The sequence below is a fragment of the Mycolicibacterium diernhoferi genome (assembly GCF_019456655.1).
In the GTDB taxonomy this organism is placed as follows: Bacteria; Actinomycetota; Actinomycetes; order Mycobacteriales; family Mycobacteriaceae; genus Mycobacterium; species Mycobacterium diernhoferi.
Genome location: NZ_CP080332.1, coordinates 1,078,263 through 1,308,948 on the forward strand (window position 1 = coordinate 1,078,263; position 230,686 = coordinate 1,308,948).

Annotated in this window: 222 protein-coding genes and 3 tRNA genes (1 of these 225 running past the window's edge); 152 read left to right on the forward strand and 73 right to left on the reverse strand. The window is 66.5% G+C overall.

Annotation, left to right across the window (positions count from 1 at the left end; genetic code table 11):
- Positions 1–158: 158 nt before the first annotated feature.
- The 5 genes from K0O62_RS05145 to K0O62_RS05165 all read right to left on the reverse strand — a co-directional run bounded on the left by K0O62_RS05145 (position 159) and on the right by K0O62_RS05165 (position 6,503).
- The gene (locus K0O62_RS05145) at positions 159–926 is read right to left on the reverse strand and encodes an SDR family NAD(P)-dependent oxidoreductase (protein ID WP_073856999.1); all 768 of its coding nucleotides are present in this window, start codon (positions 924–926) and stop codon (positions 159–161) included.
- Between the two features lie 166 nt (positions 927–1,092).
- Positions 1,093–3,078, reverse strand: a complete 1,986-nt coding sequence (locus K0O62_RS05150; protein ID WP_073856998.1) for an acyltransferase family protein — start codon at positions 3,076–3,078, stop codon at positions 1,093–1,095.
- A 120-nt stretch (positions 3,079–3,198) separates the two neighbouring features.
- Positions 3,199–3,519: a hypothetical protein gene (locus tag K0O62_RS05155; protein ID WP_234800142.1), complete on the reverse strand. Its 321-nt coding sequence runs from the start codon at positions 3,517–3,519 to the stop codon at positions 3,199–3,201.
- A 79-nt stretch (positions 3,520–3,598) separates the two neighbouring features.
- On the reverse strand, positions 3,599–4,072 hold the full coding sequence (locus tag K0O62_RS05160; RefSeq protein ID WP_073857177.1) for a TspO/MBR family protein: 474 nt from the start codon (positions 4,070–4,072) through the stop codon (positions 3,599–3,601).
- A gap of 67 nt (positions 4,073–4,139) precedes the next feature.
- Positions 4,140–6,503 carry a lysylphosphatidylglycerol synthase transmembrane domain-containing protein gene (locus tag K0O62_RS05165; RefSeq protein ID WP_073856997.1) on the reverse strand — a complete coding sequence of 788 codons (2,364 nt, stop codon included), beginning with the start codon at positions 6,501–6,503 and terminating at the stop codon, positions 4,140–4,142.
- A 170-nt stretch (positions 6,504–6,673) separates the two neighbouring features.
- Between K0O62_RS05165 and K0O62_RS05170 the strand changes: the two genes are divergently transcribed.
- Positions 6,674–7,996, forward strand: coding sequence for a DUF4407 domain-containing protein (locus K0O62_RS05170; RefSeq protein WP_165636993.1), 1,323 nt, complete (start codon positions 6,674–6,676; stop codon positions 7,994–7,996).
- An 85-nt stretch (positions 7,997–8,081) separates the two neighbouring features.
- On the forward strand, positions 8,082–9,842 hold the full coding sequence (gene stpK7 / locus K0O62_RS05175; protein ID WP_073856995.1) for a serine/threonine protein kinase StpK7: 1,761 nt from the start codon (positions 8,082–8,084) through the stop codon (positions 9,840–9,842).
- Between the two features lie 20 nt (positions 9,843–9,862).
- Here stpK7 and K0O62_RS28860 read toward each other — a convergent pair whose 3' ends face one another.
- A complete protein-coding gene (locus K0O62_RS28860; protein ID WP_264002368.1) occupies positions 9,863–9,997 on the reverse strand; it encodes a hypothetical protein in 135 nt (44 codons plus the stop codon).
- A gap of 152 nt (positions 9,998–10,149) precedes the next feature.
- Here K0O62_RS28860 and K0O62_RS05180 point away from each other — a divergent pair, with 152 nt between their 5' ends.
- Positions 10,150–10,341 carry a hypothetical protein gene (locus K0O62_RS05180; RefSeq protein WP_131817407.1) on the forward strand — a complete coding sequence of 64 codons (192 nt, stop codon included), beginning with the start codon at positions 10,150–10,152 and terminating at the stop codon, positions 10,339–10,341.
- Between the two features lie 5 nt (positions 10,342–10,346).
- On the opposite strand, the gene K0O62_RS05185 is transcribed toward K0O62_RS05180, so the two are convergent.
- Positions 10,347–11,234, reverse strand: a complete 888-nt coding sequence (locus K0O62_RS05185) for an NYN domain-containing protein (RefSeq protein ID WP_073856993.1) — start codon at positions 11,232–11,234, stop codon at positions 10,347–10,349.
- Positions 11,235–11,355: 121 nt separating this feature from the next.
- Here K0O62_RS05185 and K0O62_RS05190 point away from each other — a divergent pair, with 121 nt between their 5' ends.
- Positions 11,356–12,465 (forward strand): fatty acid desaturase family protein, encoded by a 1,110-nt coding sequence (locus K0O62_RS05190; RefSeq protein ID WP_073856992.1) that lies wholly within the window; start codon positions 11,356–11,358, stop codon positions 12,463–12,465.
- On the opposite strand, the gene K0O62_RS05195 is transcribed toward K0O62_RS05190, so the two are convergent.
- The gene (locus K0O62_RS05195) at positions 12,455–12,583 is read right to left on the reverse strand and encodes a CsbD family protein (protein WP_097934053.1); all 129 of its coding nucleotides are present in this window, start codon (positions 12,581–12,583) and stop codon (positions 12,455–12,457) included. The genes K0O62_RS05190 and K0O62_RS05195 overlap by 11 nt on opposite strands.
- A gap of 149 nt (positions 12,584–12,732) precedes the next feature.
- Here K0O62_RS05195 and K0O62_RS05200 point away from each other — a divergent pair, with 149 nt between their 5' ends.
- From K0O62_RS05200 to K0O62_RS05220, 5 genes are all read left to right on the forward strand, one after another.
- Positions 12,733–13,482, forward strand: a complete 750-nt coding sequence (locus K0O62_RS05200; protein WP_073857176.1) for a GAF and ANTAR domain-containing protein — start codon at positions 12,733–12,735, stop codon at positions 13,480–13,482.
- A gap of 192 nt (positions 13,483–13,674) precedes the next feature.
- On the forward strand, positions 13,675–14,820 hold the full coding sequence (locus tag K0O62_RS05205; RefSeq protein WP_073856991.1) for a glycosyltransferase: 1,146 nt from the start codon (positions 13,675–13,677) through the stop codon (positions 14,818–14,820).
- Positions 14,808–15,824: a glycosyltransferase gene (locus K0O62_RS05210; protein ID WP_073856990.1), complete on the forward strand. Its 1,017-nt coding sequence runs from the start codon at positions 14,808–14,810 to the stop codon at positions 15,822–15,824. Before K0O62_RS05205 ends, K0O62_RS05210 begins: the two co-directional genes overlap by 13 nt.
- Positions 15,821–17,299 carry a glycoside hydrolase family 130 protein gene (locus K0O62_RS05215; protein WP_073856989.1) on the forward strand — a complete coding sequence of 493 codons (1,479 nt, stop codon included), beginning with the start codon at positions 15,821–15,823 and terminating at the stop codon, positions 17,297–17,299. Before K0O62_RS05210 ends, K0O62_RS05215 begins: the two co-directional genes overlap by 4 nt.
- Positions 17,300–17,509: 210 nt before the next feature.
- The gene (locus K0O62_RS05220) at positions 17,510–17,659 is read left to right on the forward strand and encodes a hypothetical protein (protein ID WP_097934051.1); all 150 of its coding nucleotides are present in this window, start codon (positions 17,510–17,512) and stop codon (positions 17,657–17,659) included.
- Positions 17,660–17,670: 11 nt separating this feature from the next.
- On the opposite strand, the gene recD is transcribed toward K0O62_RS05220, so the two are convergent.
- The 12 genes from recD to K0O62_RS05280 all read right to left on the reverse strand — a co-directional run bounded on the left by recD (position 17,671) and on the right by K0O62_RS05280 (position 33,233).
- Positions 17,671–19,293 (reverse strand): exodeoxyribonuclease V subunit alpha, encoded by a 1,623-nt coding sequence (gene recD, locus K0O62_RS05225; protein WP_073856988.1) that lies wholly within the window; start codon positions 19,291–19,293, stop codon positions 17,671–17,673.
- A complete protein-coding gene (gene recB / locus K0O62_RS05230) occupies positions 19,290–22,541 on the reverse strand; it encodes an exodeoxyribonuclease V subunit beta (protein WP_073857175.1) in 3,252 nt (1,083 codons plus the stop codon). Before recB ends, recD begins: the two co-directional genes overlap by 4 nt.
- A 73-nt stretch (positions 22,542–22,614) precedes the next feature.
- Complete coding sequence (gene recC, locus K0O62_RS05235; protein WP_073856987.1) at positions 22,615–25,779, reverse strand: exodeoxyribonuclease V subunit gamma; 3,165 nt, start codon at positions 25,777–25,779, stop codon at positions 22,615–22,617.
- Between the two features lie 130 nt (positions 25,780–25,909).
- A complete protein-coding gene (locus K0O62_RS05240; RefSeq protein ID WP_073857174.1) occupies positions 25,910–26,623 on the reverse strand; it encodes a crotonase/enoyl-CoA hydratase family protein in 714 nt (237 codons plus the stop codon).
- An 11-nt stretch (positions 26,624–26,634) separates the two neighbouring features.
- Complete coding sequence (locus tag K0O62_RS05245; RefSeq protein WP_073856986.1) at positions 26,635–27,480, reverse strand: DUF8453 domain-containing protein; 846 nt, start codon at positions 27,478–27,480, stop codon at positions 26,635–26,637.
- 77 nt (positions 27,481–27,557) lie between these two features.
- The gene (locus K0O62_RS05250) at positions 27,558–28,424 is read right to left on the reverse strand and encodes a phospholipase effector Tle1 domain-containing protein (RefSeq protein ID WP_073856985.1); all 867 of its coding nucleotides are present in this window, start codon (positions 28,422–28,424) and stop codon (positions 27,558–27,560) included.
- 195 nt (positions 28,425–28,619) lie between these two features.
- Positions 28,620–29,720 (reverse strand): DUF4352 domain-containing protein, encoded by a 1,101-nt coding sequence (locus tag K0O62_RS05255; RefSeq protein WP_073856984.1) that lies wholly within the window; start codon positions 29,718–29,720, stop codon positions 28,620–28,622.
- 88 nt (positions 29,721–29,808) lie between these two features.
- Positions 29,809–30,528, reverse strand: coding sequence for an MBL fold metallo-hydrolase (locus tag K0O62_RS05260; protein WP_073856983.1), 720 nt, complete (start codon positions 30,526–30,528; stop codon positions 29,809–29,811).
- A 42-nt stretch (positions 30,529–30,570) separates the two neighbouring features.
- The gene (locus tag K0O62_RS05265) at positions 30,571–30,870 is read right to left on the reverse strand and encodes a hypothetical protein (protein WP_073856982.1); all 300 of its coding nucleotides are present in this window, start codon (positions 30,868–30,870) and stop codon (positions 30,571–30,573) included.
- A 2-nt stretch (positions 30,871–30,872) separates the two neighbouring features.
- Positions 30,873–31,526 carry a DJ-1/PfpI family protein gene (locus K0O62_RS05270; RefSeq protein WP_073856981.1) on the reverse strand — a complete coding sequence of 218 codons (654 nt, stop codon included), beginning with the start codon at positions 31,524–31,526 and terminating at the stop codon, positions 30,873–30,875.
- A gap of 75 nt (positions 31,527–31,601) precedes the next feature.
- Positions 31,602–32,564, reverse strand: coding sequence for a GlxA family transcriptional regulator (locus K0O62_RS05275; protein ID WP_073856980.1), 963 nt, complete (start codon positions 32,562–32,564; stop codon positions 31,602–31,604).
- A 9-nt stretch (positions 32,565–32,573) separates the two neighbouring features.
- The gene (locus K0O62_RS05280) at positions 32,574–33,233 is read right to left on the reverse strand and encodes an HD domain-containing protein (protein ID WP_073857173.1); all 660 of its coding nucleotides are present in this window, start codon (positions 33,231–33,233) and stop codon (positions 32,574–32,576) included.
- Positions 33,234–33,405: 172 nt separating this feature from the next.
- Here K0O62_RS05280 and K0O62_RS05285 point away from each other — a divergent pair, with 172 nt between their 5' ends.
- The 14 genes from K0O62_RS05285 (at position 33,406) to rplA (ending at position 40,303) form a co-directional block, all read left to right on the forward strand.
- Positions 33,406–33,852, forward strand: a complete 447-nt coding sequence (locus K0O62_RS05285) for an RrF2 family transcriptional regulator (protein ID WP_073856979.1) — start codon at positions 33,406–33,408, stop codon at positions 33,850–33,852.
- Positions 33,849–35,012: a globin domain-containing protein gene (locus K0O62_RS05290; RefSeq protein ID WP_073856978.1), complete on the forward strand. Its 1,164-nt coding sequence runs from the start codon at positions 33,849–33,851 to the stop codon at positions 35,010–35,012. The genes K0O62_RS05285 and K0O62_RS05290 overlap by 4 nt, the downstream gene beginning before the upstream one ends.
- A 135-nt stretch (positions 35,013–35,147) precedes the next feature.
- Positions 35,148–35,513 carry a hypothetical protein gene (locus K0O62_RS05295; protein ID WP_205870681.1) on the forward strand — a complete coding sequence of 122 codons (366 nt, stop codon included), beginning with the start codon at positions 35,148–35,150 and terminating at the stop codon, positions 35,511–35,513.
- A 211-nt stretch (positions 35,514–35,724) separates the two neighbouring features.
- Positions 35,725–35,797 (forward strand) — tRNA-Thr (locus tag K0O62_RS05300).
- A gap of 37 nt (positions 35,798–35,834) precedes the next feature.
- A tRNA-Met gene (locus K0O62_RS05305) sits at positions 35,835–35,908 on the forward strand.
- A 27-nt stretch (positions 35,909–35,935) separates the two neighbouring features.
- On the forward strand, positions 35,936–36,103 hold the full coding sequence (gene rpmG / locus K0O62_RS05310) for a 50S ribosomal protein L33 (RefSeq protein WP_023985310.1): 168 nt from the start codon (positions 35,936–35,938) through the stop codon (positions 36,101–36,103).
- 9 nt (positions 36,104–36,112) lie between these two features.
- Positions 36,113–36,589 carry a (3R)-hydroxyacyl-ACP dehydratase subunit HadA gene (gene hadA / locus K0O62_RS05315; RefSeq protein ID WP_073856977.1) on the forward strand — a complete coding sequence of 159 codons (477 nt, stop codon included), beginning with the start codon at positions 36,113–36,115 and terminating at the stop codon, positions 36,587–36,589.
- On the forward strand, positions 36,576–37,004 hold the full coding sequence (gene hadB / locus K0O62_RS05320; protein WP_073856976.1) for a (3R)-hydroxyacyl-ACP dehydratase subunit HadB: 429 nt from the start codon (positions 36,576–36,578) through the stop codon (positions 37,002–37,004). Before hadA ends, hadB begins: the two co-directional genes overlap by 14 nt.
- A gap of 1 nt (position 37,005) precedes the next feature.
- Positions 37,006–37,515 carry a (3R)-hydroxyacyl-ACP dehydratase subunit HadC gene (gene hadC, locus K0O62_RS05325; protein ID WP_073856975.1) on the forward strand — a complete coding sequence of 170 codons (510 nt, stop codon included), beginning with the start codon at positions 37,006–37,008 and terminating at the stop codon, positions 37,513–37,515.
- Between the two features lie 119 nt (positions 37,516–37,634).
- Positions 37,635–37,707, forward strand: a tRNA-Trp gene (locus tag K0O62_RS05330).
- Positions 37,708–37,775: 68 nt separating this feature from the next.
- Entirely contained in the window at positions 37,776–38,222 is a 447-nt protein-coding gene (secE, locus tag K0O62_RS05335) for a preprotein translocase subunit SecE (RefSeq protein ID WP_073856974.1), read from the forward strand.
- A gap of 28 nt (positions 38,223–38,250) precedes the next feature.
- Positions 38,251–39,036 (forward strand): transcription termination/antitermination protein NusG, encoded by a 786-nt coding sequence (gene nusG / locus K0O62_RS05340; RefSeq protein ID WP_073856973.1) that lies wholly within the window; start codon positions 38,251–38,253, stop codon positions 39,034–39,036.
- 52 nt (positions 39,037–39,088) lie between these two features.
- The gene (rplK, locus tag K0O62_RS05345; protein WP_073856972.1) at positions 39,089–39,517 is read left to right on the forward strand and encodes a 50S ribosomal protein L11; all 429 of its coding nucleotides are present in this window, start codon (positions 39,089–39,091) and stop codon (positions 39,515–39,517) included.
- Positions 39,518–39,586: 69 nt separating this feature from the next.
- Positions 39,587–40,303, forward strand: coding sequence for a 50S ribosomal protein L1 (gene rplA / locus K0O62_RS05350; protein WP_073856971.1), 717 nt, complete (start codon positions 39,587–39,589; stop codon positions 40,301–40,303).
- Positions 40,304–40,397: 94 nt separating this feature from the next.
- Here the strand turns inward: rplA and K0O62_RS05355 are convergent, their stop codons facing one another.
- Both K0O62_RS05355 and K0O62_RS05360 read right to left on the reverse strand, forming a co-directional pair.
- Entirely contained in the window at positions 40,398–41,357 is a 960-nt protein-coding gene (locus tag K0O62_RS05355) for an endonuclease/exonuclease/phosphatase family protein (RefSeq protein ID WP_234800141.1), read from the reverse strand.
- A gap of 65 nt (positions 41,358–41,422) precedes the next feature.
- Complete coding sequence (locus tag K0O62_RS05360; protein ID WP_073857171.1) at positions 41,423–41,941, reverse strand: arsenate reductase/protein-tyrosine-phosphatase family protein; 519 nt, start codon at positions 41,939–41,941, stop codon at positions 41,423–41,425.
- Positions 41,942–42,280: 339 nt separating this feature from the next.
- On the opposite strand from K0O62_RS05360, the gene K0O62_RS05365 reads away from it, so the two are divergent.
- The 3 genes from K0O62_RS05365 to K0O62_RS05375 all read left to right on the forward strand — a co-directional run bounded on the left by K0O62_RS05365 (position 42,281) and on the right by K0O62_RS05375 (position 45,706).
- Entirely contained in the window at positions 42,281–42,499 is a 219-nt protein-coding gene (locus K0O62_RS05365; RefSeq protein ID WP_131830415.1) for a hypothetical protein, read from the forward strand.
- 342 nt (positions 42,500–42,841) lie between these two features.
- Positions 42,842–44,383 carry a sugar transferase gene (locus K0O62_RS05370; protein ID WP_234800139.1) on the forward strand — a complete coding sequence of 514 codons (1,542 nt, stop codon included), beginning with the start codon at positions 42,842–42,844 and terminating at the stop codon, positions 44,381–44,383.
- A gap of 153 nt (positions 44,384–44,536) precedes the next feature.
- Positions 44,537–45,706 (forward strand): glycosyltransferase, encoded by a 1,170-nt coding sequence (locus tag K0O62_RS05375; protein ID WP_073857170.1) that lies wholly within the window; start codon positions 44,537–44,539, stop codon positions 45,704–45,706.
- Between the two features lie 88 nt (positions 45,707–45,794).
- Here the strand turns inward: K0O62_RS05375 and K0O62_RS05380 are convergent, their stop codons facing one another.
- Positions 45,795–47,288, reverse strand: coding sequence for a lipopolysaccharide biosynthesis protein (locus K0O62_RS05380; protein ID WP_073856969.1), 1,494 nt, complete (start codon positions 47,286–47,288; stop codon positions 45,795–45,797).
- Positions 47,289–47,763: 475 nt separating this feature from the next.
- Here K0O62_RS05380 and K0O62_RS05385 point away from each other — a divergent pair, with 475 nt between their 5' ends.
- The 3 genes from K0O62_RS05385 (at position 47,764) to K0O62_RS05395 (ending at position 50,486) form a co-directional block, all read left to right on the forward strand.
- Complete coding sequence (locus K0O62_RS05385; protein ID WP_073856968.1) at positions 47,764–48,189, forward strand: FAD synthase family protein; 426 nt, start codon at positions 47,764–47,766, stop codon at positions 48,187–48,189.
- Between the two features lie 43 nt (positions 48,190–48,232).
- On the forward strand, positions 48,233–49,429 hold the full coding sequence (locus K0O62_RS05390) for a CDP-glycerol glycerophosphotransferase family protein (RefSeq protein WP_165636991.1): 1,197 nt from the start codon (positions 48,233–48,235) through the stop codon (positions 49,427–49,429).
- A gap of 724 nt (positions 49,430–50,153) precedes the next feature.
- Positions 50,154–50,486 carry a hypothetical protein gene (locus K0O62_RS05395; RefSeq protein ID WP_131817406.1) on the forward strand — a complete coding sequence of 111 codons (333 nt, stop codon included), beginning with the start codon at positions 50,154–50,156 and terminating at the stop codon, positions 50,484–50,486.
- A 1,075-nt stretch (positions 50,487–51,561) separates the two neighbouring features.
- Here K0O62_RS05395 and K0O62_RS05400 read toward each other — a convergent pair.
- Positions 51,562–52,815: an IS30 family transposase gene (locus tag K0O62_RS05400; RefSeq protein ID WP_420093262.1), complete on the reverse strand. Its 1,254-nt coding sequence runs from the start codon at positions 52,813–52,815 to the stop codon at positions 51,562–51,564.
- Between the two features lie 89 nt (positions 52,816–52,904).
- Entirely contained in the window at positions 52,905–54,425 is a 1,521-nt protein-coding gene (locus tag K0O62_RS05405) for a right-handed parallel beta-helix repeat-containing protein (protein ID WP_131817405.1), read from the reverse strand.
- A 520-nt stretch (positions 54,426–54,945) separates the two neighbouring features.
- Between K0O62_RS05405 and K0O62_RS05410 the strand changes: the two genes are divergently transcribed.
- A complete protein-coding gene (locus K0O62_RS05410) occupies positions 54,946–56,349 on the forward strand; it encodes an ArnT family glycosyltransferase (protein ID WP_073856963.1) in 1,404 nt (467 codons plus the stop codon).
- A 73-nt stretch (positions 56,350–56,422) separates the two neighbouring features.
- Here K0O62_RS05410 and K0O62_RS05415 read toward each other — a convergent pair whose 3' ends face one another.
- The 12 genes from K0O62_RS05415 to K0O62_RS05470 all read right to left on the reverse strand — a co-directional run bounded on the left by K0O62_RS05415 (position 56,423) and on the right by K0O62_RS05470 (position 70,341).
- On the reverse strand, positions 56,423–57,172 hold the full coding sequence (locus K0O62_RS05415; protein ID WP_165636990.1) for a class I SAM-dependent methyltransferase: 750 nt from the start codon (positions 57,170–57,172) through the stop codon (positions 56,423–56,425).
- Positions 57,169–58,461, reverse strand: a complete 1,293-nt coding sequence (locus K0O62_RS05420; protein WP_131817404.1) for an O-antigen ligase family protein — start codon at positions 58,459–58,461, stop codon at positions 57,169–57,171. The genes K0O62_RS05415 and K0O62_RS05420 overlap by 4 nt, the downstream gene beginning before the upstream one ends.
- 4 nt (positions 58,462–58,465) lie before the next feature.
- On the reverse strand, positions 58,466–59,890 hold the full coding sequence (locus K0O62_RS05425; protein ID WP_073857168.1) for a tyrosine-protein kinase domain-containing protein: 1,425 nt from the start codon (positions 59,888–59,890) through the stop codon (positions 58,466–58,468).
- Positions 59,891–59,969: 79 nt separating this feature from the next.
- The gene (locus tag K0O62_RS05430) at positions 59,970–61,676 is read right to left on the reverse strand and encodes a DUF4012 domain-containing protein (protein ID WP_097934059.1); all 1,707 of its coding nucleotides are present in this window, start codon (positions 61,674–61,676) and stop codon (positions 59,970–59,972) included.
- Positions 61,677–61,900: 224 nt separating this feature from the next.
- Positions 61,901–62,377 (reverse strand): hypothetical protein, encoded by a 477-nt coding sequence (locus K0O62_RS05435; protein ID WP_131817403.1) that lies wholly within the window; start codon positions 62,375–62,377, stop codon positions 61,901–61,903.
- A gap of 716 nt (positions 62,378–63,093) precedes the next feature.
- Complete coding sequence (locus K0O62_RS05440; protein WP_073856959.1) at positions 63,094–63,534, reverse strand: hypothetical protein; 441 nt, start codon at positions 63,532–63,534, stop codon at positions 63,094–63,096.
- Between the two features lie 507 nt (positions 63,535–64,041).
- Positions 64,042–64,956, reverse strand: a complete 915-nt coding sequence (locus K0O62_RS05445) for an endonuclease/exonuclease/phosphatase family protein (RefSeq protein WP_073856958.1) — start codon at positions 64,954–64,956, stop codon at positions 64,042–64,044.
- A 49-nt stretch (positions 64,957–65,005) separates the two neighbouring features.
- Positions 65,006–65,890, reverse strand: coding sequence for a cyclopropane mycolic acid synthase family methyltransferase (locus K0O62_RS05450; RefSeq protein WP_073856957.1), 885 nt, complete (start codon positions 65,888–65,890; stop codon positions 65,006–65,008).
- 175 nt (positions 65,891–66,065) lie between these two features.
- Positions 66,066–66,938: a cyclopropane mycolic acid synthase family methyltransferase gene (locus tag K0O62_RS05455; RefSeq protein ID WP_073856956.1), complete on the reverse strand. Its 873-nt coding sequence runs from the start codon at positions 66,936–66,938 to the stop codon at positions 66,066–66,068.
- A gap of 91 nt (positions 66,939–67,029) precedes the next feature.
- On the reverse strand, positions 67,030–67,926 hold the full coding sequence (locus K0O62_RS05460; RefSeq protein ID WP_073856955.1) for an alpha/beta fold hydrolase: 897 nt from the start codon (positions 67,924–67,926) through the stop codon (positions 67,030–67,032).
- Positions 67,923–69,290 carry an ABC1 kinase family protein gene (locus K0O62_RS05465; RefSeq protein ID WP_073856954.1) on the reverse strand — a complete coding sequence of 456 codons (1,368 nt, stop codon included), beginning with the start codon at positions 69,288–69,290 and terminating at the stop codon, positions 67,923–67,925. The genes K0O62_RS05460 and K0O62_RS05465 overlap by 4 nt, the downstream gene beginning before the upstream one ends.
- Positions 69,291–69,348: 58 nt before the next feature.
- On the reverse strand, positions 69,349–70,341 hold the full coding sequence (locus K0O62_RS05470; protein ID WP_073856953.1) for an oxygenase MpaB family protein: 993 nt from the start codon (positions 70,339–70,341) through the stop codon (positions 69,349–69,351).
- A 94-nt stretch (positions 70,342–70,435) separates the two neighbouring features.
- Here K0O62_RS05470 and K0O62_RS05475 point away from each other — a divergent pair, with 94 nt between their 5' ends.
- Positions 70,436–71,029, forward strand: coding sequence for a TetR/AcrR family transcriptional regulator (locus tag K0O62_RS05475; protein ID WP_073856952.1), 594 nt, complete (start codon positions 70,436–70,438; stop codon positions 71,027–71,029).
- A 127-nt stretch (positions 71,030–71,156) separates the two neighbouring features.
- The gene (locus K0O62_RS05480; RefSeq protein ID WP_073856951.1) at positions 71,157–72,005 is read left to right on the forward strand and encodes a type IV toxin-antitoxin system AbiEi family antitoxin; all 849 of its coding nucleotides are present in this window, start codon (positions 71,157–71,159) and stop codon (positions 72,003–72,005) included.
- An 85-nt stretch (positions 72,006–72,090) separates the two neighbouring features.
- Here the strand turns inward: K0O62_RS05480 and K0O62_RS05485 are convergent, their stop codons facing one another.
- Both K0O62_RS05485 and K0O62_RS05490 read right to left on the reverse strand, forming a co-directional pair.
- Complete coding sequence (locus K0O62_RS05485; protein WP_073856950.1) at positions 72,091–72,693, reverse strand: DinB family protein; 603 nt, start codon at positions 72,691–72,693, stop codon at positions 72,091–72,093.
- Between the two features lies 1 nt (position 72,694).
- Positions 72,695–73,210, reverse strand: coding sequence for a DinB family protein (locus tag K0O62_RS05490; RefSeq protein WP_073856949.1), 516 nt, complete (start codon positions 73,208–73,210; stop codon positions 72,695–72,697).
- 61 nt (positions 73,211–73,271) lie between these two features.
- On the opposite strand from K0O62_RS05490, the gene K0O62_RS05495 reads away from it, so the two are divergent.
- The gene (locus K0O62_RS05495) at positions 73,272–74,222 is read left to right on the forward strand and encodes a helix-turn-helix transcriptional regulator (RefSeq protein WP_073856948.1); all 951 of its coding nucleotides are present in this window, start codon (positions 73,272–73,274) and stop codon (positions 74,220–74,222) included.
- 41 nt (positions 74,223–74,263) lie between these two features.
- On the opposite strand, the gene K0O62_RS05500 is transcribed toward K0O62_RS05495, so the two are convergent.
- Positions 74,264–75,532: an IS30 family transposase gene (locus K0O62_RS05500; protein ID WP_207551014.1), complete on the reverse strand. Its 1,269-nt coding sequence runs from the start codon at positions 75,530–75,532 to the stop codon at positions 74,264–74,266.
- A 138-nt stretch (positions 75,533–75,670) separates the two neighbouring features.
- Here K0O62_RS05500 and K0O62_RS05505 point away from each other — a divergent pair, with 138 nt between their 5' ends.
- The 6 genes from K0O62_RS05505 to K0O62_RS05530 all read left to right on the forward strand — a co-directional run bounded on the left by K0O62_RS05505 (position 75,671) and on the right by K0O62_RS05530 (position 83,726).
- Complete coding sequence (locus K0O62_RS05505) at positions 75,671–79,783, forward strand: glycoside hydrolase family 38 N-terminal domain-containing protein (protein WP_073859748.1); 4,113 nt, start codon at positions 75,671–75,673, stop codon at positions 79,781–79,783.
- A complete protein-coding gene (locus tag K0O62_RS05510; RefSeq protein WP_073859750.1) occupies positions 79,780–80,343 on the forward strand; it encodes a DUF7158 domain-containing protein in 564 nt (187 codons plus the stop codon). The genes K0O62_RS05505 and K0O62_RS05510 overlap by 4 nt, the downstream gene beginning before the upstream one ends.
- Positions 80,344–80,345: 2 nt before the next feature.
- Positions 80,346–81,236: an ROK family protein gene (locus K0O62_RS05515; protein WP_073859747.1), complete on the forward strand. Its 891-nt coding sequence runs from the start codon at positions 80,346–80,348 to the stop codon at positions 81,234–81,236.
- Between the two features lie 294 nt (positions 81,237–81,530).
- On the forward strand, positions 81,531–82,061 hold the full coding sequence (rplJ, locus tag K0O62_RS05520) for a 50S ribosomal protein L10 (RefSeq protein ID WP_073859746.1): 531 nt from the start codon (positions 81,531–81,533) through the stop codon (positions 82,059–82,061).
- Positions 82,062–82,094: 33 nt separating this feature from the next.
- Complete coding sequence (gene rplL / locus K0O62_RS05525) at positions 82,095–82,481, forward strand: 50S ribosomal protein L7/L12 (RefSeq protein WP_073859745.1); 387 nt, start codon at positions 82,095–82,097, stop codon at positions 82,479–82,481.
- 171 nt (positions 82,482–82,652) lie between these two features.
- Positions 82,653–83,726 (forward strand): ABC transporter ATP-binding protein, encoded by a 1,074-nt coding sequence (locus K0O62_RS05530; protein ID WP_073859743.1) that lies wholly within the window; start codon positions 82,653–82,655, stop codon positions 83,724–83,726.
- Between the two features lie 53 nt (positions 83,727–83,779).
- On the opposite strand, the gene K0O62_RS05535 is transcribed toward K0O62_RS05530, so the two are convergent.
- Positions 83,780–83,950 (reverse strand): hypothetical protein, encoded by a 171-nt coding sequence (locus K0O62_RS05535; RefSeq protein ID WP_165637069.1) that lies wholly within the window; start codon positions 83,948–83,950, stop codon positions 83,780–83,782.
- A gap of 301 nt (positions 83,951–84,251) precedes the next feature.
- Between K0O62_RS05535 and rpoB the strand changes: the two genes are divergently transcribed.
- From rpoB to K0O62_RS05575, 8 genes are all read left to right on the forward strand, one after another.
- Entirely contained in the window at positions 84,252–87,746 is a 3,495-nt protein-coding gene (rpoB, locus tag K0O62_RS05540; RefSeq protein ID WP_205870631.1) for a DNA-directed RNA polymerase subunit beta, read from the forward strand.
- A gap of 67 nt (positions 87,747–87,813) precedes the next feature.
- Positions 87,814–91,767, forward strand: a complete 3,954-nt coding sequence (locus tag K0O62_RS05545) for a DNA-directed RNA polymerase subunit beta' (protein ID WP_073859741.1) — start codon at positions 87,814–87,816, stop codon at positions 91,765–91,767.
- 435 nt (positions 91,768–92,202) lie between these two features.
- A complete protein-coding gene (locus tag K0O62_RS05550; RefSeq protein WP_073859739.1) occupies positions 92,203–92,973 on the forward strand; it encodes an SDR family NAD(P)-dependent oxidoreductase in 771 nt (256 codons plus the stop codon).
- A 172-nt stretch (positions 92,974–93,145) separates the two neighbouring features.
- Positions 93,146–94,339, forward strand: a complete 1,194-nt coding sequence (locus K0O62_RS05555) for a thiolase family protein (protein ID WP_073859738.1) — start codon at positions 93,146–93,148, stop codon at positions 94,337–94,339.
- Positions 94,340–94,377: 38 nt separating this feature from the next.
- Complete coding sequence (locus K0O62_RS05560; RefSeq protein WP_073859736.1) at positions 94,378–95,649, forward strand: bifunctional 3,4-dihydroxy-2-butanone-4-phosphate synthase/GTP cyclohydrolase II; 1,272 nt, start codon at positions 94,378–94,380, stop codon at positions 95,647–95,649.
- Between the two features lie 60 nt (positions 95,650–95,709).
- A complete protein-coding gene (locus K0O62_RS05565; protein WP_234800314.1) occupies positions 95,710–96,213 on the forward strand; it encodes a pyridoxamine 5'-phosphate oxidase family protein in 504 nt (167 codons plus the stop codon).
- Complete coding sequence (locus tag K0O62_RS05570) at positions 96,210–96,977, forward strand: enoyl-CoA hydratase family protein (RefSeq protein WP_073859733.1); 768 nt, start codon at positions 96,210–96,212, stop codon at positions 96,975–96,977. Before K0O62_RS05565 ends, K0O62_RS05570 begins: the two co-directional genes overlap by 4 nt.
- Positions 96,978–96,990: 13 nt before the next feature.
- On the forward strand, positions 96,991–97,548 hold the full coding sequence (locus tag K0O62_RS05575) for a carboxymuconolactone decarboxylase family protein (protein ID WP_073859732.1): 558 nt from the start codon (positions 96,991–96,993) through the stop codon (positions 97,546–97,548).
- A 49-nt stretch (positions 97,549–97,597) separates the two neighbouring features.
- On the opposite strand, the gene K0O62_RS05580 is transcribed toward K0O62_RS05575, so the two are convergent.
- Positions 97,598–98,059: a MaoC family dehydratase gene (locus K0O62_RS05580; RefSeq protein ID WP_073859731.1), complete on the reverse strand. Its 462-nt coding sequence runs from the start codon at positions 98,057–98,059 to the stop codon at positions 97,598–97,600.
- A gap of 268 nt (positions 98,060–98,327) precedes the next feature.
- Between K0O62_RS05580 and K0O62_RS05585 the strand changes: the two genes are divergently transcribed.
- Together K0O62_RS05585 and fgd are read left to right on the forward strand one after the other, a co-directional pair.
- A complete protein-coding gene (locus tag K0O62_RS05585) occupies positions 98,328–99,440 on the forward strand; it encodes an LLM class flavin-dependent oxidoreductase (protein ID WP_079244247.1) in 1,113 nt (370 codons plus the stop codon).
- Positions 99,441–99,450: 10 nt separating this feature from the next.
- Entirely contained in the window at positions 99,451–100,461 is a 1,011-nt protein-coding gene (gene fgd, locus K0O62_RS05590) for a glucose-6-phosphate dehydrogenase (coenzyme-F420) (protein WP_220045492.1), read from the forward strand.
- A gap of 63 nt (positions 100,462–100,524) precedes the next feature.
- On the opposite strand, the gene gnd is transcribed toward fgd, so the two are convergent.
- Complete coding sequence (gene gnd, locus K0O62_RS05595) at positions 100,525–101,409, reverse strand: phosphogluconate dehydrogenase (NAD(+)-dependent, decarboxylating) (protein WP_073859797.1); 885 nt, start codon at positions 101,407–101,409, stop codon at positions 100,525–100,527.
- A gap of 296 nt (positions 101,410–101,705) precedes the next feature.
- On the opposite strand from gnd, the gene pgi reads away from it, so the two are divergent.
- Positions 101,706–103,370, forward strand: a complete 1,665-nt coding sequence (gene pgi, locus K0O62_RS05600; protein ID WP_220045493.1) for a glucose-6-phosphate isomerase — start codon at positions 101,706–101,708, stop codon at positions 103,368–103,370.
- 47 nt (positions 103,371–103,417) lie between these two features.
- Here the strand turns inward: pgi and K0O62_RS05605 are convergent, their stop codons facing one another.
- Positions 103,418–104,686 carry an IS30 family transposase gene (locus K0O62_RS05605; protein WP_207551014.1) on the reverse strand — a complete coding sequence of 423 codons (1,269 nt, stop codon included), beginning with the start codon at positions 104,684–104,686 and terminating at the stop codon, positions 103,418–103,420.
- A 475-nt stretch (positions 104,687–105,161) separates the two neighbouring features.
- Between K0O62_RS05605 and mspA the strand changes: the two genes are divergently transcribed.
- The 4 genes from mspA to K0O62_RS05625 all read left to right on the forward strand — a co-directional run bounded on the left by mspA (position 105,162) and on the right by K0O62_RS05625 (position 109,035).
- Entirely contained in the window at positions 105,162–105,803 is a 642-nt protein-coding gene (mspA, locus tag K0O62_RS05610) for a porin MspA (protein WP_073859799.1), read from the forward strand.
- A gap of 120 nt (positions 105,804–105,923) precedes the next feature.
- Positions 105,924–107,039, forward strand: a complete 1,116-nt coding sequence (locus K0O62_RS05615; RefSeq protein WP_220045494.1) for an LLM class flavin-dependent oxidoreductase — start codon at positions 105,924–105,926, stop codon at positions 107,037–107,039.
- 308 nt (positions 107,040–107,347) lie between these two features.
- Positions 107,348–107,563 (forward strand): hypothetical protein, encoded by a 216-nt coding sequence (locus K0O62_RS05620; RefSeq protein ID WP_073856231.1) that lies wholly within the window; start codon positions 107,348–107,350, stop codon positions 107,561–107,563.
- Positions 107,560–109,035 (forward strand): cytosine permease, encoded by a 1,476-nt coding sequence (locus K0O62_RS05625; protein ID WP_073856232.1) that lies wholly within the window; start codon positions 107,560–107,562, stop codon positions 109,033–109,035. The genes K0O62_RS05620 and K0O62_RS05625 overlap by 4 nt, the downstream gene beginning before the upstream one ends.
- 80 nt (positions 109,036–109,115) lie before the next feature.
- On the opposite strand, the gene K0O62_RS05630 is transcribed toward K0O62_RS05625, so the two are convergent.
- Complete coding sequence (locus K0O62_RS05630; protein ID WP_073856233.1) at positions 109,116–109,991, reverse strand: crotonase/enoyl-CoA hydratase family protein; 876 nt, start codon at positions 109,989–109,991, stop codon at positions 109,116–109,118.
- Between the two features lie 205 nt (positions 109,992–110,196).
- On the opposite strand from K0O62_RS05630, the gene K0O62_RS05635 reads away from it, so the two are divergent.
- The 4 genes from K0O62_RS05635 (at position 110,197) to K0O62_RS05650 (ending at position 115,492) form a co-directional block, all read left to right on the forward strand.
- Positions 110,197–111,645, forward strand: coding sequence for an aldehyde dehydrogenase family protein (locus K0O62_RS05635; RefSeq protein WP_234800074.1), 1,449 nt, complete (start codon positions 110,197–110,199; stop codon positions 111,643–111,645).
- Between the two features lie 223 nt (positions 111,646–111,868).
- Positions 111,869–113,743, forward strand: coding sequence for a helix-turn-helix domain-containing protein (locus tag K0O62_RS05640; protein ID WP_079244399.1), 1,875 nt, complete (start codon positions 111,869–111,871; stop codon positions 113,741–113,743).
- Positions 113,744–113,969: 226 nt separating this feature from the next.
- Entirely contained in the window at positions 113,970–115,022 is a 1,053-nt protein-coding gene (locus K0O62_RS05645; protein WP_073856235.1) for an LLM class flavin-dependent oxidoreductase, read from the forward strand.
- A 140-nt stretch (positions 115,023–115,162) separates the two neighbouring features.
- Entirely contained in the window at positions 115,163–115,492 is a 330-nt protein-coding gene (locus K0O62_RS05650) for a cupin domain-containing protein (protein ID WP_205870662.1), read from the forward strand.
- Positions 115,493–115,574: 82 nt separating this feature from the next.
- Here K0O62_RS05650 and K0O62_RS05655 read toward each other — a convergent pair whose 3' ends face one another.
- Positions 115,575–115,892 carry a YciI family protein gene (locus K0O62_RS05655; protein WP_073856236.1) on the reverse strand — a complete coding sequence of 106 codons (318 nt, stop codon included), beginning with the start codon at positions 115,890–115,892 and terminating at the stop codon, positions 115,575–115,577.
- Positions 115,893–116,102: 210 nt separating this feature from the next.
- Here K0O62_RS05655 and K0O62_RS05660 point away from each other — a divergent pair, with 210 nt between their 5' ends.
- Positions 116,103–116,534 (forward strand): pyridoxamine 5'-phosphate oxidase family protein, encoded by a 432-nt coding sequence (locus K0O62_RS05660; RefSeq protein WP_097933877.1) that lies wholly within the window; start codon positions 116,103–116,105, stop codon positions 116,532–116,534.
- A gap of 74 nt (positions 116,535–116,608) precedes the next feature.
- Positions 116,609–118,234: a class I adenylate-forming enzyme family protein gene (locus K0O62_RS05665; protein ID WP_234800075.1), complete on the forward strand. Its 1,626-nt coding sequence runs from the start codon at positions 116,609–116,611 to the stop codon at positions 118,232–118,234.
- A 29-nt stretch (positions 118,235–118,263) separates the two neighbouring features.
- Here K0O62_RS05665 and K0O62_RS05670 read toward each other — a convergent pair whose 3' ends face one another.
- Positions 118,264–119,250, reverse strand: coding sequence for an acrylyl-CoA reductase family protein (locus K0O62_RS05670; RefSeq protein WP_073856238.1), 987 nt, complete (start codon positions 119,248–119,250; stop codon positions 118,264–118,266).
- Between the two features lie 165 nt (positions 119,251–119,415).
- Between K0O62_RS05670 and K0O62_RS05675 the strand changes: the two genes are divergently transcribed.
- The 23 genes from K0O62_RS05675 (at position 119,416) to K0O62_RS05785 (ending at position 141,755) form a co-directional block, all read left to right on the forward strand.
- On the forward strand, positions 119,416–120,285 hold the full coding sequence (locus tag K0O62_RS05675; protein WP_073856239.1) for an LLM class F420-dependent oxidoreductase: 870 nt from the start codon (positions 119,416–119,418) through the stop codon (positions 120,283–120,285).
- Positions 120,286–120,448: 163 nt separating this feature from the next.
- Positions 120,449–120,784: a cupin domain-containing protein gene (locus tag K0O62_RS05680; RefSeq protein WP_131817394.1), complete on the forward strand. Its 336-nt coding sequence runs from the start codon at positions 120,449–120,451 to the stop codon at positions 120,782–120,784.
- Between the two features lie 116 nt (positions 120,785–120,900).
- A complete protein-coding gene (locus tag K0O62_RS05685) occupies positions 120,901–121,773 on the forward strand; it encodes an alpha/beta hydrolase (protein WP_073856241.1) in 873 nt (290 codons plus the stop codon).
- Between the two features lie 27 nt (positions 121,774–121,800).
- A complete protein-coding gene (locus K0O62_RS05690; protein ID WP_073856242.1) occupies positions 121,801–122,370 on the forward strand; it encodes an NYN domain-containing protein in 570 nt (189 codons plus the stop codon).
- A gap of 30 nt (positions 122,371–122,400) precedes the next feature.
- A complete protein-coding gene (locus tag K0O62_RS05695; protein WP_073856243.1) occupies positions 122,401–123,450 on the forward strand; it encodes an LLM class flavin-dependent oxidoreductase in 1,050 nt (349 codons plus the stop codon).
- Between the two features lie 131 nt (positions 123,451–123,581).
- Entirely contained in the window at positions 123,582–124,562 is a 981-nt protein-coding gene (locus K0O62_RS05700; RefSeq protein WP_073856244.1) for an NAD(P)H-dependent flavin oxidoreductase, read from the forward strand.
- Positions 124,563–124,819: 257 nt separating this feature from the next.
- A complete protein-coding gene (locus tag K0O62_RS05705) occupies positions 124,820–126,457 on the forward strand; it encodes a class I adenylate-forming enzyme family protein (protein WP_205870710.1) in 1,638 nt (545 codons plus the stop codon).
- Positions 126,458–126,545: 88 nt separating this feature from the next.
- On the forward strand, positions 126,546–126,992 hold the full coding sequence (locus K0O62_RS05710; RefSeq protein ID WP_073856246.1) for a hypothetical protein: 447 nt from the start codon (positions 126,546–126,548) through the stop codon (positions 126,990–126,992).
- Positions 126,989–127,687: an SDR family oxidoreductase gene (locus K0O62_RS05715; protein ID WP_073856247.1), complete on the forward strand. Its 699-nt coding sequence runs from the start codon at positions 126,989–126,991 to the stop codon at positions 127,685–127,687. The genes K0O62_RS05710 and K0O62_RS05715 overlap by 4 nt, the downstream gene beginning before the upstream one ends.
- Positions 127,688–127,832: 145 nt before the next feature.
- The gene (locus K0O62_RS05720; protein ID WP_131817395.1) at positions 127,833–128,333 is read left to right on the forward strand and encodes a hypothetical protein; all 501 of its coding nucleotides are present in this window, start codon (positions 127,833–127,835) and stop codon (positions 128,331–128,333) included.
- A gap of 422 nt (positions 128,334–128,755) precedes the next feature.
- Positions 128,756–129,925 (forward strand): acyl-CoA dehydrogenase family protein, encoded by a 1,170-nt coding sequence (locus tag K0O62_RS05725; RefSeq protein ID WP_073856249.1) that lies wholly within the window; start codon positions 128,756–128,758, stop codon positions 129,923–129,925.
- A gap of 28 nt (positions 129,926–129,953) precedes the next feature.
- Positions 129,954–130,691 (forward strand): SDR family NAD(P)-dependent oxidoreductase, encoded by a 738-nt coding sequence (locus K0O62_RS05730; protein WP_073856250.1) that lies wholly within the window; start codon positions 129,954–129,956, stop codon positions 130,689–130,691.
- Positions 130,692–130,707: 16 nt separating this feature from the next.
- Positions 130,708–131,688, forward strand: a complete 981-nt coding sequence (locus K0O62_RS05735; protein ID WP_073856251.1) for an LLM class flavin-dependent oxidoreductase — start codon at positions 130,708–130,710, stop codon at positions 131,686–131,688.
- Between the two features lie 171 nt (positions 131,689–131,859).
- Positions 131,860–132,540: a hypothetical protein gene (locus K0O62_RS05740; protein ID WP_131817396.1), complete on the forward strand. Its 681-nt coding sequence runs from the start codon at positions 131,860–131,862 to the stop codon at positions 132,538–132,540.
- A gap of 45 nt (positions 132,541–132,585) precedes the next feature.
- Positions 132,586–132,987 (forward strand): RidA family protein, encoded by a 402-nt coding sequence (locus K0O62_RS05745; RefSeq protein WP_073856253.1) that lies wholly within the window; start codon positions 132,586–132,588, stop codon positions 132,985–132,987.
- Between the two features lie 521 nt (positions 132,988–133,508).
- Positions 133,509–134,969: a purine-cytosine permease family protein gene (locus K0O62_RS05750; protein WP_073856254.1), complete on the forward strand. Its 1,461-nt coding sequence runs from the start codon at positions 133,509–133,511 to the stop codon at positions 134,967–134,969.
- Between the two features lie 259 nt (positions 134,970–135,228).
- Complete coding sequence (locus K0O62_RS05755) at positions 135,229–136,359, forward strand: acyl-CoA dehydrogenase family protein (protein WP_073856255.1); 1,131 nt, start codon at positions 135,229–135,231, stop codon at positions 136,357–136,359.
- A gap of 8 nt (positions 136,360–136,367) precedes the next feature.
- Positions 136,368–137,399 (forward strand): acyl-CoA dehydrogenase family protein, encoded by a 1,032-nt coding sequence (locus tag K0O62_RS05760; protein WP_079244422.1) that lies wholly within the window; start codon positions 136,368–136,370, stop codon positions 137,397–137,399.
- 37 nt (positions 137,400–137,436) lie between these two features.
- Positions 137,437–138,222, forward strand: a complete 786-nt coding sequence (locus K0O62_RS05765) for an enoyl-CoA hydratase-related protein (RefSeq protein ID WP_073856257.1) — start codon at positions 137,437–137,439, stop codon at positions 138,220–138,222.
- Positions 138,223–139,380, forward strand: coding sequence for a CaiB/BaiF CoA transferase family protein (locus K0O62_RS05770; RefSeq protein ID WP_073856258.1), 1,158 nt, complete (start codon positions 138,223–138,225; stop codon positions 139,378–139,380).
- A 79-nt stretch (positions 139,381–139,459) separates the two neighbouring features.
- Positions 139,460–139,963, forward strand: a complete 504-nt coding sequence (locus K0O62_RS05775) for a flavin reductase family protein (protein ID WP_073856259.1) — start codon at positions 139,460–139,462, stop codon at positions 139,961–139,963.
- 157 nt (positions 139,964–140,120) lie between these two features.
- Entirely contained in the window at positions 140,121–140,744 is a 624-nt protein-coding gene (locus K0O62_RS05780) for a TetR/AcrR family transcriptional regulator (RefSeq protein ID WP_073856260.1), read from the forward strand.
- A 39-nt stretch (positions 140,745–140,783) separates the two neighbouring features.
- Positions 140,784–141,755: a calcium/sodium antiporter gene (locus tag K0O62_RS05785; RefSeq protein ID WP_073856261.1), complete on the forward strand. Its 972-nt coding sequence runs from the start codon at positions 140,784–140,786 to the stop codon at positions 141,753–141,755.
- A gap of 44 nt (positions 141,756–141,799) precedes the next feature.
- Here K0O62_RS05785 and K0O62_RS05790 read toward each other — a convergent pair whose 3' ends face one another.
- Positions 141,800–141,943, reverse strand: coding sequence for a hypothetical protein (locus K0O62_RS05790; RefSeq protein ID WP_165636977.1), 144 nt, complete (start codon positions 141,941–141,943; stop codon positions 141,800–141,802).
- A gap of 81 nt (positions 141,944–142,024) precedes the next feature.
- Between K0O62_RS05790 and K0O62_RS05795 the strand changes: the two genes are divergently transcribed.
- Together K0O62_RS05795 and K0O62_RS05800 are read left to right on the forward strand one after the other, a co-directional pair.
- Entirely contained in the window at positions 142,025–142,774 is a 750-nt protein-coding gene (locus tag K0O62_RS05795; RefSeq protein ID WP_073856262.1) for a deoxyribonuclease IV, read from the forward strand.
- 59 nt (positions 142,775–142,833) lie between these two features.
- Entirely contained in the window at positions 142,834–143,919 is a 1,086-nt protein-coding gene (locus K0O62_RS05800; protein WP_073856263.1) for a phosphatase PAP2 family protein, read from the forward strand.
- Positions 143,920–143,990: 71 nt separating this feature from the next.
- Here the strand turns inward: K0O62_RS05800 and K0O62_RS05805 are convergent, their stop codons facing one another.
- Positions 143,991–144,326, reverse strand: a complete 336-nt coding sequence (locus K0O62_RS05805) for a cupin domain-containing protein (protein WP_234800076.1) — start codon at positions 144,324–144,326, stop codon at positions 143,991–143,993.
- 62 nt (positions 144,327–144,388) lie between these two features.
- Between K0O62_RS05805 and K0O62_RS05810 the strand changes: the two genes are divergently transcribed.
- The 4 genes from K0O62_RS05810 to K0O62_RS05825 are packed head-to-tail and all read left to right on the forward strand — an operon-like array spanning position 144,389 to position 148,428.
- Positions 144,389–146,041 carry an acyl-CoA dehydrogenase family protein gene (locus K0O62_RS05810; RefSeq protein ID WP_073856265.1) on the forward strand — a complete coding sequence of 551 codons (1,653 nt, stop codon included), beginning with the start codon at positions 144,389–144,391 and terminating at the stop codon, positions 146,039–146,041.
- Positions 146,038–146,946 carry a crotonase/enoyl-CoA hydratase family protein gene (locus tag K0O62_RS05815; RefSeq protein ID WP_073856266.1) on the forward strand — a complete coding sequence of 303 codons (909 nt, stop codon included), beginning with the start codon at positions 146,038–146,040 and terminating at the stop codon, positions 146,944–146,946. The genes K0O62_RS05810 and K0O62_RS05815 overlap by 4 nt, the downstream gene beginning before the upstream one ends.
- Positions 146,947–146,950: 4 nt before the next feature.
- The gene (locus K0O62_RS05820) at positions 146,951–147,664 is read left to right on the forward strand and encodes a PaaX family transcriptional regulator C-terminal domain-containing protein (RefSeq protein ID WP_073856533.1); all 714 of its coding nucleotides are present in this window, start codon (positions 146,951–146,953) and stop codon (positions 147,662–147,664) included.
- The gene (locus K0O62_RS05825; protein ID WP_073856267.1) at positions 147,661–148,428 is read left to right on the forward strand and encodes a crotonase/enoyl-CoA hydratase family protein; all 768 of its coding nucleotides are present in this window, start codon (positions 147,661–147,663) and stop codon (positions 148,426–148,428) included. The genes K0O62_RS05820 and K0O62_RS05825 overlap by 4 nt, the downstream gene beginning before the upstream one ends.
- Before the next feature lie 12 nt (positions 148,429–148,440).
- Here the strand turns inward: K0O62_RS05825 and K0O62_RS05830 are convergent, their stop codons facing one another.
- The 3 genes from K0O62_RS05830 to K0O62_RS05840 are packed head-to-tail and all read right to left on the reverse strand — an operon-like array spanning position 148,441 to position 149,926.
- Positions 148,441–148,839 carry a DUF3060 domain-containing protein gene (locus tag K0O62_RS05830; RefSeq protein WP_073856268.1) on the reverse strand — a complete coding sequence of 133 codons (399 nt, stop codon included), beginning with the start codon at positions 148,837–148,839 and terminating at the stop codon, positions 148,441–148,443.
- 34 nt (positions 148,840–148,873) lie between these two features.
- Positions 148,874–149,533 carry a M15 family metallopeptidase gene (locus K0O62_RS05835; RefSeq protein WP_079244334.1) on the reverse strand — a complete coding sequence of 220 codons (660 nt, stop codon included), beginning with the start codon at positions 149,531–149,533 and terminating at the stop codon, positions 148,874–148,876.
- Positions 149,534–149,536: 3 nt separating this feature from the next.
- Positions 149,537–149,926, reverse strand: coding sequence for a DUF3060 domain-containing protein (locus tag K0O62_RS05840; protein ID WP_073856270.1), 390 nt, complete (start codon positions 149,924–149,926; stop codon positions 149,537–149,539).
- A 99-nt stretch (positions 149,927–150,025) separates the two neighbouring features.
- Here K0O62_RS05840 and K0O62_RS05845 point away from each other — a divergent pair, with 99 nt between their 5' ends.
- The 7 genes from K0O62_RS05845 to tuf all read left to right on the forward strand — a co-directional run bounded on the left by K0O62_RS05845 (position 150,026) and on the right by tuf (position 156,385).
- Complete coding sequence (locus K0O62_RS05845) at positions 150,026–150,598, forward strand: DUF3558 domain-containing protein (RefSeq protein ID WP_073856271.1); 573 nt, start codon at positions 150,026–150,028, stop codon at positions 150,596–150,598.
- A 1-nt stretch (position 150,599) separates the two neighbouring features.
- Positions 150,600–151,130 (forward strand): DUF3558 domain-containing protein, encoded by a 531-nt coding sequence (locus tag K0O62_RS05850; protein ID WP_073856272.1) that lies wholly within the window; start codon positions 150,600–150,602, stop codon positions 151,128–151,130.
- A gap of 52 nt (positions 151,131–151,182) precedes the next feature.
- The gene (locus K0O62_RS05855) at positions 151,183–151,749 is read left to right on the forward strand and encodes a TetR/AcrR family transcriptional regulator (RefSeq protein WP_073856273.1); all 567 of its coding nucleotides are present in this window, start codon (positions 151,183–151,185) and stop codon (positions 151,747–151,749) included.
- 338 nt (positions 151,750–152,087) lie between these two features.
- Positions 152,088–152,462, forward strand: a complete 375-nt coding sequence (rpsL, locus tag K0O62_RS05860) for a 30S ribosomal protein S12 (RefSeq protein ID WP_057166991.1) — start codon at positions 152,088–152,090, stop codon at positions 152,460–152,462.
- Positions 152,462–152,932 carry a 30S ribosomal protein S7 gene (gene rpsG, locus K0O62_RS05865; protein WP_057166992.1) on the forward strand — a complete coding sequence of 157 codons (471 nt, stop codon included), beginning with the start codon at positions 152,462–152,464 and terminating at the stop codon, positions 152,930–152,932. The genes rpsL and rpsG overlap by 1 nt, the downstream gene beginning before the upstream one ends.
- 64 nt (positions 152,933–152,996) lie before the next feature.
- Complete coding sequence (gene fusA / locus K0O62_RS05870; RefSeq protein ID WP_073856274.1) at positions 152,997–155,099, forward strand: elongation factor G; 2,103 nt, start codon at positions 152,997–152,999, stop codon at positions 155,097–155,099.
- A gap of 95 nt (positions 155,100–155,194) precedes the next feature.
- On the forward strand, positions 155,195–156,385 hold the full coding sequence (gene tuf, locus K0O62_RS05875) for an elongation factor Tu (RefSeq protein ID WP_073856275.1): 1,191 nt from the start codon (positions 155,195–155,197) through the stop codon (positions 156,383–156,385).
- Positions 156,386–156,437: 52 nt separating this feature from the next.
- Here tuf and K0O62_RS05880 read toward each other — a convergent pair whose 3' ends face one another.
- The 4 genes from K0O62_RS05880 to K0O62_RS05895 all read right to left on the reverse strand — a co-directional run bounded on the left by K0O62_RS05880 (position 156,438) and on the right by K0O62_RS05895 (position 162,481).
- Complete coding sequence (locus tag K0O62_RS05880; protein ID WP_073856276.1) at positions 156,438–158,687, reverse strand: sensor histidine kinase; 2,250 nt, start codon at positions 158,685–158,687, stop codon at positions 156,438–156,440.
- Positions 158,688–158,705: 18 nt separating this feature from the next.
- Positions 158,706–159,374: a response regulator transcription factor gene (locus K0O62_RS05885; RefSeq protein WP_073856277.1), complete on the reverse strand. Its 669-nt coding sequence runs from the start codon at positions 159,372–159,374 to the stop codon at positions 158,706–158,708.
- A 23-nt stretch (positions 159,375–159,397) separates the two neighbouring features.
- On the reverse strand, positions 159,398–160,090 hold the full coding sequence (locus K0O62_RS05890) for a response regulator transcription factor (RefSeq protein WP_073856278.1): 693 nt from the start codon (positions 160,088–160,090) through the stop codon (positions 159,398–159,400).
- Positions 160,091–160,225: 135 nt separating this feature from the next.
- Positions 160,226–162,481 (reverse strand): sensor histidine kinase, encoded by a 2,256-nt coding sequence (locus K0O62_RS05895; protein ID WP_079244593.1) that lies wholly within the window; start codon positions 162,479–162,481, stop codon positions 160,226–160,228.
- Between the two features lie 157 nt (positions 162,482–162,638).
- Here K0O62_RS05895 and K0O62_RS05900 point away from each other — a divergent pair, with 157 nt between their 5' ends.
- The 5 genes from K0O62_RS05900 (at position 162,639) to K0O62_RS05920 (ending at position 168,666) form a co-directional block, all read left to right on the forward strand.
- Complete coding sequence (locus tag K0O62_RS05900; protein ID WP_234800077.1) at positions 162,639–163,460, forward strand: SHOCT domain-containing protein; 822 nt, start codon at positions 162,639–162,641, stop codon at positions 163,458–163,460.
- Between the two features lie 85 nt (positions 163,461–163,545).
- A complete protein-coding gene (nhaC, locus tag K0O62_RS05905; protein ID WP_205870714.1) occupies positions 163,546–165,033 on the forward strand; it encodes a Na+/H+ antiporter NhaC in 1,488 nt (495 codons plus the stop codon).
- Positions 165,030–166,478 carry a basic amino acid/polyamine antiporter gene (locus K0O62_RS05910; RefSeq protein ID WP_073856281.1) on the forward strand — a complete coding sequence of 483 codons (1,449 nt, stop codon included), beginning with the start codon at positions 165,030–165,032 and terminating at the stop codon, positions 166,476–166,478. The genes nhaC and K0O62_RS05910 overlap by 4 nt, the downstream gene beginning before the upstream one ends.
- An 11-nt stretch (positions 166,479–166,489) precedes the next feature.
- The gene (locus K0O62_RS05915) at positions 166,490–167,740 is read left to right on the forward strand and encodes an arginine deiminase (RefSeq protein WP_073856282.1); all 1,251 of its coding nucleotides are present in this window, start codon (positions 166,490–166,492) and stop codon (positions 167,738–167,740) included.
- Between the two features lie 71 nt (positions 167,741–167,811).
- A complete protein-coding gene (locus tag K0O62_RS05920) occupies positions 167,812–168,666 on the forward strand; it encodes a mycofactocin-coupled SDR family oxidoreductase (protein ID WP_073856283.1) in 855 nt (284 codons plus the stop codon).
- Here K0O62_RS05920 and rocD read toward each other — a convergent pair.
- The gene (rocD, locus tag K0O62_RS05925; protein WP_073856284.1) at positions 168,653–169,867 is read right to left on the reverse strand and encodes an ornithine--oxo-acid transaminase; all 1,215 of its coding nucleotides are present in this window, start codon (positions 169,865–169,867) and stop codon (positions 168,653–168,655) included. The two genes, K0O62_RS05920 and rocD, sit on opposite strands and share 14 nt — an antisense overlap.
- Positions 169,868–169,869: 2 nt before the next feature.
- Positions 169,870–170,730 (reverse strand): dimethylargininase, encoded by an 861-nt coding sequence (gene ddaH / locus K0O62_RS05930; RefSeq protein ID WP_073856285.1) that lies wholly within the window; start codon positions 170,728–170,730, stop codon positions 169,870–169,872.
- A 119-nt stretch (positions 170,731–170,849) separates the two neighbouring features.
- Here ddaH and K0O62_RS05935 point away from each other — a divergent pair, with 119 nt between their 5' ends.
- Positions 170,850–171,290, forward strand: coding sequence for an Rv2324 family transcriptional regulator (locus K0O62_RS05935; protein WP_073856535.1), 441 nt, complete (start codon positions 170,850–170,852; stop codon positions 171,288–171,290).
- Positions 171,291–171,340: 50 nt separating this feature from the next.
- Complete coding sequence (locus K0O62_RS05940; RefSeq protein WP_073856286.1) at positions 171,341–172,522, forward strand: NAD(P)/FAD-dependent oxidoreductase; 1,182 nt, start codon at positions 171,341–171,343, stop codon at positions 172,520–172,522.
- Between the two features lie 66 nt (positions 172,523–172,588).
- Here the strand turns inward: K0O62_RS05940 and K0O62_RS05945 are convergent, their stop codons facing one another.
- The 3 genes from K0O62_RS05945 to mftR form a co-directional block, all read right to left on the reverse strand.
- On the reverse strand, positions 172,589–173,866 hold the full coding sequence (locus K0O62_RS05945; RefSeq protein ID WP_073856287.1) for a VOC family protein: 1,278 nt from the start codon (positions 173,864–173,866) through the stop codon (positions 172,589–172,591).
- Positions 173,863–174,387, reverse strand: a complete 525-nt coding sequence (locus tag K0O62_RS05950) for an RNA polymerase sigma factor (RefSeq protein ID WP_073856288.1) — start codon at positions 174,385–174,387, stop codon at positions 173,863–173,865. The genes K0O62_RS05945 and K0O62_RS05950 overlap by 4 nt, the downstream gene beginning before the upstream one ends.
- Before the next feature lie 96 nt (positions 174,388–174,483).
- The gene (gene mftR, locus K0O62_RS05955; RefSeq protein ID WP_073856289.1) at positions 174,484–175,074 is read right to left on the reverse strand and encodes a mycofactocin system transcriptional regulator MftR; all 591 of its coding nucleotides are present in this window, start codon (positions 175,072–175,074) and stop codon (positions 174,484–174,486) included.
- A 100-nt stretch (positions 175,075–175,174) separates the two neighbouring features.
- Between mftR and mftA the strand changes: the two genes are divergently transcribed.
- From mftA to mftG, 7 genes are all read left to right on the forward strand, one after another.
- Positions 175,175–175,270 (forward strand): mycofactocin precursor MftA, encoded by a 96-nt coding sequence (mftA, locus tag K0O62_RS05960; protein ID WP_073856536.1) that lies wholly within the window; start codon positions 175,175–175,177, stop codon positions 175,268–175,270.
- On the forward strand, positions 175,255–175,572 hold the full coding sequence (gene mftB / locus K0O62_RS05965; RefSeq protein ID WP_197690405.1) for a mycofactocin biosynthesis chaperone MftB: 318 nt from the start codon (positions 175,255–175,257) through the stop codon (positions 175,570–175,572). Before mftA ends, mftB begins: the two co-directional genes overlap by 16 nt.
- Positions 175,569–176,789, forward strand: a complete 1,221-nt coding sequence (mftC, locus tag K0O62_RS05970; protein ID WP_073856291.1) for a mycofactocin radical SAM maturase — start codon at positions 175,569–175,571, stop codon at positions 176,787–176,789. The genes mftB and mftC overlap by 4 nt, the downstream gene beginning before the upstream one ends.
- A 3-nt stretch (positions 176,790–176,792) precedes the next feature.
- Entirely contained in the window at positions 176,793–177,977 is a 1,185-nt protein-coding gene (gene mftD, locus K0O62_RS05975; protein ID WP_073856292.1) for a pre-mycofactocin synthase MftD, read from the forward strand.
- Between the two features lie 112 nt (positions 177,978–178,089).
- Complete coding sequence (gene mftE / locus K0O62_RS05980) at positions 178,090–178,833, forward strand: mycofactocin biosynthesis peptidyl-dipeptidase MftE (RefSeq protein ID WP_073856293.1); 744 nt, start codon at positions 178,090–178,092, stop codon at positions 178,831–178,833.
- Positions 178,830–180,239 carry a mycofactocin biosynthesis glycosyltransferase MftF gene (gene mftF, locus K0O62_RS05985; RefSeq protein ID WP_073856294.1) on the forward strand — a complete coding sequence of 470 codons (1,410 nt, stop codon included), beginning with the start codon at positions 178,830–178,832 and terminating at the stop codon, positions 180,237–180,239. The genes mftE and mftF overlap by 4 nt, the downstream gene beginning before the upstream one ends.
- A gap of 9 nt (positions 180,240–180,248) precedes the next feature.
- Positions 180,249–181,640: a mycofactocin dehydrogenase MftG gene (gene mftG / locus K0O62_RS05990; RefSeq protein WP_073856295.1), complete on the forward strand. Its 1,392-nt coding sequence runs from the start codon at positions 180,249–180,251 to the stop codon at positions 181,638–181,640.
- A gap of 26 nt (positions 181,641–181,666) precedes the next feature.
- Here mftG and K0O62_RS05995 read toward each other — a convergent pair whose 3' ends face one another.
- The 3 genes from K0O62_RS05995 to K0O62_RS06005 form a co-directional block, all read right to left on the reverse strand.
- On the reverse strand, positions 181,667–182,932 hold the full coding sequence (locus tag K0O62_RS05995; RefSeq protein ID WP_073856296.1) for a cytochrome P450: 1,266 nt from the start codon (positions 182,930–182,932) through the stop codon (positions 181,667–181,669).
- A gap of 115 nt (positions 182,933–183,047) precedes the next feature.
- Positions 183,048–184,301: a cytochrome P450 gene (locus tag K0O62_RS06000; protein ID WP_073856297.1), complete on the reverse strand. Its 1,254-nt coding sequence runs from the start codon at positions 184,299–184,301 to the stop codon at positions 183,048–183,050.
- 101 nt (positions 184,302–184,402) lie between these two features.
- The gene (locus K0O62_RS06005; RefSeq protein WP_073856298.1) at positions 184,403–185,656 is read right to left on the reverse strand and encodes a cytochrome P450; all 1,254 of its coding nucleotides are present in this window, start codon (positions 185,654–185,656) and stop codon (positions 184,403–184,405) included.
- 181 nt (positions 185,657–185,837) lie between these two features.
- Here K0O62_RS06005 and K0O62_RS06010 point away from each other — a divergent pair, with 181 nt between their 5' ends.
- Positions 185,838–187,388: a carboxylesterase/lipase family protein gene (locus K0O62_RS06010; RefSeq protein ID WP_073856537.1), complete on the forward strand. Its 1,551-nt coding sequence runs from the start codon at positions 185,838–185,840 to the stop codon at positions 187,386–187,388.
- 9 nt (positions 187,389–187,397) lie between these two features.
- Here K0O62_RS06010 and K0O62_RS06015 read toward each other — a convergent pair whose 3' ends face one another.
- Complete coding sequence (locus tag K0O62_RS06015; protein ID WP_073856299.1) at positions 187,398–187,868, reverse strand: hotdog fold domain-containing protein; 471 nt, start codon at positions 187,866–187,868, stop codon at positions 187,398–187,400.
- Between the two features lie 477 nt (positions 187,869–188,345).
- Between K0O62_RS06015 and rpsJ the strand changes: the two genes are divergently transcribed.
- From rpsJ to rplO, 28 genes are all read left to right on the forward strand, one after another.
- Positions 188,346–188,651 (forward strand): 30S ribosomal protein S10, encoded by a 306-nt coding sequence (gene rpsJ, locus K0O62_RS06020; protein ID WP_003883485.1) that lies wholly within the window; start codon positions 188,346–188,348, stop codon positions 188,649–188,651.
- A gap of 14 nt (positions 188,652–188,665) precedes the next feature.
- On the forward strand, positions 188,666–189,319 hold the full coding sequence (gene rplC, locus K0O62_RS06025) for a 50S ribosomal protein L3 (RefSeq protein WP_073856300.1): 654 nt from the start codon (positions 188,666–188,668) through the stop codon (positions 189,317–189,319).
- Complete coding sequence (gene rplD, locus K0O62_RS06030; RefSeq protein WP_073856301.1) at positions 189,319–189,966, forward strand: 50S ribosomal protein L4; 648 nt, start codon at positions 189,319–189,321, stop codon at positions 189,964–189,966. Before rplC ends, rplD begins: the two co-directional genes overlap by 1 nt.
- Positions 189,966–190,268, forward strand: coding sequence for a 50S ribosomal protein L23 (gene rplW / locus K0O62_RS06035; RefSeq protein ID WP_073856302.1), 303 nt, complete (start codon positions 189,966–189,968; stop codon positions 190,266–190,268). Before rplD ends, rplW begins: the two co-directional genes overlap by 1 nt.
- Positions 190,269–190,298: 30 nt before the next feature.
- Positions 190,299–191,135 carry a 50S ribosomal protein L2 gene (rplB, locus tag K0O62_RS06040; RefSeq protein ID WP_073856303.1) on the forward strand — a complete coding sequence of 279 codons (837 nt, stop codon included), beginning with the start codon at positions 190,299–190,301 and terminating at the stop codon, positions 191,133–191,135.
- Positions 191,136–191,146: 11 nt separating this feature from the next.
- Positions 191,147–191,428, forward strand: a complete 282-nt coding sequence (gene rpsS / locus K0O62_RS06045) for a 30S ribosomal protein S19 (RefSeq protein WP_010908582.1) — start codon at positions 191,147–191,149, stop codon at positions 191,426–191,428.
- On the forward strand, positions 191,428–191,901 hold the full coding sequence (rplV, locus tag K0O62_RS06050; protein ID WP_073856304.1) for a 50S ribosomal protein L22: 474 nt from the start codon (positions 191,428–191,430) through the stop codon (positions 191,899–191,901). The genes rpsS and rplV overlap by 1 nt, the downstream gene beginning before the upstream one ends.
- Positions 191,901–192,722, forward strand: coding sequence for a 30S ribosomal protein S3 (gene rpsC, locus K0O62_RS06055; RefSeq protein WP_073856305.1), 822 nt, complete (start codon positions 191,901–191,903; stop codon positions 192,720–192,722). Before rplV ends, rpsC begins: the two co-directional genes overlap by 1 nt.
- Before the next feature lie 2 nt (positions 192,723–192,724).
- On the forward strand, positions 192,725–193,141 hold the full coding sequence (gene rplP / locus K0O62_RS06060; RefSeq protein ID WP_019514051.1) for a 50S ribosomal protein L16: 417 nt from the start codon (positions 192,725–192,727) through the stop codon (positions 193,139–193,141).
- Positions 193,141–193,374 (forward strand): 50S ribosomal protein L29, encoded by a 234-nt coding sequence (gene rpmC / locus K0O62_RS06065; protein WP_073856306.1) that lies wholly within the window; start codon positions 193,141–193,143, stop codon positions 193,372–193,374. Before rplP ends, rpmC begins: the two co-directional genes overlap by 1 nt.
- 2 nt (positions 193,375–193,376) lie before the next feature.
- Entirely contained in the window at positions 193,377–193,673 is a 297-nt protein-coding gene (gene rpsQ / locus K0O62_RS06070) for a 30S ribosomal protein S17 (protein WP_073856307.1), read from the forward strand.
- Positions 193,674–194,025: 352 nt separating this feature from the next.
- The gene (locus K0O62_RS06075; protein WP_073856308.1) at positions 194,026–195,534 is read left to right on the forward strand and encodes a phosphatidylglycerol lysyltransferase domain-containing protein; all 1,509 of its coding nucleotides are present in this window, start codon (positions 194,026–194,028) and stop codon (positions 195,532–195,534) included.
- A gap of 25 nt (positions 195,535–195,559) precedes the next feature.
- Positions 195,560–197,533 carry a cellulose biosynthesis cyclic di-GMP-binding regulatory protein BcsB gene (locus K0O62_RS06080; protein WP_234800078.1) on the forward strand — a complete coding sequence of 658 codons (1,974 nt, stop codon included), beginning with the start codon at positions 195,560–195,562 and terminating at the stop codon, positions 197,531–197,533.
- Positions 197,530–199,032 (forward strand): glycosyltransferase, encoded by a 1,503-nt coding sequence (locus tag K0O62_RS06085; protein ID WP_073856310.1) that lies wholly within the window; start codon positions 197,530–197,532, stop codon positions 199,030–199,032. Before K0O62_RS06080 ends, K0O62_RS06085 begins: the two co-directional genes overlap by 4 nt.
- Positions 199,029–200,711, forward strand: a complete 1,683-nt coding sequence (locus K0O62_RS06090) for a glycosyltransferase family protein (protein WP_073856311.1) — start codon at positions 199,029–199,031, stop codon at positions 200,709–200,711. Before K0O62_RS06085 ends, K0O62_RS06090 begins: the two co-directional genes overlap by 4 nt.
- Before the next feature lie 115 nt (positions 200,712–200,826).
- Positions 200,827–203,193, forward strand: coding sequence for an arylsulfatase (locus K0O62_RS06095; RefSeq protein WP_073856312.1), 2,367 nt, complete (start codon positions 200,827–200,829; stop codon positions 203,191–203,193).
- Complete coding sequence (locus tag K0O62_RS06100) at positions 203,193–203,879, forward strand: hypothetical protein (RefSeq protein WP_073856313.1); 687 nt, start codon at positions 203,193–203,195, stop codon at positions 203,877–203,879. Before K0O62_RS06095 ends, K0O62_RS06100 begins: the two co-directional genes overlap by 1 nt.
- On the forward strand, positions 203,876–204,733 hold the full coding sequence (locus tag K0O62_RS06105; protein WP_073856314.1) for a formylglycine-generating enzyme family protein: 858 nt from the start codon (positions 203,876–203,878) through the stop codon (positions 204,731–204,733). Before K0O62_RS06100 ends, K0O62_RS06105 begins: the two co-directional genes overlap by 4 nt.
- A 190-nt stretch (positions 204,734–204,923) precedes the next feature.
- Positions 204,924–205,292: a 50S ribosomal protein L14 gene (gene rplN, locus K0O62_RS06110; protein WP_057167042.1), complete on the forward strand. Its 369-nt coding sequence runs from the start codon at positions 204,924–204,926 to the stop codon at positions 205,290–205,292.
- Positions 205,293–205,610: a 50S ribosomal protein L24 gene (gene rplX / locus K0O62_RS06115; protein WP_073856315.1), complete on the forward strand. Its 318-nt coding sequence runs from the start codon at positions 205,293–205,295 to the stop codon at positions 205,608–205,610. It begins immediately after the preceding gene.
- A gap of 2 nt (positions 205,611–205,612) precedes the next feature.
- Entirely contained in the window at positions 205,613–206,185 is a 573-nt protein-coding gene (gene rplE / locus K0O62_RS06120; protein ID WP_073856316.1) for a 50S ribosomal protein L5, read from the forward strand.
- A gap of 3 nt (positions 206,186–206,188) precedes the next feature.
- Positions 206,189–206,374, forward strand: a complete 186-nt coding sequence (locus K0O62_RS06125; RefSeq protein WP_023955966.1) for a type Z 30S ribosomal protein S14 — start codon at positions 206,189–206,191, stop codon at positions 206,372–206,374.
- A 69-nt stretch (positions 206,375–206,443) separates the two neighbouring features.
- On the forward strand, positions 206,444–206,842 hold the full coding sequence (rpsH, locus tag K0O62_RS06130; RefSeq protein ID WP_073856317.1) for a 30S ribosomal protein S8: 399 nt from the start codon (positions 206,444–206,446) through the stop codon (positions 206,840–206,842).
- A gap of 12 nt (positions 206,843–206,854) precedes the next feature.
- Complete coding sequence (gene rplF, locus K0O62_RS06135; protein ID WP_073856318.1) at positions 206,855–207,394, forward strand: 50S ribosomal protein L6; 540 nt, start codon at positions 206,855–206,857, stop codon at positions 207,392–207,394.
- Positions 207,395–207,396: 2 nt separating this feature from the next.
- Complete coding sequence (gene rplR / locus K0O62_RS06140) at positions 207,397–207,810, forward strand: 50S ribosomal protein L18 (RefSeq protein ID WP_073856319.1); 414 nt, start codon at positions 207,397–207,399, stop codon at positions 207,808–207,810.
- A gap of 25 nt (positions 207,811–207,835) precedes the next feature.
- Positions 207,836–208,504, forward strand: coding sequence for a 30S ribosomal protein S5 (rpsE, locus tag K0O62_RS06145; protein WP_073856538.1), 669 nt, complete (start codon positions 207,836–207,838; stop codon positions 208,502–208,504).
- A 2-nt stretch (positions 208,505–208,506) separates the two neighbouring features.
- Positions 208,507–208,686: a 50S ribosomal protein L30 gene (rpmD, locus tag K0O62_RS06150; RefSeq protein WP_019510993.1), complete on the forward strand. Its 180-nt coding sequence runs from the start codon at positions 208,507–208,509 to the stop codon at positions 208,684–208,686.
- Between the two features lie 5 nt (positions 208,687–208,691).
- Positions 208,692–209,135, forward strand: coding sequence for a 50S ribosomal protein L15 (gene rplO / locus K0O62_RS06155; protein WP_057167050.1), 444 nt, complete (start codon positions 208,692–208,694; stop codon positions 209,133–209,135).
- 67 nt (positions 209,136–209,202) lie between these two features.
- On the opposite strand, the gene K0O62_RS06160 is transcribed toward rplO, so the two are convergent.
- Positions 209,203–210,711, reverse strand: a complete 1,509-nt coding sequence (locus K0O62_RS06160; protein WP_073856320.1) for a SulP family inorganic anion transporter — start codon at positions 210,709–210,711, stop codon at positions 209,203–209,205.
- 255 nt (positions 210,712–210,966) lie between these two features.
- Here K0O62_RS06160 and sppA point away from each other — a divergent pair, with 255 nt between their 5' ends.
- Positions 210,967–212,736: a signal peptide peptidase SppA gene (gene sppA / locus K0O62_RS06165; RefSeq protein ID WP_073856321.1), complete on the forward strand. Its 1,770-nt coding sequence runs from the start codon at positions 210,967–210,969 to the stop codon at positions 212,734–212,736.
- A 63-nt stretch (positions 212,737–212,799) separates the two neighbouring features.
- A complete protein-coding gene (locus K0O62_RS06170) occupies positions 212,800–214,167 on the forward strand; it encodes an MFS transporter (RefSeq protein ID WP_073856322.1) in 1,368 nt (455 codons plus the stop codon).
- Here the strand turns inward: K0O62_RS06170 and K0O62_RS06175 are convergent.
- From K0O62_RS06175 to K0O62_RS06185, 3 genes are read right to left on the reverse strand one after another with little or no spacing between them, the layout of a single operon-like run.
- Positions 214,164–215,081: an SAM-dependent methyltransferase gene (locus K0O62_RS06175; RefSeq protein WP_073856323.1), complete on the reverse strand. Its 918-nt coding sequence runs from the start codon at positions 215,079–215,081 to the stop codon at positions 214,164–214,166. The two genes, K0O62_RS06170 and K0O62_RS06175, sit on opposite strands and share 4 nt — an antisense overlap.
- A gap of 9 nt (positions 215,082–215,090) precedes the next feature.
- Positions 215,091–216,020, reverse strand: a complete 930-nt coding sequence (locus tag K0O62_RS06180; RefSeq protein ID WP_073856324.1) for a class I SAM-dependent methyltransferase — start codon at positions 216,018–216,020, stop codon at positions 215,091–215,093.
- Positions 216,017–216,931, reverse strand: a complete 915-nt coding sequence (locus K0O62_RS06185) for a class I SAM-dependent methyltransferase (RefSeq protein WP_073856325.1) — start codon at positions 216,929–216,931, stop codon at positions 216,017–216,019. Before K0O62_RS06185 ends, K0O62_RS06180 begins: the two co-directional genes overlap by 4 nt.
- 265 nt (positions 216,932–217,196) lie before the next feature.
- Between K0O62_RS06185 and secY the strand changes: the two genes are divergently transcribed.
- The 10 genes from secY to K0O62_RS06235 all read left to right on the forward strand — a co-directional run bounded on the left by secY (position 217,197) and on the right by K0O62_RS06235 (position 226,287).
- A complete protein-coding gene (secY, locus tag K0O62_RS06190) occupies positions 217,197–218,525 on the forward strand; it encodes a preprotein translocase subunit SecY (RefSeq protein WP_073856326.1) in 1,329 nt (442 codons plus the stop codon).
- A 16-nt stretch (positions 218,526–218,541) separates the two neighbouring features.
- On the forward strand, positions 218,542–219,087 hold the full coding sequence (locus K0O62_RS06195) for an adenylate kinase (RefSeq protein ID WP_073856327.1): 546 nt from the start codon (positions 218,542–218,544) through the stop codon (positions 219,085–219,087).
- Between the two features lie 20 nt (positions 219,088–219,107).
- A complete protein-coding gene (gene map, locus K0O62_RS06200; protein ID WP_073856328.1) occupies positions 219,108–219,902 on the forward strand; it encodes a type I methionyl aminopeptidase in 795 nt (264 codons plus the stop codon).
- A 186-nt stretch (positions 219,903–220,088) separates the two neighbouring features.
- Positions 220,089–220,610, forward strand: a complete 522-nt coding sequence (locus tag K0O62_RS06205) for a sigma-70 family RNA polymerase sigma factor (RefSeq protein ID WP_073856329.1) — start codon at positions 220,089–220,091, stop codon at positions 220,608–220,610.
- Positions 220,607–221,332: an anti-sigma factor family protein gene (locus tag K0O62_RS06210; RefSeq protein WP_073856330.1), complete on the forward strand. Its 726-nt coding sequence runs from the start codon at positions 220,607–220,609 to the stop codon at positions 221,330–221,332. Before K0O62_RS06205 ends, K0O62_RS06210 begins: the two co-directional genes overlap by 4 nt.
- A gap of 71 nt (positions 221,333–221,403) precedes the next feature.
- Positions 221,404–223,083, forward strand: a complete 1,680-nt coding sequence (locus K0O62_RS06215) for a thiamine pyrophosphate-binding protein (RefSeq protein ID WP_073856331.1) — start codon at positions 221,404–221,406, stop codon at positions 223,081–223,083.
- Positions 223,064–223,723, forward strand: a complete 660-nt coding sequence (locus K0O62_RS06220; protein ID WP_073856332.1) for an SRPBCC family protein — start codon at positions 223,064–223,066, stop codon at positions 223,721–223,723. The genes K0O62_RS06215 and K0O62_RS06220 overlap by 20 nt, the downstream gene beginning before the upstream one ends.
- Entirely contained in the window at positions 223,720–224,739 is a 1,020-nt protein-coding gene (locus K0O62_RS06225; RefSeq protein ID WP_073856333.1) for a 3-oxoacyl-ACP synthase III family protein, read from the forward strand. The genes K0O62_RS06220 and K0O62_RS06225 overlap by 4 nt, the downstream gene beginning before the upstream one ends.
- On the forward strand, positions 224,736–225,776 hold the full coding sequence (locus K0O62_RS06230; RefSeq protein WP_073856334.1) for a pyridoxal phosphate-dependent aminotransferase: 1,041 nt from the start codon (positions 224,736–224,738) through the stop codon (positions 225,774–225,776). The genes K0O62_RS06225 and K0O62_RS06230 overlap by 4 nt, the downstream gene beginning before the upstream one ends.
- Before the next feature lie 7 nt (positions 225,777–225,783).
- Positions 225,784–226,287 (forward strand): MarR family winged helix-turn-helix transcriptional regulator, encoded by a 504-nt coding sequence (locus K0O62_RS06235; protein WP_073856335.1) that lies wholly within the window; start codon positions 225,784–225,786, stop codon positions 226,285–226,287.
- A gap of 4 nt (positions 226,288–226,291) precedes the next feature.
- Here K0O62_RS06235 and K0O62_RS06240 read toward each other — a convergent pair whose 3' ends face one another.
- On the reverse strand, positions 226,292–227,593 hold the full coding sequence (locus tag K0O62_RS06240) for a GAF domain-containing sensor histidine kinase (protein WP_079244294.1): 1,302 nt from the start codon (positions 227,591–227,593) through the stop codon (positions 226,292–226,294).
- The gene (locus K0O62_RS06245) at positions 227,590–228,252 is read right to left on the reverse strand and encodes a response regulator (RefSeq protein WP_073856336.1); all 663 of its coding nucleotides are present in this window, start codon (positions 228,250–228,252) and stop codon (positions 227,590–227,592) included. The genes K0O62_RS06240 and K0O62_RS06245 overlap by 4 nt, the downstream gene beginning before the upstream one ends.
- A 118-nt stretch (positions 228,253–228,370) precedes the next feature.
- Here K0O62_RS06245 and K0O62_RS06250 point away from each other — a divergent pair, with 118 nt between their 5' ends.
- Complete coding sequence (locus tag K0O62_RS06250) at positions 228,371–229,168, forward strand: HAD family hydrolase (RefSeq protein WP_234800080.1); 798 nt, start codon at positions 228,371–228,373, stop codon at positions 229,166–229,168.
- A gap of 60 nt (positions 229,169–229,228) precedes the next feature.
- On the opposite strand, the gene mmsB is transcribed toward K0O62_RS06250, so the two are convergent.
- Complete coding sequence (gene mmsB, locus K0O62_RS06255) at positions 229,229–230,104, reverse strand: 3-hydroxyisobutyrate dehydrogenase (RefSeq protein WP_073856337.1); 876 nt, start codon at positions 230,102–230,104, stop codon at positions 229,229–229,231.
- Positions 230,105–230,133: 29 nt separating this feature from the next.
- On the reverse strand, positions 230,134–230,686 hold the 3' portion of the coding sequence (locus tag K0O62_RS06260; protein ID WP_073856338.1) for an acyl-CoA dehydrogenase family protein. It continues 608 nt past the right edge of the window; the window shows 553 of its 1,161 coding nt (coding positions 609–1,161); the start codon falls outside the window, past its right edge — the gene reads right to left on this strand; it ends in the stop codon at positions 230,134–230,136.

The following is a 230,686-nucleotide window of genomic DNA, read 5'->3' on the forward strand; positions in this document are numbered from 1 at the left end:
AAATAACTATACGACGTATTTGCGCATGAGATCAACAGTGTCGGCACGCCATTGGCCGATACTGTCGATAACAATCCGTGGGGGCAAACGATTACGCCGAGGATCGTGGCCAGTAGGTGGCTGCGATCCTCGGCGTAGTGATGGGTGGTGTGAGCTGCCTAGCCCGAGGCCCGTTCGAAGTGGCCGTGCACATTGGGGTAGCGCATCATGTGCGCGCCGCCGTTGAGGTCGAGCACCTCGCCGGTGATCCATTGCGCCCGAGCCAGATACAGGATGGCTTCGGCGATCTCGTCGGGGGTGCCCGGCCGGTCCAGTGGGATGTTCTCCACGTACTCGCTCTGCACGCCGTCGACGCCGAGCGCCCCGGAGGTCAGCGGTGTGTGCACCAGCCCGGGGGCCACCGCGTTGACCCGCACCCGCGGAGCCAACTCCAGCGCGGCGACCTGGGTCAGCATCGACAGACCGGCCTTGGCCGAGCAGTAGGCGCTCATCCCGATGGCGGGCTGGCGGGCGTTCAGCGAGCTCAGCGTGATGATCGCGCCGCCGTCGGCGATGTGGCGCGCGGCGTGCTGGATCACCAGGAAGGCGCCGGTCAGGCAGACGTCGACGACCCGGCGGAACTTGGCCACCGGCAGTTCGGTCACCAGGCCCAGGGCGGTGATGCCGGGGCAGTTCACCGCGATCTCGAACCGGCCGTCGCGCTGGGTCACCGTATCGAAGAACGTTGTGACGCTGTCCTCGTCGGCGATGTCGACCGCCGCGGCGACATGGCCGTCGCCGCTGAGTTGTTCGACCACCGCCGCGGCGGCATCGGCGTTGCGGTCACCGATGACGACCGCGTACCCGTGATCGGCGAGAGTGTGGGCGGTGGCGGCGCCGATCCCCGACGCGCCGCCGACCACGATGGCATACGACTTTTCACTCACGATGACTCCCTGTGTCGGGCAACGTATTCAGCGTCCTGCCCCATCTGTGGACAGGGGTACGCGGCGCTCGCTCGCCATGGCGGCGAACGGGTTTGTTAATTCCAGTTCTATCACATGGGGGTGCAGCGAGATACTCCGGACGCCGACGCGTCGACGCGAGAGGGGGTCACCACCAACCGGTGGCGTCCGCCAACTGCCTGCCGAGTTCGTCGACCATGGTGCGCACATAGGTTCCGGACAGGTGGTGGGTGTCGTGGTAGATCAGCACGTTGCCCTCGACGGCCCGGCAGATGGTCGGCCGGCAGACCGCATCGGACAGGTCGAGCAGGCGCATCATCGGGAAGGCGGCCGCGTAGGCCAGCGTCGGATTGCGGTCCCGCAGGGCCTCTTCGCGCGCCAGCCCGCAGGTGTCCGGGTCGTCCCCGGCTGCCAGGCAGTCCACCGGAGAGAAGAACCGGCCCTCGCGCAGCATCCACGGAGTGTCCCTCATGCCCAGGATCTGGAGGCCGTTGTCGGACAGCTCCTCCCACACCCCCAGGTAGTAGTCCGGGACGTAGTCACCGGGACCGTCGAGCACCGGGCGCGTCGTGGTCAGGAACACGTAGTCGGGGCGGTCGGCGATGATCTGTGCGAGCGCATTGTCCGACCAGGTGCGGCACGACGGGTACGGGGTGAACGGCCCGGCGATGATCGGCACCTCCGCGGTGGTCAGCGGGCAGCCCATCTTCAGGTAGGTGACGACCCGGAAACCGTGCTGGCGGCCCAGCACGTGCAGTGCGGTCACCCAATGCTCGGAATGCGATCCGCCGGCCAGGGCGATGGTGCGGGTCGCGTACGGATCCCCGTACACGCAGGTGACCACCTCTTCGCCGCTGAAGTTGGCCAGGCATTTGTCGAGCGTCGTCGGCGGGACGTCGTCGGGTGCCTCCAACCCGGTGGGCCGCACCGGCAACCGGGGGGTCTTGCGGCCCTCGGTCAGTGCCAGGGCGCCCGGGTAGTCACGCAGCGTCAGCGCCGTCAGCTCCGAGCCGCTGTCGCGGACGCGTTCGACGTGACCGCGCCAGCCCAGCGAGCCGACCGCCAGCGCCACGATCAGACAGGCGGTGACGGTGCCGGTCAGGATCGGATGCCAGGCAGGCCACCACCGGGTGTCCACACAGCGCCAGGTCACCCAGGCGGCTGCGGCGGCCACGAGCAGGATCGCGGTGGCCTCACTGACACCGACGGTGTCGTTGTTGGTGTGCGCCATCCAGAAGATCAGCAGCGGCCAGTGCCACAGGTAGAGGGCGAACGCCCAGCCCGCCCACCCGGCGCAGGCCGGCGCCCCGTCGCCCGCCGCCGACCCGGCGAGGATGATCAACACCGTCGCGAGTACCGGGACCAGCGCCCACGGGCCGGGGTAGTCGATGACGCCGTCGGCCAGGATGCCGGCCGCGACGACCGCGATCAGCCCCGCCGCCGCCGCCACCCGGCTCAGCCACCCCGGCCACCGCACGCGGCCGACCGCGAACGCCGCGAGGACACCGGCGAGCACCTCCCAGGCCCGGGTGAAACTGCTGTAGTAACCCAGGGTCTGGTTGTCGGAGTGCTGCAGGAACGCCCACACCATCGAACCGGCGGCCGCCGCGGCGACGACCACCACCAGTGCGGCGCGGCGGCGGATCAGCCAGGCGAGCAGCAGGAAGGCCAGCAGTACCTGGGCGGCGACCGACAGCGCCCACAGATGCTGCAGCGGGGTGACGGTCTCCTCGGCCTGTGCATAGTCCGCGGCGGTCGTCGCCAACAGCCAGTTCTGATAGAAGCCCAGGCCGGCCAGGGTCTGTTCGGCGAACGCCTCCCACCGGGTCTGCGGCTGGACCGCCAGCGTCAACCCGGCGGATGCGCTGAGCAGCAGCACCAGCGCCGGGATCACGCGCCGCGCCCACCACCAGATCTCGGTGCCCACCGAACCGTCGGTGCGCCGCAGCACCCGGGCGCCGACGTAGTAGCCGGCCAGCACCAGCAGCACATCGACCCCGGCGGAGACCCGGCCCAGCCAGAAGTGCCCGACGATGACCAGGACGACGGCGACGGCCGCGAGCACGTCCAGATCGCGGCGGGTCCGCCGGGCGACCGGCGCGACGGGTACGGGGGTGAGCTGTGTTATCTGCAAGGTGGAGAGTCCTGGCTCGTTGCCGGCCCGATCTCAGGCACGCGCGTACGCCGCAGAGAGCATAACGGGACGTCAGCCAGGAGGAGCAGTCAAGCTGCTCAGCGCGGTACTACCGGGCTGCTAGCACTGCCCCGGTCGGTTGACGGCAACCGCCGTCCAGGACTTGGCGTTGATCTTGCGGCCCGGCGACGGCGACTGCTTGCAGACCTGCCAGACCGACAGCGAGCGCACCGACCCGGCGTACGGGCCGGCGTTGCTGATGTACTCCAGCCAGGGACCGCTCTCGCCGACCGTCGAGGAGTACAACTCCTGCGCCTTGGCCAGGTTCATGCCCTGCAGGTCGGGCATCACCCACACCGACGGCGCGGCATTGGCGGCCGGCGCCAGCGCCACCGACATCAGAAATGTTGCGGCTCCGGCCGCTGCGATCGTCTTCAACACGCGAACTCCCTGGGTTGTGTCGAGCAACGATAGACGACCGGTGCACCCGGAATTGACGAATGACACGTTTTTCGGCCGCTCAGCGCCGATTGAGCGCCCAGATACTGGTGGACAGCACGGTGGCGAAGGTGCACCACAGTGGGTACAACCCGAGCGGGGCGGCCTTGGCGCCACGCACCGCAACCGCCCGGCGGGTCAGGTCGGCACTGCTGGCGGCGAGCAGTCCGGCGGTGACGGCCGAGGCGCCGAGCTTGCGCCGGTTGAAGAACAGCCACGACCAGCCGCCGTTGAGCACCAGGTTGACCGCGAGAGCGCGAATGTAGCCGCGCCGCAACTCCGGTGGGGCCTCGTCGAGGGTGGCCGCGGAGACCACGGCGATATCGGCGTACAGCGAGGTCCATGCGATCGGGAACGCCTGGCGCGGAGGCTGGAACGGCGGCTTGCGCAGCTTGGCGTACCAGGCCGACTCGACGGCGGGCTTGGTGGCGATCCCGCCGACCAATCCCGTCACGGCGACGGCGAGTGCGGTCGGGGCCAGCGTCTTGATCTGCAAGGGACACTCCAGGATGTGCGGGTCGGGGGTCCCCACCAAGTATCCGGATTGCGCAGTCGGCAAACCCTCAGATCATGTCGTTGCGGGTCAGCCACCGCATCACCGGCCAGCCGACGAAGACCGGCAGCCAGCAGGTCAGTACCCGGTAGAGCAGCACCGCGGGCACCGCGATCGCCGCGGGCACACCGAACGCGGCCAGACCGCCGATGAGCGCGGCCTCGACCGCCCCGACACCGCCGGGGGTGGGCGCGGCCGAGGCGAGGGTGCCGCCGATCATGGTCACCACCGTCACGGTCACGAACGAGGTGTCCCCGCCGAACGCCTCGATGCTGGCCCACAGCGCCAGCGCCGAGCCCAGAGTCGTTCCGGCCGCCCCCAAGACGATCAGCCCGAGCCGCTTGGGTGCCCGGGACAGCTCCCACAGGTCGGTCTTGACCTCCTGCAGCTTCGGCCGCACCGCCGAGGACAACCAGTGCCGCAGCTTCGGCACCGCCAGGAAGACACCCACCAGACCGAGCGCGACACCGGCCACCAGATACAGCACGGTCGCACTCGGCACGAAGTGCTGCAGGTTCGCCGAGGTGCCCGCGATGGCGGTGAACAGGATGAGCAACAGCACGTGGACCATCACCTGCACGCTCTGCTGCAGCGTGACGGCGGCGGTGGCGCGCATGGTGGAAAGCCCGCCCTTCTGCAGCACCCGGGTGCTCAATGCCAGACCGCCGACGCCGGCGGGCGTCGTGGTCGCGGCGAAGGTGTTGGCGATCTGCATGATCGCCAGGTGACGGAAGCGCACCAGCCCGTCCGCGCACGCCCAGAGCGCACCGGCCGCGCCGAGGTAGCGCAGGCCCGACACGGCCAGACCGAGCAGCGCCCACCACCAGTTGGCGTTGCTCAATTCGTCGAAGAAGGCGGGCACGGTGCTGATGAACGGATAGGCGACGTAGACCAGCGCCACCCACAGCACCAGCTGGATGACCTGTACCCGGGTGAACCGGGTGATGGTCTCGGTGCGGATCTGGTCGGCCCCGGTCTGATGCTGCACCTGTTCCCGGGCCGCGGCGATGACGGCCTTGGCGTCGGGCACCGAGTCGCGGATGCGGGCCGGCACAGCCGTTTTGGTCAGTCGCCGGGAGGCGGTCAGCACGGTCTCGGTGCCGAACGCGTCGATCGCGGCGGCCACCGCCGAGGCCGGGTCGTACATCGCAGAGGTGGTCACCAGCAGCTGGGCGATATCGGATTGCAGCTGGGCGTCGGTGGCCCCGTACTCGGCGTTGGTGAAGCCGCCGAACTGCACCCGGCCGTCATGCACGGTGATCTCGCCGCAACACAGGTCGCCGTGCGAGATCTGATTCTGGTGCAGCGTGCGCAGGGCCTGCCAGACGTCGGCCACCGGGGCGGCCTCGGCGCTCAGCGGCACCCCACGGGCGGGCTTGCGGGCGAACAACGTCCAGCCACGGTCCAACGCGTTCACCGTCACCGAGGAGATGTTGGACAATCCGAGGTCGTCGATCGCGATGGCCATCAGCGCGCGGTGCTCGACGACGCGGCGCATCGAGGCGTGCAGCGGCGCGGTCTCGTCGGCGCGCAACCGGAACTTGCGCCACAGCTGGCTCAGCGCGCCCCCGCTGCGCTGGTTGGGTCCGTACAGCTCGACGACGGCGGTGTTGTCCGGCCCGGTCGCCGCCATCACCAGCGGGCCGGGCCCGGGCGGGCGGATCACCGCGAGCGCGGAGACCACGAATCCGCGCCGGCTCAGCGCCCGGACGGCGCCGTCGAGTGGGACCTCCAGCGCCGGGGTGCCGACCACCCACACCACCAGGGCGCCGACGAACCAGCCGACCGCCAGCCCCAGCAGCGAGCGGGCCGGAACCACCGCGCTGACGAACAGATGGATCGGTACGAACGCCAGCAGCAGCGTCCACCAGTAGCGGCGCAGCCGCCGCGACAGCCAGGGCCCGGACACCGTGAGCACCGCGGCGAGCAGGGCGATCCAGCGTGGGTCGTCCAGGAACTGGGACAGCTGGGTGTCCAGGCGGTCACCGAGATCGAAGTGCCATTGCGGCGCGGCGATACCCCGGCCGCTGATCGACAGCGCCAGCACGGCCAGGACGCCGGCCGCGGCGTAGGCGGCCAGCAGCGTCCAGTGCCTGCCGATGATCAGCTGGACCAGGATGACGAACGGCAGCGCCAGGATGGCCACGCCATAGGCGAGATAGACCAGGTTGGACTGGGTGGGGGTGAGCACGCCGATGATCTCGGAGACCGAACGCTCCAGCGCCACCCAGTCGTTGCGGGTGATCAGCGAGCTGGTGATGACAACGGCAAGCGCCACCGCCGACAGCACCACCCGCAGGATCTCGTTGGTCCGACGGGTCAGCGGTTGCAACAGGCTGCCGGTGACGCTGATGTCCCGACCGTCGACTCGCACGGGGACCAAAGTAACCGGGCGGCGACGTTGCGCGTGCGAAGCGAAGCGTTACGAGCTGTGAGAGTATGCGGGTATTCGCAGCCGGCGTGTGGGATTCCGCGTGGCGCACAGCACAGATCAGACACTTTGGAGCCTCAATGCGTGGCGATCGAATAGTTGAACTGCTGGTAGTGGCGATAGCGGCGGTGGTGAGCGGGCTGGCCCTGTCGGCGTCGACAACGTGGCCGGTGCCGGCGGTGATCGCCGGTGGACTGGCCGTCGGCGTGTTGTTCGGCGCTGTGGCGCGGGGCATCGCTCGCACAACGGCACCGCTGGTGCCCCGCCTGGCGGTCGGGGTTGCTCTCGGGGCGGTGCTCGGTGAACTCGCCGCCGTGGTCATCTTCAGCGCGGCGATCGACGCCCGCCTGGCCGGACAGTCCTCCCCGGCCACCGAGGCCGCGGCGACCGCGCTGGCGCAGGCCCGCCAGGACCGGGCCGGCTTGGATGCGGCGGTCGCGCGGGCCGATCAGCACCGCGACAACGCGCTCGTGGTGGCGCGCTGCGAGGTGAATCCGTCGGCGCAGTGCCCGAAGGGCCGCATCACCGGGGTGCCCGGCACCGGGCCCGAGGCGCGCACCGCCAACGATTTCCTGGGGGACGCGCAACGCGAACTCGACACCGCGATCGCCGACCGGGACAGCCGGATCGCCGGCCTGGACGCCGAGGTGCGCGCCGGTGAGCAGGCGCTGGCGCAGGCCCGGGACGCCGCGCTGACCGGGGGACTGGGCGCCCGGTGGCAGGCGATGAACGGCTACACCCTCGAGCATCCGGGCCCGCTGGTGTTGCGGGTGTTGGTCTTCGGCTTGTTCGTCCTGCTGGCGCTGCTGCCGCTGCTGCTGAAGCGCTGGCAGGGCGCGACGACGCAGGAGGCCGAGTCGGCGGCCGACACCGCGATCGCGGTGAAGCGGGCCGAGGTGCGCGCACAGGTCGAACAGCTGTGGGCCGAGCAGGAATTGAACAGTGCCCGGATGGCCGTCGCGGCGCAGAACGAGATCGACGCCGAACGGCAGCGTCGTCGCGTGGCGGAGGTGCTCGGGCAGCCCGAGCCGGTGGTGGCCGAGCCGGTGGAGAGGCCCGCCGGAAAAGAACTGGAACCGCGCCGCGGTAACCCGGTGCCGATCATCCCGGACATCACCAAGGCCGCGGTGCGGTTCATGCGGCCGTTCGTGCCGCCGGTTGTCAGCGGTGCGATCGGCGGTGTCACCCGCATGGCGACCAAGCCACTGCGGCAGGTGTTCGAGGAGACCGAGGAGTTCCACTTCACGATGCGGCGCACGCATCGGGTGACGGTGCAGACCGAGGGCGGGGATCAGCCGCAGTTGACGACGGAACGCGAATGGGTGGACGTCTCTGCGCCGCGGATCGAGTCGCATCGGGGCGTCGTGATCGACGGATCCGCCGACGCCCGGGGGATCGGCGAGGCGGACGGCCCCCGTCAGCTGCCGCCGGCCTAACTGTCTGTCCATGACATTTTTGCCGATTGTGATGTAACTTCGATCGACGTATCGACGCCCGGAGGCCGCACCGAGAGGAAAACCGGTGGACGCGACACCCTTCGGGCACTATCGGCTCCAGGAGTTGATCGGCCGTGGCGGGATGGGCGAGGTTTACCGGGCCTACGACACCAAGACCGATCGCGTCGTCGCGCTCAAGGTGCTGCCGTCCCAGCTCGCCCAGGATGCCGTGTTCCAGCAGCGGTTCCGGCGCGAATCGCAAGCCGCGGCCGGGGTCAACGACCCGCATGTGGTGCCGATCCACGGCTACGGCGAGATCGACGGACGGCTCTATCTGGACATGCGGCTCATCGAGGGCCGCACGCTCGGGGCGATGCTGTCGGAGACCGGTAAGCCGCTGGACCCGGCCTTCGCGGTGCAGATCGTCGAGCAGGTGGCCTCCGCCTTGGACGCCGCTCACGAACTCGGCCTGATCCACCGCGACGTGAAGCCGTCGAACATCTTGCTGACGAAACAGAACTTCGCCTACCTGATCGACTTCGGGTTGGCCCGCACCGCAGGCGAATCGGGCATGACGACGGCCGGCAGCACCTTGGGCACGCTGGCCTACATGGCCCCGGAACGCTTCGACGGTGGGTTCGCCGACGCACGTGCCGACACCTACGCGCTGACCTGTGTGCTCTACGAATGCCTCACCGGGGCACGGCCCTATCCGGCCGACAGTCTGGAGCAGCAGATCGCCGGGCACATGGTGTCGCCGGCGCCGAAGCCGTCGGAATCCAATGCGCGCCTTGCCCCTTTCGACGAGGTCATCGAGAAGGGCATGGCCAAGAAGCCGGCCAAGCGGTACCAGACCGGTGCCGAGTTGGCGGCCGCCGCGCGGCGTGCGTTGACGGCGCCGGTGCGGGTCACCGGCTCGGGCCGGCATACCGCGGCGCGCCCGGCCGGCCGGCGCACCGGCCGTCTGCCGCAACGGGCCCTGCTGGCGGCGGGGGTGCTGGCGGTGGTCGGCGCCGGTGCGGTGGCGGCGTGGATGTGGTGGGATTCGCGGTCGGCGCAGGACTGGCCCGACGGTGCGGTGCCGGCCATCGCGGCCGGCGTGCCCGCCGACATCCGCGAAGCCGGCAAGCTGGTGATCGGGGTCAATGTTCCGTACGCGCCCAACGAGTTCACCAACTCCGATGGGGAGATCGTCGGCTTCGACGTCGACCTGATGGATGCCGTCACCCGCACCATGGGCCTGTCCCCGGAGTACCGGGAGACGGAGTTCGACGACATCCTGCCGGCGGTGCGGGACGGTTCACTCGATGTCGGCATGTCGTCGGTCACCGACACCCTGGACCGGCAGAAGGTGGTCGACTTCGTCACCTACTTCGAGGCGGGCACGCTGTGGGCGCAGCGCAAGGACTCCTCGGTCGACCCGTCCGCCGCATGCGGTCTGCGGGTTGGTGTGGCGAACAGCGTGATTCAGGAGACCGTGGAGATCCCGGCCAAGAGCGACGAGTGCGTGGCGGCCGGGCTGGCGCCGATCGAGAAGGTGGTCTTCGCCCGCCAGGACGATGTGACCGCCGCGCTGATCGCCGGGGACATCGATGCCATGTCCGCGGATTCACCGGTCACCGGGTTCGCGATCAAGCTCTCGGGTGGGGCGCTGGTACCGGCGGGTTCGGTGTTCGACTCGGCTCCCTACGGGTGGCCGGTCGCCAAGGGCTCGGAGTTGGCCGGGTCGCTGCTGCGCGCTCTGGAGCATCTGGTCGAGACCGGGGAGTACAAGACCATCGCGACCATGTGGGGGGTCGAGCGCGGGATCATCGCCGACCCGAAGATCAACGGGGCCCAACGTTAGTCAACGTTGTCCCGGATCGGTCAGCGCTTCTTGAGATTGAGTGCGTCATCGGCCGCTGAACGGCCTGCCGAGTCCGCGCGCTTGGCTGCCCGCTTCTCTTTCAAGGACTTGCCGGATTTCCTGGTCATGCTCTGACGTGGAGACTTGTCGGCCATGATGGCCCCTTCGATGAGGGGGCCTGTAGCGGTCCCTGTCCCTCGACGATACACGTTGACACCACCCTGGGCGCGGCGTTGACTGGAGATACGGCCGAGTGAATTTAATTGCGAGTTCGCGAATTTCACGCCCGGCCGGCAGAGAGATGATCATGACGACACACATCACCGGTGCCCGAGTCATCGGCAACCACGCCGACATGGGCCCGCAGAAGCCGAAGATCGATCGGGTCACGCTGCTCGACATCGTGCGTGCCGGAAAACGCCGCCGCGCGGCCCAGTGGGATGAGGATTGCGCCGAGTCGCGGTGGAGTTCCGAGGGCGGCGCAGGGCTTGGAATCTGATTTTCTCAATCGGTGCGTAGCCGTACCATCCGGGTCGTCGAACTTTCGTCCAGTTCGACGATATCGGCGCGGGAGCGCAGGAAATCACTGAAAGATTTGAAACCCAAAGACTTTTCGCTGAACGATGGGTCCATTCGCTTCATCTGGGCCTTCACCGCCGAATTGTGCAGCCAGTCCACGTCGTCCTTTTCCAGGCCGATTCGCAGGGCGCGTGTCAGCAGCGCGGTGGCGGCGGGTTGTGGGTCCGGTTCGGCCTCGGTTTCTGGTTCTGGTTCTGGTTCGCTGGGCTCGACCTTCTTGGAGCGTCTAGCCGGCTTCTTCGGCTCGGCAACGGGTTCAGGTTCGAATACCGGCACCCCCGGCAGGGCGTCGTAGACGACGAAATCATCGCACGCGGCGGCCAGCGCGCGGCTCGATGACCCCGCCACTCCTATGCCCACCACATAACGGCCGAGCCGTTTGCAGCGCTGGGCCAACGGGATGTAGTCCGAATCGCCGGCCACGATCACCACGTGGGTCAGATCGGGTAGCCGGAACATGTCCTCGACCGTGTCGACAGCCAGCCGGATATCGGCGCCGTTCTTACCGTAGGCGGCCGCGGGGAACAGTTGGACCAGGTCGACGGCTCGGCCCACCAGCTGCCGGCGGTAGCCGGCATTCACCTCCGCCGACCAGTCCGCGTAGGCCCGGGTGAGCACGAGTGTCCCGAACGAGGATGCGAAGTCCAGTACCGCGCCGACATCAACGGTCGCGCGGTCCAAGCGCGCGGCCTCCAGACCCTTGGCTTTGTCGCGTTGAAAAGAATTGCGCCCGTTTACCTGGTCATATCGCGAGATGACGATGTTATCGAAGTCGAGATAGACCGCGACCCGAGCGGCGGCGATGTCTGTCATGACCCCAGTCTTGCTCATCGGGGTGGCCCTGTGGCGCGGACGGTCGTTCGAGCCTAGGCTTGGGAGCGACGAACTCAGGTGGCCCGGACCCTGCCGCCGGTTGAGACGGATCGGGAACCAGGTGGCAATCAGTGACATCGCGTCGTACGCGAACCTGTCCGCAGCCGACGTGGAGTCGTTCGGGGCCGAACTGGATCTGGTACGCAGGGACGTTGCGGAGTCCCTCGGGGCGCGGGACGCGGCCTACATCCGGCGGGTGATCATCTTCCAGCGCACGTTGGACGTGGTGGCCCGGTTGCTGATCGCCGGGAGCCGTTCCAGGGGCGGATGGCTGGCCGGCACGTTCTCCCTGGCATACGCGAAATCCATCGAGAACATGGAGATCGGTCACAATGTCAGTCACGGCCAGTGGGACTGGATGAACGATCCGGAAATCCACTCCAACACCTGGGAATGGGACATGGTGGGCCCGTCGGCGCACTGGCGGTACTCGCACAACTACCGCCATCACGTGTTCAGCAATGTGCTCGGCGTGGACGATGATCTCGGGTTCGGGGTACTGCGGGTGACCCGCGATCAGCCGTGGAAGCGTGACCACCTGCTGCAGCCGCTGCGGAACTTGCTGCTGGCCGCCGTCTTCGAGTGGGGGATCGCCCGGCACGGATTTCATTCCGAACAGCAACGAGTCACTACCGAGGGTGAGAAGCGTGCGGTGGCTCGGGAAATGTACGCCAAGGTTCGCCGGCAGATCGTCAAGGATTACCTCCTGCTGCCGGCGTTGAGCCTGCGTAGGTGGCGCAGGACCCTGGCCGCCAACGCCACCGCCAATCTGCTGCGCAACCTGTGGGCCTACGTGGTGATCTTCTGCGGGCATTTCCCCGACGGCGTGCAGCAGTTCACCCCCGAATCCCTGCGTGCCGAGACCAGGGCGCATTGGTATCTGCGGCAGATGTTGGGTGCTGCCAACTTCAAAGCCGGTCCGGTACTGGCGTTTTCGTCCGGACACCTCTGTTATCAGATCGAGCACCACTTGTTCCCGGACCTGCCGAGCAATCGCTATGCACAGATCAGCGCACGGGTGCGTGAGCTGTGTGGCAAGTACGACATCCCTTACACCATCGGGTCGCTGCCCTGTCAGTATCTGCAGACGGTGCGGACCAACTTCCGCCTCGCGTTGCCCGATGGCGGGTGGGCCGCCCTTGCCGGGCGACCGATCCGGGTCACACCTTGAAGGTGTCGGTGCTCTTGTCGTCGACCTGCCGCACGTTGTTCTCTGCCTGCTCGATATGGCCCTCGTTGCGCAGCCGACGATTGTCCGTGGCCCACCCGACGTATCTCTTGGTGGCCACTGTTGCGCCCTTGAGTCTGTTGCCGCATCGCCTCTGTGCGATTGCCGGCCGTGAATCCCTTTGCGGGCGTTTGATTTGACGCTACACCTGATCGGGGCGCGGGCGTGTCGACTAAGATCAGGTCCGGTCTGGGGAAGGCGGAGTTCCCGGTGAAGGACGACACGACCGCGGCGGCAGCCGATCTGCAGGCCGGCCTGAGCCGGCTCGCCGGCCTGGTCGCCGACAGTCTCGGTTTGCCGCAGGTGTTGGCAGAGGTGGCTGGGTCGGCCGTCCGCGCAATACCGGGCGCCGACGGTGCCGGGGTGACGCTGCTGTGCGGTGAACCGCACGACCGGACGGTGGTGGCACGGGCGGCCAGCGTGCCGTTCGTCACCGAGGTCGACGCTATCCAGTACCAGACACTGAGCGAGGGGCCCGGCCTAACCGCCGTGGAGCTGCGGCGCGCCGTCTGGTCGGGGTCGCTGGGCGGTGACCGGTCGTGGCCGCGGTTCGGCCCGCGGGTGGGCCGGATGGGGGTGCACAGCGCCCTGGCGTTGCCGCTGACCGTAGCGGACCAGGTGGTCGGCGCGATCACCGTGTATGCGTACGGCAAGGACAGTTTCGGTGGGCACGCCGCCGAGTTCGGAGAACTTTTCGCAAAGCCTGCTGCGGTCGCAGTGCACAACGCCCGAATCCTCGCCGACGCGCTGACGCTGACCGATCAGTTGCGGGCGGCGCTGTCAACGCGGCCGGTGATCGATCAGGCGATCGGGATCATCCGGTCGCGCACGGGTCGCAGTGCCGCCGAGGCGTTCGCGCAGTTGCGTGCGGTGAGTCAGGCCGAACAACGCAAACTGGCCGAAGTTGCCGAACGGGTTGTCGACGAGGCCGTCCGCAGGGCCCGCCTCCGCCCACGCTGACCAGGTGAATGCGGGTCAGGAGGTGTAACGTGGAGGAAGTTGGGACCCCAGCCGGTCCGGGATGAGTCAGCTGTCCGCCGTTGAACTCGCCGAGCGATCGCTCGCGCCGGACATTCAGGTGTCATCCGTCTGTTTGGATCACCGTTGACCATTGCCCCCATCGCTTCCAGTTTTCACGTTTCGCGTACCCCGGTGTGGGAGCGCTCGCGCCCACGCGTTCCTTCCATCGGCCTGCTCAGCACCTATCCGCCCACGCCGTGCGGCCTGGCAAATTTCAGCGCGGCACTTGTCGATGGCCTGTCTGCCAACGGCTCCCAGGTCAACGTGGTGCGGGTGGCCGACGGGTCACCCAGCCTCAGCGATCGCGTCGTCGGCGAGTTGACCAACGGATCTCCCGCGTCCGTCACTCGATGTGCAGACCTGCTCAGCGGTAGTGACGTCGCGATCATTCAGCACGAGTTCGGGATCTACGGTGGTACAGACGGCGATGAAGTCATCGATATACTTGGCGCCCTTCGAATTCCGTCGATCGTCGTGCTGCACACGGTGCCCAGAGACCCGACCCCGCATCAGCGTTGGGTGCTGGCGTCCGTGATGGCGCTGGCCGATCGCGTGGTCGTGATGTCCGTGGCGGCCAGAGCGCTGCTGGGTGCCGGATTCGATGTCGAGCACAAGGTCTCCATGATCCCGCACGGTTCGTCCGCCCCCACCCGAGCGCCCAACAAGCGTGACGGGCGGCCGACATTGTTGACGTGGGGCTTGCTCGGCCCGGGCAAGGGTGTCGAGCGGGTCATCGACTCGATGAAATCTCTGCAGGACCTCCCGGGTAACCCGCGGTACCTGATCGCCGGGCGCACGCATCCGAAGGTGCTGGCCGCCGACGGTGAGGCCTACCGGGATGCGCGCACGGAGCAGGCGAAGCGGGTAGGGGTCGCGGGGTCGGTGTCTTTCGACCCGACCTACCGCAGCACGGCATCGCTGTCGGCTCTCGCGCAGACCTCTGCGTTGGTGGTGCTGCCGTACGACTCCACCGAACAGGTGACGTCCGGGGTGCTGGTGGACGCGATCGCCAGCGGCCGTCCGGTTGTCGCGACGGCCTTCCCGCATGCGGTGGAACTGCTCGGTACCGGTGCCGGTTTGGTCGTCGACCACGATGATCCGGATGCCATGACCTCAGCACTGCGATCCGTCCTGTCCGATCCCCGGCTGGCCGGGGGCATGGCGGCGGAGGCGCGTCGGCTGGCGCCCACCATGGCCTGGCCGGTGATAGCCAGTTCCTATCAGGCTGTGGCGCAACGACTCATCGCGAAGCAAGCGGCCCGCTCGTGGCGCCGATAACGGTGCGGTTCGACCACCTGCTGCGCATCTCCGATCAGCACGGCACGTTCGAACACGCACTCGGCGCAGAACCCCGGCGCGAACACGGGTACTGCACCGACGATATGGCCAGGGTGCTCGTTGTGACCAGTCGTCAGCCCGAGCCCGACGCAACCGTGCGCGCGCTCGAGCGGGTGGCGGTGCGGTTTCTCGATGAGGCGCAGGCGTATTCCGGCGGGTGCCGCAACCGGATGGACGTCAACGGGCGGTGGACCGACTCGTACGCTCTGGAGGACTGCTGGGGCAGGTGTCTGTGGGGCCTGGGCACGGCCGCCGCGCACAGTGACACCGGGCTGATCCGCAGGCTGTCGGTGGTGCAGTTCGAGCGGGCCGCACATGCGCGTTCGCGCTGGCCGCGCGCGATGGCATTCGCCGCGGTGGGAGCCGCGGAGTTGCTCAGCGTCGATCCGGCGAACAAGGCAGCCCGATCCTTGCTCAAGGACTATGTCACCGTTCTGCCCGAACCGACCGGTGACGACGACTGGCCGTGGCCCGAGAAACGGCTCACCTATGCCAATGCGATCCTCGCCGAGGCGATGATCGCTGCCGGCGGTGCGCTCGATGACGCGGCGTTGTGTCAGCGCGGGCTGGACCTGCTCGGCTGGCTCATCGAACGGGATACCGGCGACGGTCATCTGTCACCCACTCCGGCCGGCGGCTGGTCCGCCGGCGAGCCGAGGCCCGCCTTCGACCAGCAGCCGATCGAGGTGTCCTCGCTGGCCGACGCCTGCGCGCGCGCCGCAACCATGGATGCGGCTGCGATCTGGCCGGATACCGTACGGGCGGCCGTCGCCTGGTTCCAGGGTGACAACGACGCCGGCATGCTGATGTGGGATCCGGACAGCGGTGCGGGTTTCGACGGACTGCAGCGCGATGGGGTGAACATGAACAGGGGCGCGGAGTCGACGCTCGCGATGCTGTCCACCTTCCAGCAGGCGCAGCGCTTCGCCGGTGTCCCGCAATGACCCTGACCTGGGACACGCTGGTCACCCGGAGCCCGCAACGACTCGAGGCGGACCGTTCCCGGGTCCTCACCCAGCTGTTCGTCCCCGGCCAGGAAGGTTTCGAGGACCGGGAGTCACGGTCGGGGGCGGTGCTGAGACGGATCTTCGCACTCGACGAGAGCGAGGTTCAGGCGGCGCTCGATGATGTCATCGCACGTTTCGCCGGGCGCCACAGAAATCTCGAAGTCACGTTCGGCCGGCACGCGCGTGAGCTCGCCGACCGGCTCGATCCCGATCTCGAACTGTCCCAAGCGCGAATATTGTTGCTGGGCGCAACCTTCACCAACGAGGTCGCCAGCGAGGGTGCGGCGCTGTGCAATCCGAGCATGGTGGCCCATCCTGATCAGGGTGGTGTCGCGGCGGGCTGCCTGCGCTTCGTGATGAGCGTCCGTGGGATCGGCGAGGGGCACCGATCGTCCATCGGGTTCCGCACCGGAACCGTCGACGGGGCCGGTCGGGTACACGTCGAGGATGCGGTGCCGTTCGCCACGGCGGGTACGGTCACGCCGACGCTGCTCGACGCGGCGGCGTTCCGCAGCGAGCTCGTCGGCCGCAATGATGCCGAGGAAGCAGCCGGGTTCGTGTTCGGTGCACTCGGGGAATCGTTCACCCGGTTTGATCTGGACGAGCAGTTGGACCGACTGCACGATCACCGCGCCACCCGGGGCCATGCCCTGGCCACCATCGAACAGATCCGGACGCTTGCAGATCGTAGCTATGCGCTCGAATTCCCTTCGGCCACAGCGCTTTCTGAGCGTGTGCTGTGGCCGGTCACCGCGGCCGAAGCGGTCGGGATGGAGGACGCGCGGTTCGTGCGCTTCGTTGAGGACGACGGAACGGTCATCTACCACGCCACCTACACCGCCTACAGCGGTTCACGGATCAGTCAGCAGTTGTTGACCACCACCGATTTCCGATCGTTCACGTCGGTGCCGATGGTCGGTCGGGCTGCCGCGAACAAGGGGCTGGCGCTGTTCCCGCGCCGTATCGGTGGGCGATACGCCGGGATGTCCAGGTCGGACCGCGAGTCCAACATGGTGGCCTACACCGATGATCTGTCGGTGTGGGACACGACAGCGCCCTGTCAGCATTCGATGCAGGCTTGGGAGGCCCTGCAGCTGGGCAACTGCGGCCCGCCGATCGAAACCGAGGAGGGATGGCTGGTGCTCACTCACGGTGTGGGGCCGATGCGCACCTACCGGATCGGGGCGATCCTGCTCGACCTGGACGATCCGACCCGCATGATCGGCCGGCTGGCCGAGCCGCTACTGAGTCCCGCCGCCGGCGAGCAGGACGGCTATGTGCCCAACGTCGTGTACTCGTGTGGGGGATTGGTGCACGCCGACACGCTGGTGCTGCCGTACGGCATCGGCGACGCCGCGATCGGCATCGCCACCGTGCCGCTGTCGATGTTGCTGTCCGCGCTGCGTCGGTGACCCCGCGGATTTAGGTTAGCTCCTCTAACTGAGCCAGCTGGCGGGTAGTGCTGCGTCGATCTAACAAAATATTCGTTCCGCACCGCGAAACCGGCCGGTGCACTGGGCAAATGCGCGTAAGCAACCGACGCGAAACCGATGCCCGATTGAATGTGATTCATCGCACGTCGTGCGCTACATTGTGACGGCAGTCATACGAAAGGGTTGGACATGAGCGGTGTACTCCTCGCCATTGTGATGGTCTTGCTGGGCGCCGGTTCCATCGCCGCCGTCGTCGCCGCCGCCGTGCTCGGATACGGCACGATCGCGCTGGCGATCGGCATCATCTCCAGCGCAGCCTTCGCCGCGAAGACGGTCTGACCCGCCCGTTCTCAGGGCCGCTGCCGCAGTCGCGGCCCCAGCCCCGTTGCGCGTACCGCCTGCCGGTCGATCGCCGCGCGCACCTCGGCCTCTGAACCCACCACGCGCACCCGGCTCTTCGCCCGGGTGACAGCGGTGTAGAACAGCTCCCTGGTCAGCAACCGGGAGTCCTCCGGGGGCAGCAGCACTGTCACCTCGTCGGCCTGGCTGCCCTGGGACTTGTGGATCGTCATCGCGTGCATGGTCTCCACCTCGACGAGGCGGCCCGGCGTGAACGACAGCCCACCGATCGCGACCCGCAGCCCGTCCGGCGCGGCCACCGTCACCCCGGTGTCCCCGTTGTACAGCTTGAGGCCATAGTCGTTGGCGGTCACCAGGATCGGGCGGCCGGCGTACCACGTCGACCACAGCGGCTCACCGGTCGCCTCGGTCAGCCAGCGCTCCACCTGACGATTCCAGTGCGCCACCCCGAACGGCCCACGCCGGTGCGCGCACAGCAGCCGGTGCTCGTCCAGCGTCGCCGCCGCGGTGGCGGCATCGCCGAGGACGCATGCCTCCCGCAGCCGAAGTGCCTGCGGCAGCAACACATCCCGCAACGAGTGTGCCGACGGCAGCCACTCGATGTGCTCGTCACCGGCCCGCAACACCTCCAGCGCCGCGTCCGCATCCCCGGCGCGCACCGCGGCGGCCAGCTCGCCGATGGCCGCACCGAACCGGTGCGAGGTCGTCAACGACGCCACCCGCGAGGCGCCCAGTCCGTCCACCAGATCCGCCAGCACCGCGCCGGCCTCCACCGAGGCCAGCTGATCCGGGTCGCCCACCAGCAGCAGCCGGGTCTGCGGGCGCACAGCCTCCAGCAGCCGGGCCATCATGGTCAGCGACACCATCGAGGTCTCGTCGACGACGATGACATCGTGCGGCAACCGATTACCGCGATGGTGCCGGAACCGCGACGAGGTGTCCGGGCGTGCCCCGAGCAGCCGGTGCAGCGTGGTGGCCCGCAAGCCGGCCAGCCGGGCGCGGTCCTGCGGGTCGAGTTCGTCGACCTGCAACTGCACCGCCTCCTGCAACCGCGCCGCCGCCTTCCCAGTCGGTGCGGCCAGCGCGATCCGCGGCGACGGACGGCCCGCGAGCGCGGCCTGCTCGGCCAGCAACGCCAGCAGCCGCGCCACGGTCGTCGTCTTGCCGGTTCCCGGCCCGCCGGTGAGCACGGTAAGTCCCTGGGACAACGCCACTTTGGCCGCGGTGCGCTGTTCGGCGTACTGGTCGGGGAACAGTCGCAACACGTCGGGCGCCTCCCCGGGTGGGACGGTGCCCACCAGCGCCAGCACATCGGCGCACACCTGCTGTTCCTCCAGCCAGTAGCGGTCCAGATACAGCAGGTCACCGAAGAGGCGCAGCACCGGCGGCGTGGCGGCCAGCGGGCTCGCCGCCACCGCCGCCAGCCACGCATCGGGCTGCAGTCCCACCGACGGCGCCGCCTCGCGCAGATCCACGCACACCGACCCGCCGCGCAGGGCGCGCACCACCAGGCGCACGGCCAGCGCCACCTCCTCGGAGCTCTCCCCGGCCAACGCCGTCAACCGTTGGGCCACCTGGATATCGGCGGGCTCGAAGTCGATGTCGATGGTCATGCATGCCCCAACAGGTCGGCGACGGCGATCACCAGCGCGGCCGGCGGTGCCCAGCTGAACACTCCGGCCGGATGCCCGTCCTGCGTCGGGGTGTGCGCACCGCACATGCCCCGCACGAACAGGTAGAGCACCCCGCCGAGATGCCGGTCCGGGTCGTAACCGGGCAGCCGCCAGGACAGATACCGGTGCAGCACCACGCTGTACAGCAGCGCCTGCAACGGATAGTCCGAGTGCAGCATGGCCTCGGCCATCCGCTCGCGGCCGTAGTCGGCGGCGGTCAGCGGTGCGTCGGCGACCCCCAGCCAGTTCGTCTTGTAATCGACCACAAGGTATTTGGAAACCTGGTTCTCGGTAATGCGCAGCACCGCGTCCACCGACCCGGACAGATACCCGCGCAGGGGCTGGCGGCCCAGCGCCCCGGCCGAGAGCCGCGCCGCGTAGGACGCCATCGGGTCGTCGGCGCTCAGGTGCTCGGCCAGCAGTGCGCCGACATCGGCCAGTCGGGCGAACCCGTGGGCCGCGCTGTCCCCGCCGGCCATCGGGAACTCGAAGTCCAGCTCCCGCAACCGGTCGGCCAATCCGATCCGGCGCAGCGTCACGCCGGGCGCCAGCGGGCCCAGATCGGTGTCGTGCATCGGTACCAGGGCGGCGGCCAACTCGGCGGGTTCGACGGTCACCGGCCAGCGTTCGGCATGGCGGCGCACGTGCTGCTCCAGTTCGGCGGCCAGGTCACCGGCCAGCGGATCGGCGGTCTCCAGCACCGCATGCACCAGGGATCCGAAGGCGGCGCCGGTCGGCAGGTCGGCCATCGGAGACGGCACATCCGCACCGGTTGCCGGTGCCACCAGAGGGATGTCGGCCACCTCGTCATCGAGTTCGGCGACCTCGGGTTCGCTGGACACCGGGGATTCCTCGGCGGCGCGCAGCAGACCCGAGTACGAGGTGCGCCGCCACGAGGTGTCGATGGCGCGGTGGAAGTGGCGCACCGCCAGACCGGTGGGCGCGGGCCCGGGCACCGGCGGGATGATCGGCTCGACCGCCGATTCCTCCAGCACCGGGCCGCCGGCCTGCTCCCAGGCCCGCAACCGGGCCAGCGCGTCGGCGTCGGAGATCTTGGCGGGACTGCACACCGCGGGCACCTCGGCCTCACCGGGCGCGCGGCCGCGCAGCAGCCGGGACAGCCCCCCGTTGGGTTCATCCCAGGACGGCGCCCACCATGCCACCACCTGCGAGCAGGCCCGGGTCAGCGCCACGTAGGTGAGCCGGGAGTCGTTGGCTGCGGCCTCGGCCTTCCCGGTGCGCAGCACGATCGGGTCGGGTTCGCCGACGTGCAGGCAGCGTGCCCCGTTGTCGTGGTAGAGCACCGGATTCGGGTCCGGCGAATACCGGTTGAAGGCGAACGGCAGGTACACGATCGGGTACTGCAGTCCCTTGGACACCCACACCGTCATGATCTGCACGGCGGCGGCGTCGCTGTCCAGGCGACGGTTGCGTTCGGCGGACCCGGTGTCCTCACCCGCCTGGGTGCGCAACCAGTCCCGCAGCGCCGGCAGCCCGAAGCCCTCCCGGTGCGCGGCGTCCTGCAGCAGCTGCGTGACGTGGGCCAGGTCGGTCATCAACCGTTCCCCGCCCTGCCAGGACAGCACCTGCTTGCCCATCCCCGCCAGCTGAGCGGCCTCGAACACCGCGGCCACCCCACGCTCGCGGGCGTGCCCGGCCCAGCTGCGCAGTTCCTCCGCCACCCTGTCTGTCAGTGAGTCTCCGCCGGCGGCAAGGGATTCCGCGGTCTCCCGGAAGAACATGGTCGCCGCTGCCGCGCGTACCAGGCCGGGGCGGTGCGGTTGCTCGAACGCCTCCAGCAGGCACAGCCAGTCCTGGGCGGCGGCCGAGGCGAACACATTGGAGTCCCCGGTGTACACCGCGGGGATCCCGGCCGAGGCGAGCGCGGCGTCGCAGGCCCGGGCGTCCTTGTGGGTCTCCACGATGACGGCGATGTCGCGGGCCTGCAGCGGGCGCCCGGCGAAGGTCGCGCCGCTGCTCAGCAGCGCGCCGATGTCGGCGGCCAGGTCGCGGCCGATGTGTTCGCGCAACCGGTCGATGCCGATGGTGCGGGTGCTCTTGGTCCCGCGGGTCACCACCCGCAGCCGGAACGGATCGTTGCGCGGAGCCCCGGCCAGCCGGTGTCCCTGATGGTGCGCTTTGACGTCGTGCACGACGATGCCCGGCCCGCCCAGTTGGGCGCCGCCCAGCACCACCTGTAACCGGTCCACCAGGGCGGCGTCGCTGCGCCAGTTGATGCCCAGGGTCTGCTTGTCCCCGGCGGTTTCGGCGGCGCGCAGGTAGGTGTCGATGTCGCCGCCGCGGAACGCGTAGATGGCCTGCTTCGGGTCGCCGATCAGGATCAGCGTCGACGCTCCGGCGAACGCCCGCTCGATCACCTGCCACTGCACCGGGTCGGTGTCCTGGAACTCGTCGACCATGACCACCGGCCAGCGCTGCGGCATCCGCACCCGCGCCGCCGAATCGGGGTCGGCCAGCGCGTCGGCCAACCGGGTCAGCAGATCGTCGTAGCCCAGCACGCCGCGGCGGCGCTTGCGGATCTCCAACTCCTCGAGCACGCTTCGCGCGAAGCTCAGGCACTCCGCGGTCAGCGAGTCCGGGTCGGCCTCGGTCGGGCGCAGTTCGGTGGCCGGGTTGCGCACCACCTGGGTGGCCAGCTTCTGGGCGTCCCGGTAGCTCAGGAGGGGATTGTCGGTCTCGTTGCCGAACCGCGCCAGGTACAGATCGTCGACGATCTCGGACACCAATTCGTCGAGGCTTTCCACCAGCGTGACACCGCTGTCGCTGTCCCCGGCCACGCCGAGCGATTTCAGCACGATGTGGCAGAACTGGTGGGTGGTCGCGATGGTGGCGGCGTCGAATCCGGCCAGCGCATCGCGCAGCCGTAGCCGGCGGGCGTCGTGATCCTGCGCGATCAGGTGACGTAGCAGATCGTTGTCGGCGGCGGACGGATCCTCGAAAGCGGCCAGCGCGCTGACGATCTGGCCGCGCACCCGCTCGCGCAGTTCCTGGCTGGCGGCCCGGCCGAACGTGATGAGCAGCATCTCGTCGAGCCTGGCCCGGCCCTCGGCGACCATCCGGGTCACCAGACCGGCCAACGCGAACGTCTTACCGGTGCCGGCGCTGGCCTCCAGCACGGTGGTCGAGGCCGGGGCGGGCAGCGGCCCGGTCAGGTCGAAGGTGCACACCTGCGGACTCACGCGGTTGCCTCGCAAGCTCGGCTCCCACGTGTCGATCTACGGTTCACTCCGCAAGCGTCGCTCACGGCGCCACCCCCTCGGCGTGCAGCAGCGGTACCCACAACCGCTGCGCGTACTCGTCGAGGCCGACCAGTTCGCTCAGGTCCGGGTCGCGGCCCCACACCCGGGTGATGGCCGGGTCGTCGCGTTCGTTGCGCCACCGGTAGGTCGCCGCCTGCGCCGGGTCGTCACCGACGTAGCGGGCGCCGGCCCACGCGTAGGAGGTCTTGATCGGCAGCGGCAACGGGCGGCGCCGACCCTCGTCGTACATGTCGACCAGGTCCCGCAGCACGCCGACCGAGTCGTTCGGGCCATCCAGGCTCTGGGTGCGCGGCGCGGTGCCGCGCGGCGGCCTGCCGATGCATACCGCCGAGAACCGCTGGCCCCGCTGAGCGGTCAACGCCAACAACGGAATCCAGGAGGCCAGCAGATGCTGGCCGCCGAGCTTGGAATAGGTGACGCTGACCAGCCGGTCGGTGAACACGGAGTTCACCGTCCCGGTCAGCCGGCGACCTTCGCCGAGATCGATGTCCACGTCGAACGCCTGCCCGTCGGCGCGGCGGTGGCGCAACGCCTCGGCGGCCAGCAGCGCCACCTGATCGCGCAGCGCCACGGCCCGGCGCCAGCCGAGCTTGCCCGGCGGCAGTGTGCCGCGCCGCCATTCGGCCTGCTGGGCGTCCTGCGGGGTCATGCCGCGCATGATGTCGCCGAGCATCCGGTCACCGACCGTCCACTCGGCCAGCGCGTCGATCTCCACCGGCATCACATCCGACACCCCGTCCACCTCCCAGGGCAGGGTGTAGTCCAGCGCGCGGAAGAAACCCTTCACCGGGTTCTTGAAGAAGGCGATCAGGTCCGCCAGCGACACATCGGTGGGCGGCGGGGCCGGCAGTGGACCGGACACGAACACCGGTTGCGGGGCGCGCCGGCCGGCCATCGAGCGGGCCGTGTCCAGCACGGTGGGGTCGAAGGTGAACGGTGCGTCCGGGATCAGCGCGCCGGGCTGCACGTTCTGAACATCGAAGGGCTGCAACGGGTGCCGGGTCACCAGCTCCTCGACGCCGGCCGCGGAGACGGCCAGGGTGTCGAGCAGTTCGGCGATCGGCACCGCCGGGGGGCGCGGTTGTCCGGTGTACTCGTTGGCCCCGGTGTAGGTGATGACCAACGTCTGGGTGGCCGCGCCGATGGCGTCGAGCAGCAGCTGACGGTCCTCGGAGCGGATATCGCGCTCGCCGGTCACCGGGTCGCGGGCCAGTACGTCGTCCCCGTCGACCGCACCGAGCCGGGGGAAGACTCCGTCGTCGAGCCCGACCAGGCACACCACCCGGTGCGGTACCGAACGCATCGGGACCATGGTGCACACCGTCAGGGTGCCGGTGCGGAAGTTGGCGCGGGTCGGCCGGCCGGCCAGATGCCGGCCCAGTAGCGCGCGGATATCGCTCAGCCGCAACAGCACCGAGGGATCGGATCGGTCGGCGATGTCGGCGAACTCGCGCTGCACCTGGGCCGCGGGCCACTCCTCCTCGTCGAGGGCCAGCGCCTCGATACCTGCGGTGAGCGCCTGCAGCCAGTCCGACAGCGGCCGGGTGCCGCTCAGCGCGTGGATGGTGTCGGTGAGCTTCTGCACGAAGTCGGCGAACCGCCCGGCCAGCTCGACCCGGTTGCTGCTGACGTCGTCGAGCGGCAGCGTGGTGCCCAGCCAGGCCCGCGAATCCTCGGACATGGCGACCCCGGCCAGCACCCGGTCGACACCGAATCGCCAGGTGTTGTGCAGGAATTCGACGCCATAGGGTGCGCGGTGCGGCTGGTCCAGTCCCCACCGGATATTGGCCTCACGCACCCAGGCGGTGATGGCGTCCAGGTCGTCATCGGTGAAGCTGAACCGCGCCCGCACCGGTGCGGCGGCGGCCAGGTTGAGCACCTCGCTGGCGCCGGCCCGTCCACCCGCGAGGGCCAGCAGCTGCGCGGCGACGGCGAGCAGCGGATTCGTCTGGACCAGGGCGCGGTCGGCCAGCCGGACCCGCAGCCGGTGCGCCGGGTGCGCATTGCGGACCACCTCGCCCAGGCCGAAACCGGCGGTGATCAGTGGTGCGTAGGTCTCGATGTCCGGGCACATCACCAGGATGTCGCGCGGCTCCAGGGTCGGGTCGTCGGCGAGCAGGCCGAGCAGGACCTCGCGCAGCACGTCGATCTGGCGGGCCGGGCCGTGACAGGCGTGCACCTGCACCGAGCGGTCGGCCGGGTGATGGGTGCGGCCCTCGGGGCGGATGGCGTCGGCGGCGATGTCGGACTGCAGCCAGCCGAGCAGGGTATCGGGATGGGTTGCGGTGGGCAAGAATTCGTCGGTATCGGGCGCAGGCAGGCCGCGTTGCAGTTCGCGCAGGTCGCGGCCCAGGGTGGCCAGTAGGGGGTGCCCGACAACGCGGTGGCTGGTGTCCTCCCGGCGCGGGACCGGTTGATTGATGTCCTGAAGGGCCTGCCAGAGCGGTTGGCTGGGGTGCGGCAGCCACAGGTGCAGGTCGTGGTGGGTGGCCAGCGCGCCGAGGAGTTCGATCTCGGTGGACGGCAACCGGGTGTGCCCGAACAGTGACAGCCGTTCGGGCAGGTCGCTGGGGGAGTCCCGAAGCCGGGCAAGGGTTTCGGCATGCCGAACGTGCGGGGCCGGTGCGTCGATGCGCTGCACCAGCTTGTCCCACAGCGGGCGCTGCCAGGCCAGGTCGGACGGCAGGTCGGCCCAGTCGAGGAGCAGCCGTGGGCGTTGGCGTGCGTAGGAGGAGAACAACCCGGCCAGTCGGCGCGCGACGGCGTAGCGGCGGCCCTGGCGCAGTTCGCGTTCCTCGCCGGCGGCGAAATGGCCGAGGTGGTTGGCCAGGGTGGCGCACCAGGGCTCGTCGAGGCTGTCGTCGATGACCGCCAGCAGCGGCCACACCATGGCGTCGGCGGCCCAGGGGTCTGAGTCCGCGGTATCGGTCAGTTCGGCGATCAGCGAGCGTGGGTTGCGGAACTGGACGTTCGCGCACACGCCGAGGCGGTTGGACAGCCGCTGGCTGAGCCAGCGCTCCACCCCCTTGGCCGGCACCAGCACCAGTTCGGTGGCGAACGGGTCGGCCGACGGCTGCGCGAGCAGTGCGCCCAGACCGTCGGCGAGCTGATCCGTCCGCTCCGCGCGGTGCAGGTGCAAGGCCATCGGCGCTAGCGTAGTGCGCGGGTCCGACAGGGGTGTGCGGTCACCGGCAACTCACTTGCGTGGCTCCGGAGAGTGGGCATGGGCACGGATCACCCCACCCCGGACACAGCCGGGGCGGGGTGGACGAGCGTTACGCCTGGGACATCCCGAATTCGGCTGCCAGCCCGTCGATCCCGGCCTGGATCGCCGCGATCGCCGATTCGCGGGCCTTCAGCTTGCTCGCCACATGCGCCTTGAGGTGCAGGGTGCCGGCGTACTCGGCGGCCACCTCCTGCGCGCGGGACAGCACCGCATCGCGTTCCACGATCTCCTCGAGCCAGCCGGCGGCGATCGCCTCATCCCCGGCATACACCGCGGCCACCGACACCGCCCGCGAGTACGCCGGGGGTGTCAGCCGCATCCGCATGATCTCCAGCGCCGCCACCGGCAACGTCATCCCGATCGCCACCTCGTTGGCCTGGCAGCGTGAGCGCTCCGACCCCACCCGGTGATCGCCGCTGAGCAGCAGGAACGATCCCATCGCGATCGCGGGCCCGGTCGCGGCCATCACGACGGGCACCGGGAACGTCAACAGCCGGATGGCCAGTTCGAAACCGCCGGAGAGCATCCCGTGCCCGGCCGCCACATCGCCTGAGGCGAACACGCTCAGCTCGAACCCGGCGCTGAATACCCGCTCGTTGCCGGCCAGCACCAGGGCCTTCACCGTGCCGGCGGCGATGTCGGTCTCGGCCTGATCCAGGGCCGCGGCGATGGAGGCCTGCATCGCGGGGGACAGCGCGTTGACCTTGCCGTCGTCGAGGGTGACGGTCGCAACGGCTTCGTGCACAGCGTAAGTGGCAGTCATACCGCCGGACACTACTGAGCGCGGTGCGAGATTCCGATGGCGGGGCTGGAGTGATGCCGCCCGCTCGGCGCCTCCTGCCCGATCCAGGGGAAGTCCAGCTCGGTGGTCTCGTCGGACTGGCTTGTCCGCCAACGGTCCTGGGTTTCGCGCACGGCCCGGTTCATCCGGTCGATCTCGGCGCGGAACACCTCGGGCCGGGTCTCCTTGGCGGCGTAGTGGAAATAGGTCAGGACGCTGCGCAGCAGTTCCAGCTTCTGCTTCTCCCGCTTGGCCAGATCGTGGGTCGTCATCAACTCCAGCCGCTGGACCGGCTGCAGTGTCGCCCAGTCCAGCACCACCGACGACTCGTAGGTCTGCCGGTCCGCCGAACGCCGCGCACCCGGGCGGTCCGCGTACCGCAGGATGCCCTCGAACCGGGACCCGATCTGCCCGCCGAACTGTTCCCGGCTGATCGCGGAGTCCCAGACAGTTCGCCACTCTTGGCCGGGCGCGAGTTGGCCGAGTTCGCTGGGGAATCGAAGTTCGGCGATGTCGGGCAGGCCGTCGGCGGGCCCGTCCTCGTACCGTCCGACGGTCAGCGGCTCGTCGGAATGGAAGCGGATGTCGTGTGCGGCGGACTTGCCGAAGTTGCGCACCACCAGCTCGATGACGTGCCAGTCCGACGGGTGTGGCTCCATGTACATCACCACATGGGGCCGCAGCTCATCGCGTTTGAGCTGGCGATTTCGCCTGAGCGCGCGGGCGGTGAACAGCAACGCGGCCAATCCGAGCGCCAACCCTGCCCACGCCGCGGCCGTCAGCCATCCCGTCGACCCGAGGCCGCTCAGATCGGCCCACCGATCCTTGAACCATTCCACCGCGTCCCCGCCTGTTCGTCCGATTGTGCTTCGGACACTAGCGGTTCGCTGAGAATCTGGTAACCGCGGATCCAGATTTAGCTGGCTGTGGCCAGGGTGTGTGGTTGCAGCGGGGCGACCGGTCCGGCGGTCAGCAGTCGCTCACCGCGGTCCAGCCAGTCCCCGTCGGCCCACTGGACGCGGGCGGGCAGCCGGCGCCAGTACCCCGGATGGGTCCGTACGTGCATCTGGACGCTGGCGTGCACGACGGCGTTGTCGGGCAGCCGGCGTAAACCCAGATTCAGTGCCGAACTCTCGGCCTCCACGTGCGCCGACGGTGCCCGGTGCACCCGCAGCCCGGCCCGTTCGGCGCCGTCGAGCATCCAGTCCAGGGTGAGCGGGCTGGAGACGATGTCGCGGTGCGATCCGCGGAACCACACCTCGTCGACACCCTCGACATGCTGTGGGGGCCGGGCGGCGTCGATCGCCAATGCGTGCCGGCCCGCGACCACGTTGACCGGTCCCGCCGTGCCGCGGACGCGGACGGTGTCCCACAAGCCGAGGAACCGGACCGTCAGGGTGATGTCGTCGCGCTCGGCCAAGCCGGCGGCGACCTCGGTGACGTGGCGCCATTCCTGCGCGGTGCGCGCGGTACGGGGCAGGGCGTAGGTGGCCAGCATGTAGCTGCGCAGTTCGCCGTCGAGCACGCCGATGGTGCCGAGCAGTCGGGTCAGCGCCTGCGCGCACGCCGCGCCGCTGCCTGCCCCGAAGACGAAGACGTCATCGCCGGGCTGCCAGTGGTCGACGAGATGGGTGTAGGCCGACGCCACGGCGGCCCGGGCGTCCTCGGGACGGCGGTTGGTGTACTGCCGCCAGCCAACTTGGCCGGCCTGGTCGATCAGCCGGAAGAGGGTGGTGGCATTGCTTTCACCGGAGTGGTCGAAACACAGCACGATGTTCTTCACGGCGACCCCCGGTGGTGCGATTCAAACGAACCTAGCGAACAATTCTGCCAACCTGCCCGGTGCTTACCAAGGCGTGATCTCGCTGATTCCCCACATGACTTCAACGAAATTTAGCGTCAGAATGCTAGCCCGCTGCGGAATCAGTTGTCTGTCCGCCAACTGACGTACATGTCAGTTCTTCCCGGGCAAAATGTGTCAGGAAAGCGGGATGACGCCGCCCTCGCTGGCGAGGTCGCCGTGCACCTCGATGGACTCCGGTGCGGTGCCGGGCGGTACGTCGAAGGCGAAGGCAACGTCGACGGGCTGGCCCGGGTAGAGCACGGCCGAGATGCCGCCGAGGTAGAAGGTGCTCTCGGTCTCGGGGGTGTAGGTCTGTCCGCCGGCGGTGAGTATTTGCTGGTCGGCGAGGAACGTCGCGGGAAGTTCGCCGTTGTTGAGCAGGGTCAGGCGCACCACGACGAACTCACCGGTGGCCGACTTGGTGAGCAGCTCGTTCTCCACCGCAGACACCGTCGGGGTGACCTCGAAGCCATTGCTGGTGATGGTGACCTCACCGTCGACGACCTGCGCTCCGCCCCCGGTCGGGGTCTCTGCGGCGGCCGAGGACTGGTCGGCGGAATTCGTTGCGGGACCCGCCGTCCCAGTGACCTCGGAGGTCTCGTCTGCCCCGGTGGCCTCAGACGTGTCGGAGTCCGCGCCCCTGGACGTGAGCGCCCAGATGAGCACGCCGACCAGCACGACGACCAGGGCGCCGATGCCGATCAGGTAGACCTTGGCCGGGCGGCCGCCGGATTCGCCGGGCGCCGGCTCGGTCAGTGGGACGGTCGCGGTGGGCTGACCCGGCAGGGGCTCCTCGGGGGCCGGCGGCACGAACTGGGCGACATCGCTCTCCGGTGCGAGGCCCTCCGGGGCGACCGGTTCCTCGACCGCAGCGGTCGGTTCCGGCGCCGGCGCGGTCTCGGATACGTCGACCGGTTCGGTGGGCTCGGCGGGCGCGGGCGCGGGCTCGGGGGACTCGACCGACTCGGTGGGCTGGAAATCCTCGGCGGCCGGCTCGGGCTCGACAGGCTCGGGCTCCTCGGTGGGCGGCTCGGCCTTACCGGCCTCCTCCCAGGAGGGCATCTCCATGTCCTCCTCCGGCCACGGGGGCAATTCCGCAGGCCAGGCGGATGTTTCTGCGGTGGATTCCGGGGCGTCGGGGCGCTGGGCGGTCCACTCCGCGCCGTCCCAATAGCGTTGACCACCGGATCCGTCGGGATCCGGGTACCAGCCGGCCGTGGTCGGCGGTGTCGTCATGCGGGGTTTCCTCCCTATGCGCGCCACCGGGGCGCTCTGACCTCGAAGAATAGTCCAGGCGCATGCACGCCGCGAGAGTATGGCCCGGTCAGCCGCCCATCAGCATGCGCCACTGATCAAGATTGCTGGCCCGGTAGACGTAGTTGGACCGCTTCACATCCGAGAGCGGCGCACTGGGCTCCGCCGAATACCAGTGACCTGGGAACACCGTCGGATCGCCGGACAGCTTCGACAGCGCCTGCAGGCTGTGGAACATCTCGTCGACGTTGCCACCCGGGAAATCGGTGCGCCCGCAGCCCTCCAGGAACAACGTGTCCCCGGCGACCAGTCGGCCGTCGAGCAGGAAGCACTGGCTGCCCGGGGTGTGCCCGGGGGTGTGCAGCAACTCGATCTCGATGTCGCCGACGTTGACCTTGTCGCCGTGCTGGTGCGAGCTCAGTTCGCTCATCGCGATCCCGGTGACTCGCGAAACCCATTCGGCCTCATGGGCGTTGACGTGCACCGGCACGCTGACCCGCTCCAGCAGCTCGGCCACCCCGGCCAGCGTGAAGCCCATCATGGTGCCGCCGACGTGGTCGGGGTGGTGGTGGCTGACCAGCACACCGGACAGTCGCATGCCGTCGGCTTCCAGCGTGTCGACGAGCTCGCCGGCCGCGTACGCCGGGTCGACGAGCATCGCGTCACCGGTCTCGCGGTCGCCGATCAGATAGGCGAAGTTGCGCATCTGCTGGGCGATCGGATCGCCGGCCGCGAAGTCACGGCCGGACAGCAACTGACGGAAATACAGGCGATCTTCTCCGGAAGACATGGCGACACTCTATGGGGCGCGCTCGTGCGTCCATAACCGCAGTTACCGGCGGCGCACCCCGGAGACCGCCGAGCGGGGCAGCCGGCCGGCGCGGGAATGCCCGGCAAACCGGTCCCCGTCGAGGTGCACGTCGAACTCCAGATGCAGCCGCATCGGCCTGGTGATGGACTGCCGCCAGGTCACGTGCGCGCCATCGGCGACGATGTCGGACAGCGCCACGGTTTCGTGCCTGCCCGCGGCGGATCCGCTGAGCAGCCCGTCGTGCTCGGTGAAGGTGTAGCGGACCTCCATCGATCCGATCGGTGTCTTGATCCGGACGTCCCAGTCCCCGGTGATACCCATGCTCACCAGGCCTGCGGGGCACGGCCGGTGTTCGTCCACACCGTGCCGCGCCGTTCGAAGGCGAACATCTGCTCGACGGCCAGCGCGATCCGCGGCCCGTAGCCGCGGTGCAGCAGATACAGGGCCAGATCCAGCCCCGAGGTCACCCCGCCCGCGCTGATCAGATCGCCGTCGTCGACAACCCGGGCGGGCACCGGGACGGCGCCGGTCGCCTCCAGCACGTCGACCCCGAGGTGATGGGTGGTGGCATGCCGGCCCTCGATCAACCCGGCCATCGCCAACGCCAGCGACCCGCCGCACACCGTGGCGACCGTGACGGCCGGGTTGTCCAGTGCGGTGCGGATCAACGGCACGGCATCGGTGTCGCCGAAGCGGGCCAACAGCACCGGGATGGTCGCCACCGCGTCGGGGTCCCCCTCCATCGGGCCGACGGCCCCGGGCACGATCACGAAGCCGGGCCGGGACGGATCGAGGGTGGCGGTGGCGTGCAGGGTCAGTCCGCGGGAGCCGCTGACCACGGCGCGGGGCCCCTCGGCGGAGACGAGTTCGACGGTGAGTTCACCGCCGAGGTAATCGCTTCCGGCGACCAGGACTTCGTAGGGGGCGATGACGTCGAGCGGGTCGAACCCGTCGAACAACACGATCTGTGCGTACATGGCTTTCATCGTGGTGGGCCGAGAGTGTTTCGGGCAGTGGCTGACGAGTCACGCTGCGCCACGATCTGGCCACGCTCAGCCCGCCTGCTTCTCCCGAAATGTGTTGCGGTAGCTCTGCGGAGCGACCCCGCTGAGCCGGCGGAACTGCTCTCGGAAGTTGGCCGGTGAACTGAATCCCACGGTGCGGCCGATCCTTTCGACGCCGTGGGCGGAGTGTTCGAGAAGTTCCTGGGCGTGCCGGACACGCACCCCGTTGACCCACTGCATCGGGGTCTGGCCGACCTCGGCCTGGAAGCGTCGGCTCAGGGTCCGCACGCTCATCGCGGCGTGGTTGGCGATATCGGTCAGGGTGAGGTCGCGGTGGGCGTTGCGCTCGATCCAGGCCAGTACCGCGTCCAGTTCGGTTGCGGCGCCGATGGTGTTGGCCGGCAGGGTGTTCCGGACGATGAACTGGGCCTGTCCGCCGCTGCGGTGCAGGGGTGCCACCGCGAGGCGGGCGGAGGTCGCCGCGGCGGCGGCCCCGTGGTCCTGCGCCACCATGTGCAGGCACAGATCCAGCCCGGCCGACGCGCCGGCCGAGCTGAGGATCTGGCCTTCGTCGATGTAGAGCACGTCGGGGTCGAGGTCGACATCGGGATAGGTGACGCGGAACAGATCGGCGGCCATCCAGTGCGTGGTGGCGCGCAGCCCGTCGAGCAGGCCGGCCGCGGCCAGCACGAAGGCACCGGTGCAGATCGACGCGATGCGGGCACCCGCGATGTGCGCTGCGCGCAGCGCGTCGAGCACCTCGGGGGACACCTCGGCGACGGCGTCGTTGCGGCCGGGCACGATGACGGTGTCGGCGCCGGCCAGCGCATCCAGGCCGTGATCGGTGCCGATGCGCAGCGGCCCGGCCGGCACCAGCGGTTCGGTGCCGCACACCAGCAGCCGGTAGCCCGGCGTGCCGTCGGGCAGGGTCGCCCGGCCGAACACCTCGACCGGGACACTCAGGTCGAACGCGATCACGTCGTCCAACGCCAGGATCGCCACCGTGCGCATGGGCGGACCCTAACAGCGGTGCTCGGCGGTGGTCGGCCGATCGCCCCACGGTGCCGCGCGCACCATCTCCGGGAAGGTCACCGACGGGCCGTTGATGACCTGGTGCACGTGCGCCGGGAACGAGAACGGCGGGGCCTTGTCCGGGTCGGCCAGCGTGCCGCGGGCGATCTCCTCGGCGATGGCGAAACCGAGGTCGTGGCGGGGCCAGGCCGCGTGCACCCGGTCGGCGAACCCGGCCGGCAGGGCGTCCGCGCCGAAGCCGTTGATGTCCAGGGAGATGCCGGCGAAGGACACCGCCTGGACCGGGCCGAAGCGGTGTGCCAGCCCGACGCTGGTGTGCAGGGCGATGGCCTGCCACACCGGGGCGCTGCGGTCCTCGGTCATCCCGTGCTCGCTCAGGAACCGGGTTGCGGCGTCGGCGCCGTCGACCTCGAAGCGCTGGTGGCCGCCGCCGTATTCGGTCAGGCCCAGGTCGTGCAGCAGGCAGGCCAGAAACACCAGCTCCTCGTCGTAGGCGATGCGCTGGGCGCCGGCGAGTTCGCGGGCGAACAGATAACTGCGGACGCAGTGGTTGGTGAGGAAGGTGGGGGAGACCGTCACCGCCAATTGCATTGCCGCCGAGCAGATGTCGGTGTCCGGGAGGTTCCAGGCCGTGGTGTCGATGTCCATGTCGTCATGGTGCTCGGCCTGCGGTGACCGCGATAGTGGCCAGATGGCCATCCTCCGCTGAAATCTGGCCACGGCGGCGTCGTCGCTGGTGGAAAAACCGCACGAAATCGCGTGTTTAACCGCACACCGAAAAAAGTCGCATGCCAGATGCAGGATTTGTAGCGTCATCGCCATGCAACTCACCCGGTTCACCGATCTGGGGCTGCGCACCATGATGCTGCTGGCCGCGGGTGATGCGGCCGACCGCCGCATCACCACCCGCACCATCGCCGTCGGCGCGAGCGCATCCGAGCATCACATCGCCAAAGCCGTGGCGCGTCTTGTCGAACTGGGCATGGTCAACGCCCGCCGTGGCCGGGTGGGCGGGCTCTCGCTGACCGAAGACGGTCGCACGGTGTCGGTGGGCTGGCTGGTGCGCCGGCTGGAAGGGGACGCCGAAGTCATCGACTGCGACGGCGGCAGCCCGTGCCCGCTGATCGCCGGGTGCCGGCTGCGCCGGGTGCTCGCCGAGGCCAAGGAGGCCTTCTACCGCGCACTGGACAACCACACCCTCGAAGACCTGGCCGGCAGCGGCTTGCTGCCGGTCGTGACCATCCCGCTGGAAAGGACCACCACATGACCGTCGTCGCTGCCCCCGAGGAACTGCAGCCCGCCCACGCCGAGATCGTCACGGCCACGCTGCCCTTGATCGGGGCCAACATCGATGCGATCACCCGGGCCTTCTACCGGCGGCTCTTCGATGCCCACCCGGCGCTGATCCGCAACCTGTTCAACCGGGGCAACCAGGCCCAGGGTGCCCAGCAGCGTGCCCTGGCCGCGTCGATCGCGACGTTCGCGACCCACCTGGTGAACCCCGACCTGCCGCACCCGGCCGAACTGCTGTCCCGGATCGGGCACAAGCACGCCTCGCTGGGGGTGACCGCCGAGCAGTACCCGATCGTGCACGAGCACCTGTTCGCAGGGATCGTCGAGGTGCTCGGCGCCGACACCGTCACCGCCGAGGTGGCCGAGGCCTGGGACCGGGTCTACTGGATCATGGCGCAGACGCTGATCGACCTGGAACACGCGCTCTACGCCGAGGCCGGGGTGCCCGACGGGGATGTCTACCGTCGCGCGCAGGTGAGCGCCCGGGTCGACGACCCGTCCGGGGCGGTGCTGGTGACGGTCACCGGCGTGGACGCCGATTTCGGTGCGGGACAATACGTTTCGGTGGGCGTGACGCTGCCGGACGGGGCCCGTCAGCTGCGGCAGTACAGCCTGGTCAACAAGGGTGGCACCGGTGAGCTGACGTTCGCGGTCAAGCCCGCCGGCGAGGTGTCGGAGTGGATCCGGGACAACCTGCGGGTCGGCGATCAGCTCGACATCACGCTGCCGTTCGGTGATCTGCCCGCCCCGGCGCCGGGTGTCCCGCTGGTGCTCATCTCGGCCGGTATCGGAATCACCCCGATGATCTCGATCCTGGAGACGCTGGACGCCGACGCCCGGGTGCAGGTGCTGCACGCCGACCGCAGCAGCCAGGCCCACCCGTTGCGGGAGCGTCAGCGCGAACTGCTGGCCGACCTGCCCCACGCGACGCTGGACGTCTGGTACGAGGACGGCGGTGACGGTGCCCACCCCGGGTTCCTGACCCTGGACGGGATCGTGCTGCCGGCCGACGCCGAGGTGTACCTGTGCGGCGCGGACGGCTTCGTGCGGGCGGTGCGGGACCAGCTGCTGGCCCGTGGCGTGACCCGGGTGCACTGCGAGCTGTTCAGCCCCAACGACTGGCTGCTGTCCTAGTTCGCAGCGCGATACTGAACCCACGTAGGTCCGGACAGCTGGACGCCTACGTGGGTTCAGTCGCATGTGCCGGCAGTTATCCACAGGGCGGCTGCGATGTCCGGCTCTGTCGGTCGGGGGTGCCAGCATCCGGCCATGGGGGTTGTGATCGGCAGTGAGGCATTGGCCGCGGGCAGGGTGACCCGGCACGGGTTGCGGACGCGCTACACGCGGCTCTTCCCGGACGTGTACGGCCCGGCGAACCCCTCGGTCTGGGATAAGGCGCGCGCGGCGTGGCTCTGGTCGGGCAGGCGCGGGGTCGTCGCGGGTGTGGCGGCATCAGCGCTGCACCATGCGAAATGGGTCGATGACGACGTCCCGATCGAACTGCTGTGGCGCAACACCCATCCGCCCGCGGGCTTGATCGTCCGCAATGAGGGCTACACCGCTGAGGACGGTGACGCCGACGCGGTGGGGCGGGTCGCGACCGCCTTGTTCAGGCGTGGGTGGCGTGCCGCGTAGACGTGGTTTCAGTCTGGTGGGGGATCGGGCTCGCTGGGCTGAAGTCAGGTAGTGCTGGGGCACGAACCGTCGACCTGGCTTCAGTCTGGGCGGCGCGGAGGCGTGCGGGAGCCCGAAAAAGGCCCCAAAACCGGCCAACTACCAGGCGTTTTGGCTCCACCGACGCCGGGAATGTACCCTCTTTAAGGCCCTACGGCCGAAGGTAGTGCAGGCCCCCTTAGCTCAGTCGGTAGAGCGTTTCCATGGTAAGGAAAAGGTCAACGGTTCGATTCCGTTAGGGGGCTCGGTAGACGCCCGGCGGCTCCCGCCCGCGTCGATCGGGGCGGTGTAGCTCAGCTGGTTAGAGCGCACGACTCATAATCGTGAGGTCGGGGGATCGAGTCCCCCCACCGCTACAGGTAGAACAACGAGAGGCAAGAGACGTGGCGTCGAGTACCGACGTACGGCCGAAGATCACTTTGGCCTGCGAGGTGTGCAAGCACCGTAACTACATCACCAAGAAGAACCGGCGGAACGATCCCGATCGCCTGGAGATCAAGAAGTTCTGCCCGAACTGCGGTCACCACCAGCCCCACAAAGAGTCGCGTTAACTCTTAGTCGTGACTCTGTCGGAGAAGATCGTCGGGAGGCATTTCCGGTATTCCGACGCCTACGAGGTCGGTCGCGAGAAGATCCGCGAACACGCCCTCGCCGTCAAGAACGACGATGCGTTCTACTTCGATGAGGCTGTCGCCGCCGAGCTCGGGCATGACTCGCTGCCGGCGCCGCTGACGTTCATCTGCATCTTCGGTTACACGGCTCAGTTGGCTTTCTTCGAAGACGCGGGAATCAGCATCAAGGACGCTCAGATCGTCCAGGTGGATCAGGCGCTGAAATTCCTACGGCCCATCCGGGCCGGCGACAAATTGTATTGCGACGTCTACGTGGACTCGGTCCGGCAGGCGCACGGCACCGACATCATCGTCACCAAGAACATCATCACCAATGACAGCGGTGACATCGTTCAGGAGGCCTACACGACCCTCGCGGGGCGTTCAGGCGACGGAGAAGAGGGTTTTTCAGATGGCACTGCGTGAATTCAGTTCGGTCAGCGTCGGCGACACCCTTCCCGAGAAGGTGATCCCGCTGACCCGCCAGGACCTGGTGAACTACGCCGGCGTGTCCGGCGATTTGAACCCGATCCACTGGGACGACGAGATCGCCAAGCAGGTCGGTCTGGACACCGCCATCGCGCACGGCATGCTCACCATGGGCCTCGGTGGCGGCTACGTCACCTCCTGGGTGGGTGACCCGGCCGCGGTGACCGAGTACAACGTGCGGTTCACCGCTGTGGTGCCGGTCCCCAACGACGGTGTGGGCGCCGAGATCGTGTTCAACGGCCGGGTGAAGTCCGTCGACCCGGAGGCCAAGTCCGTGACGATCGCCATCTCCGCGACCACCGGCGGGAAGAAGATCTTCGGCCGCGCCATCGCGACCGCGAAGTTGGCCTGATATGGCGTTGAAGGCAGACATCCTCGGGATGGTCTACAAGTACCCCGAGGTCTTCGTGGTGGGCCGCGAACAGGTCAAGCAGTTCGCCCTGGCCGTGAAGTCTCCCGATCCCGCCTCGTTGTCCGAGGAGGCCGCTGCCGAGCTCGGCCACGATTCGCTGGTGGCGGGCCCGACGTTCGTCTCGATCGTCGCGCTGCTGGTGCAGCAGGACTTCTTCCGCAACGTGGATGTCGGCATGGAGACCATGCAGATCATCCAGGTCGATCAGCGGTTCGTGTACCACCGGCCGATCCGGGCCGGCGACCGCCTGCATGCCGAGCTGGAGGTCAAGTCGGTGGAGAGCCGGTTCGGCGCCGACATCGTGGTGACGCGCAACGTGCTGACCGACGATGACGGCGGGCTGATCATGGAGGCGTTCACCACGCTGATGGGTCACGAGGGCGACAACTCGGTGTCGGTGCGTTACGACCGCGAGACCGGCCAGGTCTTGCGGGCGGCAGCAGGGGATTAGCAAGTAGTACTTGGGCCGTTGTACACTCGGCTCTCGGGGTTTTCCCACTACAGCGCGCTGTCCGTCGGTTCGGAAATCGGCCGGTCGGGGAGCGCGTCACTGTGTGAGGCCTCGAACGAAGGGGCGTAGCTCAATTGGCAGAGCAGCGGTCTCCAAAACCGCAGGTTGCAGGTTCAAGTCCTGTCGCCCCTGCTCAACTGAATACTCGACAAGTGTGGACACTGGAAGGTGACCACACGTAACCAGACGAAAGGCATGCGGTGAGCGACGATCAACCGCCTCTGGGGCCTTCGGCAGGCGAGGGGCCGGTGGACGGCGGGACAAGCGGTTCCGCCGGGGCTCCCGCCGGACCGCTGCGTCCCTCGGGGAAGCGGTCGCGACGCACGGCAGCCGAGCCGGCCGGAGGCGCCGTTGCGGTGTCCGAGTCCGACGACGCGGACGACGCCGGGGCCGACGAGAAGCCGGCCAAGCGAACGAAGACGGCCAAGGCCGCCAAGTCGACCGACGGTGCGCGTCTGAACCCGTTCGCCTTTGTCTGGAACTACCTCAAACAGGTCGTCGGGGAACTGCGCAAGGTCATCTGGCCGAACCGCAAACAGATGGTCACGTACACCACGGTTGTCTTGGTGTTCCTGGCCTTTATGGTGGCGATGATCGGTGGTGTCGACCTCGGGCTGGCCAAGCTCGTGTCGCTCATCTTCGGCTGACCCACGTATTGAGAGAGGACTGACAACCGTGACTAGCTTCGACGGCGACGATCAACTCGACGCCGAAACGCCTTCGGGTGAAGCCGTCGACGTAATCGACGAGACGCCTGCGGCTGACGAAGCCGGTGAGACCCCGGTGGAGACAGAGGCCGCTGAGCCTACGGAGGCCGCAGAGGAGGCCGCTCCAGAGGACGAGGATCCGGCCGTCGCCCTGAAGAAGGATCTGCGGACCCGTCCGGGCAACTGGTACGTCATCCATTCGTACGCCGGTTACGAGAACAAGGTGAAGGCCAACCTCGAGACCCGCGTGCAGAACCTCGACGTCGGCGATTACATCTTCCAGGTGGAGGTGCCGACCGAAGAGGTCACCGAGATCAAGAACGGCCAGCGCAAGCAGGTCAACCGCAAGGTGCTGCCGGGTTACATCCTGGTGCGCATGGAGCTCAACGACGAGTCCTGGGGCGCGGTTCGCAACACCCCCGGTGTCACCGGGTTCGTGGGTGCGACGTCCAAGCCGTCCCCGCTGTCGCTGGACGACGTGGTGAAGTTCCTGCTGCCGCCGGCCGCGGCGAAGAAGCCCGGCAAGGCTGCCGCAGCGGCCGCCGCGTCGTCCGAGGCCACCCTGGAGCGTCCGGAGATCCTGGTCGACTTCGAGGTCGGCGAGTCCGTCACCGTCATGGACGGTCCGTTCGCGACGCTGCCCGCGTCCATCAGCGAGGTCAACGCCGAGCAGCAGAAGCTCAAGGTGCTGGTGTCGATCTTCGGTCGTGAGACGCCCGTTGAGCTGACGTTCACGCAGGTCGCGAAGATTTAGTTTTCGGGCCCGGATATCGGCCGGGCCCATCGAGAGAAGGAAAAACCACAGCATGGCCCCGAAGAAGAAGGTCGCCGGGCTGATCAAGCTGCAGATCCAGGCCGGGCAGGCCAACCCCGCCCCGCCGGTCGGTCCTGCACTCGGCCAGCACGGCGTCAACATCATGGAATTCTGCAAGGCGTACAACGCCGCGACCGAGTCGCAGCGCGGGAACGTCATCCCCGTAGAGATCACCGTCTACGAGGACCGCACCTTCACGTTCGCGCTGAAGACCCCGCCCGCCGCCAAGCTGCTGCTCAAGGCCGCAGGCGTGCAGAAGGGTTCCGGCACCCCGCACACCACCAAGGTCGCCAAGGTGACCTGGGACCAGGTGCGCGAGATCGCCGAGACCAAGAAGGAAGATCTCAACGCCAACGACATCGACGCTGCCGCGAAGATCATCGCCGGCACCGCTCGGTCCATGGGCATCACGGTCGAGTAGTACGACAAAGCAATTCCGTGGGAGAGCCCGCTTCGGCTCGCAACCACGACCTCTGAAACTGGAGAACACATGAGCAAGAACAGCAAGGCTTACCGCGAAGCCGCCGCGAAGGTGGATCGCGACAATCTCTACACCCCGCTCCAGGCCGCAAAGCTGGCCAAGGAGACCTCGTCGAAGAACCAGGACGCGACCGTCGAGGTGGCGATCCGTCTGGGTGTCGACCCCCGCAAGGCAGACCAGATGGTGCGCGGCACCGTCAACCTGCCGCACGGCACCGGTAAGACGGCCCGTGTCGCGGTGTTCGCGGTGGGAGAGAAGGCCGAGCAGGCTGCCGCTGCAGGCGCCGATATCGTCGGCAGCGATGACCTGATCGAGAAGATCCAGGGCGGGTTCCTGGACTTCGACGCCGCGATCGCGACCCCCGACCAGATGGCCAAGGTCGGCCGCATTGCGCGCGTGCTGGGCCCGCGCGGTCTGATGCCGAACCCGAAGACCGGCACCGTGACGGCTGACGTCACCAAGGCGGTCAACGACATCAAGGGCGGCAAGATCAACTTCCGCGTCGACAAGCAGGCCAACCTGCACTTCGTGATCGGCAAGGCCTCCTTCGACGCGACCAAGCTCGCCGAGAACTACGGCGCCGCCCTCGAAGAGGTGCTGCGGGCCAAGCCGTCGTCCTCGAAGGGCCGCTACCTGAAGAAGGTCGTCGTCTCCACCACCACCGGCCCGGGCATCCCGGTCGACCCGGCGGTCACCCGCAACTTTGCGGTGGAGGAGCAGGCGTAAGCCGGATCCGACCGTGAGGTCAGAGGAGCAGGCGTAGTCCTGGTCTTTAGAACCAACACCCGAAACCCCGCCCTTGTGGCGGGGTTTCGGCGTTTCAGGGTTCCGTGGGGTCCAGCGGTATGGCGACGGTGGCCAGCAGCGCGCGGTGATCCGAACCCGGGACGTCGACGGAATGGATGGACTGCACCGCCGAATTGCGGGTCAGTACATGGTCGATGGCGATCACGGGCGGGATCCACGGGTGCGGGGAGTAGGTGGGCATGAAGCCGGCCCCGGTCTGGTTGACGGCGTCGCGGTAGCCGGTGGTGAGCAGATCGCGGAACTGCTTCATGTCGGCGGTGGCATTGAAGTCGCCGGCGATGATCACCGCGGCCGGGCCGGCGGTCTCGGCGTATTCGGTGAATTCGGTCTTTGCAGCGGTGATCCGGCGTTGCCAGGCGTCGAAAGTGTTGGCACCGGCCGCAAGCGGAGACGTCAGGTGCACGCTGGCCACCAGCGGGTTGTTCTGGACGCCGGGTACGCGCACCCGTGCGGCGATGAAGTTGTTCCGGTGTGTTGACCGGGGGAGCGCGGTGAGTGGATACCGGCTCCACAGGCCCATGCCTTTGGCGTTGGGCCGGGGTTCCAGGATGGAATACGGGAACACCTTGCGGATTCCTGCCTCGCGCAAGCGTGTGACGGCCTCGGCGGTCAGCTCGGAGACGGTGATGACGTCCGCGCTGCGGGTTGCGAGGTCGACGAAGAACGGCGCGTCCGCGTGACCCTTCTGGAGGTTCGAGGCGAGAACCCGAAGTTCGGTGGTCTCGGGGCCGCCGTCAGACGTGTGGCCCAGATAGAGCCACGGGATCTGGATCGCCAGGGCTGCCGTGAGCAGGATTGCCGCGGCGGCCGCCAGTACCTTTCTGCGGTAGAGAACCGCGATCACCAGCGCGGCGAACGATGCCAGGGGAGCGTAGGGCGCGCTGGCTGCGACGATGAGCGCCACCAGATTTGACAGCGACAGGGTCTGTGCGAGCAGCGCTGCTGCGCCGTACAGCAGCGCAGCAGTCGCCACGAAGGCCGGCAGCCGCGGAGGTCGCAGCCACCGCGATCGCGAGCGGTGGTGCTGGGAACGAGAACTCAGCGAGGACGGCAAAGTTCGACGATCGGGGGCAGTAGTGCGGCGATCTGTTCGCCGACGGTGGCGAACACCTCCCGACTCTGGCCGATGGGATCCGGAATGTCCGGAATCTGATCTTGAGCCAGGTGAGGCCGCAGATTAGCGAGTTCTGCAACAGAGTGTGCGTGAAGGTCCGTGATCAGGCGTGACGCCTCGGTCAGTGTGAAGGCACGGTGGAGCCGCTGCGGTGCCAGCTCCAGAACCGCGTCCCGATGCGCACGAGTCATCGTCAGGATGAGATCGGCCCCAGCCGCGATTTTCGCCGTCAGCTGCCTAGCAGCAAACCCATCGGAATCACCGCCCAGACCGTGCAAAACCTGTTCAGCTTCCGGGTGGACCGGGTGGCCTGTCACCGCCCGCGTGCCGGCGCTCGAGGTGGTGAACTCGGGGATGCCCTGGGCCGCTGCAAAGGCCGCGGCCAGGCGTTCGGCAGTGGGTGACCGGCAGATGTTCCCGGTGCAGACGAATAAGACGTGCAGGATGCGCTCCCTCGTGGTGGGCGGGTCCATATCGGTGGTCGGCTGCAGGTCGACTACGGCAGCCTACGGTCCAGTATCCCGTGTTTCCGAGCTGACGGACGGTACTGGGGCGTCGACCAACCTCGGCGTGATCCTGTGCGGCAAATTTCTGAGTGGACGGATCATCGCTCTACTCGATCCCCGTCCCCGGAATTCAGCAACGGTACCCCGGTGCCAGATCGAGGACGACGTGTCGCCGATGAATTGACGGTCATGGACAAGTTCGCGGTGCTCATCGTCGACTAGATCCCTCCACGTCAAGTGTTTGCTGGAGGATGCCCGGGTTGCCCAGGTGGTCTGATGGTTGGTCCTGTCGGCTTCATCTCTGCCGCGCCGAATGAGGTGAGTGTCTTCGTTGGGACCGTTCCGCGAATTGCTATCCCAGCAAACATCGATGGCTGGGTGTCAGGTACTTCCGTACCGGTTGTCGAAGGCGGAGTGGTGCATGTCGAACGATTGGAGGACGTCACGGTGAAAGGCGCTCTACCAGGATATTTGACCGCCGCAGCGATTCCATGACGACGTTTCTGGGTTAACTCTGGGAAAAATCCAGTTCCTGGCTGTCCAAGAGGTAAACATCCGACTAACATCCAGCTCAATGTATATTCACTCGTGCGGCTGGCCGACTGCCGTGGAAGATCCAGCGTGGTCAGCTGGCGGCGTACGAGCGAAGTGCTTTGGCAAAGTGATGACGCATAGCGACAGGGGACTGATGCGTATGACGACCGACCGAGGGCTCGCGTTGGCCGGCGTATGGGGGGCGATTGGCGATGCGAGCCGGATGCGGTTCGTAAATGGGATAACCAATTTGCCAGCTGACGAGGCCGTAAATAATAGCCTATTCGGCATGGACGCGCAGTCATGACGGTCGTAAACCCCAATCCGGCTTCCGTGCACCGCACCGCACCAGGGGGGAAGGCGGACCTCACCGCCGTCGGCCCCGGGGCGCAGGGGATGCCGGCGCAAGCTCAGCAGGTCGCCGAACTCCTTGTAAAAGGGCCGCTGCCTTACGTCTCCGGTCATGGTGTGCCCGCCGCACAGAGGAGGACTTCACGGAACCATGCGGTGCGCAACCGTCTCGGTCGTGTGCGGGCATGGATGGTGGTGCCGGTCGTTGATTTCGTCATGATGATGGTGCCACTCGCGTGGCGTCCCTGGCAGCCGCTGACGGTCTTGACTATGGCTGTCCTGGGCACACTTCTTCTGTCTGGCGGCACCCGTTACGTAGCCCCGCTACACCTCAGCGTCCTCGACGAGCTGCCGGCGATCGTGACGCGCCTTCTGGCGACGGTGGCTGCGGTCGCGGCTGTCGTTCTGCATCTGCATGCCAAGCCCCAGGTTCTGGTCTTTCTGGAGACCGCGTGTCAGGCCGTGGCGTTGGTGGTTATCGGGCGGGTCGTGACGACACGCCTGTGTGCGTGGGGCCGCCGACGTGGCATTGCCAAGCATCACACCGTGTTGATCGGTGGCGGGCCCACCGCGAAGGAACTCGCCAGAGTTCTCACGGAGCACCGGGAATACGGATTGGTGCCGGTCGGGTTCGTCGACGACAGTACGTCCTGCCCCGCGGCGGACCTCCTACCTCGCCTCGGTCGACTCGCAGACTTGGACATGGCACTCATCACCAGTGGCGCCGACACCATTCTGGTCGCCGATGGCGACTTCGATGAACGGGCACTGATTGACGCGGTGCGCACCAAGGTGGGCATGACGGCGGAACTGCTTGTGGTGCCGCGACTGCACCACTTCCACACGCTGACCGGCACGGCCGATCACATCGGGTCGATTCCGATCATGCGTATCCGGAACCCGAATCTCCATGGGCTTGCCCGGATCGGGAAACGGCTCTTCGATATTGTGTCGGCGGGTGCGGCTCTCATCGTCCTGTCGCCGGTGCTGGCGGTTGCCGCATTGGCTGTCCGGCTGGAGGGCGGACCCGGAGTGATCTTCAGGCAGAACAGAGTTGGCCGCGATGGGCGGGAGTTCGAACTACTGAAGTTCCGTTCGATGAGGCCGGCCAACGAGGCCGAGTCACAGACTCAGTGGAATGTCGCTTCCGACAACCGCGTTGGGCCAGTCGGAAAGTTCCTGCGGCGAACGTCGATCGACGAACTCCCGCAGCTCTGGAATATCTTCCGTGGCGATATGACCGTCGTCGGGCCCCGGCCTGAGCGCCCACATTTCGTTGAACAGTTCTCGTCGCAGTTTGACAGGTACGCACACCGTCACCGCGTACAGGTGGGGCTGACCGGCTTCGCTCAGGTCAGCGGACTCAAGGGTGATACGTCGATCGCCGACCGGTGCCGCTATGACAACTTCTACATCGAGAACTGGTCGCTCTGGCTGGATATCAAAATCATCATCCGGACCTTCCGCGCGGTCGTGCTCTACCGCGAACGGTGATCTCAGCCGATGTTGCCAAACAGGGTGTTCCCTCGGCAGGCCAGAACTCTTGAAGAGTGAGATACGTAGTCACGCTGTGGGACTGGCGGACTACGCGCCGCAAAAGCCGACTAGCTCCGATCGGAAGGGGTAGCGCGTCCGATGCTACTCGAATTGACTGACCTGCTGACTATCTCGTTGCTGCTGGGGGCTGTGGCGTGTGCTTTGGCGGTGATATACCCATACGCGGTGTATCCGGCTCTTCTTCTGCTCCTGAGAAAAAGGCCGATCGAGCGCGGTCGTCCCGACGCTGCCGATGGCAGACAGTTCAGCATGCTGTTCTGCGCCTTCAATGAAGCTGAGTCGATGCCTGCAAAGCTTGCGAACATGCGGGAGCTCAAAGCACGTTATCCGCAGCTGTCGATACATGCTTTCGATGATGGGTCGGACGACGGCACCGCCGACATGATCGAGCGTGACGCGCCATTCATCTCCCTGGTGAGAGGTGGTGGACGGAACGGAAAAGCCCACGGAATGAAGTTGCTTGCGGCTGCGGCGGACACGGAATACCTGGTCTTCACTGATGCGAACGTCCTTCTCGATCTTGACGCGCTAGACGCACTTGCAGCGTGTTACGCAGACCCGGCGGTGGGAGGAGTTTGCGGAGCTCTGAAGTACCTGGGTGCTGAGGGGTCTGCGACAGCATCGGTGGGAGGAAAGTACTGGCAGCTTGATGAGAAGTTGAAGGATCTGGAGTCGGCAACGGGAAGCGTTATGGGAGCGGACGGTTCGATCTTCTCGATCCGAAGGGCGCTCTATCCGCAATTTCCGGACACAGTTCTCGACGACCTCACCGTCTCGATGGAATGTGTGTTCCGGGGCTACCGTCTGGTGAAGTCGAACGATGTGATCGCCTACGAACGGCTGGTTTCCGCTCGATCCGACGAGTTCGCGAGGAAGATCCGGATTGCTGCGAGAGCGTTTGGGACTCACCGTTATCTCCGGGAGAAGCGACGTGAGATGTCGCGCGTCGACCGCTTCAAGTATGCCTCGCACAAGACGATTCGATGGTTCGGTGGCGCTTACTTGATTCTCGGGACAGTTCTGGGGATTGCCGCCGCAGCGATAGTGGCACCGATGTTGGGTCTTGCTCTGCTGTTGGTGCTCGCGCTGCTGCTGTCGTTGGGCTACCACTCGACCAGAGGGCCGCATTCCGCGGTTACCGAACTCGTGCTTGCGTTGATTGCGACCCTCGTCGGCGTGGTGCGTGCATTGCGCGGACAGACGATGGTGACGTGGAATCCGGCGAAATCACGTTCTCCGAGTGGGACATCGGCAAGCTGATTTCAGCGGACGACAACCAGTCTTGCGCGCGATCAGGTGGGCATCCCTCCGTGGGGGCAGACCGCCGGCGCCGGGCTCTGCAACCCGTTTACCGGCGGATTGACTTCAGGCCCGACCGAAATACCTCCGCATAGGCCCGCCGAAGTGGCGGGACGAGCAGTATTACCGCGGCGGTCACCCCGGCCATCACAGATACACCGATTGCAATTTGTCCCCAGGGATTATCGAGTTGGGCCCAATGCGTTATGGAGAATGCGGCAATTCCCCCCATTGCATTCGCGAAAAGGATCTGCACGGAGCTGCGGAACAGAGGACGCACATCCACACTTGAGGTGCGAGCGAGAAAAGCGAGAGCGATTGGCCACGCGATTGCATTACCCAGGGCGTAAGCCCAAGCGACCCCCTCTACACTGATAAGAGCGCCACCGATGATCAGCGCGATCGTAAGCGGTCGCGAAATCAGGGCCTGTTTGAGGTTGGTGCGTGTGAGGCCTAGAGCCAAGTAGCCCCATAGAATCGGATAGCTCAGCATTTGAAATACGCCGGCGATCGAGAGGATTCGGAATAGTTCGGCGGTCGGTAGCCATTCATCGCCGAGAACTATCTCAACCGCGGGCTCTGCGAGTGCGCCAAGGGCTATTAGCAGGAAAAGCATAGCTGCGAGTAGTGCGGACTGCGCTTTAGCAAGGTAAATATTGAACGTGCGAATATCGGCCTGTACTTTAGACAAGACCGGAAGTGCAACTCGCAGCAATGGGCTGGCTATCTGACTAAGCGGCAGGGTGAGTAACTGAAAGGCCCGATTGTAGTAACCAAGAGCAGTGGCACCGAATTGTTGACCGATCAAAATAGAGTCAATATTCTTGCTAGAGTAATTAAGAAGTTGGTAGCCGAAAAGATCCAATCCGAACCGGATGAATTTTCTGGTTTCTTCGCCCCGGTAATACCCACGAGGAAGCCATTTGGAGGTCATGCCGAGCACTGTCATCACAACGGCTGAGTTGATGACGAACTGGAAGACCAAAGCCCAGTATCCCCAGCCGGCCAGTCCTCCGATAATTCCGGCGGCGACGCCCGTTGTCAGCCCAGCAAGTTCGGCGACGACGAGTGACGTGAATGCCAGGGATCTCTGCAGGTTCGCGCGGAACTGCGCAGCGATGCCGTTGAAGAGGAAGGTGACGGCCAGGACCTGCGTGATCGCAACAAGCCGCGGGTCGCCATACAGGGAAGCGATGGACCAGGACGCCAGATAGGCTATCCCCCCGATAACCCCCCCTAATAATGTATTAAGCCAAAATAGATTGCTGCGTTGCTTGACCGAAAGATCCGCTGCTTGGACCGCTGCGGCAGAGAGTCCAAAGTCCCTCAGGATGTCGCCGACGCCAATAATAGCGATGACCATGGCGAGCAGGCCGAAATCTTCGGGCAGGAGTATGCGCGCCATAACAACGACGCCGATTGACTGCACCAAAATTCGAACGAATTGGCCACCCATGGTTATTGCAGCTCCGCGTGCTGCGCGCTTGCCTAAGTTCGGCGAAACCACATCTTCGTGGGAACTGGCCCCTGTGTTCCTTCTCATGAAAGGTCGCAGAGCGGTATTGCGATAATTGCGGACGCTGGTACGGAGTTCGACTCAGTGGCATTATCAGCCTGCGCGGGGTCTATTCTGGCACCGAGTGCTTGACCGTCGGGTTGGAACATCGTCTTACAGTAGCCTTCCCGTGGTTGTGGTTCCTGTAGCTGCACAGGATCGCGCCTGCCCTGAGGTACCTGAACAACGCGTGTGCTCGGTCGCAATACGGCATATGATGATGTTCACTGCGAGTTACAGCCTAATCGCGAATTTTGTGACTGGCGAGCCTCGGCCTGGTACTTCCGCCGAATAACTTGTCTGGAAGGCGCGAACATGGCTGGCTTTGGTGGTGCGAGGTCGCGTTACATGAAGCAAGATCATGCCCCGCGTACTTTGAGCGGTGACAGCTAGCATGTAAAAAGCGCGATCTCGCAACGGCAGCACTTGGGCGCGGGGATAGAGCAGGGAGGAACTAGCGAGAATGATTTTCGGCTACACCACGGGCGTATTTGACATGTTTCATATTGGCCACCTGCGTGTGCTCGAGCGGTCCAAAGCCCTGTGCGATCAGCTGATCGTCGGCATCACCACCGACGAACTCTCGCGCGAGCGAAAGCAGAAGCTGCCAGTCGTCTCGTTCGAGGAACGGAGACAGATCGTCGCGGCCCTTAGGTGCGTCGACATGACGGTGCCACAGACGTCTATGAACAAGCTGCTGGCATGGGAAGCGCTTCGGTTCAACAAGATGTTCGTCGGCGACGACTGGCGAGGAACAGACGTCTGGAACAACCTGGAGGTTCAATTTGAACCGCTCGGAGTCGAAATCGTCTACCTCCCGTACACGCAATCAACGTCGAGCACCAAGCTGCGTGATGCGTTGAACGGGTTGCACGGCTCGGATGCGTGATCATCAGGTGTTGACGGTTCTAGCTCGGCGGATCGTGCGGCGCGTGAAGCCATGGGTCGTTTGGCTGCTGTTGCTGACAACTCCGAAACGTCCGTATGTCGTCGTGCACGGCTATCCCGACTCAGAAGGCAACTCCGTCGAGATGGTTCGAGCGCTCGTGGATAGATATGGTGGAGGTGTATATCTCCTAGCGGATAGCCCTGTGACCGCGCGAAAAGTGTTACGGGACGCTCGGATTGATCAATCCGAGCGGGTCGCGATCCTCCAGTACAAATCGCTCCGAGCTCTTTTCCGATTCGTGACAGCCGAGGTCTCCCTGTTCACGCACGGTGTTTACGGCTGCCCGAGGCGAGTGCCTAGGAAGACCCTAGTGAACTTGTGGCATGGCGGGGGCATCAAGGTGGGAATAATGGCGGACGAGCGGGGTCGGCCATACGTGCACGCGGATTACTTGGTCGCGGCAACACGGTGGAAGGGCGCGATCATGGCGCGGCAGTGCCGCCTGCCAGATGGCGGCCTGCTGCTTACCGGCAATCCCCGGGTGGACCAGTTCGGAGAGGTTGATCCGGGAGCCCTGAAGAGTGTCGGTATAGACCCAGCCCGTCCGTTCGTAGTGTGGATGCCTACTTTCCGGCGAAGTACTCGGCAGCTCGCCACGTCGACAGGCGCGGAAGATCCCGGTGCCGACTTAGTCAACGCATCTGCCCAGGTGGTCGTTGACGGCCTGGCGAACGCAGGCATCCAGGTGGTGGTAAAGCCGCATCCAAGCGACGCTGATCGTCACGAGATCGCTGGCGCAATCACCGTCACGAACGACGCGCTTGTTCAAAACGGCGTCTTCCTGTATCAGCTACTTGGGTGTGCCAATGGTCTGTTGACAGACTACTCAAGCGTATGGATTGACTACCTGACTCTCGATCGGCCGATCGGATTTCTTGTTCCGGATGAAGCAACGTACGCGGATAGTCGCGGGTTTGACCCTCCAGATGCTCTGGAATGGCTACCCGGACCGCGGGTTCGAACGGCTGCTGACATAGCGGCATTTGCTGAGGATGTCTTGTCGAAAGGTGCCCTTACGGAGGCGCGCCGGCGTGAAGTCTCGGAGCACATCGGCTTAGTACGTGAAAGTGGTGTTGCCGAAAGGATTCTGGATGAACTGGCAGCCAAGGGGAGGTTCGGGCCCCGCCTCAGTCCGCTGAGGACTGAGATGGTGACAGTGGAGCGGCCGACCCGGAACTAGTGTTTCAACTGTGGTACGAGTCCCGGCGTGTTCGTCCGAGAGCCACTGTCGCTATCAACTCCAGTCCTGGAATCCGAGCATTCGGCAGGGACGGGCCTGATGGTCGGCCGCCCCAAGTGGGGACCGCACCAATCCTCGTACGCGGTTCGTCCGGATCCCTTTGCACGAGTAGACAAGTTGCACAGCTGGGAGGTATGCCTTGATTCGACCGGGAGCAATTCGACTTCGATTGGTACGAAACAGTGGGTCGATGCCGGAAAGGTTGACTGGCAAGATACTTGTGGTCTTGCAGATCGCTGGATATAGCTTGTGGCTTCGTTGCCTCAACTTCGGGTCCAGATCGCCTCTGACGGGCTCCGAGCGGTGTGATGTCTCGCTGACCTCATACGGACGCCGGACTCGGCATGTTTGGAAGACACTCGAAACTATTGGACGAGGTGAGGTTCGTCCGCGACGGGTGGTGCTATGGCTGGATGAGGAGTCTGTCACCGCGGAACTGCCGCGGACTCTGCAACGCTTGACAAGGCGAGGTCTCGAAGTTAGGGCATGCGCAGACTACGGACCGCACAAGAAATACTTCCCCTACATCATGGAGTGTCCATTAGATGGTCCGCTGGTTACGGCCGATGACGATGTCCTGTATCCCCGCCAGTGGTTGAAGGGTCTCGTTTCGGCACATCGCGAGGACGAAGTAACGGCGTATCGATGCAGGACTATTAGCAGCATGCCCTACAGCAGTTGGGCGCTGTGCACGAGCACGGCTTCATCGTTAGATCTTCTCCCGACAGGCGTCTCCGGTGTGATCTACCCGCCGAAAGTGCTCAACGCGTTGCGTGAGCGAGGTGACGAGTTCATGCGGTATTGCCCTCGCGCAGACGATTTCTGGCTGCACTACGCGGCAGTTGCTTCCGGCGTCGAGACGCGGCAGGTGTCGGAGACCGCCGCCGAGTGGTGGCCATCTCGGCCAAGGCAAAAAGGGCTGTGGCACGAAAATTTCGCAAACGGCGGCAACGATGCAATTTCTGCCGAGGTGGCACGTGCCTGGCTCGTCGAGTGATGGCCGCGCAATCACGCTTTGCCCCGATCCATCTGCCCTTCCGAGTTCGATGACCGTGACGAGTTCAGGCATCGGTTGAATGAGTTGAAGCCGTTCGAAGTCCGGTCGCCGTCCCAGGCAATGCCCACGTCGTTAGTGGTGACCGCGCTCGACACAGGCATCGAGTTCATCCGGGTATCGTGAACTGAACCCATTTGACGAGTGCGAGTGTGGAATCAGGAATCAGGAATCGGCTGCACTGATCTGGCGGACCTCATCGACTTTGTCCTGGCTAGATCCTGAATGCGCTGACCCTCCTGGCGCTGCAGATCCTGTTCATCACTTTCCACAGTCTTACCGAGGGATGTGCGTGCAAGTCTGCCCGCGCGAAGAATGCGTTGAAAACGACGGCTTCTGTGCCCGCCTGTAATGAGTTGGCCTTGAATCTCGACTTCGGCGCAGTGCACATCGTGCAAGAGATCGCCGAAGCCTTCAGCACTTCGCGGTCGTAGCCTTGGACATCGACCCTTGATGAAGTGCGGTGCGCGGAGATCTTCGGCCACACCTCATCGAGGCGGGATAGGGCGACGGGGATTCGCTCAACGGCCTCGACAGAAGAGGCAAGCTCGCTGGGCCACCGTTCAGGGATCGGTTTCGCGAGCAATTCGCAACTCTGTTGTCAGGCCATCCTGGCTCCCGAGTGCCGCGCAGACGACACGCCCGGGGAGCGTGTTCGCCGCTTCTTGGTCCGCCTCAACAAAGACAGGTTCGATTCGACCCAGCTTCTGCAGCAGTTTCCACCGCCGTGGCAATCCGCCACGAGCCCGATATCAAGATAGGTCAATCACTTTGGCGACAAAGTTATGAGTGCTGCCCGTGCCGCGGTGATTGGCGCGAGTCCACCCCGACAAGCCGATATGGGTTCATTGGTATCCCTCCATACGTGTGGGGATGACCCGCCCGCCGCACTCTGTTGCAGCCTGAGCCAGCCGAGTGTGTGCAACGGGGGCTGTATCGACGAAGGGCCTACCGCAGAGGTTGATTCAGTGTCAGCTCCGGTCGAAAAGTGAGCAGGTAGTTCCGGGGTGGGTTCTAGTCAACGTCGCAACACCGACGGACCAGATGAGGCTAGCAGCGCAGCGAATAGGTCCGCAGGGCAACGATCTTGGAGGACCATGCGGGGTCGATCATTGAGTTCGTCCTCAACGGCCCGTAGATGCTCCGGTGGATGGTTGATGAGCGTAACGCCCTTGGGGAAGTAGTCGCGCAACAGTCCGTTGGTGTTTTCGTTGGTGCCGCGTTGCCAGGGAGATCTGGAGTCGCAGAAGTAGACGGGCGCGCCAAGCTTCTCTGCGGTGGCCAGGTGGCGGGCCATCTCGGTGCCCTGGTCCCAGGTAATCGATCGCATCATCGCCGGTGGCAGATCTCGCATGCGGGCCACCAGAGCAGCGTGCAGCGAGTCGGAATCGGCGCGAGGCAGATGCACGAGTCGCAGCATCCGGGTCTGGCGTTCGACCAGGGTGCCGATCGCTGAGAGGTGGTTGTTGCCGACGATGAGATCTCCCTCCCAGTGCCCGGCTTGTGACCGGTCGATCGGCGCGAAGGGCCGATCGTGGATGGTCAGCATCGGCTGCTGAAACCGTGGACGCCGGCGCTGCTGGCGCTGGTGCGCCCGACGATGGTCACGACCGGTGCGCAGCGGTGAACGCCGGTGCGGCGCCAACCGCGTGGGCTGCAAGAAGCGTGAACTCGGTTGATAGACAGCCTGATAGATACTTTCGTGGCACAACCGCATCGATGGTTCATCGGGGAAGCGCTGGCGCAGGTGGCGACTGATCTGCTGCGGGCTCCACCGCTTCCCAAGCAGCTCGGTGACTATGGCACTGAGGCGGTCATTGGTGTCGACCCGGCGCCGATGGTGACGCGCACGTCGAGCGGTGGCTCGCCGATGAGCATCGAAGGGCTGATAGCCGCGGCCGGCTGGGATGTTTCGCCGCAGCTCCCGCGAGATTGTCGACGGCGCTCGACCGAGCCGGTCGGCGATCGCCCGCTGGCTCAGACCCGAGCGGCGCAGATCGGCGATCTCGATACGCTCATCCTGGGACAGGTATCTCGCGCTGATCTCGCGGACCTCCAAGCGATCCAGCGGCGGAACGAACCCGGCCTCGACGCCGTTGCGGTAGGTCTTATAGCCGCGCGTCCAGTTCGTCGCCGCTGACCGGGATACGCCGACTTCGCGGGCCGCGGCGCGCACGCTCCACCCTCGAGCCCGCAACTCCATGAACCGCTGACGCTTGGCCGATTGCGGACGACGCCCCGGCCCTTTCTTCACTCGACGCGACGATGCCAACACAACCTCCAGAACCTAGAGAAGTGTTGCGACAACGCCTAGAAACCACCCCGGAGCAGGCTGCGCAGGATTCAACCGGAGCTGACAATTCAGGCCGGAATCCCAGTAATGAAACTGGTCATGATCCAGTCGGCATCGCCGGTGCACTCGAAGTCGAGTACCGAGCGCGTACCACCTGACGTGTCCAAGACCGCGGAAGCTGGGACCTTGTAGGCACTGGGCCACGTGATCTCGTGACCCCCGGCTTGGTCTTGGACGAAGACGAATCGGTAGCGCAGTCCGGTTGGCGGCTGGCCTCGGGGGGTGGAAGGCGTATCGATCGTAGCGTCTCCGGTCAGAGTCACGTGATGTTCTTGGTGCTCGTAAACATTTACGGGTACCAGTCCGTCGTGGTCGGACGAAGTCGATGACGATCCGCCACGGCAGAGGTCGATCGCGTTATCCAAGAATGAGTTTCCGACCGCCGGCCACGTAACCGCCGCCGGATCAATGTTGGCGATGATCTTGTTTTGCGTTGATCCCGAGACCGAGATGCCGGCGAACGGCGTCGCCTTGAGGGGCGCCTTAGATGATACGGCGACATCGAAAATCGAATGGTGAACATTGTTCAGGGAAATCCCGCTGTTCGACGTGGCACCCGCGGCGTTATCGCTATCGGAGTTGAAGCTGCGCACGGTGACGCTGGAGATAGGGCTGTCCGCCCCGTACAGCGTCAGTCCGGTGCCGGAGTTTTCTTGCGTCGTCACGTTCGTGTAGACGTTGATCGCCCCGTTGCGCTGGTAGACCCCTGCAGCACCGGCAACGATGCGGCCCGAGTACCACGACTTGATGTTCGCAAACTTGTTGTTGAAGCAGTTCACCAAGTAAACGCCGTGATTTCCGGATTGGCCGACATCGACGTTCTGCATAGTGTTGTCCGAGAAGACTTTGCCGTGGAACCCATATCCATCGCAGTGGTACATGTTCACGCTATCGATCAACGATGAGCGCATGCGGTAACCCCAGAAAATGCCCGTCCCCGCGACATCGCGGATGTGCACATCGCGGATCAGATGTCGTCCCGCATTCTTGCCGGCTCCAGCTGAGTTGTCGAAGTGGATACCTGAAGCCAATCCTGTTTGGGCTGAGTTATTTCCATCAATACTGAAGTCTCGCAGCACCACGTTTCTTGCGTCAGGCGCCCGGAGCAGAATGAGGTGCTGCCCATCCGCACGTCCAGCCTTGTGCTTGACTACCGATCGGCCTGGCCCGAGACCACGCATTCCTACTTTGTCGGCCAACTCGATCTGGCTGGCGACGCTGACACCGACCCACTCAATGAGGCCGCCCCCCGCCGCGGCCACCGTGTCTACAGCGTGCGCCCACGCTGCGGTGTCGTCAGTTACGCCGTCGCATACCGCACCTGACCGCCGCAAGTCATACCCGTCGCGGCCGAGGGCGTCCGGCAATTCAGAACGACTCTGCACCGATGTAGATGACTTGCCCGCTGGAGTGGAGCATCCCCCCACCGCTGCTGGGACCACCAACCCAGCTGCAATAGCGCCCAAAGCAGCACGTCTCGACACGAGTGACGGAGCGGTATCACTGCGGGCCGACTTCACCTTCTTCACGTTACTTATCCATTCCTGCGTATGCCATTTCAGCCACTCGGGCGGAGCTGGCTGCTACCGCAATCGCTGCTGGGTGAATCCATCGGCGAGTTCATGATCTGCCGGCTGTGCCCCTAAGTCTTGGTCGACGTGGGCAAGACGACGGGGATGGATCGCGAGATCTCAGCGGGTGGGTCCGCCGGTGTCCCTACGTGTGCAGTGCGGCGGGGTATTGAGGCCATACCCCGGAACGGCATCTCGCTGCGACATTTCGTGTGGGACATCAGTCAGTCACGGAATGCACAAATGTAAACGGAGGCCGTCCATCTATGTGGAACCTAAAATTTGATGCAGACGCAAAAGTAATTCGCTGCAAATTCAAAGAAAACCGTTTGCGGAATCAATAATTGATCTAATCAAACAGGTCATGAGGCCAAAATGGATAAGGCAAGGGGACTGCTCGAAGGCTTTGTAGCAAATGCGTGATGAGCGCAGTCCTAGTAATCTGACCGACTGCGGTGCGTCGTTTAATGGTGGCGTCATGTCATTGCTTCAGGCGTGCCGAATTCCGACAACGCTATTTGCTTTCAAATGCAAGAACTTGGAGCCCAAGATGATGCGCAGTATTCTCAGCCTCGAGCCTCAGGCTTTCAAACTCGACCGGAGGTGGCTTTTTCTGGCGCCCCTAGGGGTCGGACTCCTTTTGCGTGGCGTTGCACTTTTCTTGGAAGCTGATGTGACGGCAGACGCGAACCTGTGGGAGTACGGTCAGCAGGGACTTTGCGCCGCGCAGAACGGCGGAGATCTGTGTAGGTTCTATTCAGACGGATCTGGCTCCTACGCTTCCGCATACATGCCGCCGCTACTCAGCTATCTGTGGCTCATACTTTTTTCGTTGTTCGGTGACGGAGCCATTGCGCGTTCAGTGTTCCTGGCTGTAGGGCTGATCGCATCGCTGGGATCTATCGCCCTAACGTTCTACTTGACCGAAAAGTTGATTAGATCTGAGCCGGTAGCGTTCCTGGCCGCGATGATCGTCGCGTGCTACCCAACGTTCGTGTTCGTGGCGACCACGTACCACCAGACGTGCTGGGCGGTCTTTTTCATCCTGGCCGTGGCAGCCGTTTCTGTGAAGCTGTCAGCGTCCGCGAACACTCTTCTCTATGGTTGCCTCGGAGGCGCTCTGAGTGGCTTATCAGCGCTGAATCGGTCCGAAATGCTGCTAATCGGACCGGTGATGTTGTTAGTCGGTGTGTTCTGGGATCGTGAACGCAAGCGCTGCCTGAAGGTATGCCTGGCCATCTTCACGGTAATGGGCCTGATCATGGCGCCTTGGATGGTTCGAAATTATGCAGAGTTCGGCCGGTTCATACCTACTGCTCAGAGCGATGGCTACAACTTATGGAAAGGCTACAACCAGCACACCAACGGCTCCGGAAACCTCACGGAACTCACTGGTTCCGCAGGATGGACGGCTAGAAAGGAGATTCGCTCGCGGGTTGCCCCCGGAGATGACTATGAGGCCCGTATTCAGGAAGAGTTCATGGAAGAGTTTGTGAACGACATTCAGCACGTGTCGGCCGGTAGGCTGATGCAGCTTCAGGTCACCAAAACCGGATTACTGTGGATCTTCGACTGGACCGATGGGGCAGTCGCCGGGAAGGTAACTTACCTATTTCCCTGGGTCGTAACGAACATCTTCGCCTTTATCGGGCTGGTGGTCCTTTGGCGCAATCGTCGCCTCGTGGCGCCGGCGCCGGCTGCCATATACGCCACCGCAGTCGCGCTCCTCACTGTCGCCTACGTAGCGACTTCGGTGCACGCGAGGTACCGGATGCACATCGAGCCGTTCATTTTCATGGCTGCAGCAACCGGATTGGTCGGGGTCTGGGCCAGAATCCGAGGCCGTGCGTTCGATAGTTACGTCGAGGGTGAAACTTCATGACCACCGGGTTCAATACGTCTGCACCTATGCTCGGTCCCTCAAGGCCCAGAGGTGTCGGTTTGATCTTCTGGTCTCATATCTCTTCGAGGCGTTGCACCTTCACTGCTACCAACCCGTAACCGATCGGGAAAACTCTGCTGGTCTTGTCGGTAAAGCGGCGCCCGACTGGGGTCTTTCGTACGGCCATGACCAGGCGGTGGAGTGCCGGTACCAATATGGACAGTCGAGCGTGGAGAAGTAGTTTGGACCAGAGATCAGCCATGACTTCGAGCCATCCCCCTAGCGGCACCAGCTCCTTGACTTCGAGTCCTGCTTTCTCGATGAGTCGGTCGAGCGCGTACTGCGTGTATCTGAAGTAGTCGTGCGGCGTTTCGTGCAATTGGTAGAGGAACGGGACGTTAAGGATAAGTCGACCGCCAGGTTTGAGAATCCGGGAAATTTCGGAAAGTAGGTTTGACGGTTCCGCGATATGTTCAAGGACATCTGACAACACGACTACGTCGAAGGATTCGTTCTCGAATGCCTGAAGGGGCTTGTTCAGGTCGATCACGATGTCGAGAAGTGGGTTCTCGTGCAGTGAATTAGCCCAATCGGCGAGGACAATTGATGAACAGTGTTCGCGATAGGCTCCGAGCAACGGCGCCTTGCCGCAGCCTAAGTCGACTAAATCTCCTGAAACCCACTTGGGCAGTGTGCGCTGGTAGAAATCTGCGACGAGGCTGGCGACAATGCGTGATGAGGGTGCAAGTTCGTTGGCGTCTTTCGACGCAGTGATTGTTGCACCGTTTATGGAGAACTTCGTCTGCTGCCATGTATCCTTCAATGCCAACTCCTAGCCCGGCTGTTCTCTAATTTATGCAGTTCGTTGGGGGTGGATTCGGAAGATGCTGCAGCGGTATCTAATGAGAGCGCGAGGCCAATCGCGCACCAGGCTGGTACGCCGATGAGTGTGTTGTTTTGAAACATCAAAACTTCAGTGCCATTGTGGACCAGAAACAGCAGGAACAGTGCGGATCCAAATCGTCCGGCACCTGTCGTGGCTGTCGATAGACGCTTCCAAGCGGACAGCAAGAATGCGACTAGTAGACCTATGCCGAGCAAGCCGACCTGCATGTAGACCTGCAGGTAGTAATTGTGCGCTGACAGTTGGGTTGTAAGTACATCTCGCGGCAGGGCGCCGGCCCCTAGTCCAAAAATGGGTGTTTCACTTACTGCATGGAGGATTGACGGCCAGAGCACGTCTCTCCCGGATTCCACACGAGCGCCCGTCCACTCGCGAATTCTTACCGAAGCTTCGGCAATGAACGTCGAACGCTCGATATTCAGGAAGAACCAGATCGTCCCCAGGATGACTGAAGCCGATACTGTAATGCCGCCAATCCAATATGCTCGCTTAGGAAGGCGCGTTGCGCAGTAGAAGGCGACAATAAACAGCACAGAGTCTACGATCAGTGAGCGAACCTCGAAGCTGAGCGCAATTGCCATTCCAGATAAGAAGAACAGTGTGGCAATTAATCCGCCGTTCGACTCCTGTCGCCGCATCAAGACCAAGTATCCGAATGCCACCACATAAAGCAGGGTGGCGCCCGCGGCGTTCATGGTGAAATTGGCTGTACTGATAGCTACTACGTTGGTAAGGACGATTATGATGATCAGCGCCCGAACCGATGCGAATTGCAGGATCGCAGAACCATAGACTGCAAATGTGATAAACGCTGTGCCAGTGCATAGTAAAGCTGTGGTATGCACGTAACCTTGGCTTTGATTCGTTCCCAGCCAGCTGCTTAGCGCATACACGGCAGTGAAGATCATCAACAGTAAAGCCGGCCGTGCAATGTCCTTGATGCGGATGAGTACCAAGGGCAGGAGCAATGCTGTGACGCCGAGCAGCAACGGCCCTCGAATGCTCGGTTCGAGTACGACGATCGTGGGGTAAGCGATAAGGACAAGTGCTAGCGGGGTGACAATCGGGCTGAAATCGCGCTCCGCGGACCGTGCAGATTCGCGAGATCTCGCTCGTTGCTGTCTACCTGCGGTCGAATTGCCAATTGGCGCAAGTGCTGGCGGCGGATCGTGGGTGCTCGAGACATCGTCGATGTTACGGGGGCTCACCTTCTCAATCGCCTTCGTGTGGCGTTGGGTTGGTTTGGCCTGTAGAGGAATGCTTGCCGCGGGCAGCAGGCTGACGTGGGCTGCTCTCTCCGTAGTAGCTGTAGCTGTAGGCGGCACTGCCGCTGGCAGGGACCATTGTGAAGACTGCGCCAAGCAGCGGTGCCCCTACACTTTCGAGGTTCGCGACTGCGTGGCCGATTTGCTCAGACTTCGTGTGTCCAGATCGCACCATCAAGAGCACGCCGTCGGCACCGGCGGCCAGTATTGCCGCGTCGGTGACCGCAAGCAGTGGCGTGGAATCGACAATCACGTAATCGAATTCGGCGCGAAGCTCAGCAAGAAGGCTCTTTGCGGCCTGTGATGCGAGGAGCTCACTGGGGTTAGGGGGGACGGCGCCGGATGTAAGTACGGTCAATCCCGAGAATCGCGACTTCTGTAACGCCTCGTTGAGAGTTGTTGCGCCACTGAGAACCGTGCTGAAGCCGACTGCACCGACTAGGTCCAGATACTTGTGCAGTGTGGGACGCCGGAGGTCTCCATCCACGATGACAACGTTGTTGCCGGCCTCTGCAAGTGCGAGTGCCACGTTGATTGTCGTTGTCGACTTGCCCTCGCTTGGAACTGAGCTCGTGAGAACTAGTACTCGCGGCGGGTTGTCTACCGACAGGAAGTGCAAGTTGGTACGGAGCTTCCGGAATGCCTCCGCGATGGCCGAGTTGTCATTATCGAAGGAGATTGCCGGCTGCTTCCGCCGTTCCTTATCAAGCGGAATGGATCCTACGAGCCCTGTGCCGGTGAGGTCTTCAAGCTGTTCTCGCTTCTTGACCGTGTTGTCCAGCATGTCGCGGGCCACTGCGAGGGCTATTCCAAGTGCGATACCCACCAGCAGGCCCAGGCCCATGTTGCGGGCGGTCCGCGGTACAACTGGCTTCTCAGGAATCGAAGCGCGCTGCTCAACGACCACGCGCGAATCGGGAGTTGTTGCGCCTTCCGGAGTCTCGAGTTCGCGCACCATGTTCACGAACTCATCAGACAGTGCGTTTGCTATATCGCGGGCTTGCACGGGTGATGGATCGAGAACGTCGACATTGATCAGAACTGTGTCGAGCTTCGCTTTTGCCTTGATTGCCGATTGCAGTTCGGCTGGCCGCATATCGAGCCCTAGCTTATCTATCGTTCGCCGCGCCAAAGTCTCCCCTTTGAGGAGCTCGGCGTAGGAGACTACGCGGTCTTGAGAGAACCGATTACCTTGGTACGTCTCGGAGACCGAGCCGCCCGCGGATGTCGACACGAAGAGCCTCGTTGAAGCCTGATAGAGCGGCGTGGTCAGGAAGGTGTAAGTCGCAGCGGCGGCGAGCGCGACCAATATGGTTACCGCCACGGTGATCCATCTGGATCGCAGCAGTTTCACATACTCCTGCAGGTTCAACGCCAACCCCTTCGTTGCATACTGTTCAGGAACTCTGCCCACGGAGCAATACCGCGGTTTCTCATGAGCCGCTCTAGGTTCAATTCGAGCATTCGGGCACTGATATCACGGATTGGACATCATCCACCAATGGCTGGGTCGGGACACGAGCCTTACCCGGTGATGCCGGTTCGGACAGCCGGAAACTCAGTTCGCCGGACTGGCCGGGCGGTATCGCCACCTGTATTTCGAAGGTGGGATGGTTGCGTTCGACCCCCGTGGCGACGGCGACCTTCTCGCCGTTCGACAGCGCGCTCTCAAGTTTTGCGCCGACAGTGCCGAGCAGTCGTACCGACGTCACCATGGTGCCGCTCGGTAGGTCTATGGGAATTTCCGGATTGAGTCCGGCGGCGCTGACTACATAGTCCGGCAGTGGGCCATCCGGCACAGCGTTCTTCAACCGCACTGTGACAGTCGACATCCGGGTCTCACCGGCGCATCGGTCGGCAACGTACTCGATCTCGCGTTCGAGGTAGTAGTCCATCTTGTTGCCGCCGAGGTTGTTGATCACCACCTCTGCATACGGGGCTGCGTCGTCTGGAACGATATGCGCGAGAGGCGTCGTCTCCAGCAGTTCCTGTTCGGCGGGTACCGAACTCCATACGGAGATCCGGCCCTGGCCGACCGCCTTACCGAGAGCGTCGAGTAGCGCCCGCGGCGACCCGACCGAACTCGTCATCTTCTTCACGACCTCGCTGGCTATATCCTGCAGATACTGCTTGCGGGCAACTTGGTCGTCCGGAAACCGGCTGTAAGCGGTCGATTCGGTCAGTTCGACGACGTTGTCTTTGGTGATCTGTTCGCCGTCGGCCAGGGTGACCGGACCCACCGCGCCCAACATGTAGCTGAGCGCGAACGGGTCGAGCGCGATGACGCCGTCGACATTCATGCCCGTCTGTTGGGCCCACATGGACTTCCATATCTGTGCGGCATAGGGGAAGTGTGAGCTCATGTTGCTATTGCGGTAGTCGCCGAACGGATTGGCGTATCCGTAGTTCTGTTCGAACTCAGAACCGAGATCGATCGGAGTGAACGGCTTGTCGAGTTCGGTGTTGGTGCCCAACGTATCAACGGTCCCAGTGCCGTTGTCGAATCGCAGCACGCCGAACCCGCCGAGCAGCCCGCCGGTGCCCCGGGCCTCGGCGTTGGTCTGGAAGGCCATGAAGTAGGTACGGGGTCCATCGGCACCCATCATCGGCGGAGCGAGACGCGCCGCCAAAGCCGTGTTATCCAGCAGTCCGGCGATTTCCGCCGTCTGCTCCTGGAGCTGTGAGCGGGCGTCGGCGAGCACCGAGACGAACCGGGGATCGGAGATCGCCTGGGCGTCGGCATTGAGGCTCGTGGCTGCCTCCGCGAGCGTGCTGAGCTTCGGTTCCTCGGTGCGCAGTAGTTGCACGTCCACGCGGCTGCCGTCGATCAGGCGATCCGGGGACAGCGCCGTGCCGGCTTCGGCAGCGGGTCTCAGCACATCGGTGGCAAGCCCGAGCACGACGTCCGAGATCTGCTGGCCGGACTCGAATGGACTGCCCAGCCAGGGTATGAACGCTGCCACCGTCCAGGGCAGGGAGTGGGTGGCATCGCTGGCCTCCTGCGCATGGAACTGAGCATGGTCCGCGAAGCGCAGTGCGTCCTCGGACTTTCCTTGCTGCAGCGCGGTTTTCGCGTGTTGGGCATTGGTGCGGGCCTGCTCCAGGCCATTCTTCGCGTCAACGCCGCTCTTGGCGAGCCAACCGATGAAGGCGGCCATCACCACGAGGGCCGCAAGACTGCCCAGCAGGATTGAGCGGCGGTGTCGCCTCAAGGCTTCACGGAGACGGTCGAGTCTCTCGTGTCGATCCTCGGCTGACAGGTCACGGTCGTCATCATCGACATGTTCGAATTTCGGCACTCAGCGCGCTTTCCAAATCAGACGGCGCGGATCCGAACAACGGATCCGCGCCGGTGACGTCAGATTCTGTACAAAAGCCAAAACTACTTGCAGCCTCGCCCGACGGAGAGGGTCGTGGTGCCGTACGGGCCGAGCTTGACGGAAGCTCCCAGGAAGCACGCCTCGAAGTTCAGGTTCTTGGTGAACCAGCTGTACGCCGGCTTCAGGAACCCCGGCACCATGCTGAGCGGGGTAAAGACGAGAATGTTGGATCGTGCCGGCGGATTCGGGTTGGCCTTCCCGATCCACCACAGGTCGTTCTGGAAGATGCTCCGGACGATGCCGCCGGGTGTCGCACTGGCCGACGGGCCGGCCGCGGCAGCGACAAATGCGGTCGCGCAGGGTGCACCGCTGACCGTGACGCAGTCACTGTCGCCGAGCTGACCGAGCTGGCCGCCCAGTGCGCTGATCGGCGCCGGGGCGGGCTGCGCCTGCGCAACGGTCGTCGGCGTGAGCGTTGCTGCGGCCGCCATGGCGCAGGACGCTACTCCGATATTGATCTTGCGGGCTAAAGCAGACATTTCGTCCCCCTGTATGGACCTGAAGTTGCGAAAAGCATCGCAGAGGTGGCGGACGCTGTCAACACATAGCCGCAGCTAGCGGCACGTGTTTCGGCGGAAATTGGACGAAACGAATTGTTCATATGGATGCAATCGGCAACCTGGATTTTGCGAATGGAGTATTCGCACTAACAGGACGGGCGTGCCGAAAATTGCTGTGAAACACGCTTCGTTGATAGTTCGCTGGTGTCAGGCTGCGTCGCTTAGGTTGCGAGATCTCTGTTCTGCGGTCACCTTTTGGTTATCTGTGCTGGTAGACAGGCTAAGCATTGGGGCGGCGGTCGTAACCACGGCTGGCGCAGGATGGGGGATCGGCCATGGGCACGAAGCGATATTGACGTTGCTGCCGATATTTCTCGGGGTGGGGAGGCTCTAACCGGAACGTCGCTGGAACACCGCTCGGCGGTGTTGTTCGGGTCGTTCGCGTACCAGGGCGTAGATTCGGCACGTGTCCAGCGAGAGATGTCGGTGCGGTCATGAGCGCGCCGCGCACGAGCACTATCGCTCAGGATCGGAGTGCGCTGTGTGCGCGCCGGGGCAGTGCCCGACCTACAGCGATCCCCGTGGGCCCTGGTGGCGGCGGCTGATCCCCGGTGGCCGGCGCGAAGGGAATCCTGCCAAAGACTGAATCCCGCACCGCTGCAAGCGATACGGGACTCAGGGGTAAAGCTGGCGGGTTAGTTGCAGCCGCGGCCGACGGACAGCTTCGTGGTGCCGTACGGCCCGAGCGTCGCGGTCAGGCCGAACACGCAGACCTCGAGATCCCATTTGGCGGTGAACCAGCCGTACAGCGGCTTGAGGAAACCGGGCACCAGGCTCATCGGGGTGAACTCCAGGATGGTGGAGCGGGGCTTATCGTTGGCCCGGCCGAGCCACCAGAGCTTGTTCTGGATGAGGTTGTCGGGGAAGCCGGGGTTGGAGGCGGCCGCCGCCAGCGCGGCGGCGCTCGGCAGCCCGATCGGCGCGCACGAGGTCGTCGCGGTCGGCACACACTGCGCCGACCCGACCTGGGAGCCCAGCGAGCCGGTGGGCGCGGCCTCGGTGTCCGCATGGGCCACTGAAACCGGCAGCAGAGTTGCTGCGGCGGCAACTGCCCCGGCGGCGATACCGATGTTCATTCTTCGAACCATGGCCGACATTCGTCCCCCTATTGCGTCGAAAGTTGGGAAAAGCATCACAGAACGGCGGGCGCCTGTCAACACATACGCGCAGCTCACAGGCCGATTTGCAGTCGATATAGCCATCACACGCAACATCTTGTGGTTTGCGTCGAATTTCTGATCGCAATGGTGATTCATTCGCTGAGAACCGCGGGCGGGGGCGCGATCAGTGGCTGCCGAGTCGTTCGCTGGGCCGGGTCTGCTCGCTCCGTCGGACTGTCGAAGTCTTTGCTGTATTTACGCGGATGTCTATTAAAGGCTGGTGGCGGTAGGTAGGTGCCGACCGATGGGGTCCGCTCGAGTAGGTCCCTCGCCGCGCGTGACCCCGTGGACCCGGAGGAATGTGAGGAGCGCTCGCGCCAGTTATTGACGTTGCTGTCAACTGCGCCATATCTACGCCCACCTGGAGACCTTGTCGCCGGGGCGAAACCCAAATGGCCCGTTGGCGAAAGCCGGTGGCTGCCCTCAGTGCAGCACCACGGTCGCTGCCAACGCCAGATGATCGGACCCGGCGACGGACACCGTGCGCATCGACGTCGCCACCGCATCCCGGGTCAGAATGTGGTCGACGGCCAGGAACGGCGGGATCGGAAGATGGCACGGATACGTCCGCGTCAGCCCGGCGTGGACCTGCGCCGCCCCGTCGCGGTAGCCGTCGCGCAGCAGCCGGCGGAACTCGCGGACGTCGGGGGTGGCGTTGAGGTCGCTGCCGACGATCACCGGGCCGGCGGCCGGGACGGCACGCAGCGCGGGTCCCAGCCGGCGGATGTCCTCGCGCCACGACGTGAAAGCCGAACGCGGTGGCGGCATATGGGTGGACACCACCGTCATCTCGGTCTCGGGTGCCTGCACCCGTGCATGGATGAAGCCGCGGCTGAAACTCTCGTCGCTGCCGGAATCGGTGATCGGGAATCGGCTCCACAACCCCACCCCGGCGGCCTTGTCGCGGGGCCGCAGCGTCGAGTACGGGAATTCCGTTGCCAGCAAGGGTGATAGCGCCTCCGCCAGTTCTCCGGTGAGCTCCTGTACGGCCAGGATGTCGGCACTTTCGATGGCCAGCCGAGCCACCGCGGCGGGCTCGGCCTTACCGAGATAGAGGTTCGCCGACAGGAACCGCACGGTGGCGCCGGGCCCGGGCAAGCGAGCACCGAGGTACCAGGGCAGGTGCACGGCCACCGCCGCGACCGTCAGCGCCGCGGAAACCGCGACCGGCCCCCAGTGCCCGGACAGCCCGAACACCACCGCCGCCACCGGGGCCGCCGGCATCAGATATGGGGACAGCGCCGCGGTGGCCACCACCCAGCGATTGCCGGCCGCCAGGAACCGTGCGGCCAATGCGGTGGCAGCGAGCAGCAGCAGGAGCCAACCCAGAACCAGCATCAGCGGACAACCCGGCAAAGGGGAAACCCGCTGTCGTGCAACGGAAGAACTACTGCTTGATGTAGGTGACCAGGCTGACGTCGAGTGCCTCGTCGAGGTAGTAGTACTGGCAGCCGGTCAGGTACTTCATGTAGTCGTTGTAGTGCTGCTCGCCGGCGGCCGCGATGGCCTGCTCCTTGTTGTGCTCCAGGCGAGCGGCCCAGATGCCGAGGGTCTTGATGTAGTGGTTGCGCAGGGACAGCGGCTCGGGCACGGTGAAGCCGGCCTTCACACCGTGGTCCACCAGCATCTGCGTGCTCGGGATGCGGCCGCCGGGGAAGATCACCTCGGCCATGAACTTGGCGAACCGGGCCAGCTCGAACGTCAGCTTCTTGCCGCGCGCCCGCAGATCGTCGGGGTGGTAGCCGCAACTGCTCTGGATGGTCATCCGGCCGTCCGTGGGCAGGATGTCGTAGCTGTTCTTGAAGAAGTCGTCGAAGCGCTCGAACCCGAAGTGCTCGATGGCCTCGATGGAGACGATGCGGTCGACGGGGGAGTGGAATTGCTCCCAGCCCTCCAGCCGGACGTCGAAGGTGCGGTCACTGTCGACCCCGCTGAGCAGCTGATCGCAGTACGCCTTCTGGTTCTTGCTCAGCGTCAGCCCGATGACGTTGACGTCGTACTTCTCCCGTGCGCGTTGCAGCGTCAGGCCCCAGCCGCAGCCCACCTCCAGCAGTGTCATGCCCGGCTTGAGATCGAGCCGGTCCAGATGCTGGTCGACGTTGGCGATCTGAGCCTCGGACAGCGTGACGCTGGGCCCGGTGAAGTAGGCGCAGCTGTACTTGCGGGTCGGGTCCTGGAAGACGCCGAAAAAGTCGTCGGACAGGTCGTAGTGTGCCTGGATCTCTTCGAAGTGCGGCCGCAGTTCCGCAGTGCCGGTTGAGTTGTCAGACATGAAAGCGCTTGCCCTCTCGATCGTGCACTGCGGTGCCCACCATGTTTCTGGTGCCCGCTTGACGCGGAACCCTACCCGCAGTAGTGCCATTCCTGCGGGATGCCCGCAGCGTGTCATTGATGTCCGCGCGGGCCGTGTCTTGACCCGGCGCGCAGCGTTTCTTTAAGTTGTCGAACTACTTCGTCATCGTGAACTGATTGACGTCGATGTAGCCCACCCGGAAACCATTCGCGCACCCGGTCAGATAGCGCATGTAGCGCTCGTACACCTCTTCTGACTGGACGGCGACGGCCTCGTCTCTATGAGACTCTAGCGCCTCGGCCCAGTGGTCCAGAGTGCGTGCGTAGTGGAACCGCAGGGACTGGCGTCGCTCGACGGTGAAACCGGCTGGGGTGGCGTGTTCCTCCACTTTCTCGATCGAGGGCAGCCGGCCGCCCGGGAAGATCTCGGTCAGGATGAACTTGACGAATCTGGCAACCTCGAACGTCAGCGGTATACCCTCGTCGATCAGCTGCGGAAACGTCTTACCGCAAATCGTATGCAGCAGCATGACACCGTCATCCGGCAAGGCGGCGTGCGCCATGGCGAAGAACGCGTCATAGCGTTCGAAGCCGAAGTGCTCGAATGCGCCGATCGACACGATCCGGTCCACCGGCTCGTCGAACTCCTCCCACCCCTGGAGCAGGACCCGTTTCTGGCGCGGGCTGTCCGAGCGGGCGAACTCGCCCTCCACGAACGCCTTCTGGTTCTCGCTCAGCGTCAGCCCGATGACGTTGACGTCGTAGCGCTCCAGCGCGCGCATCATCGTCGCGCCCCAGCCGCAGCCGATGTCGAGCAGCGTCATGCCCGGTTGCAGGCCCAGCTTGCCCAGCGACAGGTCGATCTTGGCGAGCTGGGCCTGTTCCAGGGTCATGTCATCGCGCTCGAAGTAGGCGCAGCTGTAGGTCCGGCTCGGATCCAGGAACAGCGCGAAGAACTCGTCGGACAGGTCATAGTGCGCCTGTACGTCGGAGAAATTCGGTTTGAGCTTGGTTTTGCGGTCGGTCATACGCGCCCCCCCGGCGACCTCGTTCACGTCCCGATCGGCGACGACCGGGCTTGCGCGGGATGCTACGCCGCCCCGCCGGGTCCTGCGCGGCTTACGCGGAGAAGTTGGTCTTGAGTTCGCCGACGATGTCGTCCCACAGCGGTTCCGGCAGCTCATGGCCCATCCCGTCGAACAGCACCAGTCTTGCCCCGGGAATGGCCCGCGCGATCGCGCGGCCCCCGGACGGGCGCATCAGCTTGTCCGCCTTGCCGTGGATGACCACCGTCGGGGCGGTGGTCGCCCGGTTGTAGGGGCGCAGGCTGCCGCTGCCCAGGATGGCGGCGAACTGCCGGCCGACCCCGGCCGGGTGGTAGGACCGCTCGTAGCTCTCCAGCGCGTCGGCGCGCACCCTGTCCTCGGGTGCCGGGTATCCGGGGCTGCCGATGATGCGGGAGACCCGGATGCTGTTGGCGATGACGCTCTCCGGGCTGGTGTCGGCGGGCTTCTGCAACAGGGCCAGCAGTTGCCGGGGCCCGGGCGGCGGCAGCAGTGCCCGGTTGTTGGAGGAGAAGATCACCCCCAGTGAGCGGGTTCGGGCGGCGTGCCGGGCGGCGAACACCTGGGCGATCATCCCGCCCATCGAACCACCGACGATGTGTGCGCGGTCCAGCCCGAGATGGTCGAGCAGGGCGGCCGTATCGTCGGCCATGTCCTCCAGCGTGTAGGCCGCCGGACTCTTGACGCCGATGAGCGAGCGTGCCATCCGCGGGGCCAGCGCGGCTCCGCTGTGTGCGCCGGGCAGTTTCGAGGACAGCCCCACGTCCCGGTTGTCGAACCGGATGACGCGCAGCCCCTGGTCGACCAGTTTCTCGCAGAACCCCTTGCGCCACAACAGGAGTTGCGCGCCGAGGCCCATGATCAGCACGACCGGTGGGTCACCCTCGTTGCCGAAATCCTCGTAGACGATGTCCAGGTCACCCGACTTCGCGACGCCGGTACGCACCTTCATTCGATCGGTGCCGGCTCGTCGTCGGACTTGTGCTCGCGGCTGACCTCGACCATGAAGTTGGCGAAGTATCCGGTCAGCTGCGGATCGCTCATCATCTGCCAGCGCGGCGCGAGCAGCTTCATGTAGCGCTCGACGTAGAGGAACTGCTTACCGATGAGCACCAGCTCCCGGGGCAGCTTCACGTCGTAGGCGTCGGCCAGCGCCGAGAGTTGCTTGCCGATCTCGGCGTAACTCAGGTCGCCGAGGGTGGACATGGTCAACGGGGTGGTGAACTTCTCCAGGTCCTCGGCGGCCTGGGCCTCGGGTTTCACGGTGCCGACCGCGCCCATCATCACGACGATCTTGCCGGCGGCGGCGTGGTCCTTCTTGACCAGCAGCGCGTACACGAGTTCGCGCAGCAGCCACCGGGTACGCGGATCGATGCGGCCCATGATGCCGAAGTCGAAGAACACGATCTTGCCGTCGTCGTCGACATAGAGGTTGCCGGCATGCAGGTCGCCGTGGAACAGGCCGTGCCGCAGCCCGCCCTCGAACACGCTGAACAGCAAGGCCTTCACGAGGCCCTCGCCGTCGAAACCCTTTTTGCGGATGGTGGCGACGTCGTCGATGCGGGTGCCCTGGATGCGTTCCATGGTGAGCACCCGCTCACTGGTCAGGTCCCAATAGACCTGCGGTACTCGGATGTCGGCGCCCAGCGGGGAGGAGTGCATGTGCGCGACCCAGGCGTCCATGGACTGCGCCTCGAGTCGGAAGTCCAGCTCCTCGGCCAGGTTGTCGGCGAAGTCGGCGACCACATCCTGAGCGGAAAGGCGTTGCCCCAGTTTGGCGAACTCGACGAGGCGGGCGCCGCGCTTGAGGATCTGCAGATCCGCGGCGACGCGCCGGCGGATGCCGGGCCGCTGGATCTTGACCACCACTTCTTCACCGGAATGCAGTGTCGCGTAGTGCACCTGCGCGATGGAGGCCGACGCGAACGGCGTCTCGTCGAAGGACTTGAACAGGCTCTCCGGCCGGGCCCCGAGTTCTTCGACGAACAGCTTGTGCACTTCGGCCTTGTCCGCGGGTGGCACCCGGTCCAGCAGGCTGCGGAACTCCCGGCTCAGTGGCTCACCGAACGCGCCCGGGCTGGAGGCGATGATCTGCCCGAACTTGACGTAGGTGGGGCCCAGATCGGCGAAGGTCTTGGGGACCTGTTTGGCGATCTTCTGCTGTAGCGAACCCTTGCCCATGATGGTGCCGACGACGCGGGCGCCGGTACGGGTGATCTGCCACCCGGTCGCGCCGATGCGGGCGGCCTCGACCGGCAGCGGCACCCGGTCCAGCCTGGCGGGCTCGCGGTGCTTTGTTCTCGGCGTGGAACTCATGTCTGCAGTGTCTCAAAGCCCGAGGTGCCGCTGAACACAAGTGTGCGCTGCGTCATACTCATGCGAAGCTGTGCTCGACCTCGGTGCGACTCAGCTCCGGGTCGCTACCCAGCACATATGTCGGCTCGGTGTGGTCGCAGGTGGTGCCATCGGCCACCCGGGCCTGGGCCTGGCGGAACTCCATCGTGGTGCCCGCCGCGGTGTGCAGGCCGTTGATGATCGACCAGACCATGGCGCGCCGGGCCGCCCGCTCGACGGGGTTGGGGTCGGTGTGCCCGATCAGCTGCTTGGCCCACTTGGGCATGGTGTCGCGGATGGCCCAGTCCACCGCGCTCTGCGGCATCGGCAGGTTCGATCCGGTGGCCATGGCCGCTCCGTGGGTGAGCGCCAGGCGAGGCAGGTAGGAGCGCAGGCATTCCAGCGTCTCGGCCTTGGTGGTGGGCAGGTCGGTGCCGCCCAGAGCGTGCCCGACCCGCACGAACTCCCCGTAGTAGCGGTCCAGTTTCTTGCCGCGCAACGGATTCGGGTGATAGATCTCGTGCGCGGTGGCCAGCCCCCACACCACGGTGGCGTAATTCCAGCGCAGCCAGTCCGGATCGTCGGCGTCATACACGGCGCCGTCGGGGCGGACGCCCTTGATGGTGTGGTGCATCGAGCGGACCGTGCGCGACACCCGCTCGGCGGTCTCGGTGTTGCCGTAGGCGGTGCCGATGAAGAAGGCGATGGAGTGCCCCAGCCGCACGGCGGCGCCCTTCGGATCGATGACGGGCTCGGCGATACCCGTCTTCGGGTCGCGCTTGACCAGCCGGGAGTGGTGCATGCCCATCCAGTAGATGGACGGGTCGAGGCGCTCGATGTAGGCGGCGCACTGCAGGCCGAAGATCAGGGCCTCGGTGTGCGAGTGCACGTGCCAGACCGCGCTACCGGGCCCGAACCAGCCCGGGTCGCCGGCCGGGCCGGCGAACTCCATGCCTTTGAAGTAGTGCCGGCGTACGTCCTTGTCGAACTTGCGCTGCAGCATCTGCTCGAGCACCTGGTGCGGCATATCCACGCCGGAACCCCTTAATCTGGTTTTCGTCTTTCTGGTCACGTATGTAGCCAGAGTACATTTTGGTTACGACCGTGACCAGATCTATCCTGGGTGGATGTCGAGTTCGACCCGGTGGGCTGGTGTGCCCCTGGATGACCGGCGCGCCGAACGCCGCGGGTTACTGGTCGACGCCGCCTTCGCGTTGTTCGGCGACGGCGGGGAATCCGCGCTGACGGTGCGTTCGGTATGTCGGGAATGCGGCATGAACACCCGGTATTTCTACGAAAGCTTCACCGACACAGACGAACTGCTCGGTGCGGTGTTCGACAAGGTGGCCGTCGAACTCGGCGCCGCGGTGGACGCGGCGATGACGGTTGCCGGGGACTCGCCGACCAGCCGGACCCGGGCCGGGATCGCCGCGGTGCTCGGCTTCAGCTCGGCGGACCCGCGCCGGGGCCGGGTGCTGTTCACCGACGCCCGCGCCAACCCGGTGCTCACCGCCCGGCGCGCCGCGCTGCAGGACGCGCTGCTGGCCGCGGTGCTGGAGGAGGGCTCGCGGCTGCACCCCGGCTCGGACCCGGTGGCCACCCGCGTCGGTGCGGCCATGTTCACCGGTGCGATGGCCGAGCTGGCCCAGCAGTATCTGTCCGGCGCCCTCGGGGATGACCTGGATGCCGTCGTCAGCGACGCGTTGCGGTTTTTCCGGTAGGTCCGCGCCCTCCTTTTTCTGCGGCGAAACTCGCGTACCCGTCGCTGTTTCGCGGATATCAACGACCGGTACGCGTGTTTCGCCAAGAAAATGGAGCCGCGGAGCACGCTGGTGCGTCCAAACAAACATGGCCGTTCCCATCATTGGCGCCGAGGCGGTGGCCGAAGGATTGCTCACCCGGGCGCAGCTGCGTCACCGCTACGCTCCGGTCTTCCGTGGGGTCTACCTGCCGAAGGGGCATTCGCCGACGCTGTTCGAGCGGATCGCCGCCGCCCGCCTGGCCGTGCCGCGTGCGGTGATCGCTGGACCCGCGGCATCCGCAGTGCACGGTGCGAAGTGGGTGGATGACGACATACGTATCGACCTGATCGGACGGTGCCGGCCACAGCCCGGACTCAGGGGCCGGGAGGAGACGTTGTGCGCGGACGAGTCGATGACGGTGCGTGGCATTCCGGTGACGACGCCGGCGCGAACGGCATTCGACCTGGCCCGGCGGCTGCCCCGGGCCGACGCGATCGAGCGCCTCGACGCGCTGATGAATGCCTCGCCGTTCTCGATCGAGGACGCCATGTTGCTGACCAAGGTGCATCCCCGCGCCCGCGGCCTGGTTCGAGCTCGCGAGGCACTGCCATTCGTGGACGGCGGGGCGGAGTCCCCGAAGGAGAGCTGGCTGCGGATGCTGTTCATCGACGCCGGATTGCCGGTGCCGACAACGCAGTTCGTGGTGTACAGGGCGGACGGGGTCTACATCCGGCGCATCGACATGGTGTGGGAGGACTACAAGATCGGCGCCGAGTACGACGGGGAACAGCACCTGACCTCGCGCGAGCAGTACGCGCGCGACGTCTGGACCCGCGGCGAACTGCAGAAGCTGGGCTGGTACGTAATCCACGTCATCAAGGAACACCGCGGCCCGGACGTCGTCGCGGAGGGCCGCGCGGCGCTACTCGCCCGCGGATGGGATGGCCGCCCCTGACGGCCGCTCCGGTCGCGGCGAAACACGCGTACCCGTCGCTTTTCCGCGCGCAGGAGCGACGGGTACGCGAGTTTCGCCACAATATTCAGGCGACCGGCTGCTTGCCCCACGGGGTCAGCCACGGCGTCGGCTCCCAGTCCTCCAATCCGGCCAGCAACTCGTAGAGCGTGGCGCCGTCGATGCTCTCCCGGACGATGTCGCCCTGCCCGGCGTGGCGCGCGAGCTCCTCGATCATGTGGAAGATCACCCAGCGCACCGACCACGCCGAGATGTCCTTCGGGAACCACGGCACCCCTGGTGGAACTGGCACTGCCGCACCGAGATCCGTGGTTTCGATCAGCCGGATCGTCTCCGCGTTCTGCTCATCGAAGGCAGCCAGGACATCGGCCAGCGTCTCGTCCTCGCGCATCACGAACTCGTCGCCGTAGTCGGCGGCCTGGTCCTCCATCGGGCGCTTGTCGCCGTCGGTGAGCTCCGGGGCCGCGGCCACCCGTTCCATCCAGCTGCGCTGGCAGTTCGTGACGTGCTTGATCAGCCCGCCGATGGACAGTGTGCTCACCGAGGGCGCGGCGCGGGCCTGCTCGTCGGTGAGGCCGAAAGCGATCGCGTGGAAGGCGTACTGCTGGGCGGCGATGTATTCCTTGAGTCCGGCGCGCTCGTCGGCGATCGGCGGGGGCATGGCGGGCATCTCAGTTCTCCTTCGTGTGGGTGTACAGGTCTCGCAGCAAAGAGATTTCGGCGCCGTGGTGGATGACCTCTCGGTTGATGTGCAGCACCAGGACGGACATCGGATAGTCGGCATACGGTCCCTCGGCGGGCCCGCACGGGCGGTCCAGGTCTGCGTCTGACAGGCCCCGCACCCCGGCCGTCCAGCGCGCGTATTCGGTGTCGAGCTGGCCCAGCGCGGTCGCGGCGTCGGTGGCGTACGGCCAGCTCTGGTAGTCGGCGGCCGGCCCGCCGAAATGCGAATGGTTGCGCATCGCGAAGACGCCGATGATCACGTGCGCCAGCCGCCAGGCGATGGTGGTGAACGGGGCAGGCTCCGGCTCCGGGTTGGCGAAGTCGACCCCACCGTCGGGGTGCACGGTCCAGCAGTCGGCGACCGGCTGCCAGAAGTATTCGTCGTCGGTGAGGCCGTCGAGCCGAGGTCGCAGTTGGTGTTCCCAGTGGAAACTCAGCTGGTCGGCGAGCAGTTCGCTGTTCATGACCCAAGACTGACATCTATATAGGACAGATTCGGTCCTAAGAGTGCGGCAGGATGTGGATATGAGCACGGCAAGGGTGTTGCAGCTGCTCGGCCTGCTGCAGTCACGCCGGGTGTGGACCTCCGAGGAGCTGGCCGACCGCCTGGAGGTCACCACCCGCAGCGTGCGCCGCGACGTCGACCGGCTGCGCGAACTGGGCTATCCGGTGCACGCCAGCAAGGGGCACGGCGGCGGCTACCAACTCGGCGCCGGCGCGGCCCTGCCCCCGCTGCTGCTGGACCCCGACGAGGCGGTGGCGATGGCCGTCTGCCTGCGGCTGGCCGCCGGCGGCAGTGTCGCCGGGGTGGGGGAGTCCGCGCTGCGGGCGCTGTCCAAACTCGACCAGGTGATGCCGGCGCGGCTGCGCTCCCAGGTCGCCGCGGTGCACGACAGCACCGTCACGCTGACCCCGACCAGCCGCGACGTGCCCGTCGACCCCGAGGTGCTGATGACGCTGGCCCGAGCCTGCCGCGACCACGAGCACGTCAACCTCACCTACACCGACATCCGTGACAACGAGACACAACGCAGGCTGGAGCCCTACCAACTGGTGACCACCGGGCGGCGCTGGTACCTGTTGGCCTTCGACCGCGACCGACAGGACTGGCGCAGCCTGCGCCTGGACCGGATGGCCGACGTCCGCGCGCTGGGCAGCACCTTCACCCCGCGCCCGGCGCCCGATGCCGCCCAGTACGTACAGCGCGCCATCACCAGCTCGCCCTACCGGTACGTGGCCCGGGTGCGCTACCGGGCACCTCGCGACGTTGTGGCGCAGAGCTTCTCGGCGGCGTCGGTGCAGATCGAACCGGATGGCCCCGACGCCTGCATCTTGACCACCGGCGCCGACGACCCGGACAAGATGGCGCTCTACCTGGCCATGCCGGGCTGCGAGTTCGAGGTGCTCGAACCACCCGAGGTTGCGGACGCGGTGCGGACCGCCGCCGAACGGCTCCGCAGGGCGGCGGCACGCTGACCGGCGAAACACGCGTACCGGTTGCTCCCAGGAGGGCGGTTTCAAGTCGTGGTTGCAACAGCGGGTGGTTTAGGCGGGTCTGACAGTAATGCGTCGAGGGCTTCGGCGGGTGTTCTCCAGCCCAGGGTCTGGCGGGGTCGGTTGTTGAGTTTGGCGGCGACGTAGTCGAGGTAGTCGGCGGGAAAGACCGATAGGTCAGTGCCTTTGGGGAAGTATTGGCGCAGGAGGCCGTTGGTGTTCTCGTTGGTGCCTCGTTGCCAGGGTGAGTGCGGATCGCAGAAGTAGATGTCGAGATCGGTGGCTGCAGCGATCTTGGCGTGGTTGGCCATTTCGATGCCCTGGTCCCAGGTCAGCGTGCGGGCCATGATCGCGGGCAGCTGGGCGATTTTGGCCACGATGGCCTCTTGGACTGCCAGGGCGCCGTGGTTATCGGGTAGGTGCAGCAGGATCACGAACCGGGTGCTGCGTTCGACCAGGGTGCCGATCGCGGACTTGTTTTCCGTTCCAGTGATCAGGTCGCCTTCCCAATGGCCGGGGATGGCACGATCCTCGACCTCGGCAGGCCGGTCACTGATGCTGACCATGTCCCGGATACGCGGGCGTCGCTGGTCGGGGCGGTGCTGCGGTTTGCGCAGTGCTCGACCCGTGCGCAAACACGTGTGCAAGTCGCGGCGCAGATTCCCCTTGCCCTGCACGTAGATTGCCTGGTAGATCGTCTCGTGCGACACCCACATCTCCGGATCGTCGGGGAACTCCCACCGTAACCGGTGGGCGATCTGGGCTGGGCTGTGCTGTTCGTGGCCCAACCGGTACTGCACGGCATCGCGCAGCCGCGCATTGGTGGCCAGCTTGCCCGCCTTGGGGCGTCGAGCCCGGTGCTCGGAGCGGACCTGGGCCAGCAACGCGTCGTACTTCAACCTCGTGGTGCGACCGCTCTGGCGGGCCCCGAAGCGTTCCTTGCGCCGGTAGCCGGACTTGCCGCCATTGTGGGCGGCGATGGCACCATTGACGTCGAGTTCGTATTTGATCGTCGAGGCCGGCCGGCCCAAGCTGCGCCCTATCGAGTTCAGCGATTCATAGTTGTGCACGCCGATCTGGATCCGGATCCGATCAGCCAGATCCAGGCGCCGTCGCCGACCGTTCTTCCTAGGGGCAGTGAACTGGGGTTTCACCCCGCCAGCGTCAGCGAACCACGTGACCCCAGTCGTTACCGACACGCCGGCAGCCACAGCGGCCTGACGTTCGGTCAGGCCGGCACCGATATGACCCCAAAACGCTTCACGAACAGACCTGAGCGATCTCCGAGACAACAGCACTCCTCAAGTAGTGCTGTTGCATCCACCCCTTGAAGCCAAGGAGTGAAGGGACAGCGGGTACGCGAGTTTCGCCGGAAACCGTAGGCCGCCGAACGGCTCCGCAGCGCGAGGCCCGAACGTAGGGTTCGAAAGATGCGCGTCACCGCTGCGGAGTCGACGGACCTGTTCGTCGGGCCCCCGGACTCGCCGGTGCAGCTGGTCCGCATCGGTTACACCGGCTGCACCGCGCCGACACCGGTCCGGGTGACCGGCACCGGCCTGCTGGGAGAGGCCGTCGCACAACCGGACGCCGGCAGCGTCGAGGTGCCGATGCAGGTCAGCGACCCGCAACCCGGCCGGCACCGGGAGGCCGCGATCGGTGATACCGCCTTCACCTTCGTCGACGCCGAACCCGGCTGGACGATGTTCATGATCAGCCACTTCCACTACGACCCGGTCTGGTGGAACACCCAGGCCGCCTACACCAGCCTGTGGACCGAGGAACCGCAGGGCCTGTGCCGGCAGACCAACGGATTCGACCTGGTCACCGCGCATCTGGAAATGGCGCGCCGCGACCCCGATTACAAGTTCGTGCTGGCCGAGGTCGACTACCTCAAACCGTTCTGGGACACCCACCCCGAGGAACGCGCCGATCTGCGCCGGATGATCGGTGAGGGCCGCATCGAGATCATGGGCGGCACCTACAACGAGCCCAACACCAACCTGACCAGCCCGGAGACCGCGATCCGGAACTTCGTGTCCGGCATCGGGTTTCAGCGTGACGTGTTGGGTGGTGACCCGGCCACCGCCTGGCAGCTGGACGTGTTCGGGCACGATCCGCAGTTCCCGGGGATGGCCGCCGACGCCGGGCTGACCTCCAGTTCCTGGGCCCGCGGCCCGCACCACCAGTGGGGGCCGATGGCGGGCGGTGGCGATCCCGAACGCATGCAGTTCGCCAGCGAATTCGAGTGGACGGCCCCGTCCGGGCGCGGGCTGCTCACCCATTACATGCCCGCGCACTACGCCGGGGGCTGGTGGATGGACTCCGCGGCGTCGCTGGCCGACGCGGAAGCCGAAACCCACAAGCTGTTCACCAACCTGAAGAAGGTGGCGCTGACCCGCAACGTGCTGCTGCCGGTGGGCACCGACTACACGCCACCGAACAAGTGGGTCACCGAGATTCACCGCGACTGGAACGCGCGCTACACCTGGCCGCGGTTCACCTGTGCGCTGCCCCGGGAGTTCTTCGCCGCCGTGCGGGCCGAGTTGGCCGAGCGCGGCGTCCGGGCCTCTGTGCAGACCCGGGACATGAACCCGATCTACACCGGCAAGGACGTCTCCTACATCGACACCAAACAGGCCAACCGGGCCGCCGAGAATGCGGTGCTGGAGGCCGAACGGTTCGCGGTGTTCGCCGGTGTGCTGGGCGGAGCCACCTATCCGCAGGCGGCGCTGGCCAAGGCCTGGGTGCAACTGGCCTACGGTGCGCATCACGACGCGATCACCGGGTCGGAATCCGACCAGGTGTACCTCGACCTGCTCACCGGCTGGCGCGACGCGTGGGAGATCGGCCGTGGTGCCCGAGACAGCGCGCTGCGGCTGCTCTCCGGTGCCGTCGACGCGCCGGTGGTGGTGTGGAATCCGTTGGTGCACAGCCGAACCGACATGGTCACCGCATACCTGGACGAACCCTTCACCGGTGAGATGTGCGATATGTCCGGCCGGGCGCTGCCCACCCTGATCGACGGTCACACCGTCACCTGGCGGGCCGAGGACATCGGCTCACTCGGCTGGCAGGGCTACCAGTGCGACGCCGACGCCGAGGGCTCCCGCTGGCGTGAGATCGACGGGACCACGATCACCAACCGGACCCACACGCTGACGGTCGACCCGGCCCGCGGCGGCGGTGTCGACTCCCTGATCGCCGACGGACGTGAACTCATCGCCGACCGGCAGATCGGCAACGAACTGGCGGTCTACGACGAATACTCGGCGCACCCGCAGGCCGGGGAAGGTCCGTGGCACCTGCTGCCCAAGGGACCGCTGACCCGCTCGGCGCAGTTCCCCGCGACGGTGCAGGGGTGGCGGTGCGCGCTGGGGGAGCGGCTGGTGATCACCGGTGCGATCCCCGGCGTGCTGCGTTACACCCAGACCCTGACCCTGTGGGACGGTATCGACCGTGTCGAATGCCGCACCGAGATAGACGAATTCACCGGTGCGGACAAACTGCTGCGGCTGTGCTGGCCCTGCCCGGTGCCCGGCGCCATGCCGGTCAGCGAGGTCGGCGACGCGGTCATCGGCCGGGGCTTCGGACTGCTGCACGCCGGCGCGGGCGCGGTGGACGCTGCGCAGCACCCGTGGACCCTGGACAACCCGGCCTACGGCTGGTTCGGACTGTCCGCCACCCTGCGGGTGCGCATCGGCACCGGCGCGCGGGCGATCTCGGTCGCCGAGGTGGTCACCCCCGGTGCGGGATTAGACGAACGCGCCCTGATGGTCGCGCTGGTGCGCGCCGGTGTCACCGCCACCTGCAGTGCCGCCGGGCGCCCCCGCTACGGCGACCTGTCGGTGGACTCCAACCTGCCCGACGCCCGCATCGCGCTCGGTCACCCCGATGAGAATTCCTTCACCGCAGCGGTATTGGAGACATCGCCAGAGCACCGGGTGGAACTGGACCGCCAGATCGGCGCCACCGGGGCGGCCCGGGTATGGGTACCGGCCGCGGCGCCGCTGGCCCGCGAGTGGGTGCCCGGTGCGGACCTCACCGGAGTCCGGGCGCTGCCGGTGCTCGTTGTCGTCGGTGGTGTCGACGCGCTGGTCGACGATATCGCCGACGCCGAGATCACGGTCCAGCAGCACGCCCCGGCCGGTCTGGAACCCTTCGAGCCGGCGACCGTGGCCGTCTTCAACCGCGGGGTACCCGGCTTCGCGGTCGAACCCGACGGCACCCTGCACACCTCGCTGATGCGGTCGTGCACCGGCTGGCCCTCGGGCACCTGGATCGACCCGCCGCGACGCACCGCACCCGACGGCTCCGGCTTCGGGCTGCAGCACTGGACGCACACCTTCGACTACGCGGTGGCCGCCGGTGCGGGGGACTGGCGCGACAGCGAGATCCCACACCGCAGTGCGGCGTTCTCACACCCGCTGTTGGCGGTGCGCAACCGGCGCGCCGGCACCGACGGGCTGCCCGCGCACGGCGCACTGCTCGACGTGGACTCCGACGGCGGCGGCAGTGTCCAACTCGGCGCGCTCAAGGCGGCGGGAAATCCGCTGGCAGCCGGCAGCGTGCGCGTCGTCGACCCCGCCACGGTGGCCCTGCGGATCGTCGAAACACACGGCCGGGACACCCAATTCGTGATCCGCTCCGGGCTGAGTGCGGTGGCCCCGCCGACCCCGGCGGACCTGCTGGAACGCCGCCTCGACCACGGTGCCACGTTCACCCTGCACGGCTACCAGATCGCCACCCTGCTGACCCGCCTGGACGCGGTCAAGGTCCTCAACGCCGACAACGAAGCGTTGGCCCCGGAAGCGGAGGCGGCGCAACCGCTGTACGCCCGGTACTGGCTGCACAACCGCGGCCCCGCCCCGCTGGGCGGGCTGCCGGCGGTGGCCCATCTGCACCCGCATCGACTCCGCGCCGATCCCGGTGCGCCGGTGCGGCTTCGGCTCACCGCGGCCAGCGACTGCACCGACGCCGCGGTGCACGGCCAGGTCCGGGTGATCTGCCCGCCCGACTGGAGCGTCGACACCGACGAACTGTCGTTCGTGCTGCCGCCCGGGGACTACCTGGACACCGAGGTGACCGCCACGATGCCGGCGGCGGCGCCGCCCGGGCTGTACCCGATCCGCGTCGAACTCGCGCTCAACGGCCGCGGCGAGCTCCCGACATCCTGGCGCCAGGTCGTCGAGGACGTCTGCATCGTGCAGGTCGGTGACACCGCGGGTGCGGTGCTGAAACTGACGGCCGAGCCGAGTCCGGTGCAGGTCCGGGCCGGTGAGAGCGCACGGTTCGGCGTCACCGTCGGCACCGACGCCTGCGCCGATCTGGCGGCCGAAGCGCATCTGATCAGCCCGTGGGGAACCTGGGAATGGTTGGGCCCGAACGTAGTCGGGGTCAGACTGCCGGCTGGGGGCAGTGCGCGCATCGAGTTCGAGGCCGCGCCGCCGCCGTGGGCGCCGCCGGGGCAGTGGTGGGCGCTGATCCGGGTGGCCTGTGCGGGCCGGCTGCTGTACTCGCCCGCGGTGCCGGTGGTGATCCCGTGACCGCGGCCCTGGTCGGCGGTCAGGTCGTCACCGTCGCCGAGATCGACGAGCGGGAAAAGGCCTTGCGGGCAGGCAATATGGCCTCGGCGCTACCCCTGCCGGGGACCAGCGAGGGGCGTCAGCTGCGGCGCTGGCTGACCCAGCTGGTGACGGCCGAGCGGGTGGTGGCCGCCGAACCCGATGGCGGGCAGGTGCCGACGCCGGCGGAGGTGCTGCCGGACATGGCCGCCCGGCTGGAGATCGGCAGCATCGCCGCGGCGGTACTGGCCACCCCGGCGGGCCGGGCGGCGTTCGCCCGCGTCACCGCCGAGGTGGACGTCACCGATCTGGAGATCGCCGGCTATCACCGGCGCAACCCGGGACGGTTCGCCGCCCGGCGCACCGAGGCGCTCGACTTCGCCCAGGCCCGCCCGCTGATCGCCGAGCACCTGCGGGCCGCGGCCCGGCGCCGGGCGTTCCGGCTGTGGCTGGATGCACGGTGCGCCGAACTCGTGCAGCTGGCCCCGGGATACGAGCACCCCGGCGATCCCCGTCAATCCGACAACACGCACAGGCACTGATCATGAACGTATTGGCCCTCGATATCGGCGGCACCAAGATCGCCGCGGCCGTCGTGGACGAGGACGGCGCCCTGGTGCACCGCGTCCAGCTGCCCACCCCGAAGCAGTCGGCCGAGGCCGCCTGGCAGGTGACCGCGGACCTGATCGGCCAGGCGCTGGCCGCCGCCCCGGCGAGCGCAGTCGGCATCGCCTCGGCCGGGCCGGTGGCGCTCGACATCGGCGCCATCAGCCCGGTCAATATCGCTGTGTGGCAGGACTTTCCGATCGTGGACCGGGTCGCCGAGCTGACCGGGTTACCGGTGCGCCTGGGTGGGGACGGGGTGTGCATGGCGCTCGGCGAGCACCGCCACGGCGCGGGGCGGGGCGCGCAGTTCCTGCTCGGCATGGTGGTCTCCACCGGAATCGGCGGGGGACTGGTGCTCGACGGCGCCCCCTACGACGGGCGCACCGGCAACGCCGGTCACGTCGGGCACATGGTCGTCGACCCGGCGGGGGAGCTCTGCGTCTGTGGCGGCACCGGCTGCGTGGAGACGGTCGCCTCCGGGCCGCGGATGACCCGGTGGGCGCAACAACAGGGCTGGGTCGGGGCGGACGCCAAGGAGTTGGCGGCCGCGGCGGCCGCCGGTGATGCGATCGCGCTCGCGGCGTTCCGGCGGGGGACGACGGCGCTGGCGGCGGTGATCGCGTCGACCGCGGCGGTGTGTGACCTGGATCTGGTGGTGATCGGCGGCGGGGTGGCCAAGGCCGGGGAGGTGCTGTTCGCCCCGTTGCGGACGGTGCTGGCCCGCTATGCCGGGCTGAGCTTCATCAGGGGCCTGCGGATTGTGCCCGCCGAGCTGGGTTCCGACGCCGGGCTGGTCGGGGCGGCGGCCTTGGCCCTGCACCGAGAGTGAAGTAGATGGCGAACTTCGGGTGATTTCTCGCGATCTACTTCACTCTCGGCGCTAGGAGCGCAGCGATTTGGGCGGCAGGCCAACCGTCGGCTACCCTTGGGCAGTTCCACCGAAGACCGTCGGTCACCGAGAAATCGGTTGAAGGTCCGGGATCATCCGGGCGGCCCACGCAGGAGGACGAGGTAGATGCATTCTTGCGCGCCCCGACCTGTCTGCGTCGGGGCGTTCGTCTTTTCCAGGCCCCTCTCTCGAAAACCTCCGCCCGATGGTCCAAACCATTACGAGGAGGCAAGCATGGCCAAGGCTGACAAGGCCACCGCGGTCGCCGACATCGCCGAGAAGTTCAAGGAGGCGACGGCCACCGTCGTCACCGAGTACCGCGGCCTGACGGTGACCAATCTTGCCGAGCTGCGCAGGTCCCTGGGTGCTGACACGACCTACACCGTCGCCAAGAACACCTTGGCGAAGCGTGCCGCGACCGAAGCCGGCATCGAGGGTCTGGAAGACCTCTTCACCGGCCCGACCGCCATCGCGTTCATCAACGGCGAGCCCGTCGATGCCGCCAAGGCGATCAAGAAGTTCGCCAAGGACAACAAGGCCCTGATCGTCAAGGGCGGCTACATGGACGGAAAGGCTCTTTCCGTCGATGAGGTCAACCGCATCGCCGACCTCGAGTCGCGCGAGGTCCTGCTGTCCAAGCTGGCCGGCGCGCTGAAGGCGAAGCAGTCCCAGGCCGCAGCGCTGTTCGTGGCGCCCGCGTCCCAGATCGCCCGCCTGGCCGCAGCTCTGCAAGACAAGAAGGCCGCCGAAGACTCGGCTGCCTGAGACCACCCCACAAAGACAAGATAAGGAATCACCATGGCAAAGCTGTCCACCGAAGAACTGCTCGACGCGTTCAAGGAAATGACCCTGCTGGAGCTCTCTGAGTTCGTGAAGCAGTTCGAGGAGACCTTCGACGTCACCGCCGCCGCTCCCGTCGCAGTCGCCGCTGCGGGTGCCGCCCCGGCCGCCGCCGAGGCCGCCGAGGAGCAGAGCGAATTCGACGTCATCCTCGAGGGTGCCGGCGAGAAGAAGATCGGCGTCATCAAGGTCGTCCGTGAGATCGTCTCCGGCCTGGGCCTGAAGGAAGCCAAGGACCTCGTCGACAGCGCCCCCAAGCCGCTGCTGGAGAAGGTTTCCAAGGAAGCCGCCGAGGATGCCAAGGGCAAGCTCGAGGCTGCCGGCGCTTCGGTGACCGTCAAGTAGTTTGCTTCACGCACTGTGGGCCGGGTCGATATCGACCCGGCCCACAGTCGTATTCGGGGGCCGCCGACTGTGCGGTTAGTCGTTGCTGAAAAACTGCGTAGGTTACAGTGACTCAAGCCACAGGCGGGGCAGCCGGTGGCGTGGTGGGGCCGTGAGCCGGAAGGAATTTGTATGGGCGTCCAAATCGACGTAACTGGGCTGAGTAAATCGTTCGGATCGTCGAAGATCTGGGAGGACGTCACACTGACGGTTCCCGAGGGTGAAGTCAGCGTGCTGCTGGGCCCGTCCGGTACCGGTAAGTCGGTGTTCCTGAAGTCGCTGATCGGCCTGCTGCGCCCGGAGCGTGGCTCAATCGTCATCGACGGCACCAACATCCTGGAGTGCTCGGCCAAGGAGCTCTACGAGATCCGGACCCTGTTCGGGGTGCTGTTCCAGGACGGCGCGCTGTTCGGCTCGATGAACATCTACGACAACACGGCCTTCCCGCTGCGCGAGCACACCAAGAAGTCCGAGTCCGAGATCCGCAACATCGTGATGGAAAAGCTCGAACTCGTCGGTATGCCCAACGACGGGCACAAGTTCCCCGGTGAGATCTCCGGCGGTATGCGCAAGCGCGCCGGCCTGGCCCGTGCCCTGGTGCTGGACCCGAAGATCATCCTCTGCGACGAGCCGGACTCCGGTCTGGACCCGGTGCGTACCGCCTACCTGTCCCAGCTGCTGATCGACATCAACGCCCAGATCGATGCGACGGTGCTGATCGTGACGCACAACATCAACATCGCCCGGACCGTGCCGGACAACATCGGCATGCTGTTCCGCAAGAAGCTGGTCATGTTCGGTCCCCGCGAGGTGCTGCTCACCTCGGAGGAGCCGGTGGTCAAGCAGTTCCTCAACGGTCGCCGTATCGGCCCGATCGGCATGTCGGAGGAGAAGGACGAAGCCACCGCAGCCGCCGAGCAGGCCATGATGGAGGCCGGCCAGCACGACGGCGGTGTCGAGGAGATCGAGGGCGTGCCCCCGCAGCTGATGGCCACCCCCGGTATGCCCGAGCGCAAGGCCGTCGGGCGCCGTCAGGCACGGGTGCGCGAGATCCTGCACACCCTGCCCCCGGCCGCCCAGGAGGCGATCCGCGACGATCTGGAGGGCACGCACAAGTACCAGGCGCATGAGCCCGGTCACATCGCGCGCTCGCACAGCCACGAGGACGACACCCCGACGACGTCCATCCCGGTCACCCAGGAGTAGACACAGGCCGCAAAAAGACCGCCCGGGCCCTCGGCCCGGGCGGTCTTTTGCTGTCAGCGACCGCGGCCCGATCGCAATGTCACCCGCACAGCTACGCCGCGCATGGACATCCATGGCGGCGCCGGCAGGTCGACTTTGCGCGGCCAAGGTGTTTCCTGCGCCAGTTCAGTGGGTAATTGCGCGGTCGATCCGGTCATCGAACCGGTCATGATCAGAATCTCCACAGCCGACACGGCGTTATCTCTTGACGGACGGAGGCAAACGAGCCAGTCTGTTGGGCAGCGATGTACGGAGGGGTGAGAAGAATCGAGTTGCCGGCCAGCGCTTGGTCCACCCCACCTGCCGTGGTTGAGGAATGTAGCGTCGTGCGCTATTGTTGGACGTTGCGCTGGCTGCATCCTGCCCACCCTTCATCGCACTGACACCGTGGACCTAGCCTGAGCCCTGCTCAGCGATCTAGAACCGTGCCGTGTGTCCGGAAGGCTTCCGGGCTTGAGAACGCCAGGCAAACCGATGCAGATATAGCTGGAAGGGTGCATCTTGGCAGTCTCGAGCCAGAGCAAGTCAGATTCCACTAATAGCTCCGTACCTGGGGCGCCAAACCGAATTTCCTTCGCCAAGCTCCGTGAGCCTCTTGAGGTTCCGGGGCTACTCGACGTTCAGACCGACTCTTTCGAGTGGTTGATCGGCGCGCCGGGTTGGCGTGCGAAGGCAGTCGAGCGCGGCGACGTGAACCCGGTCGGTGGCTTGGAAGAAGTGCTTGCCGAACTCTCCCCGATCGAGGACTTCTCCGGCTCGATGTCGCTGAGCTTCTCCGACCCGCGCTTCGACGAAGTCAAGGCGCCGGTGGATGAGTGCAAAGACAAGGACATGACCTACGCGGCGCCGCTGTTCGTCACCGCGGAGTTCATCAACAACAACACCGGTGAGATCAAGAGCCAGACGGTCTTCATGGGTGACTTCCCGATGATGACCGAAAAGGGCACCTTCGTCATCAACGGCACCGAGCGTGTCGTGGTGTCCCAGCTGGTGCGTTCGCCGGGCGTCTACTTCGACTCGTCCATCGACAAGGCCACCGAGAAGGACCTGCACAGCGTCAAGGTCATCCCGGGCCGCGGTGCGTGGCTGGAGTTCGACGTCGACAAGCGCGACACCGTCGGTGTGCGTATCGACCGCAAGCGCCGTCAGCCGGTCACCGTGCTGCTGAAGGCGCTGGGCTGGACCAGCGAGCAGATCGTGGAGCGCTTCGGCTTCTCCGAGATCATGATGGGCACGCTGGAGAAGGACAACACCGCCGGCACCGATGAGGCGCTCCTGGATATCTACCGGAAGCTGCGCCCGGGCGAGCCGCCGACCAAGGAGTCCGCGCAGACCCTGCTGGAGAACCTGTTCTTCAAGGAGAAGCGCTATGACCTGGCTCGCGTCGGCCGCTACAAGGTCAACAAGAAGCTGGGCCTCAACGCCGGTCAGCCGATCACCAATTCGACGCTGACCGAAGAGGACGTCGTCGCGACCATCGAGTACCTGGTGCGTCTGCACGAGGGCCAGACCACGATGACCGCCCCCGGCGGCGTCGAGGTCCCCGTCGAGGTCGACGACATCGACCACTTCGGTAACCGTCGTCTGCGCACCGTCGGCGAGCTGATCCAGAACCAGATCCGGGTCGGCCTGTCCCGCATGGAACGCGTCGTCCGCGAGCGGATGACCACCCAGGACGTCGAGGCGATCACCCCGCAGACCCTGATCAACATCCGTCCCGTCGTGGCGGCGATCAAGGAGTTCTTCGGAACCTCGCAGCTGTCGCAGTTCATGGACCAGAACAACCCGCTGTCGGGTCTGACCCACAAGCGTCGCCTGTCGGCGCTGGGCCCCGGTGGTCTGTCCCGTGAGCGCGCCGGTCTTGAGGTCCGCGACGTGCACTCCAGCCACTACGGCCGGATGTGCCCGATCGAGACCCCTGAGGGCCCGAACATCGGCCTGATCGGTTCGCTGTCGGTGTACGCGCGGGTCAACCCGTTCGGCTTCATCGAGACGCCGTACCGGAAGGTCACCGACGGTGTTGTCACCGACCAGATCGACTACCTGACCGCCGACGAAGAGGACCGCCACATCGTGGCGCAGGCCAACTCGCCGATCGACCGGGACAACCGGTTCGTCGAAGAGAAGATCCTGGTTCGTCGTAAGGGTGGCGAGGTCGAGTTCGTCGCCGCCGTCGACGTCGACTACATGGACGTCTCGCCGCGCCAGATGGTGTCGGTCGCGACCGCGATGATCCCGTTCCTCGAGCACGACGACGCCAACCGTGCCCTGATGGGTGCCAACATGCAGCGCCAGGCGGTTCCGCTGGTTCGCAGCGAGGCCCCGCTGGTCGGTACCGGTATGGAACTGCGTGCCGCCATCGACGCGGGTGACGTCATCGTCGCCGACAAGACCGGTGTGATCGAAGAGGTTTCGGCCGACTACATCACCGTGATGGCCGACGACGGCAGCCGCCAGACCTACCGGATGCGCAAGTTCGCCCGGTCCAACCACGGCACGTGCGCCAACCAGCGCCCGATCGTGGACACCGGACAGCGCGTCGAGGCCGGTCAGGTCCTCGCCGACGGCCCGTGCACCGAGAACGGTGAGATGGCGCTGGGCAAGAACCTGCTCGTCGCCGTCATGCCGTGGGAGGGTCACAACTACGAGGACGCGATCATCCTCTCGAACCGTCTGGTCGAAGAGGACGTGCTCACCTCGATCCACATCGAAGAGCACGAGATCGATGCCCGCGACACCAAGCTGGGCGCCGAGGAGATCACCCGGGACATCCCGAACGTCTCCGATGAGGTGCTGGCCGATCTCGACGAGCGCGGCATCATCCGCATCGGCGCCGAGGTCCGCGACGGCGACATCCTGGTCGGCAAGGTCACCCCGAAGGGCGAGACCGAGCTGACCCCGGAGGAGCGTCTGCTGCGTGCCATCTTCGGTGAGAAGGCCCGCGAGGTCCGCGACACCTCCCTGAAGGTGCCGCACGGCGAGTCCGGCAAGGTCATCGGCATCCGGGTGTTCTCCCGCGAGGATGACGACGAGCTGCCCGCCGGCGTCAACGAGCTGGTCCGCGTGTACGTGGCCCAGAAGCGCAAGATCTCCGACGGCGACAAGCTCGCCGGACGCCACGGCAACAAGGGCGTCATCGGCAAGATCCTGCCCGTCGAGGACATGCCGTTCATGCCCGACGGCACCCCGGTGGACATCATCCTGAACACCCACGGTGTGCCCCGTCGTATGAACATCGGCCAGATCCTGGAAACCCACCTCGGGTGGGTTGCCAAGGCCGGCTGGAACATCGAGGGTGCACCCGAGTGGGCGGCCAACCTGCCCGAGGGCATGCTGTCCGCCCCCGCGGACAGCATCGTGGCCACCCCGGTGTTCGACGGTGCCCAGGAGAAGGAGCTGGAGGGCCTGCTCGGCTCGACGCTGCCCAACCGCGACGGTGACGTCATGGTCAACGCGCAGGGCAAGGCCGAGCTGTTCGACGGTCGTTCCGGCGAGCCGTTCCCGTACCCCGTGACGGTCGGCTACATGTACATCCTGAAGCTGCACCACCTCGTCGACGACAAGATCCACGCGCGCTCGACCGGCCCGTACTCGATGATCACCCAGCAGCCGCTCGGTGGTAAGGCGCAGTTCGGTGGTCAGCGTTTCGGCGAGATGGAATGTTGGGCCATGCAGGCCTACGGCGCTGCTTACACCCTGCAGGAGCTGCTCACCATCAAGTCCGACGACACGGTGGGTCGCGTCAAGGTGTACGAGGCCATCGTCAAGGGCGAGAACATCCCCGAACCCGGTATCCCGGAGTCGTTCAAGGTGCTTCTCAAGGAGCTGCAGTCGCTCTGCCTGAACGTCGAGGTGCTGTCCTCGGACGGCGCGGCGATCGAAATGCGTGACGGTGACGACGAGGACCTGGAGCGCGCAGCTGCCAACCTCGGAATCAACCTGTCCCGTAACGAATCCGCCTCTGTCGAAGATCTGGCTTGATTCGCGGCTCCGCCGCGGGCGCTAAGAAGCCATTGGCTACAAATCCCGAAAGGGGAAAGGGAGTTACGTGCTAGACGTCAACTTCTTCGATGAACTCCGCATCGGTCTCGCGACCGCGGACGACATCCGCAACTGGTCCTTCGGCGAGGTCAAGAAGCCGGAGACCATCAACTACCGCACGCTCAAGCCCGAGAAGGACGGCCTGTTCTGCGAGAAGATCTTCGGACCTACTCGCGACTGGGAGTGCTACTGCGGCAAGTACAAGCGCGTGCGCTTCAAGGGCATCATCTGTGAGCGCTGCGGCGTCGAGGTGACCCGCGCCAAGGTGCGCCGTGAGCGGATGGGCCACATCGAGCTGGCCGCACCCGTCACCCACATCTGGTACTTCAAGGGCGTCCCGTCGCGCTTGGGCTACCTGCTCGACCTGGCCCCGAAGGATCTGGAAAAGATCATCTACTTCGCGGCCTACGTGATCACCGCGGTCGACACGGACATGCGCCACAACGAGCTGTCCACGCTGGAAGCCGAAATGGTCGTCGAGAAGAAGGCCGTCGAGGCCCAGCGCGACGCCGACCTTGAGGCCCGGGCGCAGAAGCTCGAAGCCGACCTGGCCGAGCTGGAGCGCGACGGCGCCAAGTCCGACGTGCGCCGCAAGGTGCGCGACGGTGGCGAGCGTGAGATGCGTCAGCTGCGTGACCGCGCCCAGCGCGAGCTGGACCGGCTCGACGAGATCTGGACCACCTTCACCAAGCTGGCTCCCAAGCAGCTCATCGTGGACGAGGTGCTCTACCGCGAGCTCGTCGACCGCTACGGCGAGTACTTCGAGGGCTCCATGGGCGCCGAGTCGATCAAGAAGCTCATCGAGACCTTCGACATCGACGCCGAGGCCGAGTCGCTGCGCGACACCATCAAGAACGGCAAGGGCCAGAAGAAGCTGCGTGCGCTCAAGCGGCTCAAGGTCGTTGCGGCGTTCCAGATGAACCGCAACTCGCCGATGGGCATGGTGCTCGACGCCGTTCCGGTGATCCCGCCGGAGCTGCGCCCGATGGTTCAGCTCGACGGTGGCCGCTTCGCGACGTCCGACCTCAACGATCTGTACCGCCGCGTCATCAACCGCAACAACCGACTCAAGCGACTGATCGATCTGGGCGCGCCCGAGATCATCGTCAACAACGAGAAGCGCATGCTTCAGGAGTCGGTGGACGCGCTGTTCGACAACGGCCGTCGTGGCCGGCCGGTCACCGGCCCGGGCAACCGTCCGCTCAAGTCGCTGTCGGATCTGCTCAAGGGCAAGCAGGGTCGCTTCCGTCAGAACCTGCTCGGTAAGCGCGTCGACTACTCGGGCCGTTCGGTCATCGTCGTCGGCCCGCAGCTGAAGCTGCACCAGTGCGGTCTGCCCAAGCTGATGGCACTCGAACTGTTCAAGCCGTTCGTGATGAAGCGTCTGGTCGACCTGAACCACGCGCAGAACATCAAGAGCGCCAAGCGCATGGTGGAACGTCAGCGTCCCCAGGTGTGGGATGTCCTCGAAGAGGTCATCGCCGAGCACCCGGTGCTGCTGAACCGTGCACCTACGCTGCACCGCCTGGGTATCCAGGCCTTCGAGCCGCAGCTGGTGGAGGGCAAGGCTATCCAGCTGCACCCGCTGGTGTGTGAGGCGTTCAACGCCGACTTCGACGGTGACCAGATGGCCGTGCACCTCCCGCTGTCCGCGGAGGCGCAGGCCGAGGCTCGCATCCTGATGCTGTCGTCGAACAACATCCTGTCTCCCGCGTCGGGCCGCCCGCTGGCCATGCCGCGTCTGGACATGGTGACCGGTCTGTACTTCCTGACCACCGAGATCGCCGGTGACACAGGCGAGTACACCCCGGCCGCCACGGATCAGCCGGAGACCGGCGTCTACAGCAGCCCGGCCGAGGCCATCATGGCCATGGACCGTGGTTCGCTGAGCGTGCGCGCCAAGATCAAGGTGCGGCTGACCACCCAGCGTCCGCCGGCCGACATCGAGGCCGAGCGCTTCCCCGAGGGCTGGAACTTCGGCGACGCCTGGATCGCGGACACCACGCTGGGCCGCGTGCTCTTCAACGAGCTGCTGCCCAAGGGCTACCCGTTCGTCAACGCGCAGATGTTCAAGAAGGCGCAGGCCGCGATCATCAACGATCTCGCCGAGCGTTACCCGATGATCGTCGTCGCGCAGACCGTGGACAAGCTCAAGGACGCCGGCTTCCACTGGGCCACCCGTTCGGGTGTCACCGTCTCGATGGCCGACGTGCTCGTGCCGCCGCAGAAGGCGGAGATCCTGGAGCGCTACGAGAGCGAAGCCGACGCGATCGAGAAGCAGTACCAGCGCGGCAAGCTCAACCATGTCGAGCGCAACGGCGAACTGGTGAAGATCTGGCAGCAGGCCACCGAAGAGGTGGGTAAGGCCCTGGAGGCCTACTACCCCGAGGACAACCCGATCATCACGATCGTGAAGTCCGGTGCCACGGGCAACCTGACCCAGACGCGCACCCTCGCAGGCATGAAGGGTCTGGTCACCAACCCGAAGGGTGAGTACATCCCGCGTCCGATCAAGTCCTCGTTCCGCGAGGGCCTGACCGTGCTGGAGTACTTCATCAACACCCACGGTGCCCGTAAGGGTCTGGCCGACACCGCTCTGCGTACCGCCGACTCGGGTTACCTGACCCGTCGTCTGGTGGACGTGAGCCAGGACGTCATCGTGCGCGAGACCGACTGTGAGACCGAGCGCGGTATCAACGTCACCCTCGCGGAGAAGCAGGATGACGGCACCCTGGTGCGCGATCAGCACATCGAGACCTCGGCATACGCCCGCACACTGGCCACCGACGCGGTGGACGAGAGCGGCAATGTCGTCGTCGCGCGTGGACATGACCTGGGTGACCCGGCCATCGACGCGCTGCTGGCCGCCGGCATCACCGAGGTGAAGGTCCGCTCCGTGCTGACCTGCACCACGGGCACCGGCGTCTGCGCCATGTGCTATGGCCGCTCGATGGCCACCGGCAAGCTCGTCGACATCGGCGAGGCCGTCGGTATCGTCGCCGCGCAGTCCATCGGTGAGCCCGGTACGCAGCTGACCATGCGTACCTTCCACCAGGGTGGTGTTACCGGTGGCGCCGACATCGTCGGTGGTCTGCCGCGTGTGCAGGAACTGTTCGAGGCCCGCGTGCCGAAGAACAAGGCCCCGATCGCCGATGTCACCGGCCGGGTGCAGCTGGAGGAGACCGACAAGTTCTACAAGATCACCATCGTTCCCGACGATGGTGGCGAGGAAGTCGTCTACGACAAGCTGACCCGTCGCCAGCGCCTGAAGGTGTTCAAGCACGAGGACGGCACCGAGCGTCTGCTCTCCGACGGCGACCACGTCGAGGTCGGGCAGCAGCTCATGGAAGGTGCCGCCGACCCGCACGAGGTGCTGCGTGTCCAGGGTCCCCGCGAGGTGCAGATCCACCTCGTCCGGGAGGTCCAGGAGGTCTACCGGGCCCAGGGCGTGTCCATCCACGACAAGCACATCGAGGTGATCGTCCGGCAGATGCTGCGCCGCGTGACCATCATCGATTCGGGCGCAACGGAGTTCCTGCCCGGCTCGCTCACCGAGCGCGCCGAGTTCGAGACCGCGAACCGTCGGGTTGTCGCCGAGGGCAACGAGCCCGCGGCCGGCCGTCCGGTGCTGATGGGTATCACCAAGGCATCGCTGGCCACCGATTCGTGGCTGTCGGCGGCGTCGTTCCAGGAGACCACCCGCGTGCTGACCGATGCGGCGATCAACTGCCGCAGCGACAAGCTGCAGGGTCTGAAGGAGAACGTGATCATCGGCAAGCTGATCCCGGCCGGTACCGGTATCAACCGTTACCGACACATCCAGGTGCAGCCGACCGAAGAGGCCCGCGCTGCCGCGTACACGATCCCGTCCTACGAGGATCAGTACTACAGCCCGGACTTCGGCCAGAACACCGGCGCTGCCGTGCCGCTGGACGATTACGGATACTCGGACTACCGCTAGTTCGTCTCGGAAAAGGCCCCCGCTCTCGAGCGGGGGCCTTTTTCGTTCGCGAATTCCAGGCTGGGGCAGGGCGGGCCAACACGCTGTCCGCGTAGTCGGCGGCGGTGACCCCGATGATCATCCAGCCGAATTGGATCAACCGCTCCAGTCGCGGGATGTCGCATTCATAGGTCACATCACGGGACAGGTGGACGTTCGGGTGGACGGGCCTGTGTCGGGTGCGCAGCGCGTGCGACGTCAGCGCGCCCGTCGTCAACGCCTCGCTGCCCACGAACGGTCCGTCCATGCAAGAACTCTCGGGCCGTCGGCTATGGGAGACCTCTGCGGCGATCCGTGAGAAAGTCCGCCGGGAACGCACGTTCGAGAGTTCGGTTAGGCTCGTCGATCCACCGCGGAACAGTCACTCTGATCTACGAATGCTCGGAAAGGCCCACCATGGCGCGCATCCTCATCACCGGGTCGGTCGGCGGTCTCGGCCTCGCAGCGGCGCAGGCCCTCATCGCGGACGGACACGACGTGTTCGGTCACGCGCGCAGTGCACAGCGTGCGGCCGATCTGGAGGCAGCCGGGCACCGGATGGCCGGGGTGGTGGTGGGGGACCTGAGTACCCGGGCAGGGGTGGAATCTGTTGCCGCCCAAGCTAATGAGGCCGGGCGCATGGACGCGGTCATCCACAATGCGGGGATCTATCTGGACCCCGAAAGAATCGCCACTCCGGAGGGGCATTGCAGGGTCTTCGCGACCAATGTCCTTGCCCCCTATCTCCTCACCGCGCTGATGCACCGGCCGGAACGGCTGATCTACATCAGTAGTGACATGGCGGCCCAAGGTGTCGAGTCGCTTGCCGACATCGACTGGACGCAGCGCCGGTGGGATGGCGTGCAGGCCTACTGCGACAGCAAGTTGCAGGTCGCGGCGCTGGCGCTGGGTGTCGCGCGGCGGTGGCCGTCGGTCTACAGCAACGCCGTGGACCCGGGGTGGGTGCCGACGCGCATGGGAGGTCCCGAGGCGTCGGACGACCTGTCCCTCGGGCACGTCACCCAGGCCTGGTTGGCCGGCGGCACCGGCGAGGATGTGCGGATCAGTGGAAAGTTCCTCTACCACCAGGCCGTTGTTCCTACCGCGGCCGCCGTGTCCGACGCCGAGTTTCAGGACGCGCTACTGACTGAACTGGAAACGCTCACCGGTGTGGGGTTGGCGCCCTGAGGGCTCATGGGTCGGGGAGTCTTGACTGAGCGGGAGAGCGCTCTCGTTCGCTCTTGACTATGACGCAGACCGCAGTTAACTTCTTACATACCAACCGGTCCGTTTCCTAGTCCCGGTCGTCCGGCCCGCGACCTGCGGCGCCCCGCCGCCACCTGAAAGGTGTTGCTCACCGATGGAATCCGCCGTGATCATCGAAGCTGTTCGCTCTCCGATGGGGCGCGCCCGGCCCGACGGCGCCCTCGCCGACCTGCACCCGGTGCAGCTTCTCTCGCAGGTGCTCACCGGTCTGGTGGACCGCGCCGGCATCGATCCCGGCCTGGTGGACGACGTCATCGTCGGTTGTGTGAGCCAGTCCTCGGAGCAGTCCGGCACGGTCGGGCGGATGGCCTGGCTGGCCGCCGGGTACCCCGAACATGTCCCTTCGGTGACCGTCGAGCGCAAATGCGGCTCCGGTCAGCAGGCCATCCAGTTCGCCATCCAGGGTGTGATGGCCGGGCAGTACGACCTGGTGATCGCGGCCGGCGTCGAGTCGATGAGCCGGGTGCCGATGGGCTCCAACCGGCAGGGCGCCGACATCTTCGGGCCGGGAGTCAACGAACGCTACGCACCCGGGCTGATCCCGCAGGGCGTCGCCGCCGAACTCATCGCCACCAAGTGGGGTCTGACCCGTGATGACTTGGACGCCTTTGCCGTCCGTTCACACAGGCAGGCCGCGGCGGCCGTGGCGGCCGGGCAGTTCGACCGCGAGATCGTGTCGGTGACGCGCCCCGACGGGGTGGTTGTCGAGCGCGACGAGACCATCCGGCCCGGTACGACCGCGGAGAAGATCGGCACGCTGGCCACCGTGTTCCGCACCGACGAGTATGAGGCGCGCTTCGAGGGGACGCAGTGGGCCACCACGGCGGCCAACTCCTCACAGCTCACCGACGGAGCTTCGGCGGTGCTGATCGCCTCCGACCGGATGGCAGAGAAGCTCGGGCTCCGGCCACGTGCCGCGGTGCGCGGCATGTATGCCTGTGGCGACGACCCGCTGATGATGCTGACCGCGCCCATCCCGGCCACCCGAAAGCTGCTGGAGCGCACCGGATTGAGCGTAGACGACATCGACCACTTCGAGGTCAACGAGGCGTTCGCCTCGGTACCGCTGGCCTGGCTGCGTGAACTCGGCGCCGACCCAGACCGCCTCAATCCGCGGGGCGGGGCGATCGCTCTCGGGCACCCGCTCGGCGCCACCGGCTGCCGGCTGTTCACCAGCATGCTGCATGCCCTCGAGGACACCGGGGGACGGCTCGGGTTGCAGACCGTGTGTGAAGCCGGCGGTATGGCGAACGCCTTGATCCTCGAGCGCATGGACGCCACGAACTAGGCATTCAGCGGTCGCCGGCCGAGACAGGGGAGAACACCATGCAGGACACCGTGCGACTCGACGAGGTCGAGCGGGCGATCAGCGACATCGCGGCGGGAAAACCTGTCGTAGTGGTGGACGATGCGTCGCGCGAGAACGAGGGTGACATCATCTTCGCTGCCCAGTCCGCAACCCCGGAGCTGATGGCGTTCACCGTGCGCCATTCCAGTGGTGTGATCTGCGTGCCGATGCCCGACGAGGTCGCCGACTTGTTGCTGCTACCGCCGATGACGACGGTGAACCAGGACCCCAAGAGCACCGCGTTCACCGTGTCGGTGGACGCCGCTGCCGGTGTGACAACCGGTATTTCGGCCGCCGACCGGGCGGTGACGGCGCGACTGCTGGCTGATCCGCAGACCACGGCGAATCAACTCACCAGGCCGGGGCACATGTTCCCGCTGCGGGCCCGCGAGGGTGGCGTGCTGGTGCGCCGCGGTCACACCGAGGCAGCCGTGGACCTGGTGCGGGCGGCCGGTCTGCATCCGGTCGGCATCCTGGTTGAGATCGTCAACGACGACGGCACCATGAAGCGGGGTCTGCAGTTGCGTGACTTCGCCGACAAGCACGGCCTCGCCATGATCTCGATCGAGCAACTGGTGCAGTACCGCGTGCGCAATGAGCGGTTGATCGAGCGCGGTGCGCAGACCAAGCTGCCGACCTCGGTAGGCGACTTCACCGCAGTGGGTTACCGCTCCCTGGTGGACGGCAACGACCATGTGGCTTTGGTGATGGGCGACATCAGCACCGAAGAGCCGGTGCTGGTGCGGGCGCACTCGGAGTGCCTGACCGGAGATGTCTTCGGTTCGAAGCGCTGCGACTGTGGCCCTCAGCTCGACGAGTCCCTGCGCCGTATCGCCGAATTGGGCCGTGGAGTCGTGATCTATCTACGTGGTCACGAGGGCCGGGGAATCGGATTGCAGGCGAAGCTGTCTGCATATGCGTTGCAGGACAACGGCCGCGATACGGTGGATGCGAATCTGGAACTCGGATTCCCTGCTGATGCGCGGGAGTACAGCGCCGCGGCGGCCATCATCGCTGACCTGGGTGTCCAGTCGGTGTGGTTGTTGACCAACAATCCCGACAAGATCGAGGGACTTGCGGCCGGAGGTGTCGAGATCGCGGGGCGGGTCCCGCTCTGCGTCCCACCGAATGTGCACAACATCGGCTATCTGGCCGAGAAACGGGACCGGATGGGCCATGACCTGCCCGGCCTGGATGTGCGCGAACGAACCTACCGGCCGACCCGGCAGTTGCGGCTGGCCAGGTCCTGAAGGCATTTCGCCGGCCCGCGGGCCTGGTCCTGACGACGTTTCGAGTGATGGAGGAACTCCTTGGCCACGATGACCGAGGTCGAGCGGATGGTGTTTCTGGCCGAGGCTCGGATGGCGTTCATCGCAGTGGAGTGGGGCGACCGCGCTCCGCTGAGCATGCCCGTCTGGTACGAATACGAACCCGGCGGGGATGTGCTGTTGTGGGCGTACGCCGACTCGCTGAAGAGCCGGCTGGTGCGGGCTGCCCGACGGTTCTCCCTGACATCGCAGCAAGTCGATCTGCCGTACCGGTACGTCACGGTGCAGGGCCCGGTCACGACGGTCCAACCGGCCCAACGCGAATGGGTGGAAGCCCTGGCCGTGCGCTATCTCGGCACGGAGCGGGGCAAGGCGCACATCGCGGACGTCTTCGAGCCGGGGTCACTGGCGATCCGGATGCGCCCGGAACGCTGGTTCAGCGGCGCCTTTCTCTATACGGGTGTGGACGAGTCAGTTAGAAGCGGAGCCGACGGTGTCGTCGCCTCACATCTTTGGCAGCAGAGTGAAAGGAACTCTGTGAAATGAACACGCTGGTCCCATATACGGTCGAGGGCGCGGTGGCACGGTTCACCCTGGACTCGCCGGGTAATCGCAATGCGCTGTCGACCACCCTGATCGACGAACTGCACCGCGGTCTGGACGACGTGCTGGGAAATCCCGGACTGCGTGCGGTGGTGCTCGGCCACAGCGGTGGAACCTTCTGCGCAGGAGTCGATCTCGCCCAGGTGTCGAGCGGTCGCTCGGAGGCTGACGGTGATGGTCACATGGACGGCTTCGTGAAGATGCTGCGGCGGATCCTGGAACTTCCGGTTCCGGTCATCGCGGCCATCGATGGTCACGTCCGGGCCGGCGGGCTCGGTCTGACAGCTGCCTGTGATATCGCGGTGGCCGGACCCGCGAGCACCTTCGCGTTGACCGAGGTCCGCATCGGCGTCGGGCCGGCGATCATTTCCATGACGCTGCTCCCGAAGATGAAACCACGCGCAGCGGACCGCTACTTCCTCACCGGTGAGAAGTTCGGCGCCCAAGAGGCCGCGGATATGGGTTTGGTGACCATTGCCAGCGACGACGTCGAGTCGACGGTATCGGAGTTGACCGCGGCCATTGCGTTGGGCTCTCCGCAGGGCCTGCGGGCGTCGAAGGCATTGACCACCGAGCCGATCTTGGAGATATTCGACCGGAAGGCGGACCGCTTGGCCCGTGGCGCGGCTCGGCTGTTCGTCTCCGAGGAGGCACAAGAGGGCATCGCCGCGTTCCGCGAACGACGACAGCCGAACTGGATCCAGTAGAAAGCACACCGATATGCCCCGTATCGAGCCCGTCCGGGAACCCAATGAAGATCAGCGCCAGGCGCTTTCGAAAACCCTGCAGGCCCCGGACGGCACTCCGGTCAACGTCTTCGCCACGCTGGCGCATCAACCGCAGCTGATGCGGCGCGTCAACGCGCTCGGCGGCTACTTCATGGTGCACGGATCAATCCCGCTGCGTGAGCGCGAACTCGTGATCCTGCGCGTGGCCGGGACATGCAACAGTGCCTATGAGGAGGGCCAGCACCGCTGGATCGCCGGCGAGAAGGCGGGCCTGTCCGGGGCCGAGATCGAGGCAGCCTTGGATCCTGGCGCACCGCACAGCTGGTCGGCTGAGGATCTGCGGCTCTTGATGTTTGTCGACGAACTGCTGGCGACGGGCGCGGTGAGCGATGCCACCTGGGCGAGCCTGCAGTCTTGGGGCGACATCGCGCGCACCGAACTTCTGGTCCTGATCGGCTTCTATCAGATGCTGGCGCTCGTCATCAAAGGCATTGGCGTGGAGTTGGACCCGTCGGTGGCCCGATTGTTGGATCCGGCACCCGGGGACTGATCACGCAGTGGGCCGACCTCGCCCGGAGGCGAGGCCGGCCCCGCTCGGGCTATTTACCGGAGAGCACCAGCGAGATGGTGTCGGCGACGCAGGCCGGCTTGGACTCGCCGTCGATCTCGATGGTGTACCGGGTGATCACCTGGGTGCCCGCCGGAACGTCGTTGACCTCGGCGATCACGGCGCGGGCGCGGATGCGCGAACCCACCCGCACCGGGTTGGGGAACCGGACCTTGTTGAGCCCGTAGTTGAGCCGCGCCTGGGGGGTGTCGATGCTGAAGATCTGGCTACCGAGCCAGGACGTCAGGGACAGGGTCAGGAACCCGTGCGCGATGGTTTCGCCGAACGGGCCCTCGTTGCGGGAGCGCTCGACGTCGACGTGGATCCACTGGTCGTCACCGGCGACCTCGGCGAAGGCGTTCACCCGCTGCTGATCGATCTGCACCCAGTCGGTGACGCCGAGGTCTTCTCCGACTGCGGCTGTGATCTCGTCGATCGAATGGAAGGTCTTCATGGCAGGTGGGCGCCTCTCGTCTCTGCTCTGATGCGGGGGAGCCGCCCGGGCCCGGCCGGCGGTCTGCGCTCGGGGCCCAGGGGCTGCGCCCAAAGTACCAATCGGTATGTGGCCTCCGCATCGTCGGCTCACCGGACGTGTCGACGTGTGGTTCCCCAGAGTTGCGCAGACTCTTTACCTTTCGAGCGGTGGCACGTAGCATGCGTCTTACATACCGACCGGTCGGAAGAAAGCCGGTTGTCGAGTTCCGAGTGAGGAGTTGGTTGAGATGCATGTGGGTTTGAACCTGAATATCCAGAATCTGGGGAACGCCAGTCCCGACCGGGAGGTCATGAAGGGCGAACTGCGGTACGCCCAGTTGGCGGAGAAGGTGGGTTTCGACTCGCTGTGGATGCCGGAGCATCACTTCACCGATTACATGTTGACCCCGAATGTGCCGCAGTTGTTGGCCTGGATTGCCGGGCAGACGGAGACGTTGCGGCTGGGCACTGCCGTCAGTGTGTTGCCGTGGCAGGATCCGATCCGTACGGCGGAAAGCTTTGTGGTGCTGGACAACCTGAGTCAGGGTCGGGCGATGCTCGGTCTGGGGCGTGGGTTGGGCCGGGTGGAGTTCGATGCGTTCCGGTTGCAGATGGGTGAGTCGCGGCGTCGGTTCGTGGAGTACTCGGAGGCGATTCTGCATGCCTTGGAGACCGGGGTGATGGAGTACGACGGGGAGTTGTACAAGCAGCCGCGGTGTGAGATTCGTCCGGAGCCGTATGCGTCGGTGCGGGGGCGGACGTTCGCCTCGGCGGTGTCGCCGGAGTCGATGGACATCATGGCCCGGTTGGGTGTGGGTCTGATGGTGATTGCGCAGAAGCCGTGGCCGACGGTGCAGGCGGATCTGGACACCTATCGGGCGCGGTACAACGAGTTGCGTGGTGAGGAGCCGCCCAAGCCGTTGATCAACGTGTACGTCGGCGTGGGTGAGACCGAAGCGGCCGCGCAGGAGATGCGGGACAAGTACCTGAAGGGCTACGCGCTGTCGACGGTGAAGCATTACGAGTTCGACAATGTCGGGTTCGAGAAGATCGAAGGCTACGAGTACTACGGCAACCTGGCCCGCAACATCGAGAAGCACGGTGTCGACGGTTTCGCGAACTTCCTGGCCGATCTGCAGGTGTGGGGTACACCGGATCAGGTCGCCGAGAAGCTGATGTCGTATGTGGACCGCATCGATGCCGGCGGTATCGCGATCGTCCCGTCCTACGGCGGGATGTCGCGTGAGGTGGCGGACAAGAACTTCGACCTGATCACCGAGCACGTGCTGCCGGTGCTGAAGGCCAAGGACGTGGGCGGCGACCTGGGTGTCCAATACGGCGTCAACGCCGCCGCGGTCTGAGCGGGCTGCCGTGGCTGAACTGAAACTGGGATACAAGGCGTCGGCGGAGCAGTTCGCGCCGCGTGAACTCGTGGAATTGGCCGTGGAGGCTGAGGCGCACGGCATGGACAGCGCGACGGTGAGTGATCACTTCCAGCCGTGGCGGCATGAGGGTGGGCATGCGCCGTTCTCGCTGGCCTGGATGACCGCGGTGGGGGAGCGCACCAAGCGGCTGCAGCTGGGGACCTCGGTGCTGACGCCGACGTTCCGGTACAACCCGGCGGTGATCGCGCAGGCGTTCGCGACCATGGGGTGCCTGTACCCGGACCGGATCTTTTTGGGTATCGGTACCGGTGAGGCGCTCAATGAGATCGCCACCGGCTACGAGGGCGAGTGGCCGGAGTTCAAGGAACGCTATGCCCGGCTGCGTGAGGCGGTGCGGTTGATGCGTGAGTTGTGGCTCGGGGACCGGGTGGATTTCGACGGCGAGTACTACAAGACCAAGGGCGCCTCGATCTATGACGTGCCTTCCGGTGGTATCCCGATCTACATCGCCGCCGGTGGGCCGCAGGTGGCCAAGTACGCCGGGCGGGCCGGGGACGGGTTCATCTGCACCTCGGGCAAGGGCGAGGAGCTCTACAAGGACAAGCTGATGCCGGCCATGCGGGAGGGTGCGGAGGCGGCGGGCAAGAATCCCGAGGATGTGGACCGGATGATCGAGATCAAGATCTCCTATGACACCGATCCGGAGTTGGCGTTGGAGAACACCCGGTTCTGGGCGCCGTTGTCGTTGACCGCGGAGCAGAAGCATTCCATCGATGATCCGATCGAGATGGAGAAGGCTGCCGATGCGTTGCCGATCGAGCAGGTGGCCAAGCGCTGGATCGTGGCGTCGGATCCCGACGAGGCGGTGGAGAAGGTCGCCGATTACGTCAAGTGGGGTCTGAACCATCTGGTGTTCCATGCCCCCGGGCATGACCAGCGCCGTTTCCTGCAGCTGTTCAGGTCCGATCTGGAACCACGGCTGCGCAAACTCGGCTGAGGTTCGGTGGTTCGGCCCATTCTGCCGCCGCGGTGATCCGCGGCGGCAGAATGGGCCGGACTGCTATTGGCTGCTCTTGACGGAGTGGCCGCCGAACTGATTGCGCAGAGCGGCAACGGCTTTCATGGTCGGCGAGTCGTCCTGGCGGGAGCGGAAGCGGTCGAACAGTGACCCGGCGATGGTGGGGACCGGAACCCGTAGCCGGATGGCCTCTTCCACCGTCCAGCGGCCCTCGCCGGAGTCCTCGGTGTAGCCGCTGATGCCGCCGAGTCCGGGATCCTCCTTGAGGGCCTTGGCCAGCAACTGCTGCAACCAGGACCGCACCACGGTACCGTTCGACCAGGCCTGGATCACCGCTTGCGGGTCCCGCACGAGGTCTTCGGCGGCCAGCATCTCGTAGCCCTCGGAGTAGGCGGTCATCAGGGCGTACTCGATGCCGTTGTGCACCATCTTGGTGAAGTGGCCGGCACCGACCGGTCCGGCGTGCACGAATCCGTCTTCGAGTGCACCCTCAGGGCGCAGGGTGTCGAAGATCGGCATGGCTCGAGCGACATCCTCGTCGCTGCCGCCGACCATCAGGCCGTAGCCTTCGGTGAGGCCCCATACACCGCCGGAGACTCCCGCGTCGACGTAGCCAATTCCCTTCTTCCCCAGCAGTTCTGCGTGCGGAAGGTCATCGGTGTAGCGCGAGTTGCCGCCGTCGATCACCAGATCTCCTGCGCTGAGCACATCGGCCAGCGATCGGATGGTCTCGGTGGTGATGGCACCGGACGGGACCATCACCCAGACGATGCGTGGCGCGGACAGTGACTCTGCCAGCGCGGTAAGCGTTGATACATCGCTGATCTCGGCACGGGTGTCGTAGCCGATGACCTCATGGCCGCCCCGGCGCAGTCGTTCGCGCATGTTGAAGCCCATCTTGCCCAGTCCAACAAGACCCAATTGCATGGTGAAACCTTTCGTTGCGGTCGTGGACCAGCCCAGCCGGAAGAGCAGGTGAAGCCGAAGATGTTGCTGGGTAACCGAGTCCAGATCCATTGACGGGGCGCACTCGTATAGTGGCGTCAGCCCGGCAGTGATCGTATCCCAGCAGGTCGGCCGTCGAGAAGTACCGTGGGACAGCGACCTTCGCGTCATTCTTGCCTGCTGTACGCTGCCGTTGCAGGCGCGGGTGGTTGATCGGACACCCGGTCGCTGTTGCGCCGAGATGCGCGGTCTGAGCGCACCTAGAGAACGGGATGGTCATGGCTGGTCGAATCGGAACCGGAGATATTTGCACTACACCCGCGTGGGAAGCGTTGTCGCGCCATCATGACGCCGTGGCCGGGCAAACTCTGCGGGAGCTGTTCGCGCAGGACCCGCGCCGCGGCACCGAGTTCACGCTGACCGTGGGTGATCTGTACATCGACTACAGCAAGCACCGGGTGACACGCGAAACCCTGGATCTGCTGGCCGATCTGGCTGTCGCGGCCGACCTGGAGGGCCGGCGTGCCGCGATGTTCGCCGGTGCGCACATCAACACCTCCGAGGACCGGGCGGTGCTGCACACCGCGCTGCGGCTGCCCCGGGATGCGGTGTTGGAGGTGGACGGTCAGGACGTCGTCGCCGATGTGCACGAGGTGCTCGACGCGATGGGCGCGTTCTGTGACCGGTTGCGTTCCGGACAGTGGACCGGGGCCACCGGTGAGCGCATCACCTGCGTGGTCAACATCGGGATCGGCGGCTCGGATCTGGGCCCGGTGATGGTCTACGAGGCGCTGCGCCACTACGCCGATGCCGGTATCTCGGCGCGGTTCGTCTCCAATGTCGACCCCGCCGACCTGGTCGCCAAGCTCGACGGTCTCGACCCGGCCACAACGCTTTTCGTCATCGCCTCCAAGACGTTCTCCACACTGGAGACGTTGACCAACGCCACCGCGGCGCGGCGCTGGCTCATCGACGCGCTCGGCGAGGACGCCGTCGCCAAGCACTTCGTGGCGGTCTCCACCAACAAGAAGCTGGTCGACGAGTTCGGCATCGACACCGCCAACATGTTCGGTTTCTGGGACTGGGTCGGCGGGCGCTATTCGGTGGACAGCGCCATCGGGCTCAGCGTGATGGCGGTGATCGGCCGGGAACGCTTCGCCGAGTTCCTGGCCGGGTTCCATCTGGTCGACGAGCACTTCCGCACCGCGCCGCTGACCGAGAACGCGCCGGTGATGCTCGGGCTGATCGGGCTTTGGTACAACAATTTCTTCGGCGCGCAGTCGCGTGCGGTGCTGCCCTACTCCAACGATCTGTCCCGGTTCGCCGCCTACCTGCAGCAGCTGACGATGGAGTCCAACGGCAAGTCGGTGCGCGCCGACGGCACCCCGGTCACCGCCGATACCGGTGAGATCTATTGGGGCGAACCGGGAACCAACGGCCAGCACGCCTTCTACCAGTTGCTGCACCAGGGCACCCGGCTGATCCCGGCAGACTTCATCGGGTTCTGCGAGCCCACCGACGATCTGCCGACCGCCGACGGCACGGGCAGCATGCACGACCTGTTGATGAGCAACTTCTTCGCCCAGACCCAGGTCCTGGCATTCGGCAAGACCGCCGCCGAAATCGCGGCCGAAGGTACCGACGCCGACGTCGTCGCGCACAAGGTGATGCCGGGCAACCGGCCGACCACCTCGATCCTGGCCACCAAGCTGACCCCGTCGGTCATCGGCCAGCTCATCGCGCTCTACGAGCATCAGGTCTTCACCGAGGGCGTCATCTGGGGTATCGACTCGTTCGACCAGTGGGGAGTCGAACTGGGCAAGACCCAGGCCAAGGCCCTGTTGCCGGTGCTCACCGACGATGCCGCGCCGCCCGATCAGAGCGACACCTCCACCGACGCGCTGGTGCGCCGCTACCGCACCCAGCGCGGACGCACCGCCTGACCACAACGGCGAAACACGCGTACCCGCTGCTCCCAAGCCAGGCGGTTTCAAGTCGTGGTTGCAACAGCGGGTGGTTTAGGCGGGTCTGACAGTAATGCGTCGAGGGCTTCGGCGGGTGTTCTCCAGCCCAGGGTCTGGCGGGGTCGGTTGTTGAGTTTGGCGGCGACGTAGTCGAGGTAGTCGGCGGGAAAGACCGATAGGTCAGTGCCTTTGGGGAAGTATTGGCGCAGGAGGCCGTTGGTGTTCTCGTTGGTGCCTCGTTGCCAGGGTGAGTGCGGATCGCAGAAGTAGATGTCGAGATCGGTGGCTGCAGCGATCTTGGCGTGGTTGGCCATTTCGATGCCCTGGTCCCAGGTCAGCGTGCGGGCCATGATCGCGGGCAGCTGGGCGATTTTGGCCACGATGGCCTCTTGGACTGCCAGGGCGCCGTGGTTATCGGGTAGGTGCAGCAGGATCACGAACCGGGTGCTGCGTTCGACCAGGGTGCCGATCGCGGACTTGTTTTCCGTTCCAGTGATCAGGTCGCCTTCCCAATGGCCGGGGATGGCACGATCCTCGACCTCGGCAGGCCGGTCACTGATGCTGACCATGTCCCGGATACGCGGGCGTCGCTGGTCGGGGCGGTGCTGCGGTTTGCGCAGTGCTCGACCCGTGCGCAAACACGTGTGCAAGTCGCGGCGCAGATTCCCCTTGCCCTGCACGTAGATTGCCTGGTAGATCGTCTCGTGCGACACCCACATCTCCGGATCGTCGGGGAACTCCCACCGTAACCGGTGGGCGATCTGGGCTGGGCTGTGCTGTTCGTGGCCCAACCGGTACTGCACGGCATCGCGCAGCCGCGCATTGGTGGCCAGCTTGCCCGCCTTGGGGCGTCGAGCCCGGTGCTCGGAGCGGACCTGGGCCAGCAACGCGTCGTACTTCAACCTCGTGGTGCGACCGCTCTGGCGGGCCCCGAAGCGTTCCTTGCGCCGGTAGCCGGACTTGCCGCCATTGTGGGCGGCGATGGCACCATTGACGTCGAGTTCGTATTTGATCGTCGAGGCCGGCCGGCCCAAGCTGCGCCCTATCGAGTTCAGCGATTCATAGTTGTGCACGCCGATCTGGATCCGGATCCGATCAGCCAGATCCAGGCGCCGTCGCCGACCGTTCTTCCTAGGGGCAGTGAACTGGGGTTTCACCCCGCCAGCGTCAGCGAACCACGTGACCCCAGTCGTTACCGACACGCCGGCAGCCACAGCGGCCTGACGTTCGGTCAGGCCGGCACCGATATGACCCCAAAACGCTTCACGAACAGACCTGAGCGATCTCCGAGACAACAGCACTCCTCAAGTAGTGCTGTTGCATCCACCCCTTGAAGCCAAGCCACCTTGAGCAGCGGGTACGCGTGTTTCGCCAGCGGGTTATCCGCGAGAAGTAGCAACGGGCGCTGACCGACTAGTCGATTTCGACGAGTGGCGCTGCCATGAGCCGGGTTTGGGTGCCGCGATGACGCCGGCCGGGCCTACACATTCGTGCCATGCGCCCGGGGGTGGTTCCTCCGATTGTGGGATGCCGCTTGCGTCGGCTGTGAGCAGAATGTCATCTGCGCGTCGGTGGTACCGAAGATCACGATGTTTCGGAGGCGGCGCAATTTTCCGGCCCGACATGGTGATTCGTCATCGCTGTCAGGTCGGTGAACGCTTCCGCAACGATTCGCTGATCGGGCACGGGTGTTCCGTGCCGGCCCCGGCCTGTCTGCTTGTCACCCACTCTGTCTGACCATACGAATTGCGCTGACACCTAAGGAATTCAATGACATCTCGCTGGGCCTTGTTCGCTGCGACGTTGGCTGCCGCGCTTGTCGGCGGTCTGACCACCAGCAGTCCTGCTGCCGCCGGGTTGGACAATGAGAAGAGCCTCATCGACAGCCATGGGCGGACGCTGACCATTCAGCAGTGGGACACGTTCCTCAACGGCGTCCCGCCGCTGGACCGCAACCGGCTGACCAGGGAGTGGTTCCACACAGGTAAGGCCAAGTACTCCGTAACCGGCCCCGGTGCAGACACTTTCACCGGTACCCTGCAGCTGGGTTACCAGGTGAGCTTCCCCTGGACCATGGGCGTCTCGATGAACTTCAGCTACTCGACACCCAACGTCGGCATCTGGTGGTGGGGCGAGAAGGAAAACCACCTCGACAAGTTCGACGACATCTATACCCCGCCCTTCTTCCCCGGCGGCAGCATCTCCGTCGATCTGGGCAACGGCCCGGGGCTCCAGGAGGTGGCGACCTTCTCCAGCCCGGTCGAAGGGCCCGAAGGCAAGATCACGGTGTCCAACGCGCACGGCACCGTCACGGGCGTCACCGGTGGAGTTGTGTTGCGTCCCTTCGCGAAACTGATCACCGCGGATGGGGAAGAGGTCAGCACGTTCGGCGAACCCTGGAACATGAACTAGTTCGGTCGGCGAGTTTGGCGGAGGGACTTTACCTGCGCGCCGGAACATCGTAATATCACCTACATACCGACCGGTCGGAAGATGTCGGGGTTGTGAAACTTCAGTGAGGGGTTAGTCGAGATGCATGTTGGTCTGAATCTGAATATTCAGAATTTGGGTCGGGCAAGTTCGGACCGTGAGGCGATGGCCCGCGAGATGCGGTTTGCCCAGTTGGCGGAGAAGGTGGGTTTCGACTCGCTGTGGATGCCGGAGCATCACTTCACCGATTACATGTTGACCCCGAATGTGCCGCAGTTGTTGGCCTGGATTGCCGGGCAGACGGAGACGTTGCGGCTGGGAACATCGGTCAGTGTGTTGCCGTGGCAGGATCCTATCCGTACGGCGGAAAGCTTTGTGGTGCTGGACAACCTGAGTCAGGGTCGGGCGATGCTCGGTTTGGGGCGTGGGTTGGGCCGGGTGGAGTTCGATGCGTTCCGGTTGCAGATGGGTGAGTCGCGGCGTCGGTTCGTGGAGTACTCGGAGGCGATTCTGCATGCCTTGGAGACCGGGGTGATGGAGTACGACGGCGATCTGTACAAGCAGCCGCGGTGTGAGATCCGGCCGGAGCCGTATGCGTCGGTGCGTGGTCGGACGTTCGCCTCGGCGGTGTCGCCGGAGTCGATGGACATCATGGCCCGGTTGGGTGTGGGTTTGATGGTGATTGCGCAGAAGCCGTGGCCGACGGTGCAGGCGGATCTGGACACCTATCGGGCGCGGTACAACGAGTTGCGTGGTGAGGAACCGCCCAAGCCGTTGATCAACGTGTACGTCGGTGTCGGCGAGACCGAGGCCGAGGCCACCGAGATGCGCGAGCGCTACCTCCAGAACTACGCGCTGTCGACGGTGGAGCATTACGAGTTCGACAATGTCGGGTTCGAGAAGATCGAAGGCTACGAGTACTACGGCAACCTGGCCCGCAACATCGAAAAGCACGGTGTGGACGGTTTCGCTCGATTCCTGGCCGATCTGCAGGTGTGGGGTACACCGGACCAGGTCGCCGAGAAGCTGATGTCGTATGTGGATCGCATCGATGCCGGTGGTATCGCGATCGTCCCGTCCTACGGCGGGATGTCCACCGAGGTGGCGAACAAGAACTTCGACCTCATCGCCGAGCACGTGGTGCCGGCGCTGAAGGCCAAGGATGTGGGCGGCGACCTGGGAATCCAGTACGGAGTGAATACCGCCGCAGCGGTCTGACCGACCGTAGATCGCCTATCGGAAATGCCGGTGGGGCTCGATTCGAGCCCACCGGCATTTTTGTATTTTGTGGCGCACCTTCCTCCGGTTACCGGCGTGTTACCTGCGTTACACGATTCGTCCAACGGGCGGCCGTGCGTTTCCCCTTTTCTGGGATGGCCGGGGGAGACGTTGACGCGGAGAATTATTCCGGAGGCAAGGATGGCTGCTGTGCGGCCGTCGTGGCTTGGGCTCCGCGCGATGCTGCATGCGGCAGCTGAGACGGTTGCGGACGACCGCCCGCAACGGGATGGAAGGAACACCCACCTATGGCGACTACGCCCACCGCCCCGCCGGACGTCGAAAAGACGTCCGACGCGGATCTCGACCAGGCGCTCCGCGAGGCTGTGCTGACCATCGAGAGCACGGAATACCAGAACGGGAACGTGGCCTTCAGCCCGCTCACCACACGTGACTGGGTCATCATCGCCACCGCCTACGTCCTGCTCCCGGCTCTGCTGGCATTGGTGGTGGGCACCGCATGAGTAAAGACGGAGCCTCCACGGCCACGGGAGCGGATTTCCACGAACATGCCCTGATGGGCCGCATCCCCGTGCTGTCCGGCGACCGGATCTACAACAAGTGGTACACCTGGGTCTTGCAGGCCTTCCTCTACGGTGCCGCCACCTGGTCGCTGCTGGCCGGCGGCTACCTGGGCTCCATCCTGCCCCCACTGCAGGGTTTCGCGGCCTTCATCCTGGGGCAGACGATCTCGCTGGTCCTGGGCGCGCTGTTCACCGGAGTGATCTCCAGTCGCTTCGGTGTCGACCTCACCGATGCCTCCCGGACGGTGCTGGGTCCGCGCGGCTCCCAGTTCGTGCGGTTCCTGGTGTTCGCCGGCATGACGGTGACCACTCTGATCCTGGTGTCGCTGATGGCGGCAGCTTTCGGCCAGTTCGCCGAAGTCACCCTGGGCATGTCGTCCGGCGCGTTCGTCGGCGCTGTGTGCGCCACCGTCGCGCTGATCTTCTGCGTGGTGATTGCCAAGATCGGGCCGTCCATCCTGGAACGGGTGGCCAACTGGATCATCTTCCCGTTGTTCATGATTCTGCTCATCGCGCTCGCCTGGGCATTGATCAGCCGGTACGGCTTCGTCGACTTGTGGGCACTGCGACCCGATCCGGAACTGACCATCCCCGGCGCCTACATCCGCGCGGTCGAGTTCGGTCTGGCGACCGGCTTCGGCTACTGGATCACCACCGGCGCGATGTTCCGTCTGGTCAGCTCACCCCGACTGGCGATCCACGGCAGCACCATCGCCTGGTCGTACCTGATTCTGCCGATCAACGCCGTCGGCATCTTCGCTGCGCTGGCCGTCGGCACCGCCGATCCCACGCTGTGGATGTACGACCTGATGGGCCCGGTGGGTGGCGCACTGGCGATGATCTTCATCGTGGTTGCCAACATCACGGCGCTGATCGTGATGATCTATGTCGCCACGGTCGCGGCGCGTCAGTCGCAGGGCATGATGAAGATCCCGTCCTGGGTGATCATGTGTGTGATCGCGGCGCCCGCGGTGGTCGCGACGTTCTTCGCACACGAGGTGCTGGCCTCCTACGCCATCATCGTTGCCGGCCTTGCGCTTCCGGTGGCGCCCCTGGTCGCGGTGCTCACGGTGGACTTCTTCATCCTGCGGCGCAGCCAGATCGACATCAGGCACGTCTTCACCGCCAAGCAGGGCACGAAGTACTGGTACTGGGGCGGCGTGAACCTCGCGGCCATGGCTGCGGTGGCCGCGGGCATCGCGACGTACCTGTGGATGTACAACCCGCTGACCGGTGAAGCCGGCGTCGGTGCCTTCGAGTACCTGACGGCGACGATCCCGACCATGGTGGTCTCTGCGGTCGTGTACTGGGCGCTGTCGGTGTTCTATGTGATCCCGCAGGGACTCGGCGGATACCCGGGAGCCAAGGCGCCCAAGCATGCCGAGGTCGAGACGCACGAGATCAGCCTGTAACAGCCAACGAGAAAGGGGGCCTGCGGCATTGCGCCGCGGGCCCCCTTCATCGCGTTCAGGTGATCAGGCCGGAGCCGGGTTCACCGGGTCCAGTCCGCGTAGAACGGCGGCATGTCCGAGGACGCGGTGGCGGTGAAACGCGGATCCCGCTTTTCCCGGAATGCCGCCACACCCTCCGCCCCGTCGGCGATGCTGGTGTAGAACATCGCCAGCGAATCCACCCGGTGCGCATCGACCGGATGCTCCAGGGTGACGTTGCGGTAGAGCAGCTGGCGGGCCAGGGCCACCGCGACCGGGGACTTGCCCTTGGTCCACCGATCGGCCAGTTCGGTTGCCGCCGAGAGCAGTTCATCACCGGCATGGGCCGAACGGACCAGGCCCTTGTCCAGCGCGCCCTGTGCGTCGAGGATCTCGGCGGAGAACAACAGATCGAGTGCGGTGTCCAGTCCGACAATCCTGGGCAGGAACCAGGTCGAGGCCGCTTCCGGAGTGATGCCCAGCTTCCCGAAGACGAAACCGATCCGGCCCCGTTCGGAGATCAGCCGGGCATCCATGGCCAGCGTCATGGTGGCGCCGATGCCGACCGCGGGACCGTTGATCGCGGCGATGACGGGCTTGCGGCAGTCATGGATGGCCAGGGTGACCCGGCCGCCGGTGTCCCGTACCCGGCGCAGCCTCGGATCGTCCAGATCGTCCATGTCCGCCAGCGTCGGACGCAGGCTCTCGTCGAGTCCGAACGCATTGCCAGTGTCGGCGAGGTCCATCCCGGCGCAGAACGCCCGGCCGGCGCCGGTCACGATCACCGCGCGGACGTCGTCCCGGTCATTGACATGCCGGAATGTCCACTCGAGTTCGTCGGCCATCTCGACGGTGAACGCGTTCAAGCTGTCGGGACGGTTCAGTGTGACGGTAAGGACGCCGTCGGCGACGTCATGTTGCAGGGTGCTCAGATTCATCTATACCTCCATGGCGATTCCGTGGAAGTCAACCACCGGGAACGCGGTCGAATCGCTGGCAGATTCAGGGGAAGTTGGTGATCCAGACTTCGGTCTTTGGGGCAGGTGTAGCTCCTACCGGCGTCGATACGCTTCGTCTCGACGCTGGCCCCGACACGCCGGGGAGACGTTTCTCGCCTACATGCTGTTTGACAAGGAGGTCAATGTGACAGAGACAGTTGCGTCTCCGGCCACCCCCACCATCGCCCATGAGCGCCAGCAGTTCATCAATGGCGAATGGGTGTCGGGTGAGTCAAGCGAACTCATCGATGTGGTCAACCCCGCGACCGAGGAGATCATCGCCCAGGTGCCGGCCGGCACCGCCGGTGACGTCGACCGTGCCGTTGCGGCCGCGAAGGCGGCCTTCGAGTCCTGGTCGAGGACCCCGGTAGCCGAGCGGTTGCGGATCCTGGAGGCCGTTGTCGAGGGCTACCAGGCCCGTGAGGATGACCTGGTCCGGGTGATCAGCATGGAAATGGGTGCGCCCGAGTCGTTCTCGCGCGCCGCGCAGGTGCCGCTCCCGCTGATGACCATGACGACCGCCGTCGAGATCCTGCGGGACTTCAAGTTCGAGTACGAGGCCAACGGTGTCTCGATCGTGCGCGAGCCGATCGGTGTCATCGGCGCCATCACGCCGTGGAACTTCCCGTTGCACCAGGTGGCGCTGAAGGTGATCCCGGGTCTGGCCACCGGTTGCACCGTCGTGCTGAAGCCGTCGGAAGTGACCCCGCTGTCGTCGATCATCTTCACCGAGGTGCTCGAGGCCGCCGGCGTTCCCGCCGGTGTTTTCAACCTCGTGCAGGGACACGGGCCCGAGGTCGGCGAAGCCATCTCGAGCCACCCCGACATCGATCTGGTGTCGTTCACCGGCTCCACCCGTGCCGGTAAGCGGGTAACCGAACTCGGTGCGCAGACCGTCAAGCGGGTCACCCTCGAACTCGGCGGCAAATCCGCCAACATCATCCTCGACGACGCCGATTTTGAAGCCGCGATCCCGGCCGGTGTCGCCGGTAGTTACCTCAACTGCGGCCAGGCCTGCAATGCCCCCACCCGGATGCTGGTGCCCCGGGCGCGGCTTGCCGAAGTCGAGGAGCTGGCCAAGAAGGCCGCCGAGACGTTCGAGGCCGGCGCGGCTACCGAGGGCAAGACCCCGCTCGGGCCGGTGACCACCGAGGCTGGGCTGCACCGGGTGCGGCGCTACATCGAGCAGGGCGTCGAAGAGGGTGCCAAGCTGATCGCGGGCGGTGCGGAGCCCGTCGAGGGCCCCGGTTACTTCGTCCGGCCGACGGTGTTCAGCAATGTCACCCAGGACATGACGATCGCCCGTGAGGAGATCTTCGGCCCGGTGCTCTCGATCATCGCCTACGACACGGTGGACGAGGCGGTGGCGATCGCCAACGACTCCGAGTACGGACTCGGCGGTTGGGTCTGGTCCGGCGACGCTACCCGTGCGCGGGAGGTCGCCAAGCGGATCCGGACGGGGCAGGTGTACATCAACGGCGCCGGGATCCATCCGTACGCGCCCTTCGGTGGCTACAAGCAGTCCGGCAACGGGCGCGAGTGGGGCCTGTACGGCTTCGAAGAGGTCCTGGAGACCAAAGCGATCCTGGGCTGAGCTTTGCATGCCTGAGAACGGGGCGTCACGGCCTATCGCCGGGGCGCCCCGTTTTGGCACTATGACAAGGTAGAAGAGCAGGTCGGGGCGCTCGCGTAGCGTCGGCGACCGGTGTAACACAGAATTGACGGGTGAACCCCCGGCTAACCATTGACAAACGTACCGGTCGGTTTGTTACGGTATGGGCCAGTTCACATTGTGGCCCAGGTAACAGGAGTATCGGATGACGACGTCGCTGAGAATGATCGATGGTGGCGCAGAGCAGTACTTCACCCCGTCGGGGGCTGCGGGCGATGGTGTTGTCGACGGTGCCGGCTACGAACGGCGGGTCGGGGCCGAACTGTTGCGACGCATCGGCGGCATCGGCGCATCGGTCGCTGAACGTGACGTGCAAGCGGTGCTCGACGACCTCGCCGTCGCGGTCACCGAGGCCTCGCCGTGGGCGATGTGCGGGATCGAGACCTTCGATCCCGCGGAGCGGACCCTGCTCGACTGGACGCACGCCGGGTTCGCCCCGTCCGCAGGTGAGATCTTCGACCAATGGGTCAACGAGGGCGACCCCTCGCTGACGTCGGCGATCCGGGACCGGATCCTGGTGATCCCCGACGTGTCCAAGGCCGACGAGTTTCCCACCACGCGACGTGAGGCGATCCGGACGGGTTTCCGTTCGGCCATCTATGTCCCGGTCCGATTGACGGATCGGTTCAGCGTGCTGACCCTGTCGCACAGCGCTGTCCATGATTTCACCCGCGAGGAGATCGCACTTGCCGAGTCGATCGCCGCGGCGATCGCCGCGGTGGTGGAAGCCGCCACGGCCGCCGCCAGTAAGGCGGCCACCGTGGGTCCGGACAGCGCACTGCGCGCCCGGGCGCACGACCGGCTGTTGCGCCTTCAGGTCAGCGGTGCCACCGTGGGCGATCTCTGTTGTGGCATAGCGGATCTGTTGGATTCGCCGGTGCTCCTGATCGACCGTTTCGAACAGCCGCTGGCGTCCGCGAACCTCAACCCCGAGCAGACCGCGGAGGTGCTCGACATGCTCTCCGGGCATCGGTCCGCGCTGCGTGCGGGCGGGAACGTGACCCGACTTAAAGTCGGCGGGCAGGAACTGCTCGTGGGCCACGCCCGCGATGGCGCCAACCGCCTCGGCTCCCTGATCATCGGCGTGCCGCCGGGCTCCGATCCCGACCCGGCGATGTCTGAGCTGGTGGAGCTGGCCTGCGATCACGTGACGCTGGCGCTGCTGCGGCAACGCGCGGCCATCGAGACCGATATCCGCATGCGGCAGGACTTCGGCGAGGCACTCGGCGCAACCGATGCCAGCGGCCTCGCGCTCACCCAGTCGGCTGCCGTGCTGGGTATCGATCTGACTGTGCCGCAGCGTGTCCTACGGGTGCACCCGGAGGGTCTCCGTTGCCAACTCTCCGCGCACGACGCGTTCGAGGTGGCCGAGCTGTTGACCAAGCGGCTCGCCCAGAACGGTGTCAACGCCGTGGTCGCTTCCGTCGGCGGTGTCGACTTCGTGGTCGTCCTGCACGACGAGGACAACCGCCGGGGCGCAGCGACGCCGGCCGACGTGGTGCGGTCCGGACTTCGAGACCTGTTGAGCGCCTTGCTCGGCGCCGCGGCGGGCAGCATCGCGATCGGCATCGGGATCGGTAACCCCGCTCCCGGCGTGCACGGCCTGGACCGCTCGCACCGGGAGGCCAAGCGGGCCCTGGAGGTCGCCCGGAACATCGAGGGCGATGACGCCGAACGGCACATCGGCGATGTCGGTAGCTATGCCGTGCTGGCCGCGTCCTCGACTGCGACCGCCGACGATCAGGACCTGTTCGTGCGGCGCTACCTGGAACCGCTGATGGACTACGACCGTATCCACAACGCCGGATACGTCGAGACCCTGCAGACGTACTTCGAGAGCGTCGGCAACGTGCAGCGGACCGCGGACAAACTGTTCCTGCACCTGTCCACCGTGCGGTACCGGCTCAAGCGGATCGAGGAGATCGCCGCGATCGACCTGCGCGAGGAGGAGGACCGGCTGTGCATGCAGCTGGCACTGCGGATCGTGCGGTTCGCCGACAAGGGCCGTAGCGCGAACTGAACGGTGCCGCGTGAACTGAACAGGCTGCACTGAAAGTCTTTGCAGCTTTCGGCAGTTTTGCAGCCACCGGCTTCACTGTCCGGTCATGTTGCGCTGGGACCGCCGTCACTATCGTCGGAATCGGCGGCTCGCGATACCCCACTCGAACGTAGAGCGTGGCGACCGGCGCGAGTTCTGCACTGCTGCGGCCTGCTTCAGCACCACCGTTTTCGAGAAGGGACACACCATGAAGATCGGTATCTTGCAGGAAGGCGAGTACACCGGTTCCACCGTCGAAGAGCGTTACCACGAGATCATCGAGGAGATGGTCCTGGCCGACAAGATGGGGTTCTCGGTGTTCGGTTCCTCCGAACAGCACTTCGAGGGACCCAAGTTCTCGATTCCCGCGCCCGAGGTGCTGTACGCCGCCATCGCGATGCGCACCGAGCGGATCAAGTTGCGGCCCATGGGCGTCGTCGCGTTGTCCTGGAACAACCCCATCCTGGTCGCCGAGCGGCTGGCCGCGCTCGACGTCCTCTCGCGCGGACGCGCCGAACTGTGCACCGCCCGGTCGAACAACGCCAAGACCCTCGGCATCTTCGGCGTGGATCCGTCGAAGACCCGCGAGATATGGGGCGAGACCATGGATGCGCTGGAGACCATCTTCAGCAATCCGGAAGCGGCCGAGTACCACGGCGAGCACTGGGATTTCCCGGAGACCTCGGTGGTGCCGACGTTCGTGAACAAGCGCTACCCGGCCATCTCGGTCGCCGCGAGCAGCGTCGAGTCCCATGCGATGGCGGCCAAGCGTGGCATCGGGGCGATCACGTGGGAGAACTACTTCGGGTTCGACTACATGCAGGAATGCCTCGAGGCCTATCAGAAGGCCATTCCCGAGACCACCGCTGAGCCCGGCCGGCTGAACAACTACCTCGGCGTCTACGTGGGCACCGCGTTCTGCGCCCCGACCACCGAAGAGGCCCGGGCCGTGGCCGGCGAGCAGGCACTGGAGTACTTCCGGGTCACCCTGGACATGTACCGCAAGATCTCCCAGAACCCGGGCTATGAGTACATGAGCCACATCAACACGATGCTCGACAAGGGCGACGATCTGGATTGGCTGTGCGAGTCGACCTCATCGGTGATGGTGGGCACCCCCGACGATTACATCCGCCGCCTCAAGGATCTGGAGGCGCGCGGTGTCGACGAGGTGCTGCTGCGTATCGATACGTTCGGGCACCAGAAGCACATGGAGTGCATCGAACTGATCGGCCGCGAGGTCATCCCGGCGGTCTCCTGACCCTGGGCGTGACGGCGCTGCGACCCGGTGCGGGTCGCAGCACCGTCGCCGGGTGTTCCGTCTTTCCGCCGATTCGCACCCGCCGATTTCATTGGTCTGCCGGTACTGGTCAGGTGTGCTTGGTCGCTAGCGTGGCGGTCGTGACCCATATCATCGGCAATGTCAACACAATTGAACTCTCCTACAGTGAATCCACCGTCGAAGGACACCCGGCGATCAGTACCGGTGTGTACCCGCTCGATGAGGTCGCAGGCGGGTCGATGGGCGTGTGGGAGGGTAAGCCGGGCGTCTTCGTCGGCGCTCCGCACGCCGATGAGGTCTTCGTGGTGCTGTCCGGTAGCGCCACCATCACGGCGGGCCAGGACGCCCCGGTGAGTACCGCGCAGGGCGACATCGTCCGGCTCGCCAAGGACGTCGAAGTCCGCTGGGATATCGCCGAGACGCTGCGGATCTTCTACATCTTTCCCTGACTCGGGTTAGAACAGACGAAAGGCCGAGCGGCGCTCCATCTGGACAGCCGCTCGGCCTCTGTCGTCCCGGGTGACTGCCGGTCTAGGATTCGCCGGCCGCGGCGACCGTCTCCATCAGCGAACCGGCCACCGGAACGTAATCGGTGAGAGTCCAATTGCCCAGCTCCGCAGCGGTATTCGGATCCCTCTTGAACAGGTCACGAGCGGCCTCCTTGGAGGCAGCCTTGACGACGATCTCCCCGCCGGGCGCATCATCATCACCACGGATGGTCGCCAGCACGATGGCATCCTGCGCCATCAGGGCTTCGACGAACGCGACGTGCTGGTCGGCGACGGCCGCACGCTTCTGCCGGGCCTCCTCGTTGTTGTGATAGTTGTACAGTCCCGCGTACAGCGGCATGAGAGTTCCTCTCGCAGGGGTCTCGACGGATCGTCCATTCGCACGCTAGCCACACTGGGTTACATTGTCTCCCTCTACATGTCGAAATGGATGGACGGGTATTCGCCGGTTCATCTGATTATGCGACTCTGACCGGTGTCGAGCTCCCGGGATGGCTATCCTGACCCGGAATCGACGTTGTCTGCGGTCATCAAAGATAGGGAGCTACCCATGCCCACAATGTCTGCCGAACAACGAATGTCGTTCCTCGCCGAGGCGCGCGTCGGTGTCCTCGCGGTGGAATGGGCCGACCGTGCTCCGTTGAGCGTTCCGGTCTGGTACGACTACGAACCGGGTGGCGACGTACTGGTGTGGACATACTCGAATTCGGTCAAGGACAAACTGATCCGTGCGGCCGGCCGGTTCTCGCTGACCGTTCAACAGGACACCCTGCCGTACCGGTTCGTCACGGTGCAGGGGCCGGTGATCACGACCGAACCGGGTGACCGGGATCGGGTACACAAAATCGCGTCGCGCTACCTGAGTGAAGAAGGCGCACGGGTGTACGCCGAGAAGGAGTACGAACCGGAATCGGTGAGCATCTTCATGCGGCCCGAGCGCTGGCTGAGCGGGGTATTCCTGGAGGATGAGATCTACCGATGAGACGGTGCCAGACGTCCCCACAACTTCGGCGAGCGGCGCTGGAAGCCCGATTCCCGGAATGGGCCCCGCGGCCGATGCACCGGTGGTTGGATCACATCGCCGACGAGTTCCCGGGCCGTGACTTCATCGTCACCGATGCACGCGACTACTCCTACCGTGAGATGCAACGGTGGTCGTGTGATCTCGCCAGGGGGCTGGCGGCCCGGGGGCTGGGCAAGGGCGACCATGTCGCGGTCCTGATGGCGAACCACCCGGAGTATGTTGCGCTGAAGTTCGCGATCAGCCGGCTGGGCGCGGTGATCATCCCGATCAACATCAACTATCAGCGTGACGAATTACGGTTCATACTCACGGATTCGGAAGCCAAGGCGTTGGTCGTCATGACCGGCTTCGGTGCGCGGGACTATCTCGGCTTACTCGACGACACGATCCCAGGGTGGAACGGCGCCTGCCGGCCGGCAGATCTGTCGAACCTGGGATTCATCGCCCAGTTCGAAACGACAGTGCCGGCCCGCGACGGCGTGCCGACACTCTCCGAACTCGCCTGCGGGGGAGGGGAGGATCCGGATGTTCCGGTCGGCGGGGACGACCCCAGCGTCATCTTCTACACATCCGGCACCACGGGCTCGCCGAAGGGCGTGATCTGGAGCCACGACGCCGAGGCGCGAATCGCCTACGGGGCGGCCCTCACCCGTGCATTCGGTGACGGCTGGCGGGTGCAGGCCGCACTGCCGCTCTTTCATGTGATGGCCAACAACGAGGCCCTGCACGCGGCGATGTTCGTCGGCGGAGCGTACATCCCCCGGTTACGGTTCGACGTCGCAGACTTCGTAACGGCGATCCAGCGACATCGCCCGACGGAGATCGTCACGGTCCCCACCATGACGGTGGCACTGTGCGAATCCGATGAGGCGGCGGCCGCCGACACCAGTTCGCTCGTCGCCCTGATGTGCGCGGGGGCAAACGCGCCGGCCTGGCTCTGGGAGCGCGCCGCCGAAGCCCTCGGCGTGCAGGAGATGACCACGGCGTACGGCATGACCGAAACCGGGGGAGCACCCGCGGCGGCCAGACCCGAGTTGGGCGTCGAGCACGTGTCCACCACCGTCGGCCAGGTCCGGATGGGCGGTGTGGCGGCCGCACCCGACATGAATGGCCTGCTGGCCGAGGTCGCGACCGTGGACCCGGATACCGGTGAGCGTTTGCCGGAAGGGGCTGAGGGCGAACTCATCTCGCGCGGACCCACCAATGCCATCGGCTACTGGAAGCGGCCCGAGGCGACGGCCGAGACCTTTCGGGACGGGTGGGTCTTCACCGGTGATCTGGCCCGCATCCTGGCCGACGGCTCGATCGTCCTGACCGGCCGGAAGAAGGAGATGATCCGTAGCGGCGGCGAGAACTTCGCGCCCAAGGAGGTCGAGGATCTACTGACCCGGCATCCGGCGGTGAGCCAGGCGTACGTCGTCGGCGTCCCGGACGTGAAGTGGGGCGAGTCCTGCTGCGCCTGGATCGTGCGCGAACCCCATACCGAGGTCAGCGCCGAGGAACTGATCGAGTTCTGCCGGGACAAGCTGGCCGCGTTCAAGCGGCCACGGCAGGTGTTGTTTCTCGCGGCCGAGGATCTGCCGAAGACGCCGACCGGCAAGGTGCAGAAGTTCGTCCTCGTCGAGATGGCCGTGCAGGCAATCGCGGGAGCCGGCTGACGCTACCTCCCGCGGTTGCCTTCCGTGACTCAGCGGTTGACGTCGACCACGAGCCGGCCGTTGATCTCACCGGCCAGGATCTGCTGCGAAGCGGCGGCCGCATCGGCCAGCCCGATCGTGCGGGTGACCGACTCGAGCCGATCGAGATCGAGTGCGTCGTCGAGCAATTGCCACGCTGCGATGCGGTCTGCGGCGGCAGCGTACACCGACTCGATGCCGACCACGGTGGCTCCGCGGAGGATGAACGGCATGGCCGTCGTGGTGAATTTCCGACCCTTGGCGACGCCGACGACGGCCACCACACCGCCGTAGCGCAGCTGGCCCAGCAGGCCGGTCATCACGTCGCTACCGACATTGTCGATCGCGGCGGCCCAGCGCGCCTTTTCCAGTCCGGCGTTGCTTTCCGGGACGGTCGGCGCCACGACGTCGACGGCACCCAATGCCCGCAGGGATTCGCGCTCGGCCTCGACATGGCGGGTCGACGCCACCGCGTCATAGCCCAGTGCGGACAACAGGTTGATCGCCACCGAGCCCACCCCACCGGATGCGCCGGTCACCAGTACCGGGCCGCTCTCGGGCGTGATACCGAGGCGACGGATCGCCGCAACAGAGAGCGCTGCGGTGTACCCCGCGGTGCCGATGGCCGCGGCGTCCTTCGTGGTGAACCGTCGGGGTACCGGAAGCAGCCAGTCACCCGGCACCCGAGTGCGCTGGGTCAGACCGCCATCGCGGTCGGTACCGATACCGAAGCCGTTGAGCACCACCCGATCTCCGGCCGTCCACCGAGGATGCGTAGATTCGGCCACCACACCCGCGAAGTCGATGCCGGGGATCAGGGGCAGCATCCTGGGTAGTGCAGAGCCCGGGGCCATGGTGAGCCCGTCCTTGTAGTTCAGGTCGGAGTACTCGACATCGACCACCACATCTCCGGCCGGTAACGCGGACTCGTCCAGTTCGGTGACGGTGACTTCCCCCGTTTCGCTGTTGAGAAGTTGTACTGCAGAGAACGTGCCCATGGCTTTTCTGTTCCTTTTCGGTGGCGGATCTACGCCGCGACAGCGTAGACCGAACCGGCTCATCGACCTGGATGAAATCTGGGCGGCGACTTCCTCCCCGTCGTCGGTGGCAGCGGGTTGTGGCCGTCCTAGGCTGACCCAATCCAGAAGAAGGGGAGTACAGCTGTGCAGATCGGTGTTTTGTACCCGCAGATGCAGGCCGGAGGAGATCCCTCCCACGCGGCCCGATTCGCAAAAGCGGTCGAGGACTTGGGGTTTGACTACCTCCTGATCACCGACCATCCGCTCGGTGCGGCGCACGTAGACCGGGATCCGCCTCTGGAGGGCGACACCGACGAGAACAACACCTTCCACGACCCGTTCGTCCTGATGGGTTACCTGGCCGGCGTCACCGAGCGCCTCGAGCTCTCCACCGGTGTGCTGGTGCTGCCTCAGCGCCAGACCGCACTGGTGGCGCGGCAGGCGGCCGACGTGGACCTGTTCTCCGGTGAGCGGTTGCGACTCGGAGTCGGGGTGGGCTGGAACTACGTGGAATTCGAGGGTCTCAACGAGAACTTCAAGACCCGGGGCGCGCGCCAGGAAGAACAGATCGAACTGATGCGCAGGCTGTGGTCCGAACCGGTGGTGGATTTCACCGGACGTTTCCACCGCATCGACCGGGCCGGGATCAATCCCCGGCCCAAGCGATCCATCCCGATCTGGTCGGGTGGGTTCGGCGAACGCGCCTGGGACCGTGCCGCGCGGCTGTCCGACGGGTTCATCTTCTGGGGCTACGGCGGGGTCGACGAGGCGGTGAAGACCATTGCCGACATCCGTGAACGGGTCACGTCCTACGGGCGCTCGGCCGCGGACTTCGGTGGCGAGTACACATCGCTGAGCAACTTGTCCGACAACCTGGTCGCCGAGTGCAACGGCTGGCGTGAGGGTGGGGGCACCCACTTCGCGGTGTGCACGCTGGACTTCGGCTTCGACACCGATATCGACGCGCACATCGACTACATCACCAAGGTCGCCAAAGAGCTGGGTGTGTCCTGACCAACCGGCCGACCCGATCACGGAAGACCGCGCATGCCCGGCATGCGCGGTCTTTCTGCCGTGGGCGATGTGATGCACCTTGCAGCTTTCCCCAAGTTCGCGCCCGCCGATTTCTCCGTCCGGCGATAGTGTCCGCAGCCTCGCCGTGAATAGCCTGATCTGCATGACAACTCTTCTGGCCAGTGCAAATGACGTCACGTTCGATCTCGCCGACTACGACTCCGGCAACGGCATCCCGCCGGTCAAGGTGGGCATCCAGGAACTCGAGAAGGTCAACAGCACCACCGTCGGTGTGTGGGAGGTTCATCCCGGTGTGCTGGTCGGTGTCCCGGACACCGAGGAGGTTTTCATCGTGATCTCCGGTGACGCCACCATCACTTCCGCCGGCGATGCCGAGCCGATCGTGGTCGGCCCGGGCTCCGTGATCCGTCTCAAGGTCGGACAGGAGACCCGCTGGGACGTCCGCGAGACGGTCCGCAAGTTCTGGGTCCACGCCTGATGTGACGATGCCGCCGCCGGACGCCCTCCGCCGGCGGCATTCGCGTCCAGCTGCCATGGCAGCCGGATCGGCCCTCGCCCTCTTTCCCGAAACGCGGCGCCCCTTAGGAGAAAACAATGCGCTTCAACAAGCTTCCCGGTACCTCGTATCAAGATCCCGCCGAGATCGATGTCCAACTCGATCTGATCTACCACATGTGGGATCTGCCGCAGTACACGGATTTCTGGCAGGCCGAGAGCGCCCAGGCAACGGCGGAGCTCAAGCCAATCGAAGATATCCGCGTCGGCACCCGTGACGAAGAGCGCATCGACGTGTTCAAGGCCGCCAAGCCGAACGCGCCGATCGTGATCTTCGTCCACGGTGGTTGGTGGATGATGTGCACCCGCAAGTTCTTCACCTGTGTGGCGCGGGGCTTGAACGAACGCGGCTACACCGTCATCATCAGTGACTACGCGCTGACCCCGAAGGTCGGTATCCCCGATATCACCAATGCCACCCGCGCCGCCGTCATCTGGGCGTACGAGAACGCCGAGAGCATCAACGGCGACAAGGAACGCATCTTCGTCACCGGTCATTCCGCAGGCGGTCATCAGACCGGCATGATCGCCATCACCGACTGGTCGCACTTCGGCGTCCCGCAGGATGTCGTCAAGGGCGCGGCCCCGATCAGCGGCGTGTTCGACCTGCGTCCGTTCCAGTACAGCTGGTTGCAGGATCGGCTCCAGCTGTCCACCGAATCGGCACTGTTGGAGAGCCCGCTGTTCCACATCTCGGATGCTGTACCCCCGAATTTCGTGATCCTGGGCGATGAGGAGTCGGTCGAGTTCCACACCCAGTCGGAGAAATATCACCAGGCCCTGCTCGACGCCGGGCACCAGTCGAAACTGCTTGCAGTTCCTTACGGGGACCACCAAACCGTTCTGCAGACGCTGATCGACCCCGAGTCCGAAATGACCCAAGAGCTGGACGATTTCTTTCGCGGCTGCTGAGCGACAACTCTCGAACCGGAGGACACCATGAGCAAGACTTCTGTATTCATCGACGGCGGCCGCTTCTACGACGCGATCCATGCGCGTGCCTGCTCTGTCGACATCGACTACGCGGCCCTGATGCGCACCGTTGCGGGCGCCGCTGAACTGGCGAACCTGAACTTCTACCTGAGCCCGATCCTCGCGGACGTGTACCCGGCACGGACCCGGCATCACCAGGCCGTGCTCGACATGGTGGCCGATCAGGGCTTCACCGTGAAGAAGGGGCGCACCGAGGTCGTCTACTCGACTTACCAGGAGCGTGGCATCGAGGGCTGGATGTCCGCGGACATTGTGCGGGATGCCGCCGGCACCGATGCGGACACCATCCTCGTCGTGAGCCAGCGACCCGAGCTGGTTCCGGCTGTGCAGGCGGCCCGTGAAATGGGTAAGCGCGTCGAGGTCGCGTTCTTCACCAACAAGTTCGACCCCACCCCGACCGAACTCTCCGACGCCGCCGATGCGTTCAAGGAGATCACGGTGCACGACATCCTGTCGGTGCCGTGGATCGGCCCAGACCCGCACCGGGTGCGCGCAGCATTGCGCCCCGGCGCCTGATCACACACGTAGAGAACGGAATTCAGAGTCATGAAGTGGAGCATCATCCAGGAGGCCGATCGCACCTCCAGTACCAACGAAGAGCGTTACCACGAGGTGCTCGACGAGGTAGCACTCGCCGACAAGATGGGCTTCCACGCCTACGGATGCTCGGAGCAGCACTTCTTCGCGCCGAAGTTCACGGTGTCGGCGCCTGAGGTGCTCTACGGGGCCATCGCCATGCGGACCGAGCGCATCATCATCCGGCCGATGATCGCTGTCCCGATGACCTGGCATCATCCGATCCTGATCGCCGAGCGTCTTGCCGCGGTGGACATGTTGTCCCATGGGCGTACCGAATTCGCCAGCGGGCGTGGTGTCAACGCGAACACCCTCAACATCTTCGGTGTCGATCCGGAGGACACCCGGGAGATCTACGCCGAGGCGGCGGATGCGCTCGAGGCGATCTTCGACAACCCCGACGAGGCAGAGCACCACGGTAAGTACTGGGATTTCCCGAAGGTGCAGGTCATTCCGCAGCTCAAGGACCAGCGGTACCCACGGATGTCGATGGCGGCCAGCAGCTTGGGGTCCCATGAGATCGCCGGTGAACGTGGTTACGGCGTCATCGCCTTCGAGAACTTCTTCGGTTTCGGGTTCCTGCAGGACAGCATCGACACCTACAAGAAGGCGATCGCCCAGACCAAGGTCGCCCCGGAACGGGTCAACAACCGCGTCGGCCTGTGTGTGGGTGCCGCGTTCTGCGGTACCACGACCGAGAGGGCCCGCGAGCAGTCCGGGCAGGAGGTTCTCGACTACTTCGAGATGGCGGTCGGTGTCTATCGGGATGCGCAGGACAGTCCGGCGTTCAAGCACCTGAACATTGCCGGGCTGCTGGGACGGATCGGCGATCTGGATTGGTTGGTGGACAACACTTCCGGAGTGATGCTCGGTGATCCCGACTACTTCATCCGCCGGGCCGGGAAGCTGGCGGAGATGGGCGTCGACGAGATCGTGTTGCGGATCGACGGGATCCCGCACGAAGACATCATGGAGACCATCGAGCTCATCGGGCGCGAGGTCATCCCCGCAACCTCGTAGCGGTCAGCGCAACTGACCGGTCTACGCGGATGGAGGTCCGCCGGCAGCCGACGTCGTCTGCCGGCGGACCTTCTTCGTGTTGAACAACTTTCAGTCATGACCGCGCGTGCCGTGCGGGAAAGGAGAGCCAGATGTTGGAGACACGTTTCACCCGGGAGTTCGGAATCGAGCACCCGGTGGTGTGCGGAGGCATGACCGGTGTCGGTACCGCCCCGCTGATCGGTGCGGTCGCGCAGGCCGGCGCCCTCGGATTCCTGACCGCACTGACCCAGCCGACGCCGGAAGCCCTCACCGCCGAGATCGGCCGGGTGCGGGATCTGACGGACAAGCCGTTCGGTGTCAACCTGACCATCCTGCCCACGGTCAAGCCGGTGCCCTACGACGAGTACGTCGCGGCCATCATCGAAGCCGGCGTGCGCATTGTCGAGACGGCGGGGGCCAACCCCGCACCGTATATGCCGACCTTCAAGGCAGCCGGGGTCAAGGTCGTGCACAAGGCGGTCGCCGTCCGGCATGCACTCAAGGCCCAGTCGCTGGGCGTCGACGCGGTCAGCATCGACGGCTTCGAATGCGCCGGGCACCCTGGGGAAGAGGACATCCCGGGTCTGATCCTCATCGCGGCGGCCGCCAGCAAGCTGGATTGCGTGCTCATCGCCTCCGGCGGGATCGCCGACGGACGCGGTCTGGCCGCGGCGTTGGCGCTGGGCGCGGACGCGGTGAACATGGGCACCCGCTTCGTGGCCACCGACGAAGCGCCGGTGCACCAGAGCGTCAAGGACCAGATCGTCCGCAACGACGAACGTGCCACCCAGTTGATCTTCCGGGAATTCCGCAACACCGCGCGGGTGGCGCGCAACAAGGTCTCCGAGGAGATCGCCGAGATCTCCCGGCGCCCGGGCGCCACCTTCGACGACATCGCCCACCTGGCATCCGGGGAGCGGGGCCGCCGCGCGGTCCTCGCCGAGGGAGATGTGGACGGTGGGTTGTGGTGGGCCGGGCAGTCGCAGGGCTTGATCGACGCCGTGCTCTCCGTCCAGGAGGTTGTGGACTCGGTGGTCACCGATGCGCACCAGGTGATCGCGGAAAGGCTTCCGGCGCTGGTCAGGGGCTGAGGCAGCGGCCGAACTTGTTGAGGTCATGAAAGTCGGCAACCGATGTTTGGCGACTTCGGACGTAGCCGCGCCAAGTAGGTGTCCATACCGTTGGACGGCAAAGTCGGTGCTCCTTGTCCAGGTGTGAGGCCCGATGTGTGTGAAGCCTGTTGGCTGCGGAGAAAGAGAGAGGGGCGTGACTCATGGCGCAGACACCGTCTCCGAGTGAGCGTAGAGCGGCGTTGGAAGCCCGATTCCCGACCTGGGAACCGCGGCCCATGCATGAGTGGCTGGCCCGGGTCACCGAAGAGTTCGGTGACCGGGAGTTCATCGTCACCGACGAGCGGACCTTCACCTATCGCCAGATGCTGCAGTGGTCCCGCGACGTGGCTGCTGGGCTGGCGACCCGGGGGATCGGCAAGGGCGACCACGTCGCCGTGGTGATCGGCAATTACCCCGAGTATGTGGCGGTCAAGTTCGGGATCAGCGCCCTCGGTGCGGTGATCGTCCCAGTCAACACCATGTACCTGCGGGACGAATTGGCTTTCGTGCTGCGGGATTCCCGGGCCAAGGCCCTGATCACCATGACGGCGTTCCGTACCCAGGACTACCTGGGCATGCTGGACGAAATCGCACCCGGCTGGGATGCCGACGGTGCCGGTGACGCGCTGCCCGATCTGCGGTTCATCGCCCAGTTCGAGGCGATGGCCCCCGCCCGGCCAGGTGTTCCGACGATTGCCGATGTCGCCAGGTGGGGACGGACGGCCGCAGTGCCACCCGTGCAGATGAGTGCCGCAGACGTCAGCGTCATCTTCTACACCTCCGGCACCACCGGCTCGCCCAAGGGTGTGCTGTGGAGTCACGACGCAGAGGCCCGGGTGGGCTACGGAGGGGCGCTGTCGCGGGCATTCGGCGACGGTTGGCGTGTGCAGACGGCGCTGCCGCTGTTCCACGCGTTCGCCAACAACGAAGGTCTGCACGCGTCGATGTTCGCCGGTGGCGCCTTCATTCCGCGACAGAGCTTCGAAGTCGAGGACTTCGTGTCGTCGATCGTGCGGCACCGGCCCACCGAGATGGTGACGGTTCCGACGATGGTGGTGGCGCTGTGCGAATCGGAGTCGGCCGCCGCGGCGGACACCAGCTCGCTGGTGGGGCTGATGTGCGCGGGTGCGCCGGCGCCGGTCTGGTTGTGGGAGAAGGCCATCGAGCTCTTCGGAGTGGAAGAGCTGACCACCGGTTTCGGCATGACCGAAACGGGCGCCGGGCCGGTGTCTTCGCGGCCGGAAATGGGCATCGAACACGTTGCCACCACCGTCGGCCAACCCAAGATGGGTGGGGTGGCGGCCACGCCGGGGATGGACGGACTGCTCAGCGAGGTGCGCACGGCGGACCCGGTGACGGGCGACTTTCTTCCGGATGGTGTTGAAGGTGAGTTGATCTCGCGGGGTCCGACCAATGCGTTGGGATATTGGCAGCGCCCGGAGGCCACCGCCGAGACCTTCCGGGACGGTTGGGTGTTCACCGGCGATCTCGGACGGGTCCTGGCGGACGGATCGATTGTCCTGACGGGTCGCAAGAAGGAGATGATCCGTTGTGGTGGCGAGAACTTCGCGCCCAAGGAAGTCGAGGAACTGTTGTCCGGCCACCCCGCGGTGAGTCAGGCTTTTGTCGTCGGCGTGCCGGACGTGAAGTGGGGCGAGATCTCCTGCGCCTGGATCGTGCCGGACGCCGGCGCGACCGCCACCGCAGATGAATTGATCGAGTTCTGCCGGGACAAGCTGGCTGCCTTCAAGCGGCCCCGGCTGGTGTATTTCATCGCCGCGGAGGATCTGCCCAAGACGCCGACCGGCAAGGTGAAGAAGTTTGTGCTGGCCGATATGGCCGCAAAGGAGTCTGCCCAGGTGGCGGCCGGCTGACCGGCACCGCTGAATAGGGCGCTTACACGTGTAGCGCAATAACACACCAACCAGTCGGAATATAGACTGTCGGGAAGGCAGGAACACAATGAAGGTACGGGTCCCCTATGGCCCCCTCGCCCAGGGGCTGGCACCGCTGGGCGGTGCGGACGGCGATATCAGCGATGGTCTGGTGTTCGCGCCGGCTCCGGTGAACTCATGGGATGAAGCCGAAAGCGAACTGGTCGACGTCTTCGAGTTGTCGAAGCAGGCGATCTTGGCGCATGCGCCGGTGGTCTACCTGGTCGAGACGGCTGCAGTGCTGGGCCGGGCGTCGGTGCTGAACTCCTCGGTGGCTACCGGGCTCGTCGGTGCGGCAAGGATTTTCGCCTTCGAGGGTAAGCGAACCGATGACTACGCCACCGTCATCTCGTATGACGCGGGCCAGCCGGCAAGCACCATCGTCGAGGCTGTGCAATTTGTCATGTCCACCCGCTCAGCGCTCGGCCAGGTGGTCTCGCTGGGCACCGAGCACGTAGGGGCGATGCTTCCATGAAACTCGCTGTCATCACCGGAGGGGCCCGGGGTATCGGCCGTTCGATCGCCGATGTGCTGGACGCCGAAGGATACAAGCTGTTGTTGGTGGACGTCAGCGACGCCGTCGACGGGGCCGCCGCCGAACTCGGTGCCCTCGCCGTGCGCGCGGATATCTCCACCCGCGAGGGCGTCAACGCCATCGTCACCGCCGCGGAAGAGTCCGGCGCCGAGCCCGCCCTGCTGGTCAACAACGCCGGCATCACCCGAGATTCCTTGCTGCGCAAGATGGACGAGGCGGCATTCCGCGCGGTTGTCCGGATCAACCTCGGCGGAACCATCGCGCTCACCGAAGCCCTGGCGCCCAAGATGTGCGAGGGCAGCGCCGTGGTCAACATAAGCTCACGCGCGCAGCTCGGTAACGTCGGCCAGTTCAACTACGGTATCGCCAAGGCCGGACTGATCGGCGCGACACGGGCGCTGGCATTGTCGTTGGCGCCGCGCACCCGGGTCAACGCGGTGGCACCCGGTTTCACCGAATCCGAGATGACGCTGGCAATGCCGGAGCAGGTGCGCGAACGCATCATCAATTCGATTCCGGTCGGGCGGGCCGGCAAGCCGGTGGACATCGCCAATGCAGTGGCGTGGCTGGGCTCGGATCGGGCCGGCTACATCAACGGTCAGGTCCTCTACGCCTGCGGCGGCCGGACCTTCTGACCTGCCGGTAACTCGGGCGGGGATCGTGCGACTCGACGAAATCCGACGACCATTTTGGCTCGTTCATCTGAGTCGGGCGATCCCCACTTTCCGTAGCGTCCAAGGAACCCGACGGAACGAAAGACTGCGAGATCGAGAGGTGAAGATGAGCGCTGCATTGGCCGAGGATCTTCGTTGCTCCGCCACCAGATTGTCGGAGACAGCGTTTCACTTCCCGGAATCGAACTCACTGATCAGATCGCCGGTCACCAGCGGCGCCGGTGTGGGTGACGTCGTGCTGGACGCCCCCGACCTGGCGACGGCACAGCGTGAACGGCGACGGATCCTGTCTCGGTCCACCGACGAGGTGCCGGCCGTCATGCTCAAGATCGAGGCCGTCCTCGCGGACACCTTCGGCGAGGCCCGGATCAAATCGGCCGAGCCTGCTTGTTCGCAGGGGACGACGCCGCGCACCATCCGCTATGTCGGGACGGCAGTCGGGTTGGCGGGGCTCATCGCCGATATCGCCGCTGCCGATGTCGCCGACGGCGTGGTAATCGTGTCGTTGCCGATGTCGGAGCCGCCGACCGCAGTGGTGCAGGAAACCCTCCCGTGGCTGGAGCAGCGCAACCTGATCGAGTCGGTCTCGAGTGTGAGCGTGTCTTAGGGTCGGCGATGTTCATCAGTAGCGGCAGGAAGCGATGAAAGTTCAGCAGGGCCTCACCGACTTCGATTGGGGCCTGGTAGCTTTCGTTGCACAATGGGCGCGGTACGGAGGACCTGAACCGGAGGAGGTCCTGCCGAGGTTCGGGATGAGCTGTGTCCGTATGCGCGAACACCTCGAACACATTCTGCAGTATGTGAGTCGCCATCCCATCCCGCTCAGCCCCGAGCAGAAGGACTCTGTCGCTCGGGCGCAGCGTTGGTTGGCAACGCTCGACGCAGCGTCGCCATACGGTGCCCCGGCCCGTCCCGAGTCGGTATCGGCAGACCCACTGGCGGCACCCGGCGCTCCGACCATGCAGCGGGGAGTATGGCGTTGGCGCTGACGCGCACCGGTACCCGTTCACCGATATCAAGGAGAGACCAATGTCCACGCTGGCCGAGTTGATCACGGAAACAGTCGAGTTCATCCGCACCGAGGTACTGCCGATCGACGATGCGCACGACGGGGACGTCGAGGCGGCCGGTGGTGAGAATCTGCGGATACGACTGCAGGCGAAGGCCCGGGAGCGGGGCCTGCTCACCCCGCACGCACCTGCCGAGTTCGGGGGCCACGGTCTGAACATGAGTGACCGTGCCCCGGTCTTCGAGGCGGCCGGCTACTCCCTGTTCGGGCCGATGGCCGTCAATGTCAACGCCCCCGACGAGGGCAACCTGCACCTCTTGGCGCATGTGGGAACCGCGTCGCAGCGTGAGCGGTACCTGCGCCCGTTGGCGGAGGGCCGGCACCGGTCGGCGTTCGCGATGACCGAACCCGCACCCGGCGCGGGCTCGGATCCCGGCGCGCTGCTGACCCGCGCGGAAAGGGCAGACGGTGGGTGGCTGATCAATGGCCGCAAGAGATTCATCACCGGAGCAGACGGCGCCGGATTCTTCATCATCATGGCCCGAACCAGTGGCGAGCCGGACAGCGCTCAGGGCGCCACCATGTTTCTTGCCCCGGCGAGTACCCCCGGGATCTCGATCGACCGGCATGTCAACACCATCGACCGCTCGATGCTGGGTGGCCATTGCGAGATGACGTTCACCGATGTCCGAGTCTCCGACGACGACGTCCTGGGTGAGGTCGACCAGGGATTCCGCTACGCACAGGTCCGCCTGGGGCCGGCGCGGATGACTCATGTGATGCGCTGGACGGGGGCCGCGCAGCGGGCGCATGAAACCGCGGTGGCCTATACCGCCGGTCGCCAGGCCTTCGGAGCACGATTGTCCGACCTGGGGATGGCTCAGCAGATGATCGCCGACAACGAGATCGACCTCGCAGCAACCCGTGCGCTGCTGCGTGAGGCGTGTGCAGAGTTGGATGCCGGGGGACGTGCCTCCAAAGCGACGTCCATTGCCAAGACCTTCGCAGCGGAGGCCCTGCACCGGGTCACCGACAGATCCGTGCAACTGTGCGGAGGACTGGGGGTCTCCAGCGACCTGCCGGTGGCGAAGATCGCGCGTGAACTCCGGCCGTTCCGAATCTATGACGGACCGTCCGAGGTGCACCGATGGTCCATCGCCAAACGCGCTGTCCGGCAGTACGGTTCGTGAAACGACTAATGCAGACGTGGGGAGACGAATGATGAGGTCCGCACTGATAACGGGCGCATCCCGCGGTATCGGCCGGGGTATCGCCATGGAACTGGCCGGCCAGGGCTTCGGCCTGACCGTCACCGCACGCCGGGAGCAGGATCTCAAGGACCTGGCGGCAGCGCTGAAGGACAATGGTGCACCCGAGGTCCATTATCGGACAGCAGATCTGGTCGATCGGGAAGCGTCGGCTGCTGTCGTGGCCGAACATCAACGGTGCTTCGGTACCCTCAACGCGCTGGTGCTTTCCGGTGGCGTCGGCACCGCGGGTCCGATCGGGGACCTGCCGGCGCACCGCTTCGACAAGACCTTCGCGGTCAACGTCGACTCCGCGATGGCCATCATCCAAGCGGCGCTGCCGATGCTGCGCGCCGGTGCGGAAGCAGACCCGACGCACGGCTCTCGAGTGATCGCGCTGGCCTCGATCACCGGTGTCTATGCCGAGCCGAACCTGGCCGCCTACGGGGCCGCCAAAGCCGCCCTGATCTCGTTGATGGAGACCCTGAACGCAGAGGAGTCAGCCCGCGGGGTGATGGGCACTGCCATCGCTCCGGCGTTCGTCCAGACCGACATGTCGGCATGGACCACCGATACCGTTCCCGCGGACAGCATGATTCAGGTTTCCGACATCGTCGCGGTGGTCCGCATGCTGGTGGACCTCGGCCGGACCGCGTCGATCACCAAGATCGTCGTGGGCCGCAGCGGTACCAGCGGCTACCAGGCGTAAGAAGGGAGGACCAGTCGTGGACGTCGGACTCTTCCTGAACACCCAGTGGCACAAGCACGAGACGGCATCAGTTGCTGACATCACCGCTCAGGCGAACGCCGCGCGCGACGCCGGCTTCGATTCGGTCTGGCTGCCGCATCACTACCTGACCGAACCAATGCAGATGATGCAACCGTTCACCCTGCTCGGGTATCTGGTGCCCGAAACCGGGAACATGTTGCTCGGCATGGACATCCTGCTGCTGCCGATGCTCAGCCCCACGATGGTCGCCGAGGAGTGGGCGACCCTCGATGTTCTCAGCGGGGGGCGGGCCGTGCTGGGCGTCGGCATGGGGGCGCGTCCGGAAGAGTTCGAGGCCATGGGGGTTCCTCGCCGTGAGCGCGCACCGCGGATGGCCGAGAGCGTGGAGCTGATCCGGCGGTTGTGGACCGAGGACCGGGTGACGTTCAAGGGCAGGTTTTACAGTGTGACCGATGCCGGGATCGGCCTGCGCCCGGTGCAGCCGGGTGGGCCGCCGATCTTTATCGCGGCCATGGCCGATGCGGCCGTGGACCGGGCTGCGCGCATCGGCGACGGCTGGTTGATCGCTCCGAACGATGATCTCGGCAAAGTACAGGGCCACGTGCAGACGTATCGGGAGGCATTGCGACGCCACAACCGGCCGTCGACGACGCCGGTCAGACTGACCCGGGAGTGCTACATCGGCACCGATCGGGCCCGCGCGTTCGAGGAGTGTCGTCCGGCGCTGGAAGCGAAGTACCAGGCGTACGTGTCGTGGGGATCAGTCAAGGCTTTCGGCGGTGAAAAGCAGCTGTCCTTCCAGGATTTCGCGAGGGACAGGTTCTTGATCGGGGACGAGGCTTCGGTGCGGGATGACATCGCACGATATGCCGAGACTCTCGGCGTGGATCAGTTCATCATGCGCACGCAGTGGTTGGGCTTACCGATCGACAACGCCATCGGCACCATCGAGGCGCTGGGACGCATATTCGCTTGAGCGGCGGGCTTCTCGAGTTGGGTGAAGGCGCCGACGTCATTTCAGCCGCTTCGTGTGTAGCGGTGAAATCGGCGGCGTTCCTACGCTGAAAGCCCAGGTTCGCACGGCAAGGGTCAGTATTCGACCGGCGTGCGACCCGCTTTCTGCGAGGAAAGGCCGGCTGCTGTGGCGTTGACGATCTGGACATTCTTACCGGGGGAGCAGGCGGTTTCTGCTGCCGACCTCCAGCAGGCCAAGGAGTCCGTCCTGTCCTGTGCGCCGGCGGGGTCACGGGTTCAGGCCCGCGGAATCGACGAGCACTTCATGTTGTTCGACGTGGCGGTGGACCCGAGTCGACCGACCTTCGGAGACGAGCTGGGAAACGATCACCCGGCCCGCATCGCCGTTACCATCTGGCTGCCCGACGGTATCGAAGATCCCGAGGTCCGCGCCATGGAGACCCTCGATCGTCTGCACGGCCAAGATCCCGCCCCGCTGGCATCCGCGGTGTGTGACAGCCAGTTCCATCTCGACATCACCGAGGTCACGGGGGAGCCCAGCGCGCACGTCGTGATCCTGCTGACGAAGGCAGCCCACACGTCACGCGACGAGGCGATCTGGCACTACCGCAGCCACCATGTGCCGATGGCAAAATCACTGCAGCCCTTCTACACTCGCTATTCGACCCACCGGGCACTGCACGTTCGCGGAGACTTCCCCGAAGACGGCATCACCGTCCAGGAGTTCCCGTCGCGGGATGCCATGACGCGGCACATTCAGAAGCGGTTCGAACCCGACGATGATTCCTTCCAGGATCTCGCCAACTTCTTGTCCAAAGTCGACTTCTACACCGGAGAACACTTCGTTCTGTAGGTCGATGCGGCATGGGTACAGCACATCGGAAAAGGAAGAGGAGCCGTGACAGTCACTACCATCAACCCCCAAGGTCTCAAGCAACCCGACAATTTTGCCCAGGTACGGATCGGCACGGGCACCAAGCTGGTCGTGCTCGCCGGGCAGGTGGGGTATGCCCAGGACACCTTCGAGATGCCCGACGGTTACCGGGCCCAGATGCGTCAGACCATCCTCAATGTGGCGCACTCACTGAAAGCCGGTGGTGCACAACTCGACGACCTGCTCCGGTTGACGGTCTACGTCGTAGATCTCAACGAGTCGAACAAGCCGGAGGTCTGGGCCGGATACCTTGAGGGCCTGAAGGAATCCGGTTTGCCGGCGGCCGCCATGGCGATGATGGGTATCTCGTCGCTGGCCGGCCCGGAGTATCTCGTCGAGGTCGAGGCGATGGCTATCGCCGACTGACCTTCGGGTCACCTGCGCTGGAGTCCGGCGGGTGTGTCCTGCACCCGCCGGACTCCAGTGCACCGAACGTCGGCGTCCCGCTGATCGCCAGCGGCTCGTCCTGATCAGCCCGGTAGGCGAAGCCTCCGGGCTCATTGTCGTGCCTTCGATTCGACCGTCGAAATCGCCTGATGGACAGGCGATCTGCGGCGCAGCGGTGCGCTCTGATCAATTTTGCGCTACCGGTTGACAGGCCTGTAAACCCCTCCTAATGTGTCCTCCACCACATACGGACCGGTACGTATGCGGGGCAACATGTGGCGTAGTCGGGGAGAGGTTCCCCACGATCCGTCGCGACCGTCGAACTACCGGGTCTGGCCACGGACCGCCGTCACCGCGCGACGTGTAACCCACCATCTCAGTCCGGTTTGGCATCGGCGCCATCCCTCGCGGATCAGGAATCAACAGGAGGAATCTGTGCTCACCACTCGGACCCGGAGTCTCGACGGCCTCGGGATCAACAGCGTCGCGGGAGCCGGCCGATGAGTCAGGTCATCGAGCAGCGGTCCATCGACCACATCCCGGCGAACGAGCGGTACGGGAAGCCCACGAACCAGTTCACGCTCTGGTTCGCGACGAACATGCAGGTGTCGAACGTCGCATACGGCGCAGTGCCGATCTTCCTCGGTCTCCCGGTGCACTGGGCGATCGTCTCGATTGTCGTCGGCCACGTCATCGGCGGCGCGCTCATGGCGCTGCACTCGGCGCAAGGCCCCAAACTGGGTATCCCGCAGATGATCCAGAGTCGGGCGCAGTTCGGCTACGTGGGTGCCACCTTGCCGATGGTTGTCGTGTTCATCATGTTCGCCGGCTTCAACGCTGCCTGCTTGGTGCTGACCGGGCAGATGCTGAGCACCCTGATCGGGGTGAGCGTCGACATCGGCATCGTGATCGGGACGATCGGTATCATCCTGTTGCCGATTTTCGGTTACAAGATCCTGCATGCGTGCCAGAAGTGGGTTTCGCTGATCGCCGGCGTCGCCTTCGTCATCATGTCCTTCAACCTGCTGCGCAACTACGGCTTTGGCGATGCCGGCAGTGGAGAGTTCTCCTGGGGCATGTTCGTGCTGTCGGTCGCCATCATGGTCACCTACCAGCTCTGTTACGCGCCGTACGTCGCCGATTACTCGCGTTACCTGCCTGAGGACACTTCGACCAGGAAGACGTTCTGCTTCACGTTCGCCGGCACCGTGACGGCCTGCGTCTGGACGTTCTCCTTCGGCGCCATCGCGGCGTCGGCGGCTACTGACGCGTTCGCCGGTGGGAACGTCGACTTCATCGTCGGCCAGGCCGGGTTCGCCATCCCGTTGTTCCTGTTGATTCTGATCATCAGCAACACGGCGGCACCCGGGTTGGGCGTCTACGCCTGCTTCATGTCGGCAATCACGATCGTCACGACGTTCTTCAAGGTGCGGATCAGCTTCCCGGTCAAGGCCGTTGGCATGACCCTCATCGGTTTGTCGGCCATGCTGCTGGCCATTCTTGGACGCGAGAATTTCCTCGGTAATGTGTCCGCGTTCATCGCGATCCTCGGTTACTTCATGGTCCCATGGACGGCCATCAACCTGGTGGACTTCTACCTGGTGCGCAAGGAGCGGTATTCGATCCCGGACATCTTCAACCCCGATGGTCGTTATGCGGGCATCGACTGGCGCGCGATGTCGGCCTACCTCATCTCCATCGCTGCCTCGGTTCCGTTCATGAACACTGAGATGTATGCCGGTCCCTTTGTCGAGCCCCTGGGCGGGATGGATCTGGCCTGGTTGGTGAGCCTTGTCGTCAGTGCGGTGTTGTTCTACTGGAACATGCAGCGGTACCCGGTGCGGCGCGGCTTCATTGCGCATCTGGGTGATGCGCCGGCCGTGCAGGGCGCGAAAGCGTCCGGCAACGACTCGAAGTCGGCGGCGGGTGACGAGCTGGAATCGGTGGGCGACGCTCCCTGACGATCTCGATGACAAGGTGGTAATGACCCGGGCGCGAAGGCGTCTCGGGCATTACCGCCTTTCGCGCTGAGGCCATGCGTGGCCATCGGCGAACTGAGCGTTGATCGGGAAGGGGCGTGTGCTAGATTGGCCGACATACCGACCGGTACGTAGGCGGTGTTGTGTCTCAGATCGTGCTTCGAGCGAATTGCGGCCCAGCTCTTGTGAGTTCGGTGGGCAACGCCCAATCACGGTTGCTCGACAGCAGAGAGGAATTCACATGCGAACGACATTGGTGCCCGCGGCGGTGGGGACGCCGGAGCTGCGGGAACTCCGCGCCGAGGTGCGGGCCTTCCTGCAGGAGTCGATCGCCAACGGCGTCTTCGTCCCGAAGGCGGACTCGTGGCAGTCCAGCATCAACACCGACTTCAGCCGGATGCTCGGCGAGCGCGGCTGGATCGGCATGACCATCCCGAAGGAATACGGCGGGCACGGCCGGAGCGCGCTGGAGCGGTTCGTGGTCACCGAGGAACTGCTCGCCCATGGCGCGCCGGTGGCGGCCCACTGGATCGCCGACCGGCAGATGGCGGCCTCCATCCTCAGCCATGGCACCGAGGAGCAGAAGCAGAAGTACCTGCCCGGCATCGCCCGCGGCGAACGGTACTTCGGGATCGGCATGAGCGAACCGGACTCGGGCTCCGACCTGGCCTCGGTACGCACCCGGGCCACTCGCGACGGGACCCGCTGGCGGATCAGCGGCACCAAACTGTGGATGACATCGGCGCACGTGGCCACCAACATGATCGTGCTGGTGCGCACCGACGAGGGCGAGCGGCACCAGGGCCTGTCCCAGTTCGTGGTCGATCTGCCCAACCCCGGCATCCAGATCAACCCGATCATCACCGTCGACGGTGAGCACCACTTCAACGAGGTCGTGTTCGACGACGCCATCCTGGAGGCCGACGCCCTGCTCGGCGAGCGCGGCGCGGGCTGGCGGCAGGTGACCGGAGAACTGGCCAACGAACGGTCCGGACCCGAACGCCTGCTGAGCCCCTTCCCGCTACTGGCCGAATGGGCCAAGAACGTGGATGCCGACGACGCTCCGGCCACTCTGGAACTCGGCCGGCTGTTCTCCCGGGTGATGATGCTGCGCCAGATGTCACTCGGCGTGGCACGCAAGCTGGCCGCAGGCCAGCAACCAGCGCTGGAAGCAGCACTGGTCAAGGATCTCGGCACCACCTTCGAGGGCGACCTGGTCGAGACGGTGCGCCGGATGGCGATGACCGAACCGCTCAGTGGGACAACGGCATACGACAAGCTGCTCGCCGACGGCATCCGGCATTCGCCGGCCTTCACCCTCCGCGGAGGCACCAACGAAGTGCTCCGCTCCATCATCGCGAAGGGACTGTGAGCGCACCCATGACCGATACACACGAACACCTCGACGACCTCCGCGACGCCGCCAAGGGCGTGGTCGCCAGCCACCTGGCGGTCGACGCGCATCCCGATCAGTCCCTGGACCGGGCGCTGTGGGACGAGTTGGAGACCCTCGGGTTCATCGGCCTGTGCGCACCGGAATCGGTCGGCGGATCCGACGGTGACCTGCTGGACGCAGCCACGGTGCTGACCGAGCTGACCACGGCGCGGATTCCCTACGCCGAGGCGGCATTCCTCGCCGCGCCGGCGCTGGCCGAGGCCGGCCTGAAGCTGCCCACCGGCCCCTTCACCGCCGGCTGGGCCGAGCTGACCGTCGACGGCGACGATGTCAGCGGGCAGGTGCAGCGCGTCGCCTACGCCCGCGACTGCGCATCGCTGGTGCTGCTGGGCACCGGTGCCGCCCCGACGCTGTATGTCATCGACCTGACGGCGGCCGGGGTGAGCATCACCAACGGCGAGAACCTCGCCGGTGAACCGCGCGACACCGTGTCGCTGGAGCAGGTGACCCCGATTGCCTCGGCGCAACTCGGCGAGGCAGCGGTGCTGAATTGGGAACTGCGCGGGGCATTGTCGCGGTCGGTGGCCTCGGCGGGAGTCGCGGCGGCCATCGTCGACCAGACCGTGCAATACGTCTCCGAGCGCGTCCAGTTCGGCCGCGCCCTGATCAAGTTCCAGGTGGTCCAGCACTCCGTGGCGCGGATGGCCGCCGATGCCGCCGCCATGCAGGTCGCTGCGACGTCGGCGACACTGGCCATGCTCGAGGACCCCTCGACGGCCGAGCCGATGGTCGCCATGGCCAAGGGCGAAACCGCCATTTTGTCGCGTCCGGTCAGTGCCGCGGCGCACCAGGCGCACGGGGCTATCGGCTTCACCCAGGAGCACGTGCTCGGCGCCCTGACCGCTCGCCTGTGGGCGTGGCGGGATGAGTTCGGCAACGAGCGCTACTGGCATCAGTGCCTCGGTGAGCAGGCTCGTGGACAGGACCTGTGGCAGCTGATCACGGGGCAGAAGTAGCCGGCACGAGTCGGCACCGACAAGAAGGAAGACCGGCATGAGTGACGAACCGCGCGTCGACGTCAGTTTCGACAACGGCATTGCACGACTGACGCTGAACAACCCGAAACGCAAGAACGCCATCACCATCCCGATGACGGAACAGATCGCCGAGTTCTGCCAGCGGGTGGAGACCGACTCGTCGATCGGTGCGGTGATCGTCGACTCCGAGGGCAGCTACTTCTGCAGCGGCGCCGACACCCGCGATCTAGCCGCGAACTCCGCAGAACCGGCGTCCCCCGGGGCGGTGGCCCGCACGTCCGCCGTCTACGGATCGTTCGTGCGGGTCGGGATGCTGCCGGTGCCCACCATCGCGCTGGTCAAGGGCGGCGCTGTCGGCGCCGGACTGAACCTCGCGATGGCCGCCGACATCATGCTGGTCACCCCGGATGCCGTGCTGGACAGTGGATTCCTGGCGCGCCGCATCCATCCGGGCGGTGGGCACCTGCGGATGCTCGGCCGTTCGATGGGCTACCAGCAGTCCGTCGCGATGGCCGTCTGCGGTGCGGCGCTCTCCGGTGAGGACGCCGTCGCCCGCGGCTTCGCTTGGGCCGCCCTGCCCGCCGAGGAACTGCTAGACGCGGCTCTGGATCTGAGCCGGCTGCCGGCCGCCGATCCCGAACTGGCTCGCCGCATCAAGCTGTCGGCGACGGTCGAACTGGAGAAGGGGATGTCCTGGGCGGCGGCCGTCGAGGTCGAGCGTGGCGTCCAGATGTGGTCGCTGGGCCGCAAGGGCGAGAAGGCCTGGGAGCAGAAGCCGGATAAGCCCAAGCCCGGGCAGTAGATGACGGGGCCGCTGTCCGGAGTCAAGGTGCTGGATTTCTCCAGCACCTTCTCCGGGCCTTTCTGCACACGGCAACTCGCCGACCTGGGTGCCGACGTGCTCAAGGTCGAGGCGCCGGGCGGCGATGTCACGAGAAACCTCGGCACCAGCCGCGAACCGGGACTCGGATCGGTGTTCGTCGCGGGCAACCGTGGCAAGGAGAGCATTGTCCTGGATCTCAAGGACGATTCCACCCGCGAAACCATCGACGGACTGATCGGCCAGGCCGACGCCATCGTGCACAACATGCGGCCCACGGCCGCGGAGAAACTCGGTATCGGGGCCGAGCGGGCTCTGCGGCTCAATCCGCGTGTGGTTCACCTGTGCATCACCGGGTACGGCACCGACGGTCCCTACGGGGAGCGACCCGCCTATGACGACACCATCCAGGCCTTGAGCGGATTGGCCTGGCTGCAAGGCCTGCACACCGAACCGACCTATGTGGCCACCGCGATCGCGGACAAGGTGGCCGGATTGACCGCGGCCATGGCGCTCACCGCCGCGCTCTACAACGTCGAACGCACCGGCGTAGGGCAGGCGGTCGAGGTGCCCATGTACGAGACCATGGTCGGGTTCAATCTGATGGAGCAGTGGGGAGGGCGGGCATTTCTTCCGCCCATGGGTGACACCGGATATGCCCGGATGCGATCGGCATATCGGCGTCCGTACCGGACCAGTGACGGCGTCATCGCCGTGGTGGTCTACCACGAAGGGCACTGGCGCCGATTTCTCGATGCGGTCGGGCAGGGCCACCTGCTGGAGCTCGAAGAGTTCCGTACGGCGAAGGCCCGCAACGACAACATCGATACCTTGTACGAACTGCTCTCCGTCGAGATGGCCACCCGGACAACCGCTGAGTGGCTGAGCCTGCTGGAGGCCCTTGACATACCGGTGGCGCGAGTTCAGGCACTCGACGATCTGTTCGAGGATGAACACCTGCGCGCCGTCGACTTCTTCCAGGAATGCGGGGAGGGCGACGATCGCTATCTCGCGGCGCGGCCTGCTGTCCGGTTCAGTGCGACACCGGCCCCGGAGGCGCGCGATATGCGGTCGGCCGATCGATTGGGTGCGGTCGATCCACTCGCGCCCAGGTGGGCATCTGGAACGGACTCCCGGTAGAGCCGCGTCCGCGGTGGGTTGTGGGTCGGGGAGAAGCCGATTAACATACCAACCCGTCGGTATAATGTGAGGAGAGGTCATGATTGCGACGAAAGCGTCCGATCCGTGCTGGTTCCGCAATGTGCTCGGGCAGTACCCCACCGGGGTCTGTGCCGTCACCGCCACCGAACCCGACGGCGGCCGTGCGGGTTTCGTGGTCGGTTCCTTCACCTCGGTGTCGCTGGATCCGCCGCTGATCGCGTTCTTCCCCGACAAGTCGTCGACGAGTTGGCCGCGCATCCAGCAGGTCGGCCGCTTCTGTGTCAACGTCCTGAGCGCCGAGCAGGAGTTCGTCTGCCGGCAGTTCGCGGCCAAGGGTGGGGACAAGTTCGCCGGAATCACGTTCCGGGAGAGCGGTTCCGGGTCGCCGATCATCGACGGTGCGGTGGCCTGGATCGACTGCGAGCTCGGTGACGTCCACGAAGCCGGCGATCACTACGCGGTGTTCGGCAAGGTGCTCGATCTCGGCATGGCCGACGGCGAGACCCCGCTGGTCTTCCTGCAGGGCGGGTACGGACGCTTCTCGGCACTGCCCACGGTCTAGATCGACCGGACCCGGTGCGATTTCCGCACATGGCACCCTGCTCGCCGACTCGGTGTGGTCGACACGCGATATCTAGTGGTATGCGTATGCCCTGTTCATTCCGACTGATAGGAATGTAACGTTCGATCGAACATCTGGTGGCTGGGGAGAAGGCGATATGGCGAAAGCGCGCGGCAAGCTTGCGGGATCGACACCGCGCGTCCGCGACCCTGACGCAACCAGATCGGCGTTGCTGAAGAGCGCGGTGAAGCTGTTCGCCCAGAACGGATACGACGGTACCTCGGTGCAACAGGTGGTCGATGACGCTCAGCGCACCAAGGGAGCGTTCTACTACTACTTCGACAGCAAAGAAGACCTGCTCCAGAGCATCCACGACGATTCGGTCGGTCTGCAGCTCGACCTCATCCATCAGGTTCTCGAACGCGATGAGCCGGCCGATGTCCTGCTGAAGGCACTCGTGGTCGAGGTGCTGATGGAGCCCATGGGCGTCTACCAGTCCGAGATCGCGGTGTTCACCCACGAACTCCGGCGGTTGACGGGCAAGGGATTCGAAGGAGTCCTCGCCAAGCGCGACGAGTTCGAGCAGTGCGTGGTGGAACTCATCGAGCGCGGCATCGAGGCCGGCATCTTCAAAGATCTAGGCCCGCCGCGCCTGCTGGCCTTCGGCATCATCGGCATGTGTTCGTGGAGCCTCAACTGGCTCAGGCCCGACGGGGCGTTGTCCCCGCGCGAGATCGGAGAGATGTTCGCCGAGATGTTGGTATCGGGCCTCAAGGCCTGACCGAGCTCCCCATGCGACCGTTCGGTTAGGCTCGGCGCGATGATGATCGACGCGGCCTGGTTCCTGGCGGGCTTGGTGGCCTTGATCTTCGGTGCCGAGATCATGGTCCGCGGCGGCGCGGAAGTGGCGGCGCGACTGGGCATCAGCCCCATCGTGATCGGCCTGACCGTCGTCTCCATCGGCACCAGCCTGCCCGAACTCGCGGTCGGCGTGGTCGCGGTGCAGGAGGGCAGCGGGGCGCTGGCGGTCGGCAACATCGCCGGCACCAACGTCGTCAATCTGCTGTTGATCCTCGGGTTGAGCGCGCTGATCGTCCCGCTGGCGATGGCCGGGCGCACCCTGCGCTTCGAACTGCCGGTGATGGCGGGCGCGGCGGTGCTGATGCTGGTGCTCTCGCTGGACGGCAAGCTGACCCAAACCGACGGCCTCATCCTGGTGGCCGGCGCGGTCGCCTACACCGTGGCGCTGATCCGGGCGACGCGCCGCGAAACCGCCGCCGTGGTCCACGAATACGACGAGGAATACCCGCCCGAGGTGGGCACCGTGCGCACCCGTACCCCGCTGCACGTGGCCATGATGATCGGCGGGATCGCCGTCGTGGTGATCGGCGCCGACTGGCTGGTCGACGGTGCGGTGGGGATGGCGCGCAGCTTCGGCATCTCCGACGCGCTGATCGGATTGACCGTGGTGGCGATCGGCACCTCCGCGCCGGAACTGGTGACGACGGTGGTCTCCACGATCCGCGGTAACCGCGACATCGCGATCGGCAACCTGCTCGGCAGCAGCATCTACAACATCCTGCTGATCCTGGGGGCCACCTGCCTGGTGGCTTCCGAGGGACTGGCGCTACCGGCCAGCCTGGTCCGGATCGACATCCCGGTCATGGTGGCCGTCGCACTGGTCTGCATCCCGATCTTCGTGTCCGGCCGCCGGGTCAGCCGCGGGGAGGGTGGCGCGATGGTCGGCGCCTACCTGGCCTATCTGGCTTTCCTGCTGATCACCCAGTCCTAGCGGGTTTCGGCGCGGTCGCGCGAACGCGCCGAAACCGCAGCGGGTCAGGACTGTCGGCGCTGCTTGCGGGCCTCGCGCTGGTATTTCACCAACGCCACCAGCGCCTTGGGGTTGCGGGCCAGCGCGACGGCGGCCTGTGCGCCCATCTTGACCTTCTGGCCGAAGGTCGGGTTCTGCTGCGGTTCCACCAGGAGCCTCTCGTCGATCTTGATTGTCGTCCTGCACCCTAGCCCGGCCGGGGCGTCGGACCGCGCGCCTAGACTGGCCCCGTGCTCATCGGATCCCATGTCAATCCCGAAGACCCGATCGCCGCGGCAGCCGCCGAGGGCGCTGATGCGGTGCAGTTCTTCCTCGGCAATCCGCAGAGCTGGAAGAAACCCAAGCCGCGCGAGGACGCCGAGGTGCTCAAGGCCTCCAGCGTGCCGCTCTACGTGCACGCGCCCTATCTGATCAACGTCGCCTCGGCGAACAACCGGGTCCGGATCCCGTCCCGCAAGATCCTGCAGGACACCTGCGATGCGGCCGCCGAGATCGGCGCCACCGCCGTCATCGTGCACGGCGGGCACGCCGACGACAACGACATGGACGCCGGTTTCGAGCGCTGGGTGAAGGCGCTGGACGCCCTCAATACCGAGGTGCCGGTCTATCTGGAGAACACCGCGGGCGGCGACCACGCCATGGCGCGGCACTTCGACACCATCGCCCGGTTGTGGGATCACATCGGCGACAAGGGCATCGGGTTCTGCCTGGACACCTGCCACGCCTGGGCGGCCGGGGAAGCCCTGATCGACGCCGTCGAGCGGATCAAGGCCATCACCGGGCGCATCGACCTGGTGCACTGCAACGACTCCCGCGACGCCGCCGGGTCCGGAGCGGACCGGCACGCCAACTTCGGCACCGGGCAGATCGACCCGCAACTGCTGGTCGCCGTGGTCAAGGCGGCCGACGCCCCGGTGATCTGCGAGACCTCTGAAGAGGGCCGCAAGGACGACATCGCCTTCCTGCGCGACAACCTCTGACGCGACACCGGCGTTGCGGCAGACGGTCGGTGACAGGAAGGTGAACTAGGCTCCGTTTCGTGGCCACGATTGACGAGGACCAGTCAATCACCGTTGCCGCGCCCCCAGAATCCGGTCGTCGCGCCCAGCGTCTGCGTTATCTGCGCTACGCCGCGGTCACCGTCTGGGCGGTCATCGTCGTGTGGCGCACGGTCACGGACGGATTCGCCTTCAACCGGGAACTGGTGCTGGTCTACATCAGCACCGGGCTGATGGCGGCCAGCATCGGCCAGGGCCGGCGGATGCTGCACGTGATCCGGGACTGGCTGCCGTTCGCATTGCTGCTGATCGCCTACGACCTGACCAGGGGCGCGGCCGACCTGGTCGGCAGGCCGACCCTGTGGCACTGGCAGGCCGACGTCGACCGCGCGATGTTCTTCGGAACGATGCCGACGGTGTGGCTGCAGGAGCGGCTCAAACTGCCCGAACCCCCGTTGTGGGAGGTCGTGATGAGCACGGTCTACATGTCCTTCTTCGTCCTGCCGTACGTCATCGCCGGGGTGCTGTGGCTGCGCAACCGCGACGAGTGGAAACGTTTCGTCCAGCTGTTCGTCGGTTTGAACATTGCCGGGCTGGTGATCTACACCCTGGTGCCGGCCGCCCCGCCGTGGGCGGCGGCGCGCTGCACCGCGGCGGACGTTGCCGACGGCCCATCCGGTCCGGCCTGCATGTTCCGGTCGGCGCGCGAGGCGCCCGACGGCGGCGTGCTCGGTGCGATGGCAAGCGTCCGGGACGGCGCAAACGACTGGATCGAACGCATCGTCGGCCGCGGCTGGCGGGCGCTGGATCTGCACACCGCGACCGCCCTGCTCGACCAGGGGCAGGCCAGCGTCAACCTGGTCGCCGCGATCCCGTCCCTGCACGCGGGCATGTCGGCGGCACTGGCGGCCTTCCTGTGGAACCGGCTGAGCCGCCGGTGGCGTCCGGGGCTGGTGGCCTACCCGCTGGTCATGGCGTTCACGCTGGTCTACACCGCCGAGCACTACGTCATCGACATCCTGCTGGGCTGGGCGCTGGCCGCGGCGGTGATCTATGCCCTGCACGCCTATGAGCGGCGCAAGGCCTCGGCGGCGACGGCGCGCAGTGCGGTCGCCGCGACACCCTGACACGACATCACCGCACGCTCCCGGCCACGAACTGCTTGCTGCGAACGGACGCGTCGGACCTAGGGCAGGGTCTAGGTCAGGTAGATCTTGCGCAGCGTCTCGGTGACGGTCCAGGTGGTCTCGGCCCCGGCGGCCAGACGGCCGATATCGCCGGCCCGAAGCCGCAGGCTCGGGGAGCCGTCGGCGAATTCGACGGTGGCGGCGCCGGAGAGCACCACGAAAACCTCATCGGCCTCGATGTCGGTCATGGTGCCGACCGACATCTCCCAGACGCCGATCTCGAGTCCGCCGAACTCTGTGAGCGCCGTTGCCGCGGTGCTCGGATCGCCGGTGACGGACTGATCGGCGGGCACCGGCTCGTGGGTGAGGGCGAGGTCGGCGGCATGGATGACGGTGTTGGGCTGCACCGCACGAGTATGCACTGTGTTACGCATCTTGTGCGGTTGTCGGCAAAATGTAACAGTGGATCATGGCCGAAACCCATGTCGTCACCAATCAGGCTCCGCCGCTGCTGGACCACAACCCCGCCACCTCGCCGGCGCTGATGGAGGCGCTGGTCCGCGAGGGTGGCGGTTGGGGCGTCGACGAGGTCACCGAACTCGGCGCGCTCGGCGGGTCGGCGCGCGCCCAGCGTTGGGGCGAGCTCGCCGACCGCAACCGGCCGGTGCTGCACACCCACGACCGCTACGGGCACCGGGTGGACGAGGTCGAATTCGATCCCGCCTACCACGAACTGATGAATGTGGCCGTCACGCACGGCCTGCACGGCGCCCCGTGGGCCGACGACCGGACCGGCTCGCACGTGGTCCGCGCCGCCAAGACCTCGGTGTGGACGCCCGAACCCGGGCACATCTGCCCGATCTCGATGACCTACGCCGTCGTCCCGGCGCTGCGCAACAACTCCGAACTCGCCGCGCGGTACGAACCGTTGCTGTCCAGCCGGGTCTATGACCCCGAACTCAAGGTGCCCGACACCAAGGCCGGTATCACCGCGGGCATGTCGATGACCGAGAAGCAGGGCGGCTCCGACGTCCGCGCCGGCACCACCGCGGCCGTCCGCAACGCCGACGGCACCTACGCCCTGACCGGGCACAAGTGGTTCACCTCGGCGCCGATGTGCGATGTGTTCCTGGTGCTGGCCCAGGCTTCCGGGGGCGAGCGAAGCGACAGGGGAAAATCCGGCGGGTTGTCCTGCTTCTTCCTGCCGCGCGTGCTGCCCGACGGCACCCGCAACCGGATGTTCCTGCAGCGGCTCAAGGACAAACTCGGCAACCACGCCAACGCCTCCAGTGAGGTCGAATACGACGGGGCCACTGCCTGGTTGGTCGGGGAGGAGGGGCGCGGCGTCAAGACCATCATCGAGATGGTCAACCTGACCCGGTTGGACTGCACCCTGGGCAGCGCCACCAGCATGCGCACCGGCCTGACCCGCGCGATTCACCACGCCCAGCACCGAAAGGCGTTCGGCGCCTACCTGATCGACCAGCCGCTGATGCGCAATGTGCTGGCCGACCTGGCGGTCGAGGCCGAGGCGGCGACCATGCTCGCGATGCGGATGGCCGGGGCCACCGATCGTGCGGTGCGCGGTGACGAACGCGAGTCGCTGCTGCGCCGGATCGGGCTGGCCGCCGCCAAGTACTGGGTGTGCAAGCGCGCCACCCCGCACGCCGCCGAGGCGATGGAATGCCTGGGCGGCAACGGCTACGTCGAGGACTCCGGGATGCCGCGGCTGTACCGGGAGGCGCCGCTGATGGGCATCTGGGAAGGCTCGGGCAACGTCAGTGCACTGGATACGTTGCGCGCCATGGCAACCCGGCCGGAATGCATCGAGGTCCTCTTCGACGAGTTGGCCCTCGCCCAGGATCCGCGGCTGGACGCCCACGTCGGGACGCTGAAGGCCCAGCTCGGCGACCTCGACGGTATCGAATACCGGGCCCGCAAGATCGCCGAGGACATCTCCTTGGCGCTGCAGGGTGCGCTACTGGTGCGCCACGGTCATCCCGCGGTCGCCGAGGCGTTCCTGACCAGCCGGCTGAGCGGGCAGTGGGGTGGGGCGTTCGGCACCCTGCCCGCCGGACTCGATCTGGGGCCGATCCTGGAGCGGGCGATGGTCAAGGGATGACCGACACGCTGAACACGATGACCTACGAGGTCACCGGCCGCGTCGCCCGGATCACCTTCAACCGGCCGGACAAGGGCAACGCCATCATCGCCGACACCCCGGTCGAACTGGCGGCCTGCGTGGAGCGCGCCGACCTGGATCCGAATGTGCACGTGATCCTGGTTTCCGGTGCGGGGCAGGGATTCTGCGCGGGCTTCGACCTCGGCGCCTACGCCGACGGCAGCTCCTCGGCCGGATCCGACCGGCGCGGCACCGTGCTCGACGGGCGCACCCAGGCGGTCAACCACCTGCCCGACCAGCCGTGGGATCCGATGATCGACTACCAGATGATGAGCCGGTTCGTGCGCGGGTTCGCCAGCCTGATGCACTGCGACAAGCCCACCGTGGTCAAGATTCACGGGTACTGCATCGCCGGGGGCACCGATATCGCCCTGCACGCCGACCAGGTGATCATTGCCTCCGACGCCAAGATCGGCTACCCGCCGATGCGGGTGTGGGGTGTGCCGGCGGCCGGGCTGTGGGCGCATCGGCTCGGTGACCAGCGCGCGAAAAGGCTGCTGTTCACCGGGGATTGCCTCACCGGAACCCAAGCCGCCGAGTGGGGGCTGGCGGTGGAAGCGCCCGAGCCGCAGGACCTCGACGAACGTACCGAACGCCTGGTGGCCCGCATCGCCGCGATGCCGGTCAACCAGCTCATCATGGCCAAGCTGGCCTGCAACACCGCGCTGCTGCAGCAGGGGGTGGCCACCAGTCGGATGGTCGGCACCGTGTTCGACGGCGTCGCCCGGCACACCCCGGAGGGGCACGCCTTCGTCGCCGACGCCCGCGAACACGGCTTCCGGGAGGCCGTCCGGCACCGCGACGAGCCGCTCGGTGATCACGGCCGCCGGGCCTCGGGGGTGTGATCCGGTGCGCCTGACCGCCCGATCGGTGGTGCTCAGTGTCCTGCTCGGCGCGCACCCCGCATGGGCCTCGTCATCCGAGCTGGCGGTGTTGACAGCGGATTTCGGCATTCGCGACTCGACGCTACGGGTGGCGCTGACCCGGATGGTCGGGGCCGGGGACCTGGTGCGGTCGGCCGACGGCTACCGGCTCTCGGACCGGCTGCTCGCCCGCCAGCGCCGTCAGGACGATGCGATCGACCCGCATGAGCATCCGTGGGACGGCACCTGGACGACGCTGCTGATCACCAGTGTCGGCGCCGATGCGCGTACCCGAGCCGACCTGCGGAACACTTTGCTGCAGAACAGGTTCGGTGAACTGCGCGAGGGCGCCTGGCTGCGGCCCGACAATCTCGATGTGGCGCTGCCCGCGGACGTCCGGGCCAGGGTGCGGATGCTGCGCAGCCGCGACGAGGACCCGGCGGATCTGGCCGCCCAGCTGTGGGACCTGCCGTCCTGGGCGCGGGAGGGGGACCGGTTGCTCGCCGAAATGGCCGAGGCGCCGGACGTTCCCGGGCGCTTCGTGGTGGCCGCGGCGATCGTGCGGCACCTGCTGACCGACCCGGTACTGCCGGCACAACTGCTGCCGGCGCACTGGCCCGGGGAACAGCTCCGGTCGGTCTACCGGGATTTCGCCGCCGAACTGGTCGCGCGGCGTGACAATCGGGTGGAGGCGGTATGACGACAACGAGTGGCGGGGTGCGCGTCGAACGCAACGGGCCGGTGACGACCGTCGTCATGAACCGGCCGCGGGCACGCAATGCGGTCAACGGGCCGGCCGCGGCCGAACTGTTCGCAGCCTTCGACGAGTTCGATCACGACGACACGGCCGCAGTCGCGGTGCTGTGCGGGGACAACGGAACCTTCTGTGCGGGAGCAGATCTCAAGTCGATCGGCACAACGGATTCCAACCAGACCCACCGCAGCGGACCCGGCCCGATGGGCCCGACCAGGATGGTGCTGTCCAAACCCGTCATCGCCGCGGTCAGCGGCCATGCGGTGGCCGGTGGGCTGGAGCTGGCGGTGTGGTGCGATCTGCGGGTCGTGGAGGAGGACGCGGAGTTCGGGGTGTTCTGCCGGCGCTGGGGTGTGCCGCTGATCGACGGCGGCACCGTCCGGTTGCCGCGACTGATCGGGCACGGCCGGGCCATGGACCTGATCCTCACCGGCCGGGCCGTGGGCGCGCAGGAAGCCCTCCAGATCGGGCTGGCCAATCGAGTGGTCGAGAAGGGGCAGGCCCGGGCGGCCGCCGAGGAACTGGCCGCCCAGCTCGCCGCGCTACCGCAGCTTTGCCTGCGGGCCGACCGGCTCTCGGCGCTGCGTCAGTGGGGTGAAACCGAAGGGGCGGCAATGGACTTCGAATTCGGCAGCTTGGCCGCGGTGGCGCCCGAATTGTCCGCCGGGGTGCAGCGGTTCGTCGACGGCGCCGGGCGGCACGGCGCCTGATTCCGAGAGCGGCTAGCCCTTGCTCACCTTGTTGCCGCTGCCGAGGTCTTCCACCTTCGGGTCGCCGGCCTTGTAGACCACCGTGTTGTCGATGCCGACCACACTGATCTCGGACTCGACACGCTCCAGGGTCACCTTGTTGTCGGCCCCGCCGATGTTGACGCTGGAGCAGCTGCCCTTGATGGTCAGGGTGTTGTTGGAGCCGCCGACATTGAGTGACTTGCCCTGCGCACAGTCGATTTCGGTGGTGGTGCCGAAGGACCCGTAGTTGATGGTGTTGCCGATCTGGACCTGCGCGCCCGATGACCCGGCCGTCATGGTGGGTGCCGGGGAATCGCCGTCGGCACCGCAACCGGTGAGACCGAGCGCGAGGACTGCCGCGGCGACCGGTCCTGCGATGTGAGTGCGCATAGCTCCCTCGATTCGTAGCTGGTCGTTGTCCAGCCTATGTGACGGGGACGTTGATCACGGGTCGCCGCTCACCGGCGCCCGGCCCGTCGAAATGCCACCACTCTCCGGAATACACGCTCAGCCCGCCGGCGGCCATGGCCTCGCGCAGCACAGCCCGGTTGTACTGGGCGGCGGCACTCACTCCCGTGGTGGCGTACGCGTTCGCGGCCGGCCGGAAATCGTCGAAACCCGTACCCATGTCGGTCAAAGCGGTCGCGCTCGCCGTCGTCACATCGACCGACCGGCCGGACTCGTGACTCTTCGAATACGGCCCCGGCCGGGCCACCCACGCCGGGTTGGACACCACCTCGAACATCCGGACCTGCACATCATGGGGCCGGTAGCAGTCCCAGAACACCAGCCGCAGGCCGCGCGTCCGCAGTTGCGCCGCGGCCGTGGCCAGCCCGTGCGCCAGTGACTCGTGGATCAGGCAGCGGGCGCCGGTCGGATAGAGCTGGGTCCCGGTGAAATTGTCGGGCCGCGCGTAGCGCAGGTCGATGACGGCGTCGGGTACGGCGTCACGGACATCGACGAAGCCGACCGCGCGCGCCGCGGCCGAGACCGGGGCGGCCGCACTCACCGGCGCGGTCGCGAGCCCGGCCGTACCGAGCACCCCAGAGACGAGGAGGGCGACGAGCTGGGCAGGACGGCGCACAGATCAGGCCGGGGCCCAGTTGATGCGGTTGGTCATGCCGAGTTCGCGGCCGCGGTCGATCAGCGCGGGCGTGCCGCCGTGATAGATCACGGTCTGGTCGTAGCCGTACACCGTGATGTCGTTGACCACGTTGTCGGCGATGACGATGTTCGACGAGCCCTGCATCGTCACCGCCCAGCAGGAGCCCTTGGCGTTGATGGTGTTGCCGGTGCCGTTGACCAACAACGTCGCGTTGTTGCAGTCGATCGTCTGCACGATGCCCTGCCCGGTGATGTGGGTGTCGCCGTTCTTGGCCTGCGCGGCCGGCGCGGCCAGACCCGCCAGCACCAGGGGAACGACCAGCGCGCCGGCCGCCACGGACCGGGGCCGACTCTGCAGACTCAGGCTCACCATGGGCAACAGCGTACGGTGCCCGCCTGCGGCCGGGGCACCCGTTGGGAGTGTTTGCGATCAGGTCGCCGAGGTGACCGGCGCTGGGTAGCGTGAGCAGCGATGCGTGGGCGTGGCAATGGGTTCGTCCCCCGAGTGACCGGCACCGTCGCCGCGGCAACCGCGGTGCTGGCGGTGGCAGGCTGCGCGCAGCAGGTCGACGGCGTGGCACAGCCCGCGCGCTCCGCTGCCGAGCGCGGCTACGGCTTCACCGATGACCGCTGCGGGTTGCTGACGGACGGCTCGGTGCGGACGGCCCTGGCCGCGGACGAGGTGACCAGGCCCTATAGCGGCGCGGTGTGCCAGTACGTGCTGTCGCGCGCGGGCGTCATGCTCGACGTGACCTTCACCTGGTTCGACACCGGGAATCTGGACCGCGAGCGTGCCGTGGCCGCCGACCGCGGCGCCCAGATCAGCGACACCGTCGTCGAACGCCGGCCCGCGTTCCTGGCGCGGCGGGACACCACCGGCACGGCGTGTGCGGCGACCGCGGCCGCCGGCGGGGGAGTGCTGAGCTGGTGGGTACAGACCCGCGGAAGCGAGCGCAGCGACGAAGGCAAGCCGGGTACCGGCGGTGCCGATGTGTGCCTCGATGCCGAGAAGCTGCTCTCGGCCACCTTGAAGTCGGACATGTGACATGCGCCGTCTCACGATGATCACCGCGGCCGCGCTGGCGCTCGCCGGATGCACCGCGGGACATCCGCAGTCCGAGCCGACGCCGGCCGCCCCCGCCGACGCGCCGGTGACATCGGCCACCTGGGGGATCGGCACGGACTGCAACGGCATCGCCGACGCCGACGTCGCCCGCGCGACGGGAACCGCCCTGTTCGCCAAGGTCCTGGTCAACGATGTCGGGTGCTTCTGGCAGGAGAACACGGTGACCGGCACGTTCGGCGCCGGGATGGGGATCTCGACCTGGCGTTACCGCGGAAGCGACATCGCCGCCGAGCGCGAACTCGAACAACAGTCCGGGCGCACCCTGGCCGAATTGTCGATCCAGGGCAACAAGGGGTTCAAGGCGTACGACGCCAATACCTGCAGCATCTATGTGGCCAAGGGGCAGGACCTGATCACCTGGTCGATCCAGACGATGAACCCGTCCACGCTGCCCCCGCTGTGCGCGATCACCGACCAGCTGGCCGAACTCAGCCAGGACCGGGTGAACTAGAGTCATTAGTTGGCCCGGGTTCGGGTGATCACGACACTCGGAGGACTTGCGAATGGCAGCGCGGGCGACAAAGCTGAGCCGCGACTCGATCGTGAGCGCCGCGCTGGCCTTCCTGGACCGCGAGGGCTGGGATGCGCTGACCATCAACGCGCTGGCCACCCAGCTGGGCACCAAGGGGCCCTCGCTCTACAACCATGTACAGAGCCTGGAAGACCTGCGCCGAACAGTGCGGATGCATGTCATCAAGGACATCATCGGGATGCTGAACGCGGTCGGTGAAGGCCGTACCCGCGACGATGCGGTGGTCACCATGGCCAGCGCGTACCGCAGCTACGCCCACCATCATCCGGGCCGGTATTCGGCGTTCACCCGGATGCCGCTGGGCGGTGACGACCCCGAGTACACCGCGGCCGCCCGGGAGGCCGCCGGCCCGGTGCTGGCCGCCATGTCGTCCTACGGACTGGTCGGCGATAACGCGTTCTATGCGGCCCTGGAGTTCTGGTCGGCGCTGCACGGGTTCGTGCTGCTGGAGATGACCGGTGTGATGGACGATGTCGACACCGATGCGGTCTTCACCGACATGGTGCTGAGGCTGGCGGCGGGCATGGAACGCAGGTAGCGTTCGTTTGACCTGCTGCGGCACCTCAGCGCAGCCGTGGTGTCTGACCTGCGGTAAGGCGCTCACGCGCGGGTTTGGTTCGGCACGCCCACCCCTGGTATTGTGGAGCTTCGTGCCTGGCTGTCAGGGGGCGCATGCGGCTGCGAAAACGGCCGGTATGCCCGCAGGTCGGGCGAATTCGTGTGTCTTCGTGTGTCCAGGATGCATCGGAAGTTCGATGTGGGCGCACGCGACACGCCCGGTCGCGGGGTACGCGGCGGGGCGAAAGTAGCAGTACAGAGACTTGCCAGAACCACTGAGCCAGCAGAAGTAGAAGTAGCAACACAGAAAGCCGGTACATGCCAACCATCAACCAGCTGGTCCGCAAGGGTCGCCGCGACAAGGTCGCGAAGGTGAAGACCGCGGCCCTCAAGGGCAGCCCGCAGCGTCGCGGTGTGTGCACTCGCGTGTACACCACCACCCCGAAGAAGCCGAACTCGGCGCTTCGGAAGGTCGCCCGCGTGAAGCTGACGACGGGGGTTGAGGTCACCGCCTACATCCCCGGTGAAGGCCACAACCTGCAGGAGCACTCGATGGTGCTGGTCCGCGGCGGTCGTGTGAAGGACCTCCCGGGTGTGCGCTACAAGATCATTCGCGGCTCGCTGGACACCCAGGGTGTCAAGAACCGCAAGCAGGCACGTAGCCGTTACGGCGCGAAGAAGGAGAAGAGCTAATGCCGCGCAAGGGTCCCGCGCCGAAGCGCCCGTTGGTCAACGACCCCGTCTACGGGTCGCAGCTGGTCACCCAGCTGGTCAACAAGGTGCTGCTGGACGGCAAGAAGTCGCTCGCCGAGCGCATCGTCTACGGCGCCCTGGAGCAGGCTCGTGACAAGACCGGCACCGATCCGGTCGTCACCCTCAAGCGCGCTCTGGACAACGTGAAGCCCGCCCTCGAGGTGCGCAGCCGCCGTGTCGGTGGCGCCACCTACCAGGTGCCGGTCGAGGTTCGTCCGGAGCGTTCGACCACGCTGGCGCTGCGCTGGCTGGTCAGCTTCTCCAAGGCACGCCGCGAGAAGACCATGGTCGAGCGTCTCGCCAACGAGATCCTCGACGCCAGCAATGGCCTCGGTGCCGCTGTGAAGCGACGCGAAGACACGCACAAGATGGCCGAAGCAAACCGGGCCTTCGCGCATTACCGCTGGTGATCACGTCCCTTCGGGGCGTCACGCCAACTAGCAATCAAGCAAGCGAAAGAGTGGGAAACTAGCCGTGGCACAGGACGTGCTGACCGACCTCACGAAGGTCCGCAACATCGGCATCATGGCGCACATCGACGCCGGCAAGACGACGACGACCGAGCGCATCCTCTTCTACACGGGTGTCAACTACAAGATCGGTGAAACGCACGACGGTGCGTCCACCACCGACTGGATGGAGCAGGAGCAGGAGCGGGGTATCACCATCACCTCCGCTGCCGTCACGTGCTTCTGGAACCAGAACCAGATCAACATCATCGACACCCCCGGTCACGTCGACTTCACCGTCGAGGTGGAGCGTTCGCTGCGCGTGCTCGATGGCGCCGTTGCCGTGTTCGACGGCAAGGAAGGCGTGGAGCCGCAGTCCGAGCAGGTGTGGCGGCAGGCCGACAAGTACGACGTCCCGCGTATCTGCTTCGTCAACAAGATGGACAAGCTGGGTGCGGACTTCTACTTCACCGTGCAGACCATCAAGGACCGCCTCGGCGCCAAGCCGCTGGTCATCCAGCTGCCGATCGGTGCCGAGAACGACTTCGAGGGCATCATCGACCTGGTCGAGATGAACGCGAAGGTCTGGCGCGGCGAGACCAAGATGGGCGAGAGCTACGAGACCGTCGAGATCCCCGCGGATCTGGCCGAGAAGGCCGAGCAGTACCGCAATGAGCTGCTCGAGACCGTCGCCGAGACCGACGATGCGTTGATGGAGAAGTTCTTCGGTGGCGAAGAACTCACCATCGACGAGGTCAAGGGCGCGATCCGCAAGCTGACCGTCAACAGCGAGATCTACCCGGTGCTGTGTGGCAGTGCGTTCAAGAACAAGGGCGTGCAGCCCATGCTCGACGCCGTCATCGACTACCTGCCCTCGCCGCTGGACGTCGAATCCGTGCAGGGCCACGTGCCCAACAAGGAAGACGAGATCATCAGCCGGAAGCCTTCGGTCGATGAGCCGTTCTCCGCGCTGGCGTTCAAGATCGCCGTGCACCCGTTCTTCGGCAAGCTCACCTACGTCCGGGTGTACTCGGGCAAGGTCGAGTCCGGTGCGCAGGTCGTGAACTCCACCAAGGGCAAGAAGGAGCGTCTGGGCAAGCTGTTCCAGATGCACGCCAACAAGGAGAACCCGGTCGAGCGTGCCTCCGCCGGTCACATCTACGCCGTGATCGGTCTGAAGGACACCACGACCGGTGACACCCTGTGCGACCCGAACGACCAGGTCGTGCTGGAGTCGATGACCTTCCCCGATCCGGTGATCGAGGTGGCCATCGAGCCCAAGACCAAGAGTGACCAGGAGAAGCTGGGCACGGCCATCCAGAAGCTGGCCGAAGAGGATCCCACCTTCAAGGTGCACCTGGATCAGGACACCGGCCAGACCGTCATCGGCGGTATGGGCGAGCTGCACCTGGACATCCTGGTGGACCGCATGCGTCGCGAGTTCAAGGTCGAGGCCAATGTCGGCAAGCCGCAGGTGGCTTACCGCGAGACGATCAAGCGCTCCGTGCAGAACGTCGAGTACACCCACAAGAAGCAGACGGGTGGCTCCGGCCAGTTCGCGAAGGTCATCATCAGCCTCGATCCGTTCGAGGGTGAAGACGGTGCGACCTACGAGTTCGAGAACAAGGTCACCGGTGGCCGCATCCCGCGCGAGTACATCCCGTCTGTGGATGCCGGTGCGCAGGACGCCATGCAGTACGGCGTGCTCGCCGGCTACCCGCTGGTGAACGTGAAGGTCACCCTGCTCGACGGCGCATACCACGACGTCGACTCGTCGGAAATGGCCTTCAAGGTGGCCGGCTCCCAGGCGCTGAAGAAGGCCGCGCAGTCGGCTCAGCCGGTGATCCTGGAACCGATCATGGCCGTCGAGGTCATCACGCCCGAGGATTACATGGGCGATGTGATCGGCGATTTGAACTCCCGCCGTGGTCAGATCCAGGCCATGGAGGAGCGCAGCGGTGCGCGCGTCGTCAAGGCGCAGGTGCCGCTGTCGGAGATGTTCGGCTACGTCGGCGACCTTCGGTCGAAGACCCAGGGCCGGGCTAACTACTCCATGGTGTTCGACTCGTACGCCGAAGTGCCGGCGAACGTGTCGAAGGAGATCATCGCCAAGGCGACCGGCCAGTAGTTTCTGGTTCGATCCGCTTCGGCAGACCGCACAACTGAACACATCAATACACCTGCTTTAAGTAAAAGCACCAACAAGTCCAGGAGGACACCACAGTGGCGAAGGCGAAGTTCGAGCGGACGAAGCCGCACGTCAACATCGGGACCATCGGTCACGTTGACCACGGCAAGACCACGCTGACCGCAGCAATCACCAAGGTGCTGCATGACCAGTACCCCGATTTGAACGAGTCGCGCGCATTCGACCAGATCGACAATGCGCCCGAGGAGCGTCAGCGCGGTATCACCATCAACATCTCCCACGTGGAGTACCAGACCGAGAAGCGTCACTACGCACACGTGGATGCCCCCGGTCACGCTGACTACATCAAGAACATGATCACCGGTGCGGCCCAGATGGACGGCGCCATCCTCGTGGTCGCCGCCACCGACGGCCCGATGCCGCAGACCCGCGAGCACGTGCTGCTCGCCCGTCAGGTCGGCGTGCCCTACATCCTGGTCGCGCTGAACAAGTCGGACATGGTCGACGACGAAGAGCTGCTCGAGCTCGTCGAGATGGAGGTCCGCGAACTGCTGGCCGCCCAGGACTTCGACGAGGACGCCCCGGTCGTCAAGGTTTCGGCCCTGAAGGCTCTCGAGGGTGACGAGAAGTGGGTCAAGTCGGTTCAGGACTTGATGGCCGCTGTGGACGAGTCCATCCCGGACCCGGTTCGCGAGACCGACAAGCCCTTCCTGATGCCCGTCGAGGACGTGTTCACCATCACCGGTCGTGGCACCGTGGTGACCGGTCGCGTCGAGCGTGGCGTGATCAACGTCAACGAAGAGGTCGAGATCGTCGGCATCCGTCCCGAGACCACCAAGACCACGGTCACCGGTGTCGAGATGTTCCGCAAGCTGCTCGACCAGGGCCAGGCCGGTGACAACGTCGGTCTGCTGGTTCGTGGCATCAAGCGCGAAGATGTCGAGCGCGGCCAGGTTGTCGTCAAGCCCGGCACCACCACCCCGCACACCGAGTTCGAGGGCAGCGTCTACATCCTGTCCAAGGACGAGGGTGGCCGCCACACGCCGTTCTTCAACAACTACCGTCCGCAGTTCTACTTCCGTACCACGGACGTGACCGGCGTGGTGACCCTGCCCGAGGGCACCGAGATGGTGATGCCCGGTGACAACACCGACATCTCCGTCAAGCTGATCCAGCCCGTCGCCATGGACGAGGGCCTGCGGTTCGCCATCCGTGAGGGTGGACGTACCGTCGGCGCCGGCCGCGTGACCAAGATCATCAAGTAGGTTCCGCCTACGGGATCATCTAAGTGATCTAGCTTTACCAAGAGAGCGGCGCTCACCCGAAAGGGTGGGCGCCGCTTTCGTTTTCGGCGGTATCGCACCGGACGGTCAGCCAGGTGGTGTCACCGGCGACCGTCAGCTCCACACCCTCCGACCAGGGCAGTGCGCCGGCCAGCACATCCGGATCCTCGATATCGGGGCAGACGATGCTGGCGGTCAGCACGTCGTCCGACGTGGTCAGCGCAATGCGCGCCGAGGTGGCCGACACCTTCAGGGCACAGTCCAGCGCCTCGACGACCCGGCAGATCGTGGCGTCACCGAGGGCGGGCAGCTCGCCTTCCACATGGACCGACACGTCGATGTGCCGTTCCTCGGCGGCCGTGATCGCCGGACGCAGCCGCGCCGGCAGCGGGTGGTCGAAACTGGCGGACTGATCGAACAGGACCCGCATCCGCTGACACTCCAGGCGAGCGCGGCGGCGGAATGATTCGTCGAGCGGTTCGCCGTCCCGCAACGCCTCCAGCAGTGGGCGGACATTGTTGACCAGTTCCGCGTAGCGCCGGTTGTACTCATCGGCAAGTGCTTGTGCCAGACGGCCATCGGCGATGAGCCGAACCCGCTGCACGGTCTCCTGATGCGCGGCCACCGACGCATCGGCGATGAGGGTGTGCAACAGCAGCACGCACAGCTGGACGGTCAGGATGCTCGCCGTGCCGAATCCGATATTGACCAGGGTGTCCGCGGTGGGGCTGCGCAGCAGGCTTGCCACGGCGGGGGCGAACCAGAACAGCACCAGGATGGCGCCCGCGCGGCCGGCCGGCATGCGCAGCAGCAGCGGCAGCACGCACCAGCCGATCGCACCCTGCGACCACTGCGCCTGACCGCCGATCAGGTCGGGTGGCACCGACATCGTCTGAACCAGCGCCACGATCATCAGGATGCCCGCACCCAGCGCCGGTGTCGTGCCCCGCCCGGTGCGGATCATCGGTATCGCGCTCAGCGTGCAGGCGGCGGCGATCGCCGCCAGCGCGAGCTGCAGTCCCGGGTGCACGTCCGGGGCGGAAAAGGGCGCTGTCACCGCCACATTGAGCACCGCATAGATGGCCATCCCGATCCCGAAACCGGTGCGGATCCGGGTGATCAGCTGGTCAGGGTCGGAGATCCTGTCGGCACGTTCGGTCGGCCACCGCAGCGCCACCGTGGTGCCGGCGCCGGGCCGTGAGGTGATGACGGCGCGGCCGCCCAGTTGCGTCATCCGACCCTGCACCGATGCGGACAACCCGAAACCGCGACCCGGGGTCGCCGGGTCGAAACCCACGCCGTCATCGGTGATGGTCACCCCGGCCGCACCGACATCGATGGTCACCAGCTCTGCATCTGCGTGCCGGTCGACATTGGTCAGCACTTCACGGGCCGCCGCGATGACCGCGACGCCGACCTCCCCGGTGACCCTCCATTCGTCAAACCCGGTGAAGCTGAACGGAGTACGCAGATGCGCGGCGAGCTCCCGGAGCGGTTCGACCACTTCGACGGAGCCGTCCGGAGTCTGCGGCGGGCCGTCGGCCAGGACATCGAGATCCCGCCGGGCCTGCGTGGCCAGGCCCGCCGCCGGGATCTCCGCACCCTGTCCGGCCAGCATCAGGGTGGAGGCGACGGTGTCGTGCAGCAGCCGGGTCTGTTCCCGGTCGTAGGCGCGGACGGCGGCGTTGACGGTCTCGTTGACCTCCATCACCTCGCGGGCGTGCCGTGCGGCGTCCACGGCGTCGGCGACTCGCAGTGTCACGAAACGCATCACGGTCGAGGCTGTCCACTGCAACGCGAAATAGTAGAGATTGAAGATCTCCGGCACCTGAGACCAGCCGACGACCTGGGCGGCGCCGTGGGCGTAGGCCGCGGCAATGGTCACGGTCATGGGCAGCGAGATCCGGGGCCGCAGCGACAGGGCGAACGCGACGACCGCGGTGCCGGCGACGGCGATCGGTGCACAGTTGGAGCGGTGGAAGTCGGGTCCCGCGACCATGAGCGGTACCGCCAGACAAACAGCTACGGTGGCAACGAAATCCAGCGCGGTCATCACCGGGGATGCCGACCGGGTGAGCAGCCGGTAGGCCGACCAGAGGCCGACGACGACCAGCAGCATGGTGCCTGCGGGGGTGGCGATGTCGGCGGGATCGGCCGCCATGGTCAGCGCGACAATCACATTCGCGCCGTGGCGCATCAGCAGTGTGGACGTGGTGGCACGGTCGATGATGTGTCGTCGCGCCGAGTCGAGCCGCCGGCCGGCGGTCAGTTCAGTGGGGATCACGCGTCTGTGGGCGGACTTTCAGAATTCGTCGACGCTGATCAGTCCATCCTGGATGGCGCGGGCGACGAGTGCGGCCTTGGTCTTCGCGGGACGCCCGACCGCGGCGTACTTGAGCCGGATCCGTTGCAGGTGCGTACGCACCGTCGCCGGGGAGATGAACAGCCGGCTGCCCACCAGTTCCTTGCTCTCGGTTTGGAACCAGGCGACCAACACTTCTTTTTCCCGGGCGGCCAGCGAGGGCCGGCCCACGGCGCTGTCGCTGTGCAGGGCGCCGGCCATCCGCGGACCGACGTACGGGGTGTCCGACGCCGCGGACTGCACGGCCTCCATCAGGTGCCGTTTTCCTTCGGACTTGACCAGATAGGTGACCGCTCCGAGATCGAGGCAGCGCAGGATCACTTCGTTGTGTTCCAGGTGGGAGTACACCACCACGCGGTGGCCGGCGTCGACGATGCGTTCCAGGGCGGCGAAATCCGGCTTGCGGTTCGTGAGTTCCAGATCGACCACCGCCACCTGCACGGCCGGCGAGGGCACCGGGTGGGCGCCGAGGAATGATTCGGCGTCGAAGAAGGAGCCGCTCACCAGAATCGGTGGAACGGTCGCCGCGCACCAGGCCTTGATCCCGCTGTGGATGACGTCGTGATCGTCGATGACAGCGATGCACAACGGGTCGGTATCCACGGACAAGCCCGATCCCTTTCCGTGGGTCTCTACAGGTCTTCGATGCTGAGGATGCCGTCCTGAACCGCGCGGGCGATCAGCGCCGCCTTGGTGGGCGCCGGCCGGCCGACCGCGGCGTACTTCGCGCGTGCCCGCTGCAGATGGGTGCGCACCGTCGACGGCTCGATGAACAGGCGCTTGGCGACGAACTCCTTGTTCTCGGTCTGGAACCAGGCGATCAGCACCTCGCGCTCGCGGGTGCTCAATCCTGGCCTGCCCACCGTGCGGTCGTTGAACAGTGCCTTGGCCATCCGCGGCCCCACATACGGGGTGTTCGCGTGGGCTGCGTAGACGGCGTCGAACAGGTGCTGTTTGTCCTCGCCCTTGGCCAGGAACGTGATGGCGCCGGCGTCCAGGCTGGACAGGATCACCTCGTCGGTGGCCATGTGCGAGTAGACGATGACCCGGTGTCCGGCCTCGCAGACCCGCCGCAGGGTCTCGAATTCGGGCTGGAACCGTTCGTATTGCAGGTCGAACAACACCACATCGATGTCCTCGCCGCCCCGCGGGTGGTCGGCCAAAAACGCGGCAGGATGTGGATAATCGGCGACCAATTCGATGGGTGGATTACAACCGGCAAACCAGGCGCGCACTCCCGCGTGAATGACATCGTGATCGTCGATCAGAGCCACGGAGATGCCGTCGGTGGCGCGGTCCGCCCCGCGGTTAACCGCTCTAATCATGTGCTTCAACCGAAGTAGGAACGATCATCAAACGGCTCCCCGCCCGTAGCAATACACGTGACTTTACCCCCCATGCGCCAGAAATTCGCAAGCGAATGCGCATTCTGGCTAACGAAATTGTCGCGAGGGTAGATTTTATGCGATCTCGGCGTGTTCCTCGACTCGTGTGTCGACGGGAAGTGGGTGGTGCACGCTGATCCACACCGCGCCGCCGATCTCGGTGACTTCGATGCGCGGCTCATCGGTGTCACCCGGTCGCGGTTGTACCGGAGTACCGGGGTCGTCGCAGATGATGCTCGCGATCAGCTCCCCGGGAACCACGGTCAGGCCGATCCGGGCGTAGTCGACCGCACGTTCGAGCGTCGATTCGATCGGTTCCAGTAGGCGCCGTCGCTCCTCGCGGTCCAGTCTGGGCAGGTTGTCGTCGGCATTCAAGGACACCACCACGCCGCGCTCGTCCGCGTCGTCGATCGCGGGCTGCAGGTCGGTGATCAGCGGGTGGGCGGATGTGCGGGCCTGGAAGATGTACAACCGCAGCCGCCGGGATTCGATGCGGGCCCGCCGGCGGATGTCGGCGTCCATCGTGCCGGTGCTCAGCGACTGCAACAGCGGGAACACCCCGCGGATCAGCTTCGAGGTGCGTCGCACATAGTCGTCGTGCAGGGCTTCGGTGATCCGGCGCTGGGAGTCCTTGGCCCACCGGTCCCGGATCTCCTCGGCGGCAGTGGCATTGGCGTCGCGCAGCAACACCGGAAAGGCCAGCACGAAGATCTGGACCACCACGATGCCGGCCGTGTACAGCGACAGGTTGTAGGCCGTCGCGATCCCGGGTTCGTGCACGAAGTTCATGATCGCGGTGCCCAGCCAGAAGGTGAGCAGGACGCCGGCGGCGAAGATCGGCCGGATCCGCAGTAGGTAGGGCAGGATGCACAGCGCGGTGGCCGCCAACGGCCATTGCGCCAGGCCGCCGAGCAGAGCGTCGGGCAGCAGTTCGGCCTGGACGAAAATCACCACCGCCATCAGGATCAGCGCGGGGATGGTGAGATCCGGTTTCCGGCCGAGCACCCGGGGGATGCCCCCGAGGGCCACCAGCGCGGCCAGTCCGCCGAGGCCGAACTGCGCGGCAGGATGGTCGCTGCTGGCCGCCGCGTACGGCACGATAGTGGCCAGTTGCACGAATGCGAACGCCACGATGCCCAGTCCGAACCGGGCCAGAATGCGTTCGGTGAGTTGGTCCACATCCGCGATGGTCGGGGCGCCCGGTGTGCTGCGTTGCAGCTGATGCCAATTGACGGTGACGACGGTGCCGCCGCCGGGCGAGGACCGCACCGATGCGGTGCCGTGAGCGCGCCGCATCCGCCCGACGATCGATTCGGCGACGCCGTGTCCGAGCGTCGTGCTGACCGGGTCGAACCCGACGCCGTCATCGCTGACGGTCACCGCGGTGGGCGAGACGTCGATGACGATGCGGGACGCCTGCGCATGCTTGTCCGCGTTGTTGAGCGCCTCCCGGACGACGGCGACGATCGCATTGGCGGTGTGGCCGTCCAGGATCAGCCGGGTCAAGCCGGTCAGTTCGACCGGTGTCCTGGCGTGTTGGGCCTCGGCACGGATCGCCGCGGTGATGTCGGCGGGCGACTTCGCGTCCAGCCCGACCGGTTCGTTGGCCAGCAGCGCCAGATCGCGGCGGGCCTGCGCGGCGATGCGTTCCGGGGAGACCTCGGCGCCTTCGCCGACTATCCGCAGAGTCGACGCGGCGGTGTCGTGCACCAGCGCCATGTGCTCGAGTTCGTGGTCGCGCACGGCCGCCGCGATCGCGTCCCGCAGGGCGGCGTCGCGGTTGTCGGCCCGCGCCTGGTCGACGCGGCGTGCCACCGTCCGTGCGGTCAGCACCAGCACCGTGGTCACGACCCATTCGACGGCCAGCATGGGGACGAGCATCGGAATGCGGATGACCTCCGACCACCCGACGACATCCGACCACCCGACGACCTGCGCACAACCGACCATGTAGGAGGCGGTGATCGCCACTGCCGCCGGAAAGCTGATCTTCGGCGGGTAGGCGATGGCGCAGGTGACCACGGCGACCCCGGCGATCACCTGCGGTACCGAGTTGGTGTAGAGCAGCTGCGGGTCGGTGCCGAAGATGGGAATCCCCGCCGCGACGGCCAGCACGTAGCCGAAATCGATGAGCCGGGCCGTCGTCGACCGGGACCTGGTCACCAGCCGGTAGCAGGACCAGCCGGCCAGGAGGCCCAGGGCCACCAGACCGATGTTCGATTCGGGCGTGTTCGGCAGCAAAAGCGCACTGATCGAGGCGACGAACGTGACCGTGTTGAGCAGGATGACCGAGACGTCCTGGGCGCGCGCGATCACCTGCTGCTCAGACACATGAACCGTTGGGTTGTGGCCGCGCTCGAGCACAAGTAATTATGTACTCGATGTCCGTGGCAAAGTCAGTCAATTGGCGGACATTGCCAGATAGATCACGTGCGCCCGGGCGGTGGCCGTGCTACGGGTCGTCCGGTGACACGAGGGGGAGTGACCGGTGTTGTGGCGTTACGTGAAGGCCCAGAGCATGGTGCTGCTGTGTGGTGGTCTGGTCGGGCCGATCTTTCTGGGGGTCTACTTCGCCACCGGTCAGGACCCGCTGATGAGGTGGATGTTCTGGACCGGTCTGTTGGTCACGGCCATCGACGTGCTCGCCGCGTTGGCGCTCGCCGGTTACGGAGCCGACGCGCAGGCGAAGTCCGCGCACCTGGAAGCGCACGGCGTGCTGGGGCTGGCACAGATCCTCGGCATGGCCGAGACGAACACCCGGATCAATGACCGGCCGGTGGTAAAACTCAGCCTGCGTATATCGGGGCCGGGGCTGGCGACCTTCGACGCCGAGGACCGGGTGATCGCCGACGTGACCCGGCTGGGCGTGTTGACCGCGGGCCGACTTGCGGTGCTGGTCGATCCCGCGACCGGTCGGTTCCGGATCGATTGGGAACGCAGCAGTTTGATCACCGGGCAGATGCCCGCGACGTTCGCGATCGCCGAGGACGACGCGACCTATGACCTGACCGGGCAGGTCGAGCCGCTGATGGAGATCCTGCAGATCCTCAAGGCCAACGGAATCGGCATGACCAGCATGGTCGACCTGCGGAACAACCCCGTCGCCCGCGGGCAGGTGCAGGCGGTGGTCCGCCGGGCGGCCGCGCAGTGGGCCCAGCATGCGCCGCCGCCGGCCGCGGTCCACCTGCCGCCGACGTCGGAGGTCAGTACGGCACGGCGACTGCAGGAACTGGAGACGTTACGGGCCACCGGGGCGATCTCGCAGGACGAGTACACGGCGAAGAGGCAACAGATCATCGCCGACCTGTAAACGAAGCCGCAACGCCGATTTCGCATTCTGGATATCGTGGCCCTGATAACGTCCGACGCATCTGTCTGGGGCCTGGGAGGATTCGGTGACGGATGCTGGGGGGTTCACCGCGGTCCGGCCGCCTTCGCTGCTCGATGCACTGCTTCCGCTGGGCGTGCTCGCCGGTCTGATCGCGGGTGCGCTGGCACTGTTCGGCCTTGCCGCACTGGACGGGCCGATTCAGGTGGCGCTCGTCCTGTGCTGCGCCGTGGCGGCGCTGATCGCGATGAAGAACGGACATCGCTGGCCCGCGGTTCAGGAGGCCGGCCAAGGTGCCCTGTCCTCGATCACCAGCGCGTTGTTCATCCTGCTCGCGGTGGGTGCGCTGATCGGAACCTGGAATCTCTCGGGAACCATTCCGACCCTGGTGTACTACGGAATTCAGGTGCTGTCCCCGGGCTTCTTCTATATCGCCGCGGCCGTCATCTGCGGGGTGGTGGCGCTGTCCATCGGCAGTTCCTGGACCACCGCGGGCACCATCGGGGTGGGTCTGGTGGGGATTGCCGTGATGGTGGGAGTATCCGCACCGATCACCGCGGGTGCGGTGATCTCCGGCGCCTATCTCGGTGACAAGCTCTCCCCGCTGTCGGAGACCACCATCCTCACCGCTCAGATGGTGAAGGTGGATCTCTACACCCATATCCGGAGTCAGGCCTGGACGTCGATACCGGCATTCGTGTTGGCGGCCATTGTGTTTGCGGTACTCGGCGTTGCGGGACCGGCCGTGCACGACGAGGTCGCCGAGGCCGTCGAACTGGCCAAGCTCGGTGACATCTACTGGATCAACCCATGGAACCTGCTCCCGATGGTATTGCTGGCAGTGTTGTCAATTCGAAAAACACCGGCATCGCTTGCCCTTCTGGCTTCATCCTTGTTCGCCGGTGCGCAGGCGGCGATTCTGCAACGCGATGTCATCGCCGAGTTCGTCGTAGGTTTCGGCGGCAGCAGTGATCCGATAATCGGTGGGGTGCAAGCCACTTGGAAGGCCATGGCCAACGGATTTGCCATGAACTCCGGGATCGGTGAAATCGACCAGTTGTTGTCACGCGGTGGGATGGACAGCATGCTGCTCACCATCTGGCTGATCATCGCGGCCGTCACCTTCGGCGCGCTGCTGGAGCAGTTCGGCCTACTCGACCGGATCATCCATCCGCTCATTGCATCCGCAACAACCACCGGCCGGCTCTATCTGTCGGTCTTCGCGACCGGATTCGGCCTCAATATCGTCGCCGGCGACCAGTACATCGCGCTGGTGCTGCCGAGCCGGATGTACCGGATCGAGTTCGAGCGAAGGCAATTGGCGCCTCAGAACCTGTCCCGCCTCGCGGCGGACAGCGGTACCGTCACCTCGGCGCTGATCCCGTGGAACTCGTGTGGCGCGTTCATGAGCGCGGTGCTCGGAGTTTCCACGCTGGCCTACCTGCCTTTTGCGTTGTTCAACATCTTCAGTCCGGTCCTCAGTGTGCTCTACGGTTTCACCGGATTCCGGATCCTGAAAACTCAATCCGATGAGGAAGCTGGGGTCGACCAGTGACTGCTACCGAGGTGACCACCAGCGATCGTGACAACAAGGTCAGTCTCACCACGCTGACCGCGATGGTCGTCGGCTCGATGATCGGGTCCGGCGTGTTCCTGCTGCCGCGGCGGTTCGGTGCCGAAGCCGGCGTGGCCGGTGCGCTGATCGCGTGGACCATCGCCGGTGCCGGCATGCTGATGCTGGCCTTCGTCTTCCAGCGCCTGGCCACCCGCAAGCCCGACCTGGACGCCGGCATCTACGCCTATGCGCGGGCCGGCTTCGGGGACTATGTCGGCTTCAACTCCGCGTTCGGATTCTGGGCGTCGGCGTGTGCGGGCAACACCTCCTACTGGGTTCTGATCATGGCGACCACCAGTGCGCTGTTCCCCGCTCTCGGTGCCGGGGACACGGTCCTGGCGGTGATCTGCTCATCGATCGGGGTGTGGTTGTTCTTCTACCTGATCATTCGCGGCGTCAAGGAGGCGGCGATCATCAACCGGATCGCCACCTTCGCCAAGATCGTGCCGATCCTGGTGTTCATCGTGATCGCCCTGATCGCCTTCAAGGCCGACGTGTTCGCCGGGAACTTCTGGGGCGGGGACGGAAACTATTCTGCGAGTTCGTTGTTCGAACAGGCCAAGGGCACCATGCTGATCACGGTGTTCGTGTTCCTGGGTATCGAGGGTGCCAGCGTGTATTCCCGCTTCGCCCGCAAGCGCGAGGATGTGGGCAGGGCCACCGTCATCGGTTTCCTGTCCGTGCTCGCGGTCTTCATGCTCGTCACACTGTCCTCCTACGGGGTCATGACCCAGTCCGAACTGGCCGGCGTCGCCCAGCCGGCTATGGCATCGGTCCTGGAATCCGTTGTCGGCGAATGGGGTTCGGTATTCATCCGGGTCGGTGTGATCCTCTCGGTGTTGGGGGCCTATCTGGCCTGGACGTTGATGGCCGCCGAGATCCTCTACATTCCGGCGAAAGCCAAGGACATGCCCAAGTTCCTGGCGAAGGAGAATGCCAACGGTGCTCCGGTTCCGGCGTTGGTGATGGCCGGTGGTCTGGTGCAGTTGCTCCTGATCCTGCTGCTGTTCACTTCCGAGGCGCTGGATTTCATGCTCGACCTGACGGCCGCGCTGGCGCTGATCCCGTATCTGCTGGCCGCGGCGTACGCCCTCAAGTTGACCCTCACCCGGGAGACCTACGGGGACCGGCGGTCGCTGGTGCCGGACATGGTGATCTCCGCGGTGGCCACGATCTACACCCTGTTCTTGGTGTACGCGGCCGGCTGGGACCACCTGCTGCTGTCCTGCATCCTGTACGCCCCCGGTGCGCTGCTGTACTGGAAAGCACGTCGGGAGAACAACGTTCGAGTGTTCACCCCGGCTGAGGCCGTGCTGTGTGCCGTCATCGTGGCGGGCGCAGTGGCCGGCGTCATCTTCCTGATCACCGGCGCGATCGCAATCTGAGAGGACTCGAAATGACCACCCAACCGTCTGCCTCCTACGGGGTGCACTCCGAGGTCGGCACGCTGCGCAAGGTGCTGGTCTGCTCGCCGGGGCTGGCCCACGAGCGGCTCACCCCGACGAACTGCGACGACCTCCTGTTCGACGATGTGCTCTGGGTGCAGAATGCGCGGCGCGACCACTTCGACTTCATGGACAAGATGCGTGACCGCGATGTCGAGGTCGTCGAGTTGCACGAACTGCTGACCCAGACGATGCAGATCCCCGAGGCCAAGGCCTGGCTGCTGGACCGCAAGATCGTGGCCAACGAGGTCGGTCTCGGGCTCGTCGACGACACCCGGGGCTTCCTGGATTCCCTGGAGGCGCGCAGGCTCGCCGAACTGCTGATCGGCGGGATGTCCACCCGGGACCTGCCCAGCGATATCCGGTCCGGCTACCGGGCGTTGGCGCGCGAGGACTCCGGCGTCACCGAGTACCTGATGCCACCACTGCCGAACACGCTCTACACCCGCGACACCACCTGCTGGTTCTACGGCGGCCTGACCCTGAACCCGCTGTACTGGCCGGCCCGTCACGACGAGACACTGCTGATGAAGGCCATCTACGAATTCCACCCCGACTACGTGGGGTCCACGGTGTGGTGGGGAGATCCGGAGAAGTCCTGGGGGTTGGCCACCATCGAGGGTGGGGACGTCCTCATCCCGGGTAATGGCGTGGTGCTCATCGGGATGAGTGAACGCACATCGCGCCAGGCCATCACCCAGGTGGCCGCCGAACTGTTCGCGCAGGGGGCCGCCGAGAAGGTGATCGTGGCCGGCATGCCGAAACTGCGCGCGGCCATGCACCTGGACACGGTGTTCACCTTCGCCGACCGGGACGTGGTGACCATCTACCCCGACATCGTGGACAACATCGCCCCGTTCACCCTGCTGCCCAGCGACCGGGACCCCGGGATCGAGGTGGTCGAGGAGGACAAGCCGTTCACCGAGGTGGTGGCCGCCGCATTGGGCCTGGCGGAGCTGCGGATCGTGGAGACCGGAGGCACCCGGTACGACTCGGAACGACAGCAGTGGGACAGCGGCAACAACCTGGTCGCCGTCGAACCCGGCGTCGTGTTCGCCTATGACCGCAACATCCACACCAACTCGCTGCTGCGCAAGGCGGGGGTCGAGGTGATCACCATCGTGGGCGCCGAACTGGGCCGCGGGCGCGGAGGTGGGCACTGTATGACCTGCCCGATCCTGCGGGACCCGGTCAGCTTCTAGTTGCGCGGGGATTACTAGAACACGTTTCAGTTGACTGCTAGCCTGACCCGGGGCTGACGAAAGGACTGGTCATGGCGGCGGTAAGCGGAAATCTGGAGGGGAAGGTCGCCTTCATCACGGGGGCGGCCCGTGGCCAGGGGCGGGCGCACGCCGTCCGGTTGGCGACCGAGGGTGCCGACATCATCGCCTCCGATGTCTGTGCGCCGGTGTCGAGTTCGATCACCTATCCGCCGGCGACCGCCGAGGACCTCGCCGAGACGGTGCGCGCGGTCGAGGCAACCGGCCGCAAGGTGCTGGCCCGGGCCGTCGACGTCCGCGACCTGGCGGCCCAGGAGCAGCTGGTGGCCGACGCGAAAGAGCAGTTCGGCCGGCTCGACATCGTGGTGGCCAACGCCGGGGTGCTCAGCTGGGGCAGGCTGTGGGAGCTGACGCCGGATCAGTGGGACACCGTGGTCGACGTCAACCTCAACGGCACCTGGCGGACCATCCGGGCGACGGTCCCGGCGATGATCGAGGCCGGTAACGGCGGGTCGATCATCATCGTGAGTTCCTCGGCCGGGTTGAAGGCGACGCCCGGGAACGGGCACTACGCGGCGTCCAAGCATGGACTCACCGCGCTGACCAACACGCTGGCACTTGAGGTGGGGGAGTACGGAATTCGGGTGAACTCCATCCATCCGTACTCGATCGACACCCCGATGATCGAGCCGGAGGCGATGGGCGCGCTGTTCGCCAAGCACCCGAGTTTCCTGCACAGCTTCGCCCCGATGCCGTATCACCGGGTCGCCGACGGGAAGAGCGAGGGGCTGGCGGCGTTCATGACCCCCGGAGAGGTGGCCGACGTGGTCGCGTGGCTGGCCGGGGACGGCTCGGCGACGCTCTCGGGCAGTCAGATCGCCGTCGACCGCGGGGTCATGAAGTACTAGACCCCGACAGGGCCTCGGCGAATCGGTCTATCGCCCAGTCGATCTCATCGGCGGTGATGACCAGCGGTGGTGCGAAGCGCAGGGTCTGGCCATGGGTGTCCTTGACCAGGACACCGTGTTCGGCCAGCCGCAGGCTGACCTGTCTGCCGGTGCCCAGGCCGGCGTCGATGTCGACGCCGGCCCACAGGCCCTTGCCGCGCACCGCGGTGACGCCCCGGACGCCGGCCAGCCGGTCGCGCAGATGGGCGCCGAGTTCGGCCGAGCGGGCCTGGTATTCACCGGTTTCCAGGATCTCGACGACGGTGGACCCGATGGCGGCGGCCAGCGGATTTCCGCCGAACGTGGAGCCGTGCTCACCGGGGTGCAGCACACCGAGCACACCGCGATCGGCGACCACCGCGGACAGCGGAATCACCCCACCGCCCAGCGCCTTGCCCAGCAGGTAGACATCGGGCACCACACCCCAGTGATCGCAGGCGAAGGTCCGGCCGGTTCGGGCCAGCCCGGACTGGATCTCGTCGGCGATCATCAGCACGTTGCGATCCGTACACAGCCGGCGCACCCGGGGCAGGAAATCGTCGGGTGGCACGATGATGCCCGCCTCGCCCTGGATCGGCTCCAGCAGGACGGCCACCGTGTTCTCGTCGATGGTCCTTGCCAGGGCGTCCGCATCACCGAACGGGACGGACCGGAACCCGGGGGTGTAGGGCCCGAAGCCGTCCCGGGCCGCCGGGTCGTCGGAGAAACTGATGATGGTCGTGGTGCGTCCGTGAAAGTTGTTCCGCGCCACCACGATATTCGCCGTGCCGGCCGGCACGCCCAATACGTCGGTGCCCCATTTGCGGGCAACCTTGATGGCGCTCTCCACCGCTTCGGCGCCGCTGTTCATCGGCAGCACCATGTCCTTGCCGCACAACCGGGCCAGCGCCGCACAGAACGGGCCGAGCCGGTCGGAGTGAAACGCCCGGCTCACCAGGGTGACGGTGTCGAGTTGGGCATGCGCGGCAGCGGTGATCACCGGATTGCGGTGACCGAAGTTCACTGCCGAGTAGGCGGCCAGGCAGTCCAGGTAGCGGCGGCCGTCCACATCGGTGATCCAGACCCCCTCGGCGGACGCCGCGACCACCGGCAGCGGCGCGTAGTTGTGCGCGGTGTGGCGCTCTTCCAGGGCGATCGCCGTGCTGCCGATCTCATGCATCATCGTCACGAATACACCTCCAGCGTGCAGCATTTGACGGACCCGCCGCCCTTGAGCAGCTCGGACAGGTCCACACCGATGGGCTCGAATCCGGCGGCGCGCAGCTGATCGGCGAAGCCGGTGGCCCCGGCCGGCAGCACCACGTGGCGCCCGTCGGACACCGCGTTGAGGCCGAGCACGAAGGCGTCCGCGGAGCCGACCTCGATGGCGGTGGGGAACATCTCGCGCAGCACGGCCACCGCGTCCGCGGTGAACGCCGGCGGGTAGTAGGCGATGGTGGCGGGTTCATCGCTGAGCACGGTGAGCGCGGTGTCGAGGTGGTAGAAGCGCGGGTCGACGAGTTCCAGGCTGGTGACCGGCAGGCCGGTGAGCTCGGCGATCTCGTCGTGCGCGCGTCGGTCTGTCCGAAAACCGTGGCCGGCCAACACTGTTGACCCGGCGACCAGTAGATCGCCCTGGCCTTCGTTGTGGTGGCGGGTGCGCTCGGGGTGCCAGCCCGCCGCCGTCATCCAGGCCGCGTAGGCGTCGGCCTCGGCGGCGCGCTGGGGGAAGGTGAAGTGCGCGAGCACTGCGTGACCGTCGACGATCAAGCCGCCGTTGGCCGCGTAGACCATGTCCGGTAGCCCGGCGACGGCGTCCACCAGGTCGACGGTGTGGCCCAGGTCGATGTAGGTCGCGCGCAGCGTCTCCCACTGCCGCAGTGCGAGATCCACATCGACGGGCACGCTGGTGTCCATCCACGGGTTGATGGCGTACTCGACGGCGAAGTGGCGCGGCGCGGTCATGGCGAAGTGCCGGGCACGTGCCCGGCGAACCGGCCCCCGGGCGCAGGCAGGAGCGGCGGCGGTGAGATCGGAAACCGTCATGACCCTGACGGTATTGGCCGGCTACGCTGCAATCAATCGCCGACCATTGCGTCTATGGTGTGTATCTATTGCGTGAAAGATCAGAAGTCGACGATCTGTTGTTCAAGGAGGCCGAATCGATGGACGAAACCGACGAGCGCATCCTGGCCGAGCTGACCGACGATGCCCGGGCCACCTTCGCCGAGATCGGCGAGCGGGTGAACCTGTCCGCTCCGGCCGTCAAGCGCCGGGTCGACCGCATGGTGGAACGCGGGGTGATCCGCGGGTTCACCGCCGTCGTCGATCGCAATGCGCTGGGCTGGACCACCGAGGCCTATGTGCAGGTCTACTGCCAGGGCACCATCGCCCCCAGCGCGCTGCGCCAGGCCTGGGTGGACATCCCCGAAGTGGTCAGCGCCGCCACGGTGACCGGCACCGCCGACGCCATCCTGCACGTGCTGGCCCGCGATATGCGCCACCTCGAGGACGCGCTGGAACGCATCCGGGCCAGCGCCGACATCGAACGCAGCGAGAGCATCGTGGTGTTGTCCAACATCATCGAGCGCGGCACTGACCGGTGAGAATGGGGTAGGCGGGCACAACGCGACGGTCATCGTGTAAGAAGACCCACGTGACAACTAATGGTGGAATCGTCATTGTCGGTGGTGGGTTGGCTGCAGCCCGGACCGCCGAGCAGTTGCGTCGCGCCGAATACGCCGGATCTATCACCATCGTCAGCGACGAGCAGCACCTGCCGTACGACCGGCCGCCGCTGTCCAAGGAAGTCCTGCGCAACCCGGACCACGATGTGGTGCTCAAGCCGCAGGAGTTCTACGACGAGAACAACATCACGCTGCGCCTGGGAGCGGCGGCGCAGTCGGTGGATCCCGCGGCGAAGGTGCTGACCCTGGCCGATGGCTCGACGCTCGGGTACGACGAGCTCGTCATCGCGACCGGTCTTGCCCCCAAGCGCATTCCATCCTTCCCGGACCTGGAGGGCATCCGGGTGCTGCGCTCCATCGGGGAGAGCGCCGAGCTGCGTGAGCACGCCGCGACCGCCCGGCGTGCCGTCATCGTCGGTGCCGGTTTCATCGGCTGTGAGGTGGCCGCCAGCCTGCGCCAACTCGGTGTCGACGTGGTGATCGTCGAACCGCAGCCGACCCCGCTGGCCTCGGTGCTCGGCGAGCAGATCGGGTCGTTGGTCACCCGCCTGCACCGGGCCGAGGGCGTGGATGTGCGCTGCGGTGTCGGGGTCGCCTCGGTGGCCGGCACGGACAAGGTCGAGAAGGTCGTGCTCTCCGACGGCACCGAACTGGACGCCGACATCGTCGTCGTCGGGATCGGTTCGCATCCGGTCACCGGCTGGCTGGAAGGCAGCGGCATCGCGGTGGACAACGGCGTCGTGTGCGATGACGCCGGGCGGACCAACGTCGAGCACGTGTGGGCCATCGGTGATGTGGCATCCTGGCGCTCCGAGGTCGGACACCAAGTGCGCGTCGAGCATTGGAGCAACGTCGCCGAGCAGGCGCGGGTGCTGGTGCCGGCGATCCTGGGGCAGGAGCCGGGCAGCCCGGCGATCTCGGTGCCGTACTTCTGGAGCGATCAGTACGACGTCAAGATCCAGTGCCTAGGCGAACCGGCCGCCGACGACGTGGTGCACCTCGTGGAGGACGACGGCCGTAAGTTCCTGGCCTACTACGAACGCGACGGTGTCGTCACCGCCGTGGTCGGTGGCGGGATGCCCGGCAAGGTGATGAAGGCCCGCGGCAAGATCGCCTCGGGCGCCGCCATCACCGACGTCCTGCCCTCTTAGCGATTTCGGCGCGCTGACGTTCGCAAAGTGAACGTGAGCGCGCCGAAATCGCTAGTGCTGGCCTCCCTAGTGTTGGCCCAGGTAGAACCGGCCGCCCTGATCGTCGGCGCACAACGCGGACTTGCCGTAGGGCTGGGTAGAGGGTTCCTCGACGATCACGCCGCCGGCCGCCCGCACCCGGGCCACCGCGGCATCGATGTCCTCGACCGTCCACATCGGCACCGTCGAGGGTTGCGCCGAACCGCCGGCCATCCCCGCCATCGGCTGCGATCCCTGTACGGCCCAACCATCCTGGACACGGCCGGGTTCGAACGTCCAGTACAGCACCCGGCTGTAGAACGCCCGGAAGGCGGCGGAGTCCTCGACGAGATAGGTGATGTAGGACAGCTCGCCCGGCCCGGCCCCGTTCAGCGGTGGCCGCGGGGTTCCCGCGGTATCGCGGTACACCGCGAACGGTGAGCCCTGCGGATCGGTGGCGTCGAGCACCGTGCCGAACTCGCGGCGCTGCGGTTCGCCGACCGTCCCGCCGCCGGTCAGGATCGCCTCGCGAGCGGCATCGAGATCATCGACGGCGTAGCAGCAGAACAGCGTGCTGAGGCCCGGGGTCTCGAAAATGCCCATCGACAGCGCGGATTCGCTCGGCGGTACCACGTGGTGCCCCTCGAACGACCAGCCGAGCACCTGTGCGTAGAAGCGCTTGGCGCGCGCGGCGTCCGGGGTGTTGATCGACACGTAGCCGATGTCGCCGTGCTGGATCAGCAGCGGCGCACCGGTGATCGGGCCGGACAGCATCCACCGGTGCCCGGACGGATCGAGAATCGTCGCCCCGCGCGACCCGTGACTCTCGTGCGCCTCTTGCAGCACCGTGGCGCCGCGGTCCCGGGCGCGCCGCAGCGCCGCATCGGTATCGTCGACGGCAAGCATCAGGCTGACGGAGACGGACTGCGGGGCAGGCGCTTTGAGGCCGAGCTCCGGGTACTCGTCGGCCAGGTAGAGGATTCCGCCGCCGACGGACAACTCGGCGTGCCCGACCCGCCCGTCGTCCATCAGGATCGGGGCGCCGACGAGGCTGGCCCCCAGTGCGTCGATGTACCAGTCGATCGCGGTGCGCGCATCCGGTACCGACAGATATGGGATGGCCGCCGGGCGCGGTGCCGCGGTGCCGGTCGAGTTCAGTTCTGTGATGGCGGTATCGGTGCCACTCATGACAACTCCTGACGTATTGGCGGGCAGGGAGAGGGCCGACTCCAGACGGGCGCGCAGCCGGGCCGCGAACGCCGGATCGGGGGTGATCGGTTGGTCGCCGCCACGCAGCACGGCCAACGGATCGTGCGAGTTGTTCACGGCCGCCCTCCTTCCGGTGCCGGGTAATGGGATCTGAAGGCGCGGCGGGCGCGTACCAGCAGGGTTTCGGTGGCGTGCACGGTGCGTCCGATCAGTTCGGCGCACTCGCCGACCGTGCAGTCGTCGAGGTAGCGCAGCGCCAGCACGGTGCGATGGTGTTCGGGCAGCCGGGCCAGCACCGCCTCGGCGACGATGCGGTCCAGTTCGGCGTCCCATTCGTCGACCGGGTCGGTCGGCTCCGGCGGTTCGGCCACCGGGTCGCTGAAGTGAGCGTGCCCGCGCCGGTAGTGGTCGGCGAGTTTGTGCCGGGCCACCCCGAGCAGCCAGGGCACCGTCATCGGCGGCGGTGCCGGCTTGCGTGCCGCGTCCATGGCGGCCAGGAAGGTCTCCGAGGTCAGATCCTCGGCGACCGCCCGGTCACCGCAGCGCCGGCCGAAGTACCCGTACACGATCGGCAAGGCCTCGTCGTAGAGCTCCAGCAGCTCCCGAGGGGCATCGCGGTGACCCGATTCGACGCTCACACCCTTATCGTCGCCGACCGGGGCCGAACTCCGGCACCCCAATTTCTCGCGGTTTGTGGAGTCTTGCCCGAATGGCTCCGGGTAAGACTCCGCAAGTCACAGGTCGGAGAGGCCGCGACCGACCACGTCGAAGGATTCACCCAGCAGGTCGTGCAGGGACGCCGATTCGTCGGCCAGCCACTGCTCGTAGGCGGTCAGGGCCACGCCCAGCAGGGACCAGGCGACCGTCTGCGGGACAAGTCCGTCGGGTTCCTCGCCACGCCGGCGGGCCACGAATTCTGCGACGACGCCGCGCCAGCCGGCATACATGGTCATCGAATGTGCCTGTAGCGCATCGGTTCCCAAGATGAGGCGCATCCGCTGGCGGTGCCGTTCCTTGTCGTCGAACTCGTTGAACGCCAGCAGTGCGGTGCGCAGGGCCTCGCCGATGCCCATCTGCGGGTCGGCCTTGGCCAGTAGCGCCCGCATCAGGTTCAGGTGGGCGTCGAAGTCGCCCCAGGGGATGGCGTTCTTGGACGGGTAGTAGCGGAACAGGGTGCGCCGCGCGATCCCGGCCGCCCGGGCGACATCGTCGACGCTCACCTCGTCGAAGCCGCGACTGGCGAACAGGTCCAGGGCGACGGCGGTGATGTGGTCCTGCGTGGTGGACGGCCGGCGGCCGACACGATGTCCGGACACCTGCGTCATCAACCCACCTCTTCCATTCCTGCACTCGATGCCATATTCTTGCGAGCCGGGTCACAAATGTCGAGAGCCTGACCCATTACAGCCCAGAAAGGTGCGATTCATGGACCAGAATCAGCAGGTCGAGACCGAAGCTCAGCTCGTCACCGAGTCCCTCGTCGAAGAGGTCTCGATCGACGGTATGTGCGGGGTTTACTGATCGTGACCGCACCCACTGCTGATGCAGTGGCGTTCGACCCCGATCGCGGCTGGCGGCTGCACCACCAGGTGGCGGTGCGGCCGGAGCCGTTCGGGGCGCTGCTGTACCACTTCGGTACCCGCAAGCTGTCCTTTCTCAAGAATCGGACGATCCTCGACGTGGTCAACTCGCTGGACGAGCACCCGAGTGTCCGATCCGCTTGCCGCGCCGCCGGAATCGACGACGACGCCCAAGCTCCCTATCTACACGCGCTGAGTGTGCTGGTGAAATCCCACATGCTGGTCGCGAAGGAGACCGAATGACCGCCGTATTGCCGCCGGTAAAGGCCCCGGCCCCGGTCAAGGTGCCCCGTCTGGTCGAGCAGTTCGAGCACGGGCTGGACGCCCCGATCTGCCTCACCTGGGAACTGACCTACGCCTGCAACCTGTCCTGCGTGCACTGCCTGTCTTCCTCGGGTAAGCGTGATCCCCGTGAGCTGAGCACAAGGCAGTGCAAGGACATCATCGACGAGCTCGAGCGCATGCAGGTGTTCTACGTGAACATCGGCGGCGGCGAACCGACGGTGCGGTCGGACTTCTGGGAGTTGGTCGACTACGCGACCGAACACCATGTCGGCGTGAAGTTCTCCACCAACGGTGTGCGCATCGACAAGAAGGTGGCCGCGAAGCTGGCCGCCAGCGACTACGTCGACGTGCAGATCTCGCTGGACGGCGCGACCGCCGAGGTCAACGACGAAGTGCGCGGTCCGGGCTCGTTCGCGATGGCGATCCGGGCGCTGGAGAACCTGCGCGAGGCGGGCTTCAAGGACGCCAAGATCTCGGTCGTGGTGACCCGCCAGAACGTGGACCAGCTCGACGAATTCAAGGCGCTGGCAGACAATTACGGCGCCACCCTGCGCATCACCCGGTTGCGGCCGTCCGGTCGCGGGGCCGATGTGTGGGATGACCTGCATCCCACCCCGGTACAGCAGGTCCAGCTCTACGACTGGCTGGTCGCCCACGGTGAGGGCGTGCTCACCGGCGATTCCTTCTTCCACCTGTCGGGTCTGGGGGAGCCGGGCGCGCTGGCCGGGCTGAACCTGTGCGGCGCGGGCCGGGTGGTCTGCCTGATCGACCCGGTCGGTGACGTGTACGCCTGCCCGTTCGCGATCCACGACAAGTTCCTGGCCGGAAACATCCTGGAGGACACCGGGTTCGGCACCGGGTTCAAGAACGTCTGGCAGCGCTCCCCGCTGTTCCAGGAACTGCGCGAACCGCAGTCCGCCGGCGCCTGCAGCGGCTGCGCGCACTACGACGCGTGCCGGGGTGGCTGCATGGCGGCCAAGTTCTTCACCGGTCTGCCGATGGACGGCCCGGATCCCGAATGCGTGCAGGGCTACGGCGAACCCGCCCTGGCCGCCGAACGGGAGAAGCCCAAGTCCAGCGTCGACCACTCCCGGTCCGGTGGTCGCAAAGGTCCGATCCCGCTCAAACTCCTCACCGTCCCGCCCAAGAAGTTCTGTAACGAAAGTCCTGTGTAGATCATGGCCCGCGATACCTGGTTCGAGACCGTTGCCATCGCCCAACAGCGTGCGAAGAAACGGCTGCCCCGCTCCGCCTACTCCTCGCTGATCTCGGCCAGCGAGAAGGGGCTGACGGTGTCCGACAATGTCGAGGCATTCGGCGAACTGGGCTTCGCTCCGCACGTCATCGGTGCGACCGAGAAACGTGAGATGGCGACAACGGTGATGGGGCAGGACATTTCGATGCCCATCATCATCTCGCCGACCGGTGTGCAGGCCGTGGACCCGGACGGTGAGGTCGCGGTCGCCCGCGCCGCCGCGGCTCGTGGGACTGCCATGGGTTTGTCGTCGTTCGCCAGCAAGCCGATGGAGGAAGTGACCGCGGTCAACGACAAGATCTTCTTCCAGATCTACTGGCTGGGCAGTCGCGACGACATCCTGGCGCGGATGGAGCGGGCCCGGGCGGCCGGCGCCAAGGGCCTGATCCTGACCACCGACTGGAGCTTCAGTCACGGCCGGGACTGGGGCAGCCCCAAGATCCCGGAAAGCATGGACCTCAAGACGATGGTGAAGATGTCCCCGGAGGTCATCACCAAGCCGCGCTGGTTCTACAGCTTCGCCAAGCATCTGCGTCCGCCCGACCTGCGGGTTCCCAATCAGGGCCGCAAGGGCGAACAGGGCCCGACCTTCTTCGAGGCCTATGGGCAATGGATGGGCACCCCGCCGCCGACCTGGGAAGACGTCGCCTGGCTGCGCGAGCAGTGGGGCGGACCGTTCCTGCTCAAGGGCATGGTGCGTGTCGACGACGCCAAACGCGCTGTGGACGCCGGTGTTTCGGCGATCACGGTGTCCAACCACGGCGGCAACAACCTGGACGGCACCCCGGCGGCGATTCGCTGCCTTCCGGCCATCGCCGACGCCGTCGGCGACCAGGTCGAGGTTTTGCTGGACGGTGGCATCCGGCGCGGCAGCGATGTGGTCAAGGCCGTCGCGCTCGGGGCCCGTGCGGTGATGATCGGGCGCGCCTACCTGTGGGGCCTGGCGGCCAACGGCCAGGCCGGTGTGGAGAACGTCCTCGACGTTCTGTCCGGGGGCATCGACTCGGCGCTGCGCGGCCTGGCCAAGTCCTCGATCCACGATCTGACGCCCGAGGACATTCTGATCCCCGAGGGGTTCACCCGCACGCTCGGAGTGCCGAAAGCCTGATACGCCCTGAGGCAGGCGTGACTGACGTGACGGGCGTGACCGGTTGTCCGCCGAGTGACGGACACCGCGGAAATCAATTGCTTCGCATGCGCCAACAATCGGTGCATGCCAGGTGAATTCGGCCTACCATCGGCGGGTGCCTACACCCGGGGAACTCGGCAGCATGACGTCGAGTGGACTGCTCGGCACGTCAGCTGTCGGGCATCCGGCGCTCCTGGTGCCGCTCGGGTCGACCGAGCAACACGGACCGCACCTCCCGCTGGACACCGACACCCGGATTGCGACCGCCGTGGCCCGGGCCACAGCCGCCCGCCTGGGCGCGGACTGGCTGCTGGCGCCGGCGCTCGGCTACGGGGCCAGCGGAGAACACGAGGGGTTCGCCGGCACCGTGTCCATCGGAACTGCGGCCCTGCGGTTGCTGCTGCTGGAGTACGGCCGCTCGGCGTGTAACTGGACGCCGCGGCTGGTCTTCGTCAACGGTCACGGCGGCAATGTGGAGGCGCTGGCCGAGGCGGTGGCCCTGCTGCGTGCCGAGGGCCGCGACGTCGGCTGGACATCGTGCATGGTGGCGGGCGCGGATGCGCACGCCGGGCATACCGAAACGTCTGTTTTGCTACATATTTCACCCGACGTCGTGCGCAGCGAGGCGGTGGTGGCCGGAAACAGCGCGCCACTGGTCGACCTGATGCCCGCCCTGCGTGCCGGTGGGGTCGCCGCGGTCAGCGCCGTCGGGATCCTCGGGGATCCGACGACGGCCACCGCTGCCAACGGGCAGCGGTATTTCGCCGACATGGTCGATGGATGCGTCCGTCGCGTGCTGGCCTGGACTCCGAACGGGCGCGGGATGCTGGCATGACGGGGCCGCGGCTTCCGGACGGATTCGCCATTCAGGTGGACCGCAGGGTGAAGGTGCTGGGTTCGGGGTCGGCATTGCTGGGCGGCTCGCCGACCCGGCTGCTGCGGCTGGCGCCGGTCGCCCAGACCATGATCGACGGTGGCCGCCTCGAGGTGCACGACGCACTGTCCGCGCAGTTGGCACGCACCCTGCTGGACGCCACCGTCGCGCATCCGCGGCCGCCCTGCGGGCCGTCGCACCATGACGTGACCGTGGTCATTCCTGTGCGCGACAACGTGATCGGTGTGAGCAGGCTGGTCCGGTCGCTGCGCGGGATGAAGGTGGTGGTGGTCGACGACGGGTCCGCCGAACCGCTGCAGGTGTCCGACTTCGACGGCGCGCTCTGCGACGTGCGGGTGCTGCGGCACCCCCGCAGCCGGGGCCCGGCGGCCGCCCGCAACACCGGCCTGCGGGCCTGCGACACCGACTTCGTGGGCTTCCTGGACTCCGATGTGGTGCCCCGGCGCGGCTGGCTGGAGGCGCTCCTCGGGCACTTCTGCGATCCGGCCGTGGCGCTGGTGGCGCCCCGGATCGTGAGCCTGCGCGAGCCGGAGAACCTGGTGGCCCGGTATGAGGCGGTGCGCTCGTCGCTGGACCTGGGGATGCGGGAGGCGCCGGTGGTGCCTTACGGCCCGGTCTCCTATGTGCCGAGTGCGGCCATCATCTGCCGGCGCAGCGCACTGACCGAGGTGAGTGGCTTCGACGAGACGCTGCGGTCCGGCGAGGACGTCGACCTGTGCTGGCGGCTGGTGGAGGCCGGGGCCCGGCTGCGCTACGAACCGATCGCGCTGGTCGGCCACGAACACCGCACCCGGCTGCGGGAGTGGTTCCAGCGCAAGGCTTTCTACGGACAGTCGGCGGCTCCGCTGGCCGTGCGGCACCCGGGCAAGACCGCGCCGATGGTGGTGTCGCGCTGGATGCTGCTGCTGTGGTTCCTGGTGGCCACCCGGTCCCGGGTGGGGTACTTCCTCGCCGCGGTGGTCGCGGTGCTGTTCGGCAAGCGGATCGCCGGGTCGCTGGAGTCCACGGAGACCGGGCGCCGGGAGGTGGCCGCGGTGGCTGCCCACGGGGTGTGGGGCGCGGCGCTGCAGGTGGCCGCCGCGATCTGCCGGCATTACTGGCCGGTGACGCTGGTGCTGGCCGTGGTGTTCCCGCGCTGCCGGCAGGTGGTGCTGGCCGCCTCGGTGCTCGACGGGCTGGCCGACTGGGCGAAACGCCGGCACGGCACCGAGGACGAGCACCGGGTCGGGCCGCTGAGCTACCTGATGCTCAAGCGCCTCGACGACGCCGCCTACGGGCTGGGGCTGTGGACCGGTGTGCTGCGCGAACGCCACATCGGGGCCCTCAAACCGCAGATCCGAAGCTGATCCTCGGCGGTGCTAGCCCTCGACGTCGTCCGCAGTGACGTCCTGATCATCGGTGCCGGCAGCGCTGGTTCGGTTCTGGCCGAACGCCTTTCCGTGGATGCCGACCGCCGCGTGGTGGTCTTGGAAGCGGGTCCGCAAGCCCTCCCGTCACGGCCGGGCGATGCCCATCTGGTGCCGATCGGACCCGACAGTGCGGTGGCCGCGCGCTACCCCGCGGTGCTGACCGGGGAACCGCGCCGGGAAGTGGAGCTGGTGCGCGGCGCCGTGGTGGGCGGGTCCGGTGCGATCAACGGCAGCTACTTCTGCCGCGGGCTGCCCGCGGATTTCGACGGCTGGGCGATCCCCGGCTGGTCCTGGGCCGACGTGCTGCCGCACTTCCGGGCGATCGAGACCGATCTGGACTTCACCGGGCCGCTACACGGTGCCGACGGGCCGATCCCGGTCCGACGGGTCCGCGAATTCAGCGCCGGTACAGAACAATTCGTCCACCGCGTGCTGGGCGTCGGGTTCGGTTGGATCGACGACCTCAACGGCGGGGGCCCCTTCGAGGGGATCGGTGCGTTGCCGCTCAATGTCGAGGGCGGCGCCAGGATCGGCCCGGGAGTGGCGTTCCTGCGTCCCGCGTTGACCCGGCCGAACCTGAGCGTGCACCCGGGCACCCGGGTGCAGCGGATCCTCTTCTCCGGGCAGCGTGCGGTCGGCGTGGATGCGCATGGGCCGGCGGGCCCGGTGCGCCACATCGCCGAACGGATCGTGCTGTGCGCGGGTGCGATCGGTACCGCACAGCTGCTGATGGTGTCCGGATGCGGCCCGGCGGACGTACTGACCGCGGCCGGGATCGCGGTGCAGGCCGACCTGCCGGTCGGCGCGCAGTTCGGTGACCATCCGGAATGGGTGCTCCCGGTCGACTGGCCTGCGACCGGCGGGCGGACTCCGCTGGAGGCGGCCCTGTCGGTGGATGGTGTGGAGATCCGTTTGTACACAACGGGTTTTGCGCAGATGACCGGGGAGTCGCCGTCGGACCCCCCGCACATCGGGGTGGCCCTCATGCGGCCGCGAGCGCGCGGGCGCCTCACCGTGCACTCGGCCGATATCGCGGTACCCCCGCGTATCGAGCATCACTACGACACCGTCGCCGAGGACGTCGGCGCGCTGGAGCGCGGCGCCGCGCTGGCCCGCGAGATCGCCGGAGTCGTTGACCGCGAAGCGAACTGGTCGACCACCCAACATCTGTGCGGGACGGCCCCGCTGGGGACGGTCCTCGATCCGCAGTGCCGGGTGCGCGGGGTCGACGGCTTGTGGGTGGTCGACGGGTCGATCATGCCGGTGCCGCCATCTCGGGGTCCGCACGCCACCATCGCGATGATCGGGCACCGCGCGGCGGAGTTCCTGGCCTCCTGAACCGCCCGGGCGCCGGGTGCCGCTAGCTAGCGCAGCGAGTACCGGATCGGCAGGTGCTTGAGGCCGCCGACGAAGGTGGTGGCCGAGTACTCCGGCACGCCCGCCAGTTCGATGGACTCCAACCGCGGCACCAGCTCGGTGAACAGGCTGTTCAGCTCCATCCGGGCCAGCGCGGCGCCCAGGCAGAAGTGCACGCCGTAACCGAAGGACAGGTGCTTGTTGGGGTCACGGGCGACATCGAACGTGAAGGGGTTCTCGAAGATGTCCTCGTCGCGGTTGGCCGAAACATAGGACAGCAGCACGGACTCGCCCTTGGGGATCGGCACGCCGCGTACCTCGGTGTCGCGGGTGGCGGTCCGCATGAACTCCTTGACCGGGGTGGACCAGCGGATCATTTCCTCGACCGCGGTGCCCATCAGGTCCGGATGCGCCTTGAGCCGGGCCAGCTGATCGGGGTGCTCGACCAGCGCGCACAGCCCACCGGAGATGGCGTCCTTGGTGGTGTCATGGCCGGCGCTGGCGACGATGACGTAATAGGACAGTGTGTCCATATCCGACATCAGCTCACCGTTGATCCGGCCGTTGGCGATCGCCGAGGCCAGGTCGTCGGTGGGGTTGGCGCGCCGTGACGCGGTCAGGGCCGAGAAGTAGGTGAAGAAGTCCAACAGCACGGCCATGATGTCTTCTGTGCCGCCCTCACCGCGTTGATGCTCGGCGTCCTCGCCGCCGAACATCTCCTGAGTCAGCTTGAGCATCCGCGGGAAATCCTCCTCGGGCAGGCCGAGCAGCGAGAGGATGACGTACAGCGGGAAGTTGATCGCGACCTCGGTGACGAAGTCGCACTCCGGACCGATCTCGGCCATCCGGTCGACATAGCGCTTGGCCAGTTCGTCGACGCGTACCTTGAGATCGCGCATGGCCTTGGGGCGGAACCAATCCACACCGATCTTGCGGATGTCGCGATGATGCGGATCATCCATGTGGATCAGCGTGCGCAGACCGACGCCGGCCTCCTGATCGGCCTTGACCCGGTCCTCGACCTCGGCCTGCAGCAGCAGCGGGCGCGGCTCGCTGAGCCAGAGTTCGTTGTCGCGCTCGATCGCCATGATGTCGGCGTGCTTGGTCACGGCCCAGAAGGGGCGGTACGGCGGAACGTCGACCCAGGTCACCGGCTGATTGGCGCGCAGCCAGGCCAGTGAGCTGTGCAGCCGGTCATTGTCGGTGTAGGCGACGGGTTCCGCCAGCACCCGGCCGTGCTCGCTGGAGTGGCGGTGGATGGTCGGCGTGCTCACGTGGAACTCCTTGCGACGGAGAGAACTTGACAGGTGTCATGGGAAAGTGTGCGCCATATCGTTGCGCGCGGAAAGGGTTTCGAAAGGACTGAGGACTTTAGTCCCCGGGATCGGGCTATCTGATCGTGTACCGGATCGGCAGATGCTTGAGCCCGCCGACGAAGGTGGTGGCCGCCAATTGCGGCGCGCCGGCCAGCTCGATGGACTCCAGCCGCGGGATCAGTTCGGAGAACAGGCTGTTCATCTCCATCCGGGCCAGCGCGGCGCCCAGGCAGAAGTGCACGCCGTAGCCGAACGCGACGTGCTTGTTGGGGTCGCGGCCGACGTCGAAGCGGAACGGGTTCTCGAAGACCTCCTCGTCCCGGTTGCCCGAAACGTAAGCAAGATAGACGGATTCGCCCTTCTTGATCGGTACACCACGCACCTCGGTGTCCTCGGCGGCGGTGCGCATGAACTCCTTGACCGGCGTCGTCCACCGGATCATCTCCTCGACCGCGGTGCCCATCAACTCGGGGTCCCGGCGCAACCGGTCGCGCTGATCGGGGTTCTCGATCAGCGCGAGCAGCCCGCCGGAGATGGCGTCCTTGGTGGTGTCGTGGCCGGCGCTGGCGACGATCACGTAGTAGGAGGCGGTGTCGACATCCGACAGTGGCTCATCGTCGATGCGGCCGTTGGCGATCGCCGAGGCCAGATCGTCGGTGGGCTGTGCTCGCCGCGACGCGGTCAGCTGGCCGAAGTAGGTGAAGAAGTCGATCAGGATCGCCAGTTGCTCCTCGGGCGACTTGCCGCGCTTGTTGTACTCCTCGTCGTCCCCGCCGAACATCTCCTGGGTGAGCTGGTGCATGCGGGGAAAGTCCTCCTCGGGCAGACCCAGCAGCGACATGATGACGTACAGCGGGAAGTGCACCGCGATGTCGGTGACGAAATCGCATTCCGGGCCGATGTCGCGCATCTTGTCGACGTACCGCTTGGCGAGCTCGTCGACGCGGACCTTGAGATCGCGCATGGCCTTGGGGCGGAACCAGTCCGCGCCGATCTTGCGGACGTCCCGGTGGTGCGGATCGTCCATGTGGATCAGGGTGCGCAAGCCCATGCCGGCCTCGAGCTGCTGCTTGCCGAGATCGTCGGCCGCTGCGGTGGCCAGCAGCGGCCGGGGTTCGGACAGCCACAGGTTGTTGTCGCGCTCGATCGCCATGATGTCGGCGTGCTTGGTGACCGCCCAGAACGGGCGATAGTGCTGCGACTCCACCCGTGCCACCGGCTGATGGGCCCGCAGATGAGTCAGGGCCGCGTGCAGCCGGGCGTCATCGGCGTAAGCGGCGGGGTCGACGAAAACCTTGGCCGCTTCATCCATGGTGGGCGCGCTCATGGGACTCCTCACACAGGCAGTTCTTGACGGGCGTCAAGTTCAGTCTATGTGAGGAGTGCCACATCATGTGCCGGAATCGGTTCCGGCACACAGCCCGTCGGTCAGCGCACCGAGTAGCGGATCGGCAGGTGCTTGAGTCCGCCGACGAACGTCGTCGCCATGAACTTCGGGTCCCCGGCCAGCTCGATGGACTCCAGGCGGGGGATCAGCTCGGTGAAGAAGCTGTTGATCTCCATCCGGGCCAGCGCGGCGCCCAGGCAGAAGTGCACGCCGTAGCCGAAGGACAGGTGCTTGTTCGGGTCGCGGGCGACGTCGAACTTGTCCGGATCGGCGAAGATCTCCTCGTCCCGGTTGGCCGAGACGTAGGACAGCAGGACCGACTCGCCCTCCTTGATCGGCACGCCGCGCACCTCGGTGTCGCGGGTGGCGGTGCGCATGAACTCCTTGACCGGAGCGGTCCAGCGGATGATCTCCTCGGTCGCGAGCGGCATCAGGCCCATGTCGTTCTTGAGGCGCGCCAGCTGATCCGGGTTCTCGGTCAGGGCCAGCAGGCCGCCGGAGATGGCCGCGCTGGTGGTGTCGTGGCCCGCGCTGGCGACGATCACGTAGTACGACAGGCAGTCGACGTCGTTGAGGTACTCACCGTCGAGCTTGGCGTTGGCGATCGCCGAGGCCAGGTCCTCGGTGGGGTTGGCCCGGCGGTCGGCGGTCAGCTTGGTGAAGTAGTTGAAGAAGTCCAGGATGACGGCGCTGAGCTCCTCCGCGGACTTGCCGCCGCGGCCCAACTCATCGTCGTCATTGCCGAACATCTCCTGGGTCAGCTTGAGCATCCGGTCGAAATCCGACTCCGGCAGGCCGAGCAGCGACAGGATCACGTACAGCGGGTAGTTGACCGCGACCTCCTGGACGAAGTCGCACTCCGGACCCTTCTCGACCAGCCTGTCCACGTAGACCTTGGCCAGCTCGTCGACGCGCTCCTTGAGTGCGCGCATCGCCTTCGGGCGGAACCAGTCGGCACCGATCTTGCGGATGTCGCGGTGCAGCGGGTCATCCATGTGGATCAGGGTGCGGATGCCACCGCCGGCGGCCAGGTTGGCCTTGGCCAGATCGTCCTTCTCCTTGGTGATCAGCATCGGCCGCGGGGCGTTGATGAAGAGCTCGTTGTCGCGCTCGATCGCCATCACGTCGGCATGCTTGGTGATCGCCCAGAAGGGGTAGTAGCCGGGCGCATCGACGTAGGCCACCGGGGTTTCCGCCCGCAGCCGGGCCAGCGCGGCGTACAGCCGCGCCTCCTCTGCGTACGCCCTCGGTTCGGCCAGCACCTTGGCAGCTTCGTTGATGACAGGTGTGCTCATGAGACCTCACTCGGACAAGACTTGACGGGTGTCAAGACACTGTAGGTGATCGGAGCCACCGCAGCGCGTAGCGGATCGGCGGTGGCGAGGACCGCACGGCCGGATTGCGGGAAATTCTCGTCAGTAAGCTCGTGCGGTGCTCTCTGCGTCCCGTCTCGACCGATGCGTGCCGGCACTGCTGATGGTCTTGATGCTCGTAGTGGGCTGTGGTCGCGACGGTGCCGATTCCGCGGTCTCGCTGCCCCCGGACCCGTCCGTGGTGACCACCACCCTGGGAATGGTGCAGGGCGTGGCCACCCTGGACAAACGGCATTTCGCCGGCATCCCGTACGCGGCCCCGCCGGTGGGACCGTTGCGCTGGCAACCACCGCAGCCGGCGGTGCCCTGGACCGGAGTGCGTGACGCGACCAAGATCGGGCCGCACTGCGTGCAGGACGGGGACAGTGAGCCGGAGGCGGGCCGGCTGACCGACGAGGACTGCCTGACCCTCAATGTCTGGACGCCGCCGCCGGCCGATGAACTCCGCCCGGTGATGGTGTGGTTGCACGGCGGCGCGTTCGTCAACGGCAACGGCGCGATGTACGACTCGCGCTGGTTCGTCGACCGCGGCGACATCATCGTCGTCACGCTCAACTACCGGCTCGGCGCGCTCGGGTTCCTGGCCCACCCGGCGCTCGGACCGGCCGGGGCGGTCGGCAACTACGGGCTGGCCGACCAGCAGGCCGCGCTGCGCTGGGTGCGCGACAACATCGCGGCCTTCGGCGGCGACCCGGACAAGGTGACCATCGCGGGGGAGTCCGCGGGCGGCATGTCGGTCTGCGATCACCTGGTCGCGCCGGACTCCCAGGGGCTGTTCCGCGCGGCGATCATCCAGAGCGCACCGTGCCAGGCGCAGCTGGCGCTGCCGGAGGTCGAACGTATCAGCGAGGACTATGCGCGCGAAGTCGGTTGCGGTGATCCCGTGACCGCCGCGGCCTGCCTGCGCGCGCTGCCGGACTACAAACTGCGAAACCCGGTGTGGTACCACCGGATCGGCGAGGACACGCTCAGCGGTCCGGTGTACGGCACGACCGTCCTGCCCGAGGATCCGATGGTCGCCCTGCGGGACGGGCGGGGCGCCGACGTGCCCGTGCTGATCGGCAGCAACCGCGACGAGTTCACCCTGTTCACCGCGCTGCAGTATCTGCGGCAGGCCCGGCAGTACGCGGCCGGTGAATATCCCGAACTGCTGGCGGACACGTTCGGTCCCCACGCGGCGGCCGTCGGCGCCCGATATCCGTTGGACCGGTACGGCGGCAGTGCGGCGTCGGCGTACGCGGCGGCGGTGACCGACGGCGTGTTCTCCTGCGTGGCCGACTCGATGGCGGCCGAACTGGCCACCGTCAACGACGTGTACGCCTACGAGTTCAACGACCCGAACCCGCCGACCCCGGAACCCATGCGCAACTTGCCCTTTCCGGTCGGGGCCAGCCACTCCCTGGAACTGCGTTATCTGTTCGACGTCGGCGGTGCACCGCCGCTGAACCCCGCTCAGCAGGAGTTGTCGAACCAGATGATCGACTACTGGGCGAGTTTCGTGACCGACGGAGTGCCCACCGCGCCCGGGGCGCCGGAATGGCCGGCGGTCAGCGGTGCCGGTCCGTGGATGTCGCTGCGACCCGACGGCAGTCGGGTGGTGACCGACTTCGGCACGCAGCATCAGTGCGAGTTCTGGGACGAGATCACCCGCTGAGCGCGAGGGTCAGGCCGGCGTCACCCAGCAGGTGATGTCGGCGTGCACGACCTCGGTGCCGTCCCGGTCGGTGATCGCGACCGGCACCACCACCTCGGTTCCCTCGGTGACGGCGTCGAAGTCCGGTGGGGTGAACTCGGCCACCGCGCGCAATGAGCTGGTCGCCTTGGCCAGGTACTGCACCGTCATACCCTTCGGGATCCAGCGGTGGCTGGTGGGCACGGTGGCCTCCATCGCCATGCCCATCGCCACCTCGGCCGCGTTGCACGAGGCGATGGCGTGCACGGTGTGCAGGTGGTTGTGGACGTAGAACCACTTCGGCACCGTGACCTCGGCGCGGCCCGGTTCCATCAGCACCACGTGGGGCAGAACCGAGGTGAAATAGGGGACCCGCGCCATGGCCGCCGCCGAGAACAGCCGGCTGCCCAGCGGCTTCGTCGACAACTGCTGCCAGGCGCGGTAGGTCGGACTCTGTGACATCGGGCCGATCTTACTCGCGAGTAAGATCGGGTGGATCCCGGCCGCAGCCGCCGACCGGCCGCAAACCCTCTCCGATGACGTCGGAAAAAGAGGCAGTTCTGGGTACCCTCGCGAGCGGGATATGCCCCCTGTTCGGCACTGCGTCGGTGAGCCTCCAAGCTGCTCAAATGGGAATTTGGAGGACGCCGCGATCTGAGGCATACTGTTCGGGTTGCCTTGAGCCGGGTTCTCCCGGCCGCGGGCATCCGACCGGCGCCCTTGACGGGCGCACCCGGTCCCTACCTCGATCGCGACAATTTATCGACGCGGACGAATGTGCGTAAGGGCGACACACCCGAGCGCGGGGGTCGGTGAACCAGAGACAGGTAAACAGCGGCGGCACAGCCTGCGCGCGCACCGGGATACCGGGCGCGTGCACTGGCCAGACCAGGACAAGGGGCCCAACCATGGGCCCGCTAGTAGTGAGGTAGGAGAAGCGTGGCGGGACAGAAGATCCGCATCAGGCTCAAGGCCTACGACCATGAGGCTATTGACGCCTCGGCGCGCAAGATCGTTGAGACGGTCACCCGTACGGGAGCAAGCGTGGTCGGCCCGGTGCCGCTGCCGACCGAGAAGAACGTGTACTGCGTTATCCGGTCCCCACATAAGTACAAGGACTCGCGGGAGCATTTCGAAATGCGGACCCACAAGCGCCTTATCGACATCCTCGACCCGACGCCGAAGACCGTTGACGCCTTGATGCGCATCGATCTGCCGGCCAGTGTCGACGTCAATATCCAGTAGGAGATACCCGAGAAATGGCTAGAAAAGGCATTTTGGGCACGAAGCTGGGCATGACGCAGGTGTTCGACGAGAACAACAAGGTCGTCCCGGTCACGGTCGTCAAGGCCGGCCCGAACGTTGTGACGCGCATCCGGACGCCGGAACGCGACGGCTACAGCGCCGTGCAGCTCGCCTACGGCGAGATCAGCCCGCGCAAGGTGAACAAGCCGGTTGCCGGTCAGTTCGCCGCCGCCGGCGTGAACCCGCGCCGCCACCTCGCCGAGCTCCGGCTCGATGACGAGGCCGCCGCCGGTGAGTACGAAGTCGGCCAGGAGCTGACCGCCGAGATCTTCGCCGACGGCGCTTACGTCGACGTGACCGGCACCAGCAAGGGCAAGGGCTTCGCCGGCACCATGAAGCGCCACGGCTTCGCCGGTCAGGGCGCCAGCCACGGTGCACAGGCCGTGCACCGTCGTCCCGGCTCCATCGGTGGCTGCGCCACCCCGGGCCGCGTCTTCAAGGGCACCCGCATGTCGGGTCGCATGGGTAGTGACCGCGTCACCACCCAGAACCTGAAGGTCCACAAGGTCGATGCCGAGAACGGCGTGCTGCTGATCAAGGGCGCCGTCCCCGGGCGCAACGGTGGACTCGTCGTGGTCCGCACCGCGATCAAACGAGGTGAGAAGTAATGGCTCTCAAGCTTGACGTTCACACTCCGGATGGCAAGAAGGACGGTTCTGTAGAACTTCCTGCTGCCCTCTTCGATGTGGAACCCAACATTGCGCTGCTGCATCAGGTCGTGACCGCGCAGCTGGCCGCCAAGCGTCAGGGCACGCACTCGGCCAAGACACGCGCAGAGGTGTCCGGTGGCGGCAAGAAGCCGTACCGCCAGAAGGGCACCGGCCGCGCCCGTCAGGGTTCGACCCGCGCACCGCAGTTCACCGGTGGTGGCGTCGTGCACGGCCCGAAGCCGCGTGACTACAGCGAGCGCACCCCCAAGAAGATGATCGCCGCCGCCACCCGCGGGGCGCTCTCGGACCGGGCGCGCAACGACCGCATCCACGCAATCACCGAACTGGTCAGCGGGCAGGCCCCGTCGACCAAGGCGGCGAAGGCGTTCCTGGAGAGCCTGACCACCAACAAGAACATCCTGATCGTCATCGGCCGTAGCGATGAGGTCGGCGCCAAGAGCGTGCGCAACCTGCCGAACGTTCATGTTCTCCCGGCGGACCAGCTCAACGCGTACGACGTGCTGCACGCCGACGACGTGATCTTCAGCGTCGAGGCACTGGATGCGTACATCAGCTCCAATACCAAGCAGGAGGTGTCAGCCTGATGGCGACCGTGACTGACCCCCGCGACATCATCCTGGCCCCGGTCATCTCGGAGAAGTCGTACTCGCTGATCGAGGACAACGTGTACACGTTCGTCGTGCACCCGGACTCGAACAAGACGCAGATCAAGATCGCGATCGAGAAGATCTTCTCCGTGAAGGTCGACTCGGTGAACACGCTCAACCGCAACGGCAAGCGCAAGCGGACCCGCAGTGGCTACGGCACGCGCAAGAGCACCAAGCGCGCCATCGTGACCCTGGCCGCGGGCAGCAAGCCGATCGACTTGTTCGGAGCGCCGGCCTAACGGCGGGCAGAGAGACTCAGGAACTAAGAAATGGCAATTCGCAAGTACAAGCCGACGACCCCCGGTCGTCGCGGTGCCAGCGTCTCCGATTTCGCCGAGATCACTCGCGACCATCCGGAGAAGTCGCTGGTTCGTCCGCTGCACGGCACGGGTGGACGTAACGCGCACGGCCGCATCACCACGCGGCACAAGGGTGGCGGGCACAAGCGTGCCTACCGCCTGATCGATTTCCGTCGCCACGACAAGGACGGTGTCGACGCCAAGGTCGCTCACATCGAGTACGACCCCAACCGCACCGCGAACATCGCGCTGCTGCACTACCTGGACGGCGAGAAGCGCTACATCATCGCGCCGCAGGGTCTGAAGCAGGGCGCCATCGTGGAGTCGGGCGCCAACGCCGACATCAAGCCGGGTAACAACCTGCCGCTGCGCAACATCCCGGCCGGTACCGTCATCCACGCCGTGGAGCTGCGTCCCGGTGGCGGGGCCAAGCTGGCCCGCTCGGCCGGTGTCAGCATCCAGCTGCTCGGCAAGGAAGGCTCCTACGCCACGCTGCGTATGCCGTCCGGTGAAATCCGTCGCGTCGATGTGCGCTGCCGCGCCACCGTCGGCGAGGTCGGCAACGCCGAGCAGGCCAACATCAACTGGGGTAAAGCCGGCCGTATGCGGTGGAAGGGCAAGCGCCCCACCGTCCGTGGTGTCGTGATGAACCCGGTCGACCATCCGCACGGCGGTGGTGAGGGTAAGACCTCCGGTGGCCGCCACCCGGTGAGCCCGTGGGGCAAGCCCGAGGGCCGCACCCGCAAGCCCAACAAGGCGAGCGACAAGCTCATCGTCCGTCGCCGGCGCACCGGCAAGAAGCGCTAGGGAGTAAAGCGATGCCACGCAGCCTGAAGAAGGGCCCGTTCGTCGACGACCATCTCTTGAAGAAGGTCGACGTCCAGAACGAGAAGAACACCAAGCAGGTCATCAAGACCTGGTCGCGCCGTTCGACCATCATTCCCGACTTCATCGGCCACACCTTCGCCGTCCACGACGGTCGCAAGCACGTGCCGGTGTTCGTCACCGAGGCCATGGTCGGCCACAAGCTGGGCGAGTTCGCGCCCACCCGTACGTTCAAGGGTCACATCAAGGATGACCGGAAGGCGAAGCGCCGGTAATGACTACGACGATTGAATATCCGTCCGCGAAGGCGGTGGCACGCTTCGTGCCGTTCTCGCCGACCAAGGCACGCCGGGTCATCGACCTGGTCCGCGGCAAGTCCGTGGCCGAGGCGCTCGACATCCTGCGGTGGGCACCGCAGGACGCCAGCACCACCATCGCCAAGGTGATCGCCAGTGCGGCCGCCAACGCGCAGAACAACGACGGCCTGGATCCCTCGACCCTCGTGGTCGCGACGATCTACGCCGACGGTGGCCCGACCGCCAAGCGCATCCGGCCGCGCGCCCAGGGGCGCGCGTTCCGCATCCGCAAGCGCAGCAGCCACATCACCGTGATCGTGGAGAGCCGTCCGCCCAAGCAGAAGGGTGCCGCCGGGGCTTCCGCGCGCAGCCGTCGCGCTCAGGCCAGCAAGGCTGCTTCCGCGAAAGCTGTGGAAGCCAAGGCCACCGATTCGAAGGAGGGCTCGGAGTAGTGGGCCAGAAAATCAACCCGCACGGCTTCCGGCTCGGCATCACCACCGACTGGAAGTCCCGGTGGTATGCCGACAAGCAGTACGCGGACTACGTGAAGGAAGACGTCGCGATCCGTCGCCTGCTGGCCACCGGCCTGGAGCGCGCCGGCATCGCCGATGTGGAGATCGAGCGCACCCGTGACCGGGTCCGCGTGGATATCCACACCGCGCGTCCGGGCATCGTCATCGGTCGCCGTGGCACCGAGGCGGACCGCATCCGCACCGACCTGGAGAAGCTGACCAAGAAGCAGGTCCAGCTGAACATCCTCGAGGTGAAGAGCCCCGAGTCGGTCGCCCAGCTGGTGGCTCAGGGTGTCGCCGAGCAGCTTTCGAACCGTGTGGCGTTCCGCCGCGCGATGCGCAAGGCGATCCAGTCGGCGATGCGTCAGCCCAACGTCAAGGGCATCCGGGTGCAGTGCTCGGGTCGCCTCGGCGGTGCTGAGATGAGCCGTTCGGAGTTCTACCGCGAAGGTCGAGTGCCGCTGCACACGCTGCGTGCGGACATCGACTACGGCCTCTACGAGGCCAAGACCACCTTCGGCCGGATCGGCGTGAAGGTCTGGATCTACAAGGGCGACATCGTCGGTGGCAAGCGTGAGCTGACTGCCGCCGCGCCGGCCGCCGACCGTCCGCGTCGTGACCGTCCGTCGGGCACCCGCCCGCGCCGCAGTGGCGCGTCGGGTACCACCGCGACGAGCACCGAGGCCGGCCGGGCTGCCAGCGATGACACGGCGGGCACCCCGGCAGCAGCCGAGGCGCCCGCAGAGAGCACGGAGAGCTAAACATGCTGATTCCCCGCAGGGTCAAGCACCGCAAGCAGCATCACCCCAAGCAGCGTGGCACCGCCAGCGGCGGCACCTCGGTGAGCTTTGGTGACTACGGCATCCAGGCACTGGAGCACGCCTACATCACCAACCGGCAGATCGAGTCCGCTCGTATCGCCATCAACCGGCACATCAAGCGTGGCGGCAAGGTGTGGATCAACATCTTCCCGGACCGCCCGCTGACCAAGAAGCCCGCCGAGACCCGCATGGGTTCCGGTAAGGGTTCGCCGGAGTGGTGGGTGGCCAACGTGAAGCCCGGACGTGTGCTGTTCGAGCTGAGCTACCCGGATGAGAAGATCGCGCGTGACGCGCTCACCCGCGCAATCCACAAGTTGCCGATCAAGGCACGCATCGTGACTCGAGAGGAGCAGTTCTGATGGCAGTGGGAGTTACGCCTGGCGAACTGCGTGAGCTCACCGAAGAGGAGCTCACCACTCGCCTGCGCGAATCGAAGGAAGAGCTGTTCAACCTGCGCTTCCAGATGGCGACCGGTCAGCTGACCAATAACCGGCGCCTGCGTGTCGTGCGCCACGAGATCGCACGGGTCTACACCGTGCTGCGTGAACGTGAACTGGGTCTGGCCGCCGGACCCGTTGGTGAGGATTCGTAAAAATGGCAGATACCAAAGGCCCCAACCACACCCCGGCCACCGAGAAGCCGCGCGGGCGTCGTAAGACGGCCATCGGCTACGTGGTGAGCGACAAGATGGAAAAGACCATCGTGGTCGAGCTGGAGTCGCGCAAGAGCCACCCGCTCTACGGCAAGATCATCCGGACCACCTCGAAGGTCAAGGCGCACGACGAGAACGGCGACGCCGGCATCGGCGACCGCGTCTCGCTGATGGAGACCCGTCCGACCTCGGCGACCAAGCGCTGGCGTCTGGTCGAGATTCTCGAGAAGGCGAAGTAAGAGAAGCCTTCAGCTGCTATCGGACCCCCGGTGACCGTGTCCACGGTGACCGGGGGTTCGTGCATTCCGGGCCCGATGTCGCGTTCGGGCGTGTCGCTCACCAAGATTCGCCGAAATGCCTCGGTGCGGGAGATCTGGCGCGACAGCGCCGTTGTTCGGATCGGTACGGCCTTTGCCGTCGGTCGGCGACACGGGCAACTGCTTCCCGGTTCACGTTCCGGAAGTTTGCCCGCCCGCCCGCGTGGCCTAACATCGCGCACATGAGCGTGGCGGCGGCGTCGGCTATTTCGCTTCCGCGCTGCGGCGAGGAGCGCCTGATCCATGGGCCGGTACTCGCCCCGCGTGACGCGTGATGGCCACGGCGACCACACCGGCTCCGTCCAAGCCGGCCGCCGCGCTGACCCGTTACTACGAGGTACACCCGCTCTACCGACTCGGCCTGCGCTGGCTGCTGATCGGTGCACTGACCGCGCTGGCGTTCCACGACACGTTCATCAGCCTGGCCGTCACCACCCGCGAGGGCGGCATAGGTGGCTACGTCTGGACGGTGCCGTTGGTGGCGGGACTGGTCGCGATCAGCGTCAGCCGGCGCAAGCGCACCGAACTGCCCATCCACGACCGGCAGACCGACATCATCGTCGGCAGCATCGGTCTGGGCATGGCGTTGCTGATCCAGGCGGCGTTGCTGGAGCGCTACGCGCTGTACTTCCACCTGCTGCGCCTCGACGTCATCGCGGCCTGGCTGTTCGTGGCGAGTTGTTGTGTGGTGCTGTTCGGGCTGCGGCCGGTGATCCGATTCGCCTGGGTGTGGGCGATGTTCGCGCTGGCGTTCTCGCTGCCCTACTACCTGGCGGTGATCCTGCTCGGCGGAGGGAAGTTCGCCGCGGGTGCGGTCACCCTGCTGATCGCGGCCATCGGCACCGGCACCGCGGTGGGGCGGACATTCCGTCGCGGTGTGATCGGATCCTTGCGGGCCTGGGTCTTCGGGTTCGCGGTACTCGTCGCGATCTGGTGGCTGTTTCCCGATGCTCCGGTGCTGGTCTATCAGCAGGTGCCCGCGGTGGCGGCGATCAGCGTCGTCGGCACCGTCATGTACCTGCAGGCCCGCCGGGGCGTGCCCAAACGGCTGCTCGACCGCAAGGTGGAACCGCTGGCCGCCAAACAGGTCTGGGCCGGTGTGCCGCTGGTGGTGGCGGTGGCGGTGGCGCTGTCACTGTGCAGCCTGCCGACCCAGACGAGCACCGTGAAGATCAGCCGACCCAGCCCGGACACCCTGGTGCAGGGCCGGCCGTTGGATCCGCCGCCGGGCTGGAAGGTGATCGAGCAGCAGGAGTTTCCGCAGGTGCGCCGACTCTACGGAGACGGTGCGGTGTTGGTCCGCCAGTACATGCTGGCCGAATCCGGGAACCCGGACTGGGACAAGCTCTCCCGGCCACGGACCATCGTGGTCGACAGCATCGTGAGCAGGCGGCCGTTCTCCTTCGGCACCATCCCCGCCCGGGTGCTGTACGGCCTGACCAGTGCGCGGATCAGTGCGCCGCGACTGATCGACCTCGACATGGGGGTACACGGCCGGTTGACGTCCGTGGTGGACGACAGGCTGCTGGTCACCTGGAACTCCGTGCAGTTCGCCTGGGGTGATGACAATCTGGCGCAACGGGTGACGGCGTTCGCCGTCGACAACCACGATCCCGACGCGCCCTTCCCGACCCCGTCGACGAGCGTGGCGTCCAATATCCAGACCTTGATCACCTTGCTGTTCCGCGGCAACGCGGTGCTCGACCAGCGGACACCGTCGTTCAAGGACGAGGACCTGCTGCGAACCTTCACCAGGGCACTGGTGGCCGGACAATTCCGATGACAACAGAACAGGAAGTCGATTCCAGGTGTATTCAGGTCTGACCAGGACGTTGCCGAACAACCTCTCCAGGCGCGCGTTGCCGTTGTTGGCCGCCACCCTGGTCGCCGCGGTGACGGCGCTGCCGGGTGTGGCCCTCGCCGCGCCGGAAGACGAGTTGTCACTCGCCAATTCGCCGACGCTGAGCCTGCGGACGATCGGGATGGATTCCACCATCTCGCTGTACGGCATCCAGGGATCCCAGACCCTGTCGATACCCGTACAAGCCGGCCTGGTGCCCACCGAACTCGCCGCCACGGTGGCCCTGCCGGTCAACGCGCTCGGCGGCACGCTGGAGGTCAGCCAGGACGAGCGGATCATCTCCCGGGTGCCGCTTCCCCCGGACCGGGAGCCGGTGACCATCCCGCTGGCCGGCGCACGGATCGTGGACAACGCGGTCACCGTGCTGGTCCGCAGCTATCTCGACCTGCCCGAGGGCTACTGCGTGTTCGACGCCAACAACCCGCTGCGCCTGACCGGCGCCGAGATCCGCTACGCCGGACAGGAGATCGCGCCCACCACGATCGCCGACTTCCTGCCGCCGGTACTGCAGCGGTTGACCGTGGCCGTCCCACCCAGCCCGTCGCAGGCCGAATCCGACGCCGCGGTCCGGCTGGCCACGGCCATCGTCGCCCGCTACGGCACCCAACGCCCCGAGGTCGACATCATCTCGACCGACGGTCCGCAGGTGCGGCCACCGGTGCCGTTGGAACGCCAGATCGTGATCCGCGAGGGCGGCTCGGCGGGGCTCAGCCTGCAGGGCCCCCACGCCGTGCCGGCCCTGCTGATCTCGGGGACGGCCGGGGATCTCGGGAACCAGACCCGGCTGCTGTCCAGTGATCTCGCGCAGCTGGCGGTGCAGTCCAAGGCCGTGGCCGGACCGCTGTCGACGGTCCCGCAGCTGCCCAGCGACCGGACCACGATCCGCAAGCTGGGACAGCCCGGCGTCAACGCCACCGACGTCGCCAACCCGCGGGTCATCGTCCCGCTCGACCAGACCAGGATCGGGCGTTCGGTGCAGGGCGTCCGGGTGCACCTGCAGGGCTCCTACACGCCGCTGCCCGCCGGGATGGCCGGGCAGGTCACCGTCGGGGTGTCGGGGGAGACGGTGGCACGGTGGGCGACCGAACCCAGCGGCCAGATCGACCGCTGGATCGAGGTGCCCGAGCGGTTGGTGCAGCGCTACACCAACCTGGACATCGCCGTGCAGGCCGCCGGGGACACCGGCCGGTGCGGGGAGTTCCAGCCCATCACCCTGACCATCGACGGCGAGTCCGCGGTGGAAACCACCCGGGCCGACCCGCCCGCCCAACTCGGCTTCCAGGCGCTGCCGCAGGCGCTGATGCCGCGCATCGAGGTCGGCATCGACGGGGAGGGCGACGAGGGCCTGGAGGACCTGCGTCGCGCCGTGCGCATCGTCACCGGCCTGCAACGGTTGAGCAGCCTGCCGTTCGATACCGCGGTGGTATCCCGCGATGCGGCGCTCGCCTCATCGAATCCGGCGATCGTGATCAGTTCGGACGGCTGGAACGACGACCGGGTCGCGCTGCCGGTCGAGGTGAACTCCGACGGTGTGATCACCGTCGAGAATGTGGACGGCAGCGGCACTTCCAGCACGCTGGCGCTCGACCCGGCCGTCGGGTTCGGGTCGCTGCAGGTGACCTACAGCGGGGGCAGGACCCTGCTGGTCGCCACCTCCAGCAAGGCCCCCGCCGAACTCGACCGGCTGCTCAGCTGGCTGGACGCCGATGCGGGTCGCTGGTCGGGACTGACCGGGGACGCCGTGGTGGCCATGCCCGGGCGCGAACCCGTCCAGCTGACGACGCCGGCCGCCGAGCAGGCCGTCGCCGCCGGGGACCGCAAGACGCTGTACCTGGCCATCGGTGTGGGTGCGCTCGCACTCGTGGCCCTCGGTACGTCGGCGGTCATCCTGCGCCGCAGGCGGTCCCGGGAGCAGCAGTGACCACGACCGGGGGTCCGCGGGAGATCTTCGACGCCCACACCGTCACTCCCGAGCAGCAGGCGTACGCACTCGACCGGGCGATCAACGGGCTACGCGACGACGATCCCCGCCAGTCCGCATCCAAACCGCTGTTGGGTTGGCAGAAACCGGTTCTGCTCAGCCTGCTCGCGGTGCTCATCGCGCTGGCGGTCTTGTGGCCCGAGCAGACCGCGGTGGGGCTGATCGGATTCTGCACGCTGGCCTACCTGCTGACCCTGGGGGACCGGGTGCTGATCTTCCGGCGGGGCCTGGCCTCGCGGCCGATCGTCGTCCCCGACGAGGTGGCCCGGGCCATCCCCGACGACGAGCTGCCCGCCTACACGATCCTGGTGCCGGCCTACAACGAACCCGAGGTGGTGGCCGACCTCATCGGCGCGATGGATTCGCTGGACTATCCGCGGGAACGCCTGCAGGTGCTGCTGCTGTTGGAGGCCGACGATCAGGTGACCATCGACGCGGCGAAGGCGTGCGGTGAATCCGATGTCATCACCATCCTGCTGGTGCCGCCGGCCGAGCCGCGGACCAAACCCAAGGCGTGCAACTACGGGCTGCACTTCGCCACCGGCGACGTCGTCACCATCTTCGATGCCGAAGATCTGCCCGAGCCGCTGCAGCTGCGCCGGGTGGTGGCCGCGTTCCGGGACCTGCCCGACGATGTCGCCTGTGTGCAGGCCAAACTCGTCTACCACAACGGTCACCAGAACCTGCTGACGGCGTGGTTCACCGCCGAGTACGGGCTGTGGTTCGGCTACCTGCTGCCTGGCATGATGGCCAGTTCGTCCCCGATCCCGTTGGGCGGCACCTCGAATCACCTGCGTCGCGGCCTGCTACAGGGGATCGGCGCATGGGATCCGTTCAACGTCACCGAGGACGCCGATCTGGGGCTGCGGATCGCCGCACACGGATACCGCACCGCCGTCATCGATTCGTACACGCTGGAAGAGGCCAACAGTGACCCGATCAACTGGATCCGTCAGCGGTCCCGTTGGTACAAGGGTTATCTGCAGACCTGGCTGGTGCACATCCGCCGGCCGCTGAAGCTGTACCGGACCCTCGGTCTGCGCAGTTTCATCCGGTTCACACTGGTGCTGGCCGGCACACCGATCATCGCGGTGCTGAATCTGCTGTTCTGGTTCATCACGGTGCTGTGGTTCCTCGGGCAACCCGCCGTGGTCGGTGACCTGTTCCCGGATGTCATCTATTTCCCCGCGCTGGTCGCCATGATCATCGGCAACTTCACCGTGGTGTTCATGAACCTGATCGCGCTGCGTGAGGACGACCGATCCGATCTGCTGGTGCCCGCCCTGACCGTGCCGCTGTTCTGGTTGATGATGAGCGTCGCCGCGGCCAAGGGCTGCTACCAGATGATCCGCCAGCCCTCGTTCTGGGAGAAGACCTTTCACGGGCTGTCCGAGAAACCCGACGAGACGACCGTGCACCAGGCGGCCGGTCCGCGATGACGATGGGTCTGGGTGGTTCGGACCGCAGACTGAAGGTCACCATCTTCTTCGTCTGCCTGGTGGTCTACATCGGCGTCGGATACTGGTTGCAGGTCCGGCAGGGCTACCTCATGGGCGACACGCTGTCGCGGGTGGCCTCCACCCAGGCCGTGCTGTTCAGCCGGGACCCGCACCTGGCCGCGCTGGGATTCATCTTCACCCCGGTGGCGGCGATGGTGCAGATCCCGGCCGTCCTGCTCAGCCCGGTGTTCCCCGATCTCGCCGGACGTGCACTGTCCGGATCGCTGATGTCGGGACTGTTCATGTCCGGCGCGGTGGTGCAGATCTTCAGTATGGGCGCCGATCGCGGTCTGCCACGCGGATATTCGCTGACCATCACCGCCCTGTTCGCGCTGAACCCGATGATCGTCTTCTACGGCTCCAACGGGATGAGCGAGGCCCCGTTCATCTTCTTCATGACGTGGGCGGTGCGCAGGCTGATCAAGTGGATGGTCGATGACGACGTCCACCATCTGGTGACCGCCGGCGGGGTGGCGATGGGACTTGCGTACCTGACCCGCTACGACGCGTTGGCCTCGGTCGGCGCGGCGGGGTTGGTCGTCGGCCTCACCACTTACCTGCGGGCCCGGTCCGCGCCGCGGGTGCACCGCGCGGTGATGGACGTGCTGATCGTGAGCGGACCCGGGATTCTGGCGTTCCTCGGCTGGGCCGCGGCCGGCTGGCTGATAACCGGTGAGGCGTTCGCCCAGTTCACTTCTCAGTACGGCAACGCAGCGATCATGGAACAGTCGGGTGCGGCCGCACCGACCGCGGTCGAGGCGGTGAGCTTCTCCGCCGTGTGCATCATGTTCCTCGCACCAACCCTGTTGCCGCTGGCGTTGTGGGTGCTCATGCGGCGGTGGGGCAGGCCGAACTGGCAGATGATGGTGGTGCCGCTGGCGGTGTTCGGGGCGGTGCTCGCGTTCCAGGCGCTCAGCTACGCGCAGGGGTCCACGTTCGGGTTCCTCCGGTTCTTCATCATCGCGATACCGATGGCGGCGACCCTGGCGCTGCTGGGTGTGCCCGACGGCGTGATGGCCCGGTCCAAACGGCCCGGCAAGTGGGCGACGGTCACCGACCCGGCTCCCGAGCGCGCTTCGGTGACAACGTATGTGGCGGTTGCGGCAACCTTCGCGGTCGGCATCCCGGTCACCGTGTTCGGCATGTCCCAGCCCGACTATGCCCCGCAGGAGTACGCTCTGGCGGCGGTGCTCGCACCCGACCCCGACGGCGTCAGCGAGCGTGCGGCCACCGAACAGCGCATTGCGCGGACCTTCGCCACCGAGCGCCGGATCGCGGAATATCTGCAGACGTTGGATCTGCCGGACAGTTCGGTCATCACCGACACCGTGTACGGGTTCGGGGTGATCGCCGCCTCCGATCGGCCGAAGGTGTTCGTCATCCCGTCCGATCCGGACTTCACCGAGTTGCTCAACGATCCGGCGGCAAACGGTGTCCGGTACCTGCTGGCCGTGCCGCCGACCGGCCGGGGCACCGCTGACGCGCTCAATCTGCGCTACCCGACGCTCTACGATACCGGGGCCGAGGTGGCGACGCTGGAGTTGGAGATCCCCAACGACGGTGACGGGCAACCGGATTGGCGGCTGTACCGGGTGTCCGAACCGTCGGATCCGGAGTAGTGGATCGGTGCGCTCGGCGTGGGCGCGCGGCACGCGGTGTCCCCGGCGTCAATAACGCCGGTGCTCGTCCTCGCGCGGGTGTACTCTCCGTGCGTCCGTCAAACCGGGAGGTCCGATGACAGCAGGGTCCCAGAGCAAGACGTTCCAGGGCAAGATCGCCACCGACATCCGAGACTCGGAACCGGACTGGGCGCCGTATGCCGCGCCCACCGCACCCGAGGGGGCTCCCAATGTCCTCTATCTGGTCTGGGACGACATCGGCATCGCGACCTGGGACTGCTTCGGCGGACTCGTGCAGATGCCGGCCATGAGCCGGATCGCGGACAAAGGTGTGCGGCTGTCGCAGTTCCACACCACCGCGCTGTGCTCGCCGACCCGGGCCGCACTGCTCACCGGTCGTAACCCCACCACCGTCGGGATGGCCACCATCGAGGAGTTCACCGACGGATTCCCGAACTGCAACGGACGCATTCCGTACGAGACCGCGCTGTTGCCGGAGGTGCTGGCCGAGCGTGGCTACAACACCTACTGCCTGGGCAAGTGGCACCTGACGCCGTTGGAGGAATCCAATCTGGCCGCCACCAAACGGCACTGGCCGCTCGGGCGGGGCTTCGAACGGTTCTACGGATTCCTCGGCGGCGAGACCGACCAGTGGTACCCGGACCTGGTGTCGGACAACCACCCGACCGTGCCGCCGGCCACCCCCGAGGACGGGTACCACCTGTCGAAAGATCTGGCGGACAAGACGATCGAGTTCATCAAGGACTCGAAGGTGATCGCCCCGGACAAGCCCTGGTTCTCCTATCTGTGCCCGGGCGCCGGGCACGCACCGCACCACGTCTTCCAGGAGTGGGCCGACAGGTACGCGGGCACGTTCGACATGGGTTACGAGCGCTACCGCGAGATCGTGCTGGAGAACCAGAAGCGGATGGGGCTGGTGCCGGCGGACACCGAGCTCTCCCCGGTGAATCCCTACTCCGATGTCACAGGCCCCAATGGTGAACCCTGGCCGGCCCAGGACACCGTGCGGCCGTGGGACACCCTCGACGACGACGAGAGGAAACTGTTCTGCCGGATGGCGGAGGTGTTCGCCGGCTTCCTGTCCTACACCGACGCCCAGATCGGCCGCGTCCTGGACTATCTGGAAGAGACCGGCCAGCTCGACAACACCATCGTGGTGGTCATCTCCGACAACGGCGCCAGCGGGGAGGGCGGCCCCAACGGTTCGGTGAACGAGAGCAAGTTCTTCAACGGCTACATCGACACCGTGGAAGAGAGCATGCGGTTCTTCGACGTCCTCGGTGGCCCGCAGACCTTCAACCACTACCCGATCGGGTGGGCCATGGCGTTCAATACGCCGTACAAGTTGTTCAAGCGCTACGCCTCACACGAGGGCGGCATCGCCGACAGCGCCATCATCTCCTGGCCGGCAGGGATCGATGCGCACGGCGAGATCCGGGACAACTACGTCAACGTCAGCGACATCACCCCGACGGTGTACGAGCTGCTCGGTGTCACCCCGCCCGACGAGGTTCGCGGCATCGCACAGAAACCGTTGGACGGCACCAGTTTTGCCGCCACCTTGAGGGATGCCGGCGTCAAGCCGGACAAGGACACCCAGTTCTACTCGATGCTGGGGACCCGCGGTATCTGGCATGACGGGTGGTTCGCCAACACCGTGCACGCGGCCAGCCCGGCCGGCTGGGGCCACTTCGACGACGACCGGTGGGAGCTCTTCCACATCGAGTCCGACCGCAGTCAGTGCCACGACCTGGCGGCCGAACGGCCGGAGAAACTGGAAGAGCTCAAGGCGCTGTGGTCGGCCGAAGCCGCCAAGTACAACGGACTGCCGCTGGGTGACCTCAACATCTTCGAGACACTGGGCCGCTGGCGGCCCTACCTCTCCGGGGAACGCACCAGCTACGTCTACTACCCGGACAACTCCGAAGTGGGCAGCGGCGCGACGCCGGAGATCCGGGGCCGGTCGTTCTCCGTGTTCGTGGAGGTGAACGTGGAGGCGATCGGCGCCGAAGGCGTGCTCTACAAGCACGGGGCCGGCCACGGTGGGCACGCGCTGTTCATCCAGGACGGACGGCTGTGCTACGTCTACAACTTCATGGGGGAGGACGAGCAGACGGTGTCCTCGACCGACGCGGTGCCGCTGGGCAGCCACATCCTCGGTGTCCGCTACGAACGCACCGGCACCGTCGAGAACAGCCACACCCCGCTCGGGGACGTGTCGCTCTACGTGGACGGCACGGTGGTCGGTGCCCGCAGCGGTGTGCGCGCCCACCCGGGCAGCTTCGGCCTGGCCGGCGCCGGCATCAAGGTGGGCAGCAACCCCGGCCAGGCGGTCTGCAGCGCGTACCGGGCGCCCTACCCCTTCACCGGTGGGACAATCGCCAAAGCGGTGATCGACATCTCCGGCGCGCCCTACCTCGACGTGGAGCGTGACCTGGCACGGGCGTTCGCGAAGGACTGATGACGGGTTTTCGAGCGGCGGCGATGGTGGCGGTGTTGCTGGCTGCCCCGGTGCTGGGTGGGTGCGCCAGATCGAGCCACGGCACGCCGGTCGCGGCCAGGGCCGGCACCGGGACGACCGAACCCGGCCAACCGGGGAACGCGTCCGCTCACCCCGACTTCGGGGTGGTGCCCACCACCGGCAACGCCCCGGTTCGCGCCGGCGCCGTCACCTGTGGGCCCGAGCGACGCCCGAGGATCGGCCTGGTGGCCAAGGTCTCCGATCCGGCGGCCCCGGTCATCACCGTCGCCGTCCCGGACGGCTGGTCGATGCAGGGCGGGGCCGGTGACGTCGGCGCCCGCTTGCAGGGCCCCGACGAGATGTCGGCGACGGTGCGCATCGCGGCCACCACCCTGGATCCGCAGCAGGCCTTCGCCGAGTACGCCGGCGCGCTGACGGAGGATTCGGCGGTGAGCGCACTGAGCGTGCTGCCCGCCCAGCTGTGCGACTACAGCGGTCAGAAACTGCTCGGCACACTCTCGGACACCCCGGCCGAGTCCAAACAGTTCGTCGACCGCGTCGTACACGTGTGGACCGCCGGCGGCGACTACCTGGTCTCGGTGCACGCCGAGGCGCCCGCGGGCGCACCCGGGTTCGACTCTGCCGCAACACAAGTGACCGACGATTTCGAGGTGAAGATGCCGTGACGGTCACCGAGCTGGTGGACCTGCCCGGTGGTTCCGCCACGTTGGGTTCGACCGGTTTCTACCCGGAGGAAGCGCCGGTGCGCACCGAGCGGGTCGGCCCCTTCGCCATCGAACGCCACCCCGTCACCACCGCCCAGTTCGCGGCCTTCGTCGCCGGCACCGGATATCTGACCGTGGCGGAGCGTCCGCTGGACCCGCGGCTGTATCCCGGTGTCGCCGAGAACGACCTGCAGCCCGGTGCGATGGTGTTCCGGCCGACCGCGGGTCCGGTGGATCTGCGGGACTGGCGGCAGTGGTGGGACTGGGCCCCCGGGGCCAGCTGGCGCCACCCGTTCGGCGCGGGCAGCACGGGTGCGCCCGACCATCCGGTGGTGCAGGTGGCCTATGCGGATGCGCTGGCCTACGCGCAGTGGGCGGGACGCCGGTTGCCCACCGAAGCCGAGTGGGAGTACGCGGCCCGCGCGGGTGCGGACTCCACCTATCCGTGGGGCGAGGACGTCGCACCGGCGGGGGAGTTGATGGCCAACACCTGGCAGGGGGGCTTCCCGTACCGCAACGACGGTGCGCGGGGCTGGGTCGGAACCTCACCGGTCGGGACGTTCCCGGCGAACGCATTCGGACTGGTCGACATGATCGGCAACGTCTGGGAGTGGACCTCCAGCGAGTTCACCGGCCGGGTGCGTAACCCCTGCTGTCTGCCCGCCGACGACCCGAGCGTCAGCCAGGCGCTCAAGGGGGGCTCCCATCTGTGCGCCCCGGAGTACTGTCACCGGTACCGTCCGGCGGCACGGTCCCCGCAGTCCCGGGACACCGCCACCACCCACATCGGGTTCCGCTGCGCCGCGGACCTCTGAACTCCCGTGCCGGTGGGGTGAAACCGCAGCAATTTGGAGCATTCCAGCTTGTCACCTAGACTTGCTGGGTTGCCTGGGGCAGACCTCGGTTCTCTTCGTGTGAGAAAACCCTGCGTGCTCTCGGGGCGACAAGACCGCGTACGTCCAGGTCGGTATCTGGCGTGCATACAAAACCAGGTCAGGAGATCGAGTGATTCAGCAGGAATCGCGGCTGAAGGTCGCCGATAACACGGGTGCCAAGGAGATCTTGTGCATCCGCGTTCTCGGTGGTTCAGCGCGACGCTATGCCGGCATCGGCGACATCATCGTGGCGACCGTCAAGGAAGCCATCCCGGGCGGCAACGTCAAGCGTGGAGATGTCGTCAAGGCCGTCGTGGTGCGCACCGTCAAGGAACGCCGTCGCGCCGACGGCAGCTACATCAAGTTCGACGAGAACGCCGCCGTCATCATCAAGGCGGACAACGACCCGCGTGGCACCCGCATCTTCGGGCCCGTCGGCCGCGAACTGCGTGAGAAGAAGTTCATGAAGATCGTTTCGCTCGCCCCGGAGGTGCTGTAAATGAAGGTGCACAAGGGTGACACCGTCCTCGTCATCTCGGGCAAGGACAAGGGCGCCAAGGGCAAGGTCATCGAGGCCTACCCGACCCGCGAGAAGGTTCTCGTCGAGGGCGTCAACCGGATCAAGAAGCACACCGCTGCGTCGCAGAACGAGCGTGGCGCATCCTCGGGCGGCATCGTCACGCAGGAAGCGGCCATCCACGTCTCCAACGTGATGGTGATCGACTCCGACGGCAACCCCACCCGCATCGGCTACCGCGTCGACGAGGAGACCGGCAAGAAGGTTCGGGTCTCCAAGCGCAACGGCAAGGACATCTGAGAATGACCACTGTAGAAAACGCCGCCAATGTGCAGCCGCGGCTGAAGCAGCGCTACCGCGAGGAAATCAAGGACGCGCTCAACAAAGAGTTCAACTACGACAACGTGATGCAGATCCCGGGCGTGGTGAAGGTCGTCGTGAACATGGGTGTCGGTGACGCCGCCCGCGACGCGAAGCTGATCAACGGCGCGGTCAACGACCTCGCCCTGATCACCGGCCAGAAGCCCGAGATCCGCAAGGCCCGCAAGTCCATCGCCCAGTTCAAGCTGCGCGAGGGTATGCCGATCGGCGCCCGCGTGACGCTGCGCGGCGACCGGATGTGGGAGTTCCTGGACCGCCTGGTCTCGATCGCCCTCCCGCGTATCCGCGACTTCCGCGGCCTGAGCCCCAAGCAGTTCGACGGCAGCGGTAACTACACCTTCGGGCTCTCCGAGCAGTCGGTGTTCCACGAGATCGACGTGGATTCCATCGATCGCCCCCGCGGCATGGACATCACCGTCGTCACCACGGCGACCAACGACGACGAAGGACGAGTGCTGCTGCGGGCCCTCGGCTTTCCGTTCAAGGAGAACTGAGCAATGGCAAAGAAGGCTCTGGTCAACAAGGCCAACAAGAAGCCGAAGTTCGCAGTGCGCGGGTACACCCGGTGCAACCGGTGCGGCCGTCCGCACTCGGTGTTCCGCAAGTTCGGCCTGTGCCGGATCTGCCTGCGCGAGATGGCGCACGCGGGCGAACTGCCCGGTGTCCAGAAGTCCAGCTGGTAACCAGCATTCATTACTGATTAACACGGTAGGCCCGAAGGGAACCGCCGCGAGGAAGGTGAACCGGCTGTCATGACGATGACCGATCCCATCGCAGACTTCTTGACTCGTCTGCGTAACGCCAATTCGGCGTATCACGACGAGGTGACTCTGCCGCACTCGAAGATCAAGGCCAACATCGCCGCGATCCTCAAGGAGCAGGGCTACATCTCCGATTACCGCACCGAGGATGCCCGCGTGGGCAAGTCCCTCGTGGTGCAGTTGAAGTACGGCCCCAGCCGTGAGCGCAGCATCGCCGGCCTGCGCCGGGTGAGCAAGCCCGGTCTGCGTGTCTATGCAAAGTCCACCAATCTGCCTAAGGTGCTCGGCGGCCTGGGCGTGGCGATCATCTCCACGTCCTCGGGTCTGCTCACCGATCGCCAGGCATCTCGACAAGGCGTGGGCGGCGAAGTCCTCGCTTACGTCTGGTAGGGGAACAAAAACATGTCGCGTATTGGAAAGCAGCCGGTCCTGGTTCCTGCCGGGGTCGATGTGACCATCACTGGTCAAAACGTTTCGGTCAAGGGCCCCAAGGGGACCCTGGCCCTGGATATCGCCGAGCCGATCGAGGTTTCGCGTAACGACGAAGGCGCCATCGTGGTGGTCCGCCCCGACGACGAGCGGCGCAGCCGTTCGCTGCACGGGCTCACCCGCACCCTGGTGGCCAACCTGGTCACCGGTGTGACCGAGGGCTACGTCCGGAAGATGGAGATCTACGGCGTCGGTTACCGCGTGCAGCTCAAGGGTTCCGACCTGGAGTTCGCACTCGGCTACAGCCACCCGGTTCTCATCGAAGCGCCCGAGGGCATCACTTTCACGGTGGAAACACCCACGAAGTTCTCCATCTCGGGCATCGACAAGCAGAAGGTCGGCCAGATCGCCGCGGTGATCCGTCGTCTGCGTCGCCCCGACCCGTACAAGGGCAAGGGCGTGCGGTACGAGGGTGAGCAGATCCGCCGCAAGGTCGGAAAGACAGGTAAGTAACGATGGCTACCACGAAAACTGACAGTGCAGCCGCGAAGAGGCTGCCGGTGGGGCAGAACATCTCCGAGACCCGGCGCAACGCGCGTCTGCGCCGGCATGCCCGGCTGCGGAAGAAGGTCGAAGGCACCGCCGACACCCCGCGCCTGATGGTCAACCGCTCGTCGCGGCACATCCACGTCCAGCTGATCGACGATCTCGCCGGCGTCACCGTCGCCGCGGCCTCGTCCATCGAGCCCGACGTGCGTGCGGTCGACGGCGACAAGAAGGCGCAGAGCGTGCGCGTCGGTCAGCTGATCGCCGAGCGTGCCAAGGCTGCCGGAGTCGAGACGGTCGTGTTCGACCGTGGCGGCTACACCTACGGTGGCCGGATCGCCGCGCTGGCGGATGCCGCGCGTGAAGGCGGGCTGAAATTCTGATGACTGTTAACGAGAGGACTGCATGATGGCCGAGCAGGCTGGCGCCGGTTCGGCGCAGGACAATCGCGGTGGCCGCGACGATCGGGGCGGCCGTGGCCGTCGCGACGATCGTGGCGGCCGGGGTCGCGGCGATGACCGCGGCGAGAAGAGCAACTACATCGAGCGCGTCGTCACCATCAACCGCGTCTCCAAGGTGGTCAAGGGTGGTCGGCGCTTCAGCTTCACCGCTCTGGTCATCGTCGGTGACGGCAACGGCATGGTCGGCGTCGGCTACGGCAAGGCCAAGGAAGTTCCGGCCGCCATCGCCAAGGGCGTCGAAGAAGCTCGCAAGAACTTCTTCCGGGTGCCGCTGATCGGCAGCACCATCGTGCATCCGGTGCAGGGTGAGGCCGCGGCCGGTGTCGTGATGCTGCGTCCGGCAAGCCCCGGTACCGGTGTCATCGCCGGTGGTGCCTGCCGTGCCGTGCTCGAATGCGCCGGGGTGCACGACGTCCTGGCCAAGTCGCTGGGTAGCGATAACGCGATCAACGTGGTGCACGCCACCGTCGCGGCGCTCAAGATGATCCAGCGGCCCGAAGAGGTGGCGGCCCGTCGCGGGCTGTCCATCGAGGATGTGGCGCCGGCCGGCATGCTCCGGGCCCGGCGCGAGAGCGAGGCGCTGGCCGCCAGTGCCGCGCGTGAGGGGTCGGCGTAGTCATGGCAGAGCTGAAGATCACCCAGGTGCGCGGCACGATCGGCGCACGCTGGAAGCAGCGCGAAAGCCTGCGGACGCTGGGGCTGCGGAAGATCCGCCAGTCCGTCGTCCGTGAGGACAATGCTCAGACCCGTGGTCTGATCAAGACCGTGCATCACCTCGTCACGGTCGAGGAGGTCTAGGAATCATGAGTGTCATCAAGCTTCACGACCTGAAGCCGGCCCCCGGGTCGAAGACCAAGAAGACCCGCGTCGGCCGCGGTGAAGGCTCCAAGGGTAAGACCGCGGGTCGCGGCACCAAGGGCACCAAGGCCCGCAAGAACGTCCCGTCGACGTTCGAGGGTGGCCAGATGCCGATCCATATGCGGCTCCCGAAGCTCAAGGGCTTCAAGAACCGCTTCCGGGTGGCCTACGAGGTCGTCAACGTCGGCGATATCGCCAAGGCGTTCCCGGAGGGCGGCACCATCGGTGTCGACGAACTGGTGGGCAAGGGTCTGGTTCGCAAGAACACCCTGGTGAAGGTCCTCGGCGACGGCAAGCTGTCCGTCAAGGTCGACGTCACCGCCAACAAGTTCAGCGGCAGCGCCCGCGAGGCCATCACCGCCGCCGGCGGTTCGGCCACCGAACTGTAGAACGCACCACGTCAGAAGGCCCCTGCTCCGGCAGGGGCCTTTTGCGTTGCCGGCTACCCGCCGTGCCTCAGTGATCCAGACCCAGCTGCCCGGACAGCCGGTCGTGGCGCTGTGCGGAATCGGAGTTCAGCCCCACGATGTCGACGTGCTTGCCGCGGGCCCGGTACTTGGTGGTGATGGCGTCCAGGGCGGCCACCGTGGAGGCGTCCCAGATGTGTGACCGCGAGACGTCGATGACCACGGAGTGCGGGTCGGCGGCGTAGTCGAACTGGTAGACCAGGTCATTGCTGGAGGCGAAGAACAGCTCGCCGGACACCCGGTAGGTGACCCTGGCCGCCTCGGCGCCCGCCCCCTCGTCGATGACGCGCTCGACGGTCATGAAGTGCGCGACCCGGCGGGCGAAGAGCACCATCGCGGTCACCGACCCGACGATGACGCCGTAGGCCAGGTTGTGGGTCACCACCGTGACGGCGACGGTGGCCAGCATGACCAGGGTCTCGCTGCGCGGCATCCGGCGCAGCGTCACCGGGTTGATGCTGTGCCAGTCGAACGTCGCCACCGACACCATGATCATCACCGCCACCAGGGCGGCCATCGGGATGAGGCCGACGACGTCGCCCAGGCCGACCACCAGGATCAGCAGGAAGATGCCGGCCAGGAAGGTGGAGATCCGGGTCCGGGCGCCCGACACCTTCACGTTGATCATGGTCTGGCCGATCATGGCGCAGCCGCCCATGCCGCCGAAGAAACCGGTCACCAGGTTGGCCACGCCCTGACCCCAACCCTCCCGGGTCTTGTCGGAAGGCGTGTCGGTGATGTCGTCGACGAGCTTGGCGGTCATCAGCGACTCCAGCAGGCCCACCAACGCCATCGCCAGCGCGTACGGGCCCACGATCTGCAGCGTCTCCCAGGTCAACGGCACCTGCGGCAGGAACAGGGCGGGCAGGCTGGTCGGCAGGTCGCCCTGATCCGCGACGTTCGGGATGTCCAGCCCGAACACCACCACCGCGGCGGTCAGCAAGACGATCGCCACCAGCGGCGCCGGCACCGCGGTGGTCAGTTTGGGCAGCAGGATCAGGATCAGTAGGGCGACCGCGACGAAGGGATAGACCAGCGTCGGCACCCCGAGCAGATGCGGCAGCTGGGCCGTGAAGATCAGGATCGCCAGGGCGTTGACGAAACCGACCATCACGCTGCGCGGGATGAAGCGCATCAACCGGGCCACCCCGAGCACACTGAGCAGGACCTGCAACGCGCCCGCGAAGATGACCGCGGCGACGAAGTAGTCGACCCCGTACTCGCGGGCCAGCGGGGCGATCACCAGGGCGATCGCCCCGGTCGCGGCCGAGATCATCGCCGGCCGCCCGCCCACGATGGCGATGGTGACCGCCATGGTCACCGAGGCGAACAACCCCACCCGCGGATCGACGCCGGCGATGATGGAGAACGAGATGGCCTCGGGGATCAGCGCCAGCGCCACCACCAGGCCTGCCAGCACCTCGGTCTTGAGCCGCCGCGGGGAACGCAGGGCGCTGCGCACAGACGGAGAGTCGGCGGGACGTTCCTGAGGCGGCATGGGGCTCCGTTCACTACAGCACGAGAAATCCCGACGCGCGAGGATCCGGCGGCGTTGCCGGTGAGGGGGCTGGCGGGAAACCGGGGCGGTCTGCGACAGCGCCTCCGGACGGGCCAACCCTACTCTCGGCCCCGGGCACGGTTCCAACGCGCGGCATCCCCGATCGTGAAACCTCGGCGGCAGATCCGGGCCCGCACGCAGCGGTTTCACGTTCGGCGAAAATGTCGGGCCGACCTGCGCCGGTAGGCTCGGAACATGTTCGGATTCCTGCCCAACCTGCCCGGTCCCGACGAGCTGAAGTCCCTGGTCCGCAAGGTCGACACCGCCCGCCACCGCGGCGTACCCGACGGCTGCGTGCTCGAGCTCGATCTGCAGTCCGTGCCGCCGGAGTCCCACGGTTTCGACCCGCTCACCGTCCTTTCGCTCGGCGGCAAGCCGCTGACGCTGCGACAGACCGTCGACGCGCTGCACCGCGCCGCCGAGGACGACCGGGTGGCCGGGCTGATCGCGCGGATCCAGCTGTCCGCCGCCGCTCCCGGCCCGGTGCAGGAACTGCGGGACGCCATCGCGGCGTTCGGGAAGGTCAAGCCGACGCTGGCGTGGGCGGAGACCTACCCGGGCACCCTGTCCTACTACCTGGCCTCGGCGTTCCGCGAGGTGTGGATGCAGCCGTCCGGCACGGTCGGGTTGATCGGCTTCGCCACCAGCGCGCTGTTCCTGCGCGGCGCGCTCGACAAGGCGGGCATCGAAGCCCAGTTCGTGGCGCGCGGTGAGTACAAGTCGGCGGCGAATCTGTTCACCCAGGACAGCTACACCGACGCGCACCGGGAGGCCGATTCCGCGCTGATCGGCAGCCTGCACGCCCAGGTGTTCGCCGCGGTGGCCGACGCCCGGGGCCTGCCGGTCGAGGAGGTCAACGCGCTGGCCGACAGGGCGCCGCTGCTGCGCGACGCCGCGGTGTCGGCCAAGCTCGTCGACCGCATCGGTTTCCGGGACGAGGCCTACGCACGAATCGCCGAACTCACCGGCGCCCCCGCCCAGGCCGACGGTGACGATGCGCCGCAGCGGCTGTTCCTGTCCCGGTACGCGAAGACGAGCGGGTCCCGGCCGGCGCCGTCCATCCCGGGGCGCAAGGCCAAGCCGGGGATCGCCGTCATCACCCTGGACGGGCCGATCGTCAGCGGTCGCGGCGGGCCGCAGCTGCTCCCGATCGGGAACTCGAACGCCGGCGGCGACACCATCGCGGCGGCCCTGCGGGAAGCGGTCGCCGACGAGGACGTGTCGGCCATCGTGCTGCGGGTCAACAGCCCCGGCGGCGCGGTCACCGGGTCGGAGACCATCTGGCGTGAGGTGGTCCGGGCCACCGAGGCGGGCAAGCCGGTGATCGCCTCGATGGGCGCGGTCGCCGCGTCCGGCGGGTACTACGTGTCGATGGCCGCCGACGAGATCGTCGCCAATGCGGGCACCATCACCGGCTCGATCGGCGTGGTGACCGGCAAGCTGGTCTCCCGGCAACTCAAGGACAAGCTCGGTGTCGGCTCGGATGCGGTACGCACCAACGCGAACGCCGACGCCTGGTCGAGCAACGAGCGCTTCACCCAGGAGCAGCAGGAGCACGTGGAGGCCGAGGCCGATCTGTTCTACACCGACTTCGTGGAGCGGGTCGCCGCCGGCCGGAACCTCGGCGTCGACGCGGTCGAGGAGGTGGCGCGCGGCCGGGTCTGGACCGGCGCCGACGCCTTGGAACGGGGCCTGGTCGACGAACTCGGTGGCCTGCAGACCGCGATCGTCCGGGCGAAGATCCGTGCGGGCCTGGCACCCGATGCCGACGTGCGGATCGTGAACTATCCGGGGTCCTCGGTGCTCGACGTGCTGCGCCCCAAGGCCTCCTCGCAGCCCGCGGCGGCGTCGGTGCCCCAGGCTCTCGGCGCCCTGCTGGGCAGCTCGGTGACCGGCATCGTCGACCAGGTGGAGCGCACCGTCACCGGCGCGCACGCACTGTGGTTGGGGGACTACCGGTTCTGAAGTGGGCCGGACCGTGTCGGCCGGGATGTTTAGCCTCCCTCAGGGTCGGGGCACTGCCTATCGGTGAACGCAGCGCAGCAAAGTGAGGCGGGCCCCCGTCCGGAGGTGGTCCGCAAGGCCGTGACGGCATCGGCGATCGGTAATGCCACCGAATGGTTCGACTACGGCATCTACGCCTTCGGTGTCAGCTACATCGCGGCCGCCATCTTCCCGGGGGACAGTCAGACCGCGACGCTGTTCGCCCTGATGACGTTCGCGGTGTCCTTCCTGGTCCGGCCGCTGGGCGGCTTCGTCTGGGGTCCGCTCGGCGACCGGATCGGGCGCAAACGGGTGCTCGCGCTGACCATCCTGCTGATGGCCGGCGCGACCCTGGGTGTCGGGCTGGTGCCGACCTACGCGGCGATCGGCATCTGGGCGCCGGTGTTGATGGTGCTGCTCCGGATGATCCAGGGCTTCTCCACCGGTGGTGAATACGGCGGAGCCGCCACCTTCATGGCCGAGTACTCACCGTCGCGCAAACGCGGATTCCTGGGCAGCTATCTGGAGTTCGGCACACTGGCCGGGCTGTCGCTGGGCGCCTGCCTGATGCTGGGCTGCTCGCTGGTGCTCGGCGAACAGCAGATGGCCGACTGGGGCTGGCGACTGCCGTTCCTGGTGGCCGCGCCGCTGGGCCTGATCGGGGTGTATCTGCGGTCCCGGCTGGACGAGACGCCGGTGTTCCGGGAACTGGCCGAGGCCGAGCAGACCGAGGAGGACACCTCCACCCAGTTCAGAGACCTGGTGACCGACTACTGGCGTCCCATCCTGCAGATGGGCGGCCTCGTCGTCGCACTCAACGTCGTCAACTACACGCTGTTGACGTACATGCCGACCTATCTGGAGACCACCATCGGTCTGTCCTCGGACGCCTCGCTGGTGGTGCCGATCGTCGGCATGCTGACGATGATGGTTTTCCTGCCGTTCGCCGGCGCCTTGTCCGATCGGGTGGGCCGCAAACCCCTGTGGTGGTTCTCGCTGATCGGTCTGTTCCTCGCGGGGGTGCCGATGTTCATGCTGATGGGCACCGGGGTGCCCGGGGCGATCATCGGCTTCGCGGTGCTCGGCCTGCTCTACGTGCCGCAACTGGCCACCATCTCGGCGACCTTCCCGGCCATGTTCCCCACCCAGGTCCGGTTCGCCGGCTTCGCCATCTCCTACAACGTGTCCACGTCGATCTTCGGTGGCACGGCGCCGGCCCTCAACGACTGGCTGGTCAACGTCACCGGCAGCAACCTGGTCCCGGCGTACTACATGATGTTCGCCTGCGTGGTGGGCACCATCGCCCTGGTCGGTGTGCCCGAGACCGCGCGCTGCCCGATCGGGGGCACCCGGACCCCCGGTACCCCGCAGGCGCCGGCTCAGCTGGAGTACGTCGGCGGCCGGAGCGGCTAACCGCGGGGCAGGACGCCGCTGACGTAGACGATCTCGCCGAGCACGTCCTGTTCACCGAGGTCGGGGGTCGGCAGGCCGTACCGGTGGAACAGCTCGGCGCGCGGAACACCGGTCATCTGCCAACCCTTGTCGGTCAGATCGTCCGCCGCGGAACGACGTTCGCCGTGGTACGTCAGCGACGGCATGTCCATGTCCAGCCCCAGCCGGGAGAACGTGTCGGCGGCGGCCCGGGCCCGTTCCGGGTCGAGATCACGCATGCCGGGCACGAATTCGGTGGCCACCGTGCTGCCGGGCGCGCTGAGCGCATGGATGTTGTCGAACAACCGGTCCTGCGCTTCCGGCGGCAGATAGATCAGCAGCCCCTCGGCACACCAGGCCGTCGGCTGCTCGGGGTCCAGGCCGGCGGCGCGCATCGCGGTCGGCCAGTCCTCGCGCAGATCGATCCCGACGGTGCGCAGCGTGGCGGTGGGGGAGGCGCCCAGATCGGCCAGGGTGCGGGTCTTGAACTCGATCACCTCGGGCTGGTCCACCTCGTAGACGACGGTCCCGTCGGCCCACGGCAGCCGGTAGGCGCGTGCGTCCAGACCGGAAGCCAGGATGACGGCTTGGCGGACACCCTGCTCGCCGGACGCGAGGAAGTAGTCGTCGAAGAACTTCGTCCGCACGGCCATCTCGTCGATGTTCGACTTCACCTGGGCCGCCGCCTGCGGCGCGACATCGGCGATGTCCAACGTGCCGTCCACCATCATGGTGAACGCCGGGATGCCCACCGCGCGCACCAGCGGCGCGGCCCACGGGTCGTTGATCAGTCCGTGCTCGTCGGTGCTGGCGACAGCGCGCCCGACGGCGACCATCGTCGCCGTCGCCCCCACACTGGAGGCCAGGTCCCAGCTGTCGCCCTCAGTTCGTGCCATCGCAGCCCCCTACGTCCGTGTCGCGGTCAGATACCCAGAATCACCGATCATCGCCGTGATCCGGTCACCGGGGGGCGGGAATCCGTTGGCCGCGTAGGCCTGCGCTGTCGGCAGCAGATCCACCTGCCAGCCCGCCGAGCCGAGGTGCTCGGCCGCCGGGGTGCGCGGCCCGGTGTAGAACAGCTCGGTCAGGTCGATGTCACTGCCGAACCGGCGGCCCCGAGCAGTCAGTTCCTTGGCCCAGTCGCCGGTGAGAGCCTTGACGTCCATGTGTTCGGTGGCCAGCGCGCTGCCCGGCGCGCTGAGCGCGGTGATGCTGTCCAGCAGCCGGTCCTGGGCATCGGGCGGCAGGTAGGGCAGCAGTCCCTCGGCGATCCACGCGGTCGGTCGCGCGGGATCGAAACCCGACTCCCGCAGCTTCGCCGGCCAGTCGTCACGCAGATCGACGCCCACCGTGCGGCGGTCCGCGGCGGGCGCGGCACCGGCCTCGGCCAGCACCCGGGTCTTGAATTCGATGACCTCGGGCTGGTCGATCTCGAACACCACCGTGCCGTCCGGCCACGCCAACCGGTAGGCGCGGGTATCCAGCCCGGAGGCCAGGATGACGGCCTGCCGGATGCCGCGTCGAGTCGCGGAGACGAGGAAGTCGTCGAAGAACCGGGTACGCACCGCGATCTGGTGCAGCACCACATCGGGGCCGAACAGCGGGTCCTCGGCGCCCGGCCCAGTGGGTGGATCCGTCGGGCCTTCCATCTCACCGCGGGCCACCTTCATGAAATGCGGCACCCCGACGGCCTCGACGAGCAGCGCTGCGTAGGGGTCGTGGATCAACGGGTCGGGACCGCGGCTGGCGAAGGCCCGGGTGGCGGCCACCGATGTCGCGGTGGCGCCCACGCTGGACGCGAGATCCCAGGTGTCCCCGTCGGAGCGCGTCGTCATCGGAGGGCGGTGAGGTAGGAGGCCTGGCCGACCTGTTGGTCCTCGTCGATGGTCGGCAGGCCCAGCCGGCCCAGTAGTTCGTTGGCCGATTGCGCGGTGGTGGCCCAGCCGAGTTCGCTCAGGTGGGTGGCCGCGTCCTTGCGGTCACCGAGGTAGACGAGTTCGCTGAAGTCCAGATCGAACCCGTGCGAGGCCCACTTGTCCTTCACCGACTGCATCCGCTCCCGGACGGCCTCCTGGTCGAGGTCCGCGGTGCTGGGGACCGCTTCGGCGGCCACCCGGCTCCCCGGGCCGCTGTTCTCGGTGATCAGTTCGAGCAGTCGGTCCTGGGCTTCGGGTGGCAGGTACCCGAACAGTCCCTCGGCGATCCAGGCGGTCGGCGCCGTCGGGTCGAAGCCGGCCGCCCGCAACGCCGACACCCAGTCGTCGCGCAGGTCCACCGCGACGGTGCGGCGCTCGGTCGTCGGCTGGGCGCCCAGGTCGGCCATGGTCTGGGACTTGAACTCGATCACCTCGGGCTGGTCGATCTCGAACACCACGGTGCCGGCCGGCCAGTCCAGACGGTAGGCACGGGCGTCCAGCCCGGCGGCCAGGATGACCGCCTGCCGGATCCCGGCCGCGCCGGCGTGTTCGAAGAACTCATCGAAGAACCGGGTGCGCGCGGCCATCGCGTTGGCGAACCGGGCGATGTTCATCTGCGGGTCGTCACCGAGATCGGCCTCGGTGATCTCACCGTCGACGAGTTTGGTGAAGAAATCCACGCCCACCGCGCGTACCAGGGGAGCGGCGAACGGGTCGTTGATCACCGGATCGGGCCGCGCGGATGCCATCGCGCGTGCGGCCGCCACCATCGTCGCGGTGGCGCCCACACTGGATGCCAGGTCCCAGGTGTCTCCATCGGTGCGTGCCATGAGGTCTCCTAGACACAATTAATTAGCTTATGTAATGAACAATTCGACTGTACGCTTCGAACCTGTTGGTCGACTGAGCCCAAATCTGCGCCCCGTCCGGATAAGGGCGGCGCGGAGTTGAGCTGTTACTCTCGTAGACTGTTTGACGCGCGGCTCCGCTGGTGATGAACCTGCAGGTAGATTGCGCGAGACTTAACCAGACGCTGGAACGATTCCAGCCCCATTGGCACGCCGTGCGATTGAAGTCGGCTGCGCAGGAGGAAGAGTGCTTTCGGCTTTCATCTCGTCGCTGCGGACTGCCGACCTCAGGCGCAAGATCCTGTTCACCCTCGGGTTGGTCATTCTGTACCGCGCCGGCGCGACGCTCCCGTCGCCCGGTGTCAACTACCCGAACGTCCAACAGTGCATCGAGCAGGTCAGTGGCGGTGACTCCGCGCAGATCTACAGCCTGATCAACCTGTTCTCCGGTGGCGCGCTGCTGCAGCTGTCGGTGTTCGCGGTCGGCGTCATGCCCTACATCACCGCGAGCATCATCGTGCAGCTGCTCACCGTGGTCATCCCACGCTTCGAGCAGCTCAAGAAAGAGGGTCAGGCCGGCCAGGCCAAGATGACCCAGTACACCCGGTACCTGGCGATCGCGCTGGCGGTCCTGCAGGCCACCAGCATCGTGGCGCTGGCCGCCAACGGTGGCCTGATGCAGGGCTGCAGCCTGGACATCATCGACGACACCTCGATCTTCGGTCTGGTCGTCATCGTCATCGTCATGACCGCGGGCGCCGCCCTGGTGATGTGGATGGGCGAGCTGGTCACCGAGCGCGGCGTCGGCAACGGCATGTCGCTGCTGATCTTCGCCGGTATCGCGGCCCGCATCCCGGCCGAGGGCAAGGCCATCCTGGACGGCCGCGGCGGCATGGTGTTCACCTTCGTCTGCATCGGCGCCCTGGCCATCCTGGTCGGTGTGGTGTTCGTCGAGCAGGGCCAGCGCCGCATCCCGGTGCAGTACGCCAAGCGCATGGTCGGCCGGCGGATGTACGGCGGCACCTCGACCTACCTGCCGCTCAAGGTGAACCAGGCCGGCGTCATCCCGGTGATCTTCGCGTCCTCGCTGATCTACATCCCGCAGCTGGTCACGCAGCTCATCGACAGCGGTCGGGACAACCCGGGCACCGGATGGTGGAGCTCGTTCGTCGCCAACCATCTGTCCAACCCGACCAGCCCGACGCACATCGCCTTCTACTTCGGCCTGATCATCTTCTTCACGTACTTCTATGTGTCGATCACGTTCAACCCCGAAGAGCGTGCCGACGAGATGAAGAAGTTCGGCGGCTTCATCCCGGGCATCCGCCCGGGCAAGCCCACCGCCGACTATCTGCGGTTCGTGCTGAGCCGCATCACTCTGCCGGGCTCCATCTACCTCGGTGTGATCGCCGTCCTCCCGAACGTGGTCCTGCAGGCCGGCAGCGGTGGCGCCACCCTGCAGAACCTGCCGTTCGGCGGCGTCGCGGTGCTGATCATGATCGGTGTGGGGTTGGACACCGTGAAACAAATCGAGAGTCAGCTCATGCAGCGCAACTACGAGGGCTTTTTGAAGTGAGAGAGGGTTCCCCTAAATGAGAATCGTTTTGCTCGGACCTCCCGGCGCCGGAAAAGGAACCCAGGCGGAGAAGCTCGCCGCGCAGCTCGGTGTCCCGCAGATCTCCACCGGCGACCTGTTCCGCCACAACATCGGTGCGGGCACCCCGCTCGGTATCGAAGCCAAGAAGTACCTGGACGCCGGTGACCTGGTGCCCGCCTCGCTGACCAACGCGCTGGTCGACGATCGCATCGACCATGAGGACGCCGCGGGCGGATTCATCCTGGACGGGTTCCCGCGCTCGGTGGAACAGGCCGAGGCGCTCAAGGAGATGCTGGCCAAGCGTGGCCTGAAGCTGGACGCCGTGCTGGAGTTCCGGGTCTCCGAGGACGAACTGCTCGAACGCCTCAAGGGTCGCGGTCGCGCCGACGACACCGAGGAGATCATCCGCAACCGGATGAAGGTGTACAACGACGAGACCGCGCCGCTGCTGGATTACTACGCCGGCGAACTCAAGACCGTCGAGGCCGTCGGCACGCTCGACGAGGTGTTCGCCCGGGCGCTGGCCGCCCTCGGCAAGTAACCGCAGATAGACCAGCAGTCATGATCAACGTGCCCGGCTTACGTCGCAAGGTCGTCCCCCGCCGCAGCCCCGGCGAGTTGGACGCGATGGCCGCCGCCGGTGCGCTGGTGGCCGCGGCGCTCAAGGCGGTCCGTGAAGCCGCCGCGCCCGGTATCTCGACCGGTGAGCTGGACCGCATCGCCGAGTCGGTGATCCGCGACGGTGGCGGTGTGCCGTCGTTCCTCGGCTACCACGGTTTCCCGGCCACCGTCTGCGCCTCGGTCAACGACCGGGTGGTGCACGGCATCCCGTCCGATGCTGAGGTGCTGGTCGAGGGAGATCTGGTCTCCATCGACTGCGGGGCGATCCTGGACGACTGGCACGGCGACTCGGCCGTCACCTTCGGGGTCGGCACCCTGATCCCGGCCGACGAACTGCTCTCCGAGGCCACCCGGACCTCCATGGAGGCGGGTATCGCCGCGATGCTGCCCGGCAACCGGCTGACCGACGTCTCGCATGCGATCGAGGTCGGCACGCACGCCGCCGAGGCGCGCGATGGGCGCAAGTACGGCATCGTCGCCGGGTACGGCGGGCACGGCATCGGACGTGAGATGCACATGGACCCGTTCCTGCCCAATGAGGGTGCCCCCGGTCGCGGGCCCTATCTGGAGGTCGGGTCGGTCCTGGCGATCGAGCCCATGCTGACACTGGGGACCGCGAACACCAAGATCCTCGACGACGACTGGACGGTCGTCACCACCGACGGTTCGCGGGCCGCGCACTGGGAGCACACCGTGGCCGTCACCGACAACGGCCCCCGCATCCTGACGCTCTAGATCGTCGTCGCCTTCCCAGCGGAAGGACAGGCCGTCCGAGGGGAACGCACAGCGAGTACCCAGCGATCCCACGGCTGATCGCCCTACCCTGAGTTGATCTGGGCTGGTTGCTGATCCCTGTTTGCTGAAGCCGAAGCCCGGTTGAACTCGATCACCACTCACGTCGTGTCAGAGACGGAGGTTGGAGTGGACGATCCGGAGGCCGCGATGATGCGGGTTCTATACGACGAACACGCAGGCGCCCTGTGGCGATATGCCCTGCGGTTGACCGGTGACGCCGCCCGAGCGGAAGACGTTGTGCAGGAGACACTGTTGCGCGCCTGGCGGCACCCGGAAGTGACTGCCGACCCAGACCGGTCGGCCCGGGCGTGGCTGTTCACCGTCGCGCGTAATCTGGTCATCGACGACCGTCGCAGCGCACGGTTCCGCAATGAGACCGGCACGCCCGATGTCGAAACGGTCGCCGGCGCATCCGCTGCCGGCCCCGACGAAGTGGATACGGCGTTGGACCGACTACTGATCAGCACCGCTTTGAGTGAACTGTCCCCGGACCACCGCGCGGTGATCCGGCGAGCGTATTACCAGGGATGGAGTACCGCGGAGATTGCCGACGACCTCGGGATCGCAGAGGGAACCGTGAAATCCCGACTGCACTATGCGGTGCGCGCGCTGAAACTGAATCTGCAGGAGATGGGGGTGACCCGATGACCGGCCTCGAGCGGACCTCCGCGGGTGAGTCGGCCGACCGGTACCTCACCTGGGATGCCAGCTACGTGCTGGGCTCGCTGTCGCCGGGGGAGCGCCGCGAGTTCGAGGCGCACCTGCAAGCCTGCCTCCGCTGCGCCACCTCGGTCGCCGAACTCACCGGGATGCCCGCACTGCTGGCGATGGTGGATCTGCAGGATGTCGAGGCGCTGGACGTCGCGGCGCCCAACCCGCCGCTGCGGCCCGCGCTGCGCGAACAGCTTCTGAACCGGGTGCGCCGGCGCCGTGAGCGCACCCGGTGGGTGACCGCGGCCGCTCTCGGCGTGGCGGCCGCGCTGCTCGTCCTCGGGCTGGTCGCGGTCATCCGGCCGGAAACCCTCGGCCTGCAACAGGGTTCACCGCAGACCGTGGCGATGCTGGAGATGAGCAAGGTCAACGACACACCGATCAACGCGAGCATCGCGATGTCCAGCTACACCTGGGGCACCCGCATCGACATGGCCTGCAGCTACGGCGACTGGGGGCAACGGGACGTCCCCGCCCAGAATCTCGGCATGGTGGTCGTCGGCCGCGACGGCAGCCGCACCCAGATAGCGACGTGGTTGGGATTGTCCGGTGCCACCGCACTGCCCAGCGGGAACACCCCGCTGCCCGCCCGTGAGATCGCTGCTGTGCAACTGGTTTCCGCAGACGACGGGAAAGTGCTGTTGGAAAAGAACCTGTGAGTTCCCTGCGCGGGTGAACCCGAGCGCACTGCGTCGCGTGTCACCTGCAGAACGGGAAGGCAGGTACGCCGATGGTCAGCACGCACCGAGTGGTCGACCACATCATCGAGCAGTTGGCGGTACACGGTGTCAGTCACATCTTCGGGGTCGACGGCGCCAACATCGAGGATCTGTACGACGCCGCGGCCCTGCGCACCGATATCACGGCCGTGCTGGCCAAACACGAGTTCTCCGCCGCGACGATGGCCGACGGGTACAGTCGGGCCACCTCGGCGCTGGGGGTGGTCGCCGCGACATCCGGCGGCGGTTGCCTGAACCTGGTTGCCGGGCTTGGGGAATCACTGGCCAGCCGGGTGCCCGTGCTGGCGTTGGTGGGCCAGCCGCCCAGCACGATGGACGGGCGGGGCAGCTTCCAGGACACCAGTGGTCACAACGGTTCGCTGGATGCCTCGGCGTTGTTCGCGGCGGTGTCGGTCTACTGCCGGCGCATCCTGGACCCCGACGACATCGGGGCGGCGCTGCCGGAAGCGGTGGCGGCCGCCCGGTGCGGGGGACCGGCGGTGCTGTTGCTGCCCAAGGACATCCAGCAGGGCGCAGTCCAGAGTGCACCCGTCCGGGCGCCGGTGAACGGCCGCCAACTGGGTGACCCGGGCCCGATCGCCGCGCGGCTGCGACGCGCACACGGTCCGGTGACGATCATCGCCGGGGAACAGGTGGCCCGCGACGACGCGCGCGACGAACTGGAACGGTTGCGCGCGACCCTGCGGGCGCGGGTGGCCACTGTCCCGGACGCCAAGGACGTCAGCGGTGCCCCCGGGCTCGGGAGTTCCTCGGCGCTGGGCGTGACCGGGGTGATGGGGCATCCCGGGGTGGCCCGGGTGATCGCCGACAGCGCGGCCTGCCTGCTGGTGGGCACCCGGTTGTCGGTGACCGCGCGGGCCGGACTGGAGGACGCGCTGGCCACGGTGCCGGTGCTCTCGCTCGGGTGCGCGGTTCCCTACCTGCCGAGCACCCACGTCCACACCGAGGACCTGCGCGCGTCGCTACGGCTGCTGAACACGGCGCTCACCGGCACCGGGCGTCCGACCGGAATCTCGGTGCCCGAACGTATCCCGCGCACCGAGCTGAGCCCGCCCGGCCACCACGGGCCGGGTATCCGCTATCGCGATGCGATCGACGCACTGGATCACGCGCTGCCCGACGGCGTCGATGTGGTGGTGGACGCCGGCAACAGTGGGGCGTCGGCGATCCACCGGCTACGGGCCCGGCGGGACGGGCGCTTCCTGGTGGCGCTGGGCATGGGCGGCATGGGGTACAGCTTCGGTGCGGGTATCGGCATGTGCTTCGCACGCGGCCGCCGCACCGTGGTGATCGCCGGGGACGGGGCGTTCTTCATGCACGGTCTGGAATTACACACCGCGATCCAGTACCGCCTGCCGGTCACCGTGGTGCTGTTCAACAACAATGCCCACGCAATGTGCGTCACCCGGGAACAACTGTTCTACGGCGACCGCTACAGCTACAACCGGTTCACCGCCAGCCGCCTCGGCGCCGGGCTGGCGGCCATGTTCCCGGGTCTGCCCTCGGTAGACGTCACCACTCCCGACGCGTTGCCCGCAGCGTTGCATTCGGCGTTGGCGGCAGCGGGCCCGTCGGTGGTCAACATCGAATGTTCGGCCGACGAAATTCCCACGTTCGCACCATTTCTCACCAACCAGGAGGTCAAAGAACATGTCACTGCCCGCGCTTGACGATATCGTCGAACCGATCGACGGACTGATCCGCATCGAAAACTCTCCCCGGGAGAGCGCCACGCCGATCATCATGGAGATGATGCGCTCGGTGTACCCGCACGACGAGGTGTTCGGTGAATTCTGCACCGTCAACAGTTTCGTCGACTGCCCACCGGACGAACTCTTCGACTACCTCGCCGACACCCGGTCGTTGGAGGAATGGACCTACAGTCTGCGCGGCTTCGTTCCCGCCGGGGAGCCGGGTCTGTGGCTGGCCTATGACCGATTGGGTTCGCAGACACAGATATTCACCCGCACGGTCGCCCACCGTGATGCGATGACCGTCGACTACCACTGCGCCTGGGACCAGGGCCATCATCTCTGGATGATCTATCTGATGCGGGTCGTCGACGCGCAGGTGGTCCTGAACAAGCCCGGGTCGGTGGTGCTGTGGACCAACTGTCATCATCCGTTCTACGACGAGAATCCGTACCCGGAGACCGCGCCCCCGCAGCGCCCGGTGTGGGTGGGTGACTTCTGGGACATGTTCGGGGCCGGCCACGAACTGGAGTTGCGCAACCTCAAGGCGATCGCCGAGTACCGGCACCGGCACGGCCTACCGGTCAGCCCGGCCTGGATGACCGGGGCGGACCGATGAACACCACGGCGCCGGTCAGCCTGCTCGATGTCTCGACCTATCTACCCGGCGATCCCATCGGCGCCGAGTATTACGCGCAGTACGCCGAATCCGATGGTCTACGAGACAATCTCATGTTCCGGGCTCCACGGTTGCGCCACCATGTCGGTGTCGACGAGACCGCCACCGACATGGTCGAAAGGGCCGCCGCCGGCCTGGTCGAACGACACGGCGCCGACACGCTGGCCGACATCGACGTGCTGATCACCCACACCCAACTGCCCGACATGCCGTTCTACGGCGGCGGTGGGGCGGTGGCGCACCGGCTGGGTATGAAACCGAACTGGGTGGTGGACCTGCACAACGGTGGATGCGCGGCCTTCGTGCTCGGACTCAAACTCGCGCGTAACCTGCTGGCGAGCGGGGAGGGGCGCACCGCACTGATCGCGGTGGTGCAGAACGCCGCGGGGCAGATCTTCGACCAGCAGACGATTCGCCGCAAGGCGCAGTCCTCGGTGCCCGGCGACGGGGCGGCGGTCGGACTGGTCGCGCGGTCGGATCGATCGCCGATCCTGGATGTCGAATGCCGCACCTACGGCGAGTTCGCCGGCGATATGACCATCGCGGTGGACCCGCCCCGCAAGTGGTGGGCGGCCGGTCCGGGGGAGGGGTGCATCGGGTTCACCGAGTCCAAGATCACCAAGGTGCTGGCCCGGGGGAACCGTCAGGTGCCCGAGGTCTGCTACGCGGTGTGTGACCGGATCGGATTGGCACCCAGGGATATCGACCTCCTGGTGACCAACCAGCCCAATCGGGTGTTCCTGCGCAACTGGCGCGACGCTCTGGAACTGCCCAAGGAGAGACACCTCGACACCTTCGACGAGTGCGGCAACCTGTTCGCCGCCGGGATCCCGGTCAATCTGGACAAGGCGGTGACCGAGGGCCGGGTCGAGGCCGGCGACACCGTGCTGATGGCCGCCTTCGCCCACGCCGGGGACTTCGCCGGCGCCGCCGCGGTCCGGTGGGGTGGGCGATGAGCCTGCCGGACGGGCCGGCCGGGCTGCGCGATGCGCTTCCCGCGGCCATCGATCCGTTGGCGCTGTCGCTCAACGAGAACCCGTTCCCCCCGCTGCCGTCGGTGCGGGCGGCACTGGTCGACTGCCTCGGCGCCGCCAACCGCTACCCGGAGTTCCTGCCGGAACGGATGCGCGCACTGATCGCCGCCCGGATCGGGGTTCGCGACGATCAGGTGGTCATCGGCACCGGCGCCACCGGGGTCATCCTGCAGGTGTTGCATGCGCTCACCGCGCCTGGAGACACCATGGTGATGACCGCACCCACCTTCGACGGTTACCCGATCTTCGCGCAGATGGCCCGATTACGGTCGGTGACGGTGCCGCTGGACGTGCACGGGCGCCACGATCTCGACGCGATGGCTGCGGCCGCCGCCACCGCGCGGGTGGTGGTGCTGTGCCGGCCGCACAACCCGACCGGGACCATCGAGTCGGCCCAGGACATCGAGCGTTTCCTGGGCCGGGTGGGGCCGGACACCGCGGTGCTGCTGGACGAGGCGTACGAGGAGTTCCTGTCCCCGTCCGAGCGGATCGACACCCGCGAGCTGGTGTTGCGCTTCCCGAATGTGGTTGTCATCCGCACCTTCTCGAAGGCCTACGGGTTGGCCGGGCTGCGCATCGGCTACGGCTTCTGCGCACCCGACCTGGCCCGCCGGCTGTGGACCATGCAGCTGCCGTTCGGGATCGGGCTGACCGGTCTGGTCGCCGCGGCTGCCTGCTATCGCGCCGAAGACGAACTCCGGCAACGTATCCGGACCATTTCGGTCGAGCGGCGCCGGCTGCGGACCCGGTTGTCGGCGATGGGCGTGTACAGCACCGACGCGCGGGCCAATTTCGTCTACCTCCCCGGCGGGGCGAACGGCCGCCGCGGCTGGCCCGCGGTGTTCGAGGGCACCGGGGTGCGGGTGCGTGCCTATGCCGACGGCGGGGTGCGGATCACAGTGGGAACCGAGCAGTCCACCCGCGCGGTGTTGTCGGCGGTGGCGGCGGCGATGGTATGAAAAGGGCATGTCCTCACACTCCGGCAAACGGGACCCGATCACGCTGGCCCGCGCCAACTGGGAGCGAGCCGGATGGGGTGACGTCGCCGACGGCATGGTCGCCGTCACGTCGGTGATGCGGGCGCATCAGATCCTGCTGGCCCGGGTGGAGAACGCGCTGCGGCCGTACGACCTGAGCTTTTCCCGCTTCGAACTGCTGCGTCTGCTGGCGTTCAGCGCCAACGGTGAGCTCCCCATCACCAAGGCGTCGGACCGGCTGCAGGTGCACGTCACCAGCGTCACCCACGCGATCCGGCGGCTGGAGAGCGACGGTCTGGTGGAACGCCTGCCGCATCCGACCGACGGCCGCACCACCCTGGTACGGCTGACCGAACTGGGCCGTTCCACCGTCGAGGACGCCACCGAGACGCTGAACAAGGAAGTCTTCGCCGACATCGGGATCTCGGCCGAGCAGTCGCGGGCGCTGGCCACCGCGATCGAGACGCTGCGCCGCAACGCCGGCGACTTCTGAGCCGTCAGGAACTCGTGAGCGGGATGGTCGCGGTGACCGCCGTCCCGGCGCCCGGCCGGGACCGGATGTGCAGTCGGCCGCCCACGATCTCGGCGCGTTCGGCCATCGACAACAGCCCGTAGCCACCCATCTCGTCGCTGCCCAGCGGATGCTCGAAGGTGTCGAATCCGATGCCGTCGTCCACGATCTCGAGGCGGGCGAACTCGGTGTCACCGTCCCGCACAACGGCGAAGGTGAGCCGCGCGCGGCTGGCCCGGGCATGTTTGACGACGTTCTGCAGGCACTCCTGGGCGATCCGGTACAACGCCAACTCGATGTGATCGGGCAGCCGGTCCTGGGCCAGGTCGATCTCGATGCCGGGCTCGGGGATCGAGCCGGCCAGACTGGCCAGGCCGCCGGCGAGCCCCAGATCGTCGAGTACGGGCGGGCGCAGTCCGCCGATCGCGGCGCGCGCCTCCTGCAGGGTCAGGTCGACCAGTTCACGGGCCTTGGCCAGGTGGTCGACCGCGAACTTCGACGGCCGGCCGGCACCGTCGGCGACCGCCCGGGCGGCCGCATCCAACCAGTACGACAGGGTGACCAGCCGCTGGGAGATGCCGTCGTGGATGTCCGCGGCCAGCCGTCGACGCTCCAGCTCCTGGGCCTGGATGACCTGCTCGACGAAGTTCTCGTGGGCACGTTCACGGGCGACGAGCTGACGATGCAGCCGGGCCTGGTGCAGCGCGCCGGCGATCAGGCGCCCGATCACCAGCAGCAACTCCACATCGCGGTCGGTGAACTCGCGGCGGTGCACGGTGTGCACGTTGAGCACCCCGACCAGCCCGCCCGGATCGGTCTGCATCGGCACCGACACCATCGAGGTGAAATCGGAACCGCGCAGCGATTCGAACGGAAGGTAGCGCGGGTCGGATTCCTTGTCGTGGCTGATCACCACGGGCTGCCGGTTGCTGGCCACCCAGCCGGAGATGCCGTGGCCCAGCGGCAGCCGGATCTTGCCGACCTCCCGGTCGAACGGCGGGGTGGCGCCGGTCAGGGTCAGCGACCGCTCGGTGTCGTCGAGCACGTGGACGAAGCACACGTCGGTGCCGGTGGCATCGGTGATCATCCGGGCCGCCGCGGCGGCCAGCGGTTCCACCCCCGGCCCGCGGGAGGCCGCCTCGATCAGCCCGCGCAGCAGGGCCAGTTCGCGGTCGGCCGTCAGTACCTTCCGGCGGGCGGGAGCGGAGCGACTCGGGGGGATGTCCCGGCGGGCGGGAGCGGAGCGACCCGGGGGAGTGTCCGGGCGGGTGGGCTCAGCGCCGGTCATCTGTAGATGCCCTCGCGCAGCGCGGTGGCCACCGCGCCGGTGCGGTCACTGACCCCGAGCTTGCGGTAGATGGAGCTCAGATGGGTCTTGACGGTCTCGTCCCCGATCACCAGCTTGTTGGCGATACCGCGGTTGGACAGGCCGCTGACCACATAGGACAGGATCTCGCTCTCGCGCTGGGTGAGGCCCTGGCGGACCCCGGGCCAGAACTCGTCGCGCTGCAGGCGGGCCGCGGTGTCGGCGGCGCGGGCGGCCATCCCCGGGTCGATGGCCGTCTGCCCGCGGTGCACGAACTCCAGCTGGCGTACCAGCTCGTCGCTGCCGATGCTCTTCAGCAGGTATCCCGAGGCCCCGACGCGCAGGGCCTGGAACAGGTACTGCTCGTCGTCGTAGACCGACAGCATGACCACCTTGCAGTCCGGGTCCAGCTCGCGAAGGGCCAGGCAGAGGTCGAGCCCGCTGGCACCCTGCATGCGGACGTCGCAGAGCACGATGTCGGGTTGCAGGGCGGTCACCACCTCGACGGCCCGTTCGGCGCCGATGGCCTGACCGACCACCTGGACCCGGTCATCGAAGGTGGTCAGCATGGCCTTGAGACCCTCGATGACCATCTCGTGGTCATCGACCAGCACAAGACGCAACGGGTCCGACGGCGCCATGGCATCACCTTAGAGGTGGGAACCCGTGCTGCTGCCGAACTTGGCCGCACCAACCTGGCCTGCCCAATCCCCCTAGCGGGGGACGCGGAGACGATGTGACCTGGGCCACTCTGGTCGGGTGTCCATACATGAGGAGAAGACCCGGCCCACCGTCGGCCAGTTCTGGTGGCTCGGCGACGAACCCGACGACCCGGCGGCCTGTCCGCTCCGCGCGGTGATATTCGACCTCGATGCACTGGCGGATCTGGACCTCGACGGGCACCGGGTGGTCTACAACGCGGCCTTCGCCGCGCTCGGGCTGTCCCTGCACTGGAGCGTCGAGCGCTACCAGCAGCTGCTGGCACTGTCCGACGAACGCCAACGCGTCACCGCCGAACTGCGCAAACGCTGTGTGGGCACCGAATGCGACGTGCTGGTCGACCTGCTGGTCGATGAGATCTGCGCGACCAAGGAGATGATGTTCGAGGAGATCATCCTCGACGCCGGGGTGACGCCCCGGCCGGGGCTGCACGACCTGGTGATGGACGCCTTCGTCGCGCACATCCCGGTCAGCGTGGTGACGGACGGGCGGCGCAGCTGGGCTGAGCCGCTGGTCCGCCAACTCGTCGGGGACGGGGTCGTGGAATCGGTGGTGACCGCCGACGATCTGATCGGTCCCGACAAGTTCAGCCACGCGCTGGGTGAACTCGGGGTGGGGTCGCACGACGCGCTCGCGATCACCGGATCGACCGCCGGGTTGCGCGCCGCGAATGCGGCCGGGCTGGCCACCGTGCTCATCGAGACCGCCGCCGGCGGGAACCGGTCGGCGGCCGCGGTGCGCACCGGGTACGCCGGGGTCGCGGACCCGCTGCGGCTGGCGAGCTGTCGGCGTCTGCACGCCCGCTGGTGGGACCAGCACAGCCCGTCAGCCGCGTAGGCGGCAGTCCGGCTCCAGCCGCGTAGGCGGCAGTCCGGCTCCAGCCGCGTAGGCGGCTGGCTAGCCGTTGCGGATGTACTCGATGACCGCGCTGAAGTCCTTGTCGGCGTGGTCCTGCGCGAACTTCCCGTAGATCTCGGCGGCGTGGGTGCCCAGCGGGGCGGATGACCCGCTGGATTCCACGGCGGCCATCGCCAACCCCAGATCCTTGTTCATCAGCGCCGTCGCGAACCCGGGCTTGAAATCGTTGTTCGCCGGGGACGTCGGCACCGGGCCGGGGACCGGGCAGTTGGTGTGCACCGCCCAGCAGTTGCCGGTGGCGCCGGTGATCACGTCGAACAGCGACTGCTTGTCCAGTCCGAGCTTCTCGGCGAGCACGAAGGCCTCGCCGACGGCGATCTGCTGGACGGCCAGCACCATGTTGTTGCACACCTTCGCGGCCTGCCCGGCTCCGGCGGCCCCGCAGTGAATGATCTTGCCGGCCATGGCATCCAGGATCGGCCGGGCGGCGTCGACAGCCTCGTCGGGGCCGCCGACCATGAAGGCCAGGGTGCCGGCCACCGCACCCTTGACCCCACCGGAAACCGGCGCGTCGAGTTGGGCGAAACCGTGCTCGGCGGCCTGCTTGTGCACCTCGCGGGCGTCGTCCACGGAGATGGTGGAACTGTCGATGAACAGCGCGCCCGGAGCGGCCACCGGCAGGATCTCCGCGTAGCAGCTCTTCACCAGTGCGCCGTTGGGCAGCATGGTGATGACGACATCGGCCCCGGCGACGGCCTCGGCGCCGCTGTCGAAGACGCTGGCGCCGTTGGCCTTCGCCGCCTCCCTGGCTGCGGGGACGGGGTCGAAACCCTGCACGGCGTGGCCGGCCGCCAGCAGGTTGGCGGCCATCGGTCCGCCCATGTTGCCCAGTCCCAGAAAAGCGACGGTGTTCATCTCAGTGCTCATTCTTTTGCGCGACCTTCCTAACCGGCGGCCCGGGCCCGGGCGGCTTCTGCCCGGCCGATGACCACACGCATGATTTCGTTGGTGCCCTCCAGGATGCGATGCACCCGAAGATCGCGGACGATCTTCTCCAGCCCGTACTCCTTGAGATAGCCGTATCCGCCGTGCAATTGCAGCGCGGAGTCGGCGACGTCGAAGCACGCGTCGGTGACATAGAGTTTGGCCATCGCGCACAGCTCGACCTTGTCCGGGGACCCGGCGTCGAGTGCGGATGCCGCCCGCCACAACATCATTCGTGATGTCTCCAGTGACGTGGCCATATCGGCCAGCGTGAACCGGATGGTGGGTTCGTCGATCAACGCGCCGCCGAAGGCCTGACGGTCCCGCACGTAGCCGGCCGCCTTCTCGTGGGCCGTCCGCGCCCCGCCCAACGACGAGGCCGCGATGTTGATGCGGCCGCCGTTGAGCCCGTTCATCGCGATACCGAAACCGGCGCCTTCGCCGTCGAGTCCGCCGAGCATCGCATCGGCGGGGACGCGTGCGCCCTCCATGATGACCTGCGCGGTGGGCTGG

Coding starts and splice junctions, on each gene's coding strand:
- K0O62_RS28860 (WP_264002368.1), bottom strand. CDS start 9,997: ATGGCCGACAAGTCTCCACGTCAGAGCATGACCAGGAAATCCGGCAAG.
- K0O62_RS05180 (WP_131817407.1), top strand. CDS start 10,150: ATGACGACACACATCACCGGTGCCCGAGTCATCGGCAACCACGCCGAC.
- K0O62_RS05185 (WP_073856993.1), bottom strand. CDS start 11,234: ATGACAGACATCGCCGCCGCTCGGGTCGCGGTCTATCTCGACTTCGAT.
- K0O62_RS05215 (WP_073856989.1), top strand. CDS start 15,821: ATGACCCTGACCTGGGACACGCTGGTCACCCGGAGCCCGCAACGACTC.
- K0O62_RS05220 (WP_097934051.1), top strand. CDS start 17,510: ATGAGCGGTGTACTCCTCGCCATTGTGATGGTCTTGCTGGGCGCCGGT.
- recD (WP_073856988.1), bottom strand. CDS start 19,293: ATGACCATCGACATCGACTTCGAGCCCGCCGATATCCAGGTGGCCCAA.
- recC (WP_073856987.1), bottom strand. CDS start 25,779: ATGGCCTTGCACCTGCACCGCGCGGAGCGGACGGATCAGCTCGCCGAC.
- K0O62_RS05240 (WP_073857174.1), bottom strand. CDS start 26,623: ATGACTGCCACTTACGCTGTGCACGAAGCCGTTGCGACCGTCACCCTC.
- K0O62_RS05255 (WP_073856984.1), bottom strand. CDS start 29,720: ATGACGACACCGCCGACCACGGCCGGCTGGTACCCGGATCCCGACGGA.
- K0O62_RS05260 (WP_073856983.1), bottom strand. CDS start 30,528: ATGTCTTCCGGAGAAGATCGCCTGTATTTCCGTCAGTTGCTGTCCGGC.
- K0O62_RS05265 (WP_073856982.1), bottom strand. CDS start 30,870: ATGGGTATCACCGGGGACTGGGACGTCCGGATCAAGACACCGATCGGA.
- K0O62_RS05270 (WP_073856981.1), bottom strand. CDS start 31,526: ATGTACGCACAGATCGTGTTGTTCGACGGGTTCGACCCGCTCGACGTC.
- K0O62_RS05275 (WP_073856980.1), bottom strand. CDS start 32,564: ATGCGCACGGTGGCGATCCTGGCGTTGGACGACGTGATCGCGTTCGAC.
- K0O62_RS05280 (WP_073857173.1), bottom strand. CDS start 33,233: ATGGACATCGACACCACGGCCTGGAACCTCCCGGACACCGACATCTGC.
- K0O62_RS05285 (WP_073856979.1), top strand. CDS start 33,406: ATGCAACTCACCCGGTTCACCGATCTGGGGCTGCGCACCATGATGCTG.
- K0O62_RS05290 (WP_073856978.1), top strand. CDS start 33,849: ATGACCGTCGTCGCTGCCCCCGAGGAACTGCAGCCCGCCCACGCCGAG.
- K0O62_RS05295 (WP_205870681.1), top strand. CDS start 35,148: ATGGGGGTTGTGATCGGCAGTGAGGCATTGGCCGCGGGCAGGGTGACC.
- hadB (WP_073856976.1), top strand. CDS start 36,576: ATGGCACTGCGTGAATTCAGTTCGGTCAGCGTCGGCGACACCCTTCCC.
- hadC (WP_073856975.1), top strand. CDS start 37,006: ATGGCGTTGAAGGCAGACATCCTCGGGATGGTCTACAAGTACCCCGAG.
- rplK (WP_073856972.1), top strand. CDS start 39,089: ATGGCCCCGAAGAAGAAGGTCGCCGGGCTGATCAAGCTGCAGATCCAG.
- rplA (WP_073856971.1), top strand. CDS start 39,587: ATGAGCAAGAACAGCAAGGCTTACCGCGAAGCCGCCGCGAAGGTGGAT.
- K0O62_RS05365 (WP_131830415.1), top strand. CDS start 42,281: ATGGTTGGTCCTGTCGGCTTCATCTCTGCCGCGCCGAATGAGGTGAGT.
- K0O62_RS05370 (WP_234800139.1), top strand. CDS start 42,842: ATGACGGTCGTAAACCCCAATCCGGCTTCCGTGCACCGCACCGCACCA.
- K0O62_RS05380 (WP_073856969.1), bottom strand. CDS start 47,288: ATGAGAAGGAACACAGGGGCCAGTTCCCACGAAGATGTGGTTTCGCCG.
- K0O62_RS05385 (WP_073856968.1), top strand. CDS start 47,764: ATGATTTTCGGCTACACCACGGGCGTATTTGACATGTTTCATATTGGC.
- K0O62_RS05395 (WP_131817406.1), top strand. CDS start 50,154: ATGCCCTACAGCAGTTGGGCGCTGTGCACGAGCACGGCTTCATCGTTA.
- K0O62_RS05410 (WP_073856963.1), top strand. CDS start 54,946: ATGTCATTGCTTCAGGCGTGCCGAATTCCGACAACGCTATTTGCTTTC.
- K0O62_RS05430 (WP_097934059.1), bottom strand. CDS start 61,676: ATGGCCGCCTTCATCGGTTGGCTCGCCAAGAGCGGCGTTGACGCGAAG.
- K0O62_RS05435 (WP_131817403.1), bottom strand. CDS start 62,377: ATGTCTGCTTTAGCCCGCAAGATCAATATCGGAGTAGCGTCCTGCGCC.
- K0O62_RS05440 (WP_073856959.1), bottom strand. CDS start 63,534: ATGAACATCGGTATCGCCGCCGGGGCAGTTGCCGCCGCAGCAACTCTG.
- K0O62_RS05445 (WP_073856958.1), bottom strand. CDS start 64,956: ATGCTGGTTCTGGGTTGGCTCCTGCTGCTGCTCGCTGCCACCGCATTG.
- K0O62_RS05450 (WP_073856957.1), bottom strand. CDS start 65,890: ATGTCTGACAACTCAACCGGCACTGCGGAACTGCGGCCGCACTTCGAA.
- K0O62_RS05455 (WP_073856956.1), bottom strand. CDS start 66,938: ATGACCGACCGCAAAACCAAGCTCAAACCGAATTTCTCCGACGTACAG.
- K0O62_RS05460 (WP_073856955.1), bottom strand. CDS start 67,926: ATGAAGGTGCGTACCGGCGTCGCGAAGTCGGGTGACCTGGACATCGTC.
- K0O62_RS05465 (WP_073856954.1), bottom strand. CDS start 69,290: ATGAGTTCCACGCCGAGAACAAAGCACCGCGAGCCCGCCAGGCTGGAC.
- K0O62_RS05475 (WP_073856952.1), top strand. CDS start 70,436: ATGTCGAGTTCGACCCGGTGGGCTGGTGTGCCCCTGGATGACCGGCGC.
- K0O62_RS05480 (WP_073856951.1), top strand. CDS start 71,157: ATGGCCGTTCCCATCATTGGCGCCGAGGCGGTGGCCGAAGGATTGCTC.
- K0O62_RS05485 (WP_073856950.1), bottom strand. CDS start 72,693: ATGCCCGCCATGCCCCCGCCGATCGCCGACGAGCGCGCCGGACTCAAG.
- K0O62_RS05490 (WP_073856949.1), bottom strand. CDS start 73,210: ATGAACAGCGAACTGCTCGCCGACCAGCTGAGTTTCCACTGGGAACAC.
- K0O62_RS05495 (WP_073856948.1), top strand. CDS start 73,272: ATGAGCACGGCAAGGGTGTTGCAGCTGCTCGGCCTGCTGCAGTCACGC.
- K0O62_RS05505 (WP_073859748.1), top strand. CDS start 75,671: ATGCGCGTCACCGCTGCGGAGTCGACGGACCTGTTCGTCGGGCCCCCG.
- K0O62_RS05515 (WP_073859747.1), top strand. CDS start 80,346: ATGAACGTATTGGCCCTCGATATCGGCGGCACCAAGATCGCCGCGGCC.
- rplJ (WP_073859746.1), top strand. CDS start 81,531: ATGGCCAAGGCTGACAAGGCCACCGCGGTCGCCGACATCGCCGAGAAG.
- rplL (WP_073859745.1), top strand. CDS start 82,095: ATGGCAAAGCTGTCCACCGAAGAACTGCTCGACGCGTTCAAGGAAATG.
- K0O62_RS05530 (WP_073859743.1), top strand. CDS start 82,653: ATGGGCGTCCAAATCGACGTAACTGGGCTGAGTAAATCGTTCGGATCG.
- K0O62_RS05550 (WP_073859739.1), top strand. CDS start 92,203: ATGGCGCGCATCCTCATCACCGGGTCGGTCGGCGGTCTCGGCCTCGCA.
- K0O62_RS05555 (WP_073859738.1), top strand. CDS start 93,146: ATGGAATCCGCCGTGATCATCGAAGCTGTTCGCTCTCCGATGGGGCGC.
- K0O62_RS05560 (WP_073859736.1), top strand. CDS start 94,378: ATGCAGGACACCGTGCGACTCGACGAGGTCGAGCGGGCGATCAGCGAC.
- K0O62_RS05570 (WP_073859733.1), top strand. CDS start 96,210: ATGAACACGCTGGTCCCATATACGGTCGAGGGCGCGGTGGCACGGTTC.
- K0O62_RS05575 (WP_073859732.1), top strand. CDS start 96,991: ATGCCCCGTATCGAGCCCGTCCGGGAACCCAATGAAGATCAGCGCCAG.
- K0O62_RS05580 (WP_073859731.1), bottom strand. CDS start 98,059: ATGAAGACCTTCCATTCGATCGACGAGATCACAGCCGCAGTCGGAGAA.
- K0O62_RS05585 (WP_079244247.1), top strand. CDS start 98,328: ATGCATGTGGGTTTGAACCTGAATATCCAGAATCTGGGGAACGCCAGT.
- gnd (WP_073859797.1), bottom strand. CDS start 101,409: ATGCAATTGGGTCTTGTTGGACTGGGCAAGATGGGCTTCAACATGCGC.
- pgi (WP_220045493.1), top strand. CDS start 101,706: ATGGCTGGTCGAATCGGAACCGGAGATATTTGCACTACACCCGCGTGG.
- mspA (WP_073859799.1), top strand. CDS start 105,162: ATGACATCTCGCTGGGCCTTGTTCGCTGCGACGTTGGCTGCCGCGCTT.
- K0O62_RS05615 (WP_220045494.1), top strand. CDS start 105,924: ATGCATGTTGGTCTGAATCTGAATATTCAGAATTTGGGTCGGGCAAGT.
- K0O62_RS05620 (WP_073856231.1), top strand. CDS start 107,348: ATGGCGACTACGCCCACCGCCCCGCCGGACGTCGAAAAGACGTCCGAC.
- K0O62_RS05625 (WP_073856232.1), top strand. CDS start 107,560: ATGAGTAAAGACGGAGCCTCCACGGCCACGGGAGCGGATTTCCACGAA.
- K0O62_RS05630 (WP_073856233.1), bottom strand. CDS start 109,991: ATGAATCTGAGCACCCTGCAACATGACGTCGCCGACGGCGTCCTTACC.
- K0O62_RS05640 (WP_079244399.1), top strand. CDS start 111,869: ATGACGACGTCGCTGAGAATGATCGATGGTGGCGCAGAGCAGTACTTC.
- K0O62_RS05645 (WP_073856235.1), top strand. CDS start 113,970: ATGAAGATCGGTATCTTGCAGGAAGGCGAGTACACCGGTTCCACCGTC.
- K0O62_RS05655 (WP_073856236.1), bottom strand. CDS start 115,892: ATGCCGCTGTACGCGGGACTGTACAACTATCACAACAACGAGGAGGCC.
- K0O62_RS05660 (WP_097933877.1), top strand. CDS start 116,103: ATGCCCACAATGTCTGCCGAACAACGAATGTCGTTCCTCGCCGAGGCG.
- K0O62_RS05665 (WP_234800075.1), top strand. CDS start 116,609: ATGCACCGGTGGTTGGATCACATCGCCGACGAGTTCCCGGGCCGTGAC.
- K0O62_RS05670 (WP_073856238.1), bottom strand. CDS start 119,250: ATGGGCACGTTCTCTGCAGTACAACTTCTCAACAGCGAAACGGGGGAA.
- K0O62_RS05680 (WP_131817394.1), top strand. CDS start 120,449: ATGACAACTCTTCTGGCCAGTGCAAATGACGTCACGTTCGATCTCGCC.
- K0O62_RS05685 (WP_073856241.1), top strand. CDS start 120,901: ATGCGCTTCAACAAGCTTCCCGGTACCTCGTATCAAGATCCCGCCGAG.
- K0O62_RS05690 (WP_073856242.1), top strand. CDS start 121,801: ATGAGCAAGACTTCTGTATTCATCGACGGCGGCCGCTTCTACGACGCG.
- K0O62_RS05695 (WP_073856243.1), top strand. CDS start 122,401: ATGAAGTGGAGCATCATCCAGGAGGCCGATCGCACCTCCAGTACCAAC.
- K0O62_RS05700 (WP_073856244.1), top strand. CDS start 123,582: ATGTTGGAGACACGTTTCACCCGGGAGTTCGGAATCGAGCACCCGGTG.
- K0O62_RS05705 (WP_205870710.1), top strand. CDS start 124,820: ATGCATGAGTGGCTGGCCCGGGTCACCGAAGAGTTCGGTGACCGGGAG.
- K0O62_RS05710 (WP_073856246.1), top strand. CDS start 126,546: ATGAAGGTACGGGTCCCCTATGGCCCCCTCGCCCAGGGGCTGGCACCG.
- K0O62_RS05715 (WP_073856247.1), top strand. CDS start 126,989: ATGAAACTCGCTGTCATCACCGGAGGGGCCCGGGGTATCGGCCGTTCG.
- K0O62_RS05720 (WP_131817395.1), top strand. CDS start 127,833: ATGAGCGCTGCATTGGCCGAGGATCTTCGTTGCTCCGCCACCAGATTG.
- K0O62_RS05725 (WP_073856249.1), top strand. CDS start 128,756: ATGTCCACGCTGGCCGAGTTGATCACGGAAACAGTCGAGTTCATCCGC.
- K0O62_RS05730 (WP_073856250.1), top strand. CDS start 129,954: ATGATGAGGTCCGCACTGATAACGGGCGCATCCCGCGGTATCGGCCGG.
- K0O62_RS05750 (WP_073856254.1), top strand. CDS start 133,509: ATGAGTCAGGTCATCGAGCAGCGGTCCATCGACCACATCCCGGCGAAC.
- K0O62_RS05755 (WP_073856255.1), top strand. CDS start 135,229: ATGCGAACGACATTGGTGCCCGCGGCGGTGGGGACGCCGGAGCTGCGG.
- K0O62_RS05760 (WP_079244422.1), top strand. CDS start 136,368: ATGACCGATACACACGAACACCTCGACGACCTCCGCGACGCCGCCAAG.
- K0O62_RS05765 (WP_073856257.1), top strand. CDS start 137,437: ATGAGTGACGAACCGCGCGTCGACGTCAGTTTCGACAACGGCATTGCA.
- K0O62_RS05770 (WP_073856258.1), top strand. CDS start 138,223: ATGACGGGGCCGCTGTCCGGAGTCAAGGTGCTGGATTTCTCCAGCACC.
- K0O62_RS05775 (WP_073856259.1), top strand. CDS start 139,460: ATGATTGCGACGAAAGCGTCCGATCCGTGCTGGTTCCGCAATGTGCTC.
- K0O62_RS05780 (WP_073856260.1), top strand. CDS start 140,121: ATGGCGAAAGCGCGCGGCAAGCTTGCGGGATCGACACCGCGCGTCCGC.
- K0O62_RS05785 (WP_073856261.1), top strand. CDS start 140,784: ATGATGATCGACGCGGCCTGGTTCCTGGCGGGCTTGGTGGCCTTGATC.
- K0O62_RS05810 (WP_073856265.1), top strand. CDS start 144,389: ATGGCCGAAACCCATGTCGTCACCAATCAGGCTCCGCCGCTGCTGGAC.
- K0O62_RS05815 (WP_073856266.1), top strand. CDS start 146,038: ATGACCGACACGCTGAACACGATGACCTACGAGGTCACCGGCCGCGTC.
- K0O62_RS05825 (WP_073856267.1), top strand. CDS start 147,661: ATGACGACAACGAGTGGCGGGGTGCGCGTCGAACGCAACGGGCCGGTG.
- K0O62_RS05830 (WP_073856268.1), bottom strand. CDS start 148,839: ATGCGCACTCACATCGCAGGACCGGTCGCCGCGGCAGTCCTCGCGCTC.
- K0O62_RS05840 (WP_073856270.1), bottom strand. CDS start 149,926: ATGGTGAGCCTGAGTCTGCAGAGTCGGCCCCGGTCCGTGGCGGCCGGC.
- K0O62_RS05845 (WP_073856271.1), top strand. CDS start 150,026: ATGCGTGGGCGTGGCAATGGGTTCGTCCCCCGAGTGACCGGCACCGTC.
- K0O62_RS05850 (WP_073856272.1), top strand. CDS start 150,600: ATGCGCCGTCTCACGATGATCACCGCGGCCGCGCTGGCGCTCGCCGGA.
- K0O62_RS05855 (WP_073856273.1), top strand. CDS start 151,183: ATGGCAGCGCGGGCGACAAAGCTGAGCCGCGACTCGATCGTGAGCGCC.
- rpsL (WP_057166991.1), top strand. CDS start 152,088: ATGCCAACCATCAACCAGCTGGTCCGCAAGGGTCGCCGCGACAAGGTC.
- rpsG (WP_057166992.1), top strand. CDS start 152,462: ATGCCGCGCAAGGGTCCCGCGCCGAAGCGCCCGTTGGTCAACGACCCC.
- K0O62_RS05890 (WP_073856278.1), bottom strand. CDS start 160,090: ATGATTAGAGCGGTTAACCGCGGGGCGGACCGCGCCACCGACGGCATC.
- K0O62_RS05915 (WP_073856282.1), top strand. CDS start 166,490: ATGACCACCCAACCGTCTGCCTCCTACGGGGTGCACTCCGAGGTCGGC.
- K0O62_RS05920 (WP_073856283.1), top strand. CDS start 167,812: ATGGCGGCGGTAAGCGGAAATCTGGAGGGGAAGGTCGCCTTCATCACG.
- rocD (WP_073856284.1), bottom strand. CDS start 169,867: ATGATGCATGAGATCGGCAGCACGGCGATCGCCCTGGAAGAGCGCCAC.
- ddaH (WP_073856285.1), bottom strand. CDS start 170,730: ATGACGGTTTCCGATCTCACCGCCGCCGCTCCTGCCTGCGCCCGGGGG.
- K0O62_RS05935 (WP_073856535.1), top strand. CDS start 170,850: ATGGACGAAACCGACGAGCGCATCCTGGCCGAGCTGACCGACGATGCC.
- mftR (WP_073856289.1), bottom strand. CDS start 175,074: ATGACGCAGGTGTCCGGACATCGTGTCGGCCGCCGGCCGTCCACCACG.
- mftA (WP_073856536.1), top strand. CDS start 175,175: ATGGACCAGAATCAGCAGGTCGAGACCGAAGCTCAGCTCGTCACCGAG.
- mftC (WP_073856291.1), top strand. CDS start 175,569: ATGACCGCCGTATTGCCGCCGGTAAAGGCCCCGGCCCCGGTCAAGGTG.
- mftD (WP_073856292.1), top strand. CDS start 176,793: ATGGCCCGCGATACCTGGTTCGAGACCGTTGCCATCGCCCAACAGCGT.
- mftF (WP_073856294.1), top strand. CDS start 178,830: ATGACGGGGCCGCGGCTTCCGGACGGATTCGCCATTCAGGTGGACCGC.
- K0O62_RS06000 (WP_073856297.1), bottom strand. CDS start 184,301: ATGAGCGCGCCCACCATGGATGAAGCGGCCAAGGTTTTCGTCGACCCC.
- K0O62_RS06005 (WP_073856298.1), bottom strand. CDS start 185,656: ATGAGCACACCTGTCATCAACGAAGCTGCCAAGGTGCTGGCCGAACCG.
- K0O62_RS06010 (WP_073856537.1), top strand. CDS start 185,838: ATGGTCTTGATGCTCGTAGTGGGCTGTGGTCGCGACGGTGCCGATTCC.
- K0O62_RS06015 (WP_073856299.1), bottom strand. CDS start 187,868: ATGTCACAGAGTCCGACCTACCGCGCCTGGCAGCAGTTGTCGACGAAG.
- rplC (WP_073856300.1), top strand. CDS start 188,666: ATGGCTAGAAAAGGCATTTTGGGCACGAAGCTGGGCATGACGCAGGTG.
- rplD (WP_073856301.1), top strand. CDS start 189,319: ATGGCTCTCAAGCTTGACGTTCACACTCCGGATGGCAAGAAGGACGGT.
- rplW (WP_073856302.1), top strand. CDS start 189,966: ATGGCGACCGTGACTGACCCCCGCGACATCATCCTGGCCCCGGTCATC.
- rplB (WP_073856303.1), top strand. CDS start 190,299: ATGGCAATTCGCAAGTACAAGCCGACGACCCCCGGTCGTCGCGGTGCC.
- rpsS (WP_010908582.1), top strand. CDS start 191,147: ATGCCACGCAGCCTGAAGAAGGGCCCGTTCGTCGACGACCATCTCTTG.
- rplV (WP_073856304.1), top strand. CDS start 191,428: ATGACTACGACGATTGAATATCCGTCCGCGAAGGCGGTGGCACGCTTC.
- rplP (WP_019514051.1), top strand. CDS start 192,725: ATGCTGATTCCCCGCAGGGTCAAGCACCGCAAGCAGCATCACCCCAAG.
- rpmC (WP_073856306.1), top strand. CDS start 193,141: ATGGCAGTGGGAGTTACGCCTGGCGAACTGCGTGAGCTCACCGAAGAG.
- rpsQ (WP_073856307.1), top strand. CDS start 193,377: ATGGCAGATACCAAAGGCCCCAACCACACCCCGGCCACCGAGAAGCCG.
- K0O62_RS06075 (WP_073856308.1), top strand. CDS start 194,026: ATGGCCACGGCGACCACACCGGCTCCGTCCAAGCCGGCCGCCGCGCTG.
- K0O62_RS06090 (WP_073856311.1), top strand. CDS start 199,029: ATGACGATGGGTCTGGGTGGTTCGGACCGCAGACTGAAGGTCACCATC.
- K0O62_RS06095 (WP_073856312.1), top strand. CDS start 200,827: ATGACAGCAGGGTCCCAGAGCAAGACGTTCCAGGGCAAGATCGCCACC.
- K0O62_RS06100 (WP_073856313.1), top strand. CDS start 203,193: ATGACGGGTTTTCGAGCGGCGGCGATGGTGGCGGTGTTGCTGGCTGCC.
- rplX (WP_073856315.1), top strand. CDS start 205,293: ATGAAGGTGCACAAGGGTGACACCGTCCTCGTCATCTCGGGCAAGGAC.
- rplE (WP_073856316.1), top strand. CDS start 205,613: ATGACCACTGTAGAAAACGCCGCCAATGTGCAGCCGCGGCTGAAGCAG.
- K0O62_RS06125 (WP_023955966.1), top strand. CDS start 206,189: ATGGCAAAGAAGGCTCTGGTCAACAAGGCCAACAAGAAGCCGAAGTTC.
- rpsH (WP_073856317.1), top strand. CDS start 206,444: ATGACGATGACCGATCCCATCGCAGACTTCTTGACTCGTCTGCGTAAC.
- rplF (WP_073856318.1), top strand. CDS start 206,855: ATGTCGCGTATTGGAAAGCAGCCGGTCCTGGTTCCTGCCGGGGTCGAT.
- rplR (WP_073856319.1), top strand. CDS start 207,397: ATGGCTACCACGAAAACTGACAGTGCAGCCGCGAAGAGGCTGCCGGTG.
- rpsE (WP_073856538.1), top strand. CDS start 207,836: ATGGCCGAGCAGGCTGGCGCCGGTTCGGCGCAGGACAATCGCGGTGGC.
- rpmD (WP_019510993.1), top strand. CDS start 208,507: ATGGCAGAGCTGAAGATCACCCAGGTGCGCGGCACGATCGGCGCACGC.
- rplO (WP_057167050.1), top strand. CDS start 208,692: ATGAGTGTCATCAAGCTTCACGACCTGAAGCCGGCCCCCGGGTCGAAG.
- K0O62_RS06160 (WP_073856320.1), bottom strand. CDS start 210,711: ATGCCGCCTCAGGAACGTCCCGCCGACTCTCCGTCTGTGCGCAGCGCC.
- sppA (WP_073856321.1), top strand. CDS start 210,967: ATGTTCGGATTCCTGCCCAACCTGCCCGGTCCCGACGAGCTGAAGTCC.
- K0O62_RS06175 (WP_073856323.1), bottom strand. CDS start 215,081: ATGGCACGAACTGAGGGCGACAGCTGGGACCTGGCCTCCAGTGTGGGG.
- K0O62_RS06180 (WP_073856324.1), bottom strand. CDS start 216,020: ATGACGACGCGCTCCGACGGGGACACCTGGGATCTCGCGTCCAGCGTG.
- K0O62_RS06185 (WP_073856325.1), bottom strand. CDS start 216,931: ATGGCACGCACCGATGGAGACACCTGGGACCTGGCATCCAGTGTGGGC.
- K0O62_RS06195 (WP_073856327.1), top strand. CDS start 218,542: ATGAGAATCGTTTTGCTCGGACCTCCCGGCGCCGGAAAAGGAACCCAG.
- map (WP_073856328.1), top strand. CDS start 219,108: ATGATCAACGTGCCCGGCTTACGTCGCAAGGTCGTCCCCCGCCGCAGC.
- K0O62_RS06210 (WP_073856330.1), top strand. CDS start 220,607: ATGACCGGCCTCGAGCGGACCTCCGCGGGTGAGTCGGCCGACCGGTAC.
- K0O62_RS06215 (WP_073856331.1), top strand. CDS start 221,404: ATGGTCAGCACGCACCGAGTGGTCGACCACATCATCGAGCAGTTGGCG.
- K0O62_RS06220 (WP_073856332.1), top strand. CDS start 223,064: ATGTCACTGCCCGCGCTTGACGATATCGTCGAACCGATCGACGGACTG.
- K0O62_RS06225 (WP_073856333.1), top strand. CDS start 223,720: ATGAACACCACGGCGCCGGTCAGCCTGCTCGATGTCTCGACCTATCTA.
- K0O62_RS06230 (WP_073856334.1), top strand. CDS start 224,736: ATGAGCCTGCCGGACGGGCCGGCCGGGCTGCGCGATGCGCTTCCCGCG.
- K0O62_RS06235 (WP_073856335.1), top strand. CDS start 225,784: ATGTCCTCACACTCCGGCAAACGGGACCCGATCACGCTGGCCCGCGCC.
- K0O62_RS06240 (WP_079244294.1), bottom strand. CDS start 227,593: ATGACCGGCGCTGAGCCCACCCGCCCGGACACTCCCCCGGGTCGCTCC.
- K0O62_RS06245 (WP_073856336.1), bottom strand. CDS start 228,252: ATGGCGCCGTCGGACCCGTTGCGTCTTGTGCTGGTCGATGACCACGAG.
- mmsB (WP_073856337.1), bottom strand. CDS start 230,104: ATGAACACCGTCGCTTTTCTGGGACTGGGCAACATGGGCGGACCGATG.